The organism is Lentzea sp. NPDC005914, assembly GCF_040629405.1.
Classification (GTDB): domain Bacteria; phylum Actinomycetota; class Actinomycetes; order Mycobacteriales; family Pseudonocardiaceae; genus Lentzea.
In genome coordinates this window covers 113,905-334,833 of sequence record NZ_JBEXVQ010000007.1, presented here as the reverse complement: position 1 = coordinate 334,833, position 220,929 = coordinate 113,905, and the positions used below count along the sequence as shown (strand labels likewise).

At 68.8% G+C, this 220,929-nt stretch carries 204 protein-coding genes; 93 read left to right on the top strand and 111 right to left on the bottom strand.

Annotation, left to right across the window (positions count from 1 at the left end):
- The first annotated feature begins 151 nt into the window (after window positions 1-151).
- From ABZ345_RS13050 to ABZ345_RS13040, 3 genes are all read left to right on the top strand, one after another.
- Window positions 152-1,399, top strand: coding sequence for a cytochrome P450 (locus tag ABZ345_RS13050; protein WP_359846625.1), 1,248 nt, complete (start codon window positions 152-154; stop codon window positions 1,397-1,399).
- Window positions 1,400-1,432: 33 nt separating this feature from the next.
- On the top strand, window positions 1,433-2,155 hold the full coding sequence (locus tag ABZ345_RS13045) for a class I SAM-dependent methyltransferase (protein ID WP_359846623.1): 723 nt from the start codon (window positions 1,433-1,435) through the stop codon (window positions 2,153-2,155).
- 61 nt (window positions 2,156-2,216) lie between these two features.
- Complete coding sequence (locus tag ABZ345_RS13040) at window positions 2,217-3,938, top strand: hypothetical protein (RefSeq protein WP_359846620.1); 1,722 nt, start codon at window positions 2,217-2,219, stop codon at window positions 3,936-3,938.
- Here ABZ345_RS13040 and ABZ345_RS13035 read toward each other — a convergent pair.
- Window positions 3,918-4,313 (bottom strand): nuclear transport factor 2 family protein, encoded by a 396-nt coding sequence (locus ABZ345_RS13035; protein ID WP_359846640.1) that lies wholly within the window; start codon window positions 4,311-4,313, stop codon window positions 3,918-3,920. The genes ABZ345_RS13040 and ABZ345_RS13035 overlap by 21 nt on opposite strands.
- 50 nt (window positions 4,314-4,363) lie before the next feature.
- Here ABZ345_RS13035 and ABZ345_RS13030 point away from each other — a divergent pair, with 50 nt between their 5' ends.
- Window positions 4,364-4,933 carry a PadR family transcriptional regulator gene (locus ABZ345_RS13030; RefSeq protein WP_359846617.1) on the top strand — a complete coding sequence of 190 codons (570 nt, stop codon included), beginning with the start codon at window positions 4,364-4,366 and terminating at the stop codon, window positions 4,931-4,933.
- A gap of 15 nt (window positions 4,934-4,948) precedes the next feature.
- Window positions 4,949-5,257, top strand: a complete 309-nt coding sequence (locus ABZ345_RS13025) for a hypothetical protein (protein ID WP_086665965.1) — start codon at window positions 4,949-4,951, stop codon at window positions 5,255-5,257.
- Between the two features lie 10 nt (window positions 5,258-5,267).
- Here the strand turns inward: ABZ345_RS13025 and ABZ345_RS13020 are convergent, their stop codons facing one another.
- On the bottom strand, window positions 5,268-5,663 hold the full coding sequence (locus ABZ345_RS13020; RefSeq protein WP_359846614.1) for a GNAT family N-acetyltransferase: 396 nt from the start codon (window positions 5,661-5,663) through the stop codon (window positions 5,268-5,270).
- Between the two features lie 89 nt (window positions 5,664-5,752).
- On the opposite strand from ABZ345_RS13020, the gene ABZ345_RS13015 reads away from it, so the two are divergent.
- From ABZ345_RS13015 to ABZ345_RS13000, 4 genes are all read left to right on the top strand, one after another.
- Complete coding sequence (locus ABZ345_RS13015; RefSeq protein WP_359846611.1) at window positions 5,753-6,262, top strand: hypothetical protein; 510 nt, start codon at window positions 5,753-5,755, stop codon at window positions 6,260-6,262.
- A gap of 66 nt (window positions 6,263-6,328) precedes the next feature.
- The gene (locus ABZ345_RS13010) at window positions 6,329-7,615 is read left to right on the top strand and encodes a PepSY domain-containing protein (RefSeq protein ID WP_359846608.1); all 1,287 of its coding nucleotides are present in this window, start codon (window positions 6,329-6,331) and stop codon (window positions 7,613-7,615) included.
- A 144-nt stretch (window positions 7,616-7,759) separates the two neighbouring features.
- Complete coding sequence (locus ABZ345_RS13005) at window positions 7,760-8,800, top strand: YbaB/EbfC family nucleoid-associated protein (RefSeq protein WP_359846606.1); 1,041 nt, start codon at window positions 7,760-7,762, stop codon at window positions 8,798-8,800.
- A 73-nt stretch (window positions 8,801-8,873) separates the two neighbouring features.
- On the top strand, window positions 8,874-10,190 hold the full coding sequence (locus ABZ345_RS13000) for a M28 family peptidase (protein WP_359846603.1): 1,317 nt from the start codon (window positions 8,874-8,876) through the stop codon (window positions 10,188-10,190).
- On the opposite strand, the gene ABZ345_RS12995 is transcribed toward ABZ345_RS13000, so the two are convergent.
- Window positions 10,177-11,046, bottom strand: coding sequence for a UbiA family prenyltransferase (locus ABZ345_RS12995; RefSeq protein WP_359846601.1), 870 nt, complete (start codon window positions 11,044-11,046; stop codon window positions 10,177-10,179). The genes ABZ345_RS13000 and ABZ345_RS12995 overlap by 14 nt on opposite strands.
- An 81-nt stretch (window positions 11,047-11,127) precedes the next feature.
- Here ABZ345_RS12995 and ABZ345_RS12990 point away from each other — a divergent pair, with 81 nt between their 5' ends.
- The 3 genes from ABZ345_RS12990 to ABZ345_RS12980 all read left to right on the top strand — a co-directional run bounded on the left by ABZ345_RS12990 (window position 11,128) and on the right by ABZ345_RS12980 (window position 15,010).
- A complete protein-coding gene (locus tag ABZ345_RS12990; protein ID WP_359846599.1) occupies window positions 11,128-12,366 on the top strand; it encodes a cytochrome P450 in 1,239 nt (412 codons plus the stop codon).
- Between the two features lie 98 nt (window positions 12,367-12,464).
- Window positions 12,465-13,898 carry a prenyltransferase/squalene oxidase repeat-containing protein gene (locus tag ABZ345_RS12985; RefSeq protein ID WP_359846596.1) on the top strand — a complete coding sequence of 478 codons (1,434 nt, stop codon included), beginning with the start codon at window positions 12,465-12,467 and terminating at the stop codon, window positions 13,896-13,898.
- Window positions 13,895-15,010 carry a cytochrome P450 gene (locus tag ABZ345_RS12980; protein ID WP_359846593.1) on the top strand — a complete coding sequence of 372 codons (1,116 nt, stop codon included), beginning with the start codon at window positions 13,895-13,897 and terminating at the stop codon, window positions 15,008-15,010. Before ABZ345_RS12985 ends, ABZ345_RS12980 begins: the two co-directional genes overlap by 4 nt.
- Here ABZ345_RS12980 and ABZ345_RS12975 read toward each other — a convergent pair.
- From ABZ345_RS12975 to ABZ345_RS12965, 3 genes are read right to left on the bottom strand one after another with little or no spacing between them, the layout of a single operon-like run.
- On the bottom strand, window positions 14,985-15,962 hold the full coding sequence (locus tag ABZ345_RS12975; protein ID WP_359846590.1) for an alpha/beta hydrolase: 978 nt from the start codon (window positions 15,960-15,962) through the stop codon (window positions 14,985-14,987). The genes ABZ345_RS12980 and ABZ345_RS12975 overlap by 26 nt on opposite strands.
- A 39-nt stretch (window positions 15,963-16,001) precedes the next feature.
- Window positions 16,002-18,446 carry a LuxR C-terminal-related transcriptional regulator gene (locus ABZ345_RS12970; protein ID WP_359846587.1) on the bottom strand — a complete coding sequence of 815 codons (2,445 nt, stop codon included), beginning with the start codon at window positions 18,444-18,446 and terminating at the stop codon, window positions 16,002-16,004.
- 12 nt (window positions 18,447-18,458) lie between these two features.
- A complete protein-coding gene (locus tag ABZ345_RS12965) occupies window positions 18,459-19,343 on the bottom strand; it encodes a DUF5829 family protein (RefSeq protein WP_359846584.1) in 885 nt (294 codons plus the stop codon).
- A gap of 31 nt (window positions 19,344-19,374) precedes the next feature.
- On the opposite strand from ABZ345_RS12965, the gene ABZ345_RS12960 reads away from it, so the two are divergent.
- The gene (locus tag ABZ345_RS12960) at window positions 19,375-20,415 is read left to right on the top strand and encodes a class I SAM-dependent methyltransferase (RefSeq protein ID WP_359846581.1); all 1,041 of its coding nucleotides are present in this window, start codon (window positions 19,375-19,377) and stop codon (window positions 20,413-20,415) included.
- A gap of 152 nt (window positions 20,416-20,567) precedes the next feature.
- Here ABZ345_RS12960 and ABZ345_RS12955 read toward each other — a convergent pair whose 3' ends face one another.
- Window positions 20,568-22,199: a glycosyl hydrolase family 8 gene (locus tag ABZ345_RS12955; RefSeq protein ID WP_359846578.1), complete on the bottom strand. Its 1,632-nt coding sequence runs from the start codon at window positions 22,197-22,199 to the stop codon at window positions 20,568-20,570.
- 178 nt (window positions 22,200-22,377) lie between these two features.
- Window positions 22,378-23,208: a patatin-like phospholipase family protein gene (locus tag ABZ345_RS12950; protein ID WP_359846574.1), complete on the bottom strand. Its 831-nt coding sequence runs from the start codon at window positions 23,206-23,208 to the stop codon at window positions 22,378-22,380.
- 160 nt (window positions 23,209-23,368) lie between these two features.
- Between ABZ345_RS12950 and metH the strand changes: the two genes are divergently transcribed.
- From metH to ABZ345_RS12935, 3 genes are all read left to right on the top strand, one after another.
- Window positions 23,369-26,941 (top strand): methionine synthase, encoded by a 3,573-nt coding sequence (gene metH / locus ABZ345_RS12945; protein ID WP_359846571.1) that lies wholly within the window; start codon window positions 23,369-23,371, stop codon window positions 26,939-26,941.
- Window positions 26,942-27,063: 122 nt separating this feature from the next.
- Window positions 27,064-28,098 (top strand): sugar ABC transporter substrate-binding protein, encoded by a 1,035-nt coding sequence (locus ABZ345_RS12940; RefSeq protein ID WP_359846568.1) that lies wholly within the window; start codon window positions 27,064-27,066, stop codon window positions 28,096-28,098.
- Window positions 28,095-30,017 (top strand): bifunctional diguanylate cyclase/phosphodiesterase, encoded by a 1,923-nt coding sequence (locus ABZ345_RS12935; protein ID WP_359846565.1) that lies wholly within the window; start codon window positions 28,095-28,097, stop codon window positions 30,015-30,017. Before ABZ345_RS12940 ends, ABZ345_RS12935 begins: the two co-directional genes overlap by 4 nt.
- Here ABZ345_RS12935 and ABZ345_RS12930 read toward each other — a convergent pair.
- Window positions 30,008-30,907, bottom strand: coding sequence for an aminoglycoside phosphotransferase family protein (locus ABZ345_RS12930; RefSeq protein WP_359846562.1), 900 nt, complete (start codon window positions 30,905-30,907; stop codon window positions 30,008-30,010). The two genes, ABZ345_RS12935 and ABZ345_RS12930, sit on opposite strands and share 10 nt — an antisense overlap.
- A gap of 12 nt (window positions 30,908-30,919) precedes the next feature.
- On the bottom strand, window positions 30,920-31,282 hold the full coding sequence (locus tag ABZ345_RS12925; RefSeq protein ID WP_359846559.1) for a DUF1097 family protein: 363 nt from the start codon (window positions 31,280-31,282) through the stop codon (window positions 30,920-30,922).
- Between the two features lie 64 nt (window positions 31,283-31,346).
- Between ABZ345_RS12925 and ABZ345_RS12920 the strand changes: the two genes are divergently transcribed.
- Window positions 31,347-32,048 (top strand): TetR/AcrR family transcriptional regulator, encoded by a 702-nt coding sequence (locus tag ABZ345_RS12920; protein WP_359846556.1) that lies wholly within the window; start codon window positions 31,347-31,349, stop codon window positions 32,046-32,048.
- 10 nt (window positions 32,049-32,058) lie between these two features.
- Here the strand turns inward: ABZ345_RS12920 and ABZ345_RS12915 are convergent, their stop codons facing one another.
- Both ABZ345_RS12915 and ABZ345_RS12910 read right to left on the bottom strand, forming a co-directional pair.
- Window positions 32,059-34,266: a hypothetical protein gene (locus ABZ345_RS12915; protein WP_359846553.1), complete on the bottom strand. Its 2,208-nt coding sequence runs from the start codon at window positions 34,264-34,266 to the stop codon at window positions 32,059-32,061.
- Between the two features lie 133 nt (window positions 34,267-34,399).
- Entirely contained in the window at window positions 34,400-37,408 is a 3,009-nt protein-coding gene (locus ABZ345_RS12910; protein WP_359846550.1) for an amidohydrolase family protein, read from the bottom strand.
- A 149-nt stretch (window positions 37,409-37,557) separates the two neighbouring features.
- Between ABZ345_RS12910 and ABZ345_RS12905 the strand changes: the two genes are divergently transcribed.
- Entirely contained in the window at window positions 37,558-38,277 is a 720-nt protein-coding gene (locus ABZ345_RS12905; protein WP_359846547.1) for an anti-sigma factor, read from the top strand.
- A 93-nt stretch (window positions 38,278-38,370) separates the two neighbouring features.
- Here ABZ345_RS12905 and ABZ345_RS12900 read toward each other — a convergent pair whose 3' ends face one another.
- Window positions 38,371-39,024 carry a fasciclin domain-containing protein gene (locus ABZ345_RS12900; protein ID WP_359846545.1) on the bottom strand — a complete coding sequence of 218 codons (654 nt, stop codon included), beginning with the start codon at window positions 39,022-39,024 and terminating at the stop codon, window positions 38,371-38,373.
- A 275-nt stretch (window positions 39,025-39,299) separates the two neighbouring features.
- Here ABZ345_RS12900 and ABZ345_RS12895 point away from each other — a divergent pair, with 275 nt between their 5' ends.
- Together ABZ345_RS12895 and trxA are read left to right on the top strand one after the other, a co-directional pair.
- Window positions 39,300-41,030 carry a cytochrome c biogenesis protein DipZ gene (locus ABZ345_RS12895; protein ID WP_359846541.1) on the top strand — a complete coding sequence of 577 codons (1,731 nt, stop codon included), beginning with the start codon at window positions 39,300-39,302 and terminating at the stop codon, window positions 41,028-41,030.
- A gap of 14 nt (window positions 41,031-41,044) precedes the next feature.
- On the top strand, window positions 41,045-41,365 hold the full coding sequence (trxA, locus tag ABZ345_RS12890) for a thioredoxin (protein WP_359846538.1): 321 nt from the start codon (window positions 41,045-41,047) through the stop codon (window positions 41,363-41,365).
- Window positions 41,366-41,425: 60 nt separating this feature from the next.
- On the opposite strand, the gene ABZ345_RS12885 is transcribed toward trxA, so the two are convergent.
- The 4 genes from ABZ345_RS12885 to ABZ345_RS12870 all read right to left on the bottom strand — a co-directional run bounded on the left by ABZ345_RS12885 (window position 41,426) and on the right by ABZ345_RS12870 (window position 44,141).
- Window positions 41,426-42,187, bottom strand: a complete 762-nt coding sequence (locus tag ABZ345_RS12885; protein WP_359846535.1) for an anti-sigma factor — start codon at window positions 42,185-42,187, stop codon at window positions 41,426-41,428.
- On the bottom strand, window positions 42,184-42,777 hold the full coding sequence (gene sigK, locus ABZ345_RS12880; protein ID WP_359846532.1) for an ECF RNA polymerase sigma factor SigK: 594 nt from the start codon (window positions 42,775-42,777) through the stop codon (window positions 42,184-42,186). Before sigK ends, ABZ345_RS12885 begins: the two co-directional genes overlap by 4 nt.
- Window positions 42,778-43,139: 362 nt before the next feature.
- A complete protein-coding gene (locus ABZ345_RS12875; RefSeq protein ID WP_359846529.1) occupies window positions 43,140-43,697 on the bottom strand; it encodes a YdeI/OmpD-associated family protein in 558 nt (185 codons plus the stop codon).
- A 54-nt stretch (window positions 43,698-43,751) separates the two neighbouring features.
- Window positions 43,752-44,141 carry a hypothetical protein gene (locus ABZ345_RS12870; protein ID WP_359846526.1) on the bottom strand — a complete coding sequence of 130 codons (390 nt, stop codon included), beginning with the start codon at window positions 44,139-44,141 and terminating at the stop codon, window positions 43,752-43,754.
- Between the two features lie 217 nt (window positions 44,142-44,358).
- On the opposite strand from ABZ345_RS12870, the gene ABZ345_RS12865 reads away from it, so the two are divergent.
- Both ABZ345_RS12865 and ABZ345_RS12860 read left to right on the top strand, forming a co-directional pair.
- The gene (locus ABZ345_RS12865) at window positions 44,359-47,202 is read left to right on the top strand and encodes a S8 family serine peptidase (RefSeq protein WP_359846523.1); all 2,844 of its coding nucleotides are present in this window, start codon (window positions 44,359-44,361) and stop codon (window positions 47,200-47,202) included.
- A gap of 31 nt (window positions 47,203-47,233) precedes the next feature.
- Window positions 47,234-48,388 carry a metallophosphoesterase gene (locus tag ABZ345_RS12860; protein ID WP_359846520.1) on the top strand — a complete coding sequence of 385 codons (1,155 nt, stop codon included), beginning with the start codon at window positions 47,234-47,236 and terminating at the stop codon, window positions 48,386-48,388.
- Here the strand turns inward: ABZ345_RS12860 and ABZ345_RS12855 are convergent.
- From ABZ345_RS12855 to ABZ345_RS12845, 3 genes are all read right to left on the bottom strand, one after another.
- Window positions 48,375-48,905 carry a histidine phosphatase family protein gene (locus ABZ345_RS12855; protein WP_359846517.1) on the bottom strand — a complete coding sequence of 177 codons (531 nt, stop codon included), beginning with the start codon at window positions 48,903-48,905 and terminating at the stop codon, window positions 48,375-48,377. The two genes, ABZ345_RS12860 and ABZ345_RS12855, sit on opposite strands and share 14 nt — an antisense overlap.
- Window positions 48,902-49,828: a hypothetical protein gene (locus ABZ345_RS12850; protein ID WP_359846515.1), complete on the bottom strand. Its 927-nt coding sequence runs from the start codon at window positions 49,826-49,828 to the stop codon at window positions 48,902-48,904. The genes ABZ345_RS12855 and ABZ345_RS12850 overlap by 4 nt, the downstream gene beginning before the upstream one ends.
- Window positions 49,829-50,387: 559 nt before the next feature.
- Window positions 50,388-51,140, bottom strand: coding sequence for an FHA domain-containing protein (locus tag ABZ345_RS12845; RefSeq protein ID WP_359846512.1), 753 nt, complete (start codon window positions 51,138-51,140; stop codon window positions 50,388-50,390).
- Window positions 51,141-51,241: 101 nt separating this feature from the next.
- On the opposite strand from ABZ345_RS12845, the gene ABZ345_RS12840 reads away from it, so the two are divergent.
- Window positions 51,242-52,948, top strand: coding sequence for a serine/threonine-protein kinase (locus ABZ345_RS12840; protein ID WP_359846509.1), 1,707 nt, complete (start codon window positions 51,242-51,244; stop codon window positions 52,946-52,948).
- Here the strand turns inward: ABZ345_RS12840 and ABZ345_RS12835 are convergent.
- Window positions 52,908-54,101, bottom strand: a complete 1,194-nt coding sequence (locus ABZ345_RS12835) for a sugar efflux transporter (protein WP_359846506.1) — start codon at window positions 54,099-54,101, stop codon at window positions 52,908-52,910. The two genes, ABZ345_RS12840 and ABZ345_RS12835, sit on opposite strands and share 41 nt — an antisense overlap.
- Before the next feature lie 64 nt (window positions 54,102-54,165).
- Window positions 54,166-55,518: a gamma-glutamyltransferase gene (locus tag ABZ345_RS12830; protein ID WP_359846504.1), complete on the bottom strand. Its 1,353-nt coding sequence runs from the start codon at window positions 55,516-55,518 to the stop codon at window positions 54,166-54,168.
- A gap of 113 nt (window positions 55,519-55,631) precedes the next feature.
- Between ABZ345_RS12830 and ABZ345_RS12825 the strand changes: the two genes are divergently transcribed.
- Window positions 55,632-58,337: a WD40 repeat domain-containing protein gene (locus ABZ345_RS12825; protein ID WP_359846501.1), complete on the top strand. Its 2,706-nt coding sequence runs from the start codon at window positions 55,632-55,634 to the stop codon at window positions 58,335-58,337.
- A gap of 39 nt (window positions 58,338-58,376) precedes the next feature.
- Here the strand turns inward: ABZ345_RS12825 and ABZ345_RS12820 are convergent, their stop codons facing one another.
- Entirely contained in the window at window positions 58,377-59,162 is a 786-nt protein-coding gene (locus ABZ345_RS12820; RefSeq protein WP_359846498.1) for a hypothetical protein, read from the bottom strand.
- A 262-nt stretch (window positions 59,163-59,424) separates the two neighbouring features.
- Here ABZ345_RS12820 and ABZ345_RS12815 point away from each other — a divergent pair, with 262 nt between their 5' ends.
- Complete coding sequence (locus tag ABZ345_RS12815) at window positions 59,425-59,691, top strand: DUF6289 family protein (RefSeq protein ID WP_359846495.1); 267 nt, start codon at window positions 59,425-59,427, stop codon at window positions 59,689-59,691.
- A gap of 3 nt (window positions 59,692-59,694) precedes the next feature.
- Here ABZ345_RS12815 and ABZ345_RS12810 read toward each other — a convergent pair whose 3' ends face one another.
- Genes ABZ345_RS12810 through ABZ345_RS12800 form a run of 3 tightly spaced genes read right to left on the bottom strand, consistent with a single transcriptional unit; the run spans window position 59,695 to window position 61,912 of the window.
- Complete coding sequence (locus tag ABZ345_RS12810) at window positions 59,695-60,321, bottom strand: response regulator transcription factor (RefSeq protein ID WP_359846492.1); 627 nt, start codon at window positions 60,319-60,321, stop codon at window positions 59,695-59,697.
- Complete coding sequence (locus tag ABZ345_RS12805; RefSeq protein WP_359846489.1) at window positions 60,318-61,364, bottom strand: histidine kinase; 1,047 nt, start codon at window positions 61,362-61,364, stop codon at window positions 60,318-60,320. The genes ABZ345_RS12810 and ABZ345_RS12805 overlap by 4 nt, the downstream gene beginning before the upstream one ends.
- Window positions 61,361-61,912 (bottom strand): DUF1453 domain-containing protein, encoded by a 552-nt coding sequence (locus ABZ345_RS12800; protein WP_359846486.1) that lies wholly within the window; start codon window positions 61,910-61,912, stop codon window positions 61,361-61,363. Before ABZ345_RS12800 ends, ABZ345_RS12805 begins: the two co-directional genes overlap by 4 nt.
- A gap of 115 nt (window positions 61,913-62,027) precedes the next feature.
- Between ABZ345_RS12800 and ABZ345_RS12795 the strand changes: the two genes are divergently transcribed.
- Entirely contained in the window at window positions 62,028-62,621 is a 594-nt protein-coding gene (locus ABZ345_RS12795) for a DedA family protein (RefSeq protein WP_359846483.1), read from the top strand.
- Here ABZ345_RS12795 and ABZ345_RS12790 read toward each other — a convergent pair.
- The 3 genes from ABZ345_RS12790 to ABZ345_RS12780 form a co-directional block, all read right to left on the bottom strand.
- Entirely contained in the window at window positions 62,528-63,754 is a 1,227-nt protein-coding gene (locus tag ABZ345_RS12790; RefSeq protein WP_359846480.1) for an MFS transporter, read from the bottom strand. The two genes, ABZ345_RS12795 and ABZ345_RS12790, sit on opposite strands and share 94 nt — an antisense overlap.
- A gap of 88 nt (window positions 63,755-63,842) precedes the next feature.
- Window positions 63,843-64,193: a hypothetical protein gene (locus ABZ345_RS12785; RefSeq protein WP_359846643.1), complete on the bottom strand. Its 351-nt coding sequence runs from the start codon at window positions 64,191-64,193 to the stop codon at window positions 63,843-63,845.
- A 176-nt stretch (window positions 64,194-64,369) separates the two neighbouring features.
- Window positions 64,370-65,068, bottom strand: coding sequence for a carbonic anhydrase family protein (locus ABZ345_RS12780; protein ID WP_359846477.1), 699 nt, complete (start codon window positions 65,066-65,068; stop codon window positions 64,370-64,372).
- A 153-nt stretch (window positions 65,069-65,221) separates the two neighbouring features.
- Between ABZ345_RS12780 and ABZ345_RS12775 the strand changes: the two genes are divergently transcribed.
- From ABZ345_RS12775 to ABZ345_RS12765, 3 genes are read left to right on the top strand one after another with little or no spacing between them, the layout of a single operon-like run.
- Window positions 65,222-66,475: a serine hydrolase domain-containing protein gene (locus ABZ345_RS12775; protein WP_359846474.1), complete on the top strand. Its 1,254-nt coding sequence runs from the start codon at window positions 65,222-65,224 to the stop codon at window positions 66,473-66,475.
- A complete protein-coding gene (locus ABZ345_RS12770; RefSeq protein ID WP_359846471.1) occupies window positions 66,475-67,731 on the top strand; it encodes a serine hydrolase domain-containing protein in 1,257 nt (418 codons plus the stop codon). Before ABZ345_RS12775 ends, ABZ345_RS12770 begins: the two co-directional genes overlap by 1 nt.
- Window positions 67,731-68,081, top strand: a complete 351-nt coding sequence (locus tag ABZ345_RS12765) for an MmcQ/YjbR family DNA-binding protein (RefSeq protein WP_359846468.1) — start codon at window positions 67,731-67,733, stop codon at window positions 68,079-68,081. The genes ABZ345_RS12770 and ABZ345_RS12765 overlap by 1 nt, the downstream gene beginning before the upstream one ends.
- Here ABZ345_RS12765 and ABZ345_RS12760 read toward each other — a convergent pair.
- Complete coding sequence (locus ABZ345_RS12760; protein ID WP_359846465.1) at window positions 68,078-68,998, bottom strand: hypothetical protein; 921 nt, start codon at window positions 68,996-68,998, stop codon at window positions 68,078-68,080. The genes ABZ345_RS12765 and ABZ345_RS12760 overlap by 4 nt on opposite strands.
- A 73-nt stretch (window positions 68,999-69,071) precedes the next feature.
- Window positions 69,072-69,929 (bottom strand): MBL fold metallo-hydrolase, encoded by an 858-nt coding sequence (locus ABZ345_RS12755; protein WP_359846462.1) that lies wholly within the window; start codon window positions 69,927-69,929, stop codon window positions 69,072-69,074.
- A gap of 82 nt (window positions 69,930-70,011) precedes the next feature.
- On the opposite strand from ABZ345_RS12755, the gene ABZ345_RS12750 reads away from it, so the two are divergent.
- From ABZ345_RS12750 to ABZ345_RS12740, 3 genes are all read left to right on the top strand, one after another.
- Window positions 70,012-70,836, top strand: a complete 825-nt coding sequence (locus tag ABZ345_RS12750; RefSeq protein WP_359846460.1) for a LysR family transcriptional regulator — start codon at window positions 70,012-70,014, stop codon at window positions 70,834-70,836.
- 73 nt (window positions 70,837-70,909) lie between these two features.
- Window positions 70,910-72,301, top strand: a complete 1,392-nt coding sequence (locus tag ABZ345_RS12745; RefSeq protein ID WP_359846457.1) for a fatty acid desaturase — start codon at window positions 70,910-70,912, stop codon at window positions 72,299-72,301.
- Window positions 72,298-72,852, top strand: a complete 555-nt coding sequence (locus ABZ345_RS12740; protein ID WP_359846454.1) for a TetR/AcrR family transcriptional regulator — start codon at window positions 72,298-72,300, stop codon at window positions 72,850-72,852. The genes ABZ345_RS12745 and ABZ345_RS12740 overlap by 4 nt, the downstream gene beginning before the upstream one ends.
- On the opposite strand, the gene ABZ345_RS12735 is transcribed toward ABZ345_RS12740, so the two are convergent.
- Window positions 72,849-73,259: a MarR family transcriptional regulator gene (locus ABZ345_RS12735; RefSeq protein ID WP_359846451.1), complete on the bottom strand. Its 411-nt coding sequence runs from the start codon at window positions 73,257-73,259 to the stop codon at window positions 72,849-72,851. The two genes, ABZ345_RS12740 and ABZ345_RS12735, sit on opposite strands and share 4 nt — an antisense overlap.
- A gap of 56 nt (window positions 73,260-73,315) precedes the next feature.
- Here ABZ345_RS12735 and ABZ345_RS12730 point away from each other — a divergent pair, with 56 nt between their 5' ends.
- Window positions 73,316-73,993, top strand: coding sequence for an alpha/beta hydrolase (locus ABZ345_RS12730; protein WP_359846448.1), 678 nt, complete (start codon window positions 73,316-73,318; stop codon window positions 73,991-73,993).
- Here ABZ345_RS12730 and ABZ345_RS12725 read toward each other — a convergent pair.
- The 4 genes from ABZ345_RS12725 to ABZ345_RS12710 form a co-directional block, all read right to left on the bottom strand.
- The gene (locus ABZ345_RS12725; protein ID WP_359846445.1) at window positions 73,990-74,382 is read right to left on the bottom strand and encodes a hypothetical protein; all 393 of its coding nucleotides are present in this window, start codon (window positions 74,380-74,382) and stop codon (window positions 73,990-73,992) included. The two genes, ABZ345_RS12730 and ABZ345_RS12725, sit on opposite strands and share 4 nt — an antisense overlap.
- Window positions 74,383-74,470: 88 nt before the next feature.
- The gene (locus ABZ345_RS12720; RefSeq protein ID WP_359846443.1) at window positions 74,471-74,902 is read right to left on the bottom strand and encodes a MarR family transcriptional regulator; all 432 of its coding nucleotides are present in this window, start codon (window positions 74,900-74,902) and stop codon (window positions 74,471-74,473) included.
- 12 nt (window positions 74,903-74,914) lie between these two features.
- Window positions 74,915-76,600, bottom strand: a complete 1,686-nt coding sequence (locus tag ABZ345_RS12715; RefSeq protein WP_359846441.1) for a hypothetical protein — start codon at window positions 76,598-76,600, stop codon at window positions 74,915-74,917.
- Between the two features lie 69 nt (window positions 76,601-76,669).
- Window positions 76,670-77,200, bottom strand: coding sequence for a class I SAM-dependent methyltransferase (locus ABZ345_RS12710; RefSeq protein ID WP_359846438.1), 531 nt, complete (start codon window positions 77,198-77,200; stop codon window positions 76,670-76,672).
- A 229-nt stretch (window positions 77,201-77,429) separates the two neighbouring features.
- Here ABZ345_RS12710 and ABZ345_RS12705 point away from each other — a divergent pair, with 229 nt between their 5' ends.
- A complete protein-coding gene (locus ABZ345_RS12705; protein WP_359846435.1) occupies window positions 77,430-78,605 on the top strand; it encodes an SGNH/GDSL hydrolase family protein in 1,176 nt (391 codons plus the stop codon).
- 4 nt (window positions 78,606-78,609) lie between these two features.
- On the opposite strand, the gene ABZ345_RS12700 is transcribed toward ABZ345_RS12705, so the two are convergent.
- Window positions 78,610-80,745, bottom strand: coding sequence for a TOMM precursor leader peptide-binding protein (locus ABZ345_RS12700; protein ID WP_359846432.1), 2,136 nt, complete (start codon window positions 80,743-80,745; stop codon window positions 78,610-78,612).
- On the bottom strand, window positions 80,742-80,999 hold the full coding sequence (locus ABZ345_RS12695) for a hypothetical protein (RefSeq protein ID WP_359846430.1): 258 nt from the start codon (window positions 80,997-80,999) through the stop codon (window positions 80,742-80,744). Before ABZ345_RS12695 ends, ABZ345_RS12700 begins: the two co-directional genes overlap by 4 nt.
- Before the next feature lie 258 nt (window positions 81,000-81,257).
- Here ABZ345_RS12695 and ABZ345_RS12690 point away from each other — a divergent pair, with 258 nt between their 5' ends.
- Complete coding sequence (locus ABZ345_RS12690; RefSeq protein ID WP_359846427.1) at window positions 81,258-81,809, top strand: DUF4232 domain-containing protein; 552 nt, start codon at window positions 81,258-81,260, stop codon at window positions 81,807-81,809.
- A 67-nt stretch (window positions 81,810-81,876) separates the two neighbouring features.
- Here the strand turns inward: ABZ345_RS12690 and ABZ345_RS12685 are convergent, their stop codons facing one another.
- The 12 genes from ABZ345_RS12685 to ABZ345_RS12630 all read right to left on the bottom strand — a co-directional run bounded on the left by ABZ345_RS12685 (window position 81,877) and on the right by ABZ345_RS12630 (window position 95,857).
- Window positions 81,877-82,806 (bottom strand): hypothetical protein, encoded by a 930-nt coding sequence (locus ABZ345_RS12685; RefSeq protein WP_359846424.1) that lies wholly within the window; start codon window positions 82,804-82,806, stop codon window positions 81,877-81,879.
- Window positions 82,806-84,809, bottom strand: coding sequence for a PQQ-dependent sugar dehydrogenase (locus ABZ345_RS12680; RefSeq protein WP_359846421.1), 2,004 nt, complete (start codon window positions 84,807-84,809; stop codon window positions 82,806-82,808). The genes ABZ345_RS12685 and ABZ345_RS12680 overlap by 1 nt, the downstream gene beginning before the upstream one ends.
- 161 nt (window positions 84,810-84,970) lie before the next feature.
- Window positions 84,971-85,909: a LamG-like jellyroll fold domain-containing protein gene (locus tag ABZ345_RS12675; RefSeq protein ID WP_359846418.1), complete on the bottom strand. Its 939-nt coding sequence runs from the start codon at window positions 85,907-85,909 to the stop codon at window positions 84,971-84,973.
- Window positions 85,909-87,939 (bottom strand): PQQ-dependent sugar dehydrogenase, encoded by a 2,031-nt coding sequence (locus ABZ345_RS12670; RefSeq protein WP_359846415.1) that lies wholly within the window; start codon window positions 87,937-87,939, stop codon window positions 85,909-85,911. Before ABZ345_RS12670 ends, ABZ345_RS12675 begins: the two co-directional genes overlap by 1 nt.
- 116 nt (window positions 87,940-88,055) lie before the next feature.
- Window positions 88,056-88,847: an ABC transporter ATP-binding protein gene (locus tag ABZ345_RS12665; protein ID WP_359846412.1), complete on the bottom strand. Its 792-nt coding sequence runs from the start codon at window positions 88,845-88,847 to the stop codon at window positions 88,056-88,058.
- A 26-nt stretch (window positions 88,848-88,873) separates the two neighbouring features.
- Window positions 88,874-89,878: an ABC transporter substrate-binding protein gene (locus ABZ345_RS12660; protein WP_359846409.1), complete on the bottom strand. Its 1,005-nt coding sequence runs from the start codon at window positions 89,876-89,878 to the stop codon at window positions 88,874-88,876.
- Entirely contained in the window at window positions 89,875-90,696 is an 822-nt protein-coding gene (locus ABZ345_RS12655; RefSeq protein ID WP_359846406.1) for an ABC transporter permease, read from the bottom strand. The genes ABZ345_RS12660 and ABZ345_RS12655 overlap by 4 nt, the downstream gene beginning before the upstream one ends.
- Window positions 90,697-91,074: 378 nt before the next feature.
- Window positions 91,075-91,761 carry a phytanoyl-CoA dioxygenase family protein gene (locus ABZ345_RS12650; protein WP_359846403.1) on the bottom strand — a complete coding sequence of 229 codons (687 nt, stop codon included), beginning with the start codon at window positions 91,759-91,761 and terminating at the stop codon, window positions 91,075-91,077.
- Window positions 91,762-91,765: 4 nt separating this feature from the next.
- The gene (locus tag ABZ345_RS12645; protein WP_359846400.1) at window positions 91,766-92,749 is read right to left on the bottom strand and encodes an ABC transporter ATP-binding protein; all 984 of its coding nucleotides are present in this window, start codon (window positions 92,747-92,749) and stop codon (window positions 91,766-91,768) included.
- Window positions 92,749-93,570 (bottom strand): carbohydrate ABC transporter permease, encoded by an 822-nt coding sequence (locus ABZ345_RS12640; protein WP_359846397.1) that lies wholly within the window; start codon window positions 93,568-93,570, stop codon window positions 92,749-92,751. The genes ABZ345_RS12645 and ABZ345_RS12640 overlap by 1 nt, the downstream gene beginning before the upstream one ends.
- On the bottom strand, window positions 93,567-94,442 hold the full coding sequence (locus ABZ345_RS12635; RefSeq protein WP_359846394.1) for a sugar ABC transporter permease: 876 nt from the start codon (window positions 94,440-94,442) through the stop codon (window positions 93,567-93,569). Before ABZ345_RS12635 ends, ABZ345_RS12640 begins: the two co-directional genes overlap by 4 nt.
- A 35-nt stretch (window positions 94,443-94,477) precedes the next feature.
- Window positions 94,478-95,857, bottom strand: a complete 1,380-nt coding sequence (locus ABZ345_RS12630; protein WP_359846392.1) for an extracellular solute-binding protein — start codon at window positions 95,855-95,857, stop codon at window positions 94,478-94,480.
- Between the two features lie 134 nt (window positions 95,858-95,991).
- On the opposite strand from ABZ345_RS12630, the gene ABZ345_RS12625 reads away from it, so the two are divergent.
- The 5 genes from ABZ345_RS12625 (at window position 95,992) to bla (ending at window position 106,410) form a co-directional block, all read left to right on the top strand.
- On the top strand, window positions 95,992-97,107 hold the full coding sequence (locus tag ABZ345_RS12625) for a lipase (protein ID WP_359846389.1): 1,116 nt from the start codon (window positions 95,992-95,994) through the stop codon (window positions 97,105-97,107).
- Window positions 97,108-97,124: 17 nt separating this feature from the next.
- Window positions 97,125-100,634, top strand: a complete 3,510-nt coding sequence (locus ABZ345_RS12620; protein WP_359846386.1) for a BTAD domain-containing putative transcriptional regulator — start codon at window positions 97,125-97,127, stop codon at window positions 100,632-100,634.
- A gap of 34 nt (window positions 100,635-100,668) precedes the next feature.
- On the top strand, window positions 100,669-101,349 hold the full coding sequence (locus ABZ345_RS12615) for a GntR family transcriptional regulator (RefSeq protein ID WP_359846383.1): 681 nt from the start codon (window positions 100,669-100,671) through the stop codon (window positions 101,347-101,349).
- Between the two features lie 240 nt (window positions 101,350-101,589).
- On the top strand, window positions 101,590-105,516 hold the full coding sequence (locus ABZ345_RS12610) for an amino acid adenylation domain-containing protein (RefSeq protein ID WP_359846380.1): 3,927 nt from the start codon (window positions 101,590-101,592) through the stop codon (window positions 105,514-105,516).
- A 9-nt stretch (window positions 105,517-105,525) separates the two neighbouring features.
- Window positions 105,526-106,410, top strand: a complete 885-nt coding sequence (gene bla, locus ABZ345_RS12605; RefSeq protein WP_359846377.1) for a class A beta-lactamase — start codon at window positions 105,526-105,528, stop codon at window positions 106,408-106,410.
- Here bla and ABZ345_RS12600 read toward each other — a convergent pair.
- Both ABZ345_RS12600 and ABZ345_RS12595 read right to left on the bottom strand, forming a co-directional pair.
- Complete coding sequence (locus ABZ345_RS12600; RefSeq protein WP_359846374.1) at window positions 106,403-106,804, bottom strand: ATP-binding protein; 402 nt, start codon at window positions 106,802-106,804, stop codon at window positions 106,403-106,405. The two genes, bla and ABZ345_RS12600, sit on opposite strands and share 8 nt — an antisense overlap.
- An 82-nt stretch (window positions 106,805-106,886) precedes the next feature.
- Window positions 106,887-107,282, bottom strand: a complete 396-nt coding sequence (locus tag ABZ345_RS12595; protein WP_359846371.1) for an ATP-binding protein — start codon at window positions 107,280-107,282, stop codon at window positions 106,887-106,889.
- A 124-nt stretch (window positions 107,283-107,406) separates the two neighbouring features.
- On the opposite strand from ABZ345_RS12595, the gene ABZ345_RS12590 reads away from it, so the two are divergent.
- Entirely contained in the window at window positions 107,407-108,582 is a 1,176-nt protein-coding gene (locus ABZ345_RS12590; protein ID WP_359846368.1) for an MFS transporter, read from the top strand.
- A complete protein-coding gene (locus ABZ345_RS12585) occupies window positions 108,579-109,073 on the top strand; it encodes a hypothetical protein (RefSeq protein ID WP_359846365.1) in 495 nt (164 codons plus the stop codon). Before ABZ345_RS12590 ends, ABZ345_RS12585 begins: the two co-directional genes overlap by 4 nt.
- Here ABZ345_RS12585 and ABZ345_RS12580 read toward each other — a convergent pair.
- A complete protein-coding gene (locus ABZ345_RS12580) occupies window positions 109,047-109,523 on the bottom strand; it encodes a sigma-70 family RNA polymerase sigma factor (RefSeq protein ID WP_359846362.1) in 477 nt (158 codons plus the stop codon). The genes ABZ345_RS12585 and ABZ345_RS12580 overlap by 27 nt on opposite strands.
- A gap of 95 nt (window positions 109,524-109,618) precedes the next feature.
- Between ABZ345_RS12580 and ABZ345_RS12575 the strand changes: the two genes are divergently transcribed.
- Window positions 109,619-110,164 carry a copper resistance CopC family protein gene (locus ABZ345_RS12575; RefSeq protein WP_359846359.1) on the top strand — a complete coding sequence of 182 codons (546 nt, stop codon included), beginning with the start codon at window positions 109,619-109,621 and terminating at the stop codon, window positions 110,162-110,164.
- Here the strand turns inward: ABZ345_RS12575 and ABZ345_RS12570 are convergent.
- The 5 genes from ABZ345_RS12570 to ABZ345_RS12550 all read right to left on the bottom strand — a co-directional run bounded on the left by ABZ345_RS12570 (window position 110,069) and on the right by ABZ345_RS12550 (window position 113,519).
- Entirely contained in the window at window positions 110,069-111,298 is a 1,230-nt protein-coding gene (locus ABZ345_RS12570) for a DUF6596 domain-containing protein (RefSeq protein WP_359846356.1), read from the bottom strand. The genes ABZ345_RS12575 and ABZ345_RS12570 overlap by 96 nt on opposite strands.
- On the bottom strand, window positions 111,298-111,645 hold the full coding sequence (locus ABZ345_RS12565; RefSeq protein WP_359846353.1) for a YciI family protein: 348 nt from the start codon (window positions 111,643-111,645) through the stop codon (window positions 111,298-111,300). The genes ABZ345_RS12570 and ABZ345_RS12565 overlap by 1 nt, the downstream gene beginning before the upstream one ends.
- Before the next feature lie 165 nt (window positions 111,646-111,810).
- The gene (locus tag ABZ345_RS12560) at window positions 111,811-112,086 is read right to left on the bottom strand and encodes an HPF/RaiA family ribosome-associated protein (RefSeq protein ID WP_359846350.1); all 276 of its coding nucleotides are present in this window, start codon (window positions 112,084-112,086) and stop codon (window positions 111,811-111,813) included.
- A 159-nt stretch (window positions 112,087-112,245) separates the two neighbouring features.
- Window positions 112,246-112,719: a redoxin domain-containing protein gene (locus ABZ345_RS12555; protein WP_359846347.1), complete on the bottom strand. Its 474-nt coding sequence runs from the start codon at window positions 112,717-112,719 to the stop codon at window positions 112,246-112,248.
- Window positions 112,720-112,727: 8 nt separating this feature from the next.
- Window positions 112,728-113,519: a cytochrome c biogenesis protein CcdA gene (locus tag ABZ345_RS12550; RefSeq protein WP_359846344.1), complete on the bottom strand. Its 792-nt coding sequence runs from the start codon at window positions 113,517-113,519 to the stop codon at window positions 112,728-112,730.
- Between the two features lie 23 nt (window positions 113,520-113,542).
- Between ABZ345_RS12550 and ABZ345_RS12545 the strand changes: the two genes are divergently transcribed.
- A complete protein-coding gene (locus ABZ345_RS12545; protein ID WP_359846342.1) occupies window positions 113,543-114,181 on the top strand; it encodes a DedA family protein in 639 nt (212 codons plus the stop codon).
- Here ABZ345_RS12545 and ABZ345_RS12540 read toward each other — a convergent pair.
- The 3 genes from ABZ345_RS12540 to ABZ345_RS12530 all read right to left on the bottom strand — a co-directional run bounded on the left by ABZ345_RS12540 (window position 114,168) and on the right by ABZ345_RS12530 (window position 121,157).
- Window positions 114,168-115,460, bottom strand: a complete 1,293-nt coding sequence (locus ABZ345_RS12540) for a LuxR C-terminal-related transcriptional regulator (protein WP_359846339.1) — start codon at window positions 115,458-115,460, stop codon at window positions 114,168-114,170. The two genes, ABZ345_RS12545 and ABZ345_RS12540, sit on opposite strands and share 14 nt — an antisense overlap.
- Entirely contained in the window at window positions 115,457-117,478 is a 2,022-nt protein-coding gene (locus ABZ345_RS12535; protein WP_359846336.1) for a LuxR C-terminal-related transcriptional regulator, read from the bottom strand. The genes ABZ345_RS12540 and ABZ345_RS12535 overlap by 4 nt, the downstream gene beginning before the upstream one ends.
- 163 nt (window positions 117,479-117,641) lie before the next feature.
- A complete protein-coding gene (locus ABZ345_RS12530; RefSeq protein WP_359846333.1) occupies window positions 117,642-121,157 on the bottom strand; it encodes a glycoside hydrolase family 2 TIM barrel-domain containing protein in 3,516 nt (1,171 codons plus the stop codon).
- Window positions 121,158-121,384: 227 nt separating this feature from the next.
- Between ABZ345_RS12530 and ABZ345_RS12525 the strand changes: the two genes are divergently transcribed.
- The gene (locus tag ABZ345_RS12525) at window positions 121,385-121,903 is read left to right on the top strand and encodes a lytic polysaccharide monooxygenase auxiliary activity family 9 protein (protein WP_359846330.1); all 519 of its coding nucleotides are present in this window, start codon (window positions 121,385-121,387) and stop codon (window positions 121,901-121,903) included.
- Here the strand turns inward: ABZ345_RS12525 and ABZ345_RS12520 are convergent, their stop codons facing one another.
- From ABZ345_RS12520 to ABZ345_RS12500, 5 genes are all read right to left on the bottom strand, one after another.
- The gene (locus ABZ345_RS12520) at window positions 121,904-122,311 is read right to left on the bottom strand and encodes a DUF1992 domain-containing protein (protein WP_359846327.1); all 408 of its coding nucleotides are present in this window, start codon (window positions 122,309-122,311) and stop codon (window positions 121,904-121,906) included.
- A complete protein-coding gene (gene pip, locus ABZ345_RS12515; RefSeq protein ID WP_359846325.1) occupies window positions 122,308-123,225 on the bottom strand; it encodes a prolyl aminopeptidase in 918 nt (305 codons plus the stop codon). The genes ABZ345_RS12520 and pip overlap by 4 nt, the downstream gene beginning before the upstream one ends.
- A 13-nt stretch (window positions 123,226-123,238) precedes the next feature.
- A complete protein-coding gene (locus ABZ345_RS12510) occupies window positions 123,239-124,156 on the bottom strand; it encodes a hypothetical protein (RefSeq protein WP_359846322.1) in 918 nt (305 codons plus the stop codon).
- A 99-nt stretch (window positions 124,157-124,255) separates the two neighbouring features.
- Entirely contained in the window at window positions 124,256-125,455 is a 1,200-nt protein-coding gene (locus ABZ345_RS12505; RefSeq protein WP_359846319.1) for an MFS transporter, read from the bottom strand.
- 4 nt (window positions 125,456-125,459) lie between these two features.
- Window positions 125,460-126,452 (bottom strand): ABC transporter substrate-binding protein, encoded by a 993-nt coding sequence (locus ABZ345_RS12500; protein WP_359846316.1) that lies wholly within the window; start codon window positions 126,450-126,452, stop codon window positions 125,460-125,462.
- Window positions 126,453-126,531: 79 nt separating this feature from the next.
- Here ABZ345_RS12500 and ABZ345_RS12495 point away from each other — a divergent pair, with 79 nt between their 5' ends.
- The 4 genes from ABZ345_RS12495 to ABZ345_RS12480 all read left to right on the top strand — a co-directional run bounded on the left by ABZ345_RS12495 (window position 126,532) and on the right by ABZ345_RS12480 (window position 129,573).
- Window positions 126,532-126,879 (top strand): hypothetical protein, encoded by a 348-nt coding sequence (locus ABZ345_RS12495; protein ID WP_359846313.1) that lies wholly within the window; start codon window positions 126,532-126,534, stop codon window positions 126,877-126,879.
- Between the two features lie 97 nt (window positions 126,880-126,976).
- Window positions 126,977-128,044: a PLP-dependent cysteine synthase family protein gene (locus ABZ345_RS12490; protein WP_359846310.1), complete on the top strand. Its 1,068-nt coding sequence runs from the start codon at window positions 126,977-126,979 to the stop codon at window positions 128,042-128,044.
- Window positions 128,041-129,222 (top strand): MFS transporter, encoded by a 1,182-nt coding sequence (locus ABZ345_RS12485; RefSeq protein ID WP_359846308.1) that lies wholly within the window; start codon window positions 128,041-128,043, stop codon window positions 129,220-129,222. The genes ABZ345_RS12490 and ABZ345_RS12485 overlap by 4 nt, the downstream gene beginning before the upstream one ends.
- Before the next feature lie 33 nt (window positions 129,223-129,255).
- Complete coding sequence (locus ABZ345_RS12480) at window positions 129,256-129,573, top strand: hypothetical protein (RefSeq protein WP_359846305.1); 318 nt, start codon at window positions 129,256-129,258, stop codon at window positions 129,571-129,573.
- Between the two features lie 55 nt (window positions 129,574-129,628).
- Here ABZ345_RS12480 and ABZ345_RS12475 read toward each other — a convergent pair whose 3' ends face one another.
- Complete coding sequence (locus ABZ345_RS12475; RefSeq protein WP_359846302.1) at window positions 129,629-129,859, bottom strand: hypothetical protein; 231 nt, start codon at window positions 129,857-129,859, stop codon at window positions 129,629-129,631.
- 89 nt (window positions 129,860-129,948) lie between these two features.
- On the opposite strand from ABZ345_RS12475, the gene ABZ345_RS12470 reads away from it, so the two are divergent.
- Entirely contained in the window at window positions 129,949-130,920 is a 972-nt protein-coding gene (locus ABZ345_RS12470; RefSeq protein WP_359846299.1) for a C40 family peptidase, read from the top strand.
- Window positions 130,921-131,184: 264 nt separating this feature from the next.
- Complete coding sequence (locus ABZ345_RS12465) at window positions 131,185-132,129, top strand: NlpC/P60 family protein (protein WP_359846296.1); 945 nt, start codon at window positions 131,185-131,187, stop codon at window positions 132,127-132,129.
- Between the two features lie 409 nt (window positions 132,130-132,538).
- Here the strand turns inward: ABZ345_RS12465 and ABZ345_RS12460 are convergent, their stop codons facing one another.
- The 3 genes from ABZ345_RS12460 to ABZ345_RS12450 all read right to left on the bottom strand — a co-directional run bounded on the left by ABZ345_RS12460 (window position 132,539) and on the right by ABZ345_RS12450 (window position 134,651).
- Window positions 132,539-132,841: an iron-sulfur cluster biosynthesis protein gene (locus ABZ345_RS12460; RefSeq protein ID WP_359846293.1), complete on the bottom strand. Its 303-nt coding sequence runs from the start codon at window positions 132,839-132,841 to the stop codon at window positions 132,539-132,541.
- A gap of 106 nt (window positions 132,842-132,947) precedes the next feature.
- Entirely contained in the window at window positions 132,948-133,592 is a 645-nt protein-coding gene (locus tag ABZ345_RS12455) for a hypothetical protein (RefSeq protein WP_359846290.1), read from the bottom strand.
- Window positions 133,593-133,691: 99 nt separating this feature from the next.
- Complete coding sequence (locus ABZ345_RS12450) at window positions 133,692-134,651, bottom strand: zinc-binding alcohol dehydrogenase family protein (protein ID WP_359846287.1); 960 nt, start codon at window positions 134,649-134,651, stop codon at window positions 133,692-133,694.
- Between the two features lie 23 nt (window positions 134,652-134,674).
- On the opposite strand from ABZ345_RS12450, the gene ABZ345_RS12445 reads away from it, so the two are divergent.
- From ABZ345_RS12445 to ABZ345_RS12430, 4 genes are read left to right on the top strand one after another with little or no spacing between them, the layout of a single operon-like run.
- Window positions 134,675-135,376 carry a VIT family protein gene (locus ABZ345_RS12445; RefSeq protein WP_359846284.1) on the top strand — a complete coding sequence of 234 codons (702 nt, stop codon included), beginning with the start codon at window positions 134,675-134,677 and terminating at the stop codon, window positions 135,374-135,376.
- 24 nt (window positions 135,377-135,400) lie between these two features.
- Window positions 135,401-135,643 (top strand): hypothetical protein, encoded by a 243-nt coding sequence (locus ABZ345_RS12440; protein ID WP_359846281.1) that lies wholly within the window; start codon window positions 135,401-135,403, stop codon window positions 135,641-135,643.
- A gap of 7 nt (window positions 135,644-135,650) precedes the next feature.
- Entirely contained in the window at window positions 135,651-136,328 is a 678-nt protein-coding gene (locus ABZ345_RS12435) for a beta-phosphoglucomutase family hydrolase (protein ID WP_359846278.1), read from the top strand.
- Window positions 136,325-138,649, top strand: a complete 2,325-nt coding sequence (locus tag ABZ345_RS12430; RefSeq protein WP_359846275.1) for a glycosyl hydrolase family 65 protein — start codon at window positions 136,325-136,327, stop codon at window positions 138,647-138,649. Before ABZ345_RS12435 ends, ABZ345_RS12430 begins: the two co-directional genes overlap by 4 nt.
- Here ABZ345_RS12430 and ABZ345_RS12425 read toward each other — a convergent pair.
- The 3 genes from ABZ345_RS12425 to ABZ345_RS12415 form a co-directional block, all read right to left on the bottom strand.
- Complete coding sequence (locus tag ABZ345_RS12425) at window positions 138,646-138,981, bottom strand: hypothetical protein (RefSeq protein WP_359846272.1); 336 nt, start codon at window positions 138,979-138,981, stop codon at window positions 138,646-138,648. The genes ABZ345_RS12430 and ABZ345_RS12425 overlap by 4 nt on opposite strands.
- A gap of 2 nt (window positions 138,982-138,983) precedes the next feature.
- Window positions 138,984-139,682 carry an SDR family oxidoreductase gene (locus ABZ345_RS12420; RefSeq protein WP_359846269.1) on the bottom strand — a complete coding sequence of 233 codons (699 nt, stop codon included), beginning with the start codon at window positions 139,680-139,682 and terminating at the stop codon, window positions 138,984-138,986.
- A 107-nt stretch (window positions 139,683-139,789) separates the two neighbouring features.
- Window positions 139,790-140,713: a LysR family transcriptional regulator gene (locus ABZ345_RS12415; protein ID WP_359846266.1), complete on the bottom strand. Its 924-nt coding sequence runs from the start codon at window positions 140,711-140,713 to the stop codon at window positions 139,790-139,792.
- A gap of 85 nt (window positions 140,714-140,798) precedes the next feature.
- Here ABZ345_RS12415 and ABZ345_RS12410 point away from each other — a divergent pair, with 85 nt between their 5' ends.
- Together ABZ345_RS12410 and ABZ345_RS12405 are read left to right on the top strand one after the other, a co-directional pair.
- The gene (locus ABZ345_RS12410) at window positions 140,799-141,089 is read left to right on the top strand and encodes a muconolactone Delta-isomerase family protein (RefSeq protein ID WP_359846263.1); all 291 of its coding nucleotides are present in this window, start codon (window positions 140,799-140,801) and stop codon (window positions 141,087-141,089) included.
- Complete coding sequence (locus ABZ345_RS12405; RefSeq protein WP_359846260.1) at window positions 141,086-142,147, top strand: YbfB/YjiJ family MFS transporter; 1,062 nt, start codon at window positions 141,086-141,088, stop codon at window positions 142,145-142,147. The genes ABZ345_RS12410 and ABZ345_RS12405 overlap by 4 nt, the downstream gene beginning before the upstream one ends.
- Here the strand turns inward: ABZ345_RS12405 and ABZ345_RS12400 are convergent.
- Window positions 142,065-143,036, bottom strand: coding sequence for an alcohol dehydrogenase catalytic domain-containing protein (locus ABZ345_RS12400; protein ID WP_359846257.1), 972 nt, complete (start codon window positions 143,034-143,036; stop codon window positions 142,065-142,067). The genes ABZ345_RS12405 and ABZ345_RS12400 overlap by 83 nt on opposite strands.
- An 85-nt stretch (window positions 143,037-143,121) precedes the next feature.
- Between ABZ345_RS12400 and ABZ345_RS12395 the strand changes: the two genes are divergently transcribed.
- On the top strand, window positions 143,122-144,288 hold the full coding sequence (locus tag ABZ345_RS12395) for a beta-1,3-glucanase family protein (RefSeq protein ID WP_359846254.1): 1,167 nt from the start codon (window positions 143,122-143,124) through the stop codon (window positions 144,286-144,288).
- Between the two features lie 82 nt (window positions 144,289-144,370).
- Entirely contained in the window at window positions 144,371-145,057 is a 687-nt protein-coding gene (locus ABZ345_RS12390; protein WP_359846252.1) for a response regulator transcription factor, read from the top strand.
- On the opposite strand, the gene ABZ345_RS12385 is transcribed toward ABZ345_RS12390, so the two are convergent.
- On the bottom strand, window positions 145,005-146,285 hold the full coding sequence (locus ABZ345_RS12385) for a transposase (RefSeq protein ID WP_359846249.1): 1,281 nt from the start codon (window positions 146,283-146,285) through the stop codon (window positions 145,005-145,007). The genes ABZ345_RS12390 and ABZ345_RS12385 overlap by 53 nt on opposite strands.
- Before the next feature lie 91 nt (window positions 146,286-146,376).
- Here ABZ345_RS12385 and ABZ345_RS12380 point away from each other — a divergent pair, with 91 nt between their 5' ends.
- Window positions 146,377-147,702, top strand: a complete 1,326-nt coding sequence (locus tag ABZ345_RS12380) for a HAMP domain-containing sensor histidine kinase (RefSeq protein ID WP_359846246.1) — start codon at window positions 146,377-146,379, stop codon at window positions 147,700-147,702.
- A gap of 52 nt (window positions 147,703-147,754) precedes the next feature.
- The gene (locus ABZ345_RS12375) at window positions 147,755-148,795 is read left to right on the top strand and encodes an NAD-dependent epimerase/dehydratase family protein (RefSeq protein ID WP_359846243.1); all 1,041 of its coding nucleotides are present in this window, start codon (window positions 147,755-147,757) and stop codon (window positions 148,793-148,795) included.
- On the opposite strand, the gene ABZ345_RS12370 is transcribed toward ABZ345_RS12375, so the two are convergent.
- Window positions 148,782-149,966: a hypothetical protein gene (locus tag ABZ345_RS12370; protein ID WP_359846240.1), complete on the bottom strand. Its 1,185-nt coding sequence runs from the start codon at window positions 149,964-149,966 to the stop codon at window positions 148,782-148,784. The two genes, ABZ345_RS12375 and ABZ345_RS12370, sit on opposite strands and share 14 nt — an antisense overlap.
- 122 nt (window positions 149,967-150,088) lie before the next feature.
- On the opposite strand from ABZ345_RS12370, the gene ABZ345_RS12365 reads away from it, so the two are divergent.
- From ABZ345_RS12365 to ABZ345_RS12350, 4 genes are read left to right on the top strand one after another with little or no spacing between them, the layout of a single operon-like run.
- Window positions 150,089-150,727 (top strand): glycosyltransferase family 2 protein, encoded by a 639-nt coding sequence (locus ABZ345_RS12365; protein WP_359846237.1) that lies wholly within the window; start codon window positions 150,089-150,091, stop codon window positions 150,725-150,727.
- Window positions 150,724-151,359: a DUF2064 domain-containing protein gene (locus tag ABZ345_RS12360; protein WP_359846234.1), complete on the top strand. Its 636-nt coding sequence runs from the start codon at window positions 150,724-150,726 to the stop codon at window positions 151,357-151,359. The genes ABZ345_RS12365 and ABZ345_RS12360 overlap by 4 nt, the downstream gene beginning before the upstream one ends.
- The gene (locus ABZ345_RS12355) at window positions 151,356-151,955 is read left to right on the top strand and encodes a class I SAM-dependent methyltransferase (protein ID WP_359846231.1); all 600 of its coding nucleotides are present in this window, start codon (window positions 151,356-151,358) and stop codon (window positions 151,953-151,955) included. Before ABZ345_RS12360 ends, ABZ345_RS12355 begins: the two co-directional genes overlap by 4 nt.
- Window positions 151,952-152,995 (top strand): molybdopterin-dependent oxidoreductase, encoded by a 1,044-nt coding sequence (locus ABZ345_RS12350; protein ID WP_359846228.1) that lies wholly within the window; start codon window positions 151,952-151,954, stop codon window positions 152,993-152,995. The genes ABZ345_RS12355 and ABZ345_RS12350 overlap by 4 nt, the downstream gene beginning before the upstream one ends.
- A 326-nt stretch (window positions 152,996-153,321) precedes the next feature.
- Here the strand turns inward: ABZ345_RS12350 and ABZ345_RS12345 are convergent, their stop codons facing one another.
- Genes ABZ345_RS12345 through ABZ345_RS12335 form a run of 3 tightly spaced genes read right to left on the bottom strand, consistent with a single transcriptional unit; the run spans window position 153,322 to window position 154,996 of the window.
- Window positions 153,322-153,567, bottom strand: coding sequence for a hypothetical protein (locus tag ABZ345_RS12345; protein WP_359846225.1), 246 nt, complete (start codon window positions 153,565-153,567; stop codon window positions 153,322-153,324).
- Window positions 153,567-154,136 (bottom strand): hypothetical protein, encoded by a 570-nt coding sequence (locus ABZ345_RS12340; RefSeq protein ID WP_359846222.1) that lies wholly within the window; start codon window positions 154,134-154,136, stop codon window positions 153,567-153,569. The genes ABZ345_RS12345 and ABZ345_RS12340 overlap by 1 nt, the downstream gene beginning before the upstream one ends.
- Window positions 154,136-154,996, bottom strand: a complete 861-nt coding sequence (locus tag ABZ345_RS12335) for an ABC transporter ATP-binding protein (protein WP_359846219.1) — start codon at window positions 154,994-154,996, stop codon at window positions 154,136-154,138. The genes ABZ345_RS12340 and ABZ345_RS12335 overlap by 1 nt, the downstream gene beginning before the upstream one ends.
- A gap of 99 nt (window positions 154,997-155,095) precedes the next feature.
- On the opposite strand from ABZ345_RS12335, the gene ABZ345_RS12330 reads away from it, so the two are divergent.
- Both ABZ345_RS12330 and ABZ345_RS12325 read left to right on the top strand, forming a co-directional pair.
- Window positions 155,096-156,154 carry a histidine kinase gene (locus ABZ345_RS12330; RefSeq protein ID WP_359846216.1) on the top strand — a complete coding sequence of 353 codons (1,059 nt, stop codon included), beginning with the start codon at window positions 155,096-155,098 and terminating at the stop codon, window positions 156,152-156,154.
- Window positions 156,151-156,795 (top strand): response regulator transcription factor, encoded by a 645-nt coding sequence (locus ABZ345_RS12325; protein ID WP_359846213.1) that lies wholly within the window; start codon window positions 156,151-156,153, stop codon window positions 156,793-156,795. The genes ABZ345_RS12330 and ABZ345_RS12325 overlap by 4 nt, the downstream gene beginning before the upstream one ends.
- Here ABZ345_RS12325 and ABZ345_RS12320 read toward each other — a convergent pair.
- Window positions 156,781-157,401, bottom strand: coding sequence for a DJ-1/PfpI family protein (locus ABZ345_RS12320; protein ID WP_359846211.1), 621 nt, complete (start codon window positions 157,399-157,401; stop codon window positions 156,781-156,783). The two genes, ABZ345_RS12325 and ABZ345_RS12320, sit on opposite strands and share 15 nt — an antisense overlap.
- Window positions 157,401-158,339, bottom strand: coding sequence for a DJ-1/PfpI family protein (locus ABZ345_RS12315; RefSeq protein WP_359846209.1), 939 nt, complete (start codon window positions 158,337-158,339; stop codon window positions 157,401-157,403). Before ABZ345_RS12315 ends, ABZ345_RS12320 begins: the two co-directional genes overlap by 1 nt.
- A gap of 104 nt (window positions 158,340-158,443) precedes the next feature.
- On the opposite strand from ABZ345_RS12315, the gene ABZ345_RS12310 reads away from it, so the two are divergent.
- Complete coding sequence (locus tag ABZ345_RS12310) at window positions 158,444-159,442, top strand: GDSL-type esterase/lipase family protein (protein ID WP_359846207.1); 999 nt, start codon at window positions 158,444-158,446, stop codon at window positions 159,440-159,442.
- Here the strand turns inward: ABZ345_RS12310 and ABZ345_RS12305 are convergent.
- From ABZ345_RS12305 to ABZ345_RS12290, 4 genes are all read right to left on the bottom strand, one after another.
- Window positions 159,426-160,292, bottom strand: a complete 867-nt coding sequence (locus ABZ345_RS12305) for a carboxylesterase family protein (RefSeq protein ID WP_359846205.1) — start codon at window positions 160,290-160,292, stop codon at window positions 159,426-159,428. The two genes, ABZ345_RS12310 and ABZ345_RS12305, sit on opposite strands and share 17 nt — an antisense overlap.
- Window positions 160,289-162,631 (bottom strand): hypothetical protein, encoded by a 2,343-nt coding sequence (locus ABZ345_RS12300; RefSeq protein ID WP_359846202.1) that lies wholly within the window; start codon window positions 162,629-162,631, stop codon window positions 160,289-160,291. Before ABZ345_RS12300 ends, ABZ345_RS12305 begins: the two co-directional genes overlap by 4 nt.
- A gap of 242 nt (window positions 162,632-162,873) precedes the next feature.
- A complete protein-coding gene (locus ABZ345_RS12295; protein ID WP_359846199.1) occupies window positions 162,874-163,551 on the bottom strand; it encodes a hypothetical protein in 678 nt (225 codons plus the stop codon).
- Entirely contained in the window at window positions 163,548-163,913 is a 366-nt protein-coding gene (locus ABZ345_RS12290; RefSeq protein ID WP_359846197.1) for a YchJ family metal-binding protein, read from the bottom strand. The genes ABZ345_RS12295 and ABZ345_RS12290 overlap by 4 nt, the downstream gene beginning before the upstream one ends.
- 96 nt (window positions 163,914-164,009) lie before the next feature.
- Here ABZ345_RS12290 and ABZ345_RS12285 point away from each other — a divergent pair, with 96 nt between their 5' ends.
- Both ABZ345_RS12285 and ABZ345_RS12280 read left to right on the top strand, forming a co-directional pair.
- On the top strand, window positions 164,010-164,561 hold the full coding sequence (locus ABZ345_RS12285; RefSeq protein WP_359846194.1) for a DivIVA domain-containing protein: 552 nt from the start codon (window positions 164,010-164,012) through the stop codon (window positions 164,559-164,561).
- Window positions 164,562-164,629: 68 nt separating this feature from the next.
- A complete protein-coding gene (locus ABZ345_RS12280; protein WP_359846190.1) occupies window positions 164,630-165,010 on the top strand; it encodes a cysteine/serine endopeptidase inhibitor in 381 nt (126 codons plus the stop codon).
- 89 nt (window positions 165,011-165,099) lie between these two features.
- On the opposite strand, the gene ABZ345_RS12275 is transcribed toward ABZ345_RS12280, so the two are convergent.
- The 6 genes from ABZ345_RS12275 to ABZ345_RS12250 form a co-directional block, all read right to left on the bottom strand.
- Entirely contained in the window at window positions 165,100-165,354 is a 255-nt protein-coding gene (locus ABZ345_RS12275; protein ID WP_359846187.1) for a Smr/MutS family protein, read from the bottom strand.
- A 23-nt stretch (window positions 165,355-165,377) separates the two neighbouring features.
- Window positions 165,378-166,223, bottom strand: coding sequence for a sugar phosphate isomerase/epimerase (locus ABZ345_RS12270; RefSeq protein ID WP_359846184.1), 846 nt, complete (start codon window positions 166,221-166,223; stop codon window positions 165,378-165,380).
- Window positions 166,224-166,322: 99 nt separating this feature from the next.
- Complete coding sequence (locus ABZ345_RS12265; RefSeq protein WP_359846181.1) at window positions 166,323-166,655, bottom strand: hypothetical protein; 333 nt, start codon at window positions 166,653-166,655, stop codon at window positions 166,323-166,325.
- Window positions 166,656-166,664: 9 nt separating this feature from the next.
- The gene (locus ABZ345_RS12260) at window positions 166,665-166,844 is read right to left on the bottom strand and encodes a hypothetical protein (protein ID WP_359846178.1); all 180 of its coding nucleotides are present in this window, start codon (window positions 166,842-166,844) and stop codon (window positions 166,665-166,667) included.
- Between the two features lie 263 nt (window positions 166,845-167,107).
- Window positions 167,108-170,884, bottom strand: a complete 3,777-nt coding sequence (locus tag ABZ345_RS12255; RefSeq protein ID WP_359846175.1) for a DNA topoisomerase (ATP-hydrolyzing) — start codon at window positions 170,882-170,884, stop codon at window positions 167,108-167,110.
- A gap of 29 nt (window positions 170,885-170,913) precedes the next feature.
- Window positions 170,914-172,965 carry a DNA topoisomerase IV subunit B gene (locus ABZ345_RS12250; RefSeq protein ID WP_359846173.1) on the bottom strand — a complete coding sequence of 684 codons (2,052 nt, stop codon included), beginning with the start codon at window positions 172,963-172,965 and terminating at the stop codon, window positions 170,914-170,916.
- Between the two features lie 455 nt (window positions 172,966-173,420).
- Here ABZ345_RS12250 and ABZ345_RS12245 point away from each other — a divergent pair, with 455 nt between their 5' ends.
- The 4 genes from ABZ345_RS12245 to ABZ345_RS12230 are packed head-to-tail and all read left to right on the top strand — an operon-like array spanning window position 173,421 to window position 178,933.
- On the top strand, window positions 173,421-174,599 hold the full coding sequence (locus tag ABZ345_RS12245; RefSeq protein ID WP_359846170.1) for a histidinol-phosphate transaminase: 1,179 nt from the start codon (window positions 173,421-173,423) through the stop codon (window positions 174,597-174,599).
- A gap of 25 nt (window positions 174,600-174,624) precedes the next feature.
- Complete coding sequence (locus ABZ345_RS12240; protein WP_359846168.1) at window positions 174,625-176,223, top strand: DUF4331 domain-containing protein; 1,599 nt, start codon at window positions 174,625-174,627, stop codon at window positions 176,221-176,223.
- The gene (locus ABZ345_RS12235) at window positions 176,223-177,521 is read left to right on the top strand and encodes a hypothetical protein (protein WP_359846165.1); all 1,299 of its coding nucleotides are present in this window, start codon (window positions 176,223-176,225) and stop codon (window positions 177,519-177,521) included. Before ABZ345_RS12240 ends, ABZ345_RS12235 begins: the two co-directional genes overlap by 1 nt.
- Window positions 177,518-178,933 carry a High-affinity nickel-transporter gene (locus tag ABZ345_RS12230; RefSeq protein ID WP_359846162.1) on the top strand — a complete coding sequence of 472 codons (1,416 nt, stop codon included), beginning with the start codon at window positions 177,518-177,520 and terminating at the stop codon, window positions 178,931-178,933. Before ABZ345_RS12235 ends, ABZ345_RS12230 begins: the two co-directional genes overlap by 4 nt.
- Before the next feature lie 99 nt (window positions 178,934-179,032).
- Here ABZ345_RS12230 and ABZ345_RS12225 read toward each other — a convergent pair whose 3' ends face one another.
- Together ABZ345_RS12225 and ABZ345_RS12220 are read right to left on the bottom strand one after the other, a co-directional pair.
- Window positions 179,033-179,800 (bottom strand): zf-HC2 domain-containing protein, encoded by a 768-nt coding sequence (locus tag ABZ345_RS12225; RefSeq protein ID WP_359846159.1) that lies wholly within the window; start codon window positions 179,798-179,800, stop codon window positions 179,033-179,035.
- A 206-nt stretch (window positions 179,801-180,006) separates the two neighbouring features.
- A complete protein-coding gene (locus ABZ345_RS12220) occupies window positions 180,007-180,756 on the bottom strand; it encodes a TetR/AcrR family transcriptional regulator (RefSeq protein WP_359846156.1) in 750 nt (249 codons plus the stop codon).
- Window positions 180,757-180,857: 101 nt separating this feature from the next.
- On the opposite strand from ABZ345_RS12220, the gene ABZ345_RS12215 reads away from it, so the two are divergent.
- Together ABZ345_RS12215 and ABZ345_RS12210 are read left to right on the top strand one after the other, a co-directional pair.
- The gene (locus ABZ345_RS12215) at window positions 180,858-181,808 is read left to right on the top strand and encodes an ATP-binding cassette domain-containing protein (RefSeq protein WP_359846153.1); all 951 of its coding nucleotides are present in this window, start codon (window positions 180,858-180,860) and stop codon (window positions 181,806-181,808) included.
- Window positions 181,805-182,584, top strand: coding sequence for an ABC transporter permease (locus tag ABZ345_RS12210; RefSeq protein WP_359846150.1), 780 nt, complete (start codon window positions 181,805-181,807; stop codon window positions 182,582-182,584). The genes ABZ345_RS12215 and ABZ345_RS12210 overlap by 4 nt, the downstream gene beginning before the upstream one ends.
- On the opposite strand, the gene ABZ345_RS12205 is transcribed toward ABZ345_RS12210, so the two are convergent.
- Window positions 182,501-183,256, bottom strand: coding sequence for a hypothetical protein (locus ABZ345_RS12205; RefSeq protein WP_359846147.1), 756 nt, complete (start codon window positions 183,254-183,256; stop codon window positions 182,501-182,503). The genes ABZ345_RS12210 and ABZ345_RS12205 overlap by 84 nt on opposite strands.
- Window positions 183,257-183,356: 100 nt before the next feature.
- On the opposite strand from ABZ345_RS12205, the gene ABZ345_RS12200 reads away from it, so the two are divergent.
- The gene (locus tag ABZ345_RS12200; RefSeq protein WP_359846145.1) at window positions 183,357-184,877 is read left to right on the top strand and encodes a M28 family peptidase; all 1,521 of its coding nucleotides are present in this window, start codon (window positions 183,357-183,359) and stop codon (window positions 184,875-184,877) included.
- Here ABZ345_RS12200 and ABZ345_RS12195 read toward each other — a convergent pair.
- The gene (locus tag ABZ345_RS12195) at window positions 184,874-186,307 is read right to left on the bottom strand and encodes a carboxylesterase family protein (RefSeq protein WP_359846142.1); all 1,434 of its coding nucleotides are present in this window, start codon (window positions 186,305-186,307) and stop codon (window positions 184,874-184,876) included. The two genes, ABZ345_RS12200 and ABZ345_RS12195, sit on opposite strands and share 4 nt — an antisense overlap.
- 8 nt (window positions 186,308-186,315) lie before the next feature.
- The gene (locus ABZ345_RS12190) at window positions 186,316-187,185 is read right to left on the bottom strand and encodes a bile acid:sodium symporter family protein (protein ID WP_359846139.1); all 870 of its coding nucleotides are present in this window, start codon (window positions 187,183-187,185) and stop codon (window positions 186,316-186,318) included.
- Window positions 187,186-187,396: 211 nt separating this feature from the next.
- Here ABZ345_RS12190 and ABZ345_RS12185 point away from each other — a divergent pair, with 211 nt between their 5' ends.
- From ABZ345_RS12185 to ABZ345_RS12175, 3 genes are read left to right on the top strand one after another with little or no spacing between them, the layout of a single operon-like run.
- Window positions 187,397-188,527 (top strand): MFS transporter, encoded by a 1,131-nt coding sequence (locus ABZ345_RS12185; protein ID WP_359846136.1) that lies wholly within the window; start codon window positions 187,397-187,399, stop codon window positions 188,525-188,527.
- A 4-nt stretch (window positions 188,528-188,531) separates the two neighbouring features.
- The gene (locus ABZ345_RS12180; RefSeq protein WP_359846133.1) at window positions 188,532-189,230 is read left to right on the top strand and encodes an LLM class flavin-dependent oxidoreductase; all 699 of its coding nucleotides are present in this window, start codon (window positions 188,532-188,534) and stop codon (window positions 189,228-189,230) included.
- A complete protein-coding gene (locus tag ABZ345_RS12175; protein WP_359846131.1) occupies window positions 189,170-190,114 on the top strand; it encodes a DUF1152 domain-containing protein in 945 nt (314 codons plus the stop codon). Before ABZ345_RS12180 ends, ABZ345_RS12175 begins: the two co-directional genes overlap by 61 nt.
- Here the strand turns inward: ABZ345_RS12175 and ABZ345_RS12170 are convergent.
- Both ABZ345_RS12170 and ABZ345_RS12165 read right to left on the bottom strand, forming a co-directional pair.
- On the bottom strand, window positions 190,108-191,142 hold the full coding sequence (locus ABZ345_RS12170; RefSeq protein ID WP_359846128.1) for an MFS transporter: 1,035 nt from the start codon (window positions 191,140-191,142) through the stop codon (window positions 190,108-190,110). The two genes, ABZ345_RS12175 and ABZ345_RS12170, sit on opposite strands and share 7 nt — an antisense overlap.
- Before the next feature lie 152 nt (window positions 191,143-191,294).
- Window positions 191,295-192,587: a cellulose binding domain-containing protein gene (locus ABZ345_RS12165; RefSeq protein ID WP_359846637.1), complete on the bottom strand. Its 1,293-nt coding sequence runs from the start codon at window positions 192,585-192,587 to the stop codon at window positions 191,295-191,297.
- Window positions 192,588-192,758: 171 nt separating this feature from the next.
- On the opposite strand from ABZ345_RS12165, the gene ABZ345_RS12160 reads away from it, so the two are divergent.
- Complete coding sequence (locus tag ABZ345_RS12160; RefSeq protein ID WP_359846125.1) at window positions 192,759-193,526, top strand: methyltransferase domain-containing protein; 768 nt, start codon at window positions 192,759-192,761, stop codon at window positions 193,524-193,526.
- On the opposite strand, the gene ABZ345_RS12155 is transcribed toward ABZ345_RS12160, so the two are convergent.
- The 7 genes from ABZ345_RS12155 to ABZ345_RS12125 form a co-directional block, all read right to left on the bottom strand.
- Complete coding sequence (locus ABZ345_RS12155; protein ID WP_359846123.1) at window positions 193,523-193,822, bottom strand: hypothetical protein; 300 nt, start codon at window positions 193,820-193,822, stop codon at window positions 193,523-193,525. The two genes, ABZ345_RS12160 and ABZ345_RS12155, sit on opposite strands and share 4 nt — an antisense overlap.
- A complete protein-coding gene (locus ABZ345_RS12150) occupies window positions 193,819-195,078 on the bottom strand; it encodes a choice-of-anchor P family protein (RefSeq protein WP_359846120.1) in 1,260 nt (419 codons plus the stop codon). The genes ABZ345_RS12155 and ABZ345_RS12150 overlap by 4 nt, the downstream gene beginning before the upstream one ends.
- Entirely contained in the window at window positions 195,075-195,728 is a 654-nt protein-coding gene (locus tag ABZ345_RS12145) for an ABC transporter ATP-binding protein (protein WP_359846117.1), read from the bottom strand. Before ABZ345_RS12145 ends, ABZ345_RS12150 begins: the two co-directional genes overlap by 4 nt.
- Window positions 195,725-196,417: an ABC transporter ATP-binding protein gene (locus tag ABZ345_RS12140; RefSeq protein ID WP_359846114.1), complete on the bottom strand. Its 693-nt coding sequence runs from the start codon at window positions 196,415-196,417 to the stop codon at window positions 195,725-195,727. The genes ABZ345_RS12145 and ABZ345_RS12140 overlap by 4 nt, the downstream gene beginning before the upstream one ends.
- A complete protein-coding gene (locus ABZ345_RS12135) occupies window positions 196,414-198,228 on the bottom strand; it encodes an ABC transporter permease (protein ID WP_359846111.1) in 1,815 nt (604 codons plus the stop codon). The genes ABZ345_RS12140 and ABZ345_RS12135 overlap by 4 nt, the downstream gene beginning before the upstream one ends.
- Window positions 198,225-199,625, bottom strand: a complete 1,401-nt coding sequence (locus ABZ345_RS12130) for an ABC transporter substrate-binding protein (protein ID WP_359846108.1) — start codon at window positions 199,623-199,625, stop codon at window positions 198,225-198,227. Before ABZ345_RS12130 ends, ABZ345_RS12135 begins: the two co-directional genes overlap by 4 nt.
- A 244-nt stretch (window positions 199,626-199,869) precedes the next feature.
- Window positions 199,870-200,628 carry an SGNH/GDSL hydrolase family protein gene (locus ABZ345_RS12125; protein ID WP_359846105.1) on the bottom strand — a complete coding sequence of 253 codons (759 nt, stop codon included), beginning with the start codon at window positions 200,626-200,628 and terminating at the stop codon, window positions 199,870-199,872.
- Between the two features lie 145 nt (window positions 200,629-200,773).
- Here ABZ345_RS12125 and ABZ345_RS12120 point away from each other — a divergent pair, with 145 nt between their 5' ends.
- The 8 genes from ABZ345_RS12120 to ABZ345_RS12085 all read left to right on the top strand — a co-directional run bounded on the left by ABZ345_RS12120 (window position 200,774) and on the right by ABZ345_RS12085 (window position 209,038).
- On the top strand, window positions 200,774-201,646 hold the full coding sequence (locus ABZ345_RS12120; protein ID WP_359846102.1) for a DUF4142 domain-containing protein: 873 nt from the start codon (window positions 200,774-200,776) through the stop codon (window positions 201,644-201,646).
- 83 nt (window positions 201,647-201,729) lie between these two features.
- Window positions 201,730-203,187 carry a DUF1996 domain-containing protein gene (locus tag ABZ345_RS12115; RefSeq protein ID WP_359846099.1) on the top strand — a complete coding sequence of 486 codons (1,458 nt, stop codon included), beginning with the start codon at window positions 201,730-201,732 and terminating at the stop codon, window positions 203,185-203,187.
- Window positions 203,188-203,275: 88 nt separating this feature from the next.
- The gene (locus ABZ345_RS12110; protein ID WP_359846097.1) at window positions 203,276-203,893 is read left to right on the top strand and encodes a hypothetical protein; all 618 of its coding nucleotides are present in this window, start codon (window positions 203,276-203,278) and stop codon (window positions 203,891-203,893) included.
- Window positions 203,894-203,963: 70 nt separating this feature from the next.
- Window positions 203,964-205,130, top strand: coding sequence for an alginate lyase family protein (locus tag ABZ345_RS12105; RefSeq protein ID WP_359846094.1), 1,167 nt, complete (start codon window positions 203,964-203,966; stop codon window positions 205,128-205,130).
- Between the two features lie 20 nt (window positions 205,131-205,150).
- Complete coding sequence (gene ilvD, locus ABZ345_RS12100) at window positions 205,151-206,830, top strand: dihydroxy-acid dehydratase (protein ID WP_359846091.1); 1,680 nt, start codon at window positions 205,151-205,153, stop codon at window positions 206,828-206,830.
- A gap of 127 nt (window positions 206,831-206,957) precedes the next feature.
- Window positions 206,958-207,674 (top strand): PRC and DUF2382 domain-containing protein, encoded by a 717-nt coding sequence (locus ABZ345_RS12095; RefSeq protein ID WP_359846088.1) that lies wholly within the window; start codon window positions 206,958-206,960, stop codon window positions 207,672-207,674.
- A gap of 36 nt (window positions 207,675-207,710) precedes the next feature.
- A complete protein-coding gene (locus ABZ345_RS12090) occupies window positions 207,711-208,469 on the top strand; it encodes an AfsR/SARP family transcriptional regulator (protein WP_359846085.1) in 759 nt (252 codons plus the stop codon).
- Window positions 208,470-208,531: 62 nt separating this feature from the next.
- Window positions 208,532-209,038 (top strand): RICIN domain-containing protein, encoded by a 507-nt coding sequence (locus ABZ345_RS12085; protein ID WP_359846082.1) that lies wholly within the window; start codon window positions 208,532-208,534, stop codon window positions 209,036-209,038.
- On the opposite strand, the gene ABZ345_RS12080 is transcribed toward ABZ345_RS12085, so the two are convergent.
- Window positions 209,026-210,630 (bottom strand): AMP-dependent synthetase/ligase, encoded by a 1,605-nt coding sequence (locus ABZ345_RS12080; protein ID WP_359846079.1) that lies wholly within the window; start codon window positions 210,628-210,630, stop codon window positions 209,026-209,028. The two genes, ABZ345_RS12085 and ABZ345_RS12080, sit on opposite strands and share 13 nt — an antisense overlap.
- A gap of 49 nt (window positions 210,631-210,679) precedes the next feature.
- Here ABZ345_RS12080 and ABZ345_RS12075 point away from each other — a divergent pair, with 49 nt between their 5' ends.
- Entirely contained in the window at window positions 210,680-211,219 is a 540-nt protein-coding gene (locus ABZ345_RS12075) for a TetR/AcrR family transcriptional regulator (protein WP_359846077.1), read from the top strand.
- Here the strand turns inward: ABZ345_RS12075 and ABZ345_RS12070 are convergent.
- Complete coding sequence (locus ABZ345_RS12070) at window positions 211,216-211,392, bottom strand: hypothetical protein (protein ID WP_359846074.1); 177 nt, start codon at window positions 211,390-211,392, stop codon at window positions 211,216-211,218. The genes ABZ345_RS12075 and ABZ345_RS12070 overlap by 4 nt on opposite strands.
- Before the next feature lie 66 nt (window positions 211,393-211,458).
- On the opposite strand from ABZ345_RS12070, the gene ABZ345_RS12065 reads away from it, so the two are divergent.
- Window positions 211,459-212,067 carry an alpha-ketoglutarate-dependent dioxygenase AlkB gene (locus tag ABZ345_RS12065; protein ID WP_359846072.1) on the top strand — a complete coding sequence of 203 codons (609 nt, stop codon included), beginning with the start codon at window positions 211,459-211,461 and terminating at the stop codon, window positions 212,065-212,067.
- Here the strand turns inward: ABZ345_RS12065 and ABZ345_RS12060 are convergent.
- From ABZ345_RS12060 to ABZ345_RS12050, 3 genes are all read right to left on the bottom strand, one after another.
- Window positions 212,033-212,605, bottom strand: coding sequence for a TMEM175 family protein (locus ABZ345_RS12060; protein ID WP_359846634.1), 573 nt, complete (start codon window positions 212,603-212,605; stop codon window positions 212,033-212,035). The two genes, ABZ345_RS12065 and ABZ345_RS12060, sit on opposite strands and share 35 nt — an antisense overlap.
- A 36-nt stretch (window positions 212,606-212,641) precedes the next feature.
- The gene (locus ABZ345_RS12055; RefSeq protein ID WP_359846069.1) at window positions 212,642-214,276 is read right to left on the bottom strand and encodes a PHP domain-containing protein; all 1,635 of its coding nucleotides are present in this window, start codon (window positions 214,274-214,276) and stop codon (window positions 212,642-212,644) included.
- Between the two features lie 87 nt (window positions 214,277-214,363).
- Complete coding sequence (locus ABZ345_RS12050; protein WP_359846066.1) at window positions 214,364-215,749, bottom strand: PP2C family protein-serine/threonine phosphatase; 1,386 nt, start codon at window positions 215,747-215,749, stop codon at window positions 214,364-214,366.
- Between the two features lie 137 nt (window positions 215,750-215,886).
- Between ABZ345_RS12050 and ABZ345_RS12045 the strand changes: the two genes are divergently transcribed.
- Window positions 215,887-220,035 carry a HAMP domain-containing protein gene (locus ABZ345_RS12045; RefSeq protein ID WP_359846063.1) on the top strand — a complete coding sequence of 1,383 codons (4,149 nt, stop codon included), beginning with the start codon at window positions 215,887-215,889 and terminating at the stop codon, window positions 220,033-220,035.
- A gap of 4 nt (window positions 220,036-220,039) precedes the next feature.
- Here ABZ345_RS12045 and ABZ345_RS12040 read toward each other — a convergent pair whose 3' ends face one another.
- Entirely contained in the window at window positions 220,040-220,387 is a 348-nt protein-coding gene (locus tag ABZ345_RS12040; RefSeq protein WP_359846060.1) for an STAS domain-containing protein, read from the bottom strand.
- 116 nt (window positions 220,388-220,503) lie between these two features.
- On the opposite strand from ABZ345_RS12040, the gene ABZ345_RS12035 reads away from it, so the two are divergent.
- On the top strand, window positions 220,504-220,899 hold the full coding sequence (locus ABZ345_RS12035; protein WP_359846058.1) for an ATP-binding protein: 396 nt from the start codon (window positions 220,504-220,506) through the stop codon (window positions 220,897-220,899).
- The last annotated feature ends 30 nt before the right edge of the window (window positions 220,900-220,929 follow it).

Sequence of the window (220,929 nt, the reverse complement as noted above, 5' to 3'; positions counted from 1 at the left end):
ACTACGCCACCACCACGAGGCCATGGTCCGATGGTCGATGATCCGCATCACCGTCCGACGACTCACACAGCCTCAGTAGCTCGGAAACAAGCACTTAGAACTCGCACATCCCCCGCATTGCCGACCGACCATTCCACCGAAGAGGACCGCGATGACAACAGCCTCGAAGCCGGACGCCGCACTCGACGCGATGAGACCCGTGCTGCCCGCCGATCTCATGGAGCGCGCGAGCACGTTCGACCCGGCACCGCGACTGGCCCGCCTCAGCTCGGCCGGGCCGATCCACAAGGTCGAGCACCACGACGAACCGCTCTGGCTCGTCACGGGCCAGGACGCCGCGCGCTCGCTGCTGTCGGACCCGCGGATGAGCGCGGACCGTTTCAAGATCAAGCGCTTGCGGGACAAGCTCTCCGCGGAGATGCGCGACAAGTTCGCCGGCGCGGAGAGCCGCGCCGGCTCGTTCATCACCACCGACCCGCCCGAGCACACCCGCTACCGCAGGCAGCTCGCCCGGCAGTTCACGATGCGCCGGATGCGGGCGCTGACCGAGCAGATCGAGGAGATCGTCCGGGGCCGCATCGACGCGATGCTCGCCGCGGGGCCGCCGGCGGACCTGATCCGCGACTTCGCGCTTCCGGTGCCGTCACTGGTGATCTGCGAGCTGCTGGGCGTGCCGGTCGAAGATCGCGGGCGCTTCCAGGACGACACCATCGAACTGCTCGACATGGCGACCGACCTGGAGGGCCTGATCGAGGTCGGTACCCGCATGCACCGCTACATGTGGGGCCTCGTGCAGGTGAAGCGAGCCCACCGCGAGGACGACCTGCTGTCCGAACTGGCACACACCAGCGACATGTCCGACGACGAGATGGTCGGCCTGGCGAACCTGCTGCTGATCGCCGGCCACGAGACGACGACGAACATGCTGGGCCTGGGTGTGCTCGCGTTGCTGGACCACCCGGCGCAACTGGCGGCGTTGCGCGACGACCCCGGCGCGCTGATGGACACCGCGGTCGAGGAGATGCTGCGGTATTTGTCCATTGTCGACACCGGCATCGTGCGCTATGCGTTGGAGGACGTGCGGATCGGTGACGTCACGATCTACGAGGGCGACACGGTGATGTGCTCGGTGATCGCCACCAACCGCGACCCCGCCGAATGCCCTGACCCCGAACAGTTCCGCATCGACCGTCCGCGCAGCAGGCACCTGTCGTTCGGCCACGGCGTGCACCAGTGCCTGGGCAACGAGCTCGCCCGCATCGAGATGTCCGTGAGCTTCCGGGAGCTTCTGCGACGGCTGTCCGGAATCCGCCTCGCCGTCGCACCCGAGGACGTCCACGTGCGCACGACGTCGACGATCTTCGGCGTGAACCACCTGCCGATCACCTGGGACGTCTGAAATTCGGTAGCCGCCGGGGCTAGCGTGGGGGTCGTGAAGGGATTCAACCCGAGCTTCGGTCCCGAAACCGCCCGTACCTACGACAACTCGCCCCGCGGCGACGAGGCCGACACCGTGCGCTTTCTCGCCGGGTTCGGCAAGTCCGCGCTGGAGTTCGCGATCGGCACCGGCCGCATCGCGTTGCCCCTCGTGCAAGCCGGTGTCGCGGTCGACGGTGTCGAGCTCTCGCCCGACATGGTCGCGCGCATGCGGGAGAAACCCGGCGGCTCCGACATCGACGTGACGATCGGCGACATGTCCCGCGCGGGCACCGGCCGCACGTACGACCTGGTGTACCTGGTCTACAACACGATCTGCAACCTGCTCACCCAGGACGACCAGGTGCGCTGCTTCGAGAACGCGGCACGCCACCTCGCGCCCGGTGGCGTGTTCGTGATCGAGAGCGGCCTGCCGACCTGGGCCGCGCGGCCACGCCACCAGTTCATCGACGTGGAGACCCTGGAGATCGACCGCGTCGGGTTCGACGTCAACCGCTACGACCCGGTCACGCAGATGCTCGACGAGAACCACGTGGAGATCAGCGCGGACGGCGTCCGGTTCGGCCCGATCCGGCAGCGGCTCACCTACCCGTCCGAGTTCGACCTCATGGCACGCATCGCGGGGCTGCGGCTGCGCGACCGGTGGGGCGGCTGGAACGGCGAGGAGTTCACGGCGTCGAGCAGGCGGCACATCAGCGTGTACGAGGTTGCCGCGTAACGTTCTCCGGCGACGGCCGAGTTCCTCTGTGTCCACTCGTGGCGGCACAGAGGAGACGGCCATGATCGCAGTCGTTCCGGTGAAGTACGCGGCCACGGACAGCGTGTGGACGCAGGAGCAGTTCGAGAACTGGATGCGGCCCGGCATCGACTACAGCATGGGCGACTTCTGGTGGCGCTCGTCGCGCGGGCACTTCGACGTGAGCAGCCAGGTGTTCGACCCGATCACCATCCACGACCCCGGCCCGATCTCGACCGACGCCAAGCGGAACGACCTGCACGAGCTCGTGGTGAAAACCGCCGTGCAGGTCGACTTCGCGTTCGTGGACGTCCTGCTGATCTGGATGGCCCGGCCGACCGGCTGGTGGGGCGGGTACGACGTGCTGGTGCCGTCCGCCGACGGTGGCCAGCGCGTCTGCAAGGTGACGGTCGTCGACTCCATCACCCCGTTCGACGTGGCCACCGAGGAGCTCGGGCACGGCTACGGCCTGCAGCACGAGCTCGGCACCGACGGCTCGGACTACGGCTCGCCGTATTCCTCGATGAGCGCGCGCGTCTACGGCCCGGCGGTCAACAACCAGCCGAGCTTCATCCGCCAGTCCAGCCCGAAACTGCCGGACGGCGGGCCGAACAAGCAGTGGCCCCACGTGGACCAGCCCGCGAACCGGATCATCGGGCCGATGGTGTGCGCGGCCCAGTTGCACCGGGTGCAGGCGTTCCGCGACAGCTCGTCCGTCGTCAACCTCCGCGACCTGCCGGCGAAGGTGCGGCTGTACGCGCTCAACTACATGGCCGCGGGACCGGGCAAGCCCGTGCTGATCTCGTTCCCGCGCAAGGGGCGGACGTTCTTCGTGGAGCTGCGCCAGAAACGCGGGTACGACCAGGGGATCACGTACGAGGCCTTGGTCGTGCACTCGACGGGTGGCGACGGCCTGATCCGGTACGAGGGCGCGGCGAAGCTGGAGGTGGCCGACCGCCCGTTCGCCGTGGGCGACTTCGCGTTGCGGATCTTGTTCGTGGGCAGCGAGTTCGTCGACGTCGAGGTGCGCGCCGGAGCGATCATCTCGTTCCCGATCCGCGGTGTGCTGCTCGCGGGTGGCTTCCGCACCCAGCACCAGCTGAACCTCATGATGCCCGAGGAGATGCGCAACACGTTGATCGTCGAGATGACCGGTCGCAGCGCCCAGGACGACTACCAGCGCTACGACAGCGAAACACTCGCCGGCATGGGCGCGGTGCTGGTCTTCCTGCGCCGCAACGGACTCCGCGACGACGCCGCGTTGAAGACCATGACCGCCGACGACATGCGCAACGTGCTCATCGTCGAACTCGGCGCGCAGACCGGTCTCGGCCGTGAGCTGCAGGGGTACACGAACCTGCAGCTGGTCCAGATCGGACTGGGCAGCGACCTGGCGAGGCACGGGGTCGGCACGGCACCGTTCTACGTCCGCGGTGTGTTGCTGGCCGGGCGTTTCCGGACTCAGCACCAGCTGAACACCATGTCCCACGACGACATGCGCAACACGTTGATCGTGGTGATGACGTCGTTGTCGAACCAGACCAACTACCAGGCCTACAACGACGCGGACCTGGCCGGTGTGGGTGCGGTCATGGTGTTCCTGCGGGAGAACGGGCTGCGCACCGACGCCGACCTCAAGAAGATGTCCGCCGACGACCAGCGCAACGTCGCGATCGTGGAGCTGAAGGGGCAGACCGGCCGCAACCTGCAGGGGCTGTCCAACCTCGACCTGGCGCTGGCCGCGTTAGGAGTTGAACGCTTCTAGTGCTTCGGCCTTGATCTGGTCGAACTGCTTCGCCATCGCCTCCGACAGGGCCTGCGCGCCGGACAGCGGGCGCACCATCACGGTGAACTCGTCGATCAGGCCGTCCGCGTCGAGGTGCAGGAAGTCGCAGCCCTGGATCTCCTTGCCGCCGACCTCGGCGCGGAAGACGAGCGCGTGGTTCGGGCCGTCGACGATCTCGCGCTCGTAGCGGAAGTTCTCGAAGACGCGCATCACGCCGCGCAGGATCGCGGCGGTCAGGGGCTTGCCGGGGTACGGGGAGAAGGCGACGGGGCTGGTGAACACCACGGTGTCGGCCAGGCACGCGGCCATGGCGTCGGTGTCGCGCGCCTCTACTGCCTTGCGGAATGCGTTCACGGCCACCTACTGAACTTGTTGACTAGGTCGAGGCACCGTAACCTGCTGGTATGTCGCTGCGCAACGCCGTGATGGCCACCCTGCTCGATGGGGAGGCGTCCGGGTACGACCTGGCCAAGGCGTTCGACGCGTCGGTGGCGAACTTCTGGATGTGCACGCCGCAGCAGCTCTACCGCGAGCTGGACCGCATGGAGTCCGACGGACTGGTCGTGGCCCGCACGGTCGAGCAGGAGCGGCGGCCGAACAAGCGGCTGTTCTCGCTCACGGACCGAGGCCTGGAGGCGCTCGCGGAGTTCACCGCGGGCCCGCACAAGCCGACCGCGATCCGCGACGAACTGCTGGTCGCGGTGATGGCGGCGGACGACAACGCCGAGGCGGTCACGGCGTCGATCCAGGAACGCAAGCGGTGGGCCGAAGCCAAGATCGCGCGGTACGACCGTCTCCGGGTGAAACTGCTCGGCGGCCGAACCGAGGACGAGTACCTGACCACGGCCGAGCGCGTCGGGCCGTACCTGACTTTGTTGCGCGGCTTGTCGTTCGAGCGGGACAACGTGCGGTGGTGCGCGCGCTGCCTCACAGTTCTGGAGCGGCGTGGTGCGCGGCTCGACGCGCCCGCGTGAGGTTGAATCGGGTTCATGAACGGCATCTCGGTGTTGCAGGAGGCTCTCAGCGCGCCGGCGGAAGAGGCGCGGAACCGGTTCGCGGGACGGCTCAACGGATACCTCGACGGGTCCGACGTCGTGCACGCGGTGCGGTTGCAAGGCTGGCTCGGACTGGAGGTGCCGGGGCCTGGTTGTCATGTCGGCACGGGCAGCTGGGACTTCACGCGGTTCAAGGCGACGACGTCACCGGTCACGTGCGGGCGGTGCCGGAGCGCGGGGCTGCTCACGAGCTCGTTCACGGGTGGCCCGCATCAGCAGACCCTCGACCTGGAAGGGATCTGAGGGCGCACGGCTACCCGCACGCGTCCCGGTTGCGCAGCCCCATGCCGGTCAACGCGACCATGCCGAGACGTTCGTAGTAGGGCCGCAACGACTCGTCGCACACGAGGTCGATCGAGTAGAGGTGCTGAGCTTCGGCCACGACCCGGCGCATCAGCTCGGTGCCGATGCCCTGCCCCTGGAACGACGGCAGCACCTCCAGCCACGGGACGAACGCGGTCAGCACGCCGTCGCTGATCATGTTGACGAACCCGACGACGGCACCGTCAGACCGTGCGATGACCACGCGGTAGCTCCCGCGCAGGACGGCGAGGTGCTGGGCGGCGGAGGGCGGCCCGGGCCAGCCGACGAAGAACCCGGCCAGGTCGGCTTCCGTCAGGTCATCGGTGCCGGTGGAGTAGGTGATCACCGCGGCAGCATCCCACCAGCCCGATTGAACCTTCCACCTGGTTTTTTCGTGACTGTGGTCCGGCCGCACCCGCCAGTTAAGCTCCGCGCGTGACCCCGCCATCAGCTCCGCTGCGCCGTGCGCGCTGTGCGGCTGTCGGCGTCGTCACCGGGGCACTCGCCGTGATCGCGCACTCGACCGCCGACGGCCATTTACCCGACGCGGGCCTGGCCCTCTCCCTCATCGGGCTGCTCACGTGGGCGTGTGCCGGCTTCGCACGGCATGAGCTGACGCCCGCCCGGATGCTCGCGCTGATCGGCGGCGGGCAGCTCGCGATGCACTTCATGATGTCGCTCGCCGCGTCCCGTCACGAGCACGTCGACCCGTCCCGCATGGTCACCTCGCACGTCGTGGCCACCGTGCTGACGGTCGTGGTGCTGGCAGTGGCCGAACGCACGGTGCTCGCGCTGGCCCGCGCCGTCGCGTCGGTGCTCCCCCGCAGGCTCGCTCCCCTGCCCGCCACGGCACCGCTGGCCGTGGCCATCCCGCGCGTTCTTCCCGCGGTGGTCGTCTTCCTGGACGTGCTGTCGTGGCGCGGTCCTCCGGCTGAACAGGTCTGAAACCCCTTCACAGGGCCGTCTCCCCGGACGGTCCTGCACCTGTTCACGCCCATTGGAGCCACTGGTATGTCCACCACAGCCGCTCCGTCACGCACATCGTTCGCGTGGCGGGGACTCTTCCTGCGCCTGCACTTCTACGCCGGCGTTCTCGTCGGCCCGTTCGTCCTGGTCGCCGCGCTGACCGGCGTCCTGTACGCCCTCACTCCGCAGCTGGAGTCGTGGGTCTACTCCGATCAGCTCCGCGTTCCTGTTTCCTCGCAGCAACTCCCGCTCTCCCAGCAGGTGGATGCCGCGCTCGCGACCTCGCCCGGCGGATCGCTGGTCGCCGTCCGGCCCGCTCCCGAACCCGGTGACACCACACGCGTCCTGTTCGCCGAGAAGGGCCTCGGCGAGTCCGAACGACGTGCGGTGTTCGTCGATCCCGGCACCGGTCGTGTCACCGGTGACCTCGTCGTCTACGGCACCAGCGGCGTGTTGCCGTTGCGAACCACGCTGGACCAGCTGCACCGCAACCTGATGCTCGGCGAACCCGGCCGCCTCTACAGCGAGCTCGCCGCGTCGTGGTTGTGGGTCGTCGCGTTGGGCGGCCTCGTGTTGTGGATCACCAGGGCGCGCAACAGCAAGCGGATCCGCACGCACGGTCTGATCGGTGTGTGGGTGTTGGCCGGAGCGCTGTTCCTGTCCGCCACGGGCCTCACGTGGTCGGCCTACGCGGGTGAGAACATCGGCACGCTGCGCCAGTCGCTCGGCTGGACGACGCCCCAGCTCAAGATGCCCGGAACGGGCGAGCACAGCGAGCACGGCTCGAGCACCCCGGCCGCCGGTGGTCACGGCGATGTCGACAACGTCCTCGGCATCGCGCGGCTGGCGGGCATCGACGCCAAGCCCGTCGAGATCGGCCTGCCCGCGACGCCGGGCGGCGCGTGGAAGGTCACCGAGATCGGCCGCGGCTGGCCCACGCAGGTCGACGCGGTCGCGGTGCACGGTGACGAGGTCGTCAGTTCGGTGAAGTTCGCCGACTACCCGTTGGCCGCGAAGCTGACCAGGTGGGGCATCGACGCGCACATGGGCGTGCTGTTCGGGTGGCCCAACCAGCTGGTTCTGCTGTTGATCGGCGGCGGACTGGTCGCACTGGTCGTGCTCGGCTACCGGATGTGGTGGAAGCGCAGGCCGACCCGCGGCTTCGGCCGTCCGACGCCGCGCGGCCAGTGGCGGAAGGCCCCGCCGGTCGCGTTAGCGGGCCTCGGTGCCGGCGCGGTCGTGGTGGGCTGGTTCGTGCCGTTGCTGGGCATCAGTCTCGTCGTGTTCCTGGTGGTCGACGCGGTACTCGGCCGCCGCGCGAAGACCGCCTGACCGGACCGCAACCCTCCGTCCACTGTGGACGGAGGGTTGCGTGACCTGGACTTTTACGTCATATTGATGTCTGGTGCGCCGGGAAGCCTGGTCGGCCCGCACGTCACAGCTGGTGGCGGCGGAGAGCTGACGAGGGGCGCGCAGATGACACTCCTTCCTCAAGCCATTCCTCTGGCCAACGATCCCCAGGTCGTGCACGCGCTCGCCTCGCGGTGGCGCCGCGCCAGGACGTTGCTGCTGCTCTCGGCCGGTGTGCTGCCCGTCACGATCGGCTTCGTCTGCATCGTGCTCGCCGGGATGACCTCGGCCGGGCTGCGGGTCATGCCGTGGTGGTCGGCGATTCCGGCGGTCGCCGCCGCGGCCTGCGCGTGGGTGCTGCTGACCTGGTTGCGCCGCAACGGGTTGACCGACCCGTACTCGTGGTTGCCCGCCACCGTCCTGATGACCGGCGCACAGGTGGTTCTCGGCGTGCTGCCGGGCGCGGGCATCGCGTTGCGGCTCAACCCCGGCGCGGCGCTGGCGGTGAAGGCGTTGTGCGCGGCCGGCGTGCTCGGTGCCGGGTCGGCCGGGGCGCTCGCCCGGCTGGCCAGGCGCTCCCTGCTCGCCGTTCCCGTGATCGAACTCGGGTCGACCGCGTTTCCGCTGGTGCTGACCGGTCCGGGCACGCGGGTGGTGATCGGCACCGACCGCGTCGACTGGACGACCCGCCACGGTGCGCGAGTCGACGCCGGGGTCTCGTTCGCGCGGATCGAGCACGTGACCACCGAGGTGCGTGGTCTCGTACTGCACACCGAGTCGGGGTCGTGGGCGGTCCCGGTGCCGGATCCGGCGGCCGCACAGGCGTTGCTGCGCACCCGGCTGCAGTGGTGGGAGGAACGCCGGGCCGCCGCCGTGGAGCGCGAACGGCGGCGCTACCTCGACCTGGTCCGCCTGCTCGCGGCGATCAGCGGCGAGGCGACGCGGGGTGGCGTCACCGTGACCGTGGACGCGAACGGTGTGACGACGGGCATCGCGCTCACCCCGGCCGTGCGAGACCTCGAACCGGCGGTGCTGTCCGCGCATCTGATGGCGTGCCTGGACAGGGCGCGGTCGGACGCGCGCAGGCAGGTGCAGGACGCCGTGCTCGGCCATGCCGACTCCAGCGTGGACCTGATCGAGGACGTCACCGTGTTGTCGGCGGCGTAACCAGCCACAAGTCGGTTGTCCCCCACCGACGCGCCTGCCTACGTTCGGCTGGTACTTCGGAGATGGGGGACGAATGCGCAGACGTGACTTCCTCGCCGCGGCGGCCGGGGTCGCCGCCGTGGTGGCCAACCCCGCGAGCGCGCTCGCGGCCACCGGGCAGAGGCCGGGTGCGGCGACCCTGCCGGACCTCGACCTCGGTGACTACCCCGTCGTGGCACGGGTTCGGGCGCGCAAGGCGCTGGAACACCTCAAGGTGCTGAGTGACCGGATCGGGCCGCGGATCGGCGGTACCGAGTCCGAGCACCGGGCCCGCGACTACCTCGTGCGGGAGCTCAGGTCGTTGCGCTACCAGGTGTCCACGCAGCCGTTCACCGTGCCGGACAAGTACCTCGCCCAGATCGGTCAGTGGCAGGCAGGCGCCTCGCGGTTCGGCTCCCTCGGCGTGACCGTGACGGCACCGTTCATCGAGGTCGTGGACGGCCAGTTGCCGGACCTGACGGGCAAGATCGCCTTCTACGTCAACGCGCCGGCTGGTTCCGCGCACGTGCACGCGGCGATCGAACGCGGTGCCGTGGCGGTGGTTCTGGGCCGGATCTCCTCCACCGCGAACAAGTCCAGCGCGTTCTCCCCCGCCCTCGACCGCGACGTCACCGTGCCGGTGGTCGGCCTTGCCCAGGTGCACACGGAGAAGTTGCGCGCTCAGGGCTCAGGGCAGCTGACGATCAGCACCACGCACCACCCGAACCTGACTTCGTACAACGTGATCGCGGAGCGGCCGGCGACGTTCCCCTGGCGGGACAACGGGGTCGTCATGGTGACCGCGCACTACGACAGCGTGCCGGGTTCGCCGGGTGCAAACGACGACGGCAGCGGCACCGTGCTGTGCCTGGAGCTGGCGCGGGTGTTGCGTTATCTGCCGACGCACAAGGCTTTGCGGTTCGCGTTGTGGGGTTCGGAGGAGCAGGGGCTGCTCGGGTCGCGGCACTACGTCTCGCAACTGTCGGCTGAGGAGATCGCGCGGATCAAGGGCGTGTTCCAGAACGACATGGTGGCCACCAGCCACGACCCCGCGACGGCGTACTGGCTGCTGTCCGTGGACGGCGCGGACAACACCACCACCCAGCAGGTCCGGGCGGCGGCTCAGCGGCTCGGCTACGACCCGCGGGTGCACGGACCGGTGGCGCGCGGGTCGAGCGACCACGTGCCGTTCCACGAGAAAGGCATGGCGTCGGCCAACTTCAGCTGGCGCGGCGAGGGCGGGCCTGCGCAGCTCGAACCGATCTACCACACGCCAGAGGACACGATCCGCGACAACATCAGCCTGGAACGCCTGCAGGTCTCGCTGGAGCTGATCGGCTCGGCGGCTTACCGGCTCGCTACCCAGCGATAAGCGGGGTCAGCACCAACGTCACGTCCGCCACCAGGACGAAGCTCAGCGACACTCGGCGCAGCCGTTTCTCGTGTGGTAGCCGGGTGTCGCTGAGTCCGCGGAGCACGACCAGCTTGTCCACCAGGAACATCGAGCACACGAGCGTCACGCCGATCGCCCACGCCGGGCCGTGGCGCCACCACAGCCCGGCGCCGATCGCCAGGAGCCCGGCCGCCGTGATGGCGCAGGCGGTCAGCCACGCCGTCCGGGCGCCGTGCCGGACCGCGAGTGGCCTGTCGCCGGATGCCTCGTCCGCGCGCAGATCCGGCACCGACCACCACAGCGCGCGGGCGATCAGCAGCAACGTGATGCCGCCGAAGATCACGATCGGAAAGTCGTTGCGCAGCGCGGCATACGTGCCGATGCACGGCAGCAACGAGAAGTGGATGCCGAGGAAGATCGGGTTGAGCACGCCGCGCCGTTTGAGACGCACGGGTTCGAGGTTGTAGGCCAGTTCGATGAGCACGCCGAGCGCCACCGCCGTGAAGCACACGACGTTGACGAGCGACGCGAGCCCGAGCGCGACGGCCATCTCGGCGAACGCCACCGTGATCACCTTGGTGCGGCCGAGGTTCAGGGTGGCAGTGGCGATGCCGCCCTTGCCCGGCGTGCGGCTGTCGGCCTCGACGTCGAGCGCGCCGTTGAGCAGGTTCTGCGCGACAAGCGGAATCAGGTTGGCCACGACGGCGATGATCGTCTGGATCTTGATCAGATCCGCGGGCGTGGTGGCCGCGAACGACGCACCCCACAGCGCGTGACACAGGTAGATCACCGGGAACGGGTACTCGAGCCGGTGCACCCGCACCCAGTCGCGCATGCCGCAACGGTAGTACCGATTGGACTAATCCTTCGGCCACACGGCGTTGCGCTCCCGCTCCCGGACGCCAACCCTGATCCCGTGACGCTGCCTCTCCGCTTTCTCCAGTCGCTGCAGAAACGCGGCGACGTGGTCCGCCTTGGCCGGGCCTATTACGTGGGCGGCGCCGAGGCGTTGCGCGAACTGCTCGTCGAACGGCACGCCGACTACGACAAGGGCGTGCAGTTCGACCGCGCGAAGATCGTCATCGGCAACAGCCTGCCCTGCTCGGCCGGCTCGTTCCACCGCAACCAGCGCAAGGCGATCCTCCCGGCCTTCGCCCAGGCCCGGCTGCGCGAGTACTTCGACATCATGCTCGCGTGCGCCGATCGGGACGTCTCGTCGTGGACCGCGCGGACCGACACCTACACCGAGGTGCGCAAGACGGTCGCCCTGATCGCCTGCCGGACGTTGTTCGACACCTCCGAGTCCGCCGCGATCGAGCTCGTCGAGATGGTCGAGGCGTTGGACAACGGCGTCGTTCTGCGCATCCTCGATCCGACCGGCCTGCTCGGAAAGCTGCCGCTGCGGGCCAACCGCGCGTTCGACCACGCCGTCGCCCGCACCCACGAGCTGGTGTCCGGCTTCATCGAGCAGTACCAGCAGTCCCCGCCCGCACGCGCGGACCTGTTGTCGACACTGCTCTCCGCCACCGACATGCCGGCCGCGCAACTGCGGGACGAGGCCGTCGCCATGGCGCAGGCGGGCATCGAGACCACGGCCCAGGCTCTGCGCTGGGTGTTCCTGCTGCTCGCCGAACACCCGTCCGTCCAGCGCCGGGTGCAGCGCGAGATCGACGGCGTGCTGGGCGACCGGGAGCTGACCTTCGACGACCTGCCGCGGCTCGACCTGCTCAGCCGCGTGATCCGCGAGACGTTGCGGCTGTACCCGCCGCTGTACGTGGTGACGCGCCGGGCTCTCGTCGACACGTCGATCGCCGGCCACCGGATTCCGGCCGGCCGCACGGTGATCTTCTCGCCCTATGCCGCGCAACGGGATCCCGCGCGCTACCCGGAACCCGGCCGGTTCGACCCGGACCGCGCGTTCGACCCGGTGCCGGTCGAGTTCTTCCCGTTCGGCGCCGGGATCCGCAGCTGCGCCGGGGAACGGTTCGCGCAGATCGAGATGCTGACCGTGATGGTGGCGGTGCTGCGGAAGTGGACGCTGGTGCGGGAGCCGGGCGTGGTGGTGAAGCCGAAGCTGTCGTTCGTGCTGAAGCCGAACGCCGGCGGCACGCGGCTCGTGGTCAGGGAGTGGGCGCGATCTGCTCCCGCGAACTGAGACCGGATGTGGCTGATCGGCCACACCTCGCGTCTCGAAACTTCCGTCAGGGCCCCGGATTCCTATGGTGCGACAGGAGCTTCCCGAAGGAGTCTCGAATGCCCACCTGCTGGACCGACCACGACGACCGCGCGGTGGCCGACCTCGTCGCCGCCGTGTGCGCAGACCCTCTCGGCCAGGTCTCCCCCTCCGTGTACGAGACGGCGCGGCTGCTCGCGTCGGCGCCGTGGCTGGACGGGCACGCCGAACGCCTCGAGTTCGTGCTGACCGCGCAGAACGCCGACGGCAGCTGGGGCGCGCCGGACGGATACGAGTTCGTGCCGACGTTGAGCGCGGTCGAGGCGTTGTCCGCGGTGCTGCGCCGCGAGGAAGCCGCCGATCCCGAGCCGGTGCGGCGGGCCGTCGAGCGCGGGATGGCGGTGTTGCGGCAGCCCCGGCTGTCCATTCCGGACACGATCGCCGTCGAGCTGGTCGTGCCGTGGCTCGCCGGGTCGATCGGCGTCGACCTGCCGGGCAACCTGGACTACCGGATGCTGATGGGCCTGCGCTCACGAGTCCGAAGTGGACAACCCATTCCGGAGAAGGCCTGGCATTCGCTGGAGGCTCTGGGCGGCGACGCCCTGCGAGCTGCCGTGGTGCGGCCGGTCAACGGGATCGTGTGCGGTTCGGCGGCTGCCACGGCCGCCTGGCTGGGTGAACGGACCGAGCACGAGGCCGTGGCCGTCCTGGAGCACCTGCAGTCGCTCGACAAGGGCGCGGTCCGGGGCATCTCGTGCATCAACGTGTTCGAACCCGCGTGGGTGGTCGCGCTGCTCGCCGACGCCGGGCTGACGGTCTCCGGCCTCACCGAACGCCTGACCGCCGCGGTGGGTCCCTCCGGTGCGCCAGCCGGCACCGGGCTTCCCGCGGACTCCGACGACACGGCCGGGGTGCTGTACGCGCTGGCCAAGCTGGGCGCGCCGGGTCCGGTCGACGTGCTGTGGGACTACGAGGGCGAAGACCACTTCGTGTGCTTCCCGGACGAGCAGACGCCGTCCACCAGCACCAACGCGCACATCCTCGACGTGTTCGGCGCCTACTACACGGGCCAGCCGCGCATCGGTGCGGCGATCGCGAAGATCACCTCCTATCTGGCTTTCGCGCAGGCAGCGAACGGCAGCTGGTGGGACAAGTGGCACGCCTCGCCCTACTACGCGACTCTGTGCTGTGCGCAGGCGCTTTTCCGCACCGGTGGACGTTCGCCGATGGTGTCGCGGGCGGTCGAGTGGGTGCTGAACTCGCAGCGTCTGGACGGCTCGTGGGGACGTTGGAGCGGCACGGCCGAGGAGACGGCGTACTCGGTGTTGCTGCTGTTGTTGTGCGCGCCCGAGAATGGACGGGCGCGGCAGGCGGCGTCGTGGGCGGCGGGGTTCCTGCGGGCGACCGACGAGCATCCGCCGCTGTGGCACGACAAGGACCTCTACACGCCGATCGCGGTCGTGCGAGCGGCACGGCTGGCGGCGTTGCGGTTGATCTCCGAGCGGGCGACGTGATCCGGGCCTGGCGGTTCAGGCTGGACCCGTTGCCGCTGCTGGACTCCTGCATCGGCGCCGGTTCGCTGGCGTTGGGAGCCGACCAGGAGCTGGTGTGGGAACCGTCGCGCGTCGGCGAGATCTTCCGCACCGAGCACCAGATGCGCGTGGACGGGTCGAGCACGCTGGAACCGTTGGTGGGCAAGCACTCCCTGCTGTTCGCGAACGGCCCGGCGCACACGTCGCACCGGCAGGTCATCGGGCCGCAGCTGCGTGGCCGCGCGCTGGCGGCCTGGCAACCGGTGATCGCCGCGGAGACCGCAGCCGCGCTGGCCCCCGGAGTGGTCGACCTGCCGTCGTGGACGCGGAAGCTGACGTTGCGCATCATCTCCCGGATCTTGTTCGGCGAGACCCGCGACGAGTTCCTGTCCTCGTTCGCCGCCTGGGTGGACTCGGCTCTGGGCAACAGGCGGCGGGCGTTGGTCTACCGCTACCTGAGGTTCTCCAGCGTGCCCGCGTGGCGGAACTTCCTGCGGGAACGGGAAGAGCTGCGCCGGCTGGTGCTGTCGTTCCCGTCCGGCCTGGACGTCGGTGATCTCTCCGACTCCGACCGGGCCGACCAGCTGGTGTCGCTGTTGTTCGCCGGGCACGAGACGACCGCGTCGGCGTTGACGTCGGCGCTCTACTGGCTCGACCGGTCACCTGGCGTGCTCGCGGATCTGCGGGACGAGCCGGACGGGCCTCTGCTGGACGCGGTCTGCCGTGAGGTGCTGCGGATCTCGCCCCCTGCCGTCATCGCGGGCAATCGGGTGCTGGAGGGAAAACGCCTGACGCCGTGCATCTACGCCGCGCACCGCAACCCCGAGGTGTTCACCCGGCCGCTGGAGTTCTGCCCGGAACGCTTTGTCGGGCACCGGTTTCCCGCGTCGCAGTACCTGCCGTTCGGCGGCGGTACGCGCAGGTGCCTGGGAGCCGACCTCGCGATGCTCGAACTGCGCACGGTGCTGGCCATGGTCGTGCAGACCGACTTCCGCGTGGTGGCACCTGAACGCGCGGTGTTCGGCCCGCGCGGTCAGGTGCTGTGCTTCCCGGAGCTGACGGCGGCGTTCAGACGTCCAGCACCGCGCGGGTGAACGCCTCGGGCGCCTCCTGTGGAACGTTGTGGCCGATGCCGTCGAGGATCCGGTGCTCGTAAGGCCCGGTGAACCGGTCGCGGTAGCCCGTGCCGGGCTTGTTCGGGCCGTCGAAGTCGCTGGCGATCGTGATCGTCGGCACGGTGATCACCGGCCTGGTCTGCAGCTTGCGCTCCAGCCCGTCGTAGCGGTGCTCACCCTCCGCGAGCTGCAGCCGCCAGCGGTAGTTGTGGATGACGACCGCGACGTGGTCGGGGTTCTTCCAGGCCGTGGCGCTGCGGGCGTAGGTGGCCTCGTCGAAGTTCCACTGCGGCGAGGCGAGCTTCCAGATGAGCTTGTTGAACTCGTAGGTGTTCTGGGTGTAGCCCTTCTCGCCGCGGTCGGTGGCGAAGTAGAACTGGTACCACCACCCCAGTTCGGCCTGCGGGCTGAGCGGTTCCTGGTTCGCCTTGAGGCTGATGATCAGGTAGCCGCTGACCGACACCAGCGCCTTGACCCGCTCCGGCCACAACGCCGCCGTCACGCACGCCGTCCGCGCACCCCAGTCGAACCCCGCGAGGGTGGCCTTGCGGATCTTGAGGGCGTCCATGAACGCGATCAGGTCGCTCGCGACCGCGGCCGGCTGGCCGTTGCGCTTGGTGTGCGCGTGCAGGAACCGCGTGGGGCCGTAGCCGCGCAGGTACGGGATGAGCACGCGGTGGCCCTTCGCCGCGAGCGCCGGTGCCACGTCGGCGAAGCTGTGGATGTCGTACGGCCAGCCGTGCAGGAGGATCGTGACCGGCCCGTCGGCGGGGCCCATCTCGGCGTACCCGACGTCCAGCAGCCCTGCCCTGACCTGCTTGATCTCACCCCACACGGGCTTGGACCCGGTGGCGTGCGCGGGTGCGGTGACGAGCGGTGCCGCCACGCCTGCCACGGCCAGTGCCTGCGAGAACTGCCTCCTGCTGATCATGACCTCGACCGTATTGGGTGTCTCGCGCGCTCGCGAGCGTCAGGTGACGGTGTCGGAGTACGTCATCAACGCTGCCTTGAGCTCAGCCCGTGCCGTCACGCCCAATTTGGGGAAGATCCGGTGCAGATGCGTGCTGACGGTGCGATGCGAGAGGTGCAGCCGTTCACCGATTTCCTTGTTCGTCAGACCGTCGGCGGCCATGCGCGCGACGGTCAGCTCGTGCTCGGTCAGCTCGCCGTTGCCGTTGCGCGACTCGCCGGACGCTCGCAGCTCCTCGCGGGCGCGTTCTGCCCAGTCCTTGGTGCCGAACGCCTCGAACGCCTCCGCCGCCGCCTTGAGGTGCGGCCTGGCCTGGGTGGCTTTGCGTTGCCTGCGCAGCCAGGCACCGAACGCCAGGTGCGTGCGGGCGCGATCCCAGGGCGAGCTCCCGGCTTCCAGCGCTGCGGTGAAACGAGCTTCGGCGTCCTCGTCGCGGGCCAGCAGCGCGCGGGCATACCTCAGGCCGGCAGCGAGAGCCGGCGAACTGGTGGCGGTGCCGAGCTCCTCGACGATCTTGCAGGCCTCGTCCTGGTTACCACTGCGGGTGGCGGCTTCCGCCAGTTCCGGCAGGACATACCTGCGCAGAGCCAGTTGGTAGGCGGGGTCCGCCGGGTCGTGGATGCGGCGGACCGCGGCGAACGCGTCGGCGTAACGGCCTTCGCCCAGCGCGGCAAGGCTTCTGGCGAGCTGGACGGTGGCCAGGACCGGGCGGGCGCCCGCTGCCAGACCGATTCGTTCGGCTTCGGCGGCTTTGGCGGCGGCCTCGTCGTAATCGCCTTTGAGAGCGGCGATCTCGGCCTGGACGGCGGCGGCCAGTCCGCGCATGTAGGGCTGGTGGGTCTCCTCGGCGAGTGCGGCGGCTTCGGCGGCCGCGGGTTCGGCCGCGGCGATGTCGCCGAGGCGGGTCCGGCTCCAGGCCTCGACGGCGAGGGCTCTGGCCAGCAGTCCGAACTGACCTTGGGCGCGTAGACCTCGTTGTGCGGCAACGGAAAACCGCACGGAGTCCGCGAACGAGCCGACCTGGAGAGCGGCGCTGCCGAACAGACGACACGTGGCCGGATCGTCCGGCGTTCCCTCGCGGAAGGCGGCGATGACCGCATCACCTCGTTCCACAGGGCTCACGTAAGCCGCCATCGCGACCATGTGCGGATCGCACGGGTCGATCGGCAGCCTCGCCGCCACGGCCGAGATCCGCTCCCGCACAGCCGTTCCCGGCTCGACCCAGAAGCACCGCATCGCGACGCTCCAGAAGATCCGCATCCCCAGCTCGATGTCGCCGTCGCGCACCACGGCCTCGGCCAGTCCGGCCAGTTCGCCCGGTCCGGCCGCGCCCTCCCCCACGCCGTCGTCGAACGCGCTCGGCAACCACGTCACGAGCGCGCGTTCCCGTGCGGTGAGGTCCAGCCCGCGGACCTCCAGCAAGATCCGCTCGACGTCGTCGCGACGGCCCGCCTCGGCCGCCAGTTCGGCAGCGCGCATCAGCCGCCGGGCTCGTTCGCGGGTGTCACCCACCTGCGCGGCCTTCTCCAGCGCGGTGATCGCCGCTGCGGCGCCACCACGCCGCAGCGCCCGGTCAGCGGTCTGTTCCAGCAGGCATGCCACGTCCTCGTCCTGACCCGTGACAGCGCCCGCCAGGTGCCACGCCCGGCGGTCCGGCTCGTCCGTCGCGGCCAGCTGCCAGTGGGCTTCGCGGCGTTCCTGGGCCGTGGCCGACTGCACGACCGCCGTCCTCATCAACGGGTGCTGGAACTCGCCGTCGCCACCCAGTGCCGCGAGAAGCAACTCCTTGCGCTCCTGCGGCGGCAGCGTCGATACACGTGCGGCGAACGCTTCCTCCAGCGAGTTGCCGCCGAAGGGCAGTTCGGTCAGCGCCAACGGGTTTCCGGCGGCCTGCGCGAGCACCTCCTCGCGTCGTCCGGCATCCAGTCCTGGCGCGACCGAGGTGAGGAGAGCCTGGGCGTCGTCCGGCGCCAACGGTTCCAAAGGGAGCGTGGGCACGCCCGCGAACAGACGTGTGCGGGACGTCGCGATGAGGGCCGCGCCGGTCAACCGGCGTGCGACGAAGCCGAGCACGTCCTGGCTCGCCTGGTCCAGCCAGTGCGCGTCGTCGATCAGCACCACGACCCCGGTCAGAAGGTCGAGCGCGGCCAGTCCGACCAGGTGCACGGGCGGCGCGGCACCGTCGGAGAGTCCGAACACGACCTCCAGGGCACCGCGCCGCACGTCGGACAAAGCGGACAGATCGAGGAAGGGGTGCAGGACCTGGTGCAGTCCGGCGTAGGGCAGGTCCCGCTCGGCCTCGACGCCCGCGACCAGGTGGCCGTCGAGCGTTCTGAGCAGCGCGGACTTGCCGACGCCCGGCTCACCCACGACCAGCAGTGACCCACCTGACGCCTGCACGGCGGCCAGCTGTTCCTCTTCCCGCTCTCGTCCGACCAGCGACATGATCCGACTGTGTCAGAAAGTCCAGACCGCGCGCTTGCCGGGCCCCACGACCAGCGTGGAGGTGCCGAGCTGCTCGACGTGCCGCTGCACCGCGCAGTTCAGCTCGAACTCGACCCGCTTGAGCCCGGTCTGTCCCAACGCGACCTGGTCGAACCGGATCGTCGTGCCGCCCTTCGAGGCCGTGACACCGCCCGGATCGGTCTTCAGCGCGAACCCGCCCGCACGCAGCAACGGCATGGTCGAGGTGAGGTCGAGTGCGGTCACCGCGATCCGGATCAGGCTGATGTTGCGCATCAGCTTGTCCTTGTAGAGCTCCGGCAGGTACCGCTCACGCGAGACGTCACCGGGGAACCGCGCGGGCCCTGTCTTGCTGCGCGGGTCGGCGAAGTACTCCTCGCGGTACTCCATGACCCACGCGCCGAATTTGTCGTACTGATCGGTGGTGAACAGCGCGTCGAACCACGGCACCGGCTTGTGGTCACCGAAGTCGCGGGTCTGCAGGAAGTCGATCGGCGTGATGCCCTGCGCGACCAGGCGGGCCTTCACCGCGTCGATGTCGCCGTCGCGTTCGGTCGAGAGCCCCAGACCGGCCGAGCCCAGCTCACCGTCCTTGCCACCGACGTCTCCGATGCCGAAGAGCTCCAGGTAGGTCTCCTGGCCGCGCAGATAGCGGCCGGTCCACACCTCACCCCCGGAGCCGGTGGTCGTGCGGACCTCGAAGTCCGCGAACTCCCTGATGTAGGTGGAGTGCTCGATGGCGTCGGCCGTGGCGCGGTCGAGCGTTCCCCAGGAGTGGTTGTAGTACAACAACTGCCGCTCCCCAGCGTGCGCCGCTCCCGTCCCGGCGAGGGTCAGGAACACGGCCAAGATCATGCAGAACAAGCGTCGAATCCCCATGGAACGATCCTAGGACGGACGCGCTCAAGTCATGCTCAAGTCAACTGAGAGGGACTCCGTGTTCGACACCGCGCGATGGTCTGTTCTCGCTCCTCTGCTGCAGGCCGCCGGCGCCGGCCGCGACCTGCTCGACGACACGATCCGCCGGCTCAGCCCCTCCGCCGTCACCGACGTGGTCCTGCGGGAGATCGGTTCGCACGACGTCCAGCTCGACCTGCGTTTCGACGGCCGGACGACCAGCCATCTGCAGGACACGGCCGAGGTCGTGGTCTCACTCGACCTCGCCGACGCCGTCCGCACCTTGTACGGCACCGGGTCGTGGACGAGCCTCGCGGTGCGCACCCCGTCCGCTGAGCTGGACGAGGGCGGCATGGGCGCGTGGTTCCGCAGTCGTAAGGACATCGCGCGAAACGTGCAGGGGCTGCTGTCCTCGTTGAAGCCGGCCCCGCAGGACCTCGGCGCACTGGCCGTGGCGCACGAGTCGGACAAGTGGGGCGACCTGCACTGGTACACGCAGCACTACGAACGCCACTTCGCCCGGCTGCGCGACGAACCGGTGCGGGTGCTGGAGATCGGCATCGGCGGCTACGACGACCCGGACCGCGGCGGCGCGTCGCTGCGGATGTGGCAGCAGTACTTCCGGCGCGGTCTCGTGCACGGCCTCGACATCGTGCCGAAGAACGTCTCCGGCCCGCGGATCATGGCGGTTCAGGGCGACCAGTCCGACGCGGAGTTCCTCGACCTGCTGGGCAAGGAGCTCGGGCCGTTCGACGTGGTCATCGACGACGGCAGCCATCTCAACGAGCACGTGCGGATCTCGTTCCACGCCCTGTTCCCGCACGTTCGTTCCGGCGGGCTCTACGTGGTCGAGGACCTGCAGACCGCGTACTGGCCGGGCTGGGGTGGCTCCCCCGATGGCGGCCCCGGTACCTCGATGGGCATGCTCAAGTCCTTTGTGGACGGCTTGAACCACGCCGAGGTCCGCTCGCCGCGGCCTCGGGTTCCTATCTGGAGCGCAACATCAGCGGAATCTCGTTCCACCACAACATCGCGTTCGTCGAGAAAGGACTGAATGCGGAAGAAGGTGGTCCCGCGTTCCTCCGCGAGATCTAGAGCTTCGCCATCCGGTTCGACGCGGCTGCCCGCCTCGCGGTGCGGGCAGCCGCAGGTCGTCCGGAGACGACCTTCCGACCTTGACCCTGGATCAGGGTCAACCCCCGCGACTCACGGCACCCAGTGGTTGCCGCTCACCGTGATCATCACCTGCAGCTGGATGCTCGACGCGAAGTAGTCCTTGCTGCCGATCGGCGTCTGCACCATCTTGTTCCACAACGCGTCCAGCCACGCCTGGCTGCCGGAGTCGGTCGTCGCCGCCACCGCGAACGGTGCGGTGTAGGCCTCCGACACGTCGCTGGAGATCTGCGTGCCGTTGAGCTGGTAGCCCACGCGGATGTTGTCCGGGTTGCCGCCGAACTTGGACTTCGCCCACGAGTTGAGCTTGCGGGCGGCCGCCAGCGACGTGGTGTCGCCGCTGGTCGCCGCGTCGGCGGCGATTCGCCAGGGCACGCGGCAGGCGTTCCACCAGTACTTGCCGTCGTTCGCGTCCTCCAGCACCTCACCGGCCGGTGGGCGTGGAGTCCCGTTCGTCCGCTCCACGAAGTCGGGCAGGAGACCGGTGTTCGGCGCGAAGTTCTGCTGCATGGTCTTGATCAGGTTCTGGTGGGCGGTGCGGATCGTGTCCCACGCGGAGTCGCCGGTGGCCTTGCGGAACGCGCGGAAGTGGTCGGCCATCCAGTCCGAGGAGCGGGTCACGTAGTAACGGGGGTCGCCCGAGTCGGCCCAGTCGCCGGGGCGCAGCAGGTTGGTCGACGGGTTGATCTCGCTGCGCTTGATCGCGTTGATGTGCTTGATGGCCAGCTGCTTGTAGTTGTACGTGCCGGTGCTGCCCCACTGCCGGTCCGCCAGCAGGAGCCCGTACGCGACGTCCATGTCGCCGTCCGTCGCCGCGTCGCCGCCGCTCATGCTCTGGCAGTTGTCGCCCTGCTCGGCGGCCATCAGGTCGGGGTCGATGGACGACGGGTGGTCGACCTTCCACTTCACGAAGCCGTCGAAGATCTTGCGCGCGTCCGGGTCGGCGCCGGCCATGGTGGCGACGACGACCATGCCGTAGCCCTGGGCTTCGGCGACGTAGGTGTGGTCGGCGTCGGCGGCGAGCACCTGGGACCAGGCGCTGTTGCAGTTGTGCCTCAGGAACGCCGACTTCCAGAGCTGGTAGTAGCCGACCACGGTAGCGTCCAAAGTGGACGTGCTGCCGGACGGGCGCAGGATTCCCGCCGCGTACGGGGTCTGCCGGCTACCGAACGGGTAACCGAGGCCCGAGGGAGGCGTGGTCGTGGTGGTCGTCGTCGTGGGAGGCGTTGTGGTCGTGGTCGGCGGGTTGCCACCGCTGACGCCGTAGACCTCCAGCTCCCACAACGAGTAGCCGTAAGAGGTGCCGCGAGCCGTGCCGTAGACCCGCACGTACCGGCCCGATCCGGACAAGGTCAAGTCGTCGGTGCCGCCGTCACCGGTGCTGGTCGAGAACACGTCGGTCCACGCCGAGCCGTCACCAGAGGTCTGCACGCGGTACGACTTGGCGTACGCGGCCTCCCAGCTCAGCTTCACCCGGCTGATCGTGTGCGCCGAGCCGAGATCGACGCGCAGCCACTCGGGGTCGTGCCCCTCGGCCGAGGCCCAGCGCGACGACGCGCTGCCGTCGACCGCCTTGGCCGCCTCGAACCCGGAGCCCTCCACCGAGGACGCCGTCACCGCCTTGCCCTGCGAGACCAGTGGATCCGCCGCCGATGCACTGGTCACCCCTGCCACCAGAAGGCCGAGCACTAGCCCGGCCGCCCCTAACGCCGCTGTTCTGCCGCCCACAACCGCCTCCAGCAATTGGTTAACAAAACATCCAATGCGAGTGGTTGGCGACGGTAAGCAGGCAAAACGTGCCGAACAAGAGGTACTGACCAGTTATTGCGCGATCGAACAGTGATCAGTTCCAGACTTCACGAACCGCCTCGGCGACGGACGCGGCCTGCGCCAGGCCCGCTTCGGCGGCAGGCCTGCGCCGGGCCGGATCGAGCAGGTTGGGACCGATCGCGGCCAGCGCCTCCGACGAAGGGCTCACCACGATCGACGGCACGCCCAGCCGGGCGGCCTGCGCCTGCGGAGTCGCCGCCGCGCTCATCGCACGGGTCAACGGCGCCACGACCACCACGCGCGAGTACCCCGCCGCGAGGTCGACGTTCGCCACGGAGCGCATCCCACCGTCCATGTACCGATGCCCGTCGATGGTGACCGGCGGCCACACCAGCGGAACCGCGCAGCTCGACGCCACCGCGCGCACCAGCGGCACCCCGCTGTCCCGGTCGAACGCCACGAACTTGCCGTCCGCCACGTTCACCGCGGTGACCTTCAGCGCCCGCTCCGGCCAGTCCTTAGTGGACAACCGGTGCTCGAACACTTCGAGCCGCGACTCCTCCGACGGCGTGCGCGCCTTCAACGCCGCCCGCCCCAGCCGGGCGCGCTTGTCCGCGGCCGACCCCGGCATCACGTACGAAAGCGTGTACCTGACCAGCATCCACGGGGTCAGCCGGGCCGGGATCTCCCCATCGGGCGGTAACAGCTGACCCGCGTACAGGTCAGCCAACGGTGCACCGCCCGCCAACTCCGTGGCCACCACGGACCCAGCGGACGTCCCCACGAACAGGTCGGCTTCCGCCAGGTCGACGCCCGCACCAGCGAGTCCGTGCAGAATTCCTGTCTCCCAAGCGATTCCGGTGACACCACCGCCGCCCAGCACCAACGCACGCTTTCCGCTCACGCTCGCCATCCTACGAAGTGGGACCGGTTCCTGCCTCGTGGTCGTTGGCGCTATCCTTCACACCGAGGCCGAGAAGCGCTGCAACGGGCTCCAGACCCGCCACGCTCGACCTTGCACGACCACGGACAAGGGCGCTTCCGACGACGTTTCGGGAGCGCGCGTGGATGGTCTCAAGTCTCTGCTGAACCAGCGGATCGTCGTGCTCGACGGTGCCTGGGGCACGATGTTCCAGCAGGCCAAGCTCTCCCCCGCCGACTACTACGGCGCGGAGTTCGAAAGCCACCACATGGACGTCGTCGGGGACCCGGACCTGCTCAACCTCACGCGGCCGGACCTGGTGCTCGACGTGCACCGGCAGTACCTCGCGGCCGGCGCGGACATCACGACCACCAACACGTTCACCGCCACGTCCATCGGCCAGGCCGACTACGGGCTGCAGGACCGCGTCCGCGACATGAACATCGCCGGCGCCCGCATCGCCCGCCAGGCCGCCGAAGAATTCGGCAACAAGTTCGTCGCCGGATCAGTCGGCCCCCTCAACGTCACGCTCTCCCTCTCCCCCAAGGTCGAGGACCCGGCGTACCGATCCGTCACGTTCGAGCAGGTCAAGGCCTCCTACGCCGAGCAGATCGCCGCACTGCACGAGGGCGGCGTCGACCTGCTGCTCATCGAGACGATCTTCGACACGCTGAACGCCAAGGCCGCCATCACCGCCGCCCGCGAGGTCGCTCCCGACCTGCCGCTGTGGATCTCGGTGACGATCGTCGACCTGTCCGGCCGCACGCTCTCGGGCCAGACCGTCGAGGCGTTCTGGAACTCCGTCGAGCACGCGAAACCACTGGTCGTGGGCGTGAACTGCTCGCTGGGCGCCGAGGAGATGCGCCCGCACGTCACCGACCTCGCCCGGCTCGCGGACACCTACGTCGCCTGCCACCCGAACGCCGGTCTGCCCAACGCGTTCGGCGGCTACGACGAGACGCCGGACGAGACCGCCGCCCTGCTGAAGGACTTCGCGGGCACGGGCATCGTCAACGTCGTCGGCGGCTGCTGCGGCACGTCTCCCGCGCACATCAAGGCGATCGCCGACGCCGTCCAGGATCTCCCGACCCGCGAGGTCAAGGAATCCCGCAACACCACCAGGTTCAGCGGCCTCGAGACGTTCGAGATCGGCCCCGACACCGGCTTCGTGATGATCGGTGAGCGCACCAACGTCACGGGCTCGGCCAAGTTCCGCAGGCTGATCGAGGCCGACGACCACCAGGCCGCGCTCGCGGTCGCGCTGGACCAGGTCCGCGGCGGCGCGAACCTGCTGGACGTCAACATGGACGCCGACCTGCTCGACGGCGAGCAGGCCATGACGACGTTCCTGAACCTGATCGCGACCGAGCCGGAGATCGCCCGCATCCCGGTGATGATCGACAGCTCCCGCTGGGGCGTGCTGCAGGCGGGCCTGAAGTGCGTGCAGGGCAAGGGAGTCGTCAACTCGATCAGCCTCAAGGAGGGCGAGGAGCCGTTCCTCGCCCAGGCCCGCACGATCCGCGACTACGGCGCCGGTGTCGTCGTGATGGCGTTCGACGAGCAGGGCCAGGCCGACACGACCCAGCGCAAGGTCGAGATCTGCGGCCGCGCGTACGACCTGCTGACGCAGAAGCTGGGCTTCCCGGCCGAGGACATCATCTTCGACCCGAACGTCCTCGCGGTCGCGACCGGCATCGAGGAGCACAACGGCTACGCCAAGGCGTTCATCGACGCGCTGCCGCTGATCAAGCGGCGATGTCCGGGCGCCCGCACCAGCGGCGGCATCTCGAACCTCTCGTTCTCCTTCCGCGGCAACGACGTCGTCCGCGAGGCCATGCACAGCGCGTTCCTGTTCCACGCCGTCAAGGCCGGGCTGGACATGGGCATCGTCAACGCCGGCCAGCTCGTCGTCTACCAGGACATCCAGCCCGAACTGCTGGAACTGGTCGAGGACGTCATCTTCAACCGCCGCGAGGACGCCACCGACCGGCTCGTCACGCACGCCGAGACCGTCAAGGGCCCCGGCCAGAAGCGCGTGGTCGACCTGTCGTGGCGCGAAGCCCCGGTCGGCAAGCGCCTCGAGCACGCGATCCTGCACGGAGTCGTCGACTTCATCGAAGAGGACACCGAAGAGGCCCGCCAAGCCCTCCCGCGTCCCCTCGACGTCATCGAGGGCCCGCTGATGGACGGCATGAAGGTCGTCGGCGACCTGTTCGGCGCGGGCAAGATGTTCCTGCCCCAGGTGGTGAAGAGCGCCCGCGTGATGAAGCGCGCGGTCGCGTACCTGGAGCCGTACATGGACGCCGAGCCCAAGGCGACGGCGGGCGGCAACGGCAAGGTCGTGCTCGCCACGGTCAAGGGCGACGTCCACGACATCGGCAAGAACATCGTCGGCGTCGTGCTGGGCTGCAACAACTACGAGGTGATCGACCTCGGCGTGATGGTCCCGGCCGCGAAGATCCTCGACACCGCGATCCGCGAGCACGCCGACGTCATCGGCCTGTCCGGACTGATCACGCCGTCGCTGGACGAGATGGTCTCGGTCGCCGAGGAGATGCAACGGCGCGGCATGAAGCTGCCGCTGCTGATCGGCGGCGCCACCACGTCCCGCCAGCACACCGCCGTCAAGATCGCCCCGGTCTACGACGAGCCGGTCGTGCACGTGCTCGACGCGTCCCGGGTCGTCGGCGTGGTGTCGGACCTGCTGGACGACCGGCGCAGCCACGAGCTGAACATCGCGAACCGCGCCGAGCAGGCACGACTGCGCGAGCAGCACGAAAACCGCAAGCAGCTGCCGTTGCTGAGTCTGGAAGCCGCGCGCGCAAACGCGGAAAAGGTGGATTTCACCGAATTGCCGACGCCGGCATTCACCGGCACTCGCGTGATGACGCCTTCGATCAGCGAACTCCGCGAGTTCATCGACTGGACGTTCCTGTTCCTCGCCTGGGAGCTCAAAGGCAAGTTCCCCGCGATCCTCGAGCAGCCCGTCGCGCGCGAACTCTACGACGACGCGACGACGTTGCTCGACGAAATCATCGCCAATGGTTCCTTCGAGGCAAAGGGCGTCTACGGCTTCTGGCCCGCGCATTCGGCCGGTGACGACATCCAGCTCGAGAACGGCACGCTGATCCCGATGCTGCGGCAGCAGACGAAGAAGCAGGTGTCACGCCCGAACCGCTCGCTCTCGGACTACGTGGCACCGGAAGGCGACCACCTCGGCGGCTTCGCGGTCACCATCCTGGGCGCCGAGAAGCTGGCCGCGCACTACGAGGCCAAGCACGACGACTACCGCGCCATCATGGTGAAAGCGCTGGCAGACCGGCTCGCCGAGGCGTTCGCCGAGTGGATCCACCTGCGCGCCCGCCGCGACTGGTTCGAGCCGGACGCGACGCCGGAACTCGCCGAGCTGCACGCCGAGAAGTTCCGCGGCATCAGGCCGGCATTGGGCTACCCGGCCTGCCCGGACCACACCGTGAAGCGCGAGCTGTTCGACCTGCTGGCAGCGGAGGATATCGGGGTCAGCCTCACCGAGTCGTTCGCGATGAACCCGGCGGCGAGCGTGAGCGGCCTGATCTTCCAGCACCCGGACGCGAAGTACTTCACCGTCGGGCGTCTCGGCCGTGACCAGGTCGTGGACTACGCACGCCGCTTCGGCAAGCCGCTGGCCGAGGTCGAGCAGTGGCTGCGTCCCAACCTGGGCTACGAACCCGCCTGACGGTTCCGCAACGTGAAAGCGCTTCCCGGTATTGGGGTGCGTTATCCCTATTTGGTGCCATGCGATGTAGCATCGGCCGCTCCAGACCAATCACCGTCAGTCGAGCGAGCCCGAGGTCATAGATGCGAGCTGCGGCGCTGGTGCTGGGTCTGTTGCTGTTATCCGGCTGCGGTGGCGCCGCGAAGTCCGACGCGCTGCCGCACGTGGGTTTCGTCGTCAAGCGCACGGGCGGCTCGTTCGCGCAGGAGATGACCAGCGGGTTCCACGAGGGCGTCGGGCGCATCGGCGGCGTCAGCGCCACCGTGACCGGGCCGCCCGGCCAGGACGGGCACAAGGAAGTCGAGTTGTTCGCCGATTTGACGCTCGCCGCTAAAGGCGGAATCGCGGTCGCCACGTCCGAGCCCGCGCTGATGGCACCGTCCATCGGGGAGGCGCTGAGCCAGCACGTCGCCGTCGTCGGTGTGGACATGCGGCTCACCGCGAGTTCCGGGGTGAAACTGCACATCGGTAACGACAACTACGAACTCGGCGAAAAGCTGGCTGACGAGTTGATGCGCCGATTGCCCTCGGACGCGACCGGAACCGTGGTACTGGGAAACACCGCTCCGGGACTCACCGGTTTCGACGACCGGGCCGACGGGATTCGGGGGCGATTCGCCGAGAAGCTACCGGGAGTACTGGTGCTGGGGCCCTTCGACACGCAGCGCGACGACGAGGCGAACCTCGACGCGTGGCAAAGGCTCGTGGCAGCGAACCCCGACGCACTCGCGTTCGTTGGGACCGGTGACTGCGACGGGGTCAACCTCGCCGCGATAAGAACCGAGAAGTCGGCGAGGTGGCTGGTGGGCGGTTTCGGGGTCGACCCGAGAACGTTGCAGGCGGTGCGGGACGGCGCGATGGTGGCGACGATCTCGCCCGAGCACTACCTCAAGGGCGCCGTCGCGGGCTGGCTGCTCGCCCGGCACGCCACGGGTGTGGCGCCGTTGCCCGAGGGCTGGGTCGAGACGCCGGGGCTGACGGTGACCACCGCGAACCTCGACACGATCCTGCACCGGCAGGAGTCCGAAAAGGCGCGCAGGGAGTTCTTCCAGGCGCAGATCGACAGCTTCGTCCAGGATCCGGCGGGCTGGGTGCGACCGTTGGAGCAGGCACGGTGAGCTTCTGGGAAGGCCGCGCCACCGCACGAGTGGCGACGGTGGGGCTGACGGCCGGGCTGCTGGTCCTCGCGGGACTGGCGCTGTGGAGCAGTGTCTCCGCGCAGGCCACGACCGCGCACGTGCGGGAGATCAACGACTCGAGCGAGCGCTGGAGCCGCGTGCTCGAGCACATCAACGTCGCCGACAACGCGTTGCGCGACCTGCAGGCCAAGCGCACCGAGCAGACCGTCGAACCGCTGCAGAACTCCGTCGGCTCCGCGCGTGGTGAGCTCGAGTGGCTGCGCACTCACGGACAGGGCGACGACATCGCGGTGGCCACGCGGTTGTTGCCTCTGTACGACCAGACCACCGGCATCCTGCGCAAGGTGATCGCCGGCCAGGACCCGCTGCAGGCCGACCAGGCGTCGCTGGCGCACTCGTCGTTGCGCCGCCAGATCTCCTCGACGATCGGGGCCAAGCGCCTCGACACCACCGAGTACCTGCGTGCCGCCGACGAGAAGAACTCGCGGCTGCGCCTGGCCCAGATCATCGCGTTCGTGCTGGACGCGTTCCTGGTGGCGCTGTTCGGCATGGTCCTGCTGGGCCACCGCCGCAAGATCCTGCGCCAGGCCGCCAAGAACGAGCACGAGGCCCACCACGACGCCCTGACGGGTCTGGCCAACCGGACACTGCTCGCGCGCCGGATGGAGGTCGCGGTCAACAAGGCCCATCGCAAGAACGAAGAGCTGGCGTTGCTGATCGTGGACCTCGACCGGTTCAAGGAGGTCAACGACTCGCTCGGGCACCACTCCGGCGACCTGTTGCTGCGCCAGGTGGCGAACCGGTTGTCGTGGGCCGTCCGGGACACGGATCTGGTGGCACGGCTGGGCGGCGACGAGTTCGCGGTGCTGCTGCCCGGCGTCGGTTCGGCCGCGAACGCCACCATGGTCGCGGAGAAGATCCTCGGCGCGCTGGCCATGCCGGTCACCCTGGAGGGTCTGGAACTGGAGATCGCCGGCAGCGTCGGCGTCGCTCTGTGCCCGACGGACTCCGTGGACGGCCACGAGTTGTTGCGGCACGCGGACATCGCGATGTACGCGGCCAAGCGCGAGAAGTCCGGTGTGGCCGTCTACGACGCACGCCTGCACGAACGCGGCGCGTCCCAGCTCACCGCCGTGACGGAGCTGCGGCACGCGATCGACCGCGGCGAGCTGTTCCTGCACTACCAGCCCAAGGCGCTGGCGGACACCGGCGCGGTGTGCGGCGTGGAGGCGTTGGCGCGCTGGCAGCACCCGACCCGCGGACTGGTGCGGCCGGACGAGTTCATCCCGATCGCCGAGGAGAACGGGCTAATCGAGCCGTTGACCCGCTACGTGATCGACGCTGCGCTGCGGCAGTGCCGGGCGTGGCAGGACGCGGGCTGGGAGGTGCCGGTCTCGGTCAACGTGGGCGCGGCCTGCCTGCTGCACTCCGAGTTCCCCGGCGACGTGTCGTCGTTGATCAAGCGGCACGGGCTGCCCGCTCGCCTGCTGACGCTGGAGATCACCGAGTCGGCGATCATCTCCGACCCGGACCGCGCCGTGGACGTGCTGCGGGGCCTGACCGAGCTCGGTGTGCGACTGTCCATCGACGACTTCGGCACCGGCTACTCGTCGATCTCGTACCTGCGCAGCATGCGGGTGCACGAGATGAAGCTCGACCGCTCGTTCGTCACGCACATGTGCACGGACGCCGGTGACAGCGCGATCGTGCACGCTCTCGTTGCCCTGGCCCGCAACTTCGGGCTGCAGGCCGTCGCCGAGGGTGTCGAGGACCAGGACACGTGGACGGCTCTGGCCGAGGCCGGATGCGACGTCGTCCAGGGGTACTTCCTCAGCGAGCCGTTGCCCGCCGAGGAAGTCGTTGCCTGGCTGGGAGATCGCGCGGTCGCTCACGCCTGATACGGCTCGGTGTCCCGCCATTGGTCGATGAACGGCTTCATGAACTCGATCATGGCGGGCAGCTGGTCCGCGCAGGACAGGTACGCGATGACCCTGATCGCGCCGACGGAGTTGACGAACCGCAACACATCCTTGTCGAGCGGGCGCAGGCCGTTCTTCGCGGCACCGCGGTCGTAGGCGGCTTCCATCTCCAGGCCGAGACCGCCCAGGTCCCACTCGACCGGGCCTTTCGTGATCAGCTCGAAGTCCGAGAACAGCGGGCCGTCGACTCCAGCGAAGATGTTGGCGGGCGGCGAGTCGCCGTGGACGGGCTGCAGGTCGATGCCCGGAAACGCTTGCCGGAACCGGGTTTCGTCGCTGACGAGCGGTTCCAGGACCTGCCACTCGCTCTTGGCCCGTGCGAGGTCGGCGGGGTCGACGATGTCCGGGCGGCTTTCGAGCCTGTCGAGGGCTTCGGTGACGAACCGCGGTTCCGCTGAGGACAGGAAGTCCAGCTCGCCGGGATAGGTCTTGAGGGCCTTGTGCAGGTCCGCGGTCAGCTCGGAGTTCTTGACGTAGTCCGGTACCGAGTCCTTGTCCTCCTCGGTGAACGGCCAGAACGTGATCGAGAACCCGTCTCGTTGCACCGGCTTGCGCGGCACGAGCGGACTCGGCGGGATCACCGGCGTGCCCTGGTCGTACAGCCACTGCGCCACGTCGAGCTCCTGCTGCTGACGCCTGGCCAGGCTGTCGAGGGTGGTGGTGTGCGGCAGAACGGTGGGAACGCGGGCGACCACAGGCGACGGGGCAAGGTGCACCACGACTGAGAACAGTTCGTAGAGCACCTTGCCCTCGGTGATGTCGAGCCCGAGGTCACGACCTGCTGCCACGGCGGCGTCCTTGGCTGTCATGACACGATCGTGTCACGAACCGCCGATGACCCGCAGATCATTTACGCGCTTGCTGACCACCGCCGCCACAGCGCCGACCGCCATCGCGGGCACCAGCGTGAACAGCCCCTCCGCCGCGTTCTCCGCGTGCAGAGCGAACGACGACACGAGCCCGAGGAACCAGGCCGACGGGTTGCCGAACACCGAGTGGGCGCGCAGACCGACGACGATCACGCCGACCGCGAACACGGTGATCGGGATCGCGACCGGTCCGACGACCGGCGCTAGCAGACCGATGGACGCCTGCGCCGCGATCGCGAGCAGCAGCCAGGTGACCCAGCCGACGAACAACGCCCACACCGGCAGTCCTCCCAGCGTGACCGCGAACGAGGCCACAGCGGCGATGCTCGATGCGTTATCATCGCTACCCAATTCTGTTAGCAGCGTTATACTCACCGTCATGGACACGCGAACACGCATCTTGGAGGCGGCGGAGGAGCTGCTCGACAGCTCACCGGACCGCGACATCTCCACCAGAGCCGTCTGCGCGGCGGCCGGCGTAGGCGCGCCCGTGCTCTACCGCCTCTTCGGAGACAAGAACGGCCTGCTCAGCGCCGTCGTCGACTACGGCTTCGACCGCTACCTGGCCACCAAGCGCGAAGCCCAGCCCTCAACCGACCCGGTCGCCGACCTGCGCGACGGCTGGGACACGCACGTCGCCTTCGCGAGGGCCCACCCGACCGTCTACCGGATGATGTACTCGCCGAGCTTCGAGGCCGTCCCCGACGCCGCGAAGGAGGCCCTGCTGATCCTGCGGCAGGTCCTGGAACGCTGCGCCGAGGCCGGCAGGCTGCGCGTCGACCCGGAGACCGCCGCCCAGGTGATCATGTCGGCGAACGTCGGCGTCGCGCTGAGCATCGTCACGCAGCCCGAGACCTACACCGACCCGTCACTGTCCACTCTGGTGCGCGACGCCGTGCACCGGCAGTTGCTCACGCCGGAGCCCGGCGACGCTTCGCCCAGCGCGGACACGAGCCTGCTCACCGCCGCAGTGCAGCTGGCGGCACTGCTGCGGACCCGCCGCACGGCGCTGAGCGAAGCCGAAAGCGCGCTGATGCTGCAGTGGCTCGACACGCTCGCCACCGAACGACCCACGAGGTGAGGACGAGCCCTCAGCGCAGCACGTCACGGACGACCTCGTGGAACCGCGGATCGAGGTAGTAGCCGCTGTGCCCTCTCAGCTCGGGCCGCACGGTCGCGTTGAGATCACCGCCGATGGACACCGGGTCGAGCAACCGGACGTCGTGGTCCGGCGCGAACGCGTCCAGCACCGGGCCACCGAGCGGGTCCGTCCTGCGGTACATGCTGCGCCACCGGGTCGCGAGTTCGTGTTCGAACATCTCCTTCATCTCGTCGTACCCCATGTAGGCCGGGAACATCCGAGCGAACGCCCACTGCAGCTGCGAGCCGTAGGTCACCAGGTGCACGCGGTCGAGAATCTGCGTGTCAGACAGCTCTGAGTCGTGCAGCAACCGCACCACGGCGGTGCACACGACGCTGCCCTGGCTGTGGCCGGACAGCACGATCGTGTTGTCCTCCCCCAGCAACAGGCGGGTCCTGCCGGTCATCGCCAGCACGGCCCTGCCGCCGTACGGGGGCGGGCAGATCGGGTGCGCCAGGCGGGGCCAGAATGCGATCAGGTCCCACACGATGCCGACCGCGGTGCGCATCTTCTGGCCCTGCCACGAACGGATGCCGAGGAACAGCAGGCCGGCCAGCATGGCGGACACCGTCCAGGCACCGACACCCGCGAGCAACCGGACCCAGTCCCACTCAGCCTGTTGCCTCTCCCACAGGCTGATCGCGGCGTTGACCGCGGTCGCCACGACCATGAGACCGCCCAGACTCGCCAGCACACCCAGCGCCAGGTGGTACCGGTACTTCGTCCCCGCCAGCCGCCAGTGCCACGCGATCTTGCCGATCGTGGCGGGGTGGTGCGGCTGGTCCGGATAGTCCTCTTCCACCTGCGTTCTGAGCCCGTCACGCCACCACCCGAGCACGGTGATCGCCACGAGGAAGAGCAGCACGAACACCAGGAGCACGACGAACAGTCCCCACAGCAGCGCACCCGTCCAGTAACTCTTGCTCAGTTCGATCGCCGCCGGCGTGCACCCGCACCGCACGGTCGCCTGTCCGTCGACGCGGACGGGGTCGCCCAGCAGATCCGCCGCCCAGAACGTCAGCCCGCCGCTGAATCCGCTGGCCAGCGTCGTCGCCAGCGAGGCGATGAACAGCGTGGCGAACCCGCACCACATGGGGTTGAACTGCTTGCGCTCCTTCACGAAGTACTGCCGGCCGATGGCCGAGAACCTCAGCGCGAGACAGAAGGCGGCCAGCAACACCAACAGCGCCCCGGCCGCCACCGCCAGGAAGTTGGTCGCCGCTCCGAACCCCAGCAGGTCGCGCGTGGGCTCATCGGTCCACAACAGACTGACCGACATCACGATCGCGTAGGCCAGGCACAGCCATCTGCCCACGGTCAACCAGCGTGGCACCTTCACCGGGTCGTTCTTCCCCGGTTCGAACTCGGCATTCGGCCCGACGATCACGATGACGGCCATGACCACGAGCACAACGACGCCCGCGCCGATCACCCACGGGCGCGCCGCTCCGGTCAGCCCGGCGTTGGCGAGCAGGCCGGTCATCACGCACGCCGCGGCCACGTGCGCCGCTCGCAGCACCGGGGCCTTCGCGGACGTGTGCCAGAAGTTGCTGTCGCCGAAGTCTCCGGTGTTGGTGCGCCACGGTCCGGGTTGCCCCTGAGGCCGGTAGAGGAACGGCAACCGCCCGAACGTCCACAAGAGAGCGATCAACGCAAAGACCGGCACGGTCCCCACCACGAGCTGCCACTGGAACGGCAGCTTCTCCACGAAAGCCAGCCATCCGTTGTCCCGCACGCACGCGGCGTCGCCGAGACACTGGTTGACGACGATCTCCATCGACACATAGGCCACGTTCACCGTCAGCATCAGGGTGAGCACGAGCCCCAGCAGCCGGAGAGTCGCGTCCGCACACCAGCCGGTCGGCGTCATCTTCCTGTTCCGCGGGAACAACAACATGTACCGCGACACGTTGAGCAACCCGAACGGCACCAGGGCCAGCCAGAGCGCACGACCGGGAGACCCGGCCGTGAACCTGCCCCAGTGGAACGCCTCGACGTCGCGAGGTGCGGAGCCCTGGAGCCGTTCGGTGCGGCGGAAGAACCGTGCGACGTCGTCGCCGGCGACCTGGCCACCGTGTGGTCCGTCCAGCATGCTCTCGGGCGGCGTGCCCGATACGCCGTGCACCCGGATCTCAACCACGTTCTGTGAGGCGTCCATGTGACCACCTGCCTGCGATTGGCGCTAGTGATCCAGGACATCGAGCCGCTGGACGCCTCCGTTAGCACGCTCTGTAGTCGGTTCCCCCGTTCGATACCCGTCGAGCTGCGAACTTCACCCGTTGAGCCGAACGTCAGTGGGCGCAGCAGACGTGCTCGGCCCACTCCGGCTCGTGCCACCAGTGCTCGTTCTCCGCCGACGACAGCGGTTCCAGTGCGTTCGTCGTGGACATGAGCTGGGCCTGCTTCTGGTACGGCGCAAGCAGATCGGCGACCTGGTGGAGCTTTCCGCCGACCATGACCTGCTTGACGTTGGCCGCCGCCTTGATGTCCGCGAGCGGGTTGCCTTCGACGAACGCGATGTCCGCCGGCGCACCCGGCTTGATGGCGCCGATCGGAAGGCCCAGCCAGCGGGCCGGGTTGCGGGTGGCGGTGATCAGGGCTTCCCGCGGGGTGAAGCCGTACTTGACCATCGCGCGGAGGTTCATGTGGGTGGCGGTGGCCGGAGCGTCCAACGGTGCGTCGGTGCCGCAGAGGACCAGGCCGCCGCCGCGGTGCACGGCCAGGGCGAAGGTGACCCAGCCGCGCAGGATGTCCGGTGACCAGGTCGAGGCCGGGGTGCCCGCGTTGTTCGCGTCGGTGACGTAGCGGTCGTACTCCCACGGTGGGAACAGGACGCGGGTGCGTTCGTCGGTGACCAGGGACTTGTCTTCGGCGAACAGGGCGCGCGAGTGGAAGAGGGTCGGGGTCATCGACATGCCGGACCGCACGAACAGCGACACCACGTCCTGGTAGGCCTTGCCCTGGCGCGTCACGGTGTGGGAGTAGCCGAGGCGGTTGGTGGCGCCGACGTGTTCCATGCCGTCCATGCCCAGGTTGGCGGCCGGGTAGAGGTAGTGGGACGACAGCGGGACGCGCGAGCGTTGGACGGCGGCGCGTTGCAGCTCGACCGGCAGGCGGACGTAGGTTTTGATCATGTCGTACGCGAGCTCGTGGGCGCGGCGGAGCTCCAGGTCGAGCTGGGCGCGCGAGAGCGTCGGGCGCATGAAGTTGTAGTAGACGCGGGAACCGTCGATGGCTTCGCCGGTGGCGTAGAAACGAGGCCCGGTCAGGGTTCCGGCCGCCAGGGCTTCGCGGGTCTCGACCATCTGGTACACCGGGTCGCCCGGTGAGCGGACGGTCGTGATGCCGTAGGACAGCCACAGGTTGCCTTGGCGTGCTCCCCACTGGCGGCCGCGCAGGTGCCAGTGGTTGTGGGCGTCGATCAGGCCCGGGATGGCGGTCAGCGTGCTGGAAGCGGGGCCCCGGTGCGGGCGGATCTCCTTGACACGGCCGCTTTCCACGACGATGTCAACGTTCTGACGGAGGTCCTGGGCCTCGCCGTCCCAGTAGGCGCCGACGTGGACGACCTCGCGTTCCGGGGCTTTGGGCTTGGCCCAGTTCAGGTGGACGCGGATCGTGGACACCCGGCCGTCCAGAGTGGACGAACGGAGGCGGCCGTTGTTCAGGTACACCAACGCGTCGTTGCCGTGCCACGCGAGCGAGTCGGTGACCTCGCGGGTGACCTGGCGCGGCTCGCCGGTGAAGTTTCCCTTGGCGTCGACGGGAACGACCCAGGCGACGCTTTCGACGACGAACGCGAGGTGCTTGCCGTCCGGAGACCAGACCGGGCCGTCGTCACCGCGGGTGGCGATGGAGCGGAACGGCATCGGCTCGGTGTACCTGAGCTCTCCGGAAGCCAGGTCCACCGACAGGATCTGGCTGGTGCCCTCGCGGAACCTGCGCGAGAACGGCTTCACCGCGGCCAGCGCGACGACCGTGCCGTCGGCGGACCAGGTCGGGCGGCCCGGCTGGAAGAGCGTGGGCGTGACCTGGCGGCGGCCGGCGGCGTCGGCGATCCACACCTGACCGTCGTGATCCACGTAGGCGACCTTGGTGCCGTCCGGGGAGAAGCGCGGAGTGGTCTGCGCGCCCGGCGAAGGCGCGTAGAGCGTGTCCTTTCCGGAGCCGAGGTGGCGCAGCCAGAGCTGGGCGACACCGGTGCGGTCGCTGGCGTAGATCAACCGGGTTCCGTCGGGCGAGAAATCCGGGTCGGAGTCGAAGTATGCGCCGTCGGTCACCTTCGTGGTCTTGCCGCCGCTCAACAGATACAGCGAGTTCAGCGCACGGAAGGCGATCTTCGAGCCGTCCCGCGACACGACCGGTCCCGCGATGCCCTTGACCGGGCCCGCGCTGAGGTTCTTGCCCCGACGCGGCTTCACGGTCTTCACCGGCACCGTGGCCTCGAACGGGACGTCGGTGCTGGAACCGTTGGCGTGCCAGCGGATCTGGCCGTCGGCGGTGTAGAGGACGCGGTCGCCGTCCCACACCGGCGCGAACCCGAACACGTCCTGGCCGCTCACGACAGCCGTCGTCCCCAGCATCAGGTCTGCCTGGCCTGGTCGCATCTGCGTGTAGCTGGGCTGGTCGCCCGGCCCGAACGCGGCACCGAACAGCTGATAGCCCGCGGGCGCCGTGACGAGCCTGGAACGCACGCCGTCCAAGGTCACGACGTCGACGGTGGCGTTGCCGGAGATGAAGATGATCCGCTTGCCGTCACGGGACCACTGCGGCGCGGCGGCCTCGTCCGGAGCACCGGTCAGCTGCGTGATCGCCCCGGAAGCGACGTCCAGGACGTGCACGCCGTAGCTGCCCGCGCGGTCGCTGACGAACGCGATCTTCTTGCCGTCCGGCGAGAACGCGGGCTCGCGGTGGTCGTACTTGCCGGAAGTGAGCTGCTTCAGACCGCTGCCGTCGAGCCCGATCACGTGGAGGTGGTAGTTGCCGTCTCGATAGGACTGGAACGCGATCTGGTCGCCAAGCCCGAACGACGGCAGCGTGGCGTCCTGCAGCTCGTCGGTCAGCTTGCGGGCGGTGCCGCCCGTCGAGGGCAGCACCCAGATCGCCGTCACCAGGTCGAAAGCGAGCCATTTCCCGTCACCGGAACGGGAAACCGAGATGTTCGTGCCCTGCGTCAGCCTCACGCCGGCCTCGGAGGCCTGCCCAGATGCCTGGGCCGGCCCGATGGTCAGGGTGGACGCGGCGGTGGCGACGGCGGCGGCCTGGCCGGTGCGGGTAAGCAGTTCGCGGCGCGACAGATCCATGGTCGGTGACACTCCCCCGAGAGTTGATCCCCAGTGAGATCCACCCTGCCACCGAGAACGGCACGCGCTATCGACCGTTCGGCCTAGCGTCCAGTCAGTGGACGCTCTGTCTGGGCAATCCGCCACCCGTTCGGCCGCGAAGCAACTACGTGAAACCGGAAGGAACGCGTGCGACCAACCCGCACCTGCTGACCGGTGCTCACGCTCTCGACTCCCTGCCTGACGCCGAGCGCGCCGAGTTCGAAGCACACCTGGATTCCTGCCGGGGCTGTGCGGAGGAAGTGGTCGAACTGACGGAGACGGCGGCCAGGCTCGCGGGAGTTCTCGACCACGTCGTTCCGAGATCTCTGCGGCCACTGGTGCTGGACGCGGCACGACACGTGCGGCAGGCATCGGCAGCGTCCGAGATCGGCAGAGCTCAGGGCTTGCGGCGTGCCGGGGTGCTCATCTCGATCGCGGCCGTCGCCGCCGCAGCCGTCGCCGTCGTGCACGGCGCGTTGACGACTTCGACGATCTCCACCGTCACCGCCTCTCCGCGCACCGAGCTCGGTGACCTGTTCGCGGCGGCGGATCTGCGGCTCGTCACCGCGGGAGATCCGGCGGGCACCGCGGCGATCTCCCGCAGCCGCAACGAAATGCTCTTCTGGACGGACGGCGTTCGCATGTTGTCCCGCGACCGCGTGTACCAACTGTGGCTGATAGACCACCGTGGTCCACGATCAGCGGGAACCCTGCATCCGGCGGGCACCACGACATCGCTGTTCGTGGTGGGGATCGAGGGAGTCGGCGAAGCCATCCTCACCGTCGAACCAGCAGGCGGGTCGCCGAGCCCGACGGGCGCTCCGGTTCTCACCATCGCCTTTCCCTGAAGGGGAAGGCAATCCGGCTCGACCCGCGTGCCGGACAAACGTGAAACTCCGGAAACAGCGTCGCTGTTTCCGGAGTTCGTCACACGGTAATGCTCAGGCAGGCAGCAGGACCGAGTCGATGAGGTAGACGGTCGCGTTGGCGGTGTGCACGCCGCCGCAGATCACGTTGGCGTCGTTGACCTTCAGCGAGTTGCCGGAACCGGTCACCTTGACCGTGCCGGTCTGCACGGTCTTCTGCTCGCCCGCGATCTTGTCCGGAGAGATCTGACCCGGCACGACGTGGTAGGTCAGGATCTTCGTCAGCAGCGCGTCATCGGTCTTGAGCTTCTCGATCGTCGCCGCGTCGATCTTCCCGAACGCCGAGTCCACCGGCGCGAACACCGTGAACTCCGCACCGTTCAACGTCGACACCAGGTTCACCTTCGGGTTCAGCTTGCCCGACACAGCACTGACCAGCGTGGTCAGCAGCGGGTTGTTGCCCGCCGCGACCGCGACCGGGTCAGCGGCCATACCGGTCACCGAACCGGCACCCGACGGAACCTGCTTCGCGTAATCGGCACAACCAGGACCAACGAGATCACGCGCCGGATCCGCCATCGCCGGCGACGACGGAGCCGTGGACGTCGCCGAAGTCGGCGCCGTACTGGAACTGCTGCTCGCCATGTCACCCGAACCGCACGCCGCACCCAGGAAGGCGAGCGAGGCGGCGCCAATGGCCACGACGGTGTTGCGGACGGTCTTGTTCATGAGAGGACATCTCCAATGGTGTGCGGGGGACTCACTGCTCGGGATTCGCCACCCGTCGGCGACCGGATGGGTGTGGTTATCGACCTGTTACCAACAATCCGTCGAACCTCGAGCTACCAGCGCAAACAGTCCGCAGGGGACATCAGTCCACAATCGACGGTCACTGTGACCCGCCACACGCATGCCGGTTTTCTTCTGCCGCACGAGCAATCCACAGCACGGCCGGCGGCGAATCACCGTCATCGCACGTTCCGCCAACCCGAGTAGGGCCCCACATGTTGACCCTCGCACTGATCGGTCTGATCGGCGGCCTGGTCACCGGCATCTCGCCGTGCATCCTTCCCGTCCTTCCCATCATCTTCTTCTCCGGTGGCGCGCAGAGCGCCCGCGTGAGCTCAGGGTCAGGAGTGGCACTGGCGACCAAACCGGTCTCGCGCAGCCGGCCTTACCTCGTCATCACCGGCCTCGTCGTCAGCTTCAGTCTGGTCACGCTGTTCGGGTCGCTTCTGCTCTCCGTGCTGAACTTGCCGCAGGACGTCCTGCGCTGGGCCGGAATCGTCGTTCTCGTGCTCATCGGCATCGGCCTGATCGTGCCGCGTTTCGAACAGGTGCTGGAGAAGCCGTTCACGTGGATCCCGCAACGCAACCCGGACGCGAGCCGCGGCGGGTTCACCCTCGGCCTGGCGCTGGGCGCGGTCTACGTGCCCTGCGCCGGTCCGGTACTGGCAGCGATCACCGTCGCCGGCTCGACCGGCAGGATCGGCACCGAAACCGTCGTGCTCACACTCACCTTCGCCGTCGGCGCCGCCATTCCGCTGCTGATCTTCGCGCTCGCCGGCCGCCGCGTCGCCGAGCGCGTGCGGGCTTTCCGCAAGCGCCAGCGGGGAATCCGCCTCACCGCGGGCGTGGTGATGATCGCGCTCGCGATCGGGCTGATGTTCGGCCTGCCGCAGCTGCTGCAGCGCGCGATCCCGGACTACACCAGCTCGTTGCAGGACAAGGTGAACAACTCCGAGCAGGTGCGCAAGGCCCTCAACCTCGGCGGTCTGGTCAACGACCAGAACAAGGACCTGGACAAGTGCTCCGACGGCGCACCGGAGCTGGAGAGCTGCGGTACCGCACCGGACATCACCGGCATCCAGCAGTGGCTCAACACCCCGGACGGCCAGGCGCTGGACCTGAAGTCGTTGCGCGGCAAGGTCGTCATGCTCGACTTCTGGGCTTACTCCTGCATCAACTGCCAGCGCTCGATCCCGCACGTCACAGCCTGGGACAAGGCCTACCGCGATGCCGGACTGCAGGTCATCGGCGTTCATTCGCCCGAGTACGCCTTCGAGAAGGAGCCCGGCAACGTCGCCACCGCCGCGAAGAACTTCGGCATCACCTACCCGGTCGCCCTGGACAACAACCTCGGCACCTGGACCAACTACCGCAACCGCTACTGGCCCGCTCACTACCTGATCGACGCACAGGGAACCGTGCGGCACATCAAGTTCGGTGAAGGCGACTACGAGGTCACGGAGAAGCTGATCCGCCAACTGCTGGGCGACGCCAGGCCCGGTGTTCAGCTGCCTGCCTCGACGGAGCTCGCCGATGACACCCCTGTCGTCGCCGACATCACGCGCGAGACCTACCTCGGTTCCACCAAGCGCGTGAACTTCGCCGGCACCGAGACCTACACCAGCGGCGAGAAGACGTTTCAGTTCCCCGAGAACCAGGGCACCGACACCTTCGCCCTCGCCGGCGGCTGGAAGCTCGATACGCAGTCCATCACGCCCACCGGCTCGTCCGCGCAGATCAAGCTCAACTACCGCGCCAAGGAAGTCCGGATGGTCCTGTCAGGCAAGGGAACCGTCACCATCCAGAACTACGGGCGGACCAGGACCATCGAGGTCGACGGCACCCCCAACTCCTACCAACTCGTCACCGCGCAACAGATCCAGGGCGGCTCGCTCACCGCCACGGTCGGATCCGGCGTGCAAGCCTTCTCCTTCACCTTCGGATGATCAGGAACTCCACCATGGAACTCGACGACGTCACAACGGATGCCTTCGACACCGCTGTCCTCGGCGCGGACAAGCCAGTCCTGGTCGACTTCTGGGCACCCTGGTGCGGACCCTGCAAGCAACTGAGCCCGATCGTCACCGGCATCGCGGAGGAACACCAGAACGCACTCTCGGTGATGAAGCTCGACGTCGACACCCACCCCGACATCGCGATCCGCTACCGGGTGCTCAGCATCCCCACCCTGATCCTGTTCTCCGGCGGGCAGCCTGTCGTGACCCTCACCGCACCACGCAGGCGGGCTGACATCCTCAAAGCACTTTCCTCCTGGCTCTGAACACACGATGTGACCCCGATGGCCTGGTGGCCATCGGGGCCACATCGCGCTGGGAACGGGTCAGGCCGTCAGCGGAAGAACGACCAACGGTGCGGTCGTCGGGTCCTTCGATCCTCCGCGCGGCTCGACCGTCAACGCGAGTTTCTCAGTCCCCGCAAGCGCGTCCATCACCATCGGCGGCAGCTTGTCCCCCGTGGGCAACACCCCGGCCGAATGCGGCCCGTCCGCGGCGACCATCCACAGCTGGTACGACCAGTCCGAGGACAACTCGGGAAGTCCACCGGCCAGGAACAGCACCTTGTTCTGGCTCGGCGCGTAGACGGCCATCCCACTACCGCCGTGCTCCACGGAACGGCTGACCGTTCTCGCGCCGGGCGAGGACATCAGCGCGGCCAGCTGGTTGTACTCCGCGGTGACCTGACGCAACGCGTCCACTTCGTGCGACAACTCGTTGTTGTTGCGCACGGCCTGAGTTCCGAGCGCCACCGCACCGAGCACGCTCGCCGCCGCAGCGAGCGCACCGATCCGCTTGAACCACCTGCGTTCAGCGAGCACCGCCGGCCTTCTGGTCTCCTCCCGCGTGGTCTCCGGCGGCGACTGCCGGGTGTGGGCCGCGGCGGCGAGCACACGCGCCCGAAGGGCCGCCGGTGGTGCGTGCTCGGCGATCTGGCCGAGCCGTGCCGCGGTCTCCCGCAGTTCGCCGGCCTCGGCCGCACAGCTCTCGCACTCCTGCAGGTGCTGCTCGAAAGCGGCAGCTTCCTCGTCGTCCAGGGCGTTCAACGCCCACACACCGGACAGCCGGTGCAGCTCGGTGAGGCTCATGCCGACACCCCCATGCAGTCACGCAGTCTGATCAGGCCGTCCCGCATGCGGGTCTTCACCGTGCCGAGCGGGATCTTCAGCAGGCTCGCGACCTCCGGATACGTGTACCCCTGGTAGTAGGCGAGCAGCACCGACTCCCGCTGCAACGAGGTCAGCATGCTCAGACACCGCCGCACCTGCCGTTGTTCGAGGCGACCGGCGACCTGCTCGCTCGTGGTGTCGAACGGCGTGTCGACCTCGAGTTGCGCCGCCTGGACCTCGCGGTCTCCCGCGGCCTGAGCCGAACGCACCCGGTCCACGGCCCGGCGATGCGCGATGGTCATGATCCAGGCGGACGGGCTGCCCAGGGCGGCGTCGAAGCGGCTGGCCTTGCGCCAGACCTCGAGCATGACCTCCTGGAACACCTCCTCCGACTGCGCCTCGTCCCGCAGCACACGCCGGATCAACCCGAACACCTTGCCGGACATGAGGTCGTAAAGCCGCCCGTACGCGGCTTGATCACCCCGCGCCACCTGATCCAGCAGCTCAGAGCCGACCTGTTCAGGCACTGGTTCCGCAGTCCGCGGACGCCGCGGTTGCACGAGCTCCATCGCGCCCCTTCCCTGGGTTTCCACCAAGGTTCGGAGCAGCACCGGAAAAGGTTCGGTCCTCGATCTATCTGCCGGTGTCCCCGCGCACCCGGTCCTGCCGTTCTCAAGCCACGGGTGCGCAGGGATGCGCGGCGCCGTCCCGAACCGGCTGAACCACATCTGTGCGGATCCGCGCACGGAGGATTCGCACAACGCTTCCCCGCGGATCACCTCCACCACGCGGATCACCCCATCGGGTAGCGCTGAGGATCAAGGTCCTTGAGAGAGGGTTCACGCCGAGTGCATGGCCGTGTGCCCGGCGAGCTCCGGAGATCCCCGCCCAGCAGGATCGACACCAGCGCGGACGCCGCCCCGCTCGACGGTCACGCCCGCGCGGTAGCGGGATGGTGTGCCCTGACGTTCAGCGCGGCCAGCTCGACGGTCTCGGCGATCCGCCGCTCACGGGTCGCCGGTCGGCGCGCCTGCGTGACCCACTCCAGGATGAGCCTGCGCGAGGACGGCGGGAACGCCTCGAAGTTCCCGCGTGCCACGGGGTTGCGCGCGAACGCCGCGGCGAGGTCGGCCGGCGCCTGGATCTCCCACCGGCCCGTGGCCTGGGCGTGGTCGATCAGCTCCTGGCCGCGCGGGGTCATCAGTCCGGCCGTGGTCATCCGCGCGGCCCGTTCGCGGTTCAGGGCGCTCCAGCCGCTGCGGGACGTGCGGGGGCTGAACCTCAGCGCCGAGCTGTCGTGGTCCTGCTTGCGGTGGTGGCTGTCGATCCAGCCGAAGCACAGCGCGTGCTCGATCGCCTCCTCGTAGCGGATCGTGCGCACCGGGCTGTCCTTGTGGTGGATCAGCAGCCAGACCTCCTTCTCGCTGCCGCAGTGGCGGGCGAGCCAGGAGCGCCAGTCGTCGGCGGTGGCGGCGAGGAACGTGTTCATGAACCCAGGATCACGCGCAAAGTGCTCATCAAATGAGCACTTTGCAACCCCGGCTCAGATGACGAGCGCGCCCTCGATGCGGGCCACCATCGCGTCCTCGGCGTCCACGACCACGCCGTCGGCCTCGGCGACCTCGCGCGCGATGGCCAGCACAGCGCCTGGGAACGTCGCGGCGTCCTCCGGCGAGCGGGCGGACAGGATCTTCATCGAGCGGCGCAGGGCCTCGAGGATGACCGGTTCGATCTCCTCGTCGGTGCCGGCGGGCACGGACGGGCGGGCCGCTCCCAGGACGATGCGCAGGTCGTGCGAGAGGTGCTTGAGTGCGCGCAGGCCGGCGAACCGCTCCTCCAGCACAGGGCCGGGGTCAGCGTGGGAGACCAGCAGCATCGCGCCGTACACGGCGGTGCGCAGCGTGCGGCTCTCCTCGTCGGTGTAGAAGATCATGGGCCCTACTCTATGTCGGCTCGTCTGGACGTCGGTCAACGGTTGTAGCCGTTCCGGCTCTTGTTCCGGAACAACGGTCACCGGAAGCGTGATCTGCATGAAAACGTTAAGCAGGCCGGCGCTGGCGGTGGCCGCGGTCTTGATATCAGGACTCGCGTTCCCCTCTGCGGTTGCCTCTCCAACGCAAACTGGGACCGTCCTCATCACCGGCGACCGCGTGAACGTCGTCACACGGCCCGGCAAACCGCCCAACGTGGTCATCAAGCCGGCTCCCGGACGTGAGCGGATGCCGTTCCTCAAGACCGTCGACGAGGGCCGGGTGTCGGTCATCCCGTTCGACGCCCAGCAGCTCGTCATCAACGGTGTGCTGGACGCGAAGCTGTTCGACGTCACCAAGCCCACGACCAAGTTCCTCATCCGCTACACCGACGCACGCATCACGGCGGCGACGCTCACCGGCAACCTCTGGCAGCAGATCAACCCGAAGGCCCCGAACCAGACCGACACGCTGCCCGGCATCGCGAAGATCAGCCCCGACCGGATCTTCAAACCGCTCGACGCCCAGAGCACCCCGCAGATCAAGGCCCCCAAGGCCTGGCAGCGCGGGTACACCGCGAAGGGCGTGAAGGTCGCCGTCCTGGACACCGGCGTGGACGAGAACCACCCGGACCTCAAAGGCCGCATCAAGGCCGCCAAAGACTTCACAGAAGAAGACAACGTTGTCTCCGACGAGGTCGGCCACGGCACGCACGTCGCGGGCATCATCGCGGGCGAGGGACCGGAGCCGGGCGTGGCACCGGACGCGGACCTGCTGATCGGCAAGGTCTGCAAGCCGTACGGCTGCGAGGAGTCCGCGATCATCGCGGGCATGCGGTGGGCGGCCGAGCAGGGCGCCGAGGTCGTCAACCTCAGCCTCGGCGGCGACGCGACCGACGGCACCGACGAGCTAAGCGCGGAGCTGAACTCGTTGAGCGCCAAGTACAACATGCTTTTCGTTGCCGCGGCGGGCAACGAAGGGCGTGCGGAGTCGGTCGGGTCACCGGCGGCAGCGGACGCGGCACTGGCGGTCGCGAGCGTCACGAAGGACAACCAGCTCAGCTACTTCTCCAGCCGCGGCCCGCGCGTCGACGGCGCCGTGAAACCGGAGATCAGCGCACCCGGTTACGCCATCGCGGCGGCACGGGCGGCCGGCACGTCCATGGGCTACCCGATCAACGACCGGCACACCCTGGCCAGCGGCACGTCGATGGCCACGCCCCACGTCACGGGCGCTGCGGCGATCCTGGCCGGGCAGCACCCAGACTGGTCCCCCGCACGTCTCAAGGCGGCCCTCACGAACACCGCGGACCCGATCGACGCAGCCGTGTTCGACCAGGGCACCGGCGTCGCGAACCTCGACAGGGCAACGAAAACCCAGCTCACCGCGGAACCCGCGACCCTGAAGAACCAGGGCACCGTCACCTATCGCAACGACGGCACCAAGCCGGTCAAGCTCACCCTGAGTCTCCCCGGCAACGTCACAGCCGATCGCACCACGGTCGAGGTCCCGGCGAAGGGCACCGCGACGGCGACGTTCAAGACCAGCAAACCCGGCGCCGGCGACGTGATCATCGCGCGCGACAACAACAACACGATCCGCACGGCCATCTCCACCCAGCAGAAGACCGAGGCGACCGCCCAGATCACCGTGCAGTCGATCGCCCGAGATGGCGCGCTGAACGGCACCGGCGGCTACGGCTTCCTGGTAGCGATGGCCAACCACACCAACAACAAGATGTACGCGGGCGGCATCGGCAACGGCCGGAGCCTGCAAGGTGAGATCCCGCAGGGCCGCTACACGGTCTTCACGTGGGTGCCGAGCCCGATCGAGGGCCGTCCACCGTGGGAGCCGTCGCAGTCCCTTGTCGCGCAAGACGTCACGGTCGGCCCGAACGGCGCCGAAGTCACCCTCGACGCCCGCAAAGGCGTGAAGCTCGAAGCCACCGTCAACGGCACCAAGGGCACCGGGTTCATCGGCACCAGCCTCGGCGCACCGAACGGATCGGCGTTCGCGAGCCAGGGCGACGAGGTCTACGTGGTCCCCGGCAAGGCCGACGGCATGATCTACACGGCCGTGCAGTTCGTCCGGAACGTCAAGGGCAGCACCACGTGCGGCGACAGCTCCAGCCCGTGCGCGATCGCGGTCAGCAAGGAGAACGCCCTGACCGCGACGTTCCCGGACGTCAAGGACACCGGCCTCGCCAAGGCCACGGCGACGATCGCCAAACCCGAAGCCGACGGCCAGTGGGTCGTCTTCGCCGAGCACCCGCTCTCCACGCCCCCGCCCGGCGACGGCGCGGAGAACGTCCAGTTCCCCGGCAAGCACACGACCTACTACCACTCCAGCGGTGAGATCGAATGGTGGTCGGCGCAAGTCGGCCCCGAACAGGAAGTCCTCCAAGCACAGGGCTGGCGCACCTACGCCAACGGCAAGCAGTACGACGAGAAGTGGAGCTACGGCGCGTACGGCCCGTCGGTCTCGACGACCCGGCACGAGCGCAAGGGCAACCTGATCACCGCGGACCTGGCACTGCTGTCCGACTCGACGCAGGGCCACTACGGCGTCGCGGGTGACATGGGCGTCGAGGGCCGCACGGAACTGCGCCGCAACGGCAAGCTCGTCGACGGCAGGCCGAACGCGGACGGCGGCACGTTCCAGGTGCCACCCGGCAAGGCCCGCTACCGCCTGGAAGCCACCACCAAGACCGTCCAAGCGGTGTGGGAGTTCGACTCGAAGGAAAGCACCGGCCCACTCCCCCTCACCGCTGTGAGGTTCGACGACCGCAACGGCGGCAACATCCCGTTCCGCCTCGACAAGACCACGACGGCCGGCCGAACCAAGAAGCTGACCGTGCACGTGTCTTACGACGACGGAACGACGTGGCAACCGGCGTCCTACATGCTGTCCGGCGACCGCGGAGTTCTGCTGAAAGTGAAACCCGGCCCGATCAGCCTCAGAACACGTGTGACGGACGTCAACGGCAACTCGGGCGAGCAAACCCTCATCCGTGCGTTGACATAGATTGGAAATAGGAACTTCAGGAGGATGAGCGATGACGACCACCGCTGCCCGGCCCCGCGTCACGGTACGGCGCGTGGTCTTCACGCTCGTCCTCCTGAGCGTCACCACGCTGCTGTTCTGGGTCCCGTTCGAGGGCCTGTTCGCCGCGAGCGCCGAGTGGCCGGCCCCGGTCCGCCCGATCGCCGCGGTCATTTTCGCGGCCGCGGCCATCTCCATGATCGTGCTGTTCACCCAGCGGGGCAGCGACAGGTCCGCGCGGATCTCCCAGTTCCTGCTCGGCTTCGTCTGGATCGCGTTCGTCTGGACGCTGATCACCGACGTGCTCCGCCTCGCCCTGGCCGTCGGCGGCGTCGAGAACCCCTTCCGCTCACGCCTGATCGCGGTCGTTCTCGCCGTCACCATCGTCGCGATCACGGCGTACGGCGTCTACGAGGCCATGCGGGTCCCGCGGATCAAGCGCAAGGACGTCACGCTCCCTCGCCTCGACCCGGCGTTCGACGGCCTGACCGTCGCCGTCATCACCGACACCCACTACGGCGCCATCGACCGCGCCAAGTGGTCCAGGGGCATGGTCGACGCGGTCAACAAGCTCAACGCAGACGTTGCCGTGCACGTCGGTGACATCGCGGACGGCACCGCCGACCAGCGCGTCGAGCAGGCCACCCCGCTCGGCGACGTGAACACGCCGCACCGCTTCTACATCACCGGCAACCACGAGTACTACTCCAACGCGCAGGGCTGGATCGACCTCATGACCCGCCTGGGCTGGAAGGCGCTGCACAACGAGCACGTGGTGCTCGAACGCGGCGAGGCCCGCCTGGTGTTCGCGGGCATCGACGACATCACGGCCGACCACTCCGGCGAGCCCGGCCACACCGCCGACCTCACCTCGGCCCTCAACGGCACCCAGGACGGCGACCCGGTCGTGCTGCTCGCCCACCAGCCGTCGGAGATCAAGAAGGCCGTCGAGGCGGGCGTGGACCTGCAGCTGTCCGGGCACACGCACGGCGGGCAGATCTGGCCGTTCCACTACCTGGTGCGGCTGCAGCAGCCGGTGGTCGCCGGCCTGAGCAGGCACAGCGACCGCACCCAGCTCTACACCAGCCGCGGCGCCGGTTTCTGGGGCCCGCCGATGCGCGTCTTCGCCCCCAGCGAGATCACGCTGCTCACCCTCAAAGCTCGGTGAGGTGCCCCGCGTCGTTGAACCGCACCAATGCCGGTGACTTGCCCGTCGTGTAGCGGATGACGGTCAGCGCGGCGTTGTCGTGGTTGAGCGACAACCACCGCTCGGGCGGGGCGTCCAGCGCGTCCCGCACCAGCCAGCTGATCAGGAACGCGTGCGTCACGACCAGCACCGGGCCGTCGCCGGGCCGGGCGAACCGGGTCTCGGCCTCGTGCGCCAGCGCCGGGCCGCGTGTGCGTTCCGACTCCGGGAACTGGTCGAAGAACTCGTCGTGGTCGGGGACGAAGTGCGGCACGAAGTCGTCCGCCGCGGCCTCGGCCCGGCAGGGGACCTTCAGCACCTCGGCGATGATCGACGCGGTCTCCGTCGCACGCGGCAACGGGCCGTGGTGCACCGCCGCGAAACCCGTGCCCCGCAACCGTTGCGCGAGCAGTTCCGACTGCCTGCGGCCGCGTGCGGTCAGCCTCGTCTCGTCCTTCGTCGCTTCGCCGTGCCGGACCAGATGCAGATCTCTCGTCACGCCGTGCAGTCTGCCTTGATGGCAGAAGCGGCGTGATGGGCGTAGGTCGGTCCGGAGTTGTTCCAGTCCTGACCTCGCGTGAGGAGCTGCACGGTCAGGTTTCCGCTGGCCTTGAACTTGCCCGCGGCGACCCACTGGCCGCGCTTCTCGACCTGCTTGATCGCGAACGACGCCACCGGGGTGCCGCCGATGCCGTTGCGGTCGAAGACGTAGTACACGGTCGGGTTACCCCCGACCTCCTCCAGGTTGCCGTTCGGGATGAACACCGAGACGTCGCAGGAGCCGGACGCGGTGAACGTCCACTGCCCGTACGCGGAGGCGTCGTCGCGGCGCGCGTCGCCGGACATCGGGATCGACACGAACGTCGAGCCGCACTTGCCGTCACCGTGGTCGACCCAGCCCTTGCGGCCGTCGCGGAAGGAGCCGACGCTCGAGTACCCGCCGCAGCCGGGGCCCATCGTCAGCGACTTGGCGCCGGCGGGAGCCTTGTTGCCGTCGTTGTTGCCGGGTGGCTGGGCGCCGGGCGTGCTCGTCGGCGGGATCAGGCCGAGCGCCGACGAGGCGAGCGTCGGGTCCGTGCTGTTCGACGGCGCCGAGGACGACTCGTCCGGCAACGCTTCCGGCGGCGTGATCAGGCCGGGGATGTAGCTGTGCGAGGGCTGCGCCGTGTTCGGGTCGGCGTCACCGGATCCGCTGTTGAACGTCACGACCGCGATTCCCGCGAGGACGAGAAGCGCGGCGATGGCGGCGATGGCGGCGACGCGCGGCTTGATCACACGGCTCGGCGGCGGCTTCTCCTCCGGCACCGGCAGATCGCCGGCCGAGGCCCAGCGTTCGCGGCCCCTGGCACGGGCAGCCTCCATCAACGCTGGGTCCGGCGCGAGATGGCGCTCGGTCGATTCGTCGGGGAACTGGGATTGCACGGAGCGCAGTGTGCCAGCACGTCAGGACCACCTGAACGCGTGGTTCTTTCACGAACCTGTCGTTTGACTTCAATTAACCGCACGCTGTGTAGATCATGGGTTTGTTTCGTCTACGTTGCGTCACAGGAAGGGCCCTCGCGGACCCCGGAATCCTGACTCGCGAGTCAGGCAAGTCCAGGCATTCGGCCCGGCGCGCTGGGCACATAGCGGCATGGCACGCAGGACGCGCGATCTCGTTGAGCGGCACCCGTCAGCGAACAGTGTTAGCGACGTTGTTGTTGCAGCACACACGTGTTGCGCCGCTCGAGAAGTTGATCGACGCGCGACGAGCCCGAAGTGGCCCGCGAGGTCGTCCGGAACGCCGTTCCACACCTGCGCGCACTGCTCGCGCCAGGCCCGGAAATCCTGATCTTGCCGCGGTTTCCGGATCACGTTCTGGAAACACCTGCGGTACGCGCCGATCACACCCGCGTTTCGCGTCTCGCAACCGATCCAGAACGACCGCGAGGGCACTCACGTTGTGCCGCAACGACCTTGCTTCGTTCGCAAAACTATCTACTCAGGACAGAGCGTCGATCAACGCCAGATCCGGCGGCACCAAGGTCGTCGACAGCACGAGCTCCCGCATGAGGTTGTCGTTCAACGCGTTGCCGACGGGCTCGCCGACCTCTTCGCGTACGAGCCCCGCCACGCCCTCACGCGACAACCGGGAGCGCACGGCGGCGACCATGTGCTCGACCTTCTTGTGGCTCCACGCCTCGTCGGGCCGCAGCTCGGCCATCACCTCGGCGACGTGCTGGCGGGCCAACGGCTGAGGGTTCGCCTCGTGCATGAGGTAGCGCTGGCCGAGCACGACGAGCAGCAGCCGTTCGTCGTCGGTGAGCCTCCATCGGCGCGGAGGTTCGGTCACGGCACCGTGCGGCACCGCGGGCTGGCCACCGTCCGGGCCCGCCACGTAGAGCTCCAGCAGGTGTTCGCGGTCGCGGGTACCGCGGATGAACAACGGCGTGTAGCCGTCGGTCAGAGGCACCGCGTCCTCGTCCGGGAACAGCCACCGCGACTTCGGCAACCGGATCGGCAGCCGCCCGAGGTTGCTCACCCACCACGCACCCTCGCGGCACGTCAGCGCGCCGTGCCGTCGTGACACCCGCAGGTCGCTCTCCCCCACACAGATGTCGACCTCGGGCCGGTTGCGCCCGAACACCACGGTGTGGCCGTCGACGGGCGCGCTGTTCACACGGCCCGTGACCGCCAACGCGACGATGCCACCGGGCACCGTCTTGGGCGCCTGACGCGCCAGACTCTCGTACACGTCATTCCCCCCAAATCTCATGTGGCTGGAATATTTTTGTCCGAACAATTCTTCGCAGTGTGCACCCGCGAGGTGGGGACCCGTCCCTAAGATCCCAGTTCGTGGTTGGACGCACTATCGCGGACAGGTACCGGCTCGAAGAGCACCTCGGTGCGGGCGGCATGGGGGAGGTGTGGCGGGCGACCGACCTGCGGTTGCAGGAAACGGTCGCGCTGAAGCGGCCCCGGGAGGGCGACGCGGGGCACGAGGCGCGCATCGGCGGCGAGCTCAGCCACCCGAACGTCATCACCGTGCACGGCACGGTGAGCGACGGCGCCGACCAGTGGCTGGTGATGGAGTACCTGCCGTCGCGGTCGCTGGCGGAGATCATCGAGGCGGACGGCCCGATCAGCCCGCAACGGGCCGCGAAGATCGGCACACAACTCGCGGACGCGCTCGCCGCCATGCACGCGAAGGGCATGGTCCACCGGGACGTGAAGCCCGGCAACGTCCTGGTCGGCGACAACGACGTGGCGAAGCTCAGCGACTTCGGCATCTCGCGGTGGGCGGAACAGACCCGCGTCGGCGGCGGTGACGTGGCCGGAACCGCCGCGTACCTGGCGCCCGAGGTGGCGGACGGCCACGAGGCACGGCCGGCGTCCGATGTGTTCGCATTGGGCGCCACGCTCTTCGCCGCCGTCGAGGGCACGTCGCCGTGGGGATCCCCGGACGCCGGATCCTCCGAACAGCTCCGCCGCGCCAAGGCCTACGACATCACGCCGCCACAGCACTCGGGCCCGTTCGGCGACCTGCTCGCGCAGCTGATGCAGCGCGACCCGCAGGACCGGCCCGCCACCGAGAACGTCCGCGCGTTGCTCGAGGGCGTGAAGCTCCCGAACCCGCGGCGCCGCAAGGCGGTCGTGATCGGTGCCGCCGCACTCGTCGCCGTGGTCGTGGCCGGTGCGGTGATCTACTCACGGCTGCCCGTGGCCGGCACGGTCGGCGATCCCCGCACGATGGACGTGTGCGGGCTGACCGCGAGCAAGGACGACTTCCAGCGCTTCCAGCCCCACCACGTCGACACCAGCGCCCTGAACTCGTACTGGATCAACGGCTGTACCAGCTGGCTCGCGTTCGACGAGAAGGGCGACGACGGTCTGGTGGTCGACTACTTCGTCAAGCAGTTCGTCCAGTACGGCACCACGAAGCCGACCGGGCAGCTCGGCGCGGTCACGCAGATCGGGACCACCAAGGAGTCCTGCACGAAGTCGATCGTGCTGGTCGACGGCAACAGCCTGCAGATCGAGACCAAGGGCGATTCCAGTCGGCCGTTGTGCGACATCGCCCAGGTCGCGGGCGAACACGCGCGCGCTGTGCTGACGGAGCGCCAGATCCCGCGGCGCACCGAGCCGTGGCCGAAGGACTCTCTCGCGAACGTCGACGCGTGCAGTCTGCTGAAGCCGGAGAACCTGGAGCCGCAGCTGAAGTCCGCGGCGACCCCGTACCCGTGGAACGAGCTCGGGTCGTGGGGCTGCGGCTGGGACTACGACCCGCGGCAGATCCAGATCGAGTTCAGCCGCCAACCGGCGTTCGACTCCCACGACGGCACGGTCATCGACGTCGGCCGCGGGCTGCTCGCCTATCTGGACCCGGAGTCCGACGAGGGCGTGTGCCAGGTGAAGATCCGGCAGCGCATCGCGAAACCAGGGCCGGAAGAGCGGTACGAGGTCGTGCGCGTGATCCTCTCGGAGGAGAAGCTCAACGAGGGCACGTCGTTGTGCCCTGGTGCTACAGAGCTGGCGAAAGCCGTGGTTCCGCGGCTGCCCTGACCTTGCCCGCGACGAGCAGCAACACCAGCCCCAGCACGCACATGGAGAGGCTGAACCCGTAGACCCAGCGGAACCCGAACTGCTGGGCCGCACCCAGCAGCGCGCCCGCGACCATGCCGCCGATGATCTGGGTGTTGCTGAACATCGTGGTGGCGTGGCCGGGCCGTTCGGGGTCGAGGCTCTGGAAGTACGTGATGCCGACGCCCATGATCAACGAGATGACGGTGGCGTGCAGCAGCTGCAACACCATCACCTGCCAGACGGCGTGGGTGAACACCATCAAGCCGTGGTAGCTCAACGAGATCGCCGCGCCGATGACGACGAGCTTGTGCTGCGACATCCGGTTGGCCAGCGAGCCGAACCACAGCATCATCGGGATCTCCAGCGCCGCGCACAGTCCCATCGCGAGACCCGCGTCGCCCGCCGTGCCCTCGAGGTTGGACGTGACGAACAGCGGCAGACCGCCGACCGCGAGCGAGACGGAGCCCTGCAGGAACACGAACGCGGCCGTGACGATCGAGAACCCGGCACGCGAGTGCCCGGTCTCCTCGACCTTCGGCTGTTCGGGTTCCGCCGGGGGAACGGGCAGCAGGATCGCGAGCACCGCGACGCCGAGCTGGAGGATCGCCGAGGCGCCGAAGAGGCCCACCCAGCCGATGTTGGCGACGACCAGCGCGGCCAGCGGCGGACCGGCCACCCACGCGACCGACAGCAGGGTGCGCAGCACGCTGACGGTCATCGACGGTCCTTGTGAGACCTGACGGCCGTAGGCGAAGAGCTGCGGCAGCAACGACGACGTGATCGCCACGAAGATCACCGACGCGCCGAGCAGGAGCCAGTAGTCGCGCAGCACGGAGAACAGCCCGTAGCCGATCGCGCCGGCGAGGCCGCCCGCCACGAGCATGTACCGGCGCTGCACGCGGCCGTCCGACAACTTGCCCATGATCGTGCTGGCGACCACCGACGCGAGCGGGCTCGCGATCAGGAAGACGCTGAGCTGGACCGGCGAGACCTTGATCTCGGAGGTGAGGAACAGGGAGCCGAACGGCATGGCGAACGCCATCGACACGCCGGACACGACGCTGATGACGGACAGTTGCAGGAACGTTCGGGACAGGAGCGGCGAGGAGGATCTCTCGCGTAGTGCCGTCACGCAGCCATCGTGCTTGTTGACTGGTGAATCAGGAAACTAATTTTCCCATTATGCGGGCAACGTCTCACACAATGACGACGGCACCGTCGCGACGGTGATCTCCACCACCCCTGAGCAGGCCTGATCCGGTCATCTCGACGACCTGGCAACCGCCGAAGAACATGCTCGGCGCGCGAAATCGCGTAACCGGGAGTTCAGTTTCCGGTCGAATTCCCGGTTCGACCTGGAGATGATCTCCGCTGAGGTGCAGCCGGGGTGCGTCGACGGCGTCCTGGGCGGGCATTCCGCGGTCGAGGACGTTCACGAGCACTTGCAGGATCGCGCCGCATATCCGGCTCGACCCCGCGCTGCCGAGCACGAGCTCCGCGCCGCCGTGGTTGGTCACGACGGTCGGCGACATCATCGACGGCAGCCGGTCGCCGGGCGCGTGGCTGAAGAACCCGTCGGGCGACAGGTCCTCCTCCCCCATCATGTTGTTCAGGTGCACGCCCGCGATCGAGATGCCGGAGCCCGCGCCGTTCGTCGTCGTGACCGAGCACGCCGTGCCGTCGGCGTCGAGCACGGAGATGTGCGTGGTGGAGCCGAGACGGTTCAGGTGCGTCTTCGGGGCGGCCATCGCGCGGATGAGGTCATGTTGCGACGGGTTGTCCGGCAACGCTTCCAGCATCTGCGTGAGCAACGCACCGCCCGCCGCGGGTGGTGGGTTCGTGTGGATGTCACGGCCGCGGTGACGCACGTGCAGCGGTTCCCTGCAAGCGACCTCGTAGGCCGCGAGGTCCTTGCGGCTCAGGTCGCCGCCGTTCGCGGTGATCTCGTCCGCGATCGCCGCCGCGATGTCGCCGGTGTAGAACGGGTCCGCTCCGTCCTTGCCCAGGCGCTCCAGGGCTTCGGCCACGTGCGGCTGGACGAGAAGCTCGCCTTCCTCGAACGCGGTGAGGCCCGCGCTGTGGGCGAGCGGCAGCAGCAGTGAGGTGACGTAGGCCTGGTACCGGTTGACCCGGTGGCCTTCGCGGGCGTGTTTCGCCGCTATCGCAACGAGTTCTTCGAGCGGCGCCCGTCCGTAGGTGGCGGCTTTCGCGGCCCCGGCGGGCATTCCGTACGCGGCGACCGACGACGGTCCGACGTGGAACTCCTGCGACGCGTCACCGAAGTGGACGGTGATGGGGTCGAGGGGAGCCCTGGTCGCCTGCGGGTCGCGGCCCGGTGCCTCAGCCGAGAAGTCCAGCAGCACAGGGGTCTCGCTGGCCGGGGCGATGAGCATGTACCCGGCGGCGCCGAGGCCGGTCAGCAGCGGCTCCGTCACGCACGACGTCAACATGGCCGCGACGGCCGCGTCGACCGCGTTTCCTCCGGCGCGCAGCATCGCCGCGCCCGCCTGTGCGGTGAGCGGGTGGCCCGCCGCGATCGCGCCTCGCACCGTCTACCTCCACGAAGAGAAGGCAATCAACGGTAGACCTCGTCACGATCAGGGGGCCACCCGGCCGGTAGTTTGTTCCATGCCGAATAACTCGGCTGCGAGGGGAGAGCCCGGTGCCGCGAGCCGAACGGCCGTTGAAAGCCGACGGATCAGTGCTGACCGAGTTCGCCGCCGACCTGCGCTTGCTGCGGGAGAAGGCCGGCAGTCCCCCGTACCGCGAGCTCGCGATACGGGCTCATTTCTCCGCGTCAACGCTCGCCGGAGCCGCGGCGGGCCAGAAGCTGCCGACGCTCGAGGTCACGCTCGCCTACGTGCACGCGTGCGACGGCGACCAGGACGAGTGGACCCAGCGCTGGCACGCCGCTCAGACCGAGCTTCGTGGTGACACCACCGCCGTGCCGGACAGGACGCCGTACGTCGGGCTGGCCGCGTTCGGCGTCGAGGAGGCGGACCGCTTCTTCGGGCGCGACAAGCTGGTCCGGCAGCTGTGCGCGCTCGTCGCCGCACGTCGCTTCACCGCGGTGATCGGGCCTTCCGGGTCCGGCAAGTCGTCGTTGCTGCACGCGGGACTGCTGCACGCTCGCGGGACCGGCGCGCACGGCCTCGAGGCAGGTCCCGCGGTCGTGATCACGCCCGGCGCGCGTCCGGCGGCCAGGCTCGCCGCGGTGCCGGACGACGACCGGCTGCTCGTCGTCGACCAGTTCGAGGAGCTCTTCACGCTGTGCCAGGACAAGGCGGAGCGGGCCGAGTTCATCGAGGCGCTGTCCCGCAGGCACGTCGTCATCGGCGTGCGGGCGGACTTCTACGCCCACTGCGCGGCGCATCCCGTGCTGGTCGAGGTGCTGCGCGACGGCCAGCTCCTGGTCGGCCCGATGACGAACGAGGAGCTGCGGGCGGCGATCGTGACACCGGCCGCCGTCACCGGGTGCCGGCTGGAACCCGCGCTGGTGGACCGGGTGATCGAGGAGGCGGTCGCACAACCCGGTGTGCTGCCGCTCGTGTCCCACGCTCTGCTGGAGACGTGGCGGCGCCGGCGTGACGGCATGCTGACCGTCGTGGGCTACCAGCTCGCCGGCGGCATCTCGGAGGCCATCGCCCAGACCGCGGAGACCGCCTATCGCCAGTTGTCGCCGCAGCAACAGCAACGCGCGCGCGAGGTGTTCGTCCGGCTCGTCGCGCTCGGTCAGGGCACCGAGGACACCAAACGCCGCATCGAACGCCGCGAGCTCGACGCCGAGGCGGACGAGGTCCTGGAACACCTGGCGGCGGCACGGCTGGTCACCCTGGACCGGACGAGTGTGGAGATCACCCACGAGGCGTTGATCCGCCGCTGGCCGCGGCTGCGGGCGTGGCTCGACGACGATCGGGAAAGCCTGCGCCGGCACCGCGAGCTCACCGACGCCACCGACGTGTGGGAGTCGCACGACCGCGATCCCGGTTCCCTGTACCGCGGCACTCGTCTCGCACTGGCCCGCGACCTCGACCGGTCGTCGCTGACGGCGCGCGAACGCACGTTCCTCGACGCCGCTGTCACCGCCGAGGAGACCGAGCTGGCCGCCGCGCGCACCCGGTCGCGGCGGATGCGGTATCTCAGCGCACTTTTGGCCGTGCTGCTGGTGATCAGCACGATCGCGACCGTCCGCGCGGTGGTCGCCGAACGCGATGTCACCGACCAGCGCAACACCGCGTTGTCGCAGAAGGTCGCGGCCGAGGCGGTCTCGCAACGGCAGACCGACCCCGGTCTCGCGGCCCAGCTCGCGCTCGCCGCGTACCGGCTCGTGCCGACGCCCGAGGCCCGCGACGGGCTCATCAGCACGCTGGCCACCCCGCTGACGGGCCACCGCGACTACGTCAACGCCGCGCAGTTCACCCCTGACGGCACACGGATCGTCACGGCCGCACGAGACCGGACACTGCGAGTCTGGAACACGGCGGCTCCGCAGAAGCCGCTGGTGATCGACACCGGTCACGGCGGCAACATCTACTCGATGGCGATCAGCCCCGACGGCAGGACCATCGCCACCGGCAGCGGCGACAGGACCGCCGGGCTGTGGACGATCGACGGCCGCCGGATCGCCACCCTCGCAGGCCACGCGGACGCCGTGTACTCGGTCGCGTTCAGCCGCGACGGCAGGACGGTCGCCACCGGCAGCTGGGATCGCACCGCCAAGCTGTGGGACGTCGCCACCGGGCAGGAGATCGCGACGCTCACCGGGTTCGAGCTCAACGTCAAGCAGGTCGCGTTCAGCCCGGACGGCACCACGATCGCGGTGAGCAGCGACGACCGGACCGTGCGTTTCTGGGACGTCGTGAACCCGCGCGAGCCGGTACCGGTGGCACGGCTGGCGACCGGGCACACCGACATGGTCGCCGCCATCGCCTACCGGCCCGACGGCCGCACGTTCGCCACCGGCAGCGACGACAGGACCGCGAAGCTGTGGGACGTGCACGACCGGCGGGCTCCGCGCGAGATCGCGACCCTGCAGGGCCACGCGGAGGTGATCATGTCGGTCGCGTTCAGCCAGGACGGGCGCACGGTCGCCACGGCCGCCGACGACCGGACGGTGCGGGTGTGGACGGTGGACGACCCCGCGCACCCGGTGCCGCAGGCCGTGCTGACCGGCCACAACGGACCGGCTCAGTCGGTGTCGTTCGGCCCGGACGGCCGGATGCTCACCGCCAGCACCGACCACACCGCCGAGGTGTGGACCCTCGACCTCGGCTGGGCGCAACGACAGGCCTGCGCCTCGCCGCGGCGGATCACCGAGCAGGAGTGGAACCAGCGGTTCCCGGACGTGGCCTTCACATCACCATGCTGACGGGCGGACGCCACGTGCGGCGCCCGCCCGCTGCTCAGCTCACTTCTTGGTGGCCGTGTAGTTCCGGAAGTTGATGTAGGTGTCCAGGATGTCCGACGAGGCGCTCTCCACCGAGCGGTAGATGCCCCACTTCGGACGGACGTAGTCGCCCTCGTCCGGGATCCGCACGCCGGAACGCTTGCCCTGCACCGCGATCGGCGCGTTCGCACCCGTGCCGTTGCGCAGCACGAAGCCGACCGTGCCGCTCGAGCCCGGCGTGATCGTCCACTCGACCGTGACCCACTTGTCGCGCAACGGGGCCAGGTTCGTGGAAGCGATGTCCGGAGCGCCGGACGTGCTGAACGCGCGCGCCCGGATGGTTTCGGTGCTACCGCTGCGGCTCAACGACAAGGTCGTCCACGGGCCGCCGTTGGTGCTGGGTGTCTTGGTCTGGAAGATGTGCGTGAACTTGCTGGTGCCGTGCAGGGATGCCGGCATGTACATCTCGTACGAGATGACCCAGGTCTCGCCGTTCTTCATCTTGATGGCATTGCCGCCCGAGACCATGCCCTTGGACTCGGTGCGCTGACGGTCACCGCCACCGGTCGTGTCGCGGTCGTTCTTCCAGATGTTGAACCGGTAGTGGTCGCCCTCGACGACGATGTACTTGCCCTTGCGGTCGGGGAACTTGTTGCCGCGGTCGACCTCGATGCCCTCGAACGCCTTGAGGCCGTCGGTCGCGGGATTCGGTGCCCACGCGGGAGCGAGAGCCGACGCTGGATTGACGGTGACGAACATCAGGGCTGCGGCTGTGAGTGCGGCCCTGCGGGTGATACGCGATTCCATCGTTCGGTGCGTCCTTCCTGGCGGCGTACGACAGGGGGAGCACATCGGGGCGGCGGAGCGATGGCCTTTACGTAGTCGAAGGTAGGAGGTCTCGACCTGCAGTGTCAACTAAAGTGACGGAACTTGACTGCGGTTTACATGATTCATCGGATTAGTTCGGCCGCGATCGCGATCATGCCTCATATCCGGTCCCGCGGAACGGTCCTGGAACGGGATGGAACGCCTCATCAGGTGGAATGCCCTGACAGGAGAGGACCACTCGATGTTCAAGCGTGCACTGGCGACGACCTTGTTCGCCGCTGCCGTCGTGACCGCGACCGCCGCGCCGGCCACCGCCGACCCGACACTGCCGTTCCCGACGCCGGGCATGCTGATCGTGCTCAGCTACTACAACGACTACCAGCACCACGACCTCGCCGGTCAGGTGTGGTGGGGCTGCGGTGGCCCGCGCGAGAGCTGGGGCGAGCAGACGGCTCACGTCGTCGTCGGCAAGGTTCCGTGCGATCCGCCGACGCACCCGGAAGGCTGAGGTTCAGCCCCTGAGCGCCAGGGCGAGCCTGACCGCGTCGGCGCGGGAGTGCAGGTCCGCCTTGGCGAACAGGTTGTTGATGTGCGTCTTCACGGTCGCCTCGCTGATGAACAGCCGCCGCGCGATCTCGCCGTTGCGCAGGCCCTCGCCGATCAGGTCGAGCACCTCGCGTTCGCGGGCGGTCAGGTCGAATCCGGGGTCCTGCGCGGGTGTGCGGCTCGCGAGGTCCAGCAACCGCAGCTGCACGGCCGGGTCGAGGATCGCGTTGCCGGCGTGGGCGCCGCGCACGGCCTGGATGATCGTGCGCCGGTCGGCGTCCTTGGTCAGATAGCCGCGGGCACCCGCGCGCAACGCCGCCAGGATCGACTCGTCGTCGTCGAACGTGGTGAGCACGACGACCGGCAGGTCCGGGTGCGAGTGCCGCAACGCCGCGGTGGCCCCGGCGCCGCCCATGACCGGCATGTTGAGGTCCATCAGCACGACCTCGGGGCCGAGTTCCTCCACGGCCGCAAGGGCTTCCTGGCCGTTGGACGCGGTGCCGACGACGGTGATGTCCGGGTCGAGGTCGAGCATGACGGCGAGCCCGTCGCGGACCGCCGCCTGGTCGTCCACGATCAACAGCCTGATCATCGGGGCAGCTCCATCCTGACCGTCCACCCTGGACCCTCGCGTCCTGCGAACAGTGTCCCACCGAGCAGAGCAGCCCTCTCCCGCATGCCCGCCAGGCCCATTCCGCCGCACTGCTGCTCCTGCGCCGGCCCGTTGTCGGTCACGGTCAGCCTGATCGTCGAGGCCGTGTACTCGAGCACCAGGTCCACTTCGGCGCCAGGTGCGTGTTTGTGCGCGTTGGTCAGGGCTTCCTGCGCGGCACGGATGATGGCCTGCGCGATCTCCACGCTCACCGGGTCCTCACCGATGACGCGGAACGACGCGCCGTGGCTCTCCGCGAGCCGGGAGATCGACTCCGGCAACGGCACCGCGGCATCCCGCAACGCGTGCACGGCCCGCCGGGTCTCCTTCAGCCCGGAGACCGCCAACGCGCGGGCGCGCAGCACGGCTTCGTTGGCCTCGCCGGACTTGCCCGCGGCGTGCAGGGCGTCGGCCATGTCCAGTTGCACGGCGATGCCGGACAGCGAGTGCCCGACCACGTCGTGGATCTCGTGCGCGATCCGGCCGCGTTCCTCCAGCGCCGCGGCGTACTCGGCGGCCACCTGGGCGTTGGCTCGTTCGCGGCGGATCAGGCCGAAGAGCACCGGCAGTCCCGCCGTGAGGCACAGCCACCACGGCGGCGCGTCCGGCACGTTGACCAGCCACGTGGTGATCGTGGCGAGCACCGACCCGGCGACCGCCAAGACGACCGCGACCTGGAAGGACCGCAGGCGCCGCCCGGCGGTGCTGGTCGCGAGGAACACGTACGCGACCGCCGCGGTGGCCGGTGCCAGCGCGAACAGCAGGGCGCTGACCAGCACGAACACGGTGAGCACCGCGACGGCCCAGCCTTCGGGCAGCCGGTCGAGCACGAACGCGGACGTGACCGCCGCGGCGATCGCCACGGCGGTCAGGGCCCAGGTCAGCCCGGGCAGGCTCGGCGGGCGGTCGATCAGGTGGATCACCGTGACCACGGCGATCACCAGCGTGACCAGCGGCCGGAACAACCCGTCAGCGAAGCTCATCGGGATGAATCATGCCCGTTGCGAACCTTCTGCTGCCACGAGTCCAAAACCGGCGACGTGCGGTGCGGCGCTCCCCTGCGTCCCTTCGACCACACGACCTGACCGCCCACCCGCACGGCCTTGGACAGCACGACCAGCCCCTCGGCGAGCAGGCCCGCGCCGACCACGAGCATCAGCCCGTTGCCCGCCTGCACCGCGCTCGGGTCGATCAGGTTCATCACGAACACGGCGGCCAGCCGCGCGGCGATGCTGGCCACCCACAGCACGATCGTCATGGCCGTGTAGCGGAGCATCACGATGCCGTTCTGCTCGTACGTTCGGATCGTCAGCCCGCGCAGCAGACCGAAGACGACGCTGAGCGCCGCACTGGCGGCGAGGAACACGACCGCGGTCACCGAGTGCACCGACGTCTGCGTCAGCCCGATGATCCCGAGCACCGCCGGGAGCACCAGCAGCCGCTTGCCCACGGCGGGCTCCCCCATCAACCGCCGCGCCATCACGTAGAGGATGGCCGCGGCGATCAGCACAATCTGCAGAGTCCCTGTCATGGCGACAACGTTAGGAATTCGGGCAGGTCAGCGCGTGGACCCGGCGCCGTAGCCAGGGTGGAGATCCTTCTCCACCCGCGGGTTGAGGGGCGGGGCAAAACGGGTAGATCAGGTCATGGAGTGGATCACTGCGCTGATGGAGGCGCTCGGCTCGCCCGGCGCGGGACTGGCGGTCGCGCTGGAGAACGTGTTCCCGCCGGTGCCGAGCGAGGTGATCCTGCCACTGGCCGGGTTCACCGCCACTCAGGGCAGGATCTCGCTGGTCGCCGCCATCCTGTGGACCACGGCCGGCTCGGTCGCCGGCGCTCTGGTGCTGTACTTCCTGGGTTCCTGGCTGGGTCTGGACCGCACGCGGCGTCTGTTCGGCAAGCTGCCGTTCGTGTCCGAGTCCGATGTGGACAAAGCCGATGCGTGGTTCGACAAGCACGGCAACGCGGCCGTGTTCCTCGGGCGGATGGTGCCGGTGGTGCGGAGCCTGATCTCCATCCCCGCCGGGGTGTCCGGGATGCCGATCGCCCGGTTCACCCTCTACACCGCGGCGGGCAGCCTCGTCTGGAACTCCGCGCTGATCCTCGCGGGCTACTTCCTGGGCGAGAACTACTCGGTGATCGACCGCTACCTGGGCTGGGTCTCCACGGCGGTGCTCGCCGCACTGGCCATCGCCATCGTCTGGTTCGTGGTGTCGCGCTTGAAGGCGCGCCGCTCGTAGACCACCGACGCTGTGGCAATTGCCAGGCCCGCCAACGACAGCGCCACCCCGACCCAGGCCGTGGACGTGTAGCCCCAGCCGGCCGCGATCGCCAGGCCACCGAGCCACGCGCCCGCGCCGTTCGCGACGTTGAGCGACGAGTGGTTGGACGACGAGGCCAGCGACGGCGCGTCCGGCGAGGCGTCCATGAGCCGGATCTGCAGCGCGGCCGCGAGGATCTGCACGACGAAGCCGAGCAGGAACAGGTTCACGAACAGGAACACCGGCACGGTCGCCGTCAGTCCGAAGAGGACCAGGATCAGGCACACCGCGACCAGCCCGCCGAACACCGAGCCCATCGCCGACCGGTCCACGAACCGCCCGCCGAACGTCGCCCCGAGCGTCATGCCCAGCCCGAACACCGCGAGCATCCACGGCACCGCAGTCTGGGAGAGCCCCGCGACCTCGGTCGTCAGCGGCGCGACGTAGGAGTAGACGGCGAACATGCCACCGAACCCGATCATGCCGGTGAAGATCGCGAACCACACCGTCGGCCGCCCGAACGCCCGGACCTCGCCCTTCATCGACGCGCCCTCGACCTTGGGCATCCGCGGCACCCACGCCCCGATCGCCGCGGCCGTGACCAGCGCGATGACCGCCACCGCCAGGTACGCCGTGCGCCACCCGATCTGCTGCCCCGCCGCCGTCGCCAGCGGCACGCCCACAAGGTTCGCCACGGTCAGACCGACCATCACACGCGCAACAGCCGTGCCACGCCGTTCGGGAGCAACGAGCGTCGCCGCCACCACCGCCGCAATGCCGAAGAACGCCCCGTGCGGCAACCCCGCGACAAACCGCGCCACGAGCAGCAGCGTCTTGTCCTGAGCCGCGGCACTCAACCCGTTGCCCAGCGCCACCGCGAGCATCAGCCCGATGAGCATCCCCTTGCGCGGCAGCTTGGCCCCGAGCACCGCGATCAACGGCGCCCCGACCACCACACCGGCGGCGTAGAGGCTGATCGCATGGCCCGCCTCGTAGTCCTGGATCCCGAAGGTCTCCGCGATCTGCGGCAACAGCCCCATCGTCGCGAACTCGGTCGTACCGATGCCGAACCCGCCGAGCGCGAGCGCGGTCATGGCGCGGGTGGTGTTCACGGCTCCCCTTGGCTCGGATTAGTTAGCAACTTGAACGATTTTACGGGCCTTCTGACGCGCTTCAGAAGGCTTCCGCGGGTGCCGCTGCTCACACGCTCGCCCAGCCCGATCGAGATGCCCGCGCCCGCCAGACCCCCAGCACCGCGCCGCTCCAGTTCGGCGCGGTGGAGCCGAGGCCGTTCCCGATGGCCACGCCGCCGAGCCACGCCCCACCGGCGTCGCCGAGGTTGAACGCCGTGATGTTGGCCGCCGAGGTCGCCGCCCTGCTTCGCCTGCCGCGGCACGTGCGCGGCGCCGCAGCGCCTAGCCCGAATCCCCCGTGCCCCAACACCGAAGAAGGCCGGCCCCACGGCAGGGAGCCGGCCTTCTCGACACGCCACAGATCAGATGCGCGGAACCTCGACCAGCGCCCGGACGTGGAGCCCGCGACATCGGCCATCATCAGAAGTGGCGAGCCACATCTGCGGGCTGCGGAACACGGCAAGGTCGCCGCCCTGCTTCGCCTGCCGCGGCGCGTGCGCGATGCCGCGGCGCCCAACCCGAATCACCCGAGCCCCCAACACCGAAGAAGGCCGACCCCACGGCAGGGAGCCGGCCTTCCCGGCGAGCCGCAGATCAGATGCGCGGAACCTCGACCAGCGTCCGCCCGTTCAGCGGCTGCGTCGCACGAGCGTTGCCCGCCGTGAACAGCCCCTTGAAGCGCGCGATCGTCGCCGCCGTCACGTGCTGCTCACCCGTCAGGTACCACTCGACGCCCTCGGTGAACGGCGCCGTGGTGAGCGAGCCGGTGTAGTGCAGTGTGTGGTTGTTGTACGCCGGCAGCAACCGGTTGAGGTTGATCGGCTCGACGTCGACCGGGGCGCCGCACTCCGGCGCGAGCTGCGCCAGGACGTCGTCCACGACCGAGTGCGCGCCGACGACCAGTGGGACGCCGACGACGAGCAGCTTGCCCTCCGCGCTGCGGTGGACGAGGTGCATCTCGAGCGGGGTGTGGTGGCCGGCGAACTGGTGCTCGGACGGCGTGTGGAAGTGGAACTGCACCAGGTCGTACCTGGTGCCGGCGACGATGACGTGGCCCGCGCCGGGCTGGACGTCCGCTTCCTCGGTCTCTTCGTGGTCGCGGGTCGTGCAGCCGTCGGGCTTGTCCGCGTCCTTGCGGATGTACTTCAGTTCCAGCGCGGAGTGCCCGTAGGTCACGTCGAGCTTGGGCGCGTTCGGGTCGAACCGGATCGCGTTCGGCGTGACGTTGACGGGACTCTGCTTCGGTGTCCCCGACTCGGCCGTGCCGACCGCGAAGAAGGACGCGGTGAGCACGAGCGCAAGAAGAGCCGGAAGGGACCGTCTTAAGTTCATTGCACCACTTTTCACCCGATCGAGTGAAAAGAGGAATCAAGTGTGGCCACGCTCTCACACTTCCGGAATTCGTCCCGGTCTCAATTGGGTGGCCGGCCTCTATAGAGTCTTTCCATGGGGTGGAATCTGGCTGAACTGGTCCAGCGTCACACCGTGCCGGGCGCGCAGGTCGCGGTGCTGGCCAACGGGGAGATCGAGGAGCACGCGGCGGGCGTGCTGAGCCTGCGGACGCGAATTGAGACGACAACGGACTCGGTGTTCCAGATCGGCTCGATCACGAAGATCTGGACGTCGACTTTGGCCCAGAAACTGGTGAACGAAGGCGTTCTCGATCTCGATTGTCCGATTCATCACTATTTGCCGAACCTCGAACTGGTCGAAGGAATCACCGCACGCCACCTGCTCACCCACACGAGCGGCATCGACGGCAACCACTTCACCGAGACCGGGATGGACGACAGCGCCGTCGCGAGGTTCGTCGCCACCCTCACACCGGCAGACCAGCTCTTCCCGCCCGGCGCGATGTTCTCCTACAGCAACACCGGGTTCGCCGTCCTGGGCCGGCTCATCGAGGTGTTGCGCGACAAACCGTTCCACGACGTACTGCGCGAAGAGCTCGTCACTCCGCTAGGCCTGCAGACGGTCTCCACCAACGCCTACGAAGCGATCCTGCACCGCGCAGCAGTCGGCCACGAACAGACAGACGGCGTGCTCAACCCCGTGAAGACGTGGGCCCTCGCGTACTCCAACTCCCCCGGCGGCGCCCAACTGGCCATGAGCGCGCACGACCTGTTGACGTTCATCCGCCTGCACTTCACGGACTTCGCCGAACTGCGAGAACCCCAGGTCCCCGTGCCCCCGAACGTCTCGGCGCCGCACTGGGGCCTCGGCTGGATGCTCTACGGCGACGGCGTGGTCGGCCACACCGGCACCACCATCGGCCAGAAGGCGTTCCTGCGCGTCGTCCCGGAAAAGCAGGTCGCGGTAGCCGTCCTGACCAACGGCCTCGGCGGCGCCCCGCTGGCCCACGAGGTCATGACGCACACCCTCCGCGACCTGGTCGGCGTCGAGACCCCGCCCCGCCTCACGCCACCACCCGACCCCGAACCGGTCGAAGACTGGATGCACGGCACCTACCGCGGCACGAAGGGCAACTACACCATCAGCGAGGAAGACGGCAGCGCGTTCCTCACCTACACCTCCCGCGACATCCACGATCGCGCCGAGATCGTCCGCTTCGACGAGGCCTCGATCATCACGAAGGAACCGGACTTCGGCACCCACTACGTCCTCACGTTCGTCGGCCGCGACGAGACCGGCCGCGCGAAGTTCCTCCACAACAGCAACGCCCTGCCGAGGATCGCCTGATGAACCTGCGCGAGCTCATCGAGAAGTACGACGTCCCCGGCGCGCAGGTCGCCGTGCTCCACGACGGCGAGATCCACGACGAGGCAGCCGGCGTGCTCAGCCTGCACACCAAGGTCGAGACCACCACCGACTCGGTGTTCAAAGTCGGCTCGATCACCAAGCTCTGGACCGCGACCCTCGTCGCGCAACTGGCGGCCGAAGGCGCACTCGACCTCGACCAGCCCGTCAAGAACCGCTTCCCGGGCTTCCAACTCAGCGACCGCCACGCCACCGAGACCATCACCGCCCGGCACCTGCTCACCCACACCAGCGGCATCGCGGCCAACCACTTCACCGACACCGGCCGCAACGACGACGCCCTGGAAAGGTTCGTCGCCACCCTCGCCGACGAGGAGCAGCTTCTCCCGCCCGGCACCCTCTTCTCCTACTCCAACACCGGCTTCGCCGTTCTCGGCCGGCTCGTGGAAGTGGTGCGCGGCAAGCGTTTCCACCAGGCACTGCGCGACCACCTCGTCACGCCACTCGGCCTGACCACCGTCGCCACCGACCCGTACGAGGCGATCCTGCACCGCGTGGCAGTGGGACACACCGAAGGCACACCCACCACACCCTGGGCCATCTCGTACCGCACCGCGCCGAGCGGCTCGCACCTCGCGATGAGCGCCCGCGACCTGCTCACCTTCGTCCGCCACCACCTCACCGACCCGGCGCTCGCGTCACTGCGCGAACCGCAGCTTGACGACGTCCCGGAGTTCGGCGACAGCATCCGCGGCTGGGGACTCGCCTGGATGATCTTCGGCGACGGCGACCTCGGCCACACCGGCAACTCCAAGGGGCAGAAGGCGTTCCTGCGCGTGATCCCCGGCCGCAACCTCGCCGTCGCGGTGTTCACCAACAGCACCACCGGCGAGCCGCTGGCCCAGGAGGTCTTCGCCGCACACGGCATCGACATGGCCCCGCCACCCGTGCCGCCCGCGAACCCCGCGCCCGTCGACGACCCGATGCACGGCACCTACCGCACTCCCCTGTTCGACATCACGCTCACCGGCACGTCGCTGCTCTACCACCCGCGCACCGAGCTGGCCGCGTCGTTCAACGTCAAGCCGCGCACCGAGGTCGTGCGACTCGGCGACGACACGATCATCGAGACCGAACCGCGGTTCGGCGGCCACCGGGTGATGTCCCTGATCGGTTCCGACGAAAACGGTCGCGCCAAATACCTGCACAACGGCGCCGCGGCGTACAGGATTGCCTGATGGTCAACGTCGCCGACATCCGGGCCGTGGCACTGTCGTTGCCGCGCACCACCGAACACCTGATCCGCGACCGCGTGAAGTTCCGCGTGGGCCAGATCGTCTACGCGGCCCTGTCCCGCGACGAGACGGTGCTGGGCTTCGGTTATCCGCGCGAGGAACGCGAGGCCCTGGTCGCGAGCGACCCGGTCAAGTTCGCGTTCCCCAGCGAGTCCGACATGCGGTTCCAGTGGGTGCACGCCTCGATGGCCGAGCTCGACGTCGAGGAGATGACCGAGCTCATCATCGGCGCCTGGACCCTGTGCGTGCCCAAGAAGGTCATCCGCGCCCACCTCGGTGAGGACTACCTTTAGTCAACACTGAAGCTATAGAGCTGACCGCCTCGCAGCTCGGCGAAGACCCCGTCGCGGTGCGCGATCGGCCGGAACCCTTCCAGCACGCCGAATCGCAGTTCGCGCTCGGGATCCCACCCCTCCAACCCGGCCTCGTCGCTCACGTACAGGGCCCCGTCGTGAGCCCACATCGGCCCGGTCACGCCGGGCAACAGCGCCATCGGCGGCTCGTCCGGTTCGCCGAGCTGTTCGACGTTGTAGATCTCGATGCCATCGCCCTCGAAAAAGCGATCCTCGGTCCGTTGAATCGCAACGATTCCCGGCCCGAGCCATGCGACCGGCTGGTCCCACGGGTAGTCGCGGAAGGCCAGGAAGGTGCCCTGCGGGTCGCCGCCGATCCGCAGCCACTCGTCGACGTCGACGACCGCGGGCGCGCCATCCGGGTGCCACACCCACCGGTGGTCCAGGAGCCACCGGCCGCACGGACTCGCGGTCAACCGGCCGTGGTACTCGGAGAAGTCCGTCTCCCGCTCCGTGAGCACGGCACCGGTCCTGAGGTCGATGACGTCGAGCCGATTCACTTCCGTCGCCGCGACCACGCGGTCGCCGGGCAGGAACGCGATCGGGAACGGGGTGGTCGTCGCCGTGTGGACGTGGTCGCGGTCCAGGCGCAGCACCACCTCCCCGGACAGCAGGTCGACCACCGTGCCGAAGTTGCCGTAGTCGTTCACGACGGCGGCGTACCGGCCGTCCGGTGAGGTGTGCAGCGCCGGGATCGGCTCCCGCCACGCCTCATCGCCGTAGTCCTCGGCGATCAGCGGATCCGGGCAGACGAATCCCGCGTTGAGAGCGACGAGCCCGTCCGCGGTCCGCGCCAGCCAGTCTCCCGGCAGCGGAGCGAGGCACCGATCGCTGAGAAGTTCTACATCCCACGGCACGCTTTGCCGTGTACCAAAACCGTTCTCCATGACGCCATCAGGGTGAGGCGCGAGTCGTCAACCCGCAAAGCGATTATTCAGCGCACAGGCACCCGACCCCGCGCTCGATCCACTCCTGCCCCACCCACTCGGGGTGCCGCTCGACCAGCACCGCCCGCACCTCGGCCACGACATCAGCGGAGTCCCGCCGGCGCCACGTCTCGTCCCTCAGCTCGCACAGGTAGTCCCGAACGCCTTCCAGCACCGCGAGACCACCAGTAGCCCCGTGCCCCGGCACCACGATCCGAGGCGCAGCGGCGATCAACCGGTCCATCACCTCGATCCACGCCACCCCGGACACGTCGGTGTCGTGCGGCGGGAACCACGGGAAGATCGCGAACTGCCCGGTCTCGGCGAGATCACCGGTGAACAGCACACCGGCGTCCGGCACCTCGATCACCTGATCTCCCAACGTGTGCCCGCGCCCGGTCGGACGCAGCACGACCGAACGACCTCCGAGATCGAGCGTGTGCACCCCGTCGAACACGACGTCCGGCACCGGAACCGAGACCCCGTCCAGGCGGTCGGCGATCGCGCCGCCGAAGCCGCGGAACATCTCCAGGTAGCCGGATCCCTTGCGCCGCAGGTCATCCGCCTGAGCCCGGTTCACCACGTACGAGCCGGCGAACACCGAGGCCCCGAACGCGTGCTCCGGGTGGAAGTGCGTGGTCGTCAGGTGGATCCGCCGCCCGCGAGCCACCTCCGTGGCGAACGCGAGCACGTCGGAAGCGTTGGCAACGCCGAGTCCCGTGTCCACGACGAGAACGGCATCCGTGCCGCCGACGATCCCGATGTTGGGCACGAGACCGACACCGTTGTTCGGGATCACCACAACATCAGGAGCGACCTCAACAGCACCGGAAATCTGGACGACGGGGTCCGGAAGATTCATGCCCCCACTTCACCGCCGCACCCCGCCACCAGTCCAAGACCAAGAACGCAGGCCCGATACCGGACGAGTATCGTGCCTGATCATGGAGCTGCGGACACTGCGCTACTTCGTCGCCGTCGCCGAAGAACTCCACTTCGGCCGAGCCGCCACGAGACTGCACATGAGCCAGCCACCGCTGAGCCGCGCGATCAAGCAGCTCGAGACCAGCCTCGGCACCACGCTGCTGAACCGCTCCCCCGCCGGCGTCACGCTCACCGAGTCCGGCCATACCCTGCTGCACGAAGCGAAGGCTCTCCTCGAGCACGCCGACCGCATCAAATCCGGGCTCGCGAAAACGATCACCATCGGCATCCTCGACGGCAAGAACGCTGCCACACTCGCGAAAGCGTTCCGGCGCAAGCATCCCAACGTCGAGGTGCGCATCCGTGAGGCCGACCTGACGGACCCCACCTGCGGCCTGCGCACCAACCAGGTCGACATCGCCCTCACGCGCGGCCCGTTCACCACCGATGGCCTCAGAACCCTTGCCCTGCGCGAAGATCCGGTGGGCGCGGTCCTCAGAGCGGACGACCCGCTCGCCCACCGGGATCACCTCACCACGACAGACCTCGACGACCGCACGTGGTTCCAGTTCCCCGAAGGCACCGACGAGATCTGGCAGAACTACTGGAACGGCGGCAAACCCCGGCAGGGCCCCACGGTCCGCGCGGTCCAGGAGTGTGTCCAGTCGGTGCTGTGGAACGGAACCGTCGGCCTGGCCCCGCTCGGCCACGACCTCGGCAGCGAACTGAAGGTCGTGCCGATCCAGGACCTGCCACCCAGCCCCGTCGTCATCGCGTGGACCAAGGACGATCCGCTGACCAGAGCGTTCGTCGACGCAGCCGCCCAGGTGTACCGATCCACCTGACTTTACATCTCGCCCCCACTTGTCAAACCGACTTTACATCTCCTACGGTTTTGTCAAACGGGAGGAGCGAGCGATGACCGGCACCGTCACACCCGGCTCGACCGAACAATGGAGGGACGGCAAGCGCTACCTGTGGCTGATCGGCCTGGTGGTGCCGTCCCTCGCCTTCGTGGCGCTGGGCCTGCACGCGCTGACCGGCTGGGGCGTCTGGCTGTGGACCGGCCCGATCGTCGTGCTGGTGATCGTTCCGGCCATCGACCTGCTGGCCGGCCTGGACCGCTCCAACCCGCCGGACGAGCTGATCGAGGCGCTGGAGCAGGACCGCTACTACCGCTGGATCACGTTCCTGTTCCTGCCCATCCAGTACGCGGGCTTCGTGACGGCGTTCTACGTGATCGCGACCAAGGATCTGTCCGTTGTGGACAAGATCGGGCTCACGGTGTCGATCGGCGCCATCGGCGGGATCGGCATCAACACCGCGCACGAGCTGGGGCACAAGAAGGAGAGCCACGAGCGCTGGCTGTCCAAGATCGCGCTGGCGCAAAGCTTCTACGGCCACTTCTACATCGAGCACAACCGCGGTCACCACGTCCGCGTCGCGACACCGGAGGACCCCGCCAGCGCGCGGGTCGGCGAGAGCTTCTACCGGTTCTGGCCGCGCACGGTCGGCGGGTCGGTGAAAAGCGCCTGGCACCTGGAGAAGAAGCGCTACGGCCGTCGCGACCACCACCCGTACCGCATCGGCAACGACGTGCTCAACGCGTGGTTGATGTCCGCGGTGCTGTGGGGCGCGATGATGTGGTGGCTCGGGCCCGCAATCCTGCCGTACCTGGTGTTGCAGGCCGTCGTCGGCTTCTCGTTGCTCGAGGTCGTGAACTACATGGAGCACTACGGCATGCTGCGGCAGAAGGTCGGGATTCCCGGCCGCGTGCGGTACGAGCGCGTGAACCCCAGCCACAGCTGGAACTCCAACAACATCGCCACGAACGTCCTGCTGTACCACCTGCAACGGCACAGCGACCACCACGCGAACCCGGTGCGGCGCTACCAGACCCTTCGGGACTTCGAGGAGTCCCCGGTGCTGCCCACCGGCTACGCGGGCATGATCCTGCTCGCGCTCGTGCCGCCGTTGTGGCGCCGCGTCATGGACCCGCGGGTGCTCCGCCACTTCGGCGGCGACATCAGCCTCGCGAACATCCACCCGCCCAAGCGAGCGAAAGTGCTGGCCCGCTACCCGCAGCCACTCACACCTCACCACACGGCGCAGGAGACCATCGCGACCCTCGACGGGGACGCCGCCGGTGGCCGTTGCCCGGGCTGCGGTTACGTTTACGACGCCGCGGCTGGCGCTCCCCGCGAGGGGTTCCCGGCCGGAACACCGTGGTCGGCCGTCCCGGACTCGTGGTGCTGCCCCGACTGCGGGGTGCGGGAAAAGGTCGACTTCGTCTCCATCGGAGCCCCATGACATTGCGCGACGACATCGTCACGGTGACCGCCAGGCTCATCACCGAGCAGGGCTGGCAGGCGGTCACCATGTCGCGGCTGGCTGCCGAGCTGAACGTGAGCCGGCAGACCGTCTACAACGAGGTCGGCGCCAAACCCCAGCTGGCGGAAGCGGTCGTGCTCGCTGAGCTCGACCGCTTCCTCAGGGAAGTCACCACCGCGTTCGACGAGCACCCCGGCGAGGTGCTCGAGGCGATCAACGCCGCCGTCCGCAACGTGCTGGAACTGGCGCGCGACAACGCCTTGCTGCACGCCGTGGTCTCCGCGACGCACGGCGCGAACACGGAACTGCTGCCGCTGCTCACCACCCACACCGACGGGCTGCTGGACACGGCCAAAACGGTGGTGTCGCACTGCCTGAAGGCCTACGAGCTGTCCCTGAAGCCACCGCAGCTCGACATCGCGGTCGACCTGATCGTCCGGCACGTGCTCAGCCACGTGATGGCGCCGTCGAACGAACCCGCCGAGACCGCCGACGCGGTCACCTGGGCCGCCGCGAAGTTGCTGGCCTAGGAACCGAGCGCGGCGTCCAGAAGGTCGCCCAACTGGTCGAGCTGCGCGGCCGACAGCGCGCTGAACGAGGTCTCGGCGATGCCGTCGACCAGTTCCTGCCCCTCGGCCCGCAGCCGGGCGCCCTCCTCCGTGAGCTTGTGGCGCACCGCCCGTCCCGGCCCCGCGACCCGCTCGATGAGCCCGCGCTCGGCCATCCGCACCGCCAGCGAGCCGAACGACTGGTCGGTCTGGAACGTCAGCACGGCGAGGTCGTGCAGCGACGCGTCCGGCTGCCGGTGCAGGTGGCGCAGGGTGTCCCACTGCACGAGCGAGAGCCCGAGCGGGGCCAGCGCCTGGCTCAGCGCACGGTGGTGGCGGTGCTGCAGGCGCTTCACGGCGAGCGCGACGTCGGCGGCGTGGTGCTTCACAACTCAAGATCCTAACCATCTTGCTTAGATAAGCAACCTTATCTAAGGTTCCTTACATGACGACCACGAAGACCTACCTGCTGCTGCACGGCGGTGGCGGCGCCGCCACGATGACCAAGTTCGCCGGCCTGCTCGCCGAACGCACCGGTTCCCAGGTGCTCGCGCCCGTCCATCCCGGGTTCGGCGGCACCCCGAAGCCCGCCGAGCTGACGGGCGTAGCCGAGCTCGCCCAGTACTACGCCGCGATGCTGGACGAGCGCGACCTCACCGGCGTCACGGTGCTCGGCAACTCGTTCGGCGGCTGGCTGGCCGCCGAGATCACCCTGCTCGGGGGCCCGCGCGTCGGTGCGGCGGTGATCGTCAACGGGATCGGCGTCGAGGTCGAGGGCCATCCCGTGACCGACATCAGCGGCTTCACGCTCGCCGAGATCCAGGCGCACTCGTGGCACGACCCGTCCAAGGCACCCAAGCCGGTCGCCGGCGGGCCGAGCCCGGACGTGCAAGCGCTGATCGGCTACACCGGCCCGACGATGTCCGACCCGACCCTGCTCGAACGGCTCAGCGGCGTGCGGATTCCCGTCCACGTGCTGTGGGGCGAGAGCGACCGCATCGCCGGCCCCGAGTACGGCAAGGCCTACGCCGCCGCGATCCCGGGGTCGACGTTCACGCTGCTCCCCCGCACCGGTCACCTGCCGCAGCTGGAGACGCCGGAGGAGCTGCTCGAAGCCCTTTAGAAGTGGTCGTCGCTCGTCAGCTCGTGCTCGAGGGTGTCCGCGCGGGCGACCAGGAGAGCGAGCGGGCGCTCGAACTCCTCGCGAATGCTCAGGTCTTCGAGCGGCGCCGTGTGCTTGAGCAGCGCGAGGCCGTCCACGACCGCCGCTCCGCCGATCTCCGGCGAGCCCGCCAGCTCGAGGAACCGGCGCAGGTCCACGTCGTCGGCGCGGCCGACGGGTGAGGAGATCTCCACCCACGCCTTGCCGTCCAGGTCCGGCAGGTGGTGCACGGAGACCTGCTGCGTCCGTTCCCCGTCGGTGCCGAGGCGGAAGCGCAGCCAGTCTTCGGTCTCCTCCAGCACCTCGTACCGGACCCGGACATAGTTGATCACTTCGGTCCACGACGTCACGCCAGGCCCCTTGCCCCTCACACCACTCCGACGCGCACACCGTAGCGTCGCGACCCCGCCGCCACACCGAGAAACTCCGGAAGAACCTTCAGCGTCCCTGACGGCCGTCGACCAACGTGGCCAGTGAACGCAGGAACGACTCGCGGTCCGCTTCGGGCAGGCGGCCGAGCACCTCGCCGTACAGCTCGCCCAGCACGCCCTCGGTCGAGGCGACCAGTTCGCGTCCGGCGGCGGTCACCGCGACGACCCGCGCGCGACGGTCCTTTCGCGACGGCTTGCGCGTGGCCAGGCCCTCCTGCTCCAGCGCGTCGACCAGGTGGACCATCGTCGACTTGTCGAGGCACGCGAGGTCCGCGATCTCACCCTGCGTCTTCTCGCTCTCGTCGGCGCACAGCAGCACGCTCACGGCACGCAGCGACGTGCTCGTCCCCTCCAGCCGCTGAGCCGCCACCAGTTCGATGTCGCGGCTCAGCAGCAGGAGCTGGACGATCAGGTCGCTCGTGGTCCGTGCGCTGCCCATCACCCGAGCGTACTAACCGCGGCTGTACCCCCACCGGGTGCGGGCGGCGGCGTCCTCCACACCGGTGAAGCCCTCGTTCGGCACGAACTGGTCCTCACCGAAGTCGATGTCGGTGTCGTCCGCGGTGCCGCCGGCGCCGTCCGCGCCGACCGCGAACATCGCCTTCGGGTTACCGCCCTGGTCCATCAACGTGTCGTGCTCGTTGAACTGGTGCTGGTGCCACGAACCGGACAGGTGCCCCAACTCGTGCGCCGCGATGTTGCCCAGAGCCCGGCCGACGAACCTGACCTCGTCGCTCCCGGGCCTGAGGTAGGTGTTGAGCGACACCGGCGGCCCCGCGGGCTGGCTCAGCAGGTCCAGCTGCACCATCGCGGTCTCCTCGTGCCCGAAGTTGCCGGGGTCGATGGACTGCGCGATGGCGACGGTCTCGACGCCGGACTCGGCGATCGTGCCGCCGATGACCAGGCGGCTCACGTTCTTCTGACCCCACGGGTCCCGGTGGTCGCGGCTGTTGAGCAGCTTGACACCGAACCTCCCGTGCAGCGCGAGGTTCTCCCGGATCGTGTCGACGGCGGCGGAGACGACCGCGCTTTCATCCTTTTCGGACAGACCCCAGTCCTTCAGGAACTTCGAGAGCGGCGACAGCTGCTTCTCGCCAGGCGCGCCCCACACGCCGGTGTCGACGAGGGCGCCGTCGAAGTCCACGAACACCGTCTGCGGGACCCTTTCGCTGCCGGGCCGGAACGCCTTGACACTCAGCTCGTACCGTCCGGCGCCGTCCTCGACCCCGACGAAGTAGCGACCGTCGCGGGGCGCCACGTAGTCCGCGACCGCGTTGCCGCCGCCGGGCAACGGGCTCTCCTTCGGGTACACGCCCGAGAAGTCCTGCTGCGAGCCCATGGCCTCGCGTCCGCGGTCGTCGTGCACGACGACCTTGCGCGCCGCACCCGTGACGGACGCGCCGACCACGTCGCCCGCCCTGAGGTCGATGGCGAAGAAGTCCTTGTCGCCCTTGCCTTCGCCGGCCGCGAGCGTCAACTCGTACGAGCCTTGCGTGTTCTGCGTTCCCGTGACGCGCACGAAGTAGTCGGCGGCCGCCAACTCGATTTCGAGCCGGGCGTCGGTGCTCACGCCGACCGTGTCGTTGGACGCGATCTCCTTGCCCGACGCGTCGAACACGGTCAGCACGGTGTCGAGGTCGCTGCCGTCCGTGCGGGTCGCGATCGACGTGAGGCCGGTGCCGCGCAGCCGGTAGAAGTCCTGGTCCCCGCCGGAGATCCTGCCCGTCGTGCGGATCGCGCGGAACGTGGTGCCGACCTGCGTGTCGCTCGCGGTCGCCTGCGTGTCATTGGGTTCCGCGAACTCCTTCGCGGTCGGCATCGTCGGATCCGCGAGCAGCGACCCGGTGAACAGCGCGCTGCGTTTGAAGCCCGTCGACTCGGCTCGCCACGGGCTGTCGTTGTGGCCGCGCGCCGATGCGGGCTCCCGTTCGGCGTAGGTGTGGCCGGGTGCCTGCGCGCCGAGCACCCGCGCCCTGGTCCTGGCCTCCCGTGCCTTCGCCGCCTTCGCGAGGTCCACCTTGCCCGGATCTTGAAGGAACGCCAGCAGCGGGTCAGGTTCGATCGGCGCCGGTGCCGCGACGGCGGTCTGCCCGCTCAGCACCAGCGCGGCGACGGCGACTGCTCCGAGTAAACGCATGCATCCCCCTGCTCGTAGATCATCCAGACCTACACCGTGCAGAGGACGCAAGACCAGAATCTGGCCCAATCAAGACATGTGCACGGAGACGGCGTAGCTCCCGTTCCGGAACGCTTCCCGGTCCCACGTCGCGAACCGCTCGGCCAGCCGCAGCCCGGCCTTCGCGCAGTGCTCGTCGTACTCCTCGACCGTGTAGCCGCGATCGAGGCTGAACCCGGCGACCAGCACCTTCCCCACGTGCCGCGCCACGCCCGCGACGAGCCTGTCCTGCGTGCCGGGCTCGGTGAACAACGGCACGTTGCCCGCCATGACCACGACGTCGAACGTGCGTCCCAGATCGAGTTCGGCCAGGTCGGACCGCACCCACGTGATGCCGGGCGCCGTGTCGCGCGCGTAGGCGATCATCGACTCGTCCTTGTCCGCCCCGACGACCTCGATGCCGTGCCTGGCCAGCTCGATCGCGACCCGCCCGGTGCCGCACCCGGCGTCCAGCACGGTCTTCGGCGCATAGGCCCGCACGAACGCCGCCTCGCCGTGCACGTCGACTCCCGACTCGGCGAGCGAGTCGAACCTGCGCTGGTACTCAGCCCCGTTCCACACGGATGCAGCCTAGGCCGTGTCCTGCAAGTCTCGTCCGCGACAGTCGCGGCCGAGGGGCCCGGAGACGGCACCGCCGAAGCACCCGAACACGCCCGGTATCAGGCCGCTTCGGCGGCACCGTCTCCGGGCCTCTCGCCCGTGACTCTCATCGAACGGACTTGCAGGACACGGCCTAGACCCGAAGATCGGCGGATACCGCGCGTGCGAGAGCGCTGCCAAGGTCGAGGACATGACACGCTTTCTGCTGGCAGTGGCGTTGTTGGTGGCAGCGGCCTCACCGGCGCACGCCGCACCGTCGCGCTGGGTCGGCACGTGGGCCACCGCCCCGTCCTCGGCGGTCCCGGGAACCGAGAACGGCTACCCGAACTTCTCGATCCGCAACATCGTCCACGTCAGCGCGGGTGGCCGGGAGATCCGCGTCCGCCTCTCCAACGCCTACGGCCGCACGCCCGTCGTCTTCGGCGCCGTGACCGTGGCCCGCGCGGCCGGCCCCGACACGCCGCTCGCGTTGCCCGGCACCATGCGCACCCTGACGTTCGGCGGCTCGCCCTCGATCACCGCCCCGCCCGGCGCCGACGTGGTCAGCGACGGTGTCGCACTGAACGTCCCGGCCGACTCGGACCTCCTGGTCAGCACGTTCACGCCGTCCCCCGGCGGCCCGGTCACCCACCACTCGCTCACGATGCAGAACTCGTACTTCACCCGCGACGGCGACCACACGGCCGAAGAGTCCGCCGCCGCGTTCCGCGAACGCACCACGGCCTGGCACTTCCTCTCCGGCGTGGACGTCCGGTCCTCAACCTTGCAGGGCAGCGTGGTCGCCCTGGGCGACTCGATCACCGACGGCGCCAACTCGACCTGGGGCGCCAACCTCCGCTGGCCCGACCAGCTCGCCGACCGCGTCAACACCCGCCTCGGCGTCCTCAACGCGGGCATCAGCGGCAACCGCCTCCTGCTCGACGGCGGGTCGGCGGGCCCGAACGCCCTGGCCCGCCTGAACCGCGACGTCCTGACCCAGACCGGCGTCCGCTCGGTCATCGTGTTCGAGGGCATCAACGACATCCAGCAAACCCCGCACGAGACCGACCCGGCCAAGATCATCGCGGCGCTGAAGCAGATCGCCTCCCGCTCGCACGACCGCGGCCTGCGCGTGATCGGCGCGACGATCACGCCGTTCAAGGGCTGGAACAGCTACACCGACGAGCTGGAGTCGGTGCGGCAGACCGTGAACGCGTTCATCCGCACCGGCTCCGGCTTCGACGCCGTGGTGGACTTCGACGCGGTGATCCGCGACCCGTCCGACCCGCAGCGGATCCGGCCCGACTACGACCAGGGCGACCACCTGCACCCCGGTGACAAGGGGTTCGAGGCGATGGCGAAGGCGGTCCGGATCGCCACGTTGTGACGGCTCAGAGGAAGATCGGGATCGGGTTCAGCTCCTCGTACGGCGTGGGCGAGGCGAGCCTGCCGAGCTGGACCGGCACGTCGAACAGCCGTCCGGGTGCGAACCGCGCCCAGAAACCGCGCATCCCAGGCACGATCACCTTCACCACGGGCAGCCCGATGTCGGGCCGAGTCTGGTCGAGCACGAACACCTCCAGCCCCGCCTTCTCCAGTCGTGCCCGCACCTCCCGCACATCTGCCAGCAGGTCGCCGGAGGGGGCGTACGGGCGGTGCACCGGTGCACCCGACGGCACCAGGTAGGGCTGGTTCGCCACGGTGGCCGTGGTGAGCCAGTGCCGCAGGTCGGGATCGTCGTGCCCGAGGAGGTCCTCCAGCGCGATGGGCATCATCTGGTTCATCTCGGTCAGCGCGCGCCGCAGTGCCAGCGCGGGGTCGAGGTGGGCGCCGAAGCCCATCCGCACGTCCTCGGTCTCCCCGCTCACCCGCCTGGAGAACGCGACCACGACGGGTACCCCGATGTCCGAGGTCAGGTCGAGCGCCCACACCTCGCGGCCGAGTCCGGAGTGGACGGACCTCAGCGAGTCGATCCACGGGTCCCCGCCGAGGTCGACGGGTGGCTGTGAGGTCCGGTTGTACCACCACAAAGCGACGGCATCGCGTTCGACGAGCTCCAGCATTCCCTGCAGGACGGCGTCCTCCAGCGAGGATCCGGCGGCGTTGCCGTTGGTGTCGACCATGAGCTGCTCGTCGGCCGGGGCCCGGAAGTAGAGCAGTTCCGTCGGCAGCAGACGGTGTTCGCCGCGGGTGAGGGACCACACCGGGGTCCAGTCGATCTCGGAGTCGTCGTCGAACGGAGCGCAGACGTGCTGGAAGTCCGAGTGCGCGGCGTTCCAGGCGTCCCGGCCGTCGAACTGGCGAGGGTCGTAGAGGTGGACCGCGTCCGGGTGGATCGCTCGGGCGCCGAGCGAGGTGTAGCTGCCGCGGACGTGCGCCTCATCGCCCTCGGCCAGCGCGCTGTGCCGTTCCAGGGCCTCGCACAACGCGCCCACCTCGGCGTCCAGTGCGGTGACGCCCTTGCCACCGTTCTGGGAACGCAGAGCGGAACCGAGGTGCGCAGCGCCGCGGTGACCGCGTGCGACGTTCGGGCCGGAGCGGAAGACGTTGAAGAACGCCGGGCCGCGCTCGTCGCGCACGACGTCCTTCACCACCCCGGTGACCGGGCTGACCAGGTGGCGGTAGGCCGCGAGCACCTCTTGCGGGGCCGCGGAACGGTGTCCACCACCCGCCGTGTGCACCGTCGGCCGTGCGGAGAGTTCGACCGGGCGCCAGGCCTGCTCGCGCATCAGGGCCGGGTCGCCGCAGGAAGGACACTGTGGACGGACGGAGACGGAGTGCCGCCTGCCGGTGAGGTCGAGGCTGTCGAACGTCCACAGCTCCCGCTGACCGGCGTAGCGGTGGCCGGCGACCCACTTCGCCGCCTCCAGGGCCACCAGGTTCAGCGCGACGGCCCGCAGCGGCGCGAAGTCGACGAGAGATCTCGGCACCGCGCCCGGCAGGCCGAGTGCTTCGCTCACGTGGGCCTCGGCGGCGCGGTTCGACCACAGCCGGTGGGCAAGGCAGTGGTAGCACGGCCCCTCGCCCGGCGTGAAGAACGGGCCGATGGACACCTTGGCGCCCAACGGCTTGGCCAACAGCCACGGCCGGCCAGCAGCACGCAGCTTCTCGTCCACTTCGGACAGACCGTCGACGAGGTAGTCCGACACCAGGACGACGGTCAGCGCGCCGTCGCCCTCGGCGATCGGGGGCAGATCGGCGTCGACACCAAGAGAGACCACGTCGATGTCGGGCGTCCCCGCGGGTTCGACGCCCAGCGCGTCCCAGTAGGCCGAGCCCGACGTGTGCAGGCCGATGAGTCCCGCCTGTGCGAACTGGGTCAGCAGACCGGCCGCGTGCTCAGCGGGCGCGTCCAGCTCACGCCGCACCGCGGCGAGATCCCTGCTGCCGTCGAGCAATGCGGCGAGCGCCTCGACGTGAGGGCCGCGCAACGCGGTGGTGTCCTCCTCGGAGAACACGTACACCGCGTCGCCCGGTACCGCCTCGGCACGCAGGTGCCGCTTGAACCCGATGCGTGGTGACGTCACGCCGGAACGGCAACACGGGTGTTGCCGCACCAGGCGACGACACGGGTGTTGCTCCAGGCGACGACGCGGGTGTTGGTCCACGCGACGGCACGGGTCTGAGACCACGGGACGACACGGGTGTTGGTCACGCTGACCGCGACGACCTCCTTACCGGTGTCCACCCCCGCGCCGTCGAACGTGTCGATCAGCAGTCCGGTCTCCCGGCTCTGCGCGACACCGAAAACCTGTTCCAGCTGTGCAGTGAGTTCGTCCATGACCACATCCTGGCGCCTCCACGAGGTCCCCGACCGGCGCAGCTCACCGATCCGATCCGTTGCCAATGCACGTACAAGGGCGCTGACCTGGTGCTCGAGCGCTCCTCGAGCACTTCGTGCAACGCAGGGACCACTTGGACGTCTCGATCAAGGGAGCCGGACTCCGCCACTCGACCGAACGGCGGAGGTTTATCGTGCTCCCGGTTCGGGCTATTCGATGGTGATCAACTCGATCCACCGGTGCTAAGGGGCCAGTTCATGCGCGTCACGATCCTCGCCGTCGTTCTCGCGGTCGCCGCCACGGCCTGCGGCGGGCCGACGCCGAGTCCGGCACCCCGGACACCGTCCCCGACGAGCTCTGCGCCGACCTCCGCGAGCGACAAGCAGAAGCCCGCCGTCAAGGTCGAGCTGACCATGCAGGGCAAGCCCGGCCTGGGCCTGCTCGCCGCGACCAACCAGAGCACCGCGCCGATCACCTTCCAGGGCTGGCCGAAGCTCGCGTTCACCAACCCCGCGAACCAGCCGGCCGCGATCCCGGTGGAGCAGAAGCTGATCCCCGGCGAGGGGCCGTCGATCACGCTCCAGCCGGGGCAGACCGCGTTCGCCGGCGTGCAGCTGGACGTGGACGACGACGCGAACTCGTTCGCCATCAACGAGATGACGGCCGAACTGCCGGGCTTGGTGCCCGCGAAGGTGACGTTCGTCGGCACCGACGGCCAGGTGATCGCCGACGTCACCAGGATGAAGGTGAGCAAGGCCGAGGTGGGCACGATGCAGCCGGTCACGCAGGGCGTCCTCGTGTTCGACTGACCGCTCGCACGGTCGCCGTGGCCCTCGCAGAGGAGCGAGGGCCACGGCGCGTTCGGACGGGTTCGGGTCAGCCCTTCATCCAGTGGTACTGGAGGTGCACCTCCCACGGCTTCGCGACGCGGTCGAGGAACATCAGGCTGTCCATCCGGCAGTTGCAGGCGTTGCCCTCGCGGGTGTTCTGCGGGTAGCTGCCGCCGATCTTGATGCCGCGCGGGTCGGTCGCCGACGCCAGATCAGGCTCCGGTTCACCGACCAGCTTCCACGGGTCGCCCGCGACGACGTACTTGCCGTCGAGAGGCTTTCCGTTGCGGTACAGGACCATCGCGCCCGTGTCGAAGTCGAAGGTGGCCGAGAGGAACACCCATTCGTTCTGCGGCAACAGCTTCTGCCACGGCTCGGTCGCGGCGAACGTCTGCGAGTCGCCGCCGTCGATGCGCCGGGCCAGTGCGACGAGCTTCAGTTCGCCGTCGACCTGGATCAGCTCCAGCAGCGCGCGCACGGCGTGGCCGTTGGAGTCGCCGGAGAGCACGCCGGCCAGGCCGATCGCGCCGTAGAAGTCGTCAGGGTTGGCCGAGTTCGAGTTCGGGGCGGGGTTCTGGCCCGTCATCTTCACCCAGCCCATGATCGACGCCTGGCGCGCGCCGTTGAAGGCACGCAGGGTCGGCACGCCGGTTTCGCTGTAGAGGCCCGCCTTCCAGTCGTCGTTGCCGGCGACGGTGGGGTTGACCTGCTTGAGCTGCAACGAGTTGTGGCTGCGCCAGAACGCGCCGTCCCGCACCCGCATGTCGGCGCCGCCGTTGATCAGCTGCAACGAGGTGCCCGAGCGGCCGCTGTCCTGTTCCAGGGCCTTGTTGCCGCGCACCGGATGCTCGAAGTCGTAGTACGACACCAGGTTGCGGGACAACGTGGGCAGGACCGTGCCGAAGGTGGCCTGTGCGGGTGCGGCCAGGCCCAGGAAGAAGGCCGCAGCCACGCCGAGAACGAGCAGTCGTCTCATCACCGCACTCCCTTGCCCTGCACGCGGAGGTCGCGCAGTCTGCCGATGTTGTCGAAGGAACCGAAGCCGACGCGGCCCGACGAGAAGGTCTTGTCCACGGCGGTCATCAGCGGGTACGGCGAACCGTCCACGTACACCGCGATCTCGCCGGTATCAACGCATTGTCTGACCCTCACACGATGCCACGCCGTATCGGAAACAGCCGGTGCGGCGCCAACTGATCGTGCGGCGTCCCACTGGTGGTCGAGGCGCAGGCGGTCGGCGTTGTTGACGACGAAGATCCCGTTGTGCGGGTAGATCTTGTTGTCGGACGAGAGATGCGCGTAGTAGAACTCGGTGTCGGACCGGTAGCCGAACACGATGATCACGTCCCGGTTGGACTCGGACACCGGGGTGTCGAGCCGTACCGAGGCGTCGATCTGCACCGAGCCGTACGCCGGACCCTTCTTCAGGACGGCGTACTCGAACGGCCGGCGCGGGCCGGGACGTGCCACACCCGGTTGGGCCAGCACGACTTCACGACCGGGGAACTGCCACAGCGCGGGCGTCACGGGCTCCCACGAACGCGCGCCCGACGCCCCGGCGACGAAATCGTGCCCGGTGCGGCAGGAGGCGAAGGTGCGGGCACCCGTCACCTTCCAGATCTTGCCGTTCGCCTTGGCCAGCACGTAGAGCTCACCGGCGGCGTCCTGGCCGAACCGCAGGTCGACGCGGTTCGGGTCGTTGACCAACGCCTTCATCGTGGTCAGCTGACCACCCACGTACACCATCATCTCGCGCGTGGTGGCCATCGGTTTGCCAGTGCGCATCTCGCGTTCTTCGGCGTAGTAGATGAGACCCTTGACGCCCTCGCCGTAGATGTACTTGCCACGCAACGAAGGGATCTTCCAGCCGCGGTAGACGAAGCCGCCCATCAACGCGTTACCGCTGTCGGCACACGGCCGTGACGAGGCGAGCCGGTTGTGGTCGAACGCCGTCACGGGGTACGTGTAGCCGAACTGAGCATCGTCGGCGGGCAACGGGAACACGCCGCAGGACGGGTCGTTCTTGTGGTACGCCCAGAAGCCCTCCCGCTCGCTCCAGCCGAGGTTGGCGCCCTTGCGCACCTCGTACACCGAGTCCACGGCCTTCTCACCGATGTGGCCGAGGAACATCTTGTGCGAACCGCCGGAGTCCCAGCTGAAGCGGTACGGGTCGCGCATGCCGTACGCGTAGATCTCGCCCAGCGCACCGGCACGCGACAGGAACGGGTTCGAGCGCGGGATGCCGTACTGGCCGTTCACGCCGTTGTGGCCGGCCGGGTCGATGCGCAGGATCTTGCCCTGCGGCAGCGCCAGGTCCTGCGGCACGGTCGTCGTCAGACCGATACCGCCGTCACCCGACGCGATGTAGAGCAGGTTGTGGTCCTCGTCCCACCAGTGGGCGTTCGGGTTGAACCCGATCTCCTGGAACCCGTGGATAAACGACGCGTAGCCGACGCGCAGGATCTCGCGGTGCGTGCCGGAGAACAGGTCGGCGCGCGGATCCGAGGCGGTCCACTCGGTGATCACGCCGTGCACCTGCATGTCCGCGGGTGACGGCAGGTCGGGCTTCTTCGTGGTCAGCGCGGAACCGGTCTCGGTGTGCACGGTGTAGAACTTGCCGTTGCGCCTGAAGTCCGGGTGGAACGCGGCGAAGCCGAAGCCGCTGCCCAGGCCCTTGTGGTTGTGGAAGTCGGGGCCCACCACGGCGCCCAGGTCCAGGTACGCGTGCTGGACGCCGTGGTCGAGCAGGTAGAGCTTGCCGTTCATGTCCGGCACGAACAGGCGGCCGGAGCCGTCGGGCAGCTCGCCGAGGTAGTTGATCCTGTTGTAGCGGCGCAGTCGTGCGTCGGTCGGCGGCGGAACCGGTTTCGACTCCGGCAGCTGCGCCACCTCGGTCAGCTCCAGGCCGATGCCCGAGGCACCGGGCGTGGGCAACGGGTCGGCGATCGGCGCATCCGACTGCGCCGACGCGATGGGCACGAGCAATGCTGAGAGCACGAATGTTGTGACAGCCAAAAGAGATAACCGTCTGTACATCCCCACCACCCTGTGGGCCAGGCCGTGGCAGCACGGCAGCGGAAAGCGCTTTCCATTGCAGCGGCCACCGGAATCTACCTAGCTAATAAGGTGGTTACAACCCCTCACCTCCGACCTTTGGTCACCCAGTCGTACTGCCCGCGCACCTCCTCGGCGGTCAGGGCGCGGTCGAGGAACATGAGCCCGTCCAGACGGCAGTTGCACGCGTTGGTCTCGCGGTTGTTCTGCGGGTGGCTGCCGCCGATCTTGATACCGCGCGGGTTCGTCGCGGAGGTCACGTCGGGCTCGGGAGCTCCGATGATCTTCCACGGATCGCCCTTGACCGCGTACGAGCCCTCGACGGGCTTGCCGTCGAGATACAGGCCGACCGTGCCGTTGTCGAAGTCGAAGGTGCCGGCCAGGAACACCCACTTTCCTTCGGGCAGCAACGTCTTGAGCTCGGCCTTGGACACCCAGAACTGCTTGCCGCCGCCGTCGATCCGGCGACCGAGGGAGATCAGCCGCATCCCGCCGTCGTGGTTCTCCGCCTCCAGCAACGCACGGGCGGCGTGCCCGTCCGAGTCACCCGACAGAATCCCCGCAAACCCGATCGCGCCGTAGAAGTCGCCGGTCCCGGACGAGTTCGAGTTCCGCGCGGGCGCCTCGCCGGTGACCTTCACCCACGTCATGATCGACATGCTGCGCGCCTTGCTGAACGCCTTCATCGACGCGACACCGGAAGTGCTGTAGAGACCGGCCTTCCAGTCGTCGTTGCTCTTCTTGTTCGGCTGCACCTGCTTGAGCTGCAACGACGTCGTCGAGCCCGGGAACGCGCCGTCCGCGACCCGCATCGCCGCGCCGCCGTTGATCAACGAGATCGGTGTGCGCGAGTCGGCACGGCCGATGTCGTCCTCCTTCTTCAGGTCACCAGCCAGCGGGTGCTCGAAGTCGTAGTGGTTCACGACCGCGGACGCGATGCCGGGGAACACTTCTGACGGGGGCTGGGCCTGCGCCGGTGCGGCCATCGCCAGCACCAGGCAGAGTCCCGGCAGAGCTTTCCTCATCACTGTGCCTTCCCGCTGATCCGGAGGTCGGCCACGCGGCCGATGTTGTCGAACGAACCGAACCCGATCCGCCCCGACTTGAGCACCGTGCTGGTCGCGGTCATCAACGGCTGCGACGAGCCGTCCACGTACACCGCGATCACGCCGGTGTCCGTGCAGTGCGTGATGCGGACCTTGTGCCACTTCATGTCCGTCACGGCGGGCGGCGCACCGACGGAGCCGTTCCACTGGTCGTCGATGCGCAGCCGGTCGGCGTTGTCGACGAGGAAGATCCCGTTGTGCGGGTAGATCTTGTTGTCCGACGAGAGGTGCGCGTAGTAGAACCGCGTGTCGGACTGGTACCCGAACACGATCACGACGTCGCGGTCCTTCTGCGAGACAGGGGTGTCGAGCCGCACCTGGGCGTCGATGGTCACGTTGCCGAACGCCGGTCCCTTGGTGACGACGGCGTACTCGTTGGGACGCCGCGGACCTGGCCTCGCCGTTCCCGCCTTCGACAGCACCACTTCGGTGCCGGGGAAGCGCCAGCGCGAGGGCGTGACGGGCTTCCAGTCACGAGCGGCGGTCACCCCGCTGACGACGTCACTGCCGGGGTCGCAGGCTTCCAGCGTCTGGATCGTCCCGGTGACCTTCCAGATCTTGCCGTTCGCCTTGGCCAGCACGTAGAGCTCGCCCGCCGCGTCCGTGCCGAACCGCAGGTCGACGCGGCTCTTACCGGCCAGCGTCTTCATCGTCGTGCGCTTGCCCGCCGAGTCGTACACCGCGAGCTCGAACGTCTTCGCGATCGGCGCACCGGCCCGCATGTCCTTCTCGTCGGCGTAGTACAGCAGGCCCTTCACGCCCTCGCCGTAGACGTACTTGCCCTGCAGGGCGGGAATCGCCGTGCCGCGGTACACGAAGCCGCCGATCAACGCGTTGCCGCTGTCCCCGCACCCGCCGTTGGGCCGGTTGTGGTCGAAGCCCGCGACCGGATAGGTGTAGCCGAACTTCGCGTCGTCTGCCGGCAACGGGTAGAGCTGGCACTTGGGATCGTTGCGGCGGTAGGTCAGGTGGCCTTCCCGTTGCCCCCAGCCGAGGTTCGCGCCCGGCGTGACCTCGTAGACCGACTCGACGACCTTCTCGCCGATGTGTCCCAGGAACATCTTGTGCGTGCCGCCGGTGTCCCAGCTGAACCGATACGGGTCGCGCATGCCGATCGCGTAGAGCTCGGCCAGCGCGCCCGGCTTGCCCAGGAACGGGTTCGTGGGTGGAATCCCGTACTTCTTGTTGCCGCTGTTGGAGCCCGAGGGGTCGATGCGCAGGATCTTGCCCTGCGGCACCTTCACGTCCTGTGGCACGTCCGAGCGGTAGCCGATGCCGCCGTCGCCGGTGGCCAGGTACAGCAGGCCGTCGGAGGGGCCGAAGCCGATCTGCTGGAAGCCGTGCAGGTACATCTCGAACCCGATCCGCAACAGCTCGCGCCGGGTGCCCGAGAACGTGGCGGCCTTGGGATCCGTCGCGGTCCACTCGGTGATCACGCCGTGCACCACCGCGTTCGACGATGACGGAAGGTCCGGTTTGCGGTTCTTCAGCGCGTCCTTGGCTTCGGTGTGCGCGGTGTAGAACTTGCCGTTGGTGGCGAACTGCGGGTGGAACGCGACGAAGCCGAACCCGCTGCCGAGCCCCTGGTGGTTGTGGAACGTCGAGCCGATCGTGGCGCGGACGTCGAGGTACGTGCGCTGCCCGCTGCCGTCGCGGTTCAGCGTGTACAGCTTGCCGTTCATGTCCGGCACGAAGAACCGGCCGGACCCGTCCGGGATCTCGCCGAGGTAGTTGATCCTGTTGTACTGCTTGAGCCTGCTGTCACCGGCGGCCGGCGTGGTCGACGACTGCGGCAGCCGCGCGATCTCCTGCAGCTTCACCCCTACGCCGGAAGGAGCGGGCGTCGGGAGGGGGTCGGAGACGGGACCGGCCTGCGCGGCGGCCTGAGGCACCAGCGTGGCCGCGGTGAGGGCCAGGGCTGCAAGGACCGAGAGCGATCGTCCGGACATCGCACCACCTCGTGGATCGGCTTCGGAAAGCGCTTACCACGCGGCGGCTTGCCAGACTTTACCCACGGGTGACCTGCCTCACAAGAGGGTCGGTCAAGGCCGGTCAAGTCCTGCGTTCAGTCGTGTCCCGTCACAGCTCCGAGCAGGTCGCGGATGTGCGCGGTGGCCGAGGCGAACTCCGGGCGCGCCATCGTCTCGGAGTAGTCGCGCTCCGCGGGCAGGTCGACCTCGATGACCTCCTTGACCAACGCCGGCCGCCGCGTCAGCACGATCACCCGGTTCGCCAGGTACACCGACTCCGCGATCGAGTGCGTCACGAGCAGCACCGTCGTGCCGGTCTCCCGCCACACCCGGTGCAGCTCGACGTTCATCTGCTCGCGCGTCAACGCGTCCAGCGCGCCGAACGGTTCGTCCATCAGCAGCACCCGCGGCTGATGCAGCAGCGCGCGGCACAACGCCACGCGCTGCTGCATGCCACCGGACAGCTCATGCGGCAGGGCACCTTCGAACCCCGAGAGTCCGGTCATTTCGATGAGCTCGTCGGCACGCTTGCCCGCCTCGGCGGAGTTCATGCCGCGCATCTCGGCCTGCAGCAGGATGTTGCGCCGCGCGGAACGCCACTCGAGCAACGCCGCCCGCTGGAACACGAACCCGATGTCGTGCCGAGGCCCGCGCACCTCCTCGCCGAGCAGCCGCACCGAGCCGGCACTCGGCTTCAGCAACCCGGACACGAGCTTGAGCAGCGTCGACTTGCCGCACCCCGACGGCCCGACGATCGACACGAACTCGCCGGGCGCGACGTCGAGCGAGACCTGCTCGATCGCGGTGACCTCCGTGCGCTTCGAGTGGAAGCGCACGGAGACGCTGTTGATCTCAACGGCGGCGGTGACTGTTGCGCTGGTGCTCATCCCTGCTGCGCTCATCCCTGCTGTGTTCATCCCTTCGGGGCGACGCTTTCTTCCCAGTACGCCGACGGCTCGGACGCTTCCTTGATGATGCCGGTCTGCTTGAACGTGTCGATGGTCTTCTTCCAGTCGTCCACGGAGTTGACGCCCGGTGCCTTGCCCTTTGTCCCCTCGGTGTGCAGCAACGTCAGCGTGGTCTTGAACTGCTCCAGCACGACCGTCGGCGACGGCAACTGCTCGGCGGCACCCTTCATCGACTCGGCCGCGGCGTCCGGCGACTTCTCCGCGGCGGTCCAGGCCTCCTGCGTGGCCGCGACCATCTTCTTCACGAGCTCCGGGTCCTTCTGCAGCATGGACTTCGACGTGAGCAGTCCGTTGCTGAAGTAGTTCAACCCGAACTCGGAGAACCGCAGGTAGCCGACGTCCTTGCCGGCCTTCTCCTTGATCGTCGGCCCCTGGTCGGACGCGAAGCCCAGCAACACGTCCGTGCGGCCGGAGATCACCGCGGCCATCTTGCCCGCCGGGTCGATGTTCTGGATGGAGACGTCGGACTCCTGCATGCCGTTCTGCTTGAGGAACGCCGGGAACGTCTTCGTGAGCGCGTCACCCGCCGTCGTGGCGACGGACTTGCCCTTGAGGTCCTCGGGCTTCTTGATGTTCTTCTCGGAGAAGAACTGCACGGACGCGGGCGTCGTCTGCAGGAACACGCCGACGCTCTTCACCGGCACGCCCTGCTCCACGGCGGTGGCGAGCGCGGACGTGTCGGCCCAGCCGAAGTCGGTCTGCCCGGCGCCCGTCGCCTGGACCGTCTTGCCGGAACCCTGGCCCGCCTGGATCTTCAGCTTGATGCCGTGCTTCTCGTAGATGCCCTGCTTGAGCCCGTAGTAGAACGGCGCGTGCTCGCCGTACGGGTACCAGTTGAGCGTCAGCGTGACGTCTTTGGCCTCACCGGGTTGTGCCGAGTTGCCACCGCCACCACCGCAGGCGGCGATCAGCACCATCGCGGGGAGAAGGCCTGCGAGCAGCTTCTTCATGATCCGCCTTTCGCGAGAAGGGTTGTGACGGCGGCGCCACGCCTGCTGGAGTGCCACGGCAGCATCAGCTGCTCGGCGAGGTCGAGCAGGAGGAAGAGGAGGATGCCGACCACCGAGATGACGATCAGCCCGGCGAACAGCATCGGGGTGTCCATGTTGCCGTTGGCCTGCAGGATCACGTACCCGAGGCCTTCGTTGGAGCCGACGAACTCGCCGACGACGGCACCGGTCACGGCCAGCGTCACCGCAACCTTGAGGCCCGCGAACAGGTGCGGCAGCGCGGCCGGGAAGCGGATCTTCACGAACGTCTTGACCGGTCCGCCGCCCATCGTGGCCGCGAGCTCGAGCATCTCGGCGTCGACCGACTTGAGACCGGTGACGGTGGAGATCACGACCGGGAAGAACGCCATCAGCACGGCCACGATGACCTTGGGCTCGAAGCCGAAGCCGAGCCACACCACGAACAGCGGCGCGATGGCGATCTTGGGGATGACCTGGGCGAACAGCAGGACCGGGTACGCGGTGCTCTCGATCGTCCGCGAGTAGACCATCGCGACGGCCATGAGGACACCGAGGACGCCAGCGATGACGAAGCCGAGGATCGTCTCGTAGGTGGTGACCCAGGTGTGGCCCCAGAGGTAGGACCACTTGTCGACCAGCAGGTCGAACGTCTTGCCCGGTGACGGCACGAGGTAGGCCTCGACCAGGCCGGTGACGGTGATGAGGTGCCAGATCACGAGGCAGGCGGCGAGCAGCGCGGCCGGACGCCACGATCGCTCGGCGACGCCACGCCAGCGGTCCCCCGAAACCGGTTTCACGAAGCTCCCTTGGTCGGAAAGCGCTTTCCCGTACGCTATGTCCGGCTCACGGGCCGGTCAAGGTGGAGGATCGATCAAGCTGGACCAGACCACCTGCGAAGGTCATCCGACCATTTGTTGTCCATTCAAGGACTCAACGCTTCGAGGTCGGTCAGCGGGATGATCCCCTCGGCGTACGGCTCGGCCGCGGTGGGCATGAGCACGTGCGGTTCAGTGCAGCGTGGGTCGCGCGTCCATGCAGGTGACGGCCGAGGGTGCGGATACGTGCGTCTGGCGACCCGCTGACCTTCAATCCACTTGGGAGCTCGCGCACGGACCACCGCCTTCCCTCTGGGCTCGGCGTGTCGTCTGCCCTTCGCCCGAAGCGGAGGACTCGCGTCAGGGCACCGGCGCGTACGTGTTGCCCGCGTGGTCGCGACCCCGGGCGAGGTAGATCCTGTGCTCACCGGATTTCAGGAACCGCACGGTCGTCGGCATGTACCGCATGGTGTAGCCGCAGCGCCGCAAAGTGCTGCGGTTCGGCGGACTGCCGTGCACCAGCATCGCCGAGTGGACGCTGCACGCGCCGCGCTCCAGCTCCACGTCCACCGCGCGCGACTCGTCGACCGAGGTCTCCTGGTTGAAGAACGAGTCGGAGTTGCCGTGATGCGACACGGGCGCGAGATGGCTGCCGGGGATCACGCGCAAGCAGCCGTTCTGGACGGTGGACGGGTCGATGGCCAGCCAGACGGTGATGGCCTCGCCCGCGGGCGAGATGGTGTCGCGCCAGAAGTGCGCGTCCTGGTGCCACGGCACGGGTTTGCCGTCACCGGCGGGCTTGCAGATGAAGTGGGACGAGAAGAGCGCGATGTCCGGGCCGATCAACGACTCGACGAGGTCCAGCACGTCCGGGTCCAGCAGCCAGGAGAACAACGCCGGGTCGGTCAGGTGCGGCACGTCCATGTGCTCGGGCCGCTCCCCCGCGGGCAGAGCTGCCAGCTTGGCCTCGAAATGTGCCGCCAGGGCCTCGAACTTCGACGGGGCCATCAAGCGGGCGTGCGTCTCGTAGCCGTCGGTCTGGAACATCGCGTCACCTCACGAGTAGGCCGGTCTCCTTGTCATAGCGCAGAACGCGGGAAGCGGGAGCGTCCACCGTCACCACGGCACCGATCGAGGGCTCCTCGTCCTCCGGCACGACGTAGCCGATCTGGTCCTCGCCGCAGTCCAGCGTCACGAGCGACGTCACGCCGAGATTCTCCACAATGGACACCGATCCGGTGAACAACCCTTCCGCGGCAGGCGACAGGTACTCAGGCCGAACACCGACGACGAACTCGCCGCGTGGCACCAGGTTCATGGGCGTCGAGCCGATGAAGTTCGCGACGAACGTGTCCGCAGGCCGCTGGAACACCTCGCGCGGCGTGCCGATCTGCCGGATCCGCCCGGCGTCCATCACCGCGATCCGGTCGGCCAGCGCCAGCGCCTCGGCCTGGTCGTGCGTCACGAACACGGTCGTCAAAGCGAGTTCCCGCTGCAGCTTCTTCAAGAACGTCCGTGCTTCCAGCCTCAACCGGGCGTCCAGATTGGACAGCGGCTCGTCCAGCAGCAGCACCTCGGCCGACGCCGCGACCGCACGGGCCAAAGCAGCCCGTTGTTGCTGACCACCGGAGAGCTGCCCGGGACGGCGATCCAGCAACGCACCCAGACTGAGCCCACCGGCGGTCCGCACGGCGGTCTCCTGCTGCACGGACTTCGCGGCGCCCCGCACCCGCAGTGGATAGGCGATGTTCTCGGCCACGGTCATGTGCGGGAACAGCGCGTAGTCCTGGAACACCATCGCGACCCGGCGATCACCGGGCTGCAGCCGCGTGACGTCCCGCGAGCCGATCGCGACCGCACCGTCCGAGGCGCCTTCCAGGCCCGCGATCGTGCGCAGCAACGTGGTTTTGCCGCAGCCCGACGGACCGAGCAGCGCGAACAGCTCACCGTCGAGAATCTCCAGGTCCAGCGAGTCCACCGCCCGCACCCCGTTGGGGTAGACGGTCGAGAGCTCCTCAACAGTGATGCCCGCCATCAGCTCTTGATGCCTCCGTGGAATCGGAACCCGTACCGCTTGCTCACGAACAGGTACAGCACGACCACCGGGATCGAGTACAGCAGCGAGAACACCGGGATCACCGTCAGATTGGCGCTGCCACCCTCGTCGTACAGGGTGCGCAGCAGCACCGCCGCCGGCTGCTGGCCGACGTCGCGCAGCAGCAGGAACGGCAGCAGGAAGTTGCCCCAGGCGTTGACGAACGCCCACACGAAGATCGTCGCGACGCCGGGCCGCGCGACCGGCAGCACGACGTGACCGAGCACCTGCCAGGGAGAAGCGCCGAACACCCGCGCCGACTCCTCGTAGGAGCGCGGCACGGCGTCCATGAAGTCCTTCAGGATGAAGATGGCTGCCGGCAACATGCCGCCCGCGATCACCAAAGCCGTGCCGAACTGCGAGTTGATCAACCCGAGCTGCAGCATCATCACGAAGATCGGCACCATCGCGGCGGTCCCCGTCACCACTGACGACAGCAGCAACAGCAGGTACAGCAACAGATCCCGCCCGGGTATCCGCACCCGCGACAACGCGTAGGCCGCCAAGGCAGCCAGAACCGTCGTCACCACGGTGGCCACAGCGCACAGGATCAGCGAGTTCACCAGCGACGACAACGTGTACGGGTGGTCGAAGGTCGCGGACACGTTCGACAGCGTCCAGTCCGGCCACCGCAACCCGAGACCTGGCTTCGAGTCGAACGGCGCGGAAGCCAGCCACAGCATCGGCACCGCGAAGAACGCCAGCACCACCGTGATCAGCACGTAGAAGCCGATCCGCCGCAAAATCCACAGAGGACTCACGCGCGCCTCCGCAGCAACCTCAAATACACCAGGGCGATCGCCAGGTTGCCGACCAGCAGCAGCATCGACATCGCCGACGCGTATCCCAGCTGCCCACCCTCCAGAGCCTGCCGGTAGATCAGCACCGGCAGCACCTCGGACTGGTGGTTCGGCCCGCCGGACGTCAGCAGGAACGGCGTGAAGTCGTTGGCCGTCCACAGGCTGATGAGCAGCGTGTTGGTCAGCACGTGCCCGCGGATGTGCGGGAACACGACGTCCCGCACGGTCTGCCAGCCCGACGCCCCCACCAGCCGCGCCGTCTCGAGCTGCGACGGCGGCACCGCGGCCAGAGCCGAGGTGTAGAGCAGCATCGAGAACGCCGTGCCGCGCCACACGTTGAAGATGATCAGGCTGGTCATCGGGTACTGCACCAGCCACGACGTCTCCGGCGAGCCGAGCAGCAGGCCCAGCGTGCCCGTGTCGCGACTCAGCACCGCGAACCACAGGAACGCCACGACCGTGCTCGGCAGGATCCACGACAGCAGGACCAGGCCCTCGGTCGTGCGCCGCAACCACGGGCTCACCGACCGCAGCAGCCACGCCAGCGCGAAGCCGAGCACGTTCTGCCCGACCACCGCCGAGAACAGCACGAACAGCGCCGTCAGCCACAGCGAGTTGGTGAACAGCGGGTCGCGGACGGCCTCGACCAGGTTGTCCAGCCCGACCACCTGCGGGTTCGCTGCCGCGGCCCCGGTGAGCTGGTAGTTCGTGATGCCGATGTAGAGCGTCCACAGCGCCGGGAACACGAGGAAGACGGCGATCAGCAGCAGCGCCGGGGCCACGAAGGCGACCGCGCGCCGGACGCCCAGGCCGGAACTGTCCGGGCTAGCCAAGGTCGTCCTCGCCGCCCGCTCCCGGACACATCGGGCTACCCGACATTCCCCTCACCCACCGCCTTCACCAGCGCCTCGCGGTAGGCCTTGGCCGCGTCGTCCGGACTCTTGCCGGACACGATGTCCGCCGTCGCCTGCTGCAGAGCCGCCGACACCTTGGGATAGCTGGCGAGCCCCGGCCGGTATCGGGTGATCGGCAGGACCTTCTCCGCGATGAACGTCAGCATCGGGTCGCCCTTGAGCACCTCGTCGTTCACGTCCTGCCGCTGCGTGAGCTGCGCCGTGCCCGCCAGCGACTCCTTCACGGCCTCGGCGGAGTTGAGGAACTGCATGAACTCCCACGCCTGCTTCGGATATTTGGTGTTCGGGTTGATCACCCGCACGCCACCGCCGGACATGCTCACGAAGTCCTGCCCGCCCACGCCCGCGCCAGAAGACTTGGCCGGAACCAACGCCCAGCCCACGGCCGTGTCACGGTCCGCCATCTTGGCGACACCGTTCTTGGGCTCGACGACCGAACGCCAGAAGTAGTCGCTCTCCAGCAGGATGCCGATCTTGTTCTCGCTGAACAGCTGGAACGACCGCTGCCGGCCGTTGGCCTCCTGCTGCAGCACGGGATCGCCGAGGCCGCCGCCGTAGACCTTCTGGTACAGCCCCAGAACGTCCTTCAGCTGCGCCGAGTCCCCTTGCCACTTCCCGTTGTCGTAGATGGGCTTGCCGGTGCCGGCCAACGCGGGCAGCACGCCCTGCATCGTCGTCGCCTCGCCCATCGCGGTCCCGGCGTTGAGCTGAAGCGGCGTGACGCCGGGCAGGGACTTCAACCGAGCCCCCGCGTCGAGCACGTCCTGCCACGACCGAGGCTGCCAGTCCGCGGGCAACCCCGCCTGCGCGAACAGCTTCTTGTTGAAGAACAGCACCCGCCCGTCGGTGCCCATTGGCACGCCGTACCGCTTGCCCTCGAACTCGCCGAGCCCCTGCACGGCCTTGGGGATCTTGTCCCAGCCGTCCCAGTTCGTCCCGCCGACGACGTCGTCCAGGGGCTTGATCTGCCCGGCCTGCGCGAACTCGCCGAGCCAGATGCCGTCGATCTCGATGATGTCGCCACCGCCGCCGGTCTTCAGGTCCAGCGCGACCTTGGTCTTGAAGTCCTCGTCGCCGGTGCCGTTCTGCTCGAACTTGACCGTCGCCGTGACTCCGCGAGCCTTCTGCTGCTCGGTGAACTTCGGGATCACCCAGTTCTGCAGCCAGTTCGCGCCGCGGGCGTTCTTCCCGCCCTGCGCCGCGTTGGCGACGATCGTCAGCGTGATCTCCTTGGCGTCGGCGTTGCGCGCCTGATCACCCTCCCGCGTCTGCCCGAGACAGCCCGCGAGCAAGCCGCACGCCGCCAGCAGCCCGAACACCGTTGTCCGCCGCATCCGTGATCTCCCCACCCAGAGGCCCCACTGGTACGTCAACGACCAACTTGGCACTGGATCACCCCCGCCACAAGCTCTCAGCGCCCTCTCAGTGGGCGGCTGGAAGGCTGCCGCGCGAAGGGGGTAGATCAACAATGCACCTGCTCACCGCGGCCGTCCTCGCCGCGTCCGCACTCGTGTCACCGCAGGTCAGCGGCCCGTTCCCGGTCGGGACGTTCGACGCTCACCTCATCGATTCCACGCGGCTCGACCCGTTCCAACCGTCGAAGAACCGGGAACTGATGGTCACCGTCAGCTACCCGGCCCAGCGCCGCGGGCACCAGGCGCCCATGCTCTCGGAGGGCTTCGCCAAGGCCGCCGACCCGATCATCTCCAGCCCGGCGTTCCTCGACGTTCCGGCTGGGACGGTCGGCTGGAGCGGCACGCGCAGACAGGCCCGTGTGGACGCTCCACCGATCAAGAACAGGTGGCCGGTCGTGCTGTTCTCCCCGGCCCTGCAGGCGCCGCGCGAGTTCTACACGAGCACGGCGGACGACCTCGCCAGCCGCGGTTACGTCGTGGTCACCGTCTCCCACACGCACGAGGCGTTCGCCGTGGAGTTCCCCGGCAATCGCATCGAGTACGGCGGGGTGGACGGCAGCCCGGCCACCATGAAGAAGGTCATCGACACGCGGGTGGCCGACATGAGGTTCGTGCTCGACCAACTGCCCAGGCTCACCCGGAACGCCGATCTGGGCAAGGTCGGCATCGCCGGGCACTCCATCGGCGGCTACACCGCCGGCGAGACGATGGCCGGCGACCGCAGGTTCGACGCGGGCATCAACATCGACGGCGGCATGGAGCACACCGGCGACGGCGGCCCCTACTCGCCCGGCCGGGTCGTCACGGAAGGCCTCGACCGGCCGTTCCTGCTGTTCGGCGGCGACGACGGCGAGCGCGAGCTGTCACACGTCGACACCAGCCTGACCAGGACGTGGGCCGAGTTCTGGCACCACCAGCGCGGGTGGAAGCGGGACGTGCACCTCGACGACGGCGCGCACTTCGGCTTCAGCGACCTGCAGTGGGCCGTGCCCCAGATCGCGGCCATCACCCCACAGCACCGCGAGAGTCTCATCGGGACGATCGACCCGCGGGACGCGCTGAAGGCTCAGCACGACTACGTGGCCGCGTTCTTCGACCTCCACCTCAAGCACAGGAGAACGACGCTGTTCGACCGGCCACGTCATCCGGGGGTCCGGCTGGTGGAGTGACGGTATGGTCCGAACCGATGTCAGTCGAGTTCAACGTCCTCGGACCACTGCAGGTCCGCGTGGACGGCCACGAGCTTCAGCTCGGCGGGTTCACCCGCCGGGCGACGCTCGGGTTCCTGCTGCTCAACGCCGGGCGCGTGGTGTCGATCAGCGAGCTGACCGAGGCGTTGTGGCCGGACGGGCATCCACCGACAGCACGCGGAATCCTGCTCAACGTCGTGTCGGCGCTGCGCAAAGCCGAGCTCGACCTCGTCACCCGCAAACCCGGCTACCTGCTGCGCGCGGAACCGGATCGCGTTGACCTGCACCGGTTCCGCGCCGCGGTGGCCAGAGCGATCACCGCTCCCGGGCCCGAGCAGAAGGCCACGATCCTCAGGGACGCGCTGGCGTTGTGGCGCGGACCGGTGCTCGCCGACCTGGTCGCGGACGGCGTCACGTGGCCCGCGCTCGTCGAGATCGGGCACCTGCGCGACATCGCGGTCGAGGACAGGTTCGACGCCGAGCTGGCGTGCGGAAAACACCGCGAGGTGACCGCGGAACTCGAGGCGCTGGTGCGTGATCACCCGCTCCGGGAACGTTTGCAGGGCCAGCTGATGCTCGCCCTCTACCGGTCCGGCAGGCAGGCCGACGCGCTCGCCGCTTTCCGCGCGGCACGGGAGAGGTTCGCGGCGGAGCTCGGCATCGACCCGGGCCGCGACCTGGTGGCGCTGGAGCAGGCGATCCTAACGCAGGACGAGTCGCTCGCGCTCACGGCCGCGCAACACCCGCTCGTGCTGGAACGCAAGAAGGTCAGCGTTCTGGTGACCCGTCTCGAACTGGACGGCGCCGACGAGGCCGCGGACGAACTGCTGGAGTCCTCCGTCGCCGCGATCAGCGAGAAGATCGAGGGTCTCGGCGGCGTGATCGTCACGACCCTGGGGTCGACGGTGTGCGCGGCGTTCGGCGCCCCGGCCGGCCGCGAGGACGACGCGGCACGGGCGGTGCGCGCGGCGTTCGAGATCACCGGCAGCCACCCGGCCGCGGCGGCTGTGTGCACGGGCCCGGCGCTGGTCACGTCCGGAGACAAGCTCGAAGTCGGCGGCACGTTGCTGGACGGCGCGCTGAGACTCGTCGCTCAGGCTGCCCGAGGCGAGGTCAGGACCTGCCCGACGACCGACCGCACGCTCACGCCCGCCGGAGACGACACGCCGTTCGTCGGCCGGTCGAGCGAGATGGCCGCGGTGTGCGAGGCGTACGAGCAGGTCCAGCGCGCGAAACGGCCGCGGCTGATCACGCTCGTCGGTGAGCCGGGCACGGGAAAGTCCCGGCTCGTCAGGGAGTTCGCCGCCGGGCGAAGGACCCTGACCGGTCGCACTCCCCCGTTCGGCCGCGACGACGTGTTCGCCCCGCTCGCCCAGATCGTGCGCGGCCACGCCGGAATCCTCGACTCCGACCCGCCGGACGTCGTCACGGACAAGGTCAAGGCGATCAGCGACGACCCGTGGCTGGTCATGCAGCTGTGCGCACTGCTCGGCGTGGTTGGGCAGGGCAGCGACGTGCTGATGGCGTGGCGCAGGCTGATCGAGCACATCGCCGCCGAACCGCTCGTGGTCGTGGTCGAGGACCTGCACTGGGCGGACGACCTGCTGCTGGACTACCTGCACGGACTCGCCGGCACCGCCGACGACGTGCCTCTGCTCGTCCTCGCCACGGCACGGCCCGAGCTGCTGGAACGCCGTCCGTCCTGGGGCGAGGTCGTCAGTCTCGACGCACTGTCCGAAGAGGACACCACGCTGCTGCTCAAGATGCTGACGACCCGCCACGAGGTGACGGCGGACCTGCCAGAGCTGCTCCAGCGTTCGGCGGGCAACCCGCTGTTCGCCGGCGAGTACGTGCGCATGCTCCGCGACGGCGACCAGGACACCCTGCCCGACACCGTGCAGACGGTCATCGGCGCGCGGCTCGACTCGTTGCCACCGCTGGAAAAGGTCGTGCTGCAGGACGCGGCCGTCATCGGCGCGACCGTGTGGCCGGGCGCGGTGGCTGCCGTCGCCGAGCGTGAGGTCGCCGAGGTCACGCGCTGCCTGGAAGTGCTGCGGCAAAGGGACTTCCTCAAGCGCAGTGCCACCAGCAACGTCGTCGGCGAGGCCGAGTACACGTTCAGCCACGTGCTGGTGCGCGACGTCGCGTACGACCGGGTCCCGCGCACCACCAAGGCCATGAAGCACTACCACGCGGCGGAGTGGCTCAAAGCGCTGCCGCTGGAGCACGTTCCGTTGTTGGCGCACCACTTCCAGCAGGCCGTGTGGCTGGCCGAAGCCGCTGGACGTCCGTGCGACATCCTCGGTCAGAAGGCGCGCGAGGCACTCACCGAGGCAGGGCGCAAGGCGACCGGACTCGCGGCACGCGCCACGGCTGTGCGCTCCTACCAGGCGGCGCTCGCGGTGTGCCCGCCTGGACACGAGGACCGGGCCGCGCTGCTGACGTTGCTGGGATCGAGCCTGGCCTGGGACGGTGAAGGCACCGAGGAACTCGCCGAGGCGGTGGACCTCCACATCGCGAAGCAGGACTTCGCGGGCGCCGCGGAAGCCTCCAGGGCGGCGTGGAGGGCCTGCTACCACCGCGGCGACCACCAGGAGGCCCACCGCCAGCTGGACCGCACGCTGGCGTTCCTGGAGCAGGCCGAGCCGAGCGAGCGGACCTGCGGCGTTCTCGCGCACGCCGCCCACTCGCTGACGCTGGTGGGCCGCGCCGAGGAAGCGATCACCACGGCACGGGCGGCGCTGACCGGTGCGACCGGGCTGGACCGAGGGGTCGCCCTGGAGACGCTGGGCCTGGCCAGGGTCAAGATCGGCGAGCCGGAGGGTGTCGACGACATCCGCGAAGCCGTGGCCGAACGACGCAAAGCCGGGCTCTCCCCCAGCCTGGGCCTGTTCAACCTGGGCAGCGCGTACGCGACGCTCGGCGACACCCGCGCACGCAAAGCCGTCCGCGCCGAGGCACGGGTGGCGGCGCTGCGGCACGGCGACAACTACACGCTTTCCTGGCTCGACTCGTCCCGCTACGTCGAGCTGTTCTGGGAAGGCCGCTACGACGAGGCGCTGCAGAACCTCGACGAGGCGATCGGGAACGCTCCCAGCCAGCCGTACCTCTACTCCATCCGCGGCCGCATCAGGCTGCTGACCGGTGACCACGCCGGTGCGCGGACCGACGCGGCGAAAGCCCTGGAATCAGCCAGGGCCAAAGCACATCCGGGCGAACTGCAGCACCCGCTCGTGCTGCGGGCGCGAATCGCGTTGCTCGACGGCGAAAACGCCGAGGTGGACGAGCTGCTCACCCTGCTGCCCGGCCGGCAGATCACCGGCCCGATCGGCGTCAGCCTGCCGATGGTGCTCGCCGCCGCGGGTCACGGCCCGCAGTGCCTGGCCGGGGTGTCATGGTCACGCTGGAAGGACGCGGCCGTCGCCTACCTCCGGGGAAACCGAGAAGAAGCTTCCCGGATGTATCGGGAGATCGGGTCGATTCCGGACGCCGAGGAAGCGCGATGAGTCGCCAGTTATCGGACGGAAATAGCGTCCGGGTGTGTCCGCCATCCCACGCTATTACCAGGCCAAGACCAAGCTCCTCGACCTGCTGAGCGAGCTGCCCGACAACACCGGGTTCCCGCCGGAACGCGAGCTCGCCGAGCTGTTCGGCATGTCCCGCACCACGATCCGCAAGGCGCTGGACGAACTCGTGCTCGAGGGCAAGCTCATCCGCAAGGCCGGCCGGCAGGGCACGGCCGTCGCGCCCCGCAAGCAGGTCCACCGGCTGAGCCTGGACGCCATCGTCCAGGACCTCGCCACCCGCGAGTCGATCGTGGTGCGGACTGTCGGCGCGCAGGACGTGATCAACGTCGAGTCGATCCTCGTCCGAGGGGACGAGCCGATCGGCGTGCGATCGACGTACCTGCGCGCCTCCCAGTTCCCCGGCCTGGCCGAGGCCTACGACCGCAGTGCGCCGCTGCGGAGGTTCCTCGTCGACAGGTACAAGGTCCGCTTCGGCGAGCTGCACCCGTGGTGCACCACCGCGCTGGCCACGCCGCGCATCGCCGGGATGCTCGACATCAGGCCCGCCACACCGGTCCTGTCGATCGCGTGGATGGCCCACGACTTCCGCGGTGTCCCGATCGAACGATCATGGGTCGTGCTGCGGGGCGATCGCGCGCACCTCACGATGCACCTGCCGCGGGCCGATCACGTCGTGCGCCGGTCGACCGCCTGAGACGGCGGTTCAGGCGGTCCGCACCGCACGCAGGCGCACGGGAGAACCGTTGTGCCCCAACGCAGACCGGGAAGCAGCTGACGTGTGCACACGTCCCCTTCAGTCCCGTCCTCGTCGGTCATGCACCAAGCGTGCCACCGCGACGCGGAGAAGGCCCGTGCTGGGCTAGACCAGCGGATTCGAGGGATCCGACCAGATTCTCGCCGCTAGCGTTCTCGGTGACTCGCAGCGGGAGGCACCGTGACCGACCACACCCGGCGCCGCATGTGGTTCCTGGACCAGCTCGACCCCGGCAACCCCGGCCATCACGTCACGCTGATCACCACCCCTGCCGTCATCAGCGTGCCGGACACCCTCCTGGTCCGGTTCGACGACGACGGGCGGCCCGTCCCCGGTGGGCCGCCCGTCGTCACGCGAACCGCTCAGGTCTCCGATGTGCGGGCAGCGGTTCGTGCCGAGATCACCGAACCGTTCGACCTGCGCACCGGGCCGCTCGTGCGGGCGTTGGAGATCAACTCGTCGCTGCTGGTGCTGACGATGCACGGGATTCTCGGTGACATCCGCGTGCTGGAGTCGGTGCTGGGCGGCGCTTTTCCTGAAGCGCCAACCGGTTCGCCCGAGTACTGGCTGGAGCAGCTGCGGGACCTGCCGGTGCTGGAGCTGCCGACGGACCGGCCGCGACCGCCGCTGCACAGGCCCGAGGCGGGTGTCGTGCCGTGGTCGGTGGACGTCGACTCCGATGCGCTGCTGGCGGCCTTGCAGGTGGTTCTGAGTCGCTACACGCGGTCTGTCGACGTTCCTGTCGGCGTTGTCGTGGCTGACGAACTGGTGGTGCTGCGCGGAGATCTGTCCGGTGACCCGGCGTTCGGCGAGCTGTGCGGGTTGACGGCCGAACTGCTCGCCACGGCCTCCTCGCAGCTCGTTCCGTTCGACCAGGTCGTCGATCTGGTGGCGCCGGAACGCGACCTGTCACGGCATCCGCTGGTGCAAGTGCGGGTGGATCTGCGGCCGCGCCGGGATCTCTACGACCCCGAGGTCGCGTTCACCAGCTTCGACATCGAGATCCAGAACGGCCGGGTGCTCTACAACCGGGCGTTGTTCGACCGGCCGCGGATCTGCCGGTTCCTGACCCACCTCGCGCGGGTGCTCACCGCGTCGAACGACCAGCGCCTGTCGGAGATCTCGATGATCGACCAGGACGAGGCGGTGCTGCTGGAGCGGTGGAACTCCACCTCCGAGTACCTGCCCGACGTGAGCGTTCCCGACCTGTTCGCCGAGCAGGTGCTGACCACGCCGGACGCGGTCGCGGTCGAGCACGGCGCCGACTGCCTGACCTACCGCGAACTGGACCGGCGGTCCAACCAGCTCGCGCATTTGTTGCGGTCCAAGGGAGTCGCTGCCGGCGACCTGGTCGGGCTCTGCCTGGACCGGGGCGTTGACCTGATCGTGTCGATCCTGGGTGTGCTGAAGGCCGGTGCGGCGTACGTGCCGATCGACCCCGAGCACCCCCTCGACCGGATCCAGTTCCTGGTCGACGACGCGCAGCTGACTGTGGTGGTGAGCCGGAACCGCGTGCTGTTCCACCGTCCACTGTGTCCGTCCGATGCGGACTCGCAGCCGGACACCGCCCTGGAACGGGTGGATCCGGCCGCACCGGCGTACATGATCTACACGTCCGGCTCGACCGGGCGCCCCAAGGGCGTGCTGATGCCCTCCAGGTGCGTCGTGAACCTGCTGTGGTGGCAGGAGAAGGCCCTCGAACGAGAGCTGGACAGCCGCACCGCCCAGTTCACCACCCCAACGTTCGACGTGTCGGTGCAGGAGATCTTCTCGGCACTGCTGTTCGGCGGCACCCTGGTCATCCCGGACGACGAGGTCCGGCGCGACCCGGCCGCGTTCGCCGCCTGGCTGGACGCTCAGCAGATCACCCGGCTGTTCGTGCCGGACTCGGTGCTGCGGGCGGTGCTGGACGAGGAACCGTCGTTCGCGTCGATGCGGCACATCTCGCAGGCCGGCGAACCGCTGACGCTGGACGTCCGGCTGCGCAACTTCTGCGCGCTGAGGCCGTGGCTGCGGGTCCACAACCACTACGGTCCGGCCGAGTCGCACGTCATCACTTCCTACTCGCTGCCCGCCAACGTCCTGGAATGGCCTGCTACGGCACCAATCGGCCGTCCCATCGACAACACCCGCGTCCACCTGCTCGACGCGAACCTGCTGCCGGCCGCGATCGGTGTCGCCGGCCAGCTGTGCGTGTCGGGAGCAGGGCTCGCGTCCGGTTATCACCGACGTCCTGAGCTGACCGCCCGGAACTTCGTGGCGAACCCGCACGAGCCGGGCGAGATCATGTACCTGACGGGCGACCTCGCGTCGTGGAGCGACGACGGTCAGCTGCAGTTCCACGGACGGGTCGACGACCAGGTGAAGATCCGCGGTGTGCGGGTCGAGCCGGGCGAGGTCGAGGCCGTGCTCAACGCCCACCCGGCGGTCACGCGAGCCGTGGTCGTCTTGCGGGACAAGCAACTCGTCGCCTACGTGACCGGCGAGACCGATGATCTGCCTTCGTACTGCGCCTCACAGCTGCCCGTCCAGCTGGTGCCGTCGGTCTTCGTGCCGCTGACGTCGTTCCCGGTGCTGGCGAACGGCAAGATCGACCGCCGTGCGCTGCCCGCTCCCGCGCTCCGCTCGCCGCACGTCCGGCCGCGCACCACCGAGGAAGCCGCGCTGTGCCAGGTGTTCGCGGACGTACTTGGTGTCGAGGACGTGGGCGCCACCGACGACTTCTTCGCGCTGGGCGGCCATTCCCTGGTCGCCACCCGCGTGATCTCCCGGGTCCGCGCGGAGCTCGGCGCCGAGCTGCCGTTGCCCGCGTTGTTCCACCACCGCACCCCCGAACGACTGGCGCGCGTGCTGTCGGGCGAACGGTCGTGGACCAGGCCGGTGACTCCTCGCCCGCGCGGCCCGGTTCCGCTGTCGATCGCGCAGAACCAGGGCAACCGGTGGTTCGGCTCGGTGCTGGCCGCGGGGTTCTGGACCGTGCCGCTGGCCCTGCGCCTGCACGGATCACTCGACCTCGGCCATCTTCAGGCGGGGCTGGACCGAGTGGTGCGGCGGCACGAGGCGTTGCGGACGGCGTTCGTCGAACGGGACGGCGTCGTGGTTCAGGAGGTCCGGCCCGCGCAACCCGTGCCGCTCAAGGTCGTCGACGCGCCCTCGGCCGAAGAAGCGGCGTTCATCGCGGGCGACGAGATGACCGTGCCGTTCGATCTCGCGAGCGGGATGTTGTTGCGGGCACGCGTTCTCAAACTCGCGGATGACGACCACGTGCTGCTGCTGACCATGCATCACCTCGTCAGCGACGGCTGGTCACAAGGCCTGCTGATCGAGGAGCTGAACGGCACCGCGCCCGCACCGGACGTTCATTACGCCGACTTCACGTTGTGGGAGCGGGAAACCCTGTCGCCCGAGCACGAGAAGTACTGGCGGCAGCACCTGGAGGGCATGAGCCCGATCGAGCTGCCGGCGAAGGCCGGTCGCGACCTCAACCCGCTCGGACCGGGCGAGCTGCTGCCGTGGTCGCCGGCCCCTGAGCTGCTGGTGAAGGTCGCCGCGCTGGCCACTCAAGAGCAGGCGACGCCGTACGAGGTGCTGCTGTCGGCGTTCAAGGTCCTGCTGTCCCGGACCACTCGGGCCACCGACGTCGTGGTCGGCACACCGATGGCCAACCGGGTGCGGCCCGAACTGGAGCGGGTGATCGGGTTCTTCGCGAAGGTCGTGGCGCTGCGGACCGACCTGTCCGGCGACCCGGACTTCCGCGAGGTGCTCCGGCGCGTGCGGGCGACCACCGCCGCCGCGCACGCACACCAGGAGGTGCCGTTCCACGAGGTTGTGGAGGGCATTCCGCTGCGCCTCACGTTCCAGCTCGTGCCTCCGGTACCGGCGCTCGAGCTTCCTGGAGTGACCGCGACACCGTTCGAGGCCAGGCAACGCGGACCGGTGATCGTGAAGTCCGAGGTGACGTTCCACCTGCACGAGTCCGGCGGGCACGTCATCTACAACTCGCTGCTGTTCGAGCCGTCGCAGGCAACGGCGCTGCTCGAGGCGTTCGAGAACGTCCTGCGGGCCGTCACGGCGGACCCGTCGCAGCGCATTTCGGAGATCCAATAGCGTGAGAGCGTGACCGCACGACGCACGCTGCTCAAGTCGCTGGCCCTGCTCCCCCTCGCGGGCTGCACAGCCGCACCAGCACCCCAGCAGACGACGACCTCCACCCCGGCCAGCACGACGCCCATCAAGCACGACGCCCTGTTCGAGCTGGAGAAGAAGTACGGCGCGCGACTGGGCGTCTACGCGGCCGGTGTCGGCACGATCGAACACCGCGCCGACGAGCGGTTCGCGTTCTGCTCGACGTTCAAGGGCCTCGCCGCGGCCGCTGTGCTGCACCGCAACCCGATGACGCACCTCGACACCGTCGTCACCTACAGCTCGGCAGACCTGATGAAGAGCTCGAAGATCACCAGTCAGCACGTCGAAACCGGCATGACGCTCCGCGACGTGTGCGACGCGGCGGTCCGCTACAGCGACGGCACGGCCGGCAACCTGCTGCTGCGCGACCTCGGCGGCCCGGTGGAGCTCACCAGGTACCTGCGCGAGCTCGGCGACCTCGAAACCCGCATGGACCGCATCGAGCCCGACATCACGAGCGCCACGCCCGGCGACCCCCGCGACACCGCCACCCCGCGCTCGCTCGGCACGGACTACCAGCGGCTCGTGCTCGGCGACGCGCTCGAGCAGGCCAAGCGCGACTTCCTCAGGGACCTGCTCGAGCGCAACACGACGGGAGCCAAGCGCATCCGGGCGGGCGTGCCGCGGGACTGGCGGGTCGCCGACAAGACCGGCACCGGCGACTACGGCACCCTCAACGACATCGCGATCGCCTGGCCGCCGAACCGCGAGCCGATCCTGATCGCGATCATGTCCAGCAAACCGGCCGCGGACGCCCAGTACGACGAGGCGCTCATCGCCGAGGCCGCCGCCTACGTCGCCAAAACCCTCATCTGACCGAGGACACGTCCGCCCAGACGGTTTTCAGGTCCGGGAACCGGTAGTGCCCCCACACCTGCGCCAAGCCGTTGACCAGCAACAATCCGCGCTGCCTGCGCCCCAGAAACCCCATCCGGCCCAGCTGCGGGAACCGGCCAGGCGTCCCGTCGTCGACCTCGACCCGCACGACCTCGCGCTCCGGAAGGCGAAGGACACGGGCACGACGCGGCCCGGAGGCGTGGTGATACGCGTTGCTCACAAGCTCCGTGGCCACGACCATCACGTCGACCACAACGTTCTCGTGCATCCCCCTGAGCAGGCGGCGAACCTCCGCCCTGACATCGGCAAGCGGCAGCGTTCCGTCTGGTAGGACGAGGTCCAGGCGTTCGCCGGACCGTCCTGCAATACCCATCAGCATCTCCCCGTGCCCTGTTCACTCAAGGCAGCAGGATCCGTACCCAGCAACGCGCAGATCGAAACCCACCGAACTTCAATCACGGAAACCTCGGCAAATCCGCCCAGACCACGGTGCCACCGTGAGCACGGTCCACACCCCAGCGATCCGACAGCCGCGCGACCAGGACCAGGCCGTATCCCCGTTGCGGGCGGGAGACCTTCCGCAACGGGGGGTGCGCGCGAGCGTCGTGCTCGATCTCGACTCGGATCTTGGCCTTCTCCACGACGACACGCAGGAACGACGGCTCGGACGTGTACCGGTAGGCGTTGCTGACGAGCTCGTTCACCACCAGCAACACGTCACCCACGCAATCGAGGTCTTCTCCCACGAGCCGCAACCGTGCCCAGCGACGGACGGCGGCGAGACTCGGCCGCTGCCTGCCCAGGGGCAGATGCGCCGCCTCACCCGTCCTCGCTGCCTGGTCGCGAGCCAAACCGCTCCTAGGTCGTCTTGATCAGTTAGGGCGCGGGTTACCCGACTGCATCGGGCGCCAAACCATCTGTTCAGCGGGCTGAACTATTACTCTCTCGTCGCCGTCGCATCCGAGGGGGAAACGCGTGCCCAGATCCCTGACACCCTTGCTGGTCGCACTGCTGGCGATGTACGCCACACTGCAACTGGTCGTCCCGGTCCTCGCTCCACTGTCCCGCGAGCTCGACCTCTCCGCGAATCAGCTGGGTCTCGTGATCGCGATCGCCGCCGTGGCGGTCACCCTGTCCAGCCCGCTCTGGGGATGGCTGCTCGACGTGGCCGGGCCGCGGACCGTGCTGGTCGCCGGGCTCGGCCTGTGCGTGGTCGGGCTCGGCGGGTTCGCCGCTGCGGTGACGTTCGGCCTGGACGAGACGCTCACGTCCGACCAGGCGTTCGTGGTCGTGCTGGCGTTCCGCAGCGTGCTGCTGGGTGCCGGGCTGGCCGTGCTGCCCGTCGCCGCGCTCGCCGTCGCGGGCATCGTCACGGTGGACGAGGGAGAACGCACCAAAGCCGTCGGCCTGGTCGGTGCGGCGCAAGGCCTCGCCGCGTTGGCAGGACCGCCGATCGGTGGCGTGCTCACGGCCGTCTCCCTGATGCTGCCGCTCTACCTCGCGCCCGTGCTCGCGCTGCTGATCACGGCTTTCGTCCTCGTCACCGTCAAACCCGTCGAACGTCCGCAGCAGCACGTCCCCGCACGACCGTGGGAGCTGGTGCCCGCATTCGGCTTCGGGTTCCTGATGTACCTGTCGTTCGGGCTGTCGCAGGTCGTGATCACGTTGCTCGCCAAGGACCGGCTGGAGGTCGGCACCTCCGTGGCGGCTGTCAGCGGCGTGCTGGCCGCCTCCGCCCTCGGTCTGGTCGTGACGCAAGGTGTGGCCGTACCGCTGTTGAAGTGGCCCGCAGCCCGGTTGACGCGCACCGGCGCGCCGATCGCACTGGCCGGGTACGCGATCCTGGCGGTCACGCAGTCGGTGTGGCTGACGGCGTTCGGGTACCTGGTCGTGGCGGTCGGGCTCGGGTTCGCGGTCACCGGGTTCGCCGCGGCGGCCACGCTCGGTGCCGGACCGGAGCGCCAGGGCCTCGTCGCGGGTCTGGTCTACGCGGTGAACGGGCTGGCGGTCCTCGTCGGGCCGTGGCTGAGCACCGTGCTGTACGACGTGGTTCCGGTGGCGCCGCTGATCGCCGCCGGGGCGTGCGCCGCGCTCGCGTGGGTGGTGTCGCTGTCCACACTCACGCCGCGTGTCCCACAATCTCCGGTGTGAGACTCTCCGTCGCCATCTGGCCTCCGCCGGAGATCGTCGACGTTCTCGGTGTGCTGGAGCGGGCACCGGGGATCGCGTGGTCCGTGCCCGCCCAGTGGCTGATCAAGGTGCGCCCCCTGGGCACCGTGCCCGACCGGCTCGTGCCGGACCTGGTCGAGGCGCTCACCGACGCGCTCGAAGGCGCACCGGCGACTCCGTGCGCGCTGGGACCGAGGACGCGGGCGCTCGGAGGGTGGATCGGCGTTCCGGTGGCCGGGCTGGACGACCTGGGCGCGGCCGTCTTCGAGGCGACCGCGCCGATCGTGCCGGTCACGCATCCGCAGCCGTTCCAGGCCTTCGTGGTGCTCGCGCGCGGCCGGGTGCCGGCCAGGGCCGCGGGCCAGGCGATCAGCGGCATCTGGATCGCCGACCGGATCTCGTTGGTGGCGGATCGAAGCGCGCCGGGCAGGCCGCGGTTCGAGAACCTAGCCGGCTTCCCACTGTCGGCGTAGCTCGCACAACGCGTAGTGCGTCCGGGACTTCACCGTCCCCGCCGGCACGCCCAGACGCACAGCGGTCTCGTTGTAGGTGCGGCCGTTGTAGTAGAGCTCGGTGAGCACGCGACGGTGTTCATAGGACAGTGATGAGAGCACCGCATCCATCACAAGCGCGTCCACCACGCGCTGAGCGTGATCCGGAACCGGTTCCGGTTCGTGCTCGCCGGTCTCGTGCGGCCGCACGGTTCTCGCCCGGATCCGGTCGATGACCACGTTGCGCGCCACCGTGATCAGCCAGCCACGAGCGGAAGTCCCGTCGGCGAACGATTCGGGATGCCGCCACGCTCGCAGGAAGGTCTCCTGGACCACGTCCTCGGCGGCCGCGCGGTCTCCGGTCAGCCGGGTGGCGAAGTTCAGCAGACTGAGTTGATGGTCCTCGTAGAGCACGCGTAGGAAGTCGTGCATGCCGGTCAGTGAAATCGACAGCGTGTCGAGAGACAACCACCCTGTCTAATCCGACAGGGAACCACTTATCGCATGTTGACCATTACGCTGCGCACGTGAGGCGTTACTTCAGCGCGCTCGTGCTGGCACTGCTCGCCGCGACGGCCGTGGCCGTCCCCGCACAGGCCCACGCAGAGCTCAAGAGCAGCAACCCGGCGTCCGGCGCGACCCTCGACGCCCCGCCCAAGACCATCGAGCTGACGTTCAGCGACGTCGTCAGCCTCCCCGACGGTGACGCGATCACCGTGACAGGGCCGGACGGCGCCACCTGGCCGGTCACCCAGGCCCACGCCGTCGACAAGACGATCACGGCGACAATCGACGGTGCGACCGCGCACGCCGGAGCGCACACACTCGCGTGGAAGGCGCAGGCCGACGACGGTGACGTCATCTCCGGCACGTTCACCTTCACGGTGGCTCTCACGGCGCAGACCTCGTCCGCTGCCCCGTCGTCGTCCGTGACGATGAGCGCGCCAGTCTCGAACGCTCCCCCGTCGACCACGACGTCAGAGTCCGGTGGCGTCCCCGCCTGGCTGTGGATCTTGGTCGTTCTGCTCGCGCTGGTCGGCGTGATCCTGCTGGTCCGCCGTCGCAAGGCTTAACCGTGTGCGCAGGAGGTCGCGTTCGGCCGGGTGTTCCGCCCGCTCGAGCGCGGCCTCCAGTGCTGCGCGCGGGTCCTCGCCGAGCCGGGTCAGCAGATCGGCGCGTATGGCGTGGAACAGGTGGTAGCGGTCGAGGTCGAGCGCGTCGAGGAGTTCCAGCGCCTTCGCCGGCCCTTGTGTCTCGGCGACCGCCACGGCGCGATGCAGCGCCACGACTGGACTGGGCGCGATCGCCAGAAGCTGGTCGTAGAGCGCCACGACCTGATGCCAGTCGGTAGGTGGGTCGCTGTGCACGGCGTTGATGGCGGCCTGGATCTGGTACTGCCCGGGCTGGTTCCAGCGCAGGCATCTCCGCACGATGTCCTGCCCTTCCGCGATCAGGTCCGCGTCCCACCGCCACCGGTCCTGGTGTTCGAGCACCACCAGCTCACCGTCGCGCAGCCGGGCGTCCCGGCGTGACGCGACGAGCAGCATCAACGCGAGCAGCCCCCACACCTCCGGCTCGTCCGGCATGAGCTGGGCGAGCACCCGTCCGAGCCGGATCGCCTCGGTCTCCAGGTCCTGTTTGTCGAGGTAGCCCTCGTTGAAGATCAGGTACACGACCGCGAGCACGGCCTTGAGGCGTCCGGGCAGGTCGGCGTCGCGCGGCACCCGGTACGGGATGCGGGCCGCGCGGATCTTGCCCTTCGCGCGCACGATCCGTTGCGCCATCGTGGGTTCCGGCACGAGGAACGCCCTGGCGATCTCCGCCGTGGTGAGGCCGCCGAGGAGTTTCAACGTCAGCGCGACCTGGGCCTGCAGAGCCAGCGACGGGTGGCAGCAGGTGAAGATCAGCCTCAGACGGTCGTCCGGCACGTCTCCCACCTCCTCCTCCGGTTCGTGCTGGAGCAACGCGGCCTGCGCGTGCTTCTCGTGGCCTTTGCTCTCTCGGCGCAGCCTGTCGATGGCGCGGTTGCGGGCGGTCGTGATGATCCAGCCCGCAGGTGCCGGCGGAACGCCCTTGACCGGCCACTGCTCGGCGGCCGTGGTGAAGGCGTCCTGCACCGCCTCCTCGGCGAGGTCGATGTCGCCGAGGACGCGGGTCAGGACGGACACCGCGCGGCCGTACTCCGCCCGGAAGATCTCGTCGATCATCAGAAGACGATCGGCCTGACCTCGATCGACAGCGGACTCAGCACGGCGGCGAGCCGGCGTCCCCACTCCAGCGCCTCGTCGAGGTCCTCCGCCTGGATGACGGTGAAGCCACCGATGTGCTCCTTGCCCTCGGTGAACGGGCCGTCGGTCATCAGCACGTCGTCGTCCTTCGCCCTGAGCACGGTCGCGGTCGACGGCGGGTGCAGGCCGACCGCGAACACCCACGCGCCCTTGGCCTGCATCTCCTCGTTGAGCTTCTGGAGGTTGGCCATGATCGGGTCGAGGACCTCGGGCGGAGGGGTCTCACCGTCGGGCTGGTAGATGCTGAGCAGGTACTTCTGGGTCATGGTGGTCTCCTTTCGCCCTCTGTACGAACGCGCGCGGCGAGTTTCGACACCTGTGGCGAAATGATCCCGTTGATCGTGCCGCTCGACGACTCGGCAGACCCGTGAAAAGGATGTGTTGAACCCACCACCCGTCCGCCGCCGAGTGGTGGGTTCAGTTCACCGAGGTCAGTTGTGCATTGAGACGAGCTGCCGGCGCATGCGCTCACGCAGCAGGTCGATCACCTCGGTGACGGTGCTGGCTTCCGCGTACGCCTGCACCTCGACCCACTTGAGGTCGAAGCGGGCGTGCGCGTGGATCATTGCCTTGTCCGAAGTCAGGTTGACCCAGGCGAAGTCGACCCGGTCGGGCGCGTACCGGTCCAGCGAGCCGATGCGCGCAGACGCGTAGTCCCTGGCCTGCTCGGGAAGGGCCTCCGCGAGCGAGACCTGGATGTAGTCCATCGACACCTGCCTCCTCAAGGCAACGCGGCATCGCCACGTGGCCGGTTCGACGATACGAATTCGATCGCAACGCCGAACCAGGCGTTGGTCCCGACAGCCCAGGGTCTTTTTGTCTCTACTGGTGATAGTGGGGCTGTTCGGACTGGTAATGCCCCTGGATCAGGTCTTGGGTGTCAGAGCGGAGATGTGCTGGTCGAGCTGTTCCTCGGTGGGCGAGCCGGTGAGAAGCTCCACGCCGCCGTCGGTGCGGACGAACGCGAACGTGGGCTGGGCCGTCACCCCGAACCGCTTCCACACGGACCCGTCGAGGTCGGCCAGGTGCGGGAACCCGCTCATCTTGTGGTCGGACACGAACTTCTTCATCGCGTCGAGCTGGTCCTCGGCCGCGACGCCGACGAACTGGACCTTGTCGTGCCGCTTGGCGGTCTCCTCGACCATCTCCGCCTCGGCGTTGCAGGACGGGCACCACGGCGTCCAGAACCACAGCACGGCCGGCTGGCCGACGAGCTTGTCGCCGCGGAACTCGGCGCCCTCCAGCGTCTTCGCGGTGAACTGGAACTTCTCCGGGGCGGGTGCCTTTTCGGCACACCCCGCGAGCAGCAGCACTCCGAGCAGTAGTCCGAGGATGCGCATCGGGCTCCTCACCTCCTGTCTGGGCGTACGGCCTTGCGCCTCCTCCGGTTCAGCCACCACGCACCCGCGACGACCAGCACGATCACGAACGGCCACGGCCCCAGCGCGCCGACGATCAGGTTGAGCCGCGTCTGGAGCCAGCCGGCGACCTCCACGACGGGATCTTGCGGGCTGCCGTTGGCCAGGAAGAGGCGCAGCTCGTAGACGCCGTAGTACGTCACGTAGGCACCCATCACCACGAGCACCACACCGCCGATGCGTCCGACGTGTGGGAGGAGCTTCCGGATGCGCGGTGCGAGCAGTGAACCGGCCACGGCCAGTGCCGTGACCACGAGACCCATGCCGAGCGCGTAGGCGAGGAAGGCGGGCAGGCCCGATTCCAGCGAGGCGCCGACCAGCACGAGGAACGGGCCGATCGCGCACGAGAGAGAGGCGATGGCGAACGCGATGCCGTAGCCGTACATCGACCAGAGGCTCTTCGGGGCGGCCTGGAGTTTCGGCAGCCTCAGGTAGAGCTCCTTGCCGAGCAGCAGGAGCACGCCGATCACGAGCATGGCGAACCCGATCACGACCGTCACGAACGGCAGGTAGCGCTTGAGCGTCGTGGCCACCGGTGCGACGACAAGTCCGAAAAGTCCGAAAAAGGTGACAAATCCGGCAGTCATCACCAAACCGGACAGGAAGGCCCGGACCGGGCTGTCGCGCGCGACGAGTGCCAAATACGCAGGCAGCATGGCGAATCCGCACGGGTTGACCGTGGCGAGCATTCCCGCGAGGACTGCTAATGCGACGTCGTTCACAGCGGCGACGGTAGTGTTGCGACGTGCCGATCGAACAGTGGCTCGAAGCCATCCCACCTCTGCTCGTGTACGTGATCGTCGGCCTGGTGATCGGCATCGAGTCGCTCGGCATCCCGCTGCCCGGCGAGATCGTGCTGGTCACGGCCTCACTGCTGGCGTCACAGCACCACGACCTGAGTCCGTTGTGGATCGGCGTGTGGGCGAGCGCGGGCGCGATCATCGGTGACAACTTCGGCTACCTCATCGGCCGGCGCGGCGGACCTCGGTTGTTCGCGTGGATGGGCCGGAAATTTCCCAAGCACTTCGGCGAAACACAGCTGAACCACGCCAGGCTCGTGTTCCAGAAGCGCGGCGCGTGGGCCGTGTTCTTCGGCCGTTTCGTGGCACTGCTGCGCATTCTGGCCGGGCCGCTCGCGGGGTCGCTGCACATGAACTACGGCAAGTTCCTGGTGGCCAACGCTCTCGGCGGCGTCGTGTGGGCGGGCGGCACGACGGCGGCGGTCTACTACCTCGGCGTGGTGGCCGAGAAGTGGCTGAAGGGCTTCTCCTACGCGGGCCTGCTGATCGCCGTGGTGGTCGGCGTGGCCGGTGTTTTCGTGGTGAAGAGGCGTCTTGCCAAGGCTGCCGCGAAGGCCGAGGAAGAAGAGGTCACGCCCGCGTAGCCCAGGCGGCGATCTGCGCGCGTGACCGCACCCCGAGCGCGGTCTTGAGGTCGCGCACGTCCCCCTCGACCGTTCTCAGCGACACGTGCAGCCCGTCCGCGATCTGCTTGTTGGTCAACCCTTCCGCGACCATCGCCGCGACCCGCAGCAGCCGTTCTTCCCGCCACGACAACGGCCCGAGCGTGACCTCTTCCGCCTCGTCGCCCTCGTCGTTGCCGGTGACGAGACGGTCGTCGCCAGGCATGAGCCTTGCGGCGTAACGGATGTTGTCGGCCTCTTCGGTTCTGGACGGCTCCGGCAGGGTCGCCAGTACGTCCAGCAACCGGTCCCGCACAGCGATGGAGTCGTGCTGCAGCAACGCGTCGAACGCGAACAGCCGCACCGACTCCAGCATCGTGAGCCGCTCGCCGCTCTCCAGGAGTGACCGCGCGTTGAGGCTCTTCGCGATCTCCCACCCGTGCGGCATCACCGCGTCGGCGAGCTCCTCGCTGATCCCGCCGGGCAGCAACGAGAACGTCCGCAGCGCCGCCCGTTCGGTCTCGGTCAGCACCTGGTAGCTGCGGTCGATCGCGGCGTGCAGCGACCGGTGGTGCGCTTCGGCGTCCCGCGGTCCGGTGGTGAGCACCGTGAACCGGTTGCCGAGCCTGGCCGCGATCTCCTCCAGCGTCAGCACGCGCACGAGCCGGGCGGCGAGTTCGAGGGCGAGCGGCAACCGGTCGAGCCTCTCGCACACGGTGTCCAGGAGGTCCGCGCTCTCGTCGAACTCGCTGTCCACCGCCAGCGCCCGGTCGCAGAACAGCCTTGCCGCCTCGTGCGGTTCGAGCGGGGTGAGCCGGTACGCCTGCTCGCCCGGGACGTTCAGCGGCTCACGGCTCGTGGCCAGGACACGGAGTGCGGGATGGCGTTGGACGAGTTCGGCGCAGTCTTCGAGGACGTGCTCACAACCGTCGAGGACGAGGAGGCCCGGCGTGGCAGCACCCGAGACCAGGCCGGTGACGCGGGTGACGTCGATCAGCATCGTGTGCCGGCGGTGGGCGACGGCCTCCTGGACGAGCCGGGACTTTCCGACACCGGGCGGCCCGGTGACCGTGACGATCCGGTGGCGTGCCAGGAGTCTCGTGAGGCCGGCGAGCTCGGCTTGCCGGCCGACGAACGTGTCGAGCCGCGGCGAGCCCTGGACGCCGTCGCGGGCACGCCGCCGATAGGCGCGCTGACGGCAGGCACCGGAGCAGTACTTGGCGGCGCCCGTGAGCGGCCCGCCGCAGTCGTCACAGGTCATCGGACGCGCGCCGTCCGTGCCGCCAGCTGGGTCCGCGAGGTCAGCCCGAGCCTGGTCAGCATCTGCGTCACGTGCGACCGCACGGTGCCGGTCGAGATCCCCAGCCGCACCGCGATCTCCGGGTTGGTCAGCCCTTTCACCACGAGGTCGGCGATCTGCTGCTGCCGCACGGTCAGCGGCTCGTCCCTCTCGACCTCGCTCACGTACTCGATCAGCCCCGCGTGGTCCAGCCGTTCGCCCAGCCGCCGTGCCCGCGTGGCCCGCCGCTGTCCCGCCTCGGACACGACGCGACCCCACGTGCTGGCCACCAGCTCGGTCCAGGGCTGTTCGGACTGGGCTCCGCGGGAACGGCGGATCGCGGCCGCAGCGGACATCAGGACGACCGCGCGGTCGATCTGCTGCCGGCGCGCGGCCACCAGTGCGAGTCCCTCCAGCACCTCCGCCTGCGCGAGGCACGAAGGCGTGCCGAAGCGCAGTGCCGTGCCGAAGTGCTCCTCGGCCAGGTCCAGGTCGCCCCGCGCCAGTGCGATCGCGCCCGCCGTGTGCCTGGCGGCCATCCATCGGAAGCCGTCAGGAGCCTCCAGCCGCAGCGACTCGTCGATCATCGCGGAAGCGCCGGAGACGTCGCCCATCTGCAGGAGCAGCCAGGCGTGGTTGTTGAGGAACGACATCAGCAGAGGTTCGTCGCCCTGCTCCCGCGCCGCCGCCACCGAGCGCTCGTTCGCCTCGCGGGCGCCGTCGAGGTCTCCCGCTCGGGAACGGGCGTAGCCCAGGGTGTTCCACGCTCTCGCCTGCCACGTGGGCCGTTGCGTGGACGGGTGCGTCACCATCGCCTCAGCGAGCCGGACCGCCTCCGCGCCGTCACCGGTGAGACCCGCGAGCCAGGCCGCGCGGAACAGCAGCAGCTCCGAGTGGGACGAGAGCGAGCCGCTCGCCAGCGTCGCCGCGGCCAGTCGCGTGGCCTCGACGAACGAGCCGCGCAGGTACCAGACGTGCACGATGGCGGCGACCAGCCAGGTGTGGCGCGGATCGTCCGGTGGCACGCGGGAGACGGCGTGCAGCAGCTGGTGTTCCTGGCCGGCGATCCAGGAGTTGGCTTCCCCCGTGATGGTCTGCGCCGCCGCCACCATGCGGACCGTGCGGGTCAGCACGGTGGCGAGCCGGTCGAACGCCGCCTCGGCCTCGCCGTGCTCCTCCAGCCGTGCCAGGCCGAACAGGCGGATCGACTCCAGCATGCGGAAGCGCGCGCGTGACCGGACCAGCAACGACTTGGCGCGCAACGACGACATCAGCGGCACGATGTCACCGGAACAGGCGCAGACCGCCGAGGCCAGGTCGAGGTCGAAATCCCCGACGAGCACGGCAAGCCGCCGCAGCGCCGCCTGCTCGTCCGGGCACAGCAGGTCGTAGCTCCACCTGATCACCGCGTCGAGCGTGCGATGGCGGGCGGGCACGTCCGTCCTGGCCGCGGCCAGTTCGATCGCCAACGGCAGATGGTCGGCCACCGAGTCGGCCAGCTCCGCGGAACCACCGCAGTCCACGAACAGCTGCCGGGCGTCCGCGGGCGAGAGCGGGCCGATGTCGGCGCACATCTCGCCGGCCAGATCGAGCGGTTCGCGGCTGGTGACGAGCACGTGCAGCCGCGGGCACTGGGCGAGCAGCAGGGAGACGACCTCGGCGGCCTCGCGGATGAGGTGCTCGCAGTTGTCCAGCACCAGGAACCGGTGATCTGCCAGCGCGTGCGCGACCGTCTCGGGCAACGGTGTGCCGGGCTCCTCCCACACGTTCAGTGAGAACGCGACCACGTGCCACAGCAGGTCGGGCCGGTGCACGGGCTCCAGTTCGACGACCGCGGTGCCGGGTTCGGCGGGACAGAGCTCGGCCGCCAGCCTGGACTTGCCCGCGCCGCCGGGACCCACGAGCGTCACCAGGCGGTGCTTGCGCAGGAGGCGTCGCACGGCGGACAGCTCGCGTTCCCGTCCCACCAGACGAGTCCGCGAGTTCACCGACGACCACATGCGCGCGATTCTAGGAGTGAATGCAGCCCGAAGAAATGTCGTCCAATCGCGATTGACAGCAGACCGCCATAAATGCAGTACCGCTCACGAAACCGGTTTGAACAGCCCAAATGCCAGAAAAACATGCTCCGAACGCCCCGGAATCGGGGGCGAACTGAGACGATCAGCCCCCTATCGGAATTCCTCGAACGGCTTCGGCAGCAGTCAGCGGCCGCAAAGTCAGCGCACTCGTGTGCGTCTGGTCGGGTCGCACCTGGAACCTCGGCCGCACCGGGTTCGGAGTGTCGCCGACGCCGGTCACGGCGGCTGACGCGTGCAACGTCGTCCACCCGGCGTTGCGCTGCCGCTGGAACCCGTACTCGGCCCGGTCCAGCTCGTCGTGCCGGCTGACCGACACGTCCGGCGCGCCCTCGACCAACAGCCCGCTCAGGCCGTCGGTCAGCAACGCCCACCGCGTGTCGGTGTGGTTTCCATTGCTCTGCGGTCGGTCATAAGGCACATATTCCTTTTCCACCGTCGAACGCCACACCCCCATCGGCGTGCCGTCCTTGCGGTCGTTGTAACTCTCCCGAGGCCCGCGCCCGTACCAGGAGAACTTCCCCAACCGCTCCGGCACCGCCAGTGCCATTCCCATGCGCGGCAGATAAGGCAACGCCCGCATCCGCCCGGTCGGCACCACCTCGTGCCCGATGCGAATCGTCCCGGCCGCGTCGACGTCGTAGACAACGGTCTGTTCGAACGCCGCATCGCTCACGTCCTCTGCGGCGGCCACGGCCTTCACGGTGATCTTCGACCCGCTGACCGAGACCGAAGACGCCTTGGTGTGCAACCGATCCAGTCCCACCGCACGCCACTGCGCCGACTCGTCCGTTCCCCAGGACGCGGTCTCGTTGCTCAGCGGCGCACGCCACACGTCGAGCTTCGTCCCCTGCACCAACTCCACGCCACGCACCCGCATCGAGGTCAACGCGCCGGAAGACTTCTGCACGACGTACCGGAAGCCCCGCCCGCTGATGACCACCTCGCCGGCGGTCTCCGAGACCGAGGCCGAGCCACTCGTCTCGGCAACAGGAACCTTGCCGCCCAACGAGAACTGGTCGTGCGCATAGACCTTGCCGTCAACGACCAGCGACGCGTTGAGCCAGCGTTCGGCAGCAGCGCCCGACGGCGGCACGTCCACCCGTACCGACCCGCCAGGCTCTATCGACACCCGCGAGGAGCCGGCCAGCACGGTCCGCGAACCCTCGATCACGTCCCACCGCAGCTCACCGGCGATGGGTGCGAAGACGCGTTCGCTGGAAGCCGTCAGCACCCCGTCCGCGAAGGAGAACCTGATCGGCTGATGCACCCACGCGAGCTGCGCGGTCTCGGGCTGCAGGTTCCGGTCCGCGTCCACCACACCGTCCACACCCGCAACGCTCTCCCCGTGCGAGAGATAGGTACCACGCCGCTCCTCCCGGTCGAAGTCCAGCGCCAGCACCACCCGCGACCCGTCCGAGATCCGCACCGAGTCGATGATCCCGTGCGCCATCCGGCCCTCGTACTTCTCCCGCATGGTCTCGGCGTTGCGCCCGATGTTCACCGGATGCGCCGACCGCGGCACCGGCCCGGCCTGCGCGACCGACGCGACCTCGGCCCCGTCGATCAGCAGCACCAGCCGGCCGTCCGCGTACTTCCCGGTGACGCGGTGGAACCGGTCGTAGAAGTCGGCGGGCACCGGCGCCCGCACCTTCCCACCGGCGTAGAACTCCAGCGTCTGGGCGTCCGCCATCCGCAACCCGTACTGGTTCCCCTTGGCCACGATCGTGAAGTCCGTGAACGGCCTGGCGGGCTTCACCCACGCGTCCAGCGTCAACGGCCCGAGCAGGTCCAACCGAGGATCCCGGTACACCTCGACGAAGTCGTCCAGCCCGGAGAACTCGAGAGCCTTCCCGCGATGGCCGTCCACTGTGGACGGCCATCCGGTGATGTGCGCCAGGATCCCGTTGCCGGAGGAGTCCGGCGAGACCCGCAGCGGCTGGCGGATGTTCTGCTCGGCCCAGTCCCAGACGAACCCGCCCTGCGCCTGCGGGTTCGCGCGGATGATGTCCCAGAACTCGCGGAAGTTGCCGAGGCTGTTGCCCATCGCGTGCGCGTACTCGCCCATGATCAGCGGCTTGGTCGTCTGCGCGACCTGCGTGGCGAACTTCTCCGGTGACGGGTAGCGCGGCCCCCAGACGTGCGCGAACGGCGCGTCCCCGCTCGGCTTGTTCGGCTGATGGTACAGCGGCCGCGACGGCGCATTCGCCTTCGCCCACTCCGCCATCCGGAAGTGCGCCGCACCGAGCCCTGCCTCGTTCCCGGTGTCCCACAAGAATATGCTCGGATGGTTCTTGTCCCGTTCGACCATCGCCACGAACCGGTCGAGGAACGCGTCACTCCACTCAGGACGATCCGCCAGACAGTCGTCCGGGCAGTTCTCGTGCGCGTGCGTCTCGACGTCCATCTCGTCCGCGAGCCACAACCCGCGGGAGTCCGCGAGGTCGTAGAAGTACGGATCGCTCGGGTAGTGCGAGGTCCGGACCGCGTTGATGTGCAGGCTTTTCATCAGTTCGACGTCACGCCGCTGGTTCGCCCGCGGCACGTGCCGTCCGTGATCCGGATCCGTCTCGGACCGGTTCACGCCCTTGAACAGGACTCGTTTGCCGTCGATCTTGAGCTGCCGGTCCGCGATCGTGATGTCCCGGAACCCGGTCGTCTCACGCGTGACGAACCCGTTGTCGAGCTTCAGCACCAACGTGTAGAGATTCGGTGTCTCGTCGTTCCACCGCAACGGATCTCGCACCGCCAACTCGAGCCGCGACGACCCCACGCCCTCGGACACGAGCCGATGGTCCTTGTCGTAGAGCCCGCCCCAGACGGTGCCGCCCGCGGTCAGGTCGAGATCAGCGCTCAGCACCGATCCCTGCGTGGTGATCGAGACGTCCCGGATCCGCTTGGCGGGCGCGGCGTACATCCAGACCGACCGGAAGATGCCGCTGTAGCGCCACTGGTCGTAGTCCTCCAGGTAAGACCCGGCGCCCCACCGGTGGACCTGCACCGCGAGCCGGTTGCGCCCGGCCACCAGCAGGTCGGTGACGTCGAACTCGGCCGGCGTGTACCCGCCCTGGTCGAACCCGGCGTAGCGCCCGTTGACCCACACGAAATAGCCGGCGGTCACACCCTCGAACCTGAGGAACGTTCGCTGATCGCGCCAGTTCTCCGGAACGTAGAAGGACTTGACGTAGGCGGCCGTCGGGTTCACATCACGCGGGACGTGCGGCGGATCGTCCGGCCACATCTCCTCGACGGTGTTGCGGGACATGGGGTGGTCGAGCCCGTCGGTCTGCCAGGTGTGCGGCACCGTCACGGTCTTCCACCGCGACACGTCGTAACCAGGTTCGGCGAAAGCGGCAGGGACCTCGGTCGGCAGGTCGAACATCCTGATCTGCCACGAGCCGTCGAGCGTTCGGGTGTACGGCGTGCTCTCTTTGCCGCGCAACGCTTCCTCGACGCTCGAGTACGGCCGCAGCTCCGCGTGGTGCGGCTGCTGGCCCTCCCCTGTCATGCGCGGGTCCTCCAGATACCGGTACACATCCCGGTCTCCGGAGGGCGGGGCGGTGACGACAGAAGCCAGCAACAACACCACGATCGAACGCACTCCGCACCCCAAGACAGCTCGAAGTTGCGCAGAACATCCCAGAAACCAACGGCTTCGCTCAAGGCTGACCGAAATTTCGGCCTTGTACAAAGCTGAGCGGTAATCGCTTACCTGACTGATCTATGGACACGTCTTGTGGCTCCCCGATTACGCGCGGTATGGTCTAGACCTTCAACCGCCGCCGCGATGTAGAGGTACGCAAGCAACATCAAGGCAAAGGAAGTCACATGAAGAATCGACCCAGGCTTGCTGCCGCGCTGGCAGGTGTTCTGGCTGCTCCGTTGGTCCTCGTGGCTCTCCCCACCGGCACGGCCTTCGCGCACGGCTACGTGTCGTCGCCTGCCAGCCGTCAGGCGCAGTGCGCCAGGGGCACCGTCAAGGACTGCGGCGCCATCCAGTACGAACCGCAGTCGGTCGAGGGCCGCAAGGGCCTGACGAGCTGCAACGCCGGCCTGTCGCAGTTCGCCGTGCTCAACAACGACAACAAGGGCTGGCAGCGGGCCAGCACCGGCCGCTCGGTGACGTTCAACTGGACGTTCACCGCACGCCACCGCACGCGGGACTACGACTACTACGTCGACGGCCGCAAGGTCGCCACGTTCAGCGGCAACAACCAGTTGCCGCCGGCGACCGTGTCCCACACCGTCAACGTGGGGTCCGCGGGCAACCACAAGATCCTGGCCGTGTGGAACATCGGCGACACGGTGAACGCGTTCTACTCCTGCATCGACATCAAGTCGAGCTGATCACCGGCCGCGTGAGGTCCTCTTCCTCTCACGCAGCACCGTCTCGACGTCGAACGGCATGAGGTTCAAAGGCGGACCGGACAACGGTTTGCGCAACGCGTCGAGGATCTCCGCGTTCACCTGCTCGATGATCGCGCGCGCCTCGTCGTCGGTCTTGGCCGCCAGGGCACGGGCCTTGGCGGTCTCGGCCTGCTTGCGCAGCACCAGGGAAGGGGGCAACCCTGCCGTGCCCTCTTCCTCCCGCACCTTCTTCTTGATCCACCAGTCTTCGTCGAGTGCCTCACCCGCGCCGGGCAACGGTTTGCCGGCGCTGGGCAGGCCGTCGAACTCACCGCGTTCCTGGGCTTCGCGGATCTGCCTGTCGATCCACGACTCGAAGTCCATGCCCGGCGGTTTGCGTTGCGTCATGGGGAGAACCTCCTGATCGCGGCCTGAATCGCCTCGTTGAACGCGGGGCTGCCCTTGTGGCCACTGTCGTCCACGAGGGCCAGTTCGGCGTCCGGCCACGCCTGCGCCAAGGCGTACGCCGTGTCGGCGGGGCAGCTCATGTCGCGACGGCCGTGGATCAGCGCGGCCGGGATGCCCGCGAGCTTGCCGGCATCGCGCAGAAGTGAGCCGTCCTCCAGAAAACCGAGGTTCGCGTAGTAGTGCGCGCAGATCCGCACGAACGCGATGAGGTCGTCGGACGCCCTGTCGCTGAACAGGTTCGCTGTGCCGAAGTCCTCGAACGAGAGAACCGTGTCCTCCCACCGCGCCCACTCGATCGCGGCCTGCTCGCGTGCCGCGGGATCCTCCATGAGATCGGCGTAGGCGCGCACCACGTCCGGCACGTCGCCGACGTGCGCGCTGTACCGGGCCCACGCCTCCGGGAAGAACCGGGAAACGCCCTCGTACAGCCAGTTCAGCTCGCGCCGGGACGCCGTGGTGATCGCGATCAGGATCATCTCGGTGACGCGCTCGGGATGCCGTTGCGCGTAGGCGAGAGCGAGCGTGCTGCCCCAGGAACCGCCGTACACCAGCCACTTCTCGATGCCGAGGTGCTCGCGCAGCTTCTCGACGTCGGCGATCAGGTGGTCGGTGGTGTTCACGCTCATGTCCGCGGCCGGGTCGCTCGCGTGCGGCGTGCTCCGGCCACAGCCGCGCTGGTGGAAGACCACCACCTTGAACTTGTCGAGGTCGAACGACTTGCCCGCGTACTTCGCCGGAGCGCCAGGCCCGCCGTGCAGGTGCACGGCGGGCTTGCCGTCAGGATTGCCGACGACGTACCAGAAGATCCGGTTGCCGTCGCCGACGTCGAGCATCCCCTGAGCAAATGGCTCCATGGCCCCAGGGTATCTAGATCTTCAGGAGCTTCCAGTTGATCCCGGCGTCATCGGACCGGTACACCTCGGCGAACTCCTGACCGGGCCCGCCGCGCACGAGCGTGGCGTGCCGGGAGTCCGAGAACGCCAGGTCCTCGAACGGTGGCCCGCCCAGCGTGAGCAGCGTGTCCCACTTCTCGCCGGGACCCCGGTGCACGAACGACCAGTCGCGCCCGGTCGCCGCCACGAGCGCGGCTTCCGGTGAGATCGCGAAGCCCGTCGTGATGCCCTCGCGCGGCGGCACGCTGACGGTCTTGAACGGGCCGCCGTCGGACTTCCGCAGCTCCTTGGTCATGTTCCCGAAGCCGGGATCGAAGCTGCACAAGGCATACCGGTCGGTGCCGATCCTGCCCAGCCGGGTGGCCGAGAAGATGTCGCACGGCGCGAGCTCTTCCGTCCACCCCACCGGCGACTGCGTCCAGTACCGGTTCTCCACGCCGAAGGTCGCGAGCGAGACCTGGCCCTCGGCGATCTCGCCGAACGCCCGGCCCTTGACCTCGATGCCCGGCACCGGCTGCCACGAGCCGAACCACAGTTCGCGGTGGAACAACCGCGACGACGTGCCGTCGTAGATCACCGCGAGAAACCCGGAGTTGTCGAACCCCAGCGCCCCAACGGTTCCCTTCATCCCCAGCGGCTCCCAGCGGGTGCCGCCGTTGCTGGTGACGAACAGCTGCTCGCCGTCGGTCACCATGCCCGCAGCGTCGTTCGCGAAGACCACCCGCAGCCGGTCGGTCTCCGGGATCGACAGCGCCGGTGTCTTCACCCGCGTCCACGTCGCGCCGCCGTCCAGCGTGCGGACGAGCTGCGGGCATTTCGCGGTCTGACACAGGGTGTCGAGCCCCAGCACCCAGCCGCGGTCAGCGGACACGAACGACGCCGAGGCGGGCACGACCCCCGTGCTCGCGTGCGCGACCGACGCCGTCGTTGCAGCTAGTAACAGTGAAACAACAAGGACAGCAATGCGTTTCCCCCACATCGCCTTCTCCCCTCAAGAGGCTGATTCCCACTCAACACCTCTTTCCCGTGAAGCGGCAACCACCCAGCCCGACACGAGCACCCCCGCGCCACCGCTGATGATGAACGTCAGCTGCGGTCCGACCGCGTCCAGCAACAGACCACCGCCGATGTACGAAACCGCTGCGGCGACACCGACTCCGCCGTAGAAGTTGCCGAACACCCTGCCCGTCCGGTCACCGGGCACCAGCCGCTGGATCAACGTGGAGTGCGCGACGTCCATCGCCGCGATGCCCAGTCCGCGCACGGCTTGCAGCGCGAACGCCGACGCCACGCCCCACGCGAGACCGGTGAACAGATCGCCCGCGCTGCTGATCACGAACCCGGTGACGAGCAACGCGACCATGCTCATCCGCGCCGATCCCCTGGCCAGCAAGGCGAACCCGGTCAGCAGACCAATGCCCACCGCGCCGAGGACGACACCCGCCGCGCTCTGCGACTCGCCGAACACCACGACGGTCAGCTGCAGCACCGCCACGTCGTCGATGGCCGTGCACGTGACGACACCGCAGAAACCGAGGAAGAGGATCCGCAACGCCCGATTGCGCCAGATCTCCCCCAGGCCTTCCCTCGCGTCGGCGAAAACTGACGCTCCTGAGTCTGCCTGCACCATCAGCCTCGGCAGCCGCAGCAACAACAACGCGGACACACCGAACGAAGCAGCGTCCACGAGCAGCACGCCGCGGGTGTCCAGGAACGTCAGCAGTGCGGCGGCGAGGAACGGGCCGATCACGTCGGCGCTGTTGGTGCCGAAGCCCAGCGCGGTGTTCGCCTGCGCGAGATCCTTCTCCGCCACCAGACTCGGCACGGCGGCCCGTGACGCCGGAATGAAGATCTGGCCGATCACAGCCCGCAGACCCACCAGCGCGAGCAGGATCGGCAACGGCGGCAGGGTGAACGCGATGACCGCCAGCAACACGCCCTGCGCGACCTCGCAGACGATCATGACAGTGCGGCGGTCGAACCGGTCGCTGATCACCCCCGTGAGCGGGCTGATCAGCGACGGCACGAAGTGACCCGCGAGCAGCAGGGCGGCCACCGCGACGGCCTTGCCCAGCACGGACTGCACGTACAGCATCAGCGTGACGAGGCTGAGCGCGTCCCCCACGACAGAAACGACCCGTGCGGTGCTGAGCACGCGCAACGGGCCGTTCTCCTTCAGAAGCGTCAGCACACGGTCATCGTGCCAACACTTGTTCGAGCTGGTCAGCCAATTTATTCATGATCTTGGCGTAGGAGGCGTAGCTCAGCGGCGCGACCGCGTTCCACTCGACGAACCGGTTGGCCTGCACGGCGGGCAGCCCCTGGAAGACCGGGTGGCCCTCCTTCATCTTCTCCGGGTTCAGCACGTGCGCGCGGGTGTCCCACATGATCACGTGCTCTTTGTAGGTGCCGGAGTTCTCCCACGACAGCGACTGGAAGTAGCCGCCGCCCTCGGTGTCGGGCCGCTCCGGCGTGAGCAGCGGCAGCCCGAGTTCCTTGGCGTACCAGTCGAGATCCGGGTTGCGCGCGGGCACGGCGACGTAGAACAGCTTCGGGTCCGCGCCGACGACCTGGATCTTCTGGCCCGCGTCCGTCATCTTCTTGCCGACGGCCTTGAGCCGGTCCGCGGCCTTGGTGAAGTCGGCCTCGTCCGCCTTCACCTCCGCCGAGTCGACGTCGGCGCCGAGAGACTTCGCGAGCTCGCGGAACCGCTTGATCCCGTCCGGCAGCTGGATCTTCGACTGCCCGATGCCCACGGTCGGGGCGATCTTGAGCACCTTCTCCTCGAACTCCGCGGTGAGATGCCAGAGGCCGGTGACCTCCGGGTAGTGGCCGGCGACGACCAGGTCGGCGTTCAGCGCGGCGAACTTCTCGAAGTCGATCTCGCCGTAGCCGGGGCCGGTGATGTCCGTGACCTGGCTCGGGTCGACGCTGCCGGCCTCGGGGTCGGTGCTGCCGTCCGGACGTTTGAGCGGGCCGAACGTGCCCACGACGTTGATCCCGTAGTCCTTGAGCGCACCCGCGGCGGACACCTGCGCCACGACGCGCTCCGGCCGTTTCGGTGCGGTGACCTCCTTGCCGCGGTCGTCCTTGAACGACCACTGGCCACCCGACTGCTCCGCTGGAGCGTTCCCACCGCACCCGGCCACCAGGCCGAGCAGCAGAACCGCGGCGACTGTCCTGCGCACCTGTCCACCTCCTGAGATTAGGCTTACCTAACCTAACAGGACGCTTTACAAGATCCGCTACACCGGTAGGTTGGTGACCGTGCGGAATCACTTGACGACAGGGCGTGGGTTCGCCGTCGTCGTCGCACTGATGCTCATCGCGACGTTCGTGCTCTACCCGGCATGCCCGCCGGAGCCCGACCACCACGGTGCGTTCACGCCGGGCATCTCCGGGGAGTTCTGCCACCACGGCGACACCCACCACCTGTCCCCCGCCGCACCCGCCCCGGCCGCCGTTCAGGCCAGCGCTGCCTCCTTCGCACTGCCGGACGCCGACGACGTGCCCGTCACGCGTCCCGCCGCCACAGCGCAGTCCTGTCCGCGGCGCGCCGGGCACTCCCGCTCGGGGCGCACAGTGCTGCTCGACCTCGGCATCTCCCGGACGTAGGCCGCCGCCTTTCGCGCGAAACGACAGGACTTCTCGTGGTCCTGTCGCGTTGTCGCGCGCTCCCGAACCGGCCTGTCACTTATCTCGAGGGACTCCCATGTCTGTTCCCGTGCTGGACCGCAACACGCCCGCGGGCATCGTCGGCAACACGCCCGTGCTGTGGATCGACGAACTCTCCCGCACCTCCTCCTCCGGTTTCTGGGCGAAGCTGGAGAGCGCCAACCCCGGCGGTGGCATGAAGGACCGCGCCGCCCTGCACATGATCGGCCGCGCGCTGGAGCGCGGTGACCTGTCCGCGGACGGCCACGTCGTCGAGTCGACCAGCGGCACGCTCGGCCTCGGACTGGCGCTCGCCGGGGTCGTGCACGGCATCCCGGTGACCCTGGTGACCGACCCAGGTCTGGAACCGATCATCAGGCGAATGCTGCGCGCGTACGGGGCCACGGTGGATCTCGTCGAGAGCCCGCATCCGACCGGCGGCTGGCAGGAAGCGCGACGGCAGCGCGTGGCCGATCTGCTGTCCTCGCTACCAGGCGCCTACTGCCCTGACCAGTACAACAACCCGGACAACGTGGCCGGGTACGCGCCGCTGGCCCACGAACTGGCGGCACAGCTGGGACACGTCGACGTGCTGGTGTGCGCGGTGGGCACCGGCGGTCACTCGGCCGGGATCGCTTCGGTGCTGCGGCAGCACTTCCCGTCGTTGCGGCTGGCCGGGGTCGACGCCATCGGGTCGACGATCTTCGGGCAGCCGGCGCGGACCCGGCTGATGCGCGGGCTCGGCTCGAGCATCTTCCCGCGCAACGTCGACTACCCGGCGTTCGACCAGGTGCACTGGGTGAACCCCGGCGAGGCCGTGTGGGCGTGCCGGACGCTGGCGTCACGGCACTACGCGAGCGGGGGCTGGAGCGTCGGGGCCGTCGCGCTCGTGGCGTCCTGGCTGGCGCGCACTTCTCCCGCGGGCACGCGGATCGCGGCTGTCTTCCCGGACGGGCCGCAGCGGTACTTCGACACGGTGTTCAGCGACGAGTACTGCTCCGCGAACGGCTTGCTGGACGTCGTTCCGGCCGCGGATCCGCTGGAGATTTCTTCTTTGGCAGAGCGTGAAGTGCTGTCGTGGACCATGTGCCGGTCCGTTGTGGACCCTCTGGCGGTGACGGCGTGATCACGCAGTTCCGCTCGTTCGACCGCAGCGTGCAGTTGTTGCTGCTCAACCAGTTCAGCATCAACGTGGGCTTCTACATGTTGATGCCGTACCTGGCCTCGCACCTGTCGGTGACGCTGGCGTTGGCCGGCTGGGCCGTGGGGCTTGTCCTGGGAGTGCGGAACTTCGCGCAGCAGGGCATGTTCCTGATCGGAGGGACGCTCGCGGATCGGCTGGGGTACAAGCCGTTGATCGTGGCGGGCTGTGCGTTGCGGACCGGTGGTTTCGCCTTGCTGGGGCTCGTGGACGGGTTGCCGGCACTGGTGATCGCTTCGGCTTTGACCGGGTTCGCCGGGGCGTTGTTCAACCCGGCCGTGCGCGCTTACGTGGCTGCTGATGCCGGGCCACGGCGGGTGGAGGCGTTCGCTTTGTTCAACGTCTTCTACCAGACCGGGATTCTGGTGGGGCCGTTGATCGGGCTCGCTCTGACCGCTGTGGACTTCCGGGTGACGTGTCTGGTGGCGGCCGGGGTGTTCCTGGTGCTGACCGTGTTGCAGTGGCGGTCGTTGCCTGCGCGTGCCGGTGCGCCCTCGGGTGACTCGGTGCTGGCGGACTGGCGGCTTGTCATCGGCAACCGGCGGTTCGTCCTGTTCGCGGTGGCGATGACCGGGTCGTACGTGCTGTCGTTCCAGGTCTATCTGGCGCTGCCGCTGGCTTCCGGCTCGGCGGTGCTGACGGCAGTGCTGTTCGCCGTGTCGGGGGTGCTGGCGGTCGCGGGTCAGATGCGGGTCACGGCGTGGGCTCGGGCGCGGTTCGGGCCGGATCGGTCGCTGGCGTTCGGCATGCTGGTGCTCGGGCTGGCTTTCCTGCCCGCGATCTTCGGTGGCTGGCCGGGGCTGATCCTGTGCGCGGCCTTGCTCGCGCTGGGGACGATGGTGGTGTTCCCGTTCGAGATGGACAAGATCGTCTCACTGTCGGGCGACCGGCTCGTGGCGACGCACTACGGCCTCTACAACACGGTCGTGGGCGTGGGGATCCTGCTCGGGAACCTGCTCACCGGAATCGCGTTCGACACCGCTGCGCGCGCGGGTGTGCCCTGGGTTCCCTGGCTCGCTCTCACCTCGGTGGGGTTCGGTTGCGCGTGGGCGCTGAAGAAGCTGGCGTCGCGTGTCGATTCGGAGCTCGCTACTTCGACGTGACAGCAGAGGCAGGTATCGGATCGGGAGGACGCCATGATCGCCAATCTCATCGCCACGCTGGTCGAGGAAGACCACGCCGAGGACGACGGCGTGCTGGCGCCTGACGACCGTCTGACCTGCCACGTGCACGGCAGGTGGATCCACCAGTGCGTGGCGTCGCCCGTGCACGTCAACCCGGTCACGCGCCATCGCTGGTGCCGGGGCTGCGACGCCGAGCTGGGCGTGGTGGTCGACGAGCTCTCCGGCGATGTCGCGATGCGCTGCCCCCGCTGTGGGCGCGGGGGCAGCGCCGCCACCGCCCGGCTGATCGCCGCGTGCCGTGCCTCGATCTCGGCACGACGGGCCGCCTGATCGGGTGAGAACGCCCTGGTTCGACCAGCGACGGCGGCTAGGTTGCGGAACGTGTTCAAGGGGGCGCGCCGGTGTTCGCGGTGAGCCGGGTGAAGTGCGCGCCCGACGGGATGCTCGCGAGGTTGTCGCTGGTCTCCGCGTTGCCGGCGAGCTCTCTCCCGGCATCGCCGAAGGCGAGCCGAACCCGGCCGGGAACGGGAAATTCAGCGACGCTTCCGAGTGCTTGCGGGAGCTCGCCGTCGTGCCCGTGGGCGGGCAACGCGGTCAACCGCTGCGTCGACGGCACCGTGTCCGGCCGCTCCGGGAACTGAACCCCGGCGTCCGTTCGGCCGTACGCCTCCTCAGAAGTCCGTTTCCGACTCCTGAGGAGGCCGCGTGTCCGGCCGACGTGCTGCAAGGACAACCGCTCTGGCCGCTGTGGTCGCCGCGACGGTGGTGTCGATGCCCGCGGCGCACGCCCAGCCCGCCGACGACGCGCTCAAGTCCTACACCGACCTGACGCGGGAGGCCGAGAAGCTCACCCAGGACCACCTCAAGGCCCAGAGCGACCTGGCCAGGGCGAACGCGATCGTGGGCGCCGCCACGGAGGCGGAGAAGAAGGCGCTGGCCGAGTCCGAGCAGTACCGCGGCCAGGTCGACGTGCTGACGACGGCGTCGTTCGAGGGCGCGCGGCTCAACAACCTGTCGGCGTTCCTCACGTCGACGTCGCAGCAGGACTTCCTGGAGCGGATGCAGGCGATGAACATCATCGCCTCCGACCAGAACGCCGCCGTGTCGCGGATGAGCGCCAACCTGGACGCGGCGCAGAAGGCGCGCACCGACGCGAGCAAGGCCGCTGCCGCCGCGGAGAAGTTCGCCACGGACGTGTCGACCCGCAAGGTCGCCATGGACCAGCAGGTGACGGCCGCGCGGAGCAAGTACCAGTCGCTGTCCGTGCCGCAGCAGAAGGCGCTGGCCGCCCCCGGTCCCACAGTCAACGTGCAGGTACCGGCGGGCGCTGCAGGGGCGGCGCTGAGCTTCGCGCTGAGCCAGCAGGGCAAGCCGTACGTGTTCGGCTCGAACGGGCCCAACTCGTGGGACTGCTCGTCGCTGACTCAGGCCTCCTACCGGGCGGCCGGGGTGACCATCCCCCGCGTCACCTACGACCAGGCGAAGATCGGCCGCGCGGTGAGTCGTGGCGAGGTCGCGGCGGGCGACCTGATCATCTACTACTCAGGTCAGTCGCACGTGGCCATGGCCGTGAACAACACCACCGCGGTGCACGCGTCCACCGAGGGCGTGCCGGTGAAAACCGCCAGCATCGACTCCATCGGACCCATTTCGGTGATTCGCCGGGTCGTCGGGTGACGCTTCTCTCCCACCCCGCGATAAACCGACGTAGACGACTGTGAGAGCGTGCGGGCCGGTGAACAGTTGAGGACCCGGTGGTAGACGAACACAAGGCCGTTCCGTAACCTGTCCGAGACCTTCGGCCCAGCAGTTAACCCACTCGGGGCACACGCCAAGGTTGCCGCCTCACACGCAGTAGTTCTCGCGGGGCGGCTGCCAGGACAAAGGAGGACCCGCGACGTGGTGTCGCACCCCTCACGCCGTACCGTGCGTGGAGCACTCGTGGCGACCGCAGCGGTCGTCGCAGCAGCCCTCCCCACCGCACCGGCCACAGCACAGCCCTCTCCGACTGACGCGCTCAACAAGTACAACGAGCTGTCCGAGAAGGCTTCACAGCTCAACCAGGACCACCTGAAGGCCCAGGGCGACCTCGCGGCCAAGCAGGGTGAACTGGACAAGGCCAAGGGCGACCTCGCCGCCGCCCAGAAGGCCGAGGAGTCCCTCCGCGGCCACGTCGACCTCCTCACCGAGGCCACGTTCGACGGCGCGCGCTTCAACCAGATCTCCGCACTGCTGGTCAGCGACTCGCAGCAGGACTTCCTCAACCGCATGTCGGCCATCAACATCCTGGCGGCGGACAACGCGGAGTCCTTGAAGAAGCTGACCGACGCCGTCAACGCCGCGGACAACGCGACGAAGACGGCGAACGAGGCCACCGAGGCCTCGAAGAAGCTGCTCGGCGAGATCGAGCAGAAGAAGGCCGACCTCGACAAGCAGCTCGCCGAGGCCAAGGCGCAGTACCAGTCGCTGAGCTCCACCGTCCGCAACCAGCTGGCGAACAACGGCGACATGTCGAACATCTCGGTCCCGCCGGGCGCCGCGGGCCAGGCCGTGTCGTTCGCTCTGGCCCAGCGTGGAGACCCCTACGTCTACGGCGCCAACGGCCCCGACGCGTGGGACTGCTCCTCCCTGATCCAGAAGGCGTACGCCTCGGCCGGTGTGACCATCGGCCGCACCAGCTACGCCCAGGCGGCCGCCGGTCGCGCGGTCAGCCGCAACCAGGTCCAGGCCGGAGACATCCTGGTCTACTACTCGAGCCAGTCGCACGTGGCCTTGGCGATCGACGGCATCCGCGCCGTGCACGCGTCGACCGAGGGTGTGCCGGTGAAGATCGCCGACATCGACTCGATCGGCCCGATCTCGGTCATCCGCCGCATCGCCGGCTGAGTTCGTTCGTTCGTCGGGAGCGCCCCTTGCCTTCGGGCAGGGGGCGTTCTTGTCACTCCAGTGGGTGTCGGGCAACGCTCGGACCGGCGAGACTTCCAGGCCGGCACTGGTTTCCGCTTCGGGCACCCTGATTCCGGCGGCGGTTGACGTCGGCAACCTCGTCCTGTCGGAGAACACCGGCACGGTCTGGCTCAGCGGAACCGACGGCAAGGGTGCCGTGCGGGCCGCGCTGCAGGACGACGGCAACTTCGTCTTCTTGGCGGGCGACAACAACGCGGTCTGGGCGACCTCATCCACCCCGGTCAGGTTCTGGCGATCCCTGACCGCGGAGGCGTCGAAGCTGCTCATCGCGAAACGGGCCGGGCCACTCCGCGTTGAGTGGCCCGGCCCGGTTCGCTGGTCAGGCTGCTCAGGTCGGCAGGTCCTGGCGCGCGATCGCGAAAGCCGGGTTGCCCTCCGCGTCCTCACGCACGTCCAGCACCTTGTCCTCGAGGTACTGCGCCGCCGCCGGCTCCATGATGACCTTGGCGCCCGCGTCGGCCGTCACGACCTGGTCGCCTTCGGCGGCTTCGCTCAGCGACAGTTCGAGGGCCGCCTGGCTGTCGTCGTCGGCGGCCACGGAGAAGCGCAGACCGACGCTGTCGTTGGTGGCGGCTGACTGTGAGGTCAACTCGTTGATGACCTCAGCAGCCACCGGCGTCACTTCGAGCATGTCGGGCCCTTCAGGCAGGAAACAAGAAACTCATCCGGTGTTCCCGGCACCGGACAGCTTCAACCACCGTCCACCGAAGAGGCTGACAAGACGCAGGTGAACGGGCCTAGGCGACGCGGTGGGCCTGGCGTGTCACCTCGTTTCGGACGTGGCCGCACATCGAGCAGACGCGGGGCACCGGGATCAGTTCGGCGACCAGGCGCCACGAGTCGGCGAACGACGGGGCCTCCTGGCCCGGCACGAGCAGGCTGTCGAGCGCCTCCACGCGGCGGCGGCCCTTTTCGCGGCTGCGTTCCACCGGGTCGCGGCGGTGGGCCAGGGCGCGCGACTCCGCCCGTGCCCGCTCGCCCTCGGACCCCAGAGCGGTGCTGGCACGCTTCGAGTTCACCAGGGCGTTGCGGCGGTTCACGCGGAACCACTCGCCCAGCGACATACCGGCTAAAGGCGGGCGGGCGAGGCGGGCGCCGTCCGCGGTCCACACCATCATTCGCGCGCGCAGGAACTCGTGCGCCACCTGCGCGCGCGAGCGTGGCCGGCCCTGGCGGGTGCCGTCGGGCCTGGTGTCGACCGCCACCAGGACGGCGTCGACGCTCCAGCCCGCCTTGAACCACGGCTCGAGGGTGCGGCGCACCCAGCGGCGGTCGGCGTCCGGCCAGGAGGCGCGCTCGCACAGCGACTCGACGGCGATGTCCACGTCGGCATCGGTGGTAGGCACCACGCGGCCCGGCCAGCGACGGGGATCGATCTGCATCTTGACCTACCTCCTACACCCACAGACGAACACCTGTTCGACATGGTGCCACGGAGGTCTGACAAAAACTGAACACCTGGCACCTGACCAGGCACAACGTCATGCCACCAGCACTGCCGCACCGGTCACGCGACCCGCCCGGAGGTCCGACAGAGCCAGGTTCGCCGCGGAAAGCGCGTACGGCTGCACCGCGACCGACAGCCGATGCGAGGCGCAGAACGACAGGAACTCGGCGGCGTCGGCTCGCGTGTTCGCGGTGACCGACCGGACCTGCCGCTCCTGAAACAGGTGCCGCGAGTACGACAAACCCGGCACATCAGACAAGTGGATCCCGGCGATCGCCAACGTCCCACCCCGGTCCAACGCCTCGAGAGCAGGCGGCACCAACATCCCCACCGGCGCGAACAGCACCGAGGAGTCCAACAGCACCGGCGGCACGGCCTCCGAAGCCGAAGCCGCCCCCAGGGACACCGCCAGCTCCCGAGCCGAAGCAGACCGGGTCACCACGTGCACCTCGTACCCACGAGCCACCGCGACCTGCAGAGCCAGGTGCGCCGACCCACCGAACCCGTAGATCCCCAGCCGCCCGCCGTCAGGAACGCAGGCACGCTGCAAAGCCCGATACCCGATGATTCCCGCGCACAACAAAGGCGCCAAAGCCTCGGACGAATACCCGACGGGCAACCGAAGCGCATATGCAGCCGGAACAACCGCATATGACGCATAACCGCCGTCAGCGTCCCACCCCGTGTAAAGCGATGACGGGCAAAGGTTCTCGGAGCCGCGCAGACAGAAACGGCAGGACCCGCACGTGTGCCGCAACCACGCAATCCCGACGCGTTCCCCCACCACGAAGTCGCCCGCGGCGACAACAACCTCACCCACGACCTGATGCCCCGGCACGACCGACGCACGATGCACGGGCAGATCCCCGTCCACGACGTGCAGATCCGTCCGGCACACCCCGCAAGCGAGCACCCGCACCAGCAACTCCCCTGGTGCCGGTGAAGGCACCGGCAGGTCCGCGAGACGCAGCGGCGTGGTCTGCCACGAAAGCATGATCCCCAGGTTAGCCTCCGAAAATGACGCACCACGAGCCCCACGACGAGGTCACCGGCGACCGGATGAACTGGCTGCGCGCGGGTGTTCTCGGCGCGAACGACGGCATCGTCTCGACGGCCAGCCTCGTAGTAGGTGTCGCGGGTGCGACGACCGACAGAGCCCAGATCCTCATCGCGGGCCTCGCGGGCCTCTTCGCCGGCGCGATGTCCATGGCCAGCGGCGAGTACGTGTCGGTCAGCAGCCAGCGCGACGCCGAACGGGCCCTGCTCGCCCAGGAAAGCCGCGAGCTGCGGGACATGCCCGAGCAGGAACTCGAAGAGCTCACCGAGATCTACGCGAACAAGGGCCTCGACACCGAGACCGCCCAGGAGGTCGCCAAGCAGCTCACCAAGCACGACGCCCTGGCCGCCCACGCCGAGGCCGAGCTGCACATCGACCCGGACGGGCTCACGAACCCGTGGGGCGCCGCCATCGCGAGCTTCGTCAGCTTCACCATCGGCGCCCTGCTCCCCCTCGCCGCGATCGCCCTGACCCCGACCGGCCTCCGCGTCCCCGTCACGGTCGTGGCCGCGATCATCACCCTCGCCCTCACCGGCTTCGTCAGCGCGAGGCTCAGCGGCGCGAACAGGCAGCGCGCCATCATCCGCAACGTCGCGGGTGGACTGATCGCCATGGGCGTCACCTACGCGATCGGTTCCCTGGTCGGCCAAAGCATCGGATAGCGCCGAACGGGGTACAGCTCTGCCATGAGCGATGAACGCGGTGCGTACGTCTCCGAGGACACAGACGACTTCGAGGCCCTCGACGAGGACAACATCAAGCACGACCCGCTGGAGACCGAGCCGGAAGAGGGCTGGGCCGAGTCCGACAAGTACGGAATGACCGAGTACGAGCAGGCCCACCCGCGACCGCTCGACGAACGCCTCAAGGAAGAACGACCCGAACAAGAACTGCCAGGAGAACGCGGCGAGGACGAGACAGGTGCATGATCGAAGCATGAGCCTCGGCATCCCGGAGAAGATCACGGCGTTGCTGTTCGACCTCGACGGCGTGCTCACGAGCACCGCGGTCCTGCACCGCAAGGCGTGGAAGCAGACGTTCGAGAGCATGGGCCAGCCGTTCAGCGAGCAGGACTACCTCGCCTATGTGGACGGCAAGCCGCGCTACGACGGCGTCCGCAGCTTCCTCGCCTCCCGCGGCCTCACGCCGTCCGAGGACGAGGTCCGCCGCATCGGCGACCAGAAGAACGACCTGGTCAACCAGATCATCGACGAGGAGGGCATCACGCCCTACCCCGCGTCGGTCCGCTACCTGCAGGCAGCGCGACAAGCCGGCATCCCCATCGGCGTCGTCACGTCCTCGGCCAACGCCATGCGCGTGCTGCGCGCGGGCGACCTTCTGGACTACGTCGACGCATTGGTGGACGGCAACGTCATCACCGAGTTGAACCTCCAGGGCAAACCGGCACCCGACTCGTTCCTCGAAGGCGCGAGAAGGCTCAAGACGGCGCCGGAGAACGCCGCGGTGTTCGAAGACGCGCTCGCGGGCGTCAAAGCCGGGCGCGACGGCGGTTTCGGCTTCGTCGTGGGCGTCGACCGCGGCAACCAACGAGACGCCCTCAAGTCCAACGGCGCCGACCAGGTCGTCGACGAGCTCGACGAGCTGCTGTCATGAGCTACACGATCGAGCCGTGGGCGCTGCGCTGGCAGGGCCTCGCCGTCGACCAGCTGCACCGCACCGAGTCGACGTTCGCTCTGGCCAACGGCCACATCGGGCTCAGGGGCACCCTCGACGAGGGCGAACCGCGCGGCCTGCCCGGCTGCTACCTCAACGGCTTCTACGAGGAACACCAGCTGCCGTACGGGGAAGCGGGCTACGGCTATCCCGAGGCCGGCCAGACGGTCGTCAACGTCACCGACGGCAAGATCATCCGGTTGCTGGTCGAGGACGAGCCGCTGGACATGCGCTACGGCGACGCGATCGAGCACGAACGCGTCCTCGACTTCCGCTCCGGCACGCTCCGCCGCCGCACCGTGTGGGAGTCGCCGACAGGCCGTCGTGTGATCGTGCGCAGCGAACGGCTCGTGTCGTTCACGCAGCGCGCGGTCGCCGCCATCCGGTACGAGGTCGAGCCGATGGACGACGTGCAGCTCGTCGTCCAGTCCGACCTGCTCGCGAACGAGCCGGTCATCCACCGCACCAACGATCCCCGCGTCGCCGCCGCACTGGACGCCCCGCTGGTCAACGACTTCACGATGGCCGAGAAGTCGCGGGCCGTGCTGTGCCACCACACCAAGGTGTCCGGTCTGCGCATGGCCGCCGCGATGGACCACGAGATCGAGATCGCCGACGGCGTCGACCCCCGCACGGAGATCCACGCCGAAGCCGACCTGGCCCGCTACACCGCGGCCGTCGACGTCCCCGCGGGCAGCTGCCTGAAGCTCACCAAGTACCTGGCCTACGGCTGGTCCGGAAAGCGTTCCACCCCAGCGCTTCGGGCCCAGGTCGAGGCCGCGCTCGCCGGTGCCTGCCAGACCGGCTGGGACGGCCTGGTCAAGGAGCAACGCGCCTTCCTCGACGACTTCTGGCAGGTCGCCGACATCGAGATCGAGGGCGACGACGAACTGCAGCAGGCGATCAGGTTCGCGTTGTTCCACATCCTGCAGGCCGGTGCCCGTGGCGAGTCCCGTGCCATCCCCGGCAAGGGCCTCACCGGACCCGGCTACGACGGCCACGCCTTCTGGGACACCGAGATGTTCGTGCTCCCGGTCCTCACCTACACGCTCCCGGACGCGGCCCGCGACGCGCTGCGGTGGCGTCACTCCACTTTGGACAAGGCCCGCGACCGCGCGCAGGTGCTGGGGCTCAAGGGCGCCGCGTTCCCGTGGCGGTCGATCAACGGCGCCGAGTGCAGTGCGTACTGGCCCGCGGGCACGGCGGCGTTCCACGTCTCCGGCGACGTCGCCTACGCCACGCAGCAGTACCTCAACGCGACCGGCGACGAGGACTTCGAGCGCGACGAAGCCACCGAGATCCTCACGGAGACAGCACGTCTGTGGATGTCGCTCGGCCACCACGACCGGCACGACGGGTTCCGCATCGACGGTGTGACGGGCCCGGACGAGTACTCGGCGATCGTCGACAACAACGTCTACACCAATCTGATCGCCCAGCAGAACCTGCGTGCCGCCGCCGACGCCGCGCAACGCCACCCGGACAAGGCGAACGCGTCGGAGGAGGAGATCGCCGAGTGGCGCAGGGCCGCCGACGCGATGGCGATTCCGTACGACGAGATGCTGCAGGTGCACCCGCAGGCGGACAACTTCACCAGGCACGACGAGTGGGACTTCGAGAACACCCCGGAGGAGAAGTACCCGCTGCTGCTGCACTTCCCGTACTTCGACCTGTACCGGCGCCAGGTCGTGAAGCAGGCGGACCTCGTGCTCGCGATGCACGTGCGCGGTGACGTGTTCACCCCGGAGGAGAAGGCTCGCAACTTCGCCTACTACGAGGCACGGACGGTGCGCGACTCGTCGTTGTCAGCGGGCACCCAGGCTGTGCTGGCCGCGGAGGTCGGCCACCTCGGCCTGGCGTTCGACTACCTGGTCGAGGCCGCCTACACCGATCTCCACGACCTGCACAACAACGTCAACAACGGCCTGCACATGGCCTCGCTGGCGGGCGCGTGGATGGCTCTGGTGGCCGGATTCGGCGGGATGCGCGACCACGGCGGCGAACTGACCTTCGCGCCGCGGGTGCCCGAGGCGCTCACCCGGTTCTCGTTCCGGATGGCCTTCCGGGGCACCAGGATCTCGATCGACGTGTGCGAGACCGAGGCCACCTACCGGATCGTGGACGGCACCGAGTTCAGGACCAGGCACCACGGCGAGCCGATCACGATCACGGCGGACACCCCGGTGACCATGCCCATCCCGAAGGCTCCCGAGCTCGAACGACCGAAGTCGCCGTTCGGCCGGGAGCCGCGCAGGCACTAGCCGAGCCGGGAGACCTGGTAGTGCGCTATCAGGTCTCCCTTGATCAGCACGCTCAGCTTCACGTTGATCGTCGGCCGGTCAGCGAACGAGAAATCGACGTCCAGATAACCGAGCACCAGATCGTCGGCGAGCTGACGCGTTTCCAGCACTTCGTACTCGGCTTTCATCCCGATGGGCTGCGAATCGTAGTACTCGGCGACCGCCGCCCGGCCCACGCCATAAGGGTGCAAGCCCTGAAAAATCGCATCTGAGGTGAAGTTCGACGCCACGCGCTCGGGTTCGTGCGCGTCCACGGCGTCCTTCCACCGGTCCATCACGTCGGTGATGCTCATGGTCAGTGCCCCGCGCTCTGGCCGCCGTCGACGTGCAGGATCTCGCCCGTGACGAAGCCGGCCTGTTCCAGGAAGGTGATCGCGTCGACGACCTCGTCGATCTCACCGATGCGGCCGACGGGGTGGAGTCCGGCGAGGGCGTCGTGGGTCTCGGGGGCGTGCATCGGCGTGCGGATGATGCCGAGCGCGACCGTGTTGAACCGGATGTTCCGCGTCGCGTACTCGATGGCCAGCGACTTGGTGACGGCGTTCAGACCGCCCTTGGTCAGCGACGCGAGTGCGGCCGGGACCGCGGACAGCGCGTGGTCGACGAGCGTCGTGGACACGTTCACGACGTGGCCGCCGTTCTCGAGCATCGCCCCGACGGCGCCGCGGGTGATGTCGAAGAACCCGACCAGGTTCGTGTTGGTAACGTTCGCGAAGTCCTCGTCGGTGTACTCGGTGAACGGCTTGGCGACGAAGACACCCGCGTTGTTCACGAGGCTGTCGACCCGGCCGAACCGCGCAAGCGCTTCCCTCACGACCCGCGCGCCCTCTCCCGGCTTCGACAGATCGGCCCGGATCGCCAGCACCTCGGGATCATCAGAAGAACCGATGGACCGCGAGACCGCCACGACCGAATAGCCGAGCTTCCGATAAGCCGGGACGAGTGCCGCGCCGATTCCCTGGGACGCACCCGTGACGATGGCAACCTTGGTCATTTCCTGACTCGCTTTCGAAGGAGAAGTAGTGGAGCTGACAGCCACAACTCCCCGCGCTTCCGGTTGATTTCCCGGAATTGCGACCCGTTTTCTCCTTCGTGGGAGGCTCAGCCTCCCAGCGCACGCCAGGGGTCGTCCGCGGGCAGCCAGACGCCCTCGCGGTGCAGCCCGAGGTCACCCACCGGCCGGGTGATGGCCTCTGCGGCCGCCAGCACGCCCGTCCGCACCTCGTCGGCACGGCGGACCAGCGACCACGTCCACAGCACCTCGGGGTCGATCACCGGCCGCTGCACGAGATCGGGTGGCAGCGGCGAGGTCTGACCCTTCGGCGAGTTCAGCACCGGCGTGGTGCACGACCGGACGTGGTCGAAGAACGCGGGACCGGTGATCGCGCCGTTGTGGATGCGCACCACCCTCGCGCCGGTGTCCTGGGCGAACTCCTCGGCGTACTCGTTCCACGACTGCCACGACGTGACGTCGTCGTCCACGAGCACCGCGATGTCCTTGGCCCGCACGGGACTCGTGTCGGTGCCCACGGACACCGCGTAGAGCCGGTCGACGCCGATCAACTGCGCGTCGAGGCCGAGTTGCGCGATGTCGGCCCTGCGGATCCAGCACACGGCCAGGTCGAGGCTGCCATCCGCGACCCGGGCTGCCTGCGCGTGCGACGGCACGACCCACGCGTCGACGTAGAGCTGAGCGACGCCCGCGGTGCGTGTGGTCAGGTCCGGTGGCAGCCAGTTCACGTACCCGATCCGCACCGGCTGCGACCCGGACAGCTGCTGCGCGTGGCGTTGCAGCTCGTCGGCCCGCTCCAGCAGCGCCCGCACCTCGGGGACCAGCGCCGCTCCGGCCGAGGTCAGGGCGACCGTGCGGCGATCTCGCGCGAACAGCGGTACGCCGAGGTCGCGTTCGAGGGCCTTGATCTGCTGCGACAACGACGGTCCCGCGATCAGCAGGCGCGCCGCGGCCCGGCCGAAGTGAAGCTCCTCGGCCACCGCGAGGAAGTACCGGAGCTGACGCAGTTCCACGCTCAGCATCCTAGGAGGCTGAGGCTTCCACGCAGGAGAAAGCCGATCGTGGCGCTTCACACGCACCCGGTCGCACGATGGGTCCATGAGAGAGTTCATCGTCGAGATCACCACCACGATCCCCGACGGCACGAGCCAGTCCGAAGTAGACGAACGACGCGCGGCGGAAGCCGTCCGGGCCGAGGAACTCACGGCGAGCGGCAACCTCGCCCGGTTGTGGCGGCCGATCGGTGAGATGCGCAGCATCGGCCTGTGGCTGGCCGAGGACGAGGACGACCTCCACGCGAACGTGCTCGGCACGCTCCCGATGCGCCCGTGGATGACCGTCACCGTCACCGCCGTGCAGCCCCACCCCAGCGACCCCGGCCGTTCGTGAGCGCCCGCCAGACCGGAGCGGCACTCGCCGCGGCCATGGGCATCGGACGGTTCGTCTACACCCCGATCCTGCCCCTGATGACGACTCAGGCCGGTCTCTCCGCTGCCGCCGCCGCGGGCCTGGCCACCGCGAACTACCTGGGCTACTTCATCGGCGCCGTCGCCACGATCGTGCGCGCACCGACCAGGACCATGAACCGTGCCGCGCTCGTGCTGCTCGTGGCGACCCTCGCCGGGATGCCGCTCGCCCACGGCATGACCGCGTGGTTCGTGCTGCGGCTGCTGGCCGGGATCGCGAGCGCGGTGGTGTTCGTGGCCGCGGTGAACGCGGGACCGGGCTGGGGCCTGAGCGGAGTCGGGGCAGGCATCGCGCTGTCCGGGTTGATCGTGCTGGTCCGCGCCGAGTGGGCGTTCGCGTGGTGGGTGGCGGCGGGGTTCTCGGCCCTGCTGGCGGCGGTGGCGTGGCCGATGGAGCCGAAGACACCGCAGCCCCACGAAGGCGCGCGAACCTCCCGCGCCACCCGGCGCGAGTTCGCGGCTCTCACCACCAGCTACACCCTCGAAGGCATCGGCTACATCATCGCGGGAACGTTCCTCGTCGCCGCCATCAGCGGCCCGCTCGGCAGCAGCGCGTGGATCCTCGTCGGCGCCTCCGCGGCCCTCTCCCCCGCCCTGATGAAGCTGGGTGGCCGGCACCTGCTCGCAGCCGTCCTGGCCGTCCAGGCAGCAGGCATCGCGCTCCCCTCGCTCATCGGCGGACCCGTCGCCACCCTGATCGCCGTGGTGCTGTTCGGCGGCACGTTCCTCACCATCGCCGGGATCACGCTCAAGGCCGGCGCGAACCTCGGCTTCCCGCGAGCGGCGGCCGTGCTGACCACCGGCTACTCCGCCGGTCAGATCCTCGGCCCGCTCCTCGCCACCCCGTTGCTGCACAACGGTTACGACCAGGCCCTTCTGCTGGCCGCGGCAGTCGTCCTCACAGCTGCAGCACCACTTTTACGTCGTCGGGACGCTGCTCGAACGCCTCCGCATAAGACTCCAGCGGAACTCGTCGAGTGATCATCGCCGACAGCCAGGCGTCGTCCGCGCGGTCCAGCACGGCCGACGCCTCCCGGTAGTGCCGCACGTTCGAGTTGACCGTCCCGAACACGATCCCGTTGCGCAGCACCAGATCCCGGTTCGCCTGCCCGAGATCCACCGGAACGACCTCAGTGGACGGAACCCCGGTCAGGCACACGAGTTCCCGCCCGAGCAACTGCGCGACCAGTTTCGGCGCCCCGGTCGCCTCGATCACGACCTGGTGATCGGGAAGCTTGCGGTGATAGGTGGCGCCCAGCGACTCCACCAGCCCGGGCTTCGGGCCGTCGGTGGCCAGATCGAAGACGTGCACGTCCAGACCGCGCTGCACCCCGATCAACGCCGCCAGCAACCCGATCGGCCCCGCGCCGGTGACCAGCACGCTCTCGAACGGGAACAACGCGAGCTGATCCAGCCGCTCCCACGCCTTCACGACCACGGAGGCAGGCTCGACGAGCACACCTGTCGATGAGCTGACACCGACGGCGTAGACGGCCGGGACCGTCCACAACGTCGAGCCGTACCCGTCGAGGCCGGTGATCCCGCGCTCGGTGTACTGACCGTTCCGGCACATGTCGAACTCCCCGCGCGCACACGCCGCGCACGGCACCGGATCAGGCCGCCGCACCACCCCGGCGATCAGGGACCCCGGCTCGAATCCCGGCCCGCTGATCACCCGTCCCAGCGACTCGTGCCCGATCACGAGAGTTCCGCCCACCCCGAACTCGCCGCGCACGATCTCGCGGTCCGTCCCGCAGATCCCGATCGCCACGCCCTCCACCAGCAGGTCCTCTGGACCGGGCTCGGGATCGGGCAGTTCGGTCAACGACAAAGATCCAGCTCGTGCAAGATCCACCGTCAGTGCGCGCATGAAGACCATTCTTGACACATCAACACGTTCACGCTGAGTATGAGAGCGCTCTCACGCGAACCCTGTCTCAGTGAGGAGATAGTCGATGCGCAAGCTCCTGCTGCTCGCGGCATCGGCCCTACTTGGGCTGACAACGATGTCTGCACCAGTACAAGCAGCTCCACCGAACCTGCTTCCGCTCACCGTCACGAACAACTCCGGCCGTGGCGACGCCGTGTTCCTGTACATCACGGGCGAGATGGGCGGCCGGCTCGGCTACGTGAACGCGAACGGCCAGTTCACAGTCTGGTCCGGCGGCGCCATCCCACCGGTGCCCGCGCCGGACGTCTCGATCCCCGGCCCCGGCAACGGTGGCAGCCGGACCCTGCAGATCCCGATCAACCTGGCCGGTGGGCGGCTCTACATGTCCTTCCGGGACAAGCTGAAGTTCAGCCTCGTGCCCAACGGCCTCGTGCAACCCGCACCGTGGGCTGGCGGCGACCCGAACCGCGACATCCTGTTCGACTGGAGCGAGTTCACCTACAACGGCGGCGGGTTGTGGTTGAACAGCTCCCAGGTCGACATGTTCAGCGTCCCGCACGCGGTCGAGGCGACGTCGCAGGCCGGTGCCACCAAGAAGACCGGCCAGCTGGTCGCGAACGGACGCAACCGCGTGTTCGACCAGCATCAGCAACTGGGTGGCGACTGGTCCCGGCTGGTCTACACGCGAGGTGACGGCACGCGGCTGCGCGTCCTGAACCCGAGCAAGGGCCTCGACGCGGGCGTGTTCTCGAGCTCGTACTTCCAGAGCTACGTCAGCAGCGCGTGGTCGACGTACCAGAACACACCGCTGACCGTGGTGCCGTTCCAGAACGAGCCGAACCGCAAGTTCACCGGCCGCACCAGCGGCGGGGTCCTCAACTTCACCAACACGGCGGGCCAGCAGGTCGCGTCGTTCCAGCAGCCGTCGACGCGGGACGTCTTCAACTGCGACGGCAGGCTCGCGGCACCGAACAACGACGTCGGCGCGATCTCGCGGTCGCTGTGCGCGGCGCTCAACCGTTCGACGCTCGGGTTCATCCACACCGCGCCGACCTACGACGCGAGCCAGTTCTACACCCGCTCGATCACCAACCACTACTCGCGGATCGTGCACGCCAACATGGCCGACGGGAAGGCCTACGGGTTCGCGTTCGACGACGTCGGCGCCTTCGAGTCACTTGTCCACGAACCGAACCCGCGTTCGGCCAAAATCACCCTGACAGCATTCTGAACCGAAGCGTTCTTGCTTTTGATCGACTTTCACTCCACTGTGTGAGACGCCGTCGCCGCGGCTCTCACACAGTGGAGTCGTTGTGTGCGTAGGGGTCCTGCTGGTCGAAGACGACGAGCGAATCCGGCAGGCAGTGAGCCTTGCGTTGTCCGACGAGGGTTTCACCGTTGACGAGGCTTCTTCGGGTGAAGAGGCGTTACGACGTTTGGAGACCGAGTCGTTCGACGTGGTTCTGGTGGACCTCACCCTGCCCGGCGTGGACGGCCTGGAGGTCGTGCGCACGCTCAGGTCCCGCGGTGACCTGCCGATCATCGTCGTGACAGCGCGCACCGACGCCCGTGACGTGATCGCCGGGTTGGAGGCCGGAGCGGACGACTACGTCACGAAACCGTTGATGGCAAGCGTTCTCGCGGCACGAATACGCGCGTTGTTGCGTCGCCGCGGACCAGGTCGCGAAGCCGTCCGGATCGGCGATCTGGAAATCCGTCCGCAGGAAGGACTCGTGCACCGTGCGGGCGAACGCGTTCATCTCACCCGCACGGAATTCCGGCTGCTGCTCGAACTCGCTGGTGCGGGCGGCCGAATCGTCACCAGGGAACAGTTGCTGCAAAAGGTTTGGGGATACGACTACTTCGGTGACACTCGTCTGCTCGACGTGCACATAAGGAGACTGCGCCGCAAGATCGAGGCCAACCCGGACGACCCCGCCCTGGTGCTCACCGTGCGCGGCACCGGGTATCGGATCCGATCGTCAACGACCCGGCCTTGAAGGGCCGGGCTTGCGTTCCACGCGCCGCCACCGGTTGTGGCGTGCGGGCCGCATCTACCACGCCTGGCTGGACCACTTGCGGCTTGGGCGTGTTGACGAACACCCACGCTCGCCGGGCGCGATTTCTCACGTTGACGGCGGCGACGACGTCGGCGGGTCCAGCGAGACCACACCGGCGACAGCAGAAGTCGTCCCTGGAGGGACGGTTGCGACGAGATGTTTCGCCGCAGCGGGGACAGCGTTGGGAGGTGTAGTGCGCGTCGACTTCCAGGACCGGAACGCCGGCACGCCGGGCCTTGTAGGCGATGAACGTGCCGAGCTGGTGGAAGGGCCAGGTGGTGAGGGTGGCTCGCTGGTGCCGGTGGAGCCGTACCCGGTCGCGGATGCCGCGGAGTTCTTCCAACGCGATACCACGACCGGTGCGTTCGGCAACAGCCACAACCTCTTTGCTGACAACGTGGTTGATGTGAGCGGCGTGGCGGGCTTCCTTGCGTGCCCGGCGTTTCAGCCTGCGCTTGGCTGCCTTGGTGCGCTTGGCCTGGAGTTCCTGCCGTTTGTGCGCGTGCCAGCGCCGGTACCGGCTGAGCCCGCGGCCCTGGAAGTTGTCGCCGTCCGACGTCGTCGCCAGGTTCACGATGCCACGGTCGAGACCGATCCAGTCCACCGGTTCAACGTTGAGCGGCTTCTCCGGGATCTCACAAGTAGCGACCAGGTACCAGTTGTCGTTCTCGCGCACCAGATCCGACTCGCCCCGACGATGCGCGACCAGGGTCTTGAGCTGGTCGGGATGCCCCGTGAACGCGACCGCCTTCATGCGACCGCGCATCGTCCAGAGGCTCACGGTCCGCACGTCGTGCTGCCACGACAAGCACCTGTCATCGAACGGCTGCGCAGCATCCGAACGAAACATGATCGGCTTCGACTCGGCCTTCAGGCGGCGCTTCGAGGCCGGGCCACCAAGGTTTCCGGCACGGACAGTGGCATGGAGCGTGGTGTAGGCATCGACGACTTTCTTGACCACCCGCACCGCGGGCTGCGCCGACAAACCATGATCCGCTTTGATGTCGTGATAGGTGAGTTTCTGCAAGTCGTTGCGGGAATACACGCCCGCGACGAACGCGGCCCTGGACACCACACTCGCCGCAGCATTGCACGTATGCAGGGTCGCCGCCAACGCCTCCGCCTGTTCAGCGGTCGGCAGCAGCTTCACCCGCACAGCCAGCTTCACACAAACGATCATATCCGAACAAGCGTTCGATGCCTCACTGCCTCGGTTTCCCCGGCTGTGGACGACCGCGCTTACAGCGACAAGGAGTCAGGTGAAACTCTCGCTGCGCTGCCGTGTCACCCTCTCGTTCGGTTTCGGTCTGCTGGTCGTGACGAGCGTGCTGGCGTTCGCGACCTGGAACCTCGCCTCCGGCTACATGACGCGGCAACGGGAGGCGAGCGCGACCCGGCAGGCCGAGGTCAACGTGCGGCTGGTCGAGAAGTCGCTGTCCTCGCCGGGCCTCGACGAGCTGCTCACCGGCCTCACCACCGGCCCGGACTCGTCGATCCTGGTGCTCAGCCCCGAAGGCATGGTCACGGCGGGCCGCAAGGTCGAGCCGTCCCAGCTGCCGGCCGAACTGGTGGAGCACCCGCCCGGCCGGGCGCGGATCACCGTGGGCGGGCTGCCCGTCATCGCCGTGACGCGGCCCGTGGCGGGCAACGCGGTGTACGTGGAGCTGTTCCCGATGCAGCAGCTCGACCGGACGTTCGGGTTCCTCAGCGCGGTGCTGATCGCGGGCACGATCGGGTCCGCGCTGCTCGGGGCCGCGCTGGGCTCGTGGGCGTCGAAGCGGGCGCTGAAACCGCTGGCGGAACTGAACTCCGCCGCCGGACGGATCGCCGGGGGTGATCTCGGTGCCCGGCTGCCCGACCAGGACGACCCGGACCTCGCGGCTCTGGCGGCGAAGTTCAACTCGACGGCGAACGCGCTGGAGCAGCGGGCGTTGCGGGACGCGCGGTTCGCCTCGGACGTGTCGCACGAGCTGCGGTCGCCGTTGACGACGATGGTCAACGCGGGCGCGGTGCTGCGGCGGCGTCGCGAGCACCTGCCGGGCACCGCCGGGACCGCGCTGGAGCTGCTGACCTCGGAGGTCGACCGGTTCGCGCGGATGGTCGTGGACCTGCTGGAGATCTCGCGTGCCGACCAGACCGACGACTACGAGCCCGAGGAGCTCGAGCTGAGCGCGTTGGTGCGCAACGTGATCGCGACCAGGTGGCGGGCGGTGCCGGTGTCGGCGTCCCCGGTGAGGGTGCAGGGCGACCGGCGGCGGCTGGACCGCGTGCTGGCGAACCTGATGGAGAACGCCGAGCGGCACGCGGGCGGGGCGATCTTCGTGACGGTGCGCCGGTACGGCTCGGTGGCCCGCGTCGAGGTGGAGGACGACGGGCCCGGGGTGCCGGAGCCGTTGCGGGAGCAGATCTTCGAACGGTTCGCGCGCGGCAAGCCCGGCAGCCGCGGGGACGACTCCGGCAGCGGGCTGGGGCTGGCGCTGGTGCGCGAACACGTGCACCGCCACCACGGCCGGGTCTGGGTGGAGGACAGGTTCCCGCGGGGCGCGCGATTCGTGGTGGAGGTGCCGGCTATTACGAAGTCCTGACGTCATCGGCTCGTGAGGCGCCGGAGGTGGCCCGCGGTCCTACGGTCGGGACATGCGAGTACTGATCACCGGCGGAGCCGGGTTCATCGGGTCGCACGTCGCGGACGAACTGGCCGCTCAAGGCCACGACTGCGTTCTGCTCGACGCGCTCCTGCCCGAGGCGCACGGATCTGTTCCGTCTCTGGACCACGAGCTCGTCGTCGGCGACGTGACCTCGCCCGACGCGCTGCGGCCGCTGTTGTCCACTGTGGACGCGGTGTGCCACCAGGCGGCGATGGTCGGGCACGGCGTCGATCCGTTCGACGCGCCTTCGTACGCCCGGCACAACGACCTCGGCACGGCGGTGCTGCTGGCCGAGATGCACAGGGCCGGGGTGTCGCGGCTGGTGCTGGCGTCGTCGATGGTCGTGTACGGCGAGGGCCGGTACCGGTGCCTTTCGCACGGCATCGTGAAGGCCGAACGTTCTGCCGACGACCTGGCTCGCGGTGTCTACGAGCCGCGGTGTTTCTGCGGCGACTTCGTGGTGCCCGAACTGGTGCCCGAGGACGCACCCTTGGAGCCGCGCAGCACGTACGCGGCGACGAAGCTGGCGCAGGAGCACCTGGCGGGCGCGTGGGCGCGGCAGACGGGCGGCAGCGTGTGGGCGTTGCGGTACCACAACGTCTACGGTCCGCGGATGCCGCGCGACACCCCTTACGCCGGGGTGGCGTCGATCTTCCGGTCGGCTCTGCAGAGCGGTGTCGCGCCGCGCGTGATGGAGGACGGGCGGCAGCGCAGGGACTTCGTGCACGTCACCGACGTGGCGCGGGCGAACGTGCTGGCGTTGTCGTCACCGCGGCCTGGTTTCGACGCGGTGAACGTCTGCTCGGGCACCCCGCACACGATCGGCGATCTGGCGTTCGCGCTGGCCGACGCGTGCGACGGCCCGACCCCCGCGATCGTGGGCGGGGCGCGGCCGGGCGATGTGCGGCACGTCGTCGCGTCGCCCGCGAAGGCGTTGGATGTGCTGGGTTTCAAGGCTCAGGTCGGGTTCGCCGAGGGCGTGCGGGAGTTCGCCTTCGCGTCGCAGCGGGAGCCGGTCACCAGTTCGTGAGCACGAGGTGGTTCACCGCCAGGGCCGTGACGGCCTGGGCGGTGAGCCACCTCTTCCTGTTGTCCAGCTTCGCCGTTCCCGCGAGGAGCCAGATCGCGAACGGCAGCCAGATCCGTTCGGTCTCGGCCTTGCTCAGCCCGGACAGGTCCGCGGCCAGGATCGCGACGCCGGCCGCGATGATCCACTTGTCCCTGCGCAGGCCCCGGACGCCGGCCGGGCCGATGACCACCGCGAGTGCCGCCAGGTTCGCCCAGACCCAGTACCAGTACGGCCTGGTCGCGCCGATCCCCTGGTAGTAGCGGACTTTGACGAGCTCGTAGCCGTCGAGCCACCAGAACCCGGCCACGGCGAACGCTCCGACGACGGCCAGGGCGCCCGCGGCGGCCAAGGCGATACGACGGCCGGTCTCGCCCTGGCGCCAGACGGCGACGAGTGCGAGTGGGGCGAGCAGGATCAGGCCGTACGACAGGAACAGGCACCAGCCCAGCACGATGCCGCCCAGCAGCGTCCACCGGGTGAGCAGGTAGATCCCGACGGCCGCGATCCCCATGAACATGCCGTCCGCCGACGCGCCGACCCACACCGCGCCGGGGAACAGCACCAGGAACGGCAGCACGGCGTTGTCGCCGATGGTCTTCGCCACGGCGACCACGGCGAGCGACCCGGCCAGGACGCAGAAGATCGAGGCCGCCGCACCTCCCCCGAGGCCGACGCGGTCCAGCGCGACGAACGTGAGCACCGCGCCCGGCGGGTGGCCGGAGACGTGCGTGGTCCACGAGTCGGCCTGGAAATCGGGGATGCGGGCGGCGAACCCCTTCAGCATCGCGGGGACGTCGGTGATGCCCGGTACCACGTGCAGGTACTCGTCCTCGGTGGTGAGCCGGGTGACGAACCGGCCCCAGCCGTCGATCATCGCCAGCGAGAAGGTGAACGCCGTCGCGGTCGCATAGGCGATCGGCAGCGCGAACCGGTGCTGCGCGAGCTCGGGTCCCTTGGCGATGACGAGGAACGCGATGAGGATCGCCGCGGGCGTGCCAGGGCCGATGTGCGGGTGCCATTCGCCGAAAAACGGTGCCGCGGAGGCGAAGAGGACGCCGGGAGCGTTGGCGTTGACGATGAGCCCGACGATGATGGCGGCGGCGACGACCGTGCTGGCGATGACTAGACGCACCGCGCCCAACCTAGGGGCTTTCGCGGGAGCTCGCAGGGGCACGCAAGACAATCGTAAGAACTCTTTCGTGCGTCACAATTCCGTAAGCACCACAACACTTTCAGATGGTCCAGGGTGGACACATGGATGTCGTGTTGCCCTGCCTGGACGAGGCCGCCGCACTCCCCGCGGTCCTCGCCTCCCTGCCTCCTGGATACCACGCGATCGTCGTCGACAACGGCTCGTCCGACGGCTCGCCTTCCATCGCTGCCTCTCTTGGCGCGTCGGTCGTGCATGAGACCCGCCGCGGCTACGGCGCCGCCGTGCACACCGGCCTGCTCGCGGCCACGTCCGACCTCGTGGCGTTCGCCGATGCCGACGGCTCGCTGGACCTGGCCGAACTACCCGCGATGGCCGAACTGATGGCCGACGCCGACCTGGTGGTCGGCCGCCGGGTGCCGGTTGCATCCGGCGTGTGGCCGTGGCACGCGCGAGCCGGCAACGCCGTGATCTCCTCGTTGTTGCGCCGCCGGGGTCTGGACGTGCACGACATCGCACCCCTGCGGGTGTGCCGTCGCGAAGCGTTGCTGGCGCTGGACGTTCAGGACCGGGCGTTCGGCTATCCGCTGGAACTGCTGGTGCGTGCGGCGGCCGCGCAGTGGCGGGTGCGCGAGGTCGACGTGACTTACGGACCGCGAGCGGCGGGGACACGCTCCAAGGTGTCCGGCTCGGTGCGCGGGACGCTGCGGGCGGCGCGGGACATGGCGGGGGTGCTGCGGTGAGGTTCTGTCTGCTGATCATGGCCAAGTCACCGGTACCCGGCCAGGTGAAGACCCGTCTGTGCCCGCCTCTGACGCACGAGGAGGCCGCGGACGTCGCGGCGGCCTCGCTGCTGGACACGATCGATGCCGCGCTGTCCACGCCTGGTGCCGTGCCCGTGGTGGCGCTGGCCGGGGTGGTAGAGCGCGAGGACGTGCGGGACGCGCTTGCCGAATGCGTGGTGATTCCGCAGCGGGGCTGGACTTTCGCGGACCGGCTGGCTCACGCGCACGCCGACATCGCGCGGTTCAGGATGCCGGTGCTGCAGATCGGGATGGACACGCCGCAGGTGACACCGGCGTTGCTGGAGTCGTGCGCCGAGTTCGAGGAGGCGGCGCTCGGGTTCGCGCTGGACGGCGGATGGTGGGCGCTGGGGTTGCGAGATCCGCTGCGTGCCGAAGTGCTTCGGGACGTGCCGATGTCGCAGGCGGACACGGGCATGCGCACGCTGGAAGCGTTGCTGGGCATGAGCGTGCGGAACCTGCCGATCCTGTCCGATGTGGACACCATGGTCGACGCCCGCGCGGTGGCCGCCCAGGTGCCGCAGAGCCGCTTCGCCACGACGCTGGCCGACATCGCGGCGGTGGTCCGATGATGTTCGACCAGGCCCTCCGCGGCACGCCCAGCTGGCTCGACCTCTCCGGAACCGGCCCGCGCGAGCTGAGCGTCGACCGCTGGCAGGCCGACGCCGATGGCGGCGACGAGATCCTCCTCGACGCCTGCACCGGCCCCACCCTCGACATCGGCTGCGGCCCCGGCCGGCTCGTGGCGGCGCTGCTGGCCCGCGGCGTGCAGGCGCTCGGCGTCGACGTCTCCCCGGAGGCCATCCGCCGCACCACCGCCCGCGGCGGCATCGCGATCCGGCGCGACGTGTTCGACCTGCTGCCGGGGGAAGGCCGGTGGCACCACGTGCTGCTCGCCGACGGCAACATCGGCATCGGCGGCGATCCGGCCGCGCTGCTGCGCCGGGCCCGGCAGTTGCTCAAGCCGAGCGGAACCGTCGTCGTCGAGGTCGAGCAGCCGGGGTCCGGGCTGACGGTCGGCCAGGCGCGGGTGCGGACCGAGGGCACGCTCGGCCAGTGGTTCCCGTGGGCATGGAGCGACGCCGAGTCCGTGCCGGCCGACGGGTTCTTCCTGCTGTGGCAGACCGAACGCGCCGGCCGCTGGTTCGCGTGCTGGGAGAAGCTGTGAGAACCCCGTCCTTCAAGGCACCCGCGCACCACACCGGCGTGACCAGCCGAGTCGGCACGTGGCTCGGCATCACGTTCGGCCTGTGCTTCGTCACCGGGCTGCTCAGCCACGGCGTGCAGCACGACTGGCCGTGGCCGACGAGGCCCGTCGACCTCTACCGCGTCACCCAGGGCGTGCACGTGATCGCCGGGGTGGCGTCGATCCCGTTGCTGCTGGCCAAGTTGTGGAGCGTCTACCCGAAGCTGTTCGAGCGGCCGCTCGTCAAGAACGTGCCGCACGCGCTCGAACGCGGCTCGATCTTCGTGCTGATCGCGGCGTCGTTCTTCGAGCTGGTCACCGGGTTGTTCAACGCCGCGCAGAACTACCCGTGGTCGTTCTACTTCCCCACAGCCCACTACGCCGTGGCGTACATCGCGATCGGCGCGCTGCTTCTGCACATCGCGGTGAAGATCCCGGTCATCCGGCGCACGCTGGAACCGGAGTCCGACGAGAAGACCATCCTGTCCCGCAGGGCTTTCCTGCGCACCACCGCGTTGACGACGGGTGTGGCGGTGGTCGCGACGGCGGGCGTCACGGTGCCGTGGCTGCGCACCATCTCAGCACTGGCCTGGCGGTCGCCAGGAGCTCTCCCCGTGAACCGCACCGCGAAAGCCGCGAACATCGTTGTGCCGCAGGACTGGCGGTTGAAGGTCGGCGCGAAGAGCTACTCGCTGGCCGAACTGAAGGCGATGCCGCAGACCACGCACGAACTGCCCATCGCGTGCGTGGAAGGCTGGAGCCAGAACGCGACGTGGACCGGCGTCAGGGTCGCGGACCTGGTCGGGAAGGGCGACGTCCGGGTCGAGTCGCTGGAGAAGGACGGTCTCTACCGGGCGACCACGCTGCCCGAGGCGTTCGCGCAGGATCCCCTGACGCTCCTGGCACTCCAGCTCAACGGTGAGGAGCTCACACCGGACCACGGCTACCCGTGCCGGATCATCGCCCCCAACCGGCCAGGTGTGTTGCAGACCAAGTGGGTCACGTCGCTGGAGGTCCTGTGAGGTATCTGCTGGGCGCCATCGGCGTCGGACTCGCGGCGTGGGGAGCCTGGCTGCTCCTCCCCCAGATCACCGTCGAACTGCTGGCCTGGCTCGGCGGCGGCGTGGTCCTGCACGACTTCCTGATCGCGCCACTCGTCGGCGCGTCCGGGCTCGTCGTCAAGCGAGCGTCCATCGGCGTCGGGCTGGTCGTCTCCGGCGTGGTCACGATTCTCGCGATTCCGTTGCTGTGGCGGGAGTTCAGCGGTCCGGTCAACCCAGGACTGCACGACCGCGACTACCCCACCGGAGTCGCGGTCGTGCTGGGCCTGGTCTGGGCGGGAGTCGCCCTATACGAGGTCGCGGCGCACCTTCAGAAGCGTCGCCGCGCCAACGAAAACCACCACGTACCCGACCAGGAACAGGGCCGCGGTGGTGCCGCCCAGGTCGTTCAGCACGCCAGGAGCACCGGATCCGCCGACGGCTCCGGCCAGGTTGCCCGCGGAACCACCGGGCAGGACCTTGGTCAGCGACTCGACCGGCCCGAGCAGGGAACCGACGCCGCGCAACAGGTTCTCGGTGACGATCGCCCACATCAGCCCGAGCCCGACGGCCAGGGCGGGCCCTTGGTGACCACGCCGAGGAACACGCCGAACCCCGTCCACATGGCGGCGATCAGCAGTGACGCGCCGAGCTGCTCGAGCACGTCGGTGCCCGGCAGGCTCCAGTCCCAGCCTTCCAGCGACGCCACGGTGATCGACGCGCCGAGGTTCACGACGAACGTCAGCGCCACCAGGACGACCACGATGATCCCGAGCGCGCCCAGCGTGCCCGCCATCGCCGAGACCCGGCGCGGGCCGGCGGTCAGCGTGGTCTTCCAGGTGCCCCAGCCGTACCCGCTGCCGATCGCCAGCGCCGCCAGCACCAGGATGATCGCGCCGCCGAACATCGGCAGGCCGCGCACGACGGCCGCGCCGACGTTCTCCGGCTGCATCGCGCTGATCAGCGCCTGCTGGGACTGGCCGCGGGTGTTGGTGCCACCGTTGAGGGCCAGGTAGTTGAACACGTAGCCGAACGTCAGCGTCATCACGAGCCAGACGCCGATCAGCACCCACGTCGCCGGCCACTTCCACAGCCGCAGCAGCTCCGCCTTCACGCTGCCCATCACGCCGCTCCCGTCATCTCGAAGAAGACCTCTTCCAGCGTCCGGCGCAGGGGCCGGACCTCCTGCACGTCCACGTCGGCGTGGACCAGGGTCCTGATCAGCGCGCCGGGATCTGTTTCCCGGACGTGCAGCACGTCGCCGCGCAGTTCGCTGCCCTCGATCAGCACGTGCGCCTTCTCGATCGGGTCGGCCTTGATCAGCAGCACGGTGTCGCCGCGCAACTGCTCGACCGTGCTCTCCGCGACGAGCTTGCCCTGCGAGATCACGCCGACCCGGTCGCAGATCTCCTCGACCTCGCCGAGCAGGTGGCTCGACAGCAGCACCGTCTGTCCCTGAGCCGCGAGGGCTCGCACCAGGTCGCGCATGTCGGCCATGCCCGCCGGGTCGAGGCCGTTGGTCGGCTCGTCGAGGATCAGCAGCTCGGGCTGGCCGAGCAGGGCCGCGGCGACGCCGAGCCGTTGCTTCATGCCGAGCGAGTACCGGCGGAACTTCTCGCCGGCCGCACCAACCAGGTCCACCTGCTCGAGAGCGGCCTCGACGTGCGTCCTGTCCACGCCGCGGCGGTGTGCGTGGACGCGCAGGTTGTCGCGGCCGGACAGGTACGGGTAGAGGCCGGGCCCCTCGATCAGCGACCCGACCTTGAGCAACGCCCTGGGGGTGCCCGGCGCCTCGCCGAGCACACTGGCGGTCCCGCTGGTGGGCCTCACGAGCCCCAGCAGCATGCGGATCGTGGTCGTCTTGCCCGCGCCGTTGGGACCGAGGAATCCGTAGACCTCGCCCCGCCGCACGGACAGACTGACCTCGTCCACCACGGCGCGGTCGCCGTAGCGCTTCGTCAGCTTCTCCGTCGTCACGATCATGGCTCTAATCGTGTTCTCCGGTGAGCTCGGGGTCGTCAGCTCCGGAGCGTCATGAAGATACGCACATCTGCGTACGCGCCCGGCCGTATCGTCGGCACCATGCGGTACAGGATCAAATGGCAGGACATCGCGCTGACCGTGGCGCTGCTGTTCTTCGGCCTCGTGGGAACGCGGTTCGCCGCACGCCTGCAGGGCGCGGCGGAGTCCCTGGACGTTCTCGCCTACCTGCTCATCGCGATAGCAGCCGCGGGCCTGGTGTTCCGCTCGGTCCGTCCGCTGTGGACGTTCGGGCTGACCGTCCTCGCCATCGCGGTGTACCTGGCGCAGGGCTACCCGTTCGGGCCGATCCTGATGACCGGCGTGGCGGCGATGTACGCGGTGGCCCTGTACGCCTCGTTCGAAATGGCCGCCGTGTGCGCCGTGGTGTACGCGCTGGCGATCCTGCCGTGGTGGAACGACTCCGTGACCTCGTGGATCACCTGGTCGGCGGGCTGGATCCTGCTGCCCGTCGCGGCCGGCGTGCTGATGAAGCTGCGCCGCCGGTCCGCTGTGGACGCTCGCGAGCACGCCGTGGTCTCCGAACGCCTGCGGCTGGCTCAGGAAGTCCACGACGTCGTCGGCCACGGCCTCTCCGTGATCGCGATGCAGGCGGGCGTCGCCCTGTACGTGCTGGACAAGGATCCCGCGAAGGCCCGCGCCTCACTGGAGGCGATCCGCGACACGTCGAGAGAGGCGTTGGACGGCCTGCGGTCCGAACTGGACACTCTGCGCGGCTCGGCTCCTCTGCGCCCCACGATTTCTCTGGACGACATCCCCGCTCTGGCGTCCCGGATGCGCGAGGCAGGCCTCGAAGTCTCGGTGGAAGTGGATGCTGTTGAGCTGCCCGACAACTACCAGATGGCCGTCTACCGGATCGTGCAGGAGTCGCTGACCAACGTGCTGCGCCACTCCTCCCCCGGCGTCACAGCGTCGGTCCGCGTGTACAGCGTGCGGGACCAGGTGATCGTCGAGGTCGCCGACACCGGCACACCCGCTGCCTTCGTGGAAGGCCACGGCATCACCGGCATGCGCTCACGGGCCGAAGCGCTGAACGGCACGCTCGAAGTCGGCGTATCGCACGGTTTCAAGGTCACCGCCCGGATACCGTTGCCCTCATGATTCGCGTGGTGGTGGCCGACGATCAGCCGTTGGTCCGGATGGGACTGCGGACCCTGATCGAGACCGAGGACGGCGTCCAGTTCGCCGGCGAGGCCTCCGACGGCCGCGAGGCGCTGTCGCTGATCCAGTCGACCAAACCGGACGTGGTGTTCCTCGACATCCGCATGCCGTTGATGGACGGCCTCGAAGTCCTCCGCCGCGTCTCGGCCGATCCCGCGTGCGCCGAGGTGAAGATCGTCATGCTCACGACGTTCGATCTGGACGAGTACGTGTTCGAGGCTTTGAGGACCGGCGCGTCTGGCTTCCTCGTGAAGGACTCCGACCCGACCGACCTGCTGCGTGCCGTCCACGTGGTCGCCGACGGCGGGTCCTTGTTGTCGCCGTCCGTGACGCGCCGCGTGATCGACCGGTTCGCGTCCGGCGCGTCCGCCCGGCCCGTGCCGCACCTGGACAAGCTGACCGAGCGCGAGCGGGAGATCATGCGGCACGTGGCGTCCGGGGCGTCCAACGACGAGATCGCCGCGGTGCTGGTGATCTCGCCCGCGACGGTCCGCACGCACGTGTCGAGGGCGATGGTGAAGCTGGGCGCACGCGACCGCGCCCAGCTCGTCGTCTTCGCCGTCCAGTCAGGCCTGACGTGACTCGAACGCGGCCTTGAGCCCGGCAGCGATCTCCGGCGGGATCTCGGAGTAGGCCCGCGGCGGCTGCGGGTCGTACTCGATCCCGACCTGCACCGCCTGCGCGACCATCTCCCCGAACTCGGCCTCGACCAGCCGCAACGCCATGTCGATGCCCGCCGACACGCCCGCCCCGGTCACGACCTTGCCGTCGAACACGACCCGATCCGTCGAGACCTCGACGCCACGCGCGGAAAGATCCTCCCGCGCAGCCCAGTGCGTGGTCGCCTTCGAGACCAGCCCGGCCTCCGCCAGCAACGTCGACCCCGTGCACACCGACGTCGTCCACTTCGTCGTCGAGTGCACCTCCCGCAGCCACTCGACGACACCGCCGGAGTCCTTCAAGACCTCCCGCCAGTGCCCCGACCCCGGCACCACGACGATGTCGGTCGACTTCAACGACGCGAACGTGTCGGTCGGCACGACGGTCAGCCCGTTGTCCGACTTCACCGGATCCAAGGACGCGGCCACGAACCGCGTGGTGACGACCGGCACGGAGCCGAGCACCTCGAACGGGCCGACGAAATCGAGCGCGGTCATGTTCGGGTAGAGCACGAACGTGGCTTCCATCAGGCAACCCCAGTGGTCCGGAACCGGGCGCGGTAGCTGCCCGGCGACACGCCGAGCACGCGCAGGAAGGCCCGCCGCAGGGTCTCGGCCGAGCCGAAACCGCTCGAGCGGGCGATGAGGTCCAACGAGTCCCCGCTCGAAGCCAGCCGGTCGGCGGCTGCCTCGACGCGGGCCCGTTCGACGTACACGGCGGGCGAGACGCCCACGTTGCGGGAGAAGACGCGGGCGAAGTGCCGCACGCTCATCATCGCCTTGCGCGCCATCACCGGCACCGTCCACTCCCGCGTCGGGTCGGCGTGGATGTCGTCCAGCAACGCCCGCAGCGAGTCGTCCGACACCGGCCGCGAGCGGGTGTGCACGCTGAACTGCGACTGGCCGCCCGACCGTTGCAGGAAGACGACCAGGTACTGCGCGATGCGGCGGGCGAGCCCTGGGCCGTGATCCTGCTCGACCATCGCCAACGCGAGGTCGATGCCCGCCGTGACACCCGCCGACGTGGACACCCGGCCGTCGCACACGAAGATCGCGTCCGGTTCGACCTCGACACCGCGGTTCTCGAGCTCGCCGGTGAACGCCCAGTGCGTGGTCGCCCGCCGGCCTTCGAGCAGGCCCGCGCCGGCCAGCACCACGGCGCCCGTGCAGACGCCCGCGACGCGCCGCGACTTCAACGCGAGACGCCGCAGGTTCGTGGTGAGCGCCGCGTCCGCCGCGGCCTCGTCGTAACCCCAGCCGCCGACGACCAGCAGCGTGTCGATCTCGCGGTCGAGCGTGCGCAGGTCCGCGCCTGCCTCGATCCGCACCCCCGCCGTCGCGGTGAACGGGCCGCCCCCGAGCGTGGCCACCGTGACCCGGTACCGGTCGGTGCCGTAGTTCGCTGCCTGGAACACCTCGATGGGCCCCGCCAGGTCCAGCAACGCCGTGCGGTCGTAACCGACCACGACAATTTCCCTCAGATTCCCCACACCTCCACTTTCCTCATCACGGCAGGTGGCGGCAACGCCATATCCCCCTCGGATCCGGCCACTCGGTAAGCTGGCCCGCGATGCGGAAAGTCCTGCCCCTCGCGGTGATCGGCCTGCTCGCGATCCTGCTGATCGTGAGCGACCACCCCTTCCCGCCCCCCTCGGAACCGGATCGCGAGTCCCGGACCGCGGTCGTGGCGCTCGGTGACAGCACGATGTCCGGCGAGGGTGCCGGTGGCTACGAGCCCGGCACGAACGGCGAGGACGGCGGCAACTGGTGCCACCGGTCGTCCCAGGCGTCGATCATGAAGGCCCAGATCCAGGCCGACCAGAAGATCAACCTGGCCTGTTCCGGCGCGAACTCCGACCGGCTGCGCAACGACCAGCTGCCGCAGCTGCGCAAGATCGCCGGGGCGAACCGGGTCGTCGCCGTCGTGGTGGCCGTCGGGGCGAACGACGACCCGCACTTCGCCGAGGTGCTCAACAAGTGCTTCGAGGCGTGGGGCAAGCGCAGCGACTGCACGTCGTCGGTGGCGCACGAGTGGTCCAAGCGCGTGCGGCGGATGATCCCCAAGGTCGAGAACACGCTCAACGCCATCCGCCAGACCATGCGCGACTCGAGCTACCTCGACTCCGACTACCAGCTGGTCGTCCAGTCGTACGCGGCGCCGGTGACGCCGAAGATGCCCAAGTCCCTGCAGAACCTGTCCGGCTGCCCGCTGCGCAGCACCGACCTGGAGTGGGTCGTCGAGGAGGCGGTGCCGGAGCTGTCGAACGGCCTGCGCACCGCCGCGAACAAGGTCAACGCCCGGTTCCTCGACCTGTCGCGGGCCGGTGAGGGGCACGAGGCGTGCGCGGGAAAGCCGGAGACCGAGTGGTTCACGCGGCTGACCGTGGACTGGGACGGCCTGAAGAACGAGAAGCGCTCCGCGCACGCGTTGCAGGAGTCGTTCCACCCCAACGCCCGCGGTCACGAGCAGATCGGCCGGTGCCTCACCGAGTTCCTGGCGACCGACAAGCGCGACGGCGCGTGCGTGCCGCGGCTGGACGGGGCGCTCGGACTCACGACGGAGAGCTGACCCAGCGCTTCAGCTCGTCTCGCGGCCAGCCGGGATCACCGTCGCGGGCAAAGGACGCCCACGCCGTGGCGATGTCGCCGCAGAACATGTCGGGGACGTCCGCGCCGTGATGTGCCGGAGTCCGTGCGTAGATCGACCGGAACGCCCGCCCGTGCTCGTCCGCGAGTCGCATTGTCGGCCGTTGGAACAGTTCCGCGTCCTCGTCGGCGGTGTGGCACACCAGCAGATCCACGTCGTACGGGCCTTCCAGCGCCGACCGCGGCAGCGTGTCGCCGTCCACGATCGGCTGGTACAGCACGACGTCCGGCTCCGCTGCGCGCTGCACCGCGACAGCTTCGGCGGGTGTGAAGAACCGCCCGGCCAGGCTGTGCGCGATCGCCCGGTGGAACAGGCCTCTCGCCACAGGCATCACCATCAGCGACGCGACGGTCTGCGCCCCTGACGACTGCCCGGCGACCGTGACGTTGGACGGATCTCCGCCGTAGCGCGCGATGTTGCGCTGGACCCACCTCAACGCGGACACGACGTCGAGCAGGCCGCGGTTGCGCGGAAACCCTTCCACCGCACCGTATCCGTCGACCGCGAGCCGGTAGTTGCAGCTCACGAACACCACACCGTGAGAAGCCAGAACATCACCCGCGTACTCGGGTTGTGCTGACGAGCCAACGGTGTTCGCTCCGCCGTGCACCCACAGCAGGACAGGCGCACCGGAGTCCACTGTGGACCAGACGTTCAGCGTGTGGGAGTCGCCGAACCCACCGGCCGGCTCGCCGTCGCAGTCCACCGGTGGGTGGAGGCGCAGCGAGCCGGCCGCGGGTTCGGCGTAACGAATGCCCAGGTGAGGGCTCAAGCCTCCACCGGGACGGGGTACGACGGCAGCACCCGCAGGTTCGCCGCCGCCCGTTCGAGCTGCGAGAGGACGCTCGGCCGCAACCCGGCGATCTCCTGGTCCGCCGCGGCGCCGGCCATCTCCTGCATCAGCACCTGCTGCGGGTGATCACCCTCGGCGTCGGCGACCGCCAGCACGCGGAAAGCCGTGCCGGGCGGGAAGACCACGCGTTCCTCGGTGGCCACGGCGACGCGGTCCGCCACCTCGACCCGGCGGCCGGTGACCGACCACAGCAGATACTCGGTGGCGCCCTCGACCCGTTGCGTCGGGTTCGCGATGGCGTCGAGCAGGCCGTGCTCCACCAGCACGTCGCCGCTGCGGTAGCGACGCGGGCCGGTCGGGCCGCTCTGACCCCACACCGCCGCGACACCGCTGTGCAGCGGCAGGCGGTTCAGGCCCGACACGATGCACGCGACGTACGGGCGAAGGCGGCCGAGGCGACCCATGCGCAGCGTCTCGACGACCACTTCCTCGTCCTGCGACACGCACGCCAGCAGCGCCGTCAGGTCGGTGACCATGGCCTCGAACGCCGCCGGGTCCTCCTCGGCGTCCGGGCGCTGCGCGAGCAGGCGGCAGACGGTCGCCGCGTGCACGCCGTAGCGCTCGCCCAGGGCGCGGCGCACGGCGTCGCGTTCCAGGTCCGAGCTGCTGTGGTCCGGCAGAACCGTCTCGCGTTCACCGTTGCTCTGGGCAGGAAGCTCCCAGGACGCCAGCGGTTGCGTCGGCAGCGGGCCGTCCACGCGGAACCGGACGGCGGCCGCGTCCGGGTCCGACGACGGGAACGCCGCCTCCTCGGCCTCGGCCAGGACGTGCGAGGACACCGTGACGGTGGCGGTCTCGGACGGCGGAATGGCGGCGTAGGCGGGCTCGGAGTCGGCCGGGGTCACCGGGGTGAAGAACCCGGTGCCGTTGTCGGACGTGTCGCGGTTCGACAGCACCTGTGCCGCCGCACCCAGTGCCGCCGCGATCGCCGCGGGACTGCCGGTGTTCTGGATGCCGGTGCTCTGGGTGCCGAACGTCGGCTGTGCACCCGCAGGCGGGCCGTCCGGTGCGGCGTGCGCCGGCGCGGCGTGCTGCGGCACCGGAGGAGGCGGGGGCGGTGCGGACACCTTGGAGTCGCAGAACACCACCCGCAGCAGCTTCCGGACCTCGGGCTCAAGACGTTCCACGAGAGCAGCGCCGTGCACCGCGACAGCACCGGGCGTGGTGCGCCCCGGCGTGCCCACGGTCAGACGTGCCCACTCCGGGTCAACGGGCTGAGAGCGCACCTCAGCCGCGTTGTACGGCTCGTCGTGCTCACGCACCCACAGGCCGGAGGGCACGACCTCGAGCACGACGCCGTCGCCGATGGAGAACACGCCAGGCGAGACCTCGGAGAGTCCCTGCACGGGCGCGCGGTAGCCGGACACGACGGGCACGGTCTCGTGCGGCGCGCACTGGACCTCGGTCACGAACGGCCGCCACGTCTGCTGCCCGCGCGGGTCGACCGCGATCACCGCGGGCCCTCCGGTGCGCAGGTTGCCCACCGGCAGGCCGGTGAACATCGCGATGGGCTCGCCCAGCTGGTCCGCGACGAGCTGCCCGAGCGCGGTGTCGATGCCGTACGGGACGAGCCGCACGCGTGACCGGGCCGCCTGGGGCAGCGCGGTCAGCAGGCGGCACACCTCGTCGGTCGGGATCGACGACTGGCCGGGCCCGCCGACGACAACGGTCAGCACGTTGTCACGGCACGGCAGCGCCACGATCGGGCGCGCGTCCTGGGCGCTTGGGTCGAACGGCGGCTGCTGGGCGCGCAGCCACAGACCGGCCGGAATGGGCTCGGAGACGCCGATCTCGCCCGTCGGCCACGGCGAGTTCGGGTCCATCGCCTCCCACTGCGGCACCGGGAAACGGCGGCCGAACGGCATCGGTGACGCGTTCGGCTGGAACCGCACCCAGCTGCCGTAGCCCTGGGTGCCCACGACGAACGCGGCACCGGGCACGAGGGTCAGCACGCCGTCCGGCGCCACGACCTCGGCCTGGAGCTGTTCGGCCAGCCACTGCGCGGGCGCGGTGGGACGCATGGTCCCCGCGTGCGACACGGCGAGCCGGATCGGCCCGCGGCCGCTGAGCGCGGTCACGACGTGCGGCCAGAAAGTGCTCTGGTCACCGCTCGGGAAGTCGACCACGACCACGGTGCGGCCTCGGTCGACCGGAAGGGTGCGGGCGAGGCCGGACGCGGCCTGGCTCGGTCCGTCCGGAGCGGAAACGACGAGCGTCGCGCCGACGAAGTTCGCCGCGAACGGCGTCCTCTGCGGCAATGGCTCCGGCGGCGGCGCTGCTGCCGGGGGCTGCTCGACGGGGTACAGATCCGTGTTCGCAGCAGGGCTCGAACTCTGGGTCTGTGTGGTTTGGTCGCCATGGGCGGCGGCACGTCGGCCCATCAAGCGCCTGATCACCTCCGTGCCATCCCGTTCACTCGCCCTTTCGGCTTAATCGGGCAACGGTCGTGCACGCTACCAAGACGCAGCGCACTCCTGTCACCCAGTCGGGTTATTTGATGTCATCCGATCGAGACCCACACGGCGCGTGCTCGTCCGCACACTCCGTGAGGGCCAATAATCGCTGACGCCGAGTAAGCCTTGCGTCCGTCCCGGCCAAGTTCCCACGCGAGGAGCACGTGGTCCACGCCCAGTTCCACCGGCTGCTCCGCTTGGGCGACAAAAGTGCCCAGCACGAACGCCGGACCGCCGTCGGGGGCCACGGGCTGTGCCGACGGGCAGTCCAGGGCGGCCCAGACGATCTCGGGCAGCACGCGCACGCCGTCGTTGGGCAGCAGGCCGGTCGGCCGCCAGACTCCGGCCCACTCCTCGCGGCCGTCCAGCGGGCCGAGCAGCGCGGCGATGCCGTCCTCACGGCCTGGTCCGCAGCCGAAACAGGTAGGGAACGGGTGCTTCTCGCGCCACGGCACCTTCGCGGCGGCCTTGCGCGCCTCGTCCAGCGTCGGGGTGGCGGGTACGTCGAGGTCAAGGGTGGCGGGCTCGGCCGAGGCGATCACGGTGGTGCCGTCGAGCAGGTCACCGCCGCGGACCTCCATCTCGCGGTCGAGCGGCACGGGCTTGCGCAAACGGACACTGACCGTCTTCGCGTCGACGTGCGCGGCGAGCAGGCCCGCCGAGTACCCGCCGTTGCCCATCCCGGGCGGACCGTTGAACCGGCTCGCGACCATCACCCTGCTCACAGCGCCTCCGCGTAGACCCATTGGCCGTTCTCCCGGACGAACCTGCTCCGCTCGTGCACGACGCCCCCGACGTAGTGCGCCCGGAACTCGACGACGCCCTCGCTCTGCAGCAGCCCGCCGTTTTCAGTTGCCAGTATTTCGAGCTTCAACCAGCGGTCGCCGGCGTCGATTCCGGCGCTCGCGGGACGGCTTTTCGCGGCCCACGTGCGCAGCAGGTAGTCCTCATCGGACACGGCGAAAGCGCTGTAGCGCGAGCGCATCAGCTGCTCGGCGGTGGCCGCGGTGCGGGCTCCGGAGTGCAGCGCACCGCAACAGTCCACATAGGACTGGCCGGTACCACAGGGGCACAGTTTGTTGTTCACGCACACATTGTGCCTGGTGAACCCGTTAGAACCGATGCCGCACCACGTACGTACACCCAGTCAAGACTGACTCGCGGGAGGCAGAGGAGACGGCAAGTGAGTGTCGAGAGCAGGACAGAGCTCGTACCGCTGCGCACGTGGTTCGGGCTGAGGTGGCGCGGCTACGACCGCGACGAGGTGGACGACTACGTCTCCGAGCTGGAGGCCGAGCTTCGCCTGGTCACCGCCGACCGGGACGCGTCGGAAGCCAGGGCCGACGCCCTGGCCAGCAGGTTGATGTCCGTGCAGGAGGAGAACGCGGGGCTGCAGGACGGCCTGCACCGCATCTGCCTCACCCCGATCGACCCGAAGGGCCTGCCCGAACGGCTCGCCCGCATGGTCGCGCTGGCCGAGGAAGAACGCCGTGACGTGATCAGGGACGCGCAGCTCAAGGCGTTGATGATCGTCGGCGAGGCCGAGCAGCGCGCCCGCATGCTCGACGAGGAGGCGGCGAACAAGCGCGAGGAGATTCGCGAGGACTTCCGGCTCGCCATGTCGGCACGCCGGGCGGAGGCCATGCGAGCCCTGGCGGAATTGCGAAATGTCGCCATCGACGAGGCGGAGCGCATTATCGCAGAAGCCAAGGTGCACGGCGCAAGAATCGACTAGGGAATTCACCAGACTTCTACCTGGATCGTGTGAGTCAGCCCCCGCCGCCCTGTAGCACGAGGGAACCCATGCGATTCACTGCAGTCCTGTCGGCACTTGTCGTCTTCGTCTTCCTGGGCTTCGGCACGGCGTCAGCCGCGCAGAACGGGAACATGACCTGGTACGACGACAGCGGTTACGGCGCCTGCGGCACGCAGATCAACGCGAAGACGCAGATGCTCGTGGCCGTGTCCAAGTCCTGGTTCACGAACTCCAACCCGAACAAGGACCCGATCTGCAAGAAGTCGGTCCGGGTCACCTACAAGGGAAAGACGATCACCGTGCCGGTCCGGGACATGTGCCCGTCGTGCGCGCGCACCCACCTCGACCTCAGCAAGCCGGCGTTCGGCGCCCTGGCCGACCACGACCTGGGCAACGTCTCCGGCGTGACGTGGGACTTCGTCGGCTGACCAAGTGCCTGTGGCAGGTCGTCTGAGTTCGGTTTGCGCGAAATCCGGGCTGGGATGTCGGAAGAATCCCAGCCCGGTTTTCTCGCGCGCTACCTGAGGTGGACCAGCACCATTCCGTCATTGCCGGGAGCGATCTCCACCCGCCGGTACAGCTTCTTGACGTGCGGCTGCTTCAGCATCGCCAGCACGCGGCTCTTGAGCTTGCCGGAACCCTTGCCCGTGATGATCTCGAGCAGCGGCACCTTCTGCGCCGCGGCGCGGAAGAGCGCGTTGCGCACCGCCAGAGCGATGTCCTGGTCGCTGCGGAAGACCGGGTGCAGGTCCACGGTCAGCTTGTCCGGCACCGCGGCATTCTATGCGGGCGTCCTCAGCGTCGTCCCGTGGCCAGGCCGCGGCCGACGAGGTAGTCGTAGCAGTTGCGCAGCAGCCAGAAGATCTCGTAGTGCGAGCGGTCCATCTCGACGATGTTCCACCGCACCGCAGGGTTGGCGCGGGCCACACCGTCGACGTCGATCACGCCCTGGCCATACGGCACCATGAAGTCGTCCATGCCTTTCGCGGGCCCGTCCTTGATGTGGATGAGCTCCACCCGCCTGCCGAGCGAGGCGAGCACCGCGGCGGGGTCGGCCCCACCCACCTTCGCCCAGTACGTGTCGACCTCGATCACGACGGCCGGGTCCAGCTCGCGCAGCAGGACGTCGTAGGCCCTGCGCCCGCGGAAGACCTTGCGGAACTCCGCGAAGTGGTTGTGATAGCCGATCCGCATGCCGTAGCGCCGGGCGTTCACCACCGCCTGGTTGATCCGCTCCGCACCGCGCTTGATCGCGTCCACGGAGTCGAACTCCTCCGGCTCCAAGCTCCACACGAGGGTGCGCGCGCCAAGTTCGGCCTGCTGGTCGAGGATCTCCGTCGCGTCAGGACCCGATGGGAACGGCGCGTGCGAGCTGCACAGGCCGAGCCCGAGCGCGTTGAGGCGAGCCCTCACCACCTTGGGCGCGTGGCCGTACAGCTCATAGCTCTCGATGGCGACGTACCCGATCGCGGCGACCTTCTCCAGCACGCCCAGCAGATCCCGTTCGGCCTGCTCGTGCAGCGACCACATCTGCAACGCGATCGGAGCGGGAGTTCCGCGGGCCGCGGCCTGGGAGACCGGGAGCACTCCGCCTGCCACGGCGAGCGCCGACGCCAGCACGGAACGACGGCTGACCGCCATGCGAAACCCCTTGAGCCGCTCGGATTCGTACCGTCCCGAACGTAGCAATCCGGTTCGGTCTCACCCAGCGCGGCGACGACCGGGTTCGCACCCGGTCGCTCACACGGGAAGGGCGTCTCCGGGGAAGCCGAGACACGGGCGAACCTCGACGCGGATCATCCCGGCCCGCACGCACGGGTCCCCGGCCATGATCTCCGCCGCTTCCTCCGCCGGCACGGTCATGATCGCGACACCGGCCACGTCGTCGGAGAGGACCGGGCACAGGATCGCGATCACGCCGTCGGCGCGCAGCGACACCATCCGTCGCTGGTGTTCGAGCTCGATCGCGTCCGCACCGTCCATCGTCCGCTCGGGCCCCCAGTGCAGGAGCGCCAGGCTGAACGGCTTCGCGGTCGCGGCGAGAGCCTGAATCTGTTCGTCGGTCACGGTCATGAAGTCCCCCTACTTCTCGATGCGCTCCGCCAGCGAGACGATGATTCCCTCGGGCCCGCGCACGTACGCCATCCGCCACGAGCCCTCGTACTCGCCGATGCCGCCCGCCAGGCCGTAGCCCTCAGCCGCGGCGTGGTCGACCGCGGCCCGCAGGTCGTGCACCTCGAAGGCGACGTTGCGCAGCCCCAAGCTCGTTCGCCGGCGCGGCAGGCGACCCAGGCAAGTGATCCGGGCGCGTGAAGCTCGACAGTTCCAGCGTCGTGCCACCAGCCGGTACGTGCAGCATGACGATCTCGACACGGGCACCGGTCATCCCGATGACCGTGTCCAGGAACTCGCCCTCGACGGCCATCTTCTGGCCGGCCTCCAACCCGAGGCCGACGAAGAAGGCCGTCACGATGTCGAGATCGGCCACGGTGATGCCGACGTGGTCGAAACGACGGGCGAACCCCCTAGTCCCTCTCGATCAGGTGCCCGATCACGTCCGGCCCGGGATGCGCGTGCCCGGAGCCGTCGCGCCGGGTGTCGATGTCCGGCAGCTCGACCGGCACGCCCTTCTCGTCCGCACCCGCCGGGCGCGACCCGATCCACGCCACCACCAGGTGCGACTCGCCCTTGAGGAACCGCTGCGACCGCACACCACCCGTGGCGCGCCCCTTGGCCGGGTACTCGCTGAACGGCGTGACCTTGACGCTCTGCCCGGACGACGTGACGACCATCGGCTCGCCGTGCTCGTCGTCGTCCGTGCGAATCGCCCCGAAGAACACCACGTACGCGTCGCCGCTCAGGTTGATACCGGCCATGCCGCCGCCCTTGAGACCCTGCGGCCGCACCAGCTTCGCGTCGTAGCGCAGCAACGACGAGTCCGAGCTGACGAACGCGAGCGTCTCGCTGCCGTCCTTGAGCCAGGTGGCGCCGACGACCTCGTCGCCGTCCTTGAGCGTGATGACCTCGAACTCGTCCGACCGCACCGGCCACTCCGGCGAACACACCTTGACCGTGCCGAGCTTCGTGCCGAGCGCGAGGCCGGGCGAGTCACCGGCGTCGAGCGGGACGATGCCGATCACCTTCTCGCCCTTGTCCAGCGGCACCAGCTCACTCGCCGCCATGCCACCGCTCAGCGACACCGTGCCGTTCTGCTCGGGCAGCACCGGCAATGGCAGCACGTCCGTCTTGAACGCGCGCCCGAGGTTCGTGATCAGGATGACCTGCCCACGCGCCGTGGAGTGCACCACGGCGGACACGGCATCGTGCTTCACGCGGCCCGCGCGGCGCTTGCCCTCCGACGCCTCCTCCGACTCGGCCGCGGTGCGCGCGACGAGCCCGGTGGCGCTGAGGATGACCTGGCACGGGTCGTCGGCGACCTCCAGCGGCCCGGCGGGCTTGGACGCCGCCAGCACCTCCTTGAGGTCACCGTCGATGAGGCTGGTGCGCCGGTCGCCGCCGAGGTCCTTGGCGACCGCGGCCAGCTCGGTCGACACGAGCTTCTTGAGCACGGTCTCGTCGTCCAGGATCGCGGTCAGCTCGGCGATCTCCTGGTTGAGCTTGTCCTGCTCGTTCTCGAGCTCGAGCTTGTCGTACTTGGTGAGGCGGCGCAGCGGCGTGTCGAGGATGTAGGCGGCCTGGATCTCCGACAGCCGGAACTGCTTCATCAGGCCTTCCTTGGCGGCCGCCGCGTTCTCGCTGGCCCGGATCAGCTTGATGACCTTGTCGATGTCGAGCAGAGCGATCAGCAGCGCCTCGACCAGGTGCAACCGCTCCTCGCGCTTGCGCCTGCGGAACTTCGTGCGCCGCGTGACGACCTCGTAGCGGTGCTTGAGGAAGACCTCCAGCAGCTCCTTGAGACCGAGCGTCTGCGGCTGCCCGTCGACCAGCACCAGGTTGTTGATGCCGAACGACTGCTCCATCGGCGTCAACCGGTAGAGGTCCGCGAGCAGCGCCTGCGGGTTCACGCCCACCTTGCACTCGATGACGAGCCGGATGCCGTTCTCGCGGTCGGTGAGGTCCTTGACGTCCGCGATGCCGGTCAGCCGCTTCGACTTGTTGACCTCGTCGGTGATCTTCTCGACGATCCGCTCGGACCCGACCCCGTACGGCAGCTGCGTGACCGTGATGGCCTGCCGCCCCCTGCTGCCCTCGAGCAGCCCGATCTCGACCTTCGCGCGCATCCGGACCACGCCGCGGCCCGTCTCGTAGGCCTTGCGGACCTCGTCGAGGCCCAGCAGGATGCCGCCGGTCGGCAGGTCGGGCCCCGGCACGAACTCCATGAGCTTGTCGAGGCTCGCGTCGGGGTGCGTGATCAGCCACCGCGCCGCCCCGATCACCTCGCGGAGGTTGTGCGGGATCATGTTCGTGGCCATGCCGACCGCGATGCCGGACGTGCCGTTGACCAGCAGGTTCGGGAACGCCGCCGGCAGCACGCTCGGCTCTTCCAGCGACCCGTCGTAGTTCGGCCGGAAGTCGACCGTGTCCTCGTTGAGCTCGCCGACGAGCTGCATGGCGACCGGGGACATGCGGCACTCGGTGTACCGCGCCGCAGCGGGACCGTCGTCCGGGGAACCGAAGTTGCCGTGGCCGTCGATGAGCGGCTCGTTGAGGCTGAAGTCCTGCGCGAGGCGGACCAACGCGTCGTAGATCGCCGTGTCACCGTGCGGGTGGTACTTGCCCATGCAGTTGTGCACGACCTGGCCGTCGACGACGAACGCGTGTTCCTCGGTGGCGACCTGGATGTCGTAGGTGGTGTCCGGACTGACCGGCTCGACCGAGGTCACTTCGAGGAAGCTGAAGCCGCACAACGCCTCCAGCCGCTCGGCGAGCGGCGAACCGATCCGGCGCAGCTTCTCGGCCCAGCCGTCCTCCAGAGCGCGTGCCAGTGGGAAGGACCGCTCGGCGAGCGCCTTGCCGTGCCGGTCCCTGCCGTACCGCACGTCCTCCCCCAGCGACGCGCGGAACGCCACACCCTCGGTGTCGCGGAACCAGCCGCCGCCCTGGTGCGCGGCGGAGAACTCTGCCATCACCGGCGCGCAGGGAAGCCGATCGCCGCCCTGCTTGCTGCCGGAGCGGTAGCCGATGGCCAGAACCCGCCGCAGTCCGTCCTGCTTGTACCCGATCTTCGTCCACGGCAGCAGCGCCATCGCCAGCGTCGCGGCGTCGCGCCCGGAGATCGACAGCCCCAGCAGCGTCTTGTTCCCGATCGTGCTGACCCGGGACCAGTGGTGCCCGTGGATGCCGCAGTCGGCGAGCATGCCGTGCAGCTGATCGATCAGCTGCGGGCTCGTGCTCACGAGCACGATCTCGCGGTTCTGCTTGCGCACGTACCCGTCGCCGTCGAAGAAGCCGGCGATGAACGGCGCCCACGCCGACCGGTCCGCCAGCACACTCGGCGGCACGACCTTCTGGTCGCTGCGCGGCGTGGCGGTCTCCAGCAACGCCTCGTGGCGCGCGAACGTCAGGATGTGCTGGTCCTTGTGCTTCGGGTTCTTCGCGACGCGCTTGCCACGCGAAACGTTGACACCGTTGAGGATCGCCCACCCGTGTGCGACGTCCAGCGGTTCGACGTCGCACATGTGGATCCGCACTCGGCCATCGGAAGCCTGGTTGCGGCCGACGGCGAAGCCTTCCGCAACGATGAGCCCGCGCACGTAGGCGCCGATGTCCCCGCCGTCCGACACGAGCCCGGCCTGCCGGTCCGCGCCGTAGGCGATCGTCCGCCTCCCGGCCAGGTCCTGCGCCGCGGTCCAGCCGATCGACAGGTCGGACTCGACGGTCCGGAAGCGCTGCCCTGGAGTAACGAGCATCGTGCGCCCGTTCGACCACGTGACCCGCACGAGATCGGAGACCGGGTTCTCGTACACCTCGCTCACCCGCACCGGCGTGCCGTGACCGTCGAGCACGAGATCACCGATCTCGATCTCCTCGATCGGCCGCAGCCCACCGGGAGTGGACACGAGCGCACCCTTGACGAAGCAGTCGCCCGTCACGCGGGCCGACTTCACGTAGGCGTGGGTGGGCCGGTACCCCTGCTCGTGCATCGAGAACAGGATGCGGCGGTGCACCGGCTTGAGGCCGTCCCGCGCGTCCGGCAGAGCCCGCGAGTGGATGACCGAGTACGCGTACTCCAGGTACGAGTCCTCGATCTCCGTCTTCAGCGAGTTGTCGAGGACCTGGGCGCCGGCTCGGTCGAACGCGGCGGGGTCGACCTTGGTCGTGGTTCCCTTGCGGCGTGCCATGACTTGTCTTCCAGCTCTTTCCGTGTGGCTCAGAGGTCGATGGCCGACTGGTCGACCCGGGCGGAGGACTCGATGAGCCAGTTGCGGCGCGGCTCGACCTTCTCGCCCATCAGCAGTTCCAGCGCGGTCTCGGCGGCGTCGACGTCGTCCATGGTGATGCGCCGGACGCTTCGCGTGGAGGGGTTCATCGTGGTCTCCCACAACTCGTCCGCGTCCATCTCGCCCAGACCCTTGAACCGCGGCACCGGCGTGACCACCGACTTGCCCGCCTTCTCCAGCTGCGCGACCTTCTGCTCCATCTGGCGCTGGGTGAAGGTGAAGTGCGTTTCGGCGTTGCGGCCGCGCGTCATCACCTTGTGCAACGGAGGCATGGCGGCGTACAGGCGGCCGTCTTCGATGACGGGCCTCATGTACTTGGCGAACAACGTGATCAGCAGCGTGCGGATGTGGCTGCCGTCGACGTCCGCGTCGGCCATCAGGATCACGCGGCCGTACCGCATCTGGGAGATCTCGAACGTGCGGCCGGTGCCGGCGCCGAGGACCTGGACGATGGAAGCGATCTCAGCGTTGCGCAGGGTGTCGGCGAGCGACGCCTTCTGGACGTTGAGAATCTTGCCGCGCAAGGGAAGCAGCGCCTGGTACTCGGAGACGCGAGCCATTCTTGCCGAGCCGAGGGCGGAGTCGCCTTCCACCAGGAAAAGTTCGCTACGCGAAACACCTGTCGTGCGGCAGTCGACGAGCTTGGCGGGCATCGCGGCGCCCTCGAGCGCCGTCTTGCGCCGAGCCGCGTCCTTCTGCTGCTTCTGCGTCAGCCGCACGCGCGAGGCGTCGACGACCTTCTGCAGCACGGTCTTGGCCTCGACCTTGGTCTTGCGGTCCTCGGTCCACGCCCGCACCTGAGCGTCGACGATCCCCTGCAGCACCTTGGTGATGCCGGCGGTGGACAGCTCGTCCTTGGTCTGGGAGGTGAACTGCGGCTCGGGGATGCGGACGTGGATGACGGCGGTCACGCCCTCCAGCACGTCGTCCAGCGTCGGCGGGTCCTCCTTGGGCTTCAGCAGCCCGCGGGTCTTGGAGATCGCGTCCTGCACGGACTTCAGCACCGCGCGGTCGAAGCCGCGGCGGTGGGTGCCGCCGTGCACGTTGCGGATGGTGTTGGTGAAGCACTCGACGGTGCGCTCGTAGCCGGTGCCCCAGCGCAGGGCCACCTCGACCTCGGCCTGACGCTCCACTTTGGACCGCATCACGCCGTTCTCGTCGGCGGCGTTCTCGAAGTAGGTGCCGGAGCCGGTGATCACCAGGGTTCCGGAGACGGCGCGGTCGCCCGAGGGTGCGAGGAAGTCGACCATGTCGGTCAGGCCGTGCGGGTAGTGGAAGACCTCTTCGGAGATCGAGTCCTCGAGGGCGGTCCGGAGCACGTAGGTCACGCCGGGCACGAGGAACGCCGTGTTGCGCATCTTCAGGCGGACGGCTTCCACGTCCAGCGCGGCGCCGTTCTCGAAGTAGCGGGAGTCGTACCAGTAGCGGGTCGAAGTGCCGGTCGACTCGTTGCGCTTCATCTTGCCGGTGACCTGCAGGCCCGCCTGGCGGGTGAACTTCGCCTTCGGGCCAGGGCCGTCGAACACGCCGGGAACGCCGTGGGCGAACGACATCTCGTGCACCTTGCCGCCGCGCCGCACCGTGACGTCGTAACGGAGCGAGAGGGCGTTGACGGCGGAGGCGCCGACGCCGTGCAGGCCGCCGGAGGTCTTGTAGCCGGAGCCGCCGAACTTGCCGCCGGCGTGCAGCTTGGTGAGAACGAGCTCCACACCGGACAGACCGGACTTCGCGTGCACGTCGGTCGGGATGCCCCGGCCGTCGTCGTCGACCTGGACGCTGCCGTCGGCGTGCAGCGTGACCACGATCTTCGTCGCATGCCCCGCGACGCCCTCGTCGGTGGAGTTGTCGACGATCTCGCTGAAGAGGTGGTTGATGCCCCGGCTGTCGGTCGACCCGATGTACATGCCGGGCCGCTTGCGGACGGCCTCGAGTCCTTCGAGGTGCGTCAGGTCGTCGGCCCCGTACAGGGTCTCAGCGGTCACGGGTATTGCTCCCTGATTGTGTGCGGACTGCCAGCAGGGTATCCGCCTGGACCGACAATTTTTCGCAGGACGCCCGTCACGGAGGTGGAATCCGCCCTGAACGGTGCGTCAGACCACCCGCGGGACCGTCACCGAAGGCCCTTCTGACCTGCGAAAGCGGCCGGAACAGCCCCAAACGACACGGCACAAAGCGCCGGTTGTCGAACCTCACGTGCCCGAGTGCGCCTCAAGGCCGGGTACCCGAGCACGCAAGCGGCCAACCGGGCGTCCGGATCAGGGCCGTTTGTCTGTCCCAAGTGGACTCAACGGCACCCGGAGGGCTGGTCGGCGGCGAGCACGGCCGAGGTTGCGCGCGTGACCTGGTCGAGACCTTCCTGACATTGACCCGTGAACCGGGATGAACATCGGCACGTATGCCCCGGTGTCGGAAGCGGACCGAGGGACGGAGTGATCGCGTGCGGCATGGTGTGGACTCGGGTCTCTTCCAGCAGACCGCGCACAGCCCGTCTTATTTCGAGCTGTCGCGGACCGGTGCGGGCGAGCTCGTGGACTTCTGCATCCCGTGCAACCCGTACTTCCCGACGCCCGAGATGTTCGAGGAACTCTCGAAGAACCTCGAATCGGTCCTGAAATTCTACCCCAGCGACTCGTCCAAGATCGCGCAGCAGCTCTCCACGGTACTCGGGCTCAACCCGGCCACGATCGCGATGTCGAACGGCAGCACCGAGCTGATCACGTGGATGGACCACATGTGGATCCACGACAGCATCGCCATCCCGATCCCCACCTTCGGCCGCTGGACCGACCAGCCGATGGAGAGCAACAAGCGCGTCGACATGTTCCTGCTCCAGGAGAGCAACAACTTCGAGCTGGACGTCGACGAGTACATCAAGTTCATCCGCACCCGCGGATCGCGCACCGCCGTCATCTGCAACCCGAACAACCCCGACGGCGGGTACCTGTCGCGCCGGGAGATCGTCCGATTCATGGACGAACTGGCCGACCTGGACCTGGTCGTCATCGACGAGTCGTTCATCGACTTCGTCGAGGTCGAGCGCAACCCGTCGGTCGCCGCCGAGGCGTCCATCCGGCCCAACGTGGTCGTGCTGAAGAGCCTCGGCAAGAACTTCGGCCTGCACGGCATCCGGTTCGGCTACCTGGTCGCGAACCCCGGTCTCGCCGGAAAGATGCGCCAGACGCTGCCGAAGTGGAACCTCAACTCTCTCGCGGAAACCGTCGTGTTCATGCTCGCCGAGCACGAGGCCGAGTACGCCGAGAGCCTGCGACTGCTGAGCCGCGACCGCTACCGCATGGGCATGGAGCTGTCGCGCATTCCCGATCTGACCGTGTACTCGTCGCAAGCCAACTTCCTGCTGGTCAAGCTCGGCGGCGGCATGGACGGCCGCGAGCTTCGCGACCACCTGCTGTCCCGTCACCAGGTCTTCATCCGCGAGTGCGGCAACAAGCTCGGCATGAGCAGCCGTTTCGCGCGCCTGGTGGTGCGGCCGGACCAGGACGTCGACCGGCTGGTCGAAGGCATCCGCGACTTCACCCAAGCGAGGTGGACAGACCACTCCTCCAGCCACTCCTCCAGCCATTCCAGCGAACCGTCGCTGCTCATGCACAGCGCCTGAAATGCTTACCGAAAGGTCTCCTGAAATGTCATCACCGCACGTCCTCAGCGGTCGGCGCGGCCAGGTGGCTGCGGCCGCGCTGGTGGCCGCCACACTGCTCAACGCGGCCATGTTCGGCGGTATGAACGCCACCGCCTCGTCACACCGCGAGGCCCCGCTCATCGCGGGCGATCCGGCCGTGGACAACACGGACCTCTACGCGTTCGTCAGTCCTGACCACAAGGACACCGTGACGCTGGTCGGCAACTGGTCGGGTTTCCAGGAGCCCAACGGCGGCCCGAACTTCTTCCCGTGGGCCGAGGACGCCCAGTACGACTTCAACGTCGACAACGACGGCGACGCGAAGCCGGACGTCACCCTGCGGTTCATGTTCCACACCGACGACAAGCGCAAGAACAACACCTTCTTGTACGCCAACGGTGTCGTGGACTCGCTCGACGACGAGAACCTGTTGTTCCGCCAGTACTACGACCTCGAGGCGATCTATCAGAACGGCCAGAAGGTCAAGCTGGTCAACAACGCCCAGGTCGCGCCGTCGCCCAACGGTCCGGCGTCGATGCCGGACTTCAAGAAGCTGCGCGACCACGCGATCAAGGAGATCCCCGGCGGCGGCAAGGTCTACGTCGGACCGTCCGACGACGCGTTCTTCGCCGACCTGCGGGTGTTCGACCTGCTCTACGGCGGCAACCTGAGCGAGGTCGGTCAGGACACGCTGCGCGGCTACAACGTCAACACCATCGCGATCCAGCTGCCCAAGCACGCGCTGGCGCTGAAGAACGACGTGCACCGCAACCCGAACATCGGCGTCTGGAGCGCCACGTCGCGCCGCAGCCTGAAGCTCTCGCCGGGCAAGGCGGAGCCGCAGGGCGACTTCGTGCAGGTCTCCCGCCTGGGCAACCCGCTGGTCAACGAGGTCGTGGCCCCCGCGGGCCTGAAGGACGCGTTCAACGGCCTGCGCCCCGACCAGGACGCCGGCGTGAAGGACCTCGTCGACCGGGTGGTCAACCCGGAGCTGCCCAAGCTGATCGAGGCCATCTACAAGATCCCGGCACCGCAGGGCCAGCGCGACGACCTGGCCGAGATCTTCCTGACCGGCATCACGAAGAAGCTGGGCGCGCAGATCAACGCGGACCTGAACTCGCAGGTCAACAACGCCGACGTCGACCAGAAGCGGTTCCGTCCCAGCGAGATGCTGCGACTGAACCTGATGATCGACCCGAACCCGAACCCCAACCGTCTCGGCCTGCTCGCCGGTGACACGCAGGGCTTCCCGAACGGCCGTCGCCTCACCGACGACGTGGTCGACATCGCCGTGCAGGCGATGGAGGGCGCCGCGGCGTCCGGCAAGATCGTCGACGCGCTCGCCACGGGTGACAAGGTCGACGCGAACGACCAGCCCTTCGAGGCTTCGTTCCCGTACGTGGGGCTGCCCCGCAACGGCACCGCCGTCAACGCCTCCGGCAACACGGCGGAGGTCGCGGTGAACCCGGTCGGCAAGATCGCCAACCTGGACCCGATGGCCATGACCACCGCGGTGGGTTCGGCGGCCGTGTTCGGCGCCGGCTTCTTCCTGTGGCGCAAGCGTCAGCAGCACATCCGCAAGTACGGGTCGCACTCGAAGTGATGAAGTACCAAATGCGGCAAGCGGTCGCGGTGGGTCTCCTGGCCACCGCGGCGCTTGCCTACCTCGCCGCCTCCGGTCCTGCCGACAGCAGGGCCGGAGGCGCGCAACCCGAGCCCGTTCCCGTTGTCGCGCAGCAGAACGAGATGCACCGCGTGGTGCACCAGCTGCAGCAGCGACTGCACAGCCTGCCCCAGGACAAGGACTCCTGGGCCAAGCTCGGTGCGTCCTATGTGGAACTGGCGCGCGTCACGGCCGACCCCACGTACTACTCGAAGGCCGAGGGCGCGTTGAGGAACGCGGGCGACACGGGCCTCGCCGCCATCGGCATGGGCACGCTGGCCAACGCCCGCCACGATTTTCCCGCGGCCCGTGACTGGGCCCAGAAGGCGATCACCGCGCTGCCTTCCTCCGCGCAGGCCTACGGAGTGCTGGCGGACGCGTTGACGCAACTCGGCGACGACGCCGGCGCCCAGGGCGCGGTGCAGAAGATGCTGGACCTCAAGCCCAACACCGCGTCGTTCGCCCGCGCTTCCTTCCACTTCGAGCTCCACGGCGACGTCACCGGCGCCCGCGACGCGATGACACGCGCGCTGACGGCGGCCGCGACGCCCGAGGAGATCGCGTTCTGCCAGTACCGGCTGGGCGAACTCGCGTTCGACCACAACCGGCTCGACGAGGCCGCCCAGCACTACGAGCAGGGACTGGCGGCGAGAGGAGACGACATGGCTCTCACTCAAGGCAAGGCCAAGGTCGCGGTGGCGCGGGGTGAAGCCCCGGTGGCCATCGAGATCTACCGCAAGCTCGTGGCCCGCGCTCCCCTCCCGCAGTACCTGCAGGAGTACGCGGAGCTGCTGGAGGCCAGCGGCAAGACCGATGAGGCCGCGCGGCAGTACGAGGTGCTGTCCGAGCAGCAGCGGCTGATGGAGTCGCAGGGCGCGTCCGACGACCTCGCCGCGGCTCTCGTCGCTGCGGACCGCGGCGACGGCATGCAGGCGCTGCGGCGGGCCGAGGCCGAGTGGAGCCGCCGCCAGAGTGTGTTCGTGGCCGACGCGATGGCCTGGGCGCTGCACATGAACGGCCGCGACGCCGAGGCTCTGTCCTACTCCGACCGCGCCAACGCGCTGGGCTGGCAGAACGCCACGTTCTCCTACCACCGCGGCATGATCCTGGCCGCGCTCGGCCGGGTCGCCGAGGCCCAGGAGGCGCTGGTGCAGGCGTTGCGGCTGAACGCGAACTTCTCCCCGCTGCAGGCGCTGAAGGCGGGTCGCAAGCTCGCCGAGCTGCGAGGCGGCCGGTGAGTCTGTCCGGCTGGGTCGTGCGGCCCGTCCTGGTCGTCGCCCTCCTGCTGGCGGGCATCTTCTTCATCCACGGCGAGGCGTCCGCGCACCCGCTGGGCAACTTCAGCGTCAACCACTACCACGGCCTGCACCTGCGTCCGGACCGCATCGACCTGAGATCCGTGGTCGACGTCGCGGAGATCCCGACACTGCAGGAGAACCTGAAGGCCCGGGACGCGAAGCAGTGGTGCGACGAGGTCGCGAAGACCGACGAGGCCACGGTGGACGGCCGTCGCATCACCTGGACGCTCTCCAGCTCCACCAAGGATCACCCCCAGGGCCAGGCGGATCTCTCCACGACCCGCCTGGTCTGCGAGTTCACCGCCAAGGTCGACCTCGACCGGCCCGCCCAGCTGCAGTTCCGCGACGTGTCGAACATCGACCGCGTGGGCTGGCGCGAGATCACCGCGGCTGGCACCGGGATCAGGCTGACGGACTCCTCCGTGCCCACCGAGAGCATCAGCAACGAGCTCCGGACGTATCCCGAGGACCTGCTCAGCAACCCGATGGACGTCCGGTCCGTCACCTTCAACGCCTCTCCCGGCAGCGGATCCGAACCGAAGAAGGCCTCGGGCTCCCCCATCCAGTCGTTGAGCGTCACCGCGTCCGCCCTGAACAACATCCTGGGCAGCAGTGAGCTCACGCCGTGGCTGGGGTTTCTTGCTGTTCTGCTCTCGTTGCTGCTGGGCGCGTCGCACGCCGCGTTGCCCGGTCACGGCAAGACGCTCATCGCCGCCTACCTCGCGGGCCGTCAGGGCACGCCGAAGGACGCCTTCATCGTCGGCGCCTCGGTCACCGCCACCCACACGGGTGGCGTGCTGGTGCTCGGCCTGGTCATCAGCGCGTCGAGCGCGCTGGCCGGCGAGCAGGTGCTGCGCTGGCTCGGGCTCGTCAGCGGCCTTCTCATCACGGTGATCGGCGTGTTCCTGCTGCGCTCGGCCCTGACGCGCGAACCCGCCCTCGCCGGCGTCGGTGCAGGCACCGGGCACGGTCATGGGCACGGCCACGGACATGGGCACGGTCATGGCCACGGACACGGGCACGGAACCGGGCACGGCCACGGGTACAGCCGGGCAAGCCTGATCGGCATGGGCGCGGCCAACGGACTCGTTCCGTCACCCTCCGCGCTCGTCGTGCTCCTCGGCGCCATGGCCCTGGGCCGGACGTGGTTCGGCGTCCTGCTGGTCGTCGGTTACGGAATCGGCATGGCCGGCACGCTCACCGCCGTCGGATTGCTGCTGGTGAAAGCCCGCGACCGCGTCGAGAAATTCCTGGACGGCCGTGCCACCCGCGCCCTGTCGCATTACGCACCCGTCGGCACAGCCGCCATGGTGATCGTCGTCGGAGCGTGGCTCACATTGCAGGCGGTCTGAATTACATCAATGTAAGCTCCAACCGAGAAGGGCCCGGATTCCACTGGAATCCGGGCCCTTGTCCGTTTCTGTCCTTACTGTCTGGCCTTACTGCCAGTCCTACTGTCCCTGCAGGTTCGCCACCACGAACGCCTTGCCGTCGGCGTTCTCGACCGAGATCGACTTCACCTGGTCGGGCGGGACGCTGACCATGCCCCGCACCTTGGAGCCTTCGACCCTGCCCTTCTCGGTCGAGGTCCACGCGAAGGCCTCGGTCTTGCTCCCGTCCGCCTTCACCACCACCAGCTTGCACTTCTGCGCGGCGGGCAGACCGTTGATGTCGGCCGTGACCAGGTAGCGGTCCTGCGATGACGGCGAGATCTCCGCCACCATCTTGATCCCGCCCGTCGTCGCCTCGCCCGTGCGGGTCGTTGCGATGTTCGTTCCCGGCGTCTGGTTCTGCATGAGCACGGCAGCGCCCCCGAACGCGACCACCGCGGCGACTGCCGCGGCGGCGAGGTAGCCCGGCCAGCGGCGGGGCTTGGCGTGCTGCGGTTCGGGGAACTCCTCCTCCACCGGCCGCGGACTGGCTCTGGGACGAGGATCGGACTCCCGCTGCTGCGGGATGACCGACTCGTTCCTGATCTGCCGCAGCGTGCGCTGCAGCACCAGGTCCGACGGCTTGGGCAGGTCGGCTTCGAGCTCGTGCAGAAATGCTTCTCGAGGTATCTCGTCGAGCACCATGCGGATCCGGTGGAAGTCGGCGACCTGCGCACGGCAGGACGGACAGCCCAACAGGTGCTGCTCCACGCCATGACTCTCGTGCGCGTCCAGAACGCCGAGCGCGTAGCAGCCAAGGGTGACCGCGTCGTGCGCGCCAGCTGTCATACGACCTCCTCGTCGTCCCGATTCGACCCCCGCGGCGAAACGGTGTCACAAGGAAAACGGGCAGATAGGAGTGGTTGGTTCAGCTCGCGAACGAGTTCATTCTGATTGCCGATAACAATGGCATTACGTAACCGGGCAACTACGGTTCAGGGGCTGTCTGAGCTGCGCATTTCACTCGATCGGACGACTCAAGGTGTCTCGAATGGCTACAGGCACGTTGCTGGACGAACTGGCGGTCGTTCGCCTGCTTCGACGAACACCGCGAGGCCGTCCAGGAGCCGCGCCAGACCGAACTCGAACTCGTCCAGCGGCCGTTCGAAGCCGCCGGAGTTCCAGATGTGCGTCATCATCGGCAGCCGTTCGGGCGTGAAGTGCTCCCAGAGCTCGTCCCGGTCGTTCCACCAGTCCTCCTCGCTCACCCCGGTCTCCCGTTCGGCGAGGACCCTGTCGGCCATCGTCCTGCCCACGCCGGCGACGAACTGGCCGACGCTCGTCACGACCGCGACCATCTCCTCCGTCTTCAGCCCCAGCTCGGAGACCACGGCGAACGCCGCGTCGGTGCGGGTCATCGCGTTCGGGCCGGGCATCCGCCGCGCGTTGGTGAGCTGCAGCAGCCACGGGTGTGCGCGGTACATCGACCACAGCTGCCGCGCGTAGAAGTCCAGGCCGTCGCGCCACGGGCCCTTCGGCGTGCGCTCGGTCTCGCCCCACACGGCGTCGACCATGAGGTCCAGCAGCTCGGACTTGCCGGGGACGTGCCGGTACAGCGACATGGTGGTGAAACCCAGGGTCTCGGCGACCCGGCGCATCGTCAGCGCCTCGATGCCCTCCGCGTCGGCGACCTTGATGGCCGCCTCGACCACCCTCGCCTGGCTGAGCGCGGCCTTGGGCCCCCTGCTCGGCTCGGCGGGCGTCTCCCACAACAGGCGCACGCTGCGGTTCCGGTCGTCCTTCACCCCAGCCCCCTCTTTCACAACCTGGTTGCTGTGAATCTTAGAACCGTGTACAACGTACACCTAGCTTACTTAGTACACAGTTAAGTCATGGGGGTGAAGTCGTGGGACACGCGGTGCTCGCGGAAGGCCTGCGCAAGAGGTTCGACAAGAAGGCGGCGCTCGACGGGTTCGACCTGGCCGTACCGGCGGGAACGGTGTGCGGGCTGCTCGGCCCCAACGGCGCGGGCAAGACGACGGCCGTGCGCATCCTGGCCACGCTGCTGCGCCTGGACGGCGGCCACGCGGAGGTGGCGGGCTTCGACGTGGCTCGGGAGGCGTCCCAGGTTCGCCGGCAGGTGGCGCTGAACGGCCAGCAGTCGACGGTGGACGACGTGCTGACCGGCAAGGAGAACCTGGTGATGTGGGGGCGGCTCTACCACCTCTCGAAGCGCCAGGCGTCAGTCAGGGCCGATGAGCTGCTGGAGCAGTTCGGGCTCACCGACGCGGCGGACAAGCGCGCCAAGCAGTACTCGGGCGGCATGCGGCGGCGCCTGGACCTGGCGTCGAGCTTCATCCAGCGGCCGTCGGTGCTGTTCCTGGACGAACCGACGACCGGCCTCGACCCGCGCAACCGCGGCGAGGTGTGGCGGGAGGTGAAGAGGGTCGTCGCCGAGGGGACGACGGTCCTGCTCACCACGCAGTACCTCGACGAGGCCGACCAGCTGGCGGACCAGATCGTCGTGCTGGACACCGGCCGGGTGGCCGCGCAGGGCACGCCGGATCAGCTCAAGTCCAAGCTCGGCGGCGACCGGATCGAGGTCGTGGTCCGCACCGCCGACGAGCTGCCGGTCGTCCGCGACGTGCTCGGGCGCGACGCCGAGGTCGACCCGGACGGGTTCCGGGTGAGCGCGGCGGTGACCGACCGGGTGGCCGCGTTGACCAGGGTGACGTCGGCACTGGCGGCGAAGGGTGTCGAAGCGGAGGACATCGCGTTGCGCAGGCCCACGCTCGACGAGGTCTTCCTCGCGATCACCGGGCACAAGGCCGTCGACACTTCGGGGGTGCGGGCATGAGGTACGCGGTGATCGACTCGTGGGTGGTCGCCAAGCGCGACCTGATCCACTGGCTGCGCGAGCCGGTCAGGGTGTTCGCGAACCTGGCCTACCCGGTCATCTCGGTGCTGATCTTCGGGCTGGTGTTCGGCAGCGCGATGAACGTCTTCGGCGGCGGTGAGTACATCGAGTTCCTGCTGCCGGGCATGTTCGGCCAGACCATCGCGTTCGGCGTCGGCACCACGCTCATGATGGTGTCGATGGACGCCGACCGCGGCGTGACGGACCGGTTCCGCGCCTCGCCGATGTCGCAAACCGGCGTGGTGGCCGGGCGCAGCATCGCCGACCTGGTCAACTCGTCGCTGGAGCTGCTGGTGCTGGCGTTGTGCGGGCTGGTGATCGGCTGGTCGTTCCACGACGGGCTGCTCAACGCGCTGCTGGCGTTCGCGCTGTTCCTGTGGCTGCGGTTCGCGCTCGTGTGGGTCGGCATCTACCTGGGGCTGCTGGTGAAGCCGGAGGCCGCGCAGGCGTCGTGGATGTTCCTGTTCCCGCTGACGATGTTCGCGAACACGTTCGTCTCGCCGGAGCTGATGCCGGGCTGGCTGCGCGCGGTGTCGGAGTGGAACCCGCTGTCGTCCACGGTGGCGGCGGCGCGGGAGCTGTTCGGCAACCCCGGTGTCGGCGGCGACTCGTGGGCCGCGCAGCACTCGTTGCTACTGGCTGTGCTGTGGCCTGCGGTGTTCGTGGCGGTCTTCTGGCCGCTGTCGGTGCTGAAGTACCGCAACCTCAGTCGTTAGCCCGTCAGTTTCGAGCACAGCGGTCCGGAGCTGGTCGGCGAGCCACCGAGCGAGCAGCCGTCGCCAGTTCCGGACCCGCTCCCGCAGCTCGGGCCGCAGCGTCCTGTCGTTCTCCCACTGCCGCCAGTCCCCGCTCGCGAGCCAGCCGATGCAGCCCGCGATCCGGTGTGTCCGGAGCAGGTTCAGGTCCGGTGTGGAGCCGTAGCCCGTCCAGAACGCCTGGGGCAGCGCGGTTCCGTGCAGGTAGAGGTGCTCCTCGAACGCCGCGAGCTCGTCGAGCGGGTTGCCCTGGCCGGGGTTGTCCCAGTCGATCAGCGTGGCTTTGCCGTCGCCGACGATGATGTTGTAAAGGTTGACGTCGTTGTGCAGCAGGCCGACCCGGTGGATCTTGCGGAACGCGTCGCCGAGGCTGCGCCAGACGTCTTCGGACACCGGCAGGGCATCCGCCAGCGTCCGCCCCTCGACGTACTCGACCAGCACGTCACCGCGTCCGTTGTGGGCGAGGACCTCCGGTGCGCCGGGCACCACGAACTTCGGCAGGTCGCGCGCCACCTTCGGTTGCCGCAGCACGGCTTTGCGCCCGTCGGCCAGCGTCACGAGGTGCAGGACGTTGGTGAGACCGTCGCCCTCCAGCGGCTCGACGCGGACGGCGGTCCGCAGCAACGGGAACAAACACCCACCTCCAGCAGAAAAGGTGTAACACAGGACACATCAGACAACGACTGACCACAGGGGATGCATTCGGCGGCGATGTACGCATGGAGGCATACCGATGACCCAACGCTCTCGGCGCAGACGTCTCGCGCTCCTCTCGACGATGGCGCTCGTACTGCCACTCGCCGTGACCGGCCAGGCACTCGCTGATCCCAACAACAACTCCCCTGCCAAACTCACCAAAGCCGTGACGCTCAACGGCGTCCTGCGGCACCTCGACGCGCTCCAGGCGATCTCGAACGCGAACGGCGACCGCGCGGCCGGACGTCCTGGATATCAGGCCTCGGTGAACTACGTGGTCTCGCGGCTGAACGCGGCAGGGTACTCACCCACCGTGCAGGCGTTCGACTTCACCTATCTCGAGGACAACTCCCGGCTCGACGTGATCGCCCCGATCGCGCTCTCGTACCGCAAGGACCTCGACTTCACCTACACCGACTTCGCGCCCAGGGCCCAGGGCGACGTCACCGGTTCGCTCCAGGCGGTCGACGTCGTGCTCTCGCCCGGCTCCCCCGCGAACACGAGCTCGAGCGGCTGCGAGGCGGCCGACTTCGCCGGGTTCGCGCCCGGCAACATCGCGCTGATCCAGCGCGGCACCTGCAACTTCACCGTGAAAGCGTTCAACGCCCAGGCGGCGGGGGCGTCAGCGGTGATCTTCTTCAACGAGGGTCAGCCCGGCCGCACCGGGATCGTGATCCCGATCGGTGACGCCACAGGGCTCACCATTCCCGTCGTGTCCGCGACCTTCGCCACCGGCGCACAACTCCTCACCCTCTCGCCCGCCACGGTCAGGGTGAAGGTGGACGTCCTCACCGACACCCGAACCGCGTGGAACGTGCTCGCCGAATCGCAGTACGGCAACGCGAACAACGTCGTGATGGCGGGCGCGCACCTCGACAGCGTCCAGAACGGACCGGGCATCAACGACAACGGCAGCGGCTCGGCGGCGTTGCTGGAGACCGCGATCCAGATGTCGAAGGTGAAGACCAACGCCAAGGTCCGCTTCGCCTGGTGGGGCGCAGAGGAGTCGGGCCTGCTCGGTTCCGACCACTACGTCACCACGCTGCCGCAGGCCGACCGGGACCGCATCGCGCTGTACCTGAACTTCGACATGGTCGGCTCGCCGAACTACTTCTTCGGCATCTACGACGGTGACGACTCGAGCGGCACCGCCCCGGTCCCGATCCCACCGGGGTCGGCGCAGATCGAGGACGTCTTCGAGAAGTTCTACGCCGGCCGGGGTCTGCCGTCCGAGGACACCGAGTTCTCCGGGCGTTCGGACTACGGCCCGTTCATCGCCGTCAACATCCCGGCGGGCGGCCTGTTCACCGGCGCGGAGGACGTGAAGACGGCCGAGCAGGCCGCACGGTACGGCGGAACCGCCGGCGTCGCGTTCGACGCGTGCTACCACCAGCCGTGCGACACCAGGGCGAACCTGAACCTGACCGCGCTGGACGTCAACGCCGACGCGATCGCCACCGCGGTGATCACGTTCGCCTTCGACACCTCGACGGTCAACGGCGTGCGCGCGCCCGGCAAGTCGCACGGACGCGCGCCGCAGCGAGGCGTGGTGTTCTAGCTCGACCAGAGGTCGCAGCGGGGGTTCACCGGTTCGACCTCCCGCGTCGCGAAGACCCGGACGTCCTGGCGCTCCCAGCCAGGGCGTCCGGTCCGCGCGAACCTCGTCCACACGTCGACCATCTCCCGTGACAGCTTCTGCTGCTTCGCGTCGAACTCGGCGTTGCCGTACCGCAGCAGGAACGGCAGCTCCGAGCCGTGGTAGGCGCCGTACTCGAACTCCGGCATGCCCGGGAAGATCATCGGCGGCTTCGGCTCAGCGAACTCGTAGCCGTAAGCGCTCGTTTGGGCTCGGAGCTCGTCGGTCGTGCAGGTCGAGGTCATCGCCGTGAGGACGGCCGAGAGCTGCTTTCGCTCGTCGCCACCCTTCGGCGGGTAGGCGTCCAGGACCTGCTTCGCCTTGGCCGCACCGAAGGTTTGTGCGAGGGCCTGGTCGTACCCGGTGGCGTCGAGCGGCGGGTAGTACATCGCCACGAACACCGTCAGCTCGTCACGCGTGGTGCCCGCGAGGATCGGGATCTGGTGGAAGCGACCCTCCCGCAGCGCCGTGATCGGGTTGTGCGGCAAGGCTTCCGTGTCGTACGCGGGCTTGGAGAACAGCGGCGTGAGCTTCTTGACCTCCTGGACGGACAGGCCGCGAAGGCAGCTCAGGTCGGTGCAGCCGTGCGGTGCCGTAGCACCGGCCTGCTCGACGTCCTCGCGCTTGGCCCACGGGTGGAGGACCTGGTTCTCGCCCGCCGGAATGCCGAGCTGGCACGGTCCACTCTGGATGATCGCCCGCTGGAAGAGGCCCTGCGTCTTCGGCGACGTCAGCTGCGCGCACGTCGACAGCCCGCCCGCCGAAGCCCCGAACAACGTGACGTTGCCGGGGTCTCCGCCGAACTGCCTGATGTTGCGCCGCACCCACTCGAGTGCTTTCTGCTGGTCCTTCAGCCCGAACGCACCCGAGCCCTCGAGCCCCGGGAACCCGAAGTACCCGAACGCGCCGAGCCGGTAGTTGATTGTCACGACGACGGAACCGTTGCGCACCAACTGGTCCACGCCGTAGTCCGACCCGGCGCCACTGGTGAAGCCACCGCCGTGAATCCAGACCATGACCGGCCGGTTCACCGCCTTGGCCGGCGTGGTGACGTTGAGGTACAGGCAGTCCTCGCTGTCGCTGGCGGGGCTGCCGAGCCCCTCGTCCTGCGCGCACCGCGGGCCGGGTTTGGTGGCCTCGAGGACTCCGTGCCAGGGCTGGACCGGCTGCGGGTCGCGCCAGCGGTTCGCTCCGGTCGGTGGCGCGGCGAAGGGGATGCCCTGGAAGGAGCGCTGGGCGTTGGTGATGCTTCCCGACACGAATCCCGTGTCTGTGCTGATGGTGGTTCCCGCGGCGTGGGCGGGAACTGCTGTTGCGGCAACGATGACGGCCGCGATGAAGGGTGAACGCATGTCACCGATCAACCTAGCCGCGTGCGCAACCTCTTTTGGTTGTGGGAAAGCAGCCGTGCCGCGACCGCCGCCGGCACGTACATCAGCACCCCGTACACCGCGGGCGCGATCGCCATCGTCTCGTCGTTCAGCACCGTCAACGCCAGCGTGATCGCGATGGTGGCGTTGTGGATCCCGATCTCCATGGCGCTGGCGACCGCCTGCCCCCGCTCCACACCGAACGCCTTCGGCACGTAGTACCCGACCAGCAGGCTCAGGATGCTGAGCAGGAGCGCGACCGGCCCGAGCGTCCCGATGTTGTCCAGCAGCTGCCGGTACGCCTGCGCGATCGCCGCGATGATCACCAGCACCAGCACGACCACCGACGCGATCCGCACCGGGTCGTTCATCCGCAGCGCCCAGGCCTGGTACCTGTTCCGCACCACCATGCCGATCGCCACCGGCACCAGCACGATCGCGAACACCTGCACGAACTTGGCAGGCTGCAACCCGACCGCCGCGTCGTCCGCCAGGAAGTGCGCCATGCTCAGCCCGACCACCACCGGCAACGTGAACACCGCGAGCACCGAGTTGATCGCCGTGAGCGTGATGTTGAGCGCCACGTCCCCGCCCGCGAGGTGGCTGAAGAGGTTCGCCGACGTCCCGCCGGGAGACGCCACGAGCAACATCATGCCGACCGCCAGCACCCCCTCGAGCCCGAACGCGAGCACCAGCCCGAGGCAGATCGCCGGCAGGACGACCACCTGGCAGACCAGGGCGATGACCGCGGCTTTGGGATATTTCGCGACCCTGGCGAAGTCCGCGACGGTGAGCGTGAGGCCGAGGCCGAACATGACCAGCGCGAGCGCCAGTGGCAGGAAGATCTGGACGACGAGCACGGGCGGCCTCCGCGTTTGTCCGGCTTGTGCAGTTTGATCTGATCGCCAGATCCTGGCGTTACGCCGCCTCCGATGGAATCGCCCAGGTGGAGGCACGCAGGAATTTTGGCGGGGACCTTTTCGGGTTCGGCCAGAAAGTGCTCAGTTGATGAACACTTTCAGTTCCCCGGTCTGAGGTGCGCAACGGCGTCTCCTGGCGCACCCTGTTGCGATGGCGCGCCTGCTGACCTCGCGCTTCGCCCTCCTCACCGCCGCTGACCTGGGCTACTTCACCGCGATGGGCATCGCGGTCTACACGCTGCCGCTTTACGTGACTGGCCCACTGCACAGCTCCAAAGCCGCCGCGGGCCTCGCGTTCGGCGCGTTCGCCATCTCCGCGCTCCTGCTCCGCCCGGCAGCAGGCCGCCTCACCGACCGCATCGGCCGCCGACCGCTCCTGCTCGGCGGCGCCTTGCTCGCCGCCGCCAGCCTCGCCCTGACCGCGCTCGCCACCGATCTGCCCGCGATCGTCGCCCTCAGGCTCCTGCTGGGCGTGGGCGAGGCCGCGTTCTTCGTGGCCGGGTTCGCCGCCCTGGTGGACATCGCCCCGCCGGACCGCCTCGGCGAAGCGCTCAGCCTCAACTCGCTCGGCCTCTACCTGGGCCTCGCCGCGGGCCCGCCGCTGGGCGAAGTCCTGACCCAGCAGTCGTTTCCCGCGGCCTGGCTCACCGCCGCCGGACTCTGCGCGACCGCCACCGCGGCGGCGGCGTTCCTCGGCGAGACCGGCACGCCCGCCAAGTCCACTGACACCAAGCTGATCCACCGCCCGGCCATCCCGCCGAGCATCGGCCTGTGCGCGGCGCTCGCGGCCACCGGTGGGTTCCTGGCGTTCTCCGCGTTGCGGGCCCAGCAGACCGGCTTCGAGAACACCAGTCTCCCGCTGTTCTTGTACGGCGCCACGGTCGTCGCGTGCCGGGCGGTGTTCGCGAAGGTCCCGGACCGCCTGCCGCCGTTGAAGCTCGGCGCCATCGCCCTCGCGGTCATCGCGACAGGACTGGTCCTCACCGCGACCCCGAACACCCTCATCGTGGGCAGCGTCGTGCTCGGCGCGGGCGTCACGTTCAGCACGCCGGCCTTCTTCGCGGCCATCTTCGCCACCGCCGAACCCCACCAGCGAGGCGCCGCGTCCGGTACCGCCAGCGCGTTCATCGACATCGGGCTCGGTGGCGGCCCGATCCTGCTCGGCCTCATCGCGAGCGCCGAGGACATCTCCATGGCACTGGCGACCGGCGGCGCGCTGGCCGCGGCGGGCTGCCTGTGGACGCTGTGGCTCGACCGAGCGGACGAAAGCCGAGCAGACTGAGAACGTGCAGATCGGCGTCTACACCGCGGGCGACCTCGAACCCCACGAGATCGTCGGCCTGGCGATAGCGGCCGACGAGGCCGGCTTCGACGTCTTCGCGGTGGGCGAGCACCACAACCCGCCCTACAACTCGTCCTGCCCTGCCACGCTCCTGGCCCACATCGCGGCCAGGACGACGCTGCGGCTCTCCACCGCCACCACGCTGATCACCACGAACGACCCGGCCAGGATCGCCGCCGAGTACGCCACCCTGCAGCTGCTGGCCCCGAACCGGCTCGACGTCGTGTTCGGCCGGGGGAACACGGCCAAGGTGTTCGGCTGGTTCGGCAAGGAGATCCAGTACGGCCTGCCGCTGACGATCGAACACTACGAGACACTGATCTCGTTGTGGCACAACAGACCCTACTTCTGGCACGCCTGCGCCCGCTCACCCGAGATCGCCGACCTCGCCGCGCGGCACGACGACGGCCTGTTCGTGTACGCCGGCCAGACCGAGCACGTCGGCAGGTACCGCGACCAGGCCGAGAACCCGAGGCTCGGCGTGCTCGCGGACGACCTCGACCAGGGGCTCGGCCTCGGTCCCGATCGGCTGCTCGTGAAAGTCAGCAGCCCGCGAGAGGTGGAAAAGCTACTGTCGGACACGTGTTCAGCCTTGCCCAGCCGCCGTTGTTCGCCAGACTCCACAGTGCACGGAACGTCCTGATCGCCGGAGCGGGCGGCGGGTTCGACGTGTTCGCCGGCCTCCCCCTCGGCGTCGCGCTGCGCGACCTGGGCAAGCGCGTCCACTACGCGAGCCTCAGCTTCAGCGACCTCGAACGCCTCGACCTCGACGCGTGGCTGGAACCCGGCCTCGCCGCGATCGAGCCGGAGACCAGCGGGGAGGACGCCTACTTCCCCGAACGCGAGCTCGCCCGGTTCCTCGGCGACACGGTCTACGCGTTCCCCAGAACAGGCGTCAAGCCCCTGAAAAGCGCCTACCGCTGGCTCATCGAGAAACACGACCTCGACGCCATCGTGCTCGTCGACGGCGGCACGGACATCCTGCTGCGCGGCGACGAACAGCACCTCGGCACGCCGACCGAGGACATGACGAGCCTGGCCGCGGTCGCCGCGCTCGACGTTCCCGTCAAAGTCGTCGTGAGCCTCGGGTTCGGCGTCGACGCGCACCACGGGGTGTGCCACGCGCACGTGCTGGAGAACCTGGCCGCTCTCGACAAGCAGGGCGCGTACCTCGGCGCGCTGTCGATCCCGTCGGACAGCCACGAGGCCCGCGCCTACACCACGGCGGTCCAGCAGGCGCAGGACGCGACGCCGTTGTCGCCGAGCATCGTCAACGGCCAGATCGCGGCCGCGTTGAAGGGCGAGTTCGGCGACGTCCAGTTCACCACCCGCACCGAAGGCAGCGAGCTGTTCGTGAACCCGTTGATGGGCGTGTACTTCAGCGTCGACCTGGACGCGCTGGCCCGCAGCGTCCACTACCTGCCGGCGCTCGGCGGCACGCGGACGGCGTTCGACGTGGCGCTCGCGATCGAGGACTACCGCGAGACCAACGACGAACGCCGCCCCAGGCGCGCTCTCCCTCACTGACGCCGGATCACCAGCGCCACCACCAGAATCAGCACTCCCACCGCGAAAGCCGCACCGAACACCCACAGGCCGTAGAGCGCGAACGCCACGAACTCCGACCCGATCGCCGCGACGGACGTCACCGTGGCACGAGCGTCGGACTCGATCCGGTGCTGCAGCTCGGTTTCCACCTGCACCAGCACGAACCGGTACAGCCCGTAGCACAGTGCCAACAGGACGATCGCCATCGGCACCGCCCACGCCGCGGCCACGATCAGCACCGCGCCTGACGCGAACAGAACCCAGCCGCGGAACGGCAACCGTCCGCCGAGCGACGCACCGGCCGCTCCCAGCAACGGCACACCGATCGTCGCGAGCGGCACCCACACCGTCGGCACGTGCCAGTCCTGGACCAGCAGCGTGAAGTACTCCTCGAAGGCGTCGATCGCGTACACCAGCGCCACCGCGAGCACAGCACGTTTGATCGGCACGGATGCCAGCAGACCGGCGCGCAAGGTCGCGAAGTAGCTCTCGTGTTCTTCCGACTCACGAGGAGGTTCCGGGAACCGCGACGCGATCACCGAAGACGCCAGGCACATCGCGACGGAGACCCAGCCGGCCAGTTCGTAGCCACCGAACGAGAACAACACCGTGGCCATGACGGCGACCGGAACCTGGGCGATCAGCTCGATGGTGTCGACCCGCGCGTTGAGCCGCCCGTACTGCTCCTCGTCGCCGTTGGCCGCCAGCCCGTCGTAGAGCAGGGCCTCGAACGCGCCGGACGTCAGCGTCCCACCGAGACCCCACAGCACGAAACCGGCCGCAAAGCCCCAGAACGAAGGGAACAACACCCACGACGTGTAACCGGCGGCCTGCAGCACACCGGCGGCGACCAGAGAACTTCGGCGCGAGAACCGGTCGGCTATCGCCCCGGACGGCACCTCGAACACGACCGCGGTCGCGGACCAGATCGCGAGCAGCACGGAGATGGAGGCGTCCGACAGCCCGCTGTCGGCGAAGAACAACGCGTACAGCGCGTAGATCGGCACGAGGTGCGAGCACCACGCGAACGCTGTCGCGGTCTTCGCTACATCAGTTGAAGATCAGAATCGTCGTCGTCGTCGCATGCGCCAAGAGTAAGCCGTCAGCGCCACCGATTAAATGGCGCTGACGGCTGGTGATCAAATGAGTTCAGAGCGTGTCAGAAACCAGCGGTGATGCGGGTGAACGCCAGCTCGGCCTGCCCGATGCCGGAGCAGTTCGACGCCACCTGACCGTCGCAGCCGCCGCGGTCGCGGTTCACCGACCAGAACGCGAGGCGCCCCAGCCCGTTCGACTTCGACCAGTCGCGGATGGCCGTCCAGTCGTCGACGCTCGTGAGCTCGCGCTGGTCCGACAGGCCGTTCATGCCGGAGATGCCGACGTGCTTGAACGCCTCGGCGTCGCTCCAGCCGAAGGTCGACCTGAGCTTGTTCTTCAGCCCCGTTGCCGCGCCGATGGTGTCGGTGCGGATGTTGGAGCTGCCGAAGTCGAACGGCATGATCGTGAAGATGTCGATGTTCGCGCCCAGCGCCTTGGACTGGTCGATCAGCCGCGCGCCGTAGAAGTTCGGGCCGGTGGTGCCGGTGCCGAACGTGACGATCGTCTGGATGCCGGGGTTGTTCTGCTTGACGATCTTCAGCGCGGTGATGATCCGGTCCTGGACCGTCGTGTTCTCGAACTCGTCGGAGTTCTCGATGTCGATGTCGATCGCCTTCAGCCCGTAAGCGTTGATCACCTGCTGGTACGCACCGGCCAGCGCCTCGGGCGTCGAGCAGTTCGGGCCCAGCTTGTTGCCGCTCCAGCCGCCGAACGACGGCACGATGTTGCCGCCGGCGCCGCGGATCGCGTTGATCGTCTGCTGGTCGGCGCCACCGGTGAGCGCGCGCTGGCCGTCCCACGCCGGCGAGCAGCCGCCGCTGGACAGGACGAACGCGAGCGTGAACCACTTGACGCCGGTCGAGCTCATGACCTGCGTCGCGCTCTGCGGGTTGCCCCAGCCCAGGTACAGGTAGGGCGCGCCGCGGCCGGTGCCGGGCAACGGCGGGGTGGACGTGGTGGTCGTCGTCGTGGTGGTCGTGGTCGTCGGCGGGGTGCCGCCGCCGTCGCACGAGCCGCCGTTGACCTTGCAGTTGGACGGGTTCGCGCCCGAGCCGCGCACGGTGAAGCCGAAGCTGGCCGTGCCGCCGACCCCGATGGTGCCGTTCCAGGTGTTCTTCACGGTGATGTTCTGACCGCTGGCCGTGTACGAGCCGTCCCAGAGGGACGCGATCGCCTGCCCGCTCGGCAGCGTGAACTCGACGGTCCACGACGTGAGCGCGGACGAGCCGCCGTTGGAGATCGTGTACTTGGCCTCGTACCCGGTGCCCCAGTCCGACGTCTTCGTGAACGCCGCCGTCACGCCCGTCGCGCCGCTCGCGGGAGCGGCTACGACGCCTCCGACCACGGTGGCCATCGCCAACCCGAGGGTCAGGATTTGCCAGCGAAACCTCTTCATGGTGCTCCTTCACGTGCAGGGGGGAACGTGATGACGAGCACGTTAACTGGTCTGGACCAATGGTTCAAGGGTGTGAACACCCCTAATCGGCGTGCGGCCGTGGGACCGCTCTCTTAGGGTCTGGCTTTGATGAACGCTCACGAAATCGCGCAGCTCATGGCCGCCTGGGTCCCGGATCCGGACATCCAGGTAGCGCAGACGACATACCGCTGCGCCTTGGGTCGCGAGTGGCGGATTCCTGACGGGGCCTCGGTTTTGGAGGTCGGCTGCGGGCAGGGCGACATGACCGCGGTGCTGGCGTCTCTCGTGGGTCCAAACGGGAGGGTCGTCGGTGTTGACGTGGCTTCGCCTTCCTACGGTTCGCCGGTCACCGTCGGCCAGTCCGCTGAGCATCTTCTCGCCGGACCGCTCGGCTCGCGCATCTCCATGCGGTACGAGACCGATGTGCTGAGCGACGACGTCGGTACCGGTTACGAACTCGTTGTGCTGGCACACTGCTCGTGGTACTTCGCGTCGGTGGATCTCCTCGCCCGCACGCTGTCGAAGCTCCGCTCGCTCGGTTCACGACTGTGCTTCGCCGAGTGGGACCCGGAACCCGCGCACCCGGACCAGATCCCGCACCTGCTGGCCGTGCTCGCGCAGGACCGCATGGGCGAGACCGACGGCAACGTCCGCGCTCCGCTCACCCGCGCGACCTTGCTCGCCGCGCTGGACCGGGCCGGATGGCAGGTCGAGCAGGTCGTCGACGTGGACACCAGCGGGCTGCAGGACGCGGACTGGGAGATCGCGTCCGCGGTGAAGGAGGCGCCGGACGGGCTGGCCAAGGACCTGCTGCGGCAGACCGCGCGCAAGAGCGGCAACGTACCGCTGCCGGCCTACGCCCTCACCGCGCGCTAAACGCGCTCCGCGTCGCGGTCCTCCAGCAGCTGCAGCAACGCGTACGTGGTCTGCCGCTGCTCCTCCAGCAGCTTGACCAGCCACGACCCGAAGTACAGGAAGCCGCCGACCCCGATCAGCCCCACGCCGAGCATCCCGCCCGACACCACGTAGGGGATCTGCTCCCACACGTACCCGGTGTGCGCGACGCCCCACCAGGCGAAGAGGATCGCCGCGATCCCCGCCGTCATCAGCATCGTGCCGATCAAGCCGAGTCCGCTCTGCATTCGCGCGCGGCGGCGGTCCTGGATGGTCATGAGTTCACCCGCAGGTCGGGGACACCGGTGGGGTGTCCTGAGGGACAGGGAGCGCCGCCCAGCAGGAACGTGCCGAACGACTTCATGCCGAACGCGCCCGCCGCGGCCACCCCGAGGCCGGCGAGGACCAGCAGTGCGGGCACGCCGGGGAAGTCGAGCAACGACCGGGATTTGGCGCGGGCCGAGGCCACGGGTGCGACGACGCGCGGAGGCGTGACGCCGGCTGCCGGCGGCGTACCGGGCAGAGGGGCCTGGCCACCGGCGGCGGGCGGCGGCGGTACGAGAGGTGCTTGCGGCACAGGAACATCGGGCGGGGTCAGGGGCGCGGTGGCGGAAGCGTTTGCGACGGCTTCGGTGTCGCCGACGATCACCACCATCTTGCGCAGCGGGTTCAGCAGCGGCACGAGCTCCTTGGGCAGCAACGGTGCCACGACGCCGTCCAGGATCCCGCCGAGGCCCAGCTTGGTGCGCAACGCGAGCACGTCGACGGTCAAGGTCAGGCCGCGGGAGCTGGAGGTCGCGCCCGTCCCCTCGGTCTTGGTGGCGGACGTCGGCCACGTCAGCGTGATCCCCAGTGGCTCCAACGCCTTCAGCAGGCCGTCCGGCGGCGCGGCGGGTGCCTTGACCGGGAACTTCTGGCCCAGCACGGTGAACTCGGCGACCGAGAACGTGCTCGTGCCGCTCCCCTTGCCGCCATCGCTGACGGCGACGGACTCGAAGCGCACGCCGGACATCACGACCAGTCCGGCGAGCAGCGTGATCGTTTGCGCGGACGTCACCGCCGTGGACCGCGCCTCGGTCGCCGACACCACGCTGGTGCTCGTCGACGCGAGACCGTCGGTCGTCAGCAGGAACGGCACCTCCTGCTTGGCACCCGCGTACGACTCGGCTTTCGAGGCCCCCGCGGTGGCGTGCATGCCCGGCTTCGACTCGTCCGCCGGGCCACCGGGATGCGCCGCGTTGGCCTGCACCGGATACGCGAACCCGAGCAGCTGCGGCAGCCCGGTGCCGACGGCCGCGCCCGGCCACACCGAGCTCGCCACGGAACGGCCGATCGGGCCGGAACCCAGCTCGGTCTGGGTGTAGGAGAGGTGCACCTCGCCCTGCGGTTCCGCGGGCACCGGGATCAGGTCGGTGTGCAGCAGCACGGAGACGGGCGCGGCGTGCGCGGACAGCGTGAACCCGCCGATCTCGGACGCCGCCCTGGCCGGCGCCGGGGACAGCAGGAGAAGCAGCAGGACGAGTGCGTACCTCATGACGTCCCTCCGAAGTAGACGGAAGCCAGGTCGTCCCCGGCGGCGATCTCGCCGTGCGCCATCACGACCACCTGATCGGCCACGGACGAGGCGGTCTCGGCGAACTGCTCGACGATCAGCATCGTGACGCCGCTCTCCGCCAGCTCGCGGACGACCTCGTACAGCTCAGCCACGATCACCGGCGCGAGGCCCATCGACAGCTCGTCGACCACCAGCACGGCCGGGTCGGTCAGCAACGCGCGGGAGAACGCGAGCATCTGCTGCTCACCGCCGGACATCGAGCCCGCGAGCTGCTTGTGCCGCACGCGAAGCTTCGGGAACCTCGAGTAGACGACCTCGGGATCGCCGCGCATCAGGCGCAGGTTCTCGGCGACGGTGAGGTTCGGGAAGATCGCGCGGCCTTCCGGGATCGTGCACAGGCCCGCCCGCGCCAGCTCGTCGGGAGCGGCGTCGTTGACGTGCACCCCACCCAGGTGAACATGTCCACTGGTCGCCCTCAACTGTCCACTCAGGACCTTCACCAGCGTCGACTTGCCCGCGCCGTTCGGGCCGAGCAACGCCGTGACCGTCCCGCGCGGGACCGAAAGCGACACCCCGCGCAACACTTCGATCCGCCCGTACCCGGCGTGGACGTCCGTCAGGTCGATCATCCGAGATACGCCTCCCGGACACCTTCGTGCGAACGGATCTCGGACGGTGTACCGGAGGTCAGCAGCTGTCCCAGGTTCAGCACGTGCACGACGTCGCAGTACCCCATCACGAGGTCCATGTCGTGCTCGACGAGAACGACAGCGCGCCCCTCCCCCACCAGTTCCTGCAGCAGCGCGCCGAACGCGTCGGTCTCGGCGCGGTCCAGCCCCGACGACGGCTCGTCCAGCAACAGCAACGAGGGCTCGGTGGCCAAGGCCCGCGCCAGTTCCAGCAGCCGGGCGGCACCGGTCGGCACGGTGTCGGCCTGGTTCGAGGCGAACTCCGCGATCCCGACCCGTTCCAGCAGCCCGGTGGCCAGCCGAGCAGGCCGGCGGCGGCTTTCCAGCGCCACCACGACGTTCTCCCACACGGTCAGCGACCCGAACACCTCGAGTCGCTGAAAGGTCCGCGCCACGCCCGCCCTGGACCGCTGGTGCGGGCTCCAGGCGGTGATGTCCCGGTCGTCCAGCAGCACCCGGCCGCCGGACGGCTTGCGCAGCCCGCTGATCACGTCGAACAACGTGGTCTTGCCCGCGCCGTTGGGCCCGATCAGCCCGGTGACGCCGACCTCCACCGACAGCGTCACGTCGTTGACCGCGGTCACCTCGCCGAAGCGGACCGTCACGCCCTGCACCCGCAACGTGCTCATGCGCGCCGCCAGGACCAGGCCCGGAAGAACCAGCTCACCAGGCCGTTGGGATCACGCGCCAGCCCGGCCGCCGCGACCCCGAGCAGCACGACCGCCGCCCCCGCGAACGCCGGGAACCCGCTCTGCAGCACCGGAAGCAGCATCAGCAGCAGCCCGCCCAGCGCGGCCCCGGACACCGACGTGACGCCCGCGATCACCGCGAACAGCAGCAGCGGCAGGTTGTTGAACAGCTGGAAGTCGCTCGCCGCGACGGTTTCCCGCAACTGCGCGAACAACCCTCCCGCCAGGCCCGCGATCGCCGCCGACAGCGAGAACACCCAGACCCGGACCCACCGCACGTTCATGCCGAGCGTCGCGCATGCCGCCGAACTGTCCTTGACCGCGATCATCCGGCGCCCGAGCCGTCCGCGCCGCACAGCCAGCACGCCCACTCCGACCAGCACGAACACCACTGCTGCCAGCAAGAGCTGCGCGAAAGCCGACTCGAACAGGCGCGGCACCTGCAAGCTCCCCCGCACCCCGAACGCGACCGGCGACTGCAGCACGAGCTTGTCCATCAGCTGCGCGAACCCGAGCGTCGCCAGCGCGAGGTACAGCCCGCTCACCCGCAACGCCGTCAACGCGATCACCGCGCCGATCGCGGCCGCGACCACCGCGCCGACGACCAGCGTCCACGGGGATCCGCCGAGCCGCGCCACCGTCACCGCGCCCACACCGACGAACGTGAACTGCCCGAGCGACACCACCCCGCCGTACCCGGTGAGCAGCACCATCGACAGCAGTACGATCCCGAACACCAGCCCCAGCGCGAGCTGCCCGGCGACCACCGAGTCCACCAGCAACGCCAGCACCACGACCACACCTAAGAACAGCGCCGCGCCCACACCGGTCGTCAGCGCGTTCGGCACCGTCACCCCGCGCGACCCCCGCACCCCACCGATCCGCAACGGCGACTGCGGCATCGCGAGCAGCACGACGAACAGCAGCAGAGCCGGAATCGCGGCCCTGAAGGCGATCCAGAACGGCGAGGACGGCAGGTAGGCCACCGCGTAGGACTGCACCAGGCCGAGCCCCAGCGCGCCCGCGAACGTCAGCGGCAGACTGCGCAACCGCCCGACCAGAGCCGCGGTGTAGGCCGTGATCACGAGCAACGTCATCGTCACGTAGTCGAGCTGCACCACCGGAGTCAGCAGAATGCCGCCCAGCGCGGCCAGCGAGGACCCGATCGCCCAGCTCAACGCCGACAACCGGTTCGGCCGCGTGCCGTACAGCGCGGCCAGCTCGGAGGCGTCCACGCAGGCCCGCATCGCAAGGCCCGTCCGAGTCCGGTTCAGCAGGACGTACAGCCCGCCCGCGACCAGCACCGCGCACGCCAGCGTCACCAGGTCGTGCCCGCTGACGAACGACTGTCCGATGTGGAGGCCGAGCTGGTCGAGGAACGGCCGCACCGGACGAGCCTGCGGCGGCCAGATCACCTGGGCCGCGCCGATCAACCCGACCAGCACGCCGACACCGGCCACCAGGGTGATCCCGACCGGTGCGCCGGCGAGCCGGCGCATCACGAACCGTTCGATCAGCAGCCCGAACAGCGGCGCGCCGACACCGACCACGAGCAGCAAGGCCAGCCACTGGGGCAGGCCGCGGTTCTCCGCCAGCTCCCAGTAGAGGAACGCCATCACCATGCCGATCGCGCCGTGACCGACGTTGAACACCTTGGAGGTGCTGTAGGTCAGCACGAGGCCGCCCGCGACGACGGCATATGCGCCGCCGGTGACCAGGCCGAAGATCGTGTACGCGAGGAGCGCCGTCATCCGCCCACCCCCGTGTCGATCAACGTCCCGCACGAGTACCCCGATGCCGGCGCCAGCCGCGACCAAGCCCCGCCCTTCAACTTCACCAGCGACATGCAGGCCGAAGTCCGCTTTCCCCCGACGTCCTGCGGCGCGACCATCCCCTCGGCCGTGAAGTCGTGCACCCCGCGAACCGCGTCGAGCATCGCCTTGCGGGTCAACTGCGGGCCCACCTTCGCCGCCGTGGTCACGAACAACCGCGCCGCCGCCCACGCGAACATCCCGAAGTACGAAGGTGCCGCGCCGGGAGCCACCCGCCCGAGCCACTGCTTGTACAGCGCGACCTGAGCGTTGTTCTCCTCGAACAGCGCGCCGTTCGTGTAGACCACGGTGCCGTCGACGGCCGCGCCGCCCTGCCGGATGTACTGCGGGTCGTACGCGGTCGGGTCCGTGATGAACGCGTCCGGCGTGTACCCCTGCTGCCGCATCGCCTGCTGCAGCCGGACCGCGTACTGCGCCGACCCGATCCAGTAGACGATCTTGGTGCCCGTCTCCTTGAGCTTCGCCACGTAAGGCGCGTAGTTGACGTCCGTGATGTCGATGGCCTGCGAGTAGACGAACTTGATCCCGCGCGCCTCGGCCGCCTTCTGCATGCTCTTGGCGTTCTGCGCGCTCGCGTCGGCGTTGAGGTAGAGGTACGCCGCGGCGCCGATGCCGCCGGGGAAGCTCGACTTCACCAGGTCCGGCCCGGCCGACGACACCAGGTTCACCTGGTTCGACGCGACGCCGAAGCTCACCGGCGTGCGCTGCCGTTGCGCGGTGACCGTCGAGGCGCGCAGGTCCGGGATCCCGCACGCGGTGGCGGCCGGCCCACCGCCCTGGTCGAACGCCGACATCGAGCCGACCATCGCGAACGCCTGCTCGCACGCCTGCGAGGTGGCCTGCTGGTCACCGCCGCTGTCGGTGCGCGAGTCGAAGGAGACGAGCTTCAGCTTGCGCCCGCACACCGAGCCCTGGGTGGCGTTGAAGTACTCGACGAACGCCTTGGTCCCCTGCTGCGCCGCCTGGAAGATGCCCGGCACCGGCCCGCTGATGTCCGAGATGTTGGCGATGGTGATCTCGCCTGCGGTGACGCCCTTGTCGGTCGCGCCACCGGTGCCCTGGCAGCCGCCCGCGATGCTGCCGGGCGGGTTCGGCTGCTGGTTCGGTTGCTGGGGGTTGGCGGCGCCGGTCTGACCCGCGGTGCCGTCGCTGCCGGCCACCGCGCCGTCCTCGACCGGCGCCGTGCCGTCCTGAGTCCCCGACCCGCCGCCCTGGGGCACGACGAGTCCCGCACGTTGCTCGGCGGTGAGCCTGCTTCCGCACCCCGCGATCAACGCGCAGACCACCAACGCGATCAGCGCAGCCCTGCGATGCATGCGGACAGACGCTAGGGCTCTGCATCAATCCAGTCCGGGCCCGCGACCTGCGATTTCACCCAGGTGGCCGACACGATTTCTAGAACGCGTTCTATCTGCAAAGAACCTACGAAGAAACCGTCACCGAAGCGCAGTTACGTCGTTAGACCACCTCGGGCCAAGGAACACGTTCTACTTCGCGCGGAACGGGACGAGCTCCACACCCCGGCGATTTCCTCGCGCGCGTGGAGCGTTCAGCGTTCACTCACGACGGCGGCAGCGGCTCAGGACGACGAGCCCGGATCACATCCCCGGACGACTCGCCGCGCAGCCGGCGCATCACCCACGGCACGACGTGCTCGCGCGCCCACTGCCAGTCCTCCGCCCGCCGCACCTTCCGGTCGACCAGCGGAGCCACCCCGAGCACGGTCCGCTCCAGCGCATGCGACACCCCGAGACCGTCGAGCACCGAGATGGCGACCTCGGTGTGCCCGAGCGAGTTCAGGTGCAGCCGATCCGGCGACCACATGCGGCGGTCACGCAGCTGCCGCATTCCCCACATGTCGACGAGCACGCACGAGAACTCGGCGGCGATCGCGCGCACGTGCTCGTTGTAGATGGCCACGCGACCACGCATCTTGCGGAACACCGGGTCGTCCGCCCCGTCGACGCCCGTGAAGAGGATGACTCGCGCGCCGGACTTCGCCACGCGCTCCACGGCATCCCGGTAGCGGCGCATCAACGCGTCGATGTTCACCTTCGGCCGCATGAGATCGTTCCCACCCGCGTAGAGCGAGACGAGGTCCGGGTTCATCGCGAGAGCGCGCTCAAGCTGCTCGTCGAGCACCTGCGGCAGCAACCGGCCGCGCACGGCCAGGTTGGCGTAGGTGAACTCCGGATCAACGGATCCCAGGACGTCGGCCACGCGGTCCGCCCATCCCCGCACACCATTGGGACGACCTGCGTCTTCGTCACCGACTCCCTCGGTGAACGAGTCCCCCAACGCCACAAAACGCTTGCTCATGCTCACGACTTTAGGTCGCACTGTCGAACCGGGGTTGCGCGGGGTTCGATAACGTTTCGATAACGCCGGGGTCTCGAACTGAGGCGGGCTCCCTTTCCTGGCCGTAGTCCCGATCGTGCGACTCCCCATGGACTTGGCAACACCAGTGCGACTCATCGTCGCGTTGGTGGGCTGTGCGTTGGCCGTGCTGCTCAACACTGGGAGCGCGATCGGCCAGCCTGCCAACCCCTCGACCCCCATCTCGACCCCGCCGCCCGGTAGTGGCGGGACGGGCGACGAGGTCGTGCAGACCCAGTGGGGTCCGCTCGGACCTGCCGACCGGGACTTCATGAACCGGGTCAAGCAGGCAGGGCTGTGGGAGAAGCCCGCGGGCGAGAAGGGTCAGGCCAAGCGGGCCGACCAGCCCAAGATCCAGGAAGCCAGCAAGCACCTCATCGAGGGCCACACGCTGCTGGACAACGTGGTGAACCGGGCAGGCGTACTGCTCGGCGTCACGTTGCCCACGGAGGCCACCGACGAGCAGAAGGGCTGGCTCGCCGAGATGGACGCGGCGAACGGCGACGAGTTCGACGCCGTCTTCGCCAACCGGCTCCGCGCGGCGCACGGCAAGGTCTACGCCTATGCCGCGCAGATCCGGGCGGGCACCAAGAACGAGCTCATCCGCATTCTCTCCACGCAGGCGATGATCACCGTCTTCGACCACATCAAGGTGATCGAGGAGACGGGCAAGGTCGACTTCGCCGGTCTGGAGTCTCCGCAGCCGCTCGCACCCCCGACGGCGTCCTCCGGGGCACCGGAACCGACCGGGGACAACGCGTCTGCGAACCCGACCGACGGCGTGATCCCGACCGTGCCGGAGGGCACCAAGTTCACCCGCACCGCCGAGCAAGGCGTGTTCGGAGAAAACAACGGTGTCTTCTTCGCTGCCATAGCGGTGCTCGCGCTCGCGCTGGTGGGAATGCGATGGATATCCCGATCCAAAAAGAAAACAACGCGACACAAATCTCGTTCGTTCTAACAGCACCGACGCCAAACCCGAAGAACACGGCTAACCGCCGTCAGCTTCACCATGCCGTTTTATCGGACTACACGAGGTGGCAAATGGCTTTTCACCGTAGGAAATCCACGATCTGGCTGACCGCCGCCGCAGCGGCGATGGCACTGGTCGCTGGCGGTGCCGCGGTGGTGGCCATCAGTTCTTCTGATGGCGCCGCGCTCGCCGACGGGGCGGACAAGAACTCCTTCGTCGACATCACCAAGGTGAAGCCGAACGTCAAGAAACCAAAAGCGCAGCAGGGCGCTACCACGGGCACCTTCACGGTCGACTGCGGCCGCAACGAGAACGCGCACTTCAACCCGGACAACTTCATCGCGCAGCCCGGTGTCCGCAACGGTGCCCAGCACCTGCACGACTACGTCGGCAACCTCTCCACGAACGCGGACTCGAACAACAAGTCGCTGCAGAAGGCAGGCACGACCTGCAAGAACGGTGACAAGTCCGCCTACTTCTGGCCCGTCGTCCGCATCGACACCGAGGACGAGGCAGAGCCGGCCAAGCAGCCGCCGAAGAAGGACGACAAGGCGCAGCAGGACAAGGACAAGGCCGACAAGGCCGCGGCCCGCCTCGAGTGCCCCGACGTCGCCTCCAAGCTCCCCGAGGACGTGCCGGACAAGGCCCAGGCGGAGATCGACAAGGAACTCGCGAACATCGAGAAGGTGACCGACGAGGCCGAGAAGCGGCTGGAGACGGTCAAGGCCCAGGACGTCGACAACATCATCGTCGGCCCGACGCGTGAGAAGCGCGCCGCCATCCTCGACCGGATGATGCTGGCGTTCAGCCGCCAGGGCAAGCAGGCTCCCGACCTGAACCCGCTCGCCGCCTGCAAGGTCAAGGCCGCGAACGAGAAGCAGGCCAAGCTCGACGACGGCGCCGAGAACAACGACGACGCGCAGGCCGAAGGCACCGAGAACAAGAAGAACCAGGCCAACAAGGAAGAGAACAACAAGCTCGAGCTCGAGGGCAACGACGGCGAGATCCAGCGTCCCGAGGTCGCCGAGCTGCAGTTCCGCGGTTCGCCCGTGGGCAAGGTCGTCGCGATGCCGAAGTTCCTGCGGATCCTGTACGGCGATGCCAAGGTGACCGCCAACGGCAAGAAGAACGCCAAGGACTCGTGGACCTGCACCGGTTTCGAGGACAAGGTGCAGATCAACAAGTACCCGATCTGCCCGCAGGGCTCGAAGGTCAAGCGCATCCACGACTTCCCGAGCTGCTGGGACGGCAAGAACATCGACTCCGCGAAGCACCGCGAGCACATCGTCTTCCCGGACGCGAACGGCAAGTGCCAGAAGGGCTTCAAGGCCGTGCCGCAGCTGCGGATCTCCCTGACCTACAACATCCCCAGGGACATCCAGCAGAAGGGCCAGTACAAGGTCGACTCGTTCCCGGAAGAAGCGCACAACCCCTTCTCGGACCACGACGACTTCGCCAACGTGATGTCGCAGCAGATCATGAACCGTCTGGTCAACTGCGTGAACACGGGCAAGAAGTGCAAGGAGTGACCCACTCCTGCTAGCTGAGAATCCCCCGGTGCACCTCCCGCGCACCGGGGGATTCTCGTTGTGCCGCTTGAGGATTACCCTGTCGCGCATGGCAAGATCACGGCGGACCTGGCGCGATGTGGACGGTGAGCGGATCCTCGGGACGTGGCGGCACGCCTTCATCCGCAACGGGGACAGGTACTTCCTCACCGACCTCGTCATCTACGCCGACGGGATGGTCGACTGCTGGGGACTCGTCACGCTGGAGGAGTTCGCCGGCATGCTCGCCTCGGGAAAGGTCGCGACCGAGATTCCCGAAGGCGCCGTGGGATCCGCGCTTCACCTGGGCGCCTGGAAGTTCGCCGAACCGCGGTCCTGGATCACCGCCGGCGCGCTGCTCGCCGAGGTCCGCGACGAGATCGACCAGCTGGCCGGCAGGCCGGACTCCACGGCCCGATGCCTCGCGGCGGTGGACGTCTTCCTCGCCGAGCAGACCGAGGAGAACCGGGCGAAGGTGCGGGACGCGTACGCGGCCATCCCCGAGCACATGCGGGTCTACGCGCTCGGCGACATGGACCGCAGGGACTGGCCGTTGCGAGTGCTCGCGGCCGGGCCGGGCAACCGGTACTCCTGGCAGGACGAGGACAGGACCGTCGGCCGCAAGGCGCACGCCGCGGCCCTGAAGTACCTCACCGATCTGCGCGGAACCGGCTGTTCAGAGGCGTGAACCGTTCACCAGCTTGAACATCGCCGAGAAGCATTGACCGCAAAGGTATAGACCACTAACACTGTGCCGCATGGTCACCCGTTCCTGCGCGGTGCTGATCGCACTGCTGGCATCGTTGCTAGTACCGGTCACCGGAGCTTCTTCGGCTCCGGCGACGTTCGTTCACCCCGGAGTCGTCGTCTCCCGGCCACAGCTGGACTTCATGCGCGCGAAGGTCCAGGCCGGCGCCCAGCCGTGGAAGCTCGCGTACGACCGCATGATGGCGTCGAAATACGCCGACCTGAACCGCACGCCGAAGCCCCGCGCCGTCGTGGAGTGCGGTCCGTACTCCGACCCGAACCTCGGCTGCAGCGAGGAGCGCGAGGACGCCATCGCCGCCTACACCCTGTCGCTGGCCTGGTACGTCACGCGCGACAGCCGGTACGCGACCAAGGCCGTCCAGATCATGGACGCCTGGTCCGCCACCATCCGCGACCACACCAACTCCAACGCCCCGCTGCAGACCGCGTGGGCGGGGTCGAGCTGGCCCAAGGCCGCCGAGATCATCAAGCACGTCTACCGGACCTGGCCGAACAGCGCCCGGTTCGGCACCATGCTCCGCACCGTCTACCTGCCCGAGATCCAGAACGGCCGCGCGAGCACCAACGGCAACTGGGAGCTCAGCATGATGGAGGCCTCGATCGGCATCGCGGTCTTCCTCGAGGACAGGGCCGCCTACGACAAGGCCATCGGCATCTTCCGCACCCGCATCCCGGCCTACATCTACCTGACCAGCGACGGCTCCCTGCCGAAGACGCCGCCGGGCAGCGGCATCGACACCCGCTCGGAGATCATCGCCTACTGGCAGAACCAGTCCACGTTCGTCGACGGCCTGACCCAGGAGACCTGCCGGGACTTCGCGCACACCGGCTACGGGCTCGCGGCGGCGGCGCACCTCGCCGAGACCGCGCGGCACCAGGGCCAGGACATCTGGGGCGAGATCCGCGAACGCATGCGGTACGCGTGGGGCCTGCACACCAAGTACCAGAACGGCGAGCCGGTGCCGTCGTGGCTGTGCGGCGGCAGCTACTCCCGCGAGCTCGGGCCGACGTCCGAGGTCGGCTTCAACGCCCTGAACACCCGGATGGGCATCGCGATGGCGAACACCCAGCGCTACACCGAGAGTCAGCGTCCACAGGGGACGGACAACCTCTTCGTCGCCTGGGAGACGCTGACTCACGCAGCGAATCCAGCCTGAAAAGGACTAGCGTGCGTGGCATGACAGACGTGAAGCCACGCAGCCGCGACGTGACCGACGGCCTGGAGCGCACCGCAGCGCGCGGGATGCTCCGGGCCGTCGGCATGGGCGACGAGGACTGGGAGAAGCCGCAGATCGGTGTTGCCTCGTCGTGGAACGAGATCACGCCGTGCAACCTGTCGCTGGACCGCCTCGCCAAGGCCTCCAAGGACGGGGTGCACGCGGCGGGCGGATACCCGCTGGAGTTCGGCACGATCTCCGTGTCGGACGGCATCTCGATGGGCCACGAGGGCATGCACTTCTCGCTGGTCTCGCGCGAGGTGATCGCCGACAGCGTCGAGACGGTGATGCAGGCCGAGCGGCTGGACGGCTCGGTGCTGCTGGCCGGGTGCGACAAGTCGTTGCCCGGCATGCTGATGGCGGCGGCGCGGCTCGACCTCGCGAGCGTGTTCCTCTACGCCGGGTCGATCCTGCCGGGCCGGGTCACGCTGACCGACGGCACCGAGAAGGAAGTCACGATCATCGACGCGTTCGAGGCCGTCGGGGCCTGTTCCCGCGGCCTGATGAGCCGCGAGGACGTCGACCTGATCGAACGCGCGATCTGCCCCGGCGAGGGCGCGTGCGGTGGCATGTACACGGCGAACACCATGGCCAGCGCGGCCGAGGCGCTCGGCATGTCGCTGCCCGGCAGTGCCGCTCCCCCGGCCACCGACCGCCGCCGCGACGGGTTCGCGCGACGCTCGGGCCAGGCCGTGGTCGAGATGCTCAGGAAGGGCATCACCGCCAGGCAGATCATGACGCGCGAGGCGTTCGAGAACGCGATCGCCGTCGTCATGGCGTTCGGCGGCTCCACCAACGCCGTGCTGCACCTGCTCGCGATCGCGCACGAGGCCGGCGTCGAACTGTCGCTGGACGACTTCAGCCGCATCGGCTCGCGGGTGCCGCACCTGGCCGACGTGAAGCCGTTCGGGCGGCACGTGATGACCGACGTCGACCGCATCGGCGGCGTACCCGTGGTGATGAAGGCGCTGCTGGACGCCGGTTTGCTGCACGGCGACTGCCTCACCGTCACCGGCCGCACGGTCGCCGAGAACCTCGCCGACATCGCCCCGCCCGACCCCGACGGCCTCGTGCTGCGCGCCCTCGACAAGCCCATCCACCACACGGGCGGCATCACGATCCTCAAGGGCTCACTCGCCCCGGACGGCGCCGTCGTGAAGTCCGCGGGCTTCGACTCGGACGTCTTCACCGGCACCGCGCGGGTGTTCGACCGCGAGCGCGCCGCGATGGACGCCCTCGAGGACGGCACGATCACCGCGGGCGACGTCGTGGTGATCCGCTACGAGGGTCCCAAGGGCGGGCCCGGCATGCGCGAGATGCTCGCCATCACCGCGGCGATCAAGGGCGCGGGCCTGGGCAAGGACGTCCTGCTGCTCACCGACGGCCGCTTCTCCGGCGGCACCACGGGGCTGTGCGTCGGTCACGTGGCACCGGAGGCGGTCGACGGCGGGCCCATCGCGTTCGTGCGCGACGGCGACCAGATCACGCTGAACGTCGCGGAGGGCACGCTCGACGTGGACGCCGACCTCGAGAACCGCCGCGAGGGCTGGGCACCGCTGCCTCCGCGCTACGAACGAGGCGTGCTCGCCAAGTACGCCAAGCTCGTCGGGTCCGCGTCGCGCGGAGCTGTCTGCGACTGAGGGTCACTCACTCGACTGAATTGCCGGGCATGGGCGGTCACCTGGTCGGTGGGCGCCCGCGGCCGCCCCGGTTGGCGCGGGTACCTCGCGGTGGCAAGCCGACAGCCAACGCGGGAGGACGGCAACGATGATCGATCAGACGCACGTTGAGGCTCTGTACGACTGCGACGTGATCGACAACCACGGCGAGAAGATCGGTTCGGTCAAGCGGGTCTGGCTCGAGGACGGCACCGGCAGGCCGATGTGGGCCGAGGTCCACACCGGACTGTTCGGCATGAAGGAGAGCTTCGTCCCGATCCAGCAGGGACAGGTGGCGGGCGGCGCGATCACCGTCCCCGTCGACAAGGAGCAGGTGAAGGACGCGCCGAGCGTGCACACCTCGGGCGACCACATGTCGGAGAAGGAGCAGGAAGCGCTCTACCGGCACTACGGGATGAGGCTCCCCCAGGCCAAGACCGGGGAGCACGACCGGCTCGGCGGCAAGCGGGCCCCCGAGGTGACGCTCTCGGAGGAGAAGCTCGACGTCGGCACCCGCAGTGTCGAGACCGGCCGGGTGCGGCTGGTCAAGCACACGGTCACCGAGCAGCGCGACATCACCGTGCCGGTGACGCACGAGGAGGTCCGGGTGGTCCGCGAGCCCGTTCGGGGCACCGGCACGGGCAAGGCGTTCGCCGACGAGCAGGCGGAGGTCACCCTGCACCGCGAGGAACCGGTGGTGCAGAAGCGCACGGAGGCCGTGGAGCGGGTCCGGCTGGAGAAGGACGCGGTCACCGAGCAGCGCAACGTCAAGGGCGAGGTCCGCAAGGAACGCGTCGAGGTCGAACGCGACGACGAACGCCGCTAGCGGTATCAGGACGGACCTCACGGCACACCTGAGTTCGTGGGGAACTCTGTCTGGCGTTTCGGGGTGCTCGGCCCGCTCGAGGTGTGGCGGGACGGGCACCCTGTCGTGATCAGGGCCGCGAAGCAACGGGTGCTGCTGGCCTCGTTGCTCCTCGCGGCCAACCAGGTCGTCCCAGGCGGCACGCTGGTGGAACGGCTGTGGGGTGCGACTCCCCCGCCGGGTCACCGCAACACGTTGCAGAACTACGTGATGCGGCTGCGGCGCCTGCTGGGGCCGGGACCGATCCACACCTGCTCGGACGGCTACATCGTTCAGGTCGAGAGGGACGCTCTCGACCTGAACGCGTTCCGGGGCCTGGTCTCCGAGGCCAGGGCGTCCGCGCGCACGGGCGACCTCACGCGCACGGCCGGCCTCTTGCGAGAAGCGGAAAGCCTGTGGCGAGGCCCCGCGCTGGCCGATGTCCCGTCGGACTCGCTGCACCGCGAGGTCGTGCCCGTGCTGGCCGAGAACCGGCTGCGGGCCGTAGAGCTGCGGATCGGCACGGACCTCTCACTCGGCCGCCACCACGACGTCGTGGACGAACTGCACGAGCTCACGCTGATCCACCCGTTGCGGGAACCGTTGTGGGCGCTGCGAATCGTCGCGTTGCAGCGCTGCGGGCGCGAGGCCGAGGCGCTGGCCTGCTACCAGGACGTCCGCCAGGTCCTCGGCGAGGCGCTCGGTGCCGATCCCGGCGCGGAGCTGCGGCTGCTGCACCAGCGCATGCTCGCCACCCCTCGAGTGACCGGGAGGTGACCGGGAAGTCGGACCGCTGCCCGATGGTTCACCGGTAACCGAGACAAGAGGGGGGAACAGCGGTGAAGTTGATCAGTGGAATGGTGCTCGCCGTCATCGGCGCTCTGCTCGCGCTGGTGTCGGTCACCACGACGGCCTCGGCAGCGGTCCAGTACTACGAGGTCCGGGCCCAGCACAGCGGCAAGTGCCTGGACGTCGCGCACATGAGTCAGGACGACAGCGCCGACGTCATCCAGGGCGACTGCTGGGGCGGCACCAACCAGCACTGGCGGCTGGTGTCGGTCGGCAACGGCTTCTACGAGGTCCGGGCGCAGCACAGCGACAAGTGCCTCGACGTCGCCTTCGCGAGCCAGCAGCACGCGGCCAACGTGCTCCAGGCTCACTGCTGGGGCGGCACGAACCAGCACTGGCGGCTCGTGCCGGCCGGTGGCGGCTGGTACGAGATCCGGGCGCGGCACAGCGACAAGTGCCTCGACGTGGCCTGGGCGAGCGTGGCGCACGGCGCCGACGTGATCCAGGGCGACTGCTGGGGCGGCACCAACCAGCACTGGGGTTTCTACCCCGTGTAGAGCCCGTCCAGCACGGACGCGTAGCGCTTCTCGATCTCGCGGCGGCGCGGCTTCAGCGACGCGGTCAGCAACCCGTCCTCGACGCTGAAGTCGTGCTCCAGCACGGCGAACCGCTTGATCGTCTCGTGCCGCGCCAGCTGTGCGTTGACGGTCTTGACGGCGTTCTCGATCTCGGACTCCGCGTCGGTCAGGCCCGCCGCGGTGTCCGGGTCGAGCGTCACCAGGGCCACGCAGTACTTGCGGCGATCGCCGTGCACGATCACGTTGCTGATGTACGGCGACGCCGCGTTGATCATGCTTTCGATCCGGGTGGGCGCCACGTACTTGCCGCCCGAGGTCTTGATCAGCTCCTTCTTGCGGTCGGTGATCTTCAACCTCCCGGCGTCGTCGAGCTCGCCGATGTCACCGGTGTGCAGCCAGCCGCCGATGATCGTCTCGGCGGTCGCGTCCGGCCGGTTGTGGTAGCCGCGCATGACGCCGGGACCGCGCAGCAGCACCTCGCCGTCGTCCGCGATCTTGACCTCCATGCCGGGGATCGGCGGCCCGACCGTGCCGATCTTGATCATGCCCGGCCGGTTGAAGAACGTCGCCGCGGACGACTCGGTGAGCCCGTAGCCCTCCAGGATCGTGATGCCCGAGCGTTCGAAGAACTGCGCGATCTCCGGCGCGAGCGGCGCCGAGCCCGACACGAAGTACCGGATCCGCCCGCCCACGCGTTCGCGCAACTTGCTGTACACCAGGCGATCCGCGAGCCAGCGCGTCGCCGGTCCGTGCTCGCGGTCGGCCCAGTGGAAGATCTTCTCGGTGAGCCCGCCCTTCGCGCGCGCCCCGGCGGCGATCCGGCCGTGGATCTTCTCGAAGATGCGCGGCGCGGCGGCGACGATGGTCGGCTTCAGCTCGCCGAGGTTGTCGACGATCCGCTCGACGCTGCCGTCGACGGCGGTCGGCACGCCCGCGGCGATCATCGCCATCGTCAGCACCTTGCCGAACGCGTGCGACAGCGGCAGCCACAGGAAGTGCAGGTCCGTCGGCTGCAGAATGCCCAGCGACGCAACGGCTTCCGACGTCGTCAGCCAGTTTTCGTGGGTGAGCTCGACGCCTTTGGGCGTGCCGGTCGTGCCGGACGTGTAGATCAACGTCGCGAGGTCTTCCGGCCCGAGCTCGCCGACCAGCGCGTCGTAGTCGCCGTCGGCCTGGGGAACCGCGCCGAACCGCAGCACGTCGACGCCGTCGGGCATGAGCCCTGCGTGCTCGTCGGTCTCCACGACGACCATGCGGCTGCCGGAGTCGCTGACGATGTGCGCGACCTCGCCCTTGGTGCTGTTCGGGTAGATCGTCGTGGTGGCGCCGCCGGCGGCGAGCACGGCGAGGTCCGTGATGATCCAGGCGATGCTGGTGCCGCCCATGAGGGCGACCCGGTCACCCTTCGCGAGGCCCTCGGCGCGCAGCCCGAACGCTTCCTTCGCGACACGGTCCTGCAGCTCGGCCCACGTCAACGAGGCCCAGCCGCCGGAGGTGCGGTACCGCATCGCCTCGGCGTCGGGCGTGCGGGCGACCCGGTCGCGCAGCAGGTCGGGAATCGACAGCGCCATTGCTCTCCCCTTCTCTGGAGCGTTGCTCCAGAGCGGTACTCTAACCCTCGTGGCCGACCGACGACAGTCTCTCCTCGACGCGGCGCTCAGGCTCGTCGAGGAAGGCGGCCTCGACGCCGTGACGATCGCGGCGCTCACCGAGCGGTCCGGCATGTCGAACGGCAGCATCTACCACCACTTCGGCAGCCGCGCGGGCGTGTTCGCGCAGCTCTACGCCGACAGCTACGCCCGCTGCGTCGCCGCGATGAGGCCCGCGCTGGACTCCAGGTCCGCTTGTGACGCCGTGCGCGACCTGGCCTTGCGCTACCTGGACTGGGTGATGGCGAACCCCAGCCGCGCCCGCTTCCTCTACGCCGCGCCGGACCACGCCGACCCGGAGACGAAACTGCGCGAGTTCGAGCCCGTCCTGACGTGGTTCCTCGATCGCATGGAGTCCGGCGAGATGCGCGCGGTGCCGCCGTGGGCGCTCGAACCCGTGGTGATGGGACCGGCGCACGAGTCGGTGCGCCGGTTCCTGCTCGGGGTGTTCGACATGGCCGAGGCCCGCGAGATCATCGCGGACGCGGTCTGGGCCGTGCTGAAGCCCTAGTCCTCGTCGCCGGGGGCTTTCCGCCCGCGGATCACGGTCCCGTCGCCGAACACCACGTCGCCGCCGATCCGGCCGAACTGCATGATCGGCCCGGTCACCTCGCCATGCGCGACGTTGATGACGTTCATGTGGACCTGCGCGGTCTCGAACTCGCCGTCTTCTTCCCCAGTCATACGCGGATTATCGGTCCTGGCCGTAGATCGTTAGCAATAGAACAGGTGTTCGATTATGCTGCGGGCATGCGCCAGGGATCACTGTTCGACCTGGAGGCGGAGCCCTCACTGGCCCCGCTTGCCCCGCGCCGCACCGAACTGGGCCACGGCGCGTGGATCGACGTGCAGCCGGGCTGGCTCACCGGTGCCGACGCTCTCTTCGACCAGCTCGTCGACGAGGTGCCGTGGCGGGCGGAGCGCCGGCAGATGTACGACAACGTGGTCGACGTGCCGCGCCTGCTCTGCTTCTACAGCGGCCGGCTGCCGTTCGACGTGCTCACCACGGCTCGCGACACGCTCACCGAGCACTACCTGCCAGAGCTCGGGGAACCGTTCACCACCGCGGGCCTTTGCTACTACCGCGACGGGCGCGACAGCGTGGCCTGGCACGGCGACACGATCGGCCGAGGCCAGACCGAGGACACGATGGTCGCGATCCTGAGCGTCGGCACGCCCCGCGCGCTCCTGCTCAGGCCTCGCGGCGGCGGCGAGACGCACAAGTACGCGCTGGGCCACGGCGACCTGCTGGTGATGGGCGGCTCGTGCCAGCGCACGTGGGAGCACGCCATCCCGAAGACGTCGAAGGTCGTCGGCCCCAGGATCAGCGTTCAGTTCCGTCCGCACGGGGTTCGATGAGCCTGCTCGTCACCGTCTGCAGCAGCATCAGCAGCAGGCCCCAGTAGTTGATCAGCGGCACCAGGGCCAGCGCGATCAGCAGCAGGACCGGTGCCGCCACGCACGAGACCACCACGCGCAGGGTCAGTTCGTGCCGGTGCGCGAGCAACGCCATCGCGCTCAGCAGCGCGCTGCTGACCAGGATCGTGCCCACGTAGAAGAACTGCGTGAACCTGTCGGCGCCGTACTCGCCGACCAGCCCGGTCGGGAACGGCAGCACGACGATCGTGAGCACCCACAGCATGTTCAGCAGCAACAACGGCTGCGTGTACTCGACCACGTTCTGGAAGATCCGGTGGTGCGCCATCCACAGCTGCGCGATCACGGCGAAGCTCAGCAGGAAGCTGAAGATCTGCGGCCAGTGGTGGGAGACGATCTCGGCCGGGTGCTCGGCACCCGGTTCCGAGATGATCTCCACCAGCGGCAGCACCAGCAGCGTGATCGCGATGGCGGCGACCGCGTCGGTGAAGAGGACTAGGCGATCGGGCTCACGCTTCATGGACACCTGATCAACCTAGTCCGTCGAGGACTCTCCTCAGATCACGTCGACGAATATCGGGTTGGCGTAAAACCAGAGATCCGCCCACGGATCGGCGTTCGCGATCTCGTCGATCATCGGGTCGCCCGACGAGGTGAGCCGACGACCGTCACTTCCCCGCAGCCGCAGGTAGAACGAGCGCTCGACACCTGTGAACGTGTGCGTGAACCGGATCTTGCCCCGGCGCGGCACCTCGAACGTCTTCGTCACCGACGTTTCCGGCGCCACGAACAGATCGCGGTCGACCGCGGGACCGGTCACCGGACCCGAAATCAGGTCGACCTTGGCCAAAACGGGCGTAGCACCCGAGAAGTTCGGGCCGGCGGCGCGCTCGACCTCGATCGTCACCTCGACGTCGCCACCGCGGCGCACGAACGTCCGCCCGCCCAGCGTGACCCCGCGCAGGTCGTCACGCGACCGCACGCGCACTTCGAGACCGTCGATCAACCGGCCGTGCACGGTGATCACCTTGCCGGACTGCAGGCCGCGCATGACGTCCACATAGGACCGCGATCGCGCGCCCACGACGTTCGCGCCGTACTGGCCGGGGAAGAAGTCGCCGTAGCCGGTCTGCTTGACGCCCGTGTCGATCGGCACGCCCTTCGAGCCCGTCGTGGCGTAGTCCTGCTTGCCGGGCGTCAGGGTGTCGCCGAAGACCTGGTGGACGTCCGAGTTCGCGGTGATCCACCACGGCCGGCCCTCGGCGAGCATGGAGTCCCACAGGCCGCCGACCTTCGCGGTCATCCAGTCGAAACCGCCGTGCGTGCGGTAAGACTCCGCCGGGTAGCCGGGGAACGACTCCGGCAGCGGGGCGGGCGTGTCGTAGTAGCCGCGCGCACGGCCGGGGCCGCCCGCGGACTTCGGGATGCCGGCGGCCTGGTGGCCGGGCGCGCCCTCCATGCCGACCGCGACGCCGGGGGCCGCGTCGCGCCAGCCGCGCAGCTCGTGCGGGCTGTCCACGCCGCGCCGGGCCGGGTGGTTCGCGAACATCAGCGCGATCTCGGTCCGTCCGGAGAGGACCTGCGCCTCCAGATACCGCAGAGCGGACAGGGCGAGCGGCTCGGCGGTGCCGGCGATGCGGCCGTCGTAGGCCAGCTCGAACGCCTTGAGGATGTCGACGGTGTGCTTGCCGGGCGGCATGAACACGGTGGCGTGCTCCGCGCCGGGGATGTTCCACTCGAGGCCCTGGTACACCAGCACGTCGCGCTGGGACCTGCGCGCACGTTCGATGTCCGGCGTGACCTGGTCGATCGAGAACTTCTGGTGCGCGGGACCACCGTGGTCGGTGATCACCACCCAGTCGAGGCCGAACTCGCGGGCCTTGCGGACCTGGTGCTCGATCGGGTACTGGCCGTCGTCGGAGTACTGCGTGTGGATGTGGTGGTCGCCCGCGTACCAGCGGTCGCCGCCGCCCCACGGGTTGACGGGGACGTGGGCCTCGGCCTTGCCCGTGCCGACGGCCACGGCACCGACGGCACCGGCCGCGATGCCGAGGCCGGCGAGGAACTTGCGGCGCTCCACCGACGAGGGACGGTCGTCCTCGGCGTCGAGCCAGCTGCCCTCAACCGGCTCCGCCTCGTGGTGGTGGTGGTGCGTGTGATCACCGTGCGAGTGATCGTGTGAGTGGGACATGCGGAGATCACAACTGGTCGATCTGTCGTGGCAAACGAACAGAGCATGAACCCTTGCACCGGGAAATTCACTCACACGGCTGGATGGTCAGACCGCTTGCACGGCGAGCAGCGCGAGATCGTCGTGATCGTCGCGGTCCAGCCACGTGAGCACGGCCTCCTCGCAGTGCCGGGCGATCTCCTCCGCCGAGAGCCCCTTGCACTCCTTCAGCACCGCCTGCAACCGCTGCTCCCCGAACAGCTCGGTGCGGTCGGTGTGCGCGCGGGCTTCGGTGAAGCCGTCGGAGTACAGCACCAGCGTGTCGCCGGGAGCCAGCGTGACCTGCTCGCCGTGGAACCGGACGTCCGACAGGATGCCGACGATCGCGCCGGGCGCGCTCACCTCCTGCACCGACCCGTCCGCGCGCAGGATCAACGGCGCCGGATGCCCGCCGGACGCGAGCGACAGCCGCGCTCCGCCTGCCGCCAGCGGCACCAGCTCGCCGACGACGATCGTGGTGAAGAGCTTGGACCCGGTGGCGCGCAACGAGGTGTTCAGCAGGTGCAGCAACCGCACCGGGTTCGTCTCGACGAGCGAGAGCGCCTGCAGCGACTGCCGCACCCGTCCACTGTGGACCGCCGCCTCCAGGCCGTGGCCGCAGACGTCGCCCAGCGCGAACGTCGCCGAGCCGTCCGTGCGCGGGTGCACGTCGTAGAAGTCGCCGCCGACCAGCGCGCGCTGGTGGGCCGGGATGAACACCGAGGCCATCGTCACGCCGCGCACCTCGGGCAGCGGCAACGGCAGCAGCGCCGAGCGCAGGATGTCGATCGTCCGCTGTTGCTCGGTCAGCCGCGACGCCGACTCCAGCGCGACGGCCGCGTGCTTGCCGAACAACCGGATGCGCTCGACGTCGTTCGGCGCGAAGTCGCCCTGACGCAGCACGACCAGCGCGCCGCCGACGCCCAGTGGCACCGCCAGAGCAGTCCCGAAGTCCTCCGGAACCCCCCAGTTACCTTCACCCAAAGAGGTGATCCTGGTCAGCGTCGACGTGCCCGTCAGCACCTCGGAGATCGTGGACGCCCGGCGTGGCGAGCGCGCCACCGTCGGTTCACCGCCGCCGCACCGCCACCACTCCAGGCGGTCACGGGTGGCGGGCACGACGGCGACGCAGTGCTCCCCCAGCAGCTCCACCGCGAGCTGCACGATGGTCTTCAGCGTGGACTGCCGCGAAGTCCCGCCCGCGAGCCTCAGATGGGCGTGGTCGAGCGCGGAGTCCGTGAAGTACCAGGCACTCCAGCCGTCGCCGAGGTCGTGCTGACGCCCCGCGACGTGCACGTCGAAGCGCTCGCCGAGGCACAGCCGGGGGAACCGGCCGGCGGCCGCGGCGTTGCGCACGCGCACCACACCGGCCGGGTCGACGACCAGGACGGCTTCGCGCAGCCCGTCCACCAGGCGCTGCCAGCCGTCGAGGTCGATGCCCACGGCGCTGCTCATCCGCTCTTGTCCAGCGCGCTCGGCCGAATCATCACGGCCTCCTGCGGGTCGTTTGCGTGCATCGCGGCATCAAGTTACCTCGCTCCCAACCTAACGTGGCAGGCTTGGCTGCGACCACCGAGGCACGGAGGCTTGGAGTGACCACGGCCAACGAAGAGACGGACGCGACCCTCGATCGGGTTCTCTCCGCCATGAGAGACCTGCGTGACGGCAACTTCCGCCGCAGGCTCGTGGTGCCGGGGAACGGGCCCGTGTCGGCCCTCGCGGACGTGTTCAACGAGATCGCGGAGCGCAACCAGTGGCTCGCCGGTGAGCTGGGCCGGGTGCGCCAGGCGGTGGGCCAGGAGGGCAGGCTCACCGAACGGGTGGCGTCCGCGGGCACCGCCGGCGGCTGGTCGTTGATCGCCGACTCGGTGAACGGCCTGGTCGAGGACCTGATGCGGCCGACGAGCGAGCTGAGCCGCGTGCTCGCCGCCGTCGCCGAGGGTGACCTGACCAAGCGCATGTCGGACCAGACGCTGCGCGGTGAGTTCGCCACGCTCGGTTCGACGGTGAACGGCCTGGTGGACCAGCTGTCGTCCTTTGCGGACGAGGTCACCCGCGTCGCCCGCGAGGTAGGCACGGACGGCCGTCTGGGCGGTCAGGCGAAGGTCCCCGGTGTCGCCGGTACCTGGCGCGACCTGACCGACAACGTCAACTCGATGGCGAACAACCTGACCATCCAGGTCCGCAACATCGCCCAGGTCGCGACCGCGGTGGCGAACGGCGACCTGACCCAGAAGATCACGGTCGACGTCTCCGGCGAGATGCTGGAGCTCAAGAACACGCTGAACACGATGGTCGACCAGCTGTCGAGCTTCGCCGACGAGGTCACCCGCGTCGCCCGCGAGGTCGGCACCGACGGCAAGCTCGGCGGCCAGGCGAAGGTCCCCGGCGTCGGCGGCACGTGGCGCGACCTGACCGACAACGTCAACTTCATGGCGGACAACCTGACCACCCAGGTCCGCAACATCGCCCAGGTCACGACCGCGGTGGCCCTCGGCGACCTGACCCAGAAGATCACCGTCGACGCGCGCGGCGAGATCCTCGAGCTCAAGTCGACGATCAACACGATGGTCGACCAGCTGTCGTCCTTCGCGGACGAGGTCACGCGTGTCGCGCGTGAGGTCGGTTCGGACGGCCGGCTGGGCGGTCAGGCGCAGGTGCCGGGCGTCGCCGGCACGTGGCGCGACCTCACCGAGTCGGTGAACGTCATGGCGAACAACCTGACGACCCAGGTCCGCAACATCGCCTCGGTCACCACCGCCATCGCGCGCGGCGACCTCACCCAGAAGATCACGATCGACGCCCGCGGCGAGATCCTCGAGCTCAAGACCACCATCAACACGATGGTCGACCAGCTCTCCTCGTTCGCCGACGAGGCGACCCGCGTGGCTCGCGAGGTCGGCACCGAGGGCAGGCTGGGTGGTCAGGCGACGGTGCCGGGCGTCGCGGGCACGTGGCGCGACCTGACCGACAACGTCAACTTCATGGCGAACAACCTGACCAACCAGGTCCGCAACATCGCCCACGTCGCGACCGCGGTGGCCAACGGCGACCTGTCGCAGAAGATCACCGTCGACGCGCGCGGCGAGATCCTCGAGCTCAAGTCCACTTTGAACACGATGGTGGACCAGCTGTCGAGCTTCGCCGAGGAGGTCACCCGCGTCGCCCGCGAGGTCGGCACCGACGGCCGGCTGGGCGGTCAGGCCCGCGTGCAGGGCGTGGCGGGCACCTGGAAGGACCTGACGGACAACGTCAACCTGATGGCGGACAACCTGACGAACCAGGTCCGCAACATCGCCGCCGTCGCCACCGCCGTCGCGAACGGCGACCTGTCGAAGAAGATCACCGTCGACGCGTCCGGCGAGGTCGCGGCGCTCGCCGAGACCCTGAACGGCATGGTCGACACGCTCCGCGCGTTCGGCGACGAGGTCACCCGCGTCGCCCGCGAGGTCGGCACCGAGGGCATCCTCGGCGGCCAGGCGCGCGTGTCCGGCGTCGCGGGCACGTGGAAGGACCTCACCGACTCGGTGAACTTCATGGCGGACAACCTGACCAACCAGGTCCGCAACATCGCCCAGGTCACCACCGCCGTGGCCCAGGGCGACCTGACGAAGAAGATCGACGTCTCGGCCCGAGGCGAGATCCTCGAGCTGAAGACCACCATCAACACGATGGTCGACCAGCTGTCGTCGTTCGCCGACGAGGTCACCCGTGTCGCCCGCGAGGTCGGCACCGAGGGCAAGCTCGGCGGCCAGGCCGAGGTCGACGGCGTCGCCGGCACGTGGTCGAAGCTGACCGACAACGTCAACCAGCTCGCCTCGAACCTCACGACCCAGGTCCGCGCCATCGCGGCCGTCGCCACCGCCGTGACCGCGGGCGACCTGACCAGGCAGATCACCGTGGACGCGTCCGGCGAGCTCGCCGAGCTCAAGGACAACGTCAACCAGATGATCGCCAACCTGAAGGAGACCACCCGCGCCAACCGCGAGCAGTACTGGCTCAAGACCAACCTGGCCCGTCTGTCCGGTCTGATGCAGGGCCACCGGGATCTCCGCGCGCTGGCGTCGCTGATCATGAGCGAGCTGACGCCGCTGGTCAGCGCCCACCACGGCGCGTTCTTCCAGGTCCAGGAGGACGACGACAGCAAGCAGACGCTCGAGCTGACCGCCTCCTACGGCTTCCGCCTGGACTCCGCCCGCACCACCCGCGTCACGATGGGCGAGTCGCTGGTGGGCCAGTCCGCGCTGGAGAAGAAGACGATCCTGGTCACCCAGGTGCCCGCCGGCTACCTGACCGTCTCCTCCGCCCTGGGCGCGTCCGCCCCGGTCAACCTGGTCATCCTCCCGATCCTCTTTCAGGGCGAGACCCTGGGCGCGATCGAGCTGGCCTCGCTCAACACGTTCACCGACGTCCACCTCGACCTCCTGGACCAGCTCAAGGAGGCGATCGGCGTCAACGTGAACACGATGCTCGCCAACTCCCGCACCGACGCCCTGCTGGTCGAGTCCCAGCGCCTGACCACCGAGCTCCGCGCCGGTTCCGAGGAGCTCGAGGACCGCGCCCGCCAGCTGCAGACGGCCTCGAAGTACAAGTCCGAGTTCATGGCGAACATGTCCCACGAGCTCCGCACGCCGCTGAACTCGTTGCTGATCCTGGCGAAGCTGCTGGCCGACAACCTCGACGGCAACCTCAACCCCAAGCAGGTCGAGTTCGCCCGCACGATCCACTCGTCCGGCTCGGACCTCCTGCAGCTGATCAACGACATCCTCGACCTCACCAAGGTCGAGGCGGGCCACATGACCCTGCACGAGGACCCGGTCCGCGTGGACGAGCTCGTCCGCTACGTCGAGACGTTGTGCCTGCCGCTGACGGCCGAGAAGAACCTCGAGTTCTCGGTCCGCGTCGACCCGAACGTGCCCGAGACGCTGAGGACCGACGAGCACCGCCTGCAGCAGATCCTGAGGAACCTGCTGTCGAACGCCGTCAAGTTCACCCACGACGGCGGAATCCGCCTGCACGTGCGCATGGACGACCCGTCCACAGTGGCCTTCGACGTCCACGACACGGGCATCGGCATCCCGGCCGAGAAGCTGGCCGTCATCTTCGAGGCCTTCCAGCAGGCCGACGGCACCACGTCCCGCAAGTACGGCGGCACCGGCCTGGGCCTGTCCATCAGCCGCGAGCTGGCCCAGTTGCTGAACGGCGCCCTGCGAGTCCGTTCCGAACCGGGCATCGGCTCGACCTTCACCCTCTGCCTGCCGCTGGGCAAGGTCGTCAACGACACCATCGTCCTGCCGGAACCCACCCCGATCGTGACGCCCGCACCCGTGCTCGCCGCGTCCGGCGCGATCCGCTTCCACGGCGAAAAGGTCCTGGTCGTCGACGACGACCTGCGCAACGTCTTCGCCCTGACGAGCGTGCTCGAACTGGTCGGCCTCGAGGCCATCTACGCCGACAACGGCATCACGGGCGTGCGGGCGTTGGAGCAGTACGACGACGTGGCCATCGTCCTGATGGACATCATGATGCCCGAGCTGGACGGCAACGCCACGATCTCGGCGATCCGGGCCATGGAGCGCTACGCCGACCTGCCGGTGATCGCCGTGACCGCCAAGGCCATGAAGGGCGACCGCGAGAAGTCACTGGCGTCCGGCGCCACCGACTACGTGACCAAGCCGGTGGACACCGAGCACCTGATCAGGCTGATCGCCTACTACCTGGGAGTTTCCGCAGAAGCCTGACCCGTCAGCGAGCCGAGTCCACCGCCGGTTGCACGGCCGCGTCCACCGTCTCGTGCAGCGACAGGACCGCGGCCACGTCGGCCAGGTCGAACAACCGCCGGACCGGCGCCTGGGTGGCGGCGATCCTCAGCTGCCCCCCGGCGTCGGCCAGCCGCCGGTGCCACTCCAGCACGAGCGCCAGCCCGGTGGAATCCATGAACTGGAGCTGGGAGAGGTCCAGCACGGCATGCGCGCCGGTCACGTCCGCGTCCAGCCGCGCGGACAACAGGGGGACGGTGTCGATGTCCAGCTCACCGGCGACGGCGAGCACTCGCCATCCCTGCTGGACCTCGCTGCCGACGTTGAGCTCCATCGTCGCCGTTCCTTCCGCCACGCCCGACCCGTGCGCCCCAAATCGTGCAGCACGGCGTCAACGCATGCGACCACCGGGGGGCTGAAAGATCCGAACGACCCACCGGATGTGCGACGATGCGCCTTGTGCTCAACGACCCACTGGCCGAGGTGCGCGTGACTCTGACCGCCGAGGGCGGATCGTGCTCTCGTGCACGTCAGGTGGTCCGCGACGCCGCTACCTCGTGGGGGCTGTCGGAGGACCTGACGGACGACGCGCTGCTCATCGTCACGGAGCTCGTGTCGAACAGCATCGACCACGGTGAGGGTCTGATCACACTCACGGTGAGCCGCAAGTCGGGCGGCATGCTGGTCGAGGTGCACGACGAGTCGCCGAAGCAGCCTCTGGTGAGGCCGGTGGACCCCAGTTCGGCGCGGGGGCGGGGGATGCAGCTCGTGCAGGCGCTGAGCGCGCGCTGGGGCACGAAGCCGCACGCGCGGGGAAAGGTCGTCTGGGCCGAGTTGAAGGCCTGAGGAGAGGCGGCGGGGTGCGACGGGAGAGAA

What these genes read in the sequence shown, in the direction of transcription:
- ABZ345_RS12375 (WP_359846243.1), top strand. Translation starts at nt 147,755, where the DNA reads ATGCGAGTACTGATCACCGGCGGAGCCGGGTTCATCGGGTCGCACGTC.
- ABZ345_RS12235 (WP_359846165.1), top strand. Translation starts at nt 176,223, where the DNA reads ATGAAGTACCAAATGCGGCAAGCGGTCGCGGTGGGTCTCCTGGCCACC.
- ABZ345_RS12095 (WP_359846088.1), top strand. Translation starts at nt 206,958, where the DNA reads ATGATCGATCAGACGCACGTTGAGGCTCTGTACGACTGCGACGTGATC.
- ABZ345_RS12910 (WP_359846550.1), bottom strand. Translation starts at nt 37,408, where the DNA reads ATGGATCTGTCGCGCCGCGAACTGCTTACCCGCACCGGCCAGGCCGCC.
- ABZ345_RS12860 (WP_359846520.1), top strand. Translation starts at nt 47,234, where the DNA reads ATGACGACCACCGCTGCCCGGCCCCGCGTCACGGTACGGCGCGTGGTC.
- ABZ345_RS12490 (WP_359846310.1), top strand. Translation starts at nt 126,977, where the DNA reads ATGTCTGTTCCCGTGCTGGACCGCAACACGCCCGCGGGCATCGTCGGC.
- ABZ345_RS12080 (WP_359846079.1), bottom strand. Translation starts at nt 210,630, where the DNA reads ATGGCGCTGTCGATTCCCGACCTGCTGCGCGACCGGGTCGCCCGCACG.
- ABZ345_RS12035 (WP_359846058.1), top strand. Translation starts at nt 220,504, where the DNA reads ATGCGCCTTGTGCTCAACGACCCACTGGCCGAGGTGCGCGTGACTCTG.
- ABZ345_RS12995 (WP_359846601.1), bottom strand. Translation starts at nt 11,046, where the DNA reads ATGCGCGACTGGGTGCGGGTGCACCGGCTCGAGTACCCGTTCCCGGTG.
- ABZ345_RS12705 (WP_359846435.1), top strand. Translation starts at nt 77,430, where the DNA reads ATGACACGCTTTCTGCTGGCAGTGGCGTTGTTGGTGGCAGCGGCCTCA.
- ABZ345_RS12055 (WP_359846069.1), bottom strand. Translation starts at nt 214,276, where the DNA reads ATGTCCCACTCACACGATCACTCGCACGGTGATCACACGCACCACCAC.
- ABZ345_RS12535 (WP_359846336.1), bottom strand. Translation starts at nt 117,478, where the DNA reads ATGTGGTCGTCGGTGAACTCGCGGACTCGTCTGGTGGGACGGGAACGC.
- ABZ345_RS12765 (WP_359846468.1), top strand. Translation starts at nt 67,731, where the DNA reads ATGGTCAACGTCGCCGACATCCGGGCCGTGGCACTGTCGTTGCCGCGC.
- ABZ345_RS12225 (WP_359846159.1), bottom strand. Translation starts at nt 179,800, where the DNA reads ATGACAGCTGGCGCGCACGACGCGGTCACCCTTGGCTGCTACGCGCTC.
- ABZ345_RS12645 (WP_359846400.1), bottom strand. Translation starts at nt 92,749, where the DNA reads ATGGCGGGCATCACTGTTGAGGAGCTCTCGACCGTCTACCCCAACGGG.
- ABZ345_RS12400 (WP_359846257.1), bottom strand. Translation starts at nt 143,036, where the DNA reads ATGCGCGCACTGACGGTGGATCTTGCACGAGCTGGATCTTTGTCGTTG.
- ABZ345_RS12915 (WP_359846553.1), bottom strand. Translation starts at nt 34,266, where the DNA reads ATGGACGCCTCACAGAACGTGGTTGAGATCCGGGTGCACGGCGTATCG.
- ABZ345_RS12960 (WP_359846581.1), top strand. Translation starts at nt 19,375, where the DNA reads ATGCTCAAGTCAACTGAGAGGGACTCCGTGTTCGACACCGCGCGATGG.
- ABZ345_RS12965 (WP_359846584.1), bottom strand. Translation starts at nt 19,343, where the DNA reads ATGGGGATTCGACGCTTGTTCTGCATGATCTTGGCCGTGTTCCTGACC.
- ABZ345_RS12255 (WP_359846175.1), bottom strand. Translation starts at nt 170,884, where the DNA reads ATGGCACGCCGCAAGGGAACCACGACCAAGGTCGACCCCGCCGCGTTC.
- ABZ345_RS12630 (WP_359846392.1), bottom strand. Translation starts at nt 95,857, where the DNA reads ATGCGGCGGACAACGGTGTTCGGGCTGCTGGCGGCGTGCGGCTTGCTC.
- ABZ345_RS12570 (WP_359846356.1), bottom strand. Translation starts at nt 111,298, where the DNA reads ATGATCGACGAGATCTTCCGGGCGGAGTACGGCCGCGCGGTGTCCGTC.
- ABZ345_RS12620 (WP_359846386.1), top strand. Translation starts at nt 97,125, where the DNA reads ATGTCAGTCGAGTTCAACGTCCTCGGACCACTGCAGGTCCGCGTGGAC.
- ABZ345_RS12365 (WP_359846237.1), top strand. Translation starts at nt 150,089, where the DNA reads ATGGATGTCGTGTTGCCCTGCCTGGACGAGGCCGCCGCACTCCCCGCG.
- ABZ345_RS12480 (WP_359846305.1), top strand. Translation starts at nt 129,256, where the DNA reads ATGATCGCCAATCTCATCGCCACGCTGGTCGAGGAAGACCACGCCGAG.
- pip (WP_359846325.1), bottom strand. Translation starts at nt 123,225, where the DNA reads ATGGAGCCATTTGCTCAGGGGATGCTCGACGTCGGCGACGGCAACCGG.
- sigK (WP_359846532.1), bottom strand. Translation starts at nt 42,777, where the DNA reads ATGGAGCTCGTGCAACCGCGGCGTCCGCGGACTGCGGAACCAGTGCCT.
- ABZ345_RS12895 (WP_359846541.1), top strand. Translation starts at nt 39,300, where the DNA reads ATGTTGACCCTCGCACTGATCGGTCTGATCGGCGGCCTGGTCACCGGC.
- ABZ345_RS12785 (WP_359846643.1), bottom strand. Translation starts at nt 64,193, where the DNA reads ATGGCCGATGTCGCGGGCTCCACGTCCGGGCGCTGGTCGAGGTTCCGC.
- ABZ345_RS12040 (WP_359846060.1), bottom strand. Translation starts at nt 220,387, where the DNA reads ATGGAGCTCAACGTCGGCAGCGAGGTCCAGCAGGGATGGCGAGTGCTC.
- ABZ345_RS12355 (WP_359846231.1), top strand. Translation starts at nt 151,356, where the DNA reads ATGATGTTCGACCAGGCCCTCCGCGGCACGCCCAGCTGGCTCGACCTC.
- ABZ345_RS12050 (WP_359846066.1), bottom strand. Translation starts at nt 215,749, where the DNA reads ATGAGCAGCGCCGTGGGCATCGACCTCGACGGCTGGCAGCGCCTGGTG.
- ABZ345_RS12685 (WP_359846424.1), bottom strand. Translation starts at nt 82,806, where the DNA reads ATGAGACGACTGCTCGTTCTCGGCGTGGCTGCGGCCTTCTTCCTGGGC.
- ABZ345_RS12340 (WP_359846222.1), bottom strand. Translation starts at nt 154,136, where the DNA reads ATGGGCAGCGTGAAGGCGGAGCTGCTGCGGCTGTGGAAGTGGCCGGCG.
- ABZ345_RS12900 (WP_359846545.1), bottom strand. Translation starts at nt 39,024, where the DNA reads ATGAACAAGACCGTCCGCAACACCGTCGTGGCCATTGGCGCCGCCTCG.
- ABZ345_RS12555 (WP_359846347.1), bottom strand. Translation starts at nt 112,719, where the DNA reads ATGCGCATCCTCGGACTACTGCTCGGAGTGCTGCTGCTCGCGGGGTGT.
- ABZ345_RS12410 (WP_359846263.1), top strand. Translation starts at nt 140,799, where the DNA reads ATGAGAGAGTTCATCGTCGAGATCACCACCACGATCCCCGACGGCACG.
- ABZ345_RS12320 (WP_359846211.1), bottom strand. Translation starts at nt 157,401, where the DNA reads ATGGAAGCCACGTTCGTGCTCTACCCGAACATGACCGCGCTCGATTTC.
- ABZ345_RS12720 (WP_359846443.1), bottom strand. Translation starts at nt 74,902, where the DNA reads ATGGGCAGCGCACGGACCACGAGCGACCTGATCGTCCAGCTCCTGCTG.
- ABZ345_RS12110 (WP_359846097.1), top strand. Translation starts at nt 203,276, where the DNA reads ATGGCAAGATCACGGCGGACCTGGCGCGATGTGGACGGTGAGCGGATC.
- ABZ345_RS12210 (WP_359846150.1), top strand. Translation starts at nt 181,805, where the DNA reads ATGAGGTACGCGGTGATCGACTCGTGGGTGGTCGCCAAGCGCGACCTG.
- ABZ345_RS12815 (WP_359846495.1), top strand. Translation starts at nt 59,425, where the DNA reads ATGTTCAAGCGTGCACTGGCGACGACCTTGTTCGCCGCTGCCGTCGTG.
- ABZ345_RS12740 (WP_359846454.1), top strand. Translation starts at nt 72,298, where the DNA reads ATGACATTGCGCGACGACATCGTCACGGTGACCGCCAGGCTCATCACC.
- ABZ345_RS12060 (WP_359846634.1), bottom strand. Translation starts at nt 212,605, where the DNA reads ATGAAGCGTGAGCCCGATCGCCTAGTCCTCTTCACCGACGCGGTCGCC.
- ABZ345_RS13050 (WP_359846625.1), top strand. Translation starts at nt 152, where the DNA reads ATGACAACAGCCTCGAAGCCGGACGCCGCACTCGACGCGATGAGACCC.
- ABZ345_RS12940 (WP_359846568.1), top strand. Translation starts at nt 27,064, where the DNA reads ATGCGAGCTGCGGCGCTGGTGCTGGGTCTGTTGCTGTTATCCGGCTGC.
- ABZ345_RS12970 (WP_359846587.1), bottom strand. Translation starts at nt 18,446, where the DNA reads ATGTCGCTGGTCGGACGAGAGCGGGAAGAGGAACAGCTGGCCGCCGTG.
- ABZ345_RS12135 (WP_359846111.1), bottom strand. Translation starts at nt 198,228, where the DNA reads ATGACGGCGCTCCTCGCGTACACGATCTTCGGCCTGGTCACCGGCGGC.
- ABZ345_RS13025 (WP_086665965.1), top strand. Translation starts at nt 4,949, where the DNA reads ATGAACGGCATCTCGGTGTTGCAGGAGGCTCTCAGCGCGCCGGCGGAA.
- ABZ345_RS12310 (WP_359846207.1), top strand. Translation starts at nt 158,444, where the DNA reads ATGCGGAAAGTCCTGCCCCTCGCGGTGATCGGCCTGCTCGCGATCCTG.
- ABZ345_RS12625 (WP_359846389.1), top strand. Translation starts at nt 95,992, where the DNA reads ATGCACCTGCTCACCGCGGCCGTCCTCGCCGCGTCCGCACTCGTGTCA.
- ABZ345_RS12985 (WP_359846596.1), top strand. Translation starts at nt 12,465, where the DNA reads ATGCCCACCTGCTGGACCGACCACGACGACCGCGCGGTGGCCGACCTC.
- ABZ345_RS12425 (WP_359846272.1), bottom strand. Translation starts at nt 138,981, where the DNA reads ATGAGCATCACCGACGTGATGGACCGGTGGAAGGACGCCGTGGACGCG.
- ABZ345_RS12660 (WP_359846409.1), bottom strand. Translation starts at nt 89,878, where the DNA reads ATGAAGAAGCTGCTCGCAGGCCTTCTCCCCGCGATGGTGCTGATCGCC.
- ilvD (WP_359846091.1), top strand. Translation starts at nt 205,151, where the DNA reads ATGACAGACGTGAAGCCACGCAGCCGCGACGTGACCGACGGCCTGGAG.
- ABZ345_RS12115 (WP_359846099.1), top strand. Translation starts at nt 201,730, where the DNA reads ATGGCTTTTCACCGTAGGAAATCCACGATCTGGCTGACCGCCGCCGCA.
- ABZ345_RS12440 (WP_359846281.1), top strand. Translation starts at nt 135,401, where the DNA reads ATGAGCGATGAACGCGGTGCGTACGTCTCCGAGGACACAGACGACTTC.
- ABZ345_RS12800 (WP_359846486.1), bottom strand. Translation starts at nt 61,912, where the DNA reads ATGACAGGGACTCTGCAGATTGTGCTGATCGCCGCGGCCATCCTCTAC.
- ABZ345_RS12695 (WP_359846430.1), bottom strand. Translation starts at nt 80,999, where the DNA reads ATGGACGAACTCACTGCACAGCTGGAACAGGTTTTCGGTGTCGCGCAG.
- ABZ345_RS12810 (WP_359846492.1), bottom strand. Translation starts at nt 60,321, where the DNA reads ATGATCAGGCTGTTGATCGTGGACGACCAGGCGGCGGTCCGCGACGGG.
- ABZ345_RS12125 (WP_359846105.1), bottom strand. Translation starts at nt 200,628, where the DNA reads ATGAGCAAGCGTTTTGTGGCGTTGGGGGACTCGTTCACCGAGGGAGTC.
- ABZ345_RS12650 (WP_359846403.1), bottom strand. Translation starts at nt 91,761, where the DNA reads ATGTTCCAGACCGACGGCTACGAGACGCACGCCCGCTTGATGGCCCCG.
- ABZ345_RS12750 (WP_359846460.1), top strand. Translation starts at nt 70,012, where the DNA reads ATGGAGCTGCGGACACTGCGCTACTTCGTCGCCGTCGCCGAAGAACTC.
- ABZ345_RS12165 (WP_359846637.1), bottom strand. Translation starts at nt 192,587, where the DNA reads ATGGCCACCGTGGTCGGAGGCGTCGTAGCCGCTCCCGCGAGCGGCGCG.
- ABZ345_RS12330 (WP_359846216.1), top strand. Translation starts at nt 155,096, where the DNA reads ATGCGGTACAGGATCAAATGGCAGGACATCGCGCTGACCGTGGCGCTG.
- ABZ345_RS12670 (WP_359846415.1), bottom strand. Translation starts at nt 87,939, where the DNA reads ATGTCCGGACGATCGCTCTCGGTCCTTGCAGCCCTGGCCCTCACCGCG.
- ABZ345_RS12755 (WP_359846462.1), bottom strand. Translation starts at nt 69,929, where the DNA reads ATGAATCTTCCGGACCCCGTCGTCCAGATTTCCGGTGCTGTTGAGGTC.
- ABZ345_RS12395 (WP_359846254.1), top strand. Translation starts at nt 143,122, where the DNA reads ATGCGCAAGCTCCTGCTGCTCGCGGCATCGGCCCTACTTGGGCTGACA.
- ABZ345_RS12730 (WP_359846448.1), top strand. Translation starts at nt 73,316, where the DNA reads ATGACGACCACGAAGACCTACCTGCTGCTGCACGGCGGTGGCGGCGCC.
- ABZ345_RS12675 (WP_359846418.1), bottom strand. Translation starts at nt 85,909, where the DNA reads ATGAGGAAAGCTCTGCCGGGACTCTGCCTGGTGCTGGCGATGGCCGCA.
- ABZ345_RS12130 (WP_359846108.1), bottom strand. Translation starts at nt 199,625, where the DNA reads ATGCATCGCAGGGCTGCGCTGATCGCGTTGGTGGTCTGCGCGTTGATC.
- ABZ345_RS12745 (WP_359846457.1), top strand. Translation starts at nt 70,910, where the DNA reads ATGACCGGCACCGTCACACCCGGCTCGACCGAACAATGGAGGGACGGC.
- ABZ345_RS12520 (WP_359846327.1), bottom strand. Translation starts at nt 122,311, where the DNA reads ATGACGCAACGCAAACCGCCGGGCATGGACTTCGAGTCGTGGATCGAC.
- ABZ345_RS12875 (WP_359846529.1), bottom strand. Translation starts at nt 43,697, where the DNA reads ATGAACACGTTCCTCGCCGCCACCGCCGACGACTGGCGCTCCTGGCTC.
- ABZ345_RS12795 (WP_359846483.1), top strand. Translation starts at nt 62,028, where the DNA reads ATGGAGTGGATCACTGCGCTGATGGAGGCGCTCGGCTCGCCCGGCGCG.
- ABZ345_RS12805 (WP_359846489.1), bottom strand. Translation starts at nt 61,364, where the DNA reads ATGAGCTTCGCTGACGGGTTGTTCCGGCCGCTGGTCACGCTGGTGATC.
- ABZ345_RS12345 (WP_359846225.1), bottom strand. Translation starts at nt 153,567, where the DNA reads ATGTGGGCGATCGTCACCGAGAACCTGTTGCGCGGCGTCGGTTCCCTG.
- ABZ345_RS12565 (WP_359846353.1), bottom strand. Translation starts at nt 111,645, where the DNA reads ATGACCCAGAAGTACCTGCTCAGCATCTACCAGCCCGACGGTGAGACC.
- ABZ345_RS12600 (WP_359846374.1), bottom strand. Translation starts at nt 106,804, where the DNA reads ATGGGTATTGCAGGACGGTCCGGCGAACGCCTGGACCTCGTCCTACCA.
- ABZ345_RS12160 (WP_359846125.1), top strand. Translation starts at nt 192,759, where the DNA reads ATGAACGCTCACGAAATCGCGCAGCTCATGGCCGCCTGGGTCCCGGAT.
- ABZ345_RS12540 (WP_359846339.1), bottom strand. Translation starts at nt 115,460, where the DNA reads ATGACCTGTGACGACTGCGGCGGGCCGCTCACGGGCGCCGCCAAGTAC.
- ABZ345_RS12455 (WP_359846290.1), bottom strand. Translation starts at nt 133,592, where the DNA reads ATGCAGATCGATCCCCGTCGCTGGCCGGGCCGCGTGGTGCCTACCACC.
- ABZ345_RS12065 (WP_359846072.1), top strand. Translation starts at nt 211,459, where the DNA reads ATGCGCCAGGGATCACTGTTCGACCTGGAGGCGGAGCCCTCACTGGCC.
- ABZ345_RS12715 (WP_359846441.1), bottom strand. Translation starts at nt 76,600, where the DNA reads ATGCGTTTACTCGGAGCAGTCGCCGTCGCCGCGCTGGTGCTGAGCGGG.
- ABZ345_RS12145 (WP_359846117.1), bottom strand. Translation starts at nt 195,728, where the DNA reads ATGATCGACCTGACGGACGTCCACGCCGGGTACGGGCGGATCGAAGTG.
- ABZ345_RS13005 (WP_359846606.1), top strand. Translation starts at nt 7,760, where the DNA reads ATGACACTCCTTCCTCAAGCCATTCCTCTGGCCAACGATCCCCAGGTC.
- ABZ345_RS12580 (WP_359846362.1), bottom strand. Translation starts at nt 109,523, where the DNA reads ATGCACGACTTCCTACGCGTGCTCTACGAGGACCATCAACTCAGTCTG.
- ABZ345_RS12270 (WP_359846184.1), bottom strand. Translation starts at nt 166,223, where the DNA reads ATGGCGGTCAGCCGTCGTTCCGTGCTGGCGTCGGCGCTCGCCGTGGCA.
- ABZ345_RS12430 (WP_359846275.1), top strand. Translation starts at nt 136,325, where the DNA reads ATGAGCTACACGATCGAGCCGTGGGCGCTGCGCTGGCAGGGCCTCGCC.
- ABZ345_RS12185 (WP_359846136.1), top strand. Translation starts at nt 187,397, where the DNA reads ATGGCGCGCCTGCTGACCTCGCGCTTCGCCCTCCTCACCGCCGCTGAC.
- ABZ345_RS12665 (WP_359846412.1), bottom strand. Translation starts at nt 88,847, where the DNA reads ATGAGCACCAGCGCAACAGTCACCGCCGCCGTTGAGATCAACAGCGTC.
- ABZ345_RS12200 (WP_359846145.1), top strand. Translation starts at nt 183,357, where the DNA reads ATGACCCAACGCTCTCGGCGCAGACGTCTCGCGCTCCTCTCGACGATG.
- ABZ345_RS13040 (WP_359846620.1), top strand. Translation starts at nt 2,217, where the DNA reads ATGATCGCAGTCGTTCCGGTGAAGTACGCGGCCACGGACAGCGTGTGG.
- ABZ345_RS12450 (WP_359846287.1), bottom strand. Translation starts at nt 134,651, where the DNA reads ATGCTTTCGTGGCAGACCACGCCGCTGCGTCTCGCGGACCTGCCGGTG.
- ABZ345_RS12770 (WP_359846471.1), top strand. Translation starts at nt 66,475, where the DNA reads ATGAACCTGCGCGAGCTCATCGAGAAGTACGACGTCCCCGGCGCGCAG.
- ABZ345_RS12280 (WP_359846190.1), top strand. Translation starts at nt 164,630, where the DNA reads ATGCGATTCACTGCAGTCCTGTCGGCACTTGTCGTCTTCGTCTTCCTG.
- ABZ345_RS12265 (WP_359846181.1), bottom strand. Translation starts at nt 166,655, where the DNA reads ATGACCGTGACCGACGAACAGATTCAGGCTCTCGCCGCGACCGCGAAG.
- ABZ345_RS12435 (WP_359846278.1), top strand. Translation starts at nt 135,651, where the DNA reads ATGAGCCTCGGCATCCCGGAGAAGATCACGGCGTTGCTGTTCGACCTC.
- ABZ345_RS12070 (WP_359846074.1), bottom strand. Translation starts at nt 211,392, where the DNA reads ATGACTGGGGAAGAAGACGGCGAGTTCGAGACCGCGCAGGTCCACATG.
- ABZ345_RS12885 (WP_359846535.1), bottom strand. Translation starts at nt 42,187, where the DNA reads ATGAGCCTCACCGAGCTGCACCGGCTGTCCGGTGTGTGGGCGTTGAAC.
- ABZ345_RS12775 (WP_359846474.1), top strand. Translation starts at nt 65,222, where the DNA reads ATGGGGTGGAATCTGGCTGAACTGGTCCAGCGTCACACCGTGCCGGGC.
- ABZ345_RS12525 (WP_359846330.1), top strand. Translation starts at nt 121,385, where the DNA reads ATGAAGAATCGACCCAGGCTTGCTGCCGCGCTGGCAGGTGTTCTGGCT.
- ABZ345_RS12975 (WP_359846590.1), bottom strand. Translation starts at nt 15,962, where the DNA reads ATGATCAGCAGGAGGCAGTTCTCGCAGGCACTGGCCGTGGCAGGCGTG.
- ABZ345_RS12690 (WP_359846427.1), top strand. Translation starts at nt 81,258, where the DNA reads ATGCGCGTCACGATCCTCGCCGTCGTTCTCGCGGTCGCCGCCACGGCC.
- ABZ345_RS12420 (WP_359846269.1), bottom strand. Translation starts at nt 139,682, where the DNA reads ATGACCAAGGTTGCCATCGTCACGGGTGCGTCCCAGGGAATCGGCGCG.
- ABZ345_RS12560 (WP_359846350.1), bottom strand. Translation starts at nt 112,086, where the DNA reads ATGGACTACATCCAGGTCTCGCTCGCGGAGGCCCTTCCCGAGCAGGCC.
- ABZ345_RS12105 (WP_359846094.1), top strand. Translation starts at nt 203,964, where the DNA reads ATGGTCACCCGTTCCTGCGCGGTGCTGATCGCACTGCTGGCATCGTTG.
- ABZ345_RS12930 (WP_359846562.1), bottom strand. Translation starts at nt 30,907, where the DNA reads ATGACAGCCAAGGACGCCGCCGTGGCAGCAGGTCGTGACCTCGGGCTC.
- ABZ345_RS12920 (WP_359846556.1), top strand. Translation starts at nt 31,347, where the DNA reads ATGGACACGCGAACACGCATCTTGGAGGCGGCGGAGGAGCTGCTCGAC.
- trxA (WP_359846538.1), top strand. Translation starts at nt 41,045, where the DNA reads ATGGAACTCGACGACGTCACAACGGATGCCTTCGACACCGCTGTCCTC.
- ABZ345_RS13000 (WP_359846603.1), top strand. Translation starts at nt 8,874, where the DNA reads ATGCGCAGACGTGACTTCCTCGCCGCGGCGGCCGGGGTCGCCGCCGTG.
- ABZ345_RS12460 (WP_359846293.1), bottom strand. Translation starts at nt 132,841, where the DNA reads ATGCTCGAAGTGACGCCGGTGGCTGCTGAGGTCATCAACGAGTTGACC.
- ABZ345_RS12240 (WP_359846168.1), top strand. Translation starts at nt 174,625, where the DNA reads ATGTCATCACCGCACGTCCTCAGCGGTCGGCGCGGCCAGGTGGCTGCG.
- ABZ345_RS12195 (WP_359846142.1), bottom strand. Translation starts at nt 186,307, where the DNA reads ATGCGTTCACCCTTCATCGCGGCCGTCATCGTTGCCGCAACAGCAGTT.
- ABZ345_RS12445 (WP_359846284.1), top strand. Translation starts at nt 134,675, where the DNA reads ATGACGCACCACGAGCCCCACGACGAGGTCACCGGCGACCGGATGAAC.
- ABZ345_RS12140 (WP_359846114.1), bottom strand. Translation starts at nt 196,417, where the DNA reads ATGAGCACGTTGCGGGTGCAGGGCGTGACGGTCCGCTTCGGCGAGGTG.
- ABZ345_RS12820 (WP_359846498.1), bottom strand. Translation starts at nt 59,162, where the DNA reads ATGGAATCGCGTATCACCCGCAGGGCCGCACTCACAGCCGCAGCCCTG.
- ABZ345_RS12325 (WP_359846213.1), top strand. Translation starts at nt 156,151, where the DNA reads ATGATTCGCGTGGTGGTGGCCGACGATCAGCCGTTGGTCCGGATGGGA.
- ABZ345_RS12870 (WP_359846526.1), bottom strand. Translation starts at nt 44,141, where the DNA reads ATGATCTTCTACACCGACGAGGAGAGCCGCACGCTGCGCACCGCCGTG.
- ABZ345_RS12335 (WP_359846219.1), bottom strand. Translation starts at nt 154,996, where the DNA reads ATGATCGTGACGACGGAGAAGCTGACGAAGCGCTACGGCGACCGCGCC.
- ABZ345_RS12150 (WP_359846120.1), bottom strand. Translation starts at nt 195,078, where the DNA reads ATGAGGTACGCACTCGTCCTGCTGCTTCTCCTGCTGTCCCCGGCGCCG.
- ABZ345_RS13030 (WP_359846617.1), top strand. Translation starts at nt 4,364, where the DNA reads ATGTCGCTGCGCAACGCCGTGATGGCCACCCTGCTCGATGGGGAGGCG.
- ABZ345_RS13010 (WP_359846608.1), top strand. Translation starts at nt 6,329, where the DNA reads ATGTCCACCACAGCCGCTCCGTCACGCACATCGTTCGCGTGGCGGGGA.
- ABZ345_RS12155 (WP_359846123.1), bottom strand. Translation starts at nt 193,822, where the DNA reads ATGACCATCCAGGACCGCCGCCGCGCGCGAATGCAGAGCGGACTCGGC.